This is a genomic window from Streptomyces sp. NBC_00490 (genome assembly GCF_036013645.1).
Classification (GTDB): Bacteria; Actinomycetota; Actinomycetes; order Streptomycetales; family Streptomycetaceae; genus Streptomyces; species Streptomyces canus_F.
Map to the genome: position 1 here is coordinate 4,493,078 of NZ_CP107869.1, position 228,639 is coordinate 4,721,716.

The following is a 228,639-nucleotide window of genomic DNA, read 5'->3' on the forward strand; positions in this document are numbered from 1 at the left end:
GATGCGCAGGAGTTCGGGGACGTCGACGTGCTTGGGGGTCAGGCCGCAGCGCAGGACGTTGTCGGAGTTGGCCATGATCTCGACGCCGAGGCCGCTGAGGTAGGCGTGCGGGATGCCGGCGCCGAGGAACAGGGCCTCGCCGGGCTGGAGCCGGACGTGGTTGAGGAGCATCGCGGCGATGACGCCCGGGTCGCCCGGGTAGTGGTGGGCGATGTCCGCGTACGGGGCGTACCCGCCGCCGAGGCGGGCGCAGGCCGCCGCGGACTCCGTCACCGTACGGGCCATCTCCTCGCGGTCCGCGCCGAGTACGGCCGTCAGGACCTCACGCAGCGCCGCTTCCTCGGGGTGGGCGTGCAGCAGGTCGACGTACGGCTTGAGGGAGTCCACGCCGAGGCCGGCGAGCAGGCCGGCGGCTTCGAGAGGGGCGCGGAAGCCGCACAGGCCGTCGAACTCGGTGAGCGCGCAGATGAGTTCGGGCTTGTGGTTGGCGTCCTTGTAGTTGCGGTGCCCGGCGTCCACGGGGATCCCGCGGCGCTCCTCGTCCTCGTAACCCTCCTTGGCCTGCGTCAGGTCGGGGTGCACCTGGAGGGAGAGCGGGGCCCCGGCAGCGAGGATCTTGAGGAGGAAGGGCAGGCGGGGGCCGAACTTGGTGACGGCGTCCGCGCCCAGCTCGCGCTCCGGGTCGGCCTCGATGACCTCGACCAGCGTGCCGCGTCCCGTGCGCGAGGGTGCGCCCGGGTGGGCGCCCATCCACATCTCCGCCTGCGGCTCACCGCTCGGGGCGACGCCGAGCAGTGCGGGGATGGCGGTGGTGGAACCCCAGGCGTAGGGGCGGATCGTGTTGTCGAGGCGGTCCATGGGGTTCTTTCTGTACGACGGTCAGAACGGCCTGGGCATGATCAGGTGCCGGAAGCGAGCGCCAGGTAAACCGCGGCGAAATCCGTGATGGCGATCAGTTCCGCGAGGGTCTCCAGTTCGCCGCCCTCCTCCGGTTCCAGCTCGCTGATGGGGGTGTCGTGGCTCAGGGCCAGCTCACGGGCGGCGGGGGCGGCGGAGAGACCGCCGAGGGGACGGTCGCGCAGCAGCACCGCGCGCGCGTGCATCACCGGTGCTTCTTCCACGCGGTCGCGGAAGAAGTCGTCCGGGTCGGCGCTGGCGGCGAGCGGTCCCGCCAGCAGGGCGTTGTGGGCGGCGAGCGCCTCGGGCAGTTCGGCGACGACGGCGGGGCGGCCGGCGAGTTCGGCGAGGGCGGCGGCGAACCGGCGGCCCGCCGGACCGGCCGAGACGCCCTCCGTCCAGATCACCGGGAGCGCGTCGGCGAGTTCGGTGGCCAGGGTCTTGGCGGGATTGCTGTACGTCGCGATGGCCGGGCCGCAGCGTTCGGCGATGTGGTCCAGGCGGTCGGCGACCTTCTCCAGGACGTCCGGCGGGGCGGTGACCAGACCGGTGCGGTCGAGGATCGCGAGCAGCGGGGTGAGCAGGGCCCACAGGATGCCGGGGGCGGACGCGGCGAGGGCTTCGCCCTCCTCGTAGGGGGCCGTCGCCAGGGGTACGAAGAGGCCGTGGGCGCCTTGTACGGCCTCGGTGAGCGGGGTGTTCGCGGGGGCCACGGCGACGACCGTGCAGCCACGGCGGTAGGCCTGGTCGGCGAGGAGGGACAGGCCCGGTTCGGTGCCGTCGGAGGTGGCGATCAGGAGCACGTCGACCGAGCCCGTCCAGCCCGGGAGTTCCCAGCGCAGGGCGCCGGCCGCGGGGGCCACGCCGGTGGGGGCCAGGCGGATGACGGGGCTGCCGGCGCCGGCGAGGGTGCCGAGGAGGTCGGCGACGCAGATGGCGGCGGCGCCGGGGCCCGCGATCAGGACCGCGCGGGGGCGGCCGTCGGGCTTCAGTTCGTTGACGCCGGCCTCGGCGGTGTGCCTCGCCGCGGTGCGGACTCGGGCGCCTGCTTCGGCGGCGCCGCGGAGCAGGCCTCGGCGGTCGGCCGCCGAGAGGGCCTCGGGGGTGTCGAGCAGCGATTCGTCGAGCATGGGCGGCAGCCTCCTGCGATCGCCGGGTTCGTCGGTCACTCGGGTCGCCGTTGCCGGCGCTCCCTGCGGCTGGTCGCCGGGGGACGCTTACGCGGGGCGGCGGGCCTCGTCGACGAGGAGGACGGGGATGCCGTCGCGGACGGGGTATGCCAGGCCGCAGTCCTGGCCGGTGCAGATCAGCTCGGTGTCCTGCTCCTCGAGGGGGGCGTGACAGGCCGGGCAGGCGAGGATCTCCAGGAGGCCGGCTTCGAGCGGCATGGGGTGTCCCTTCGGGGGCGGGCAGGTGCCTGTGCGGATGTGCCTGGTCAGGGTACCGCCGGAGGGGAGGTGGGTGTGGGGGTTGGGGACAGAGTGGGTGGATGGGGCCCGGCGGTGTTCGCACCCGCCGCCCCTACCCGTCCCATCCTCCGAGGGCTGCCGCCCCTTCGACCCCGCCCCCAGGGGGCTCTGCCCCCTGGACGCCATCGGCCCGAAGGACCTCGTCCGCGCGCGTGCCGTCACGCCCGGATGATCGCCAGTACCTCGTCCCGGATCTTCGCCATCGTCGTCGCCTCCCGTGCCTCCGCGTTGAGGCGCAGCAGGGGCTCGGTGTTGGACGGGCGGACGTTGAACCACCAGTCGGAGGCGCTGACCGTGAGGCCGTCGAGTTCGTCCAGGGTGATGTCTTCCCGGGGCTCGTACGCGGCGCGGATCGCCGCCAGGCGGCCGGTCTGGTCGGCGACGGTGGAGTTGATCTCGCCGGAGCCGGTGTAGCGGTCGTACTCGGCCACGAGGGCGGACAAGGGGCCCTCCTGGCCGCCGAGGGCGGCGAGGACGTGGAGGGCGGCGAGCATGCCGGTGTCGGCGTTCCAGAAGTCCTTGAAGTAGTAGTGGGCGGAGTGTTCGCCGCCGAAGATCGCGCCGGACTTCGCCATCTCGGCCTTGATGAAGGAGTGGCCCACGCGCGTGCGTACCGGCGTGCCGCCGTGCTCCTCGACGACCTCGGGCACCGACCAGGAGGTGATCAGGTTGTGGATGATCACGCCGCTGCCGCCGTTCCTGGCGAGCTCGCGCGCGGCGACCAGGGCGGTGATCGCGGACGGGGAGACCGGGTCGCCGTTCTCGTCGACGACGAAGCAGCGGTCGGCGTCGCCGTCGAAGGCGATGCCCAGGTCGGCGGACTCCTCGCGCACCCGCTTCTGCAGGTCCACGATGTTCGCCGGGTCGAGGGGGTTGGCCTCGTGGTTCGGGAAGGTGCCGTCCAGTTCGAAGTACATCGGGACGAGCGTCAGGGGCAGGCCCGCGAAGACCGTGGGGACCGTGTGGCCGCCCATGCCGTTGCCCGCGTCCACGACGACCTTCAGGGGGCGGATGGAGGTCAGGTCGACCAGGCCCCGCAGGTGGGCCGCGTAGTCCTCCAGCGTGTCGCGCCGGCTGATCGTGCCCTGCGTGGCCGTCGGGGCCGGGGCGCCCGAGTCGATCCAGCCCTCGGCCAGTGCGCGGATCTCGGCGAGCCCCGTGTCCTGGCCGACCGGGGCGGCGCCCGCGCGGCACATCTTGATGCCGTTGTACTGGGCCGGATTGTGCGAGGCCGTGAACATCGCGCCCGGCAGGTCCAGCGCGCCCGAGGCGTAGTACAGCTGGTCGGTGGAGCACAGGCCGATCTCGGTGACGTCGACCCCCTGCGCGGCCGCCCCGCGCGCGAAGGCACGCGACAGGCCGGGGGACGAGGGCCGCATGTCGTGCCCGACCACGATCGCGGTCGCCGCGGTCACCCGGACGAAGGCGACCCCGAAGAGCTCGGCCAGCGTCTCGTCCCACTGGTCGGGAACGACACCGCGCACGTCGTACGCCTTCACGAGCTGTGACAGATCAGCAGCCACGGCCTAACCCTTCTCAAAGTCGGTCGGTCGCCCCAAACTACCCGCCCCCACCGACGGCGGTGCCGCGCGTCCCCTGAGTGGAACCTGGACGTAACCTCAGGTCAGGGCAGCATCCACCCCAGAACCGGCGAGCTCTGCCCGACGACGATGAGGCACATCACCAGCAGCAGCCCCAGGCTCCAGGGCAGCACCTTGCGCAGCAGGTCCCCCTCGCGGCCGGCCAGACCGACGGCGGCGCAGGCGATGGTGAGGTTCTGCGGGGAGATCATCTTGCCGAGGACGCCGCCCGAGCTGTTCGCGGCGGCCAGGAGCTCCGGCGACAGCCCCGACTCGCGGGCCGCGGTGACCTGGAGCGCTCCGAACAGGGCGTTGGCCGAGGTGTCGGAGCCGGAGACGGCCACGCCGAACCAGCCCAGCACCGGGGAGAGGAAGGCGAGTCCGGCGCCGGCCGCCGCCACCAAGTGGCCGATGGTGGCCGCCTGTCCGGAGAGGTTCATGACGTACGCCAGCGCCAGCACCGAGGTGACGGTCAGGATCGCGAACCTCAACTCGTGGACGGTGGCGAGCCATTCCCTGACCGCCACGCGCGCGTGCACGCCGAGGACGACCGCCGTGCACAGTCCGGCGAGCAGCACGAGCGTGCCGCCGGTGGCCACGATCGGCCAGGTGAACACGTTGCCGCCGACCGGGTCGCCGTCGGGGCCCACGACGTTCAGGAAGGGCCAGTCGTAGGTCTGGGTCGCCTTCGCCAGCCAGTCCTTGACGGCGGGGATCTGGGCGAGGGAGAAGATCACGACGATCAGGGCGTACGGGGCGTAGGCGCGCACGACGTCACCGCGCGGGTCCGCCTCGTCGAGTTCCTCGCTGCGGGTGCCGGTCAGCACGGACGCGCGTACGGACTCGGTGGCGGGCACGCGGGCGCGGGGGACGGCGACGAGGGCGGCCGCGCCGAGCAAGGCGGCGCCGATGTCGGCGAGTTGGGCGGAGACGTAGTTGGAGGCGGCGAACTGGCCGACGGCGAAGGCGGTTCCGCAGGCCAGGGCGGGCACCCAGGTCTCCCTGAGACCGCGCCGCCCGTCGACGAGGTAGACCAGCACGAGCGGCACCACGAGAGCCAGCAGCGGGGTTTGCCGCCCGACCACGGACGCGACGGTGTCCAGGGGCAGTTCCGTCACCTGGGCGAGCGTCACGACCGGGGTGCCCATCGCGCCGAAGGCGACCGGCGCGGTGTTGGCGACCAGCGCGACGACCGCCGCGCGCACCGGGTCGAAGCCGAGCGCGACGAGCATGACCGAGCAGATCGCGACGGGCGCCCCGAAGCCGGCGAGGGCTTCCAGGAGGGCGCCGAAGCAGAAGGCGACGACGAGGGCCTGGATGCGCGGGTCGTCGGAGAGCCGCCCGAAGGAGCGGCGCAGGATGTCGAAGTGCCGGGTGCGGACCGTCATCCGGTACACCCACAGGGCGTTGACGACGATCCACAGGATGGGGAAGAGGCCGAAGACGGCTCCCTGGGCGCCGCTGGAGAGGGTCTGGCCCAGGGGCATGCCGTACGCGAGCCAGGCGACCAGAACGGCCGTCAGAAGGCCGATGAGGCCCGCGAGGTGGGCTTTGAGGCGGACGCCGCCGAGCAGGACGAGGACGATCACCAGCGGCAGGGTGGCGACGAGGGCGGACAGGCCCAGTGAGTCGGCGACGGGTTCCAGTTCCTGGACGTACACGGGCGCCTCCCCGATTCCGATTCCGTCATGCGGAAAGCGATTTCTCGTTTCGGCTTCCGGAATGGTCGTGTCCGCGCCAAGCGGTCGTCAATGGGTGTGCGTCACTGAGCGGAATATGCACCGAACGCACACAGGAACGGGGGCAGTCGGGCGAGCCCGGGAGAACCGGCTCAGTTGTCGGGCGAGCGCAGCACCCGCAGATGGCCGCGGCGAGCGACCTCCATCGGGTCCGCCGCGCGTCGTCCGCCGGCCTGTGCGGCGCGCTCCTGCGGACGGGCCGCCTCGCGGACCGCGTTGGCAAGCGCTTCCAGGTCGTCACCGCTGGGACGGGCGGGGGTCGAACTGTCGAGGAGCCGGACGACCTCCCAGCCACGGGGGGCGGTGAGGCGCTCGGAGTGCTCGGCGCACAGGTCGTAACAGTGGGGTTCCGCGTAGGTGGCGAGCGGGCCGAGGACCGCGGTCGAGTCGGCGTAGACGTACGTCAGCGTCGCGACGGCGGGGCGGCCGCAAGCGGTGCGCGAACAGCGACGTACAGGGCTCACGATGTTGGACGGTACCGCACTCCTGAGCGGGCCGCGACGACTCTCCACCAGGTCACTCCACCGTGTCGTGGTGTGAAACGCCCCACACGCCCCTCCGGTCACACCTCACTGACCTGCGTAGACATCGCTTTCCAAGATCTCGGACGCTCTGCGGTCCGATCACCAGCCGGTACAAACACGGTCAATTGCCTTGAGATCACCGGTCTCGGAGAGATACGGAATCGAGCCCAACCTTGGCCGGAATGGTCATCCCGCGACATGCCGTATGTGGCGGCCGAACACCGTCGGCGCACCGCGTGGGCCCCGGCGCCCGGCCCCGCCGGGGACTACGCTTCACCAGTGATGGACAACCCCGTACCGCCCCGTGCCGCCGCCCCCGGGCCCCGCCGACGTGACCGCCACGGCAGGGGCATGCGCGGCCCGATCGCCCCGCCCCAGGTACCGCTCGCGGCAAGCCGTGCCGACGCGTTCGCGGACCTGGTGCAGGACTCCGTGGAGCGCCTGGAACGCCGGTGGCCGCAGCTCGCCGACATCGACTTCCTCGTGCTGGAAGTACCCCGGCTGGAGGGCGAGACCTGGAACGACGAGGCGGTCCCCCTCGGCGGCACGATTCCCGCGCGCGAGGGACGCCCCGGACGCGTGGTGGTGTACCGGCGCCCCGTGGAGATCCGCACCAAGGGCCGCGACGAACGCGCGGCCCTGGTGCACGAGATCGTCGTCGAACAGGTCGCCGAACTGCTGGGGCTCACACCCGAGACCGTCGACCCGCGCTACGGCGAGGACTGACCGGCCCTACCTCTGCAGCACCGACACGTCCTGATCGGCCTGCGGCACCTGGACCATGCCCCGGTCGTCCGGCAGCGTCTGCACCGTGAACCCCGGGACACCGTCCTGCGTGTCCGTCAGGGTCCGGGCCGCGTAGACCGGGCCGCCCGACACCGGCTCGACGGTCAGCGCGTACGTGCCCTTCAGACCGCTCGGGACCGGCAGTTCGATGTCCTGCGTGGTGCCGCCCTTGATCGTGTACGTCTTCGAGGCCGCCTTGCCACCGCCGCTGCCCGCCGACGCGGTCACCTGGACCTGCGCGCCGCGGCCGGGGGCCACGAGGGACAGCGTGGTGCCCTTGGCACTGTTGTCGACGACCGTCGCGCGCGTGCCCACCGCGCGCGTGGCCGGAATGAAAGCGGTCTCCTTCTGGTCACCCTTGCCACGGGTGACCCGGACCGCCGCGACGACCGGCACGGACTCGTCGGTCGGCGTCAGCACCAGCGAACCGGCCTCCCCGCGCATGACGTCGCCCAGGTCGACCGCGGTCGTCATGCCCGCCTTGACGTGCAGCGTCTCGTTCCCGGCGGGCGTGATCAGCCCGGACGGCGAGGCGAGCTGCACCTTCAGGTCGGCGTCGGCGTCACCCGGCGTGAAGGCGACCAGGCGTACGTCGGTGGCGTCCTTGGGGATGCCCGGCAGCACGAGACTGGCCGCCGGGTCCGTGGACGCCGCCAGCCAGTCGCCGCCGATCTTGTCGTCGAGGGCCTGCACCGCGGCCCCGACCCGGCCGCTGCGGACGTTGACGTGCACGGTCAGGTTGGTCTGCTTGTCGCTGACGAGCGTGGACAGCAGGATCGGCTCGCTGGAGTGCGGCGGGACGGTGATGTCCTCGCCGGCCGGGGCCTCCAGCGCACCGTCCTTGCCGTACAGCTCGACGTCGACGACGGCCGCCGAGTCGTCGGGGTTGGTCAGGTGGACGTAGTCGGTGCGGTCCGCGTCGGTGCTGGCACCGGGGAACCAGAACTCCGTGTCGGCCGCGGTGCAGTTGACGCCCTGCAGGCCGCGTCCGGTGCCGGCGGCGACCTCGGTGGTCTCCTGCACGGTCCAACCGGGCGCGAACTGGCCCTCGGCGGTCCCGATGAGCGCCGGGGAGTCACCGCCCGAGGTGTCACCCGTGACCGGGGTGCCGGGCTCCTTCGGGGTGAGGACCGGCTTGTCGGCCTTCTTCTTGCCGGACTTCTTCCCGTCCTGCGACTCCTGCGCGGCGGAGACGAGTCCGGCCTCGCCGTCGCTGCCCGCGCCCTCGGTGACGGGCGTGAAGGACGTGTACGACGTCTCGGCGAGGTCGGAGATGCTCGGGCTCGGGCACAGCAGGCTCGTGCGCTCCACGGGCAGCTCGGTGGCGGTCGTGGCGGTGTCCGTGCCGGACGCGTCGGGCGTGGTGAGCGTGGCGAACCCGGTGACGGCGGCGAGGGCGGTCACACAGGCGAACAGGGACACGGTGGTGCGGTTCACTGCTGGCTCCCGTCGGGGTGCTCGCCGCCGTGCTGCTGCGGCTGCGCCGGGTCGTACGTCGCGTCGTAACCCTGGTCGTACGGCTGCCCGTACTGGTCGTACGACGGCTGCTGCGCCTGTCCGCCGTAGGCGTACGGGTCGTACTGGCCGCCCTGGTAGGGGTCCGCGTAGTTCTGCTGGTCGTAGCCGCCCGCCGGGTACTGCTGGGCGGCCTGGTACTGGTCACCGCCGTAGGTGTTGTACTCGGCGCCCTGGTAACCCGCCTGGTCCATCCCGTAGGTCTGCTGCTGCGGAACCGGCACCGGGGTCTCCTCCGAAGGAGGAGAGACGGGCTCGTCGCCCTGGGCGGAGTCCTCGGCCTCGGCCTGGGCGCGCAGACGGCGGGCGCGGCGGCCCTCGCCCTCCACCGCCTGGGCGGGGATCGCGCGCTCCTCCTCGGGGAGGTCGTCGTCGATGTCGCGGCGCCGGCCCGGCAGGGCGAGCACCACGAGGACGACCGCGAGGGAACCCTGCACCCACAGCCAGGCGGTGTGGGTGATCGGGTCGTCGTAGACGACGTCCAGCCTGCCGCCGGAAGCCGGGAGTTCGAAGCCCTGGGCCCAGCCGTCGACCGTCTTGGCGGTCAGCGGCCTGCCGTCCAGGGTGGCCGTCCAGCCCTCGGCGGCGGTGTCGGCGAGGCGCAGGGTGCGGCCGTCGTCGCCCGCCGGGATCGTGGTGTGGATCTCGACGGGTCCCGCGGCGACGAGCGTCGGGGCGCCGGAGCCGCTGACGATGGTGGCGCGGGCGACGTCCTGGTCGACGCGCCACAGCGCGCTGCGGTGCTGCTGGCTGAGCCGGGTCAGGCCCGGGGTGGCGTCCAGAACGCGGGTGACCTCGCGCGGGGCGCCCTTGTGGACCAGGACATAGCGCACCGCGAACTTGCCGAGCTGGTCGGACTGGTCGGCGCCGGAACCGGCGACGAGGTTGGCGACGACCTTGTCGAGGCGGCTGTTCTCGCCGTCGGCGGCGGTGAGCTCGGCGTCGCCGAGGCGGGCGCCGGAACCGCGGACCAGCATGTAGCCGACGTGGGCGGTGGAGTCGCTGTCCAGGACGAGGGTGCGGGCCCGGTCGCGGTTGTTGCTGTCCTCGGCGACGAACGCGGGCACCTGCACCGGGTCGCGTCGCTCGACGGGGCCGTCGGCGCCGCCGAGCATCCAGCCGGCGGCGACGAGCAGCGGGCCCGCGGCGGCGGCGAAGGCGATCAGCGCGGCGACCGGCTGGCGCCAGCCGAAGCTCTGCTCGGCGACACGCGCGCGTGCGCCGTCGGCACCGAGCACGGCGGCCGCCAGCAGGGCGAGGCCGTAGACGAGGGTGGCCGGGCCGGCCCAGGCCGAGCCGTTGGACAGGACCGCGAAGACGAGGCCCGCCAGGGCGACCGTCCAGGCCGTCCAGATGCCGAACTGACGCTCCGAGCGCAGCAGGGCGGCCAGCGCGGCCAGCACGACGCCGATGAGCATCAGCCCGCTGACCGTGCCGGGGCCGCCGGGGCTGGCGCCGAGCAGGTCGAGGGCGGAGGCGGCCGAGGTGCCGTACGCGAGGCCCGCCTCGTCGAAGAACCCGAACGGGAGCAGCGTGAGCGACCAGGGCGCGAGGATCAGCAGGGGCGTGCCGAACTGGGCCAGGAAGCGCAGGCCGTAGGCGGTGATGTCGGCGCGGCGCACGGCCAGGACGCCGAGGCCGAGCAGCAGCGCGAGGGGCCAGATGATCGGCGTGAACGCGGTGGTGACCGTCAGCAGCAGGGCGTACGCCCAGGTGGCGCGCCAACTGCCGCGCGCGTCCGAGGTGTTCGCGAGGCCGGATGCGGCGATGCCCGCGCGGGCGATGAGCGGCAGCAGGATCGCGAGGACGGCGGTGCCGAGGCGGCCGCCGGCGAGGGCGCCGGTGGCGGCGGGCAGGAAGGCGTAGACGACGGCCGCCCACGCGCGCAGGAGCCGCGACTCGACGAGCGGGCGGGAGGCGAAGTAGGCGGTGACGCCGGCCAGTGGCACCGAGCAGACGAGCAGGACCGTGATGGCGAGGCCCGTCGACCCGAACAGCAGGGAGGAGAGCATCGCGACGAACGCCAGGTACGGCGGCGCGGACGTGGTTCCTCCGGCTCCGACCGCGTGCCAGGAGTCGAGGTAGCGCGACCACAGCTCGCCGGAGTCCGCCGGGGCGGGCAGCAGGGCGCCGCCCGTGAGCGCGCCGGCGCCGAGGAGTGCACGGCAGGCGGCCAGCGAGACGAGCAGCAGCACCAGGAAGAGCACCGGTCCCGGCTTGCGGGCGATGCGCTTGACGCGGGCGAACTGCTCGATCTCCAGGAAGTCGGCGTCGTCGCCGCCGGGTCCGGACTCGACCGCGCCGCCGTGTCGTCCCGCGCCCGAGGTGGCTTCGGGGTCGGAGCTGCCGAACAGGTCACCGGCGACCTGTTCGACGGTGGCCCGCACGGTCGCGCCGGGGGGCGGGAACAGCGGCCGCATCTCACCCTTGTCGACCACCGGGGTGCCGCGCCTGCGGCGGCCGGCGACGATCCGCTCGGGCCGCAGCAGTGTGCCGAGCAGGCCGCGGATCTCGTCGAGGGCCTGTCCGGGGACCTTGCCGACGAGGTTGGCGACCGTCCGCAGCACCGTGCCGACGACGAGTCGCAGCAGGACCCAGGGCAGCACGGCCGTACGGCTGTTGACGAGCAGGGTGTAGGCGGCGCCCGCCTTGTCGACCTTGTGCGGGGAGGCCGCGGTGCGGCCCACGCAGTCGACGGCGCGGCGCTCGCGGGAGGCCGCCTCCGCGTGGCGTACGACCGCCTCGGGGGCGACGAGGACACGGTGGCCGGCGGCCGTGGCACGCCAGCACAGGTCGACGTCGTCGCGCATCAGGGGCAGGCGTCGGTCGAAGCCGCCGAGCTGGTCGAAGACGTCGCGGCGCACGAGCATGCCGGCGGTGGAGACGGCCAGCACGGGCCGGACGTGGTCGTGCTGGCCCTGGTCCTGTTCGCGGCGGTCCAGGCCGGTCCAGCGGCGCCCGGAGTGGGCGATGGTGACGCCGACCTCGAGCAGCTGCCGCTTGTCGTACCAGCCGCGGAGCTTGGGGCCCACGACGGCGACGTCGTCCCGGCCGAGCTCCAGCTCGTTCTCCACGACCCTCAGCAGCTGGGCCAGGGCGTCGGGTTCGGGGGCGCAGTCGTCGTGCAGCAGCCACAGCCACTGCACCGGCTCTCCGTGCGGGAGCTCGGGCAGGTCGTAGGCGTCGTCGCGCCACGAGCGCGTGACGGGGTCCCAGCCGCTGGGCCGCTTCAGGTACGGCAGCTCCTCGGGGGTGAGGAGGGGCGCGCTGCGGTTGGCCTCCTCGACGGCCTGGCCGAAGCCGGTGCGGCGGGCCAGGTGCAGCACGTGGTCCGGTCCGAGGGCCTCGGTGACCAGCTGCGCGGACTCGTCCGCGCTGCCGGTGTCGGCGGCCATGGCGAACTGGACGGGGCGCTCCTGGCCGAGCAGCCCGGCGAGCGCGTCGGGCAGCCAGCGGGCGCCGTCGTGGGAGACGAGGACCGCGGTCACCACATGACGCGGAAACTCGGGAGTGGCAGCGTCGTGAGCTGCCGTGTGGCTGTGCACGGACATCGAGGTACGGGCCCCGGTTCGGTGGACTGCGGTGGACGCCTGTGCCCCCAGGGGACAGCGGGGCGTCTCGGACGAGCGCCCACACTATCGGCTGGGCATGGGGACGGCCCGCCGCCTGTGGACAACCCACCTGCGACGGGCCGTAAGTCCCGTATGTGCGTGCCGTGTGGCACCGACCGGTCAGACGGCCGCCTTCTTCAGGCGGCGGCGCTCCCGCTCGGACAGGCCGCCCCAGATGCCGAACCGCTCGTCGTTCGCGAGGGCGTACTCGAGGCACTCGGAGCGGACTTCACAGGACAGGCAGACCTTCTTGGCCTCGCGGGTGGAGCCACCCTTCTCGGGGAAGAAGGACTCGGGGTCGGTCTGGGCGCACAGCGCGCGCTCCTGCCAGCCGAGTTCCTCGTCCGCGTCGTCGACCAGCAGTTGCTGCACCAGCTCGGTCATGTGCGCCCCTCGTCTGTCTTTCGCGTCCCCGTGATCTAGCCGTTACCGATGTCGGCTGAACGACACGAGTGAAATTACAAGTGTGCTGCTCCGGGCGAGTCAAGCCGAGATCTGCTATTGGGCCCCTTATTCACTCTGCGGAACCAAGGCCTAGCAGAAAGTGTTCAAATCGCCATAAACCTTGACAAGCAGATAGGGCCCGGGGGAACTTCCGACCCGCGCAGGACCTGTACGGAGAAGGACGCCCAGAACTTCGATCCCGTTCCGCGCGCCCGGTTGTGCGCCATGTGTCCCGGTAGACCTCTGAACAAACCTTTCACCTCACAGATGGACCGGATGAGGTGAAACATGTCCCACATGTCGGTGTCGAGTTGACAGTGCCGGGTGTGAGCCGCTGTCCTTGTGGGCATGCTCGCGAACTCGGCACTCACCACGACCCGCACCGCCGGGTCCCACGGTGCTGCCCGCGCGCGCTGTAGCTGTTGCTGTCCCAGCTGTTGAGCGACACCCGCTCCGGCTGAAGCCGAGTCGCCCTGCGACTCGGCTCTTCTGTTCCCCTCTGACCTTCTTTCACTGAGGAACCAGCGCATCCCATGAACAGCGACAACGACCTCCAGATCGCCGGCGACATCCTCGAGGTACCGCACCTGCTCCAGGCCCCGCGCGAGCACCCGGCCACCGTCGCCGAGTTCGTCGGCCTGGCCCGCTCCATCGCCGCCGACCGCTCCCAGTGGGAGCACCTGGTGCAATACGACGCCACGTCGCGCTGGTACCACCGGCTGCGCACCGGGCCGGGGTACGAGGTGTGGCTGCTTTCCTGGGTGCCCGGTCAGGGCAGCGGTCTGCACGACCACGGCCGGTCCTCCGGGGTGCTGACCGTCCTGGACGGCGAACTGACCGAGCGGACGGAGCGCGGCACGCGCGCGCTGGGGACGGGCTCGCAGCGGGTGTTCGCGCCGGGTTATGTGCACGAGGTCGTCAACGACGCCCTGGAGCCGGCGGTCACCCTGCACGTCTACTACCCGGGCCTGACGGAGATGCCGATGTACACCGCGTGCACCGCGGCCCCCGCGACGTACGACGAGGTGGACGTCGTCACCGCCTGACGCGTTGTCGTACCGGCCTGCAAGACTTGCCCCCATGCGCATTGTGGTTCTGGCAGGCGGCATCGGTGGTGCCCGGTTCCTGCGCGGTCTGAAGCAGGCCGCGCCGGACGCGGACATCACGGTCATCGGCAACACCGGGGACGACATCCACCTCTTCGGGCTGAAGGTCTGCCCGGACCTCGACACGGTGATGTACACGCTCGGCGGCGGCATCAACGAGGAGCAGGGCTGGGGCCGGGCCGACGAGACCTTCCATCTCAAGGAGGAGCTCGCGGCGTACGGCGTGGGGCCGGAGTGGTTCGGACTGGGCGACCGGGACTTCGCCACGCACATCGTGCGGACGCAGATGATCGGCGCCGGGTTTCCGCTCAGCGCGGTCACCGAGGCGCTCTGCGACCGCTGGCAGCCGGGCGTGCGGCTGATCCCGATGTCCGACGACCGGGTGGAGACGCACGTGGCCGTCGAGGTGGACGGCGAGCGCAAGGCGATCCACTTCCAGGAGTACTGGGTGCGGCTGCGGGCCTCGGTCCCGGCGGAGGCGATCGTGCCGGTGGGCGCGGAGCAGGCCAAGCCCGCGCCGGGCGTCCTGGAGTCCATCGCCGAGGCGGACGTCATCCTCTTCCCGCCGTCCAACCCCGTCGTCTCGGTCGGCACGATCCTCGCGGTGCCCGGCATCCGCGAGGCGATCGCCGAGGCCGGGGTGCCGGTGGTCGGTCTCTCCCCCATCGTCGGGGACGCGCCCGTGCGCGGGATGGCCGACAAGGTGCTCGCCGCGGTGGGCGTGGAGTCGACGGCCGCGGCGGTGGCCGAGCACTACGGCTCGGGGCTGCTGGACGGCTGGCTCGTCGACACCGTGGACGCGGGCTCGGTGGACCGGATCGAGACGGCGGGCATCCGCTGCCGGGCCGTACCGCTGATGATGACGGACCTCGACGCGACCGCCGAGATGGCCCGCGAGGCACTCGCGCTGGCAGAGGAAGTACGCGCGTCATGACCACGGACGGTTTCCGCGCCTGGGCCGTGCCCGGCCTTCCCGAGATAGCGCCCGGCGACGACCTCGCCAAGCTCATCGCCGCCGCCGAGCCCGGGCTCGCCGACGGTGACGTCCTCCTCGTCACCTCCAAGATCGTCTCCAAGGCGGAGGGCCGGGTCGTCGAGGCGGCCGACCGGGAGGCGGCGATCGACGCCGAGACGGTCCGCGTGGTGGCCAGACGCGGCGCCCTGAGGATCGTCGAGAACCGGCAGGGCCTGATCATGGCGGCGGCCGGGGTCGACGCCTCCAACACCCCCGCCGGCACGGTCCTCCTGCTGCCCGAGGACCCGGACGCTTCCGCCCGCGCGATCCGCGAAGGACTGCGCGACCTGCTCGGCGTCGACGTCGGGGTCCTCGTCACCGACACCTTCGGGCGGCCGTGGCGCGCCGGGCTCACGGATGTGGCGATCGGCGCGGCGGGTGTGCGGGTGCTCGACGACCTGCGGGGCGGCACGGACGCGCACGGCAATCCGCTCAGCGCGACCGTCGTCGCCACGGCCGACGAACTCGCCGCCGCCGGCGACCTGGTGAAGGGCAAGGCCGCCGGGCTGCCCGTCGCGGTCGTGCGGGGGCTCGCGCATGTGGTGGCCGAGGAGCACGGGGAGGGGGCGGGTGCCATGGTGCGCGACGCGCGCGACGACATGTTCCGGCTGGGCACCTCCGAGGCGATCCGGCAGGCGGTGACCCAGCGCCGTACGGTGCGGGCCTTCACCGACGAGCCGGTCGACCCCGGCGCGGTGCGCCGCGCGGTCGCCGCGGCCGTGACGGCTCCGGCGCCGCACCACACGACGCCGTGGCGTTTCGTGCTGCTGGAGTCCGCGGAGTCACGGACCCGGCTGCTGGACGCGATGCGGGACGCCTGGATCGGTGACCTGCGGCGGGACGGCAAGAGCGAGGAGTCGATCGCCAAGCGGGTGAAGCGCGGGGATGTGCTGCGCAACGCGCCGTACCTGGTGGTGCCGTGTCTCGTGATGGACGGCTCGCACGACTACGGCGATCCGCGGCGGGACGGCGCCGAGCGGGAGATGTTCGTCGTCGCGACCGGGGCCGGGGTGCAGAACTTCCTCGTCGCACTGGCCGGCGAGCGGCTGGGGTCGGCGTGGGTGTCCTCGACGATGTTCTGCCGGGACGTGGTGCGCGAGGTGCTCGGGCTGCCCGGCGACTGGGATCCGATGGGGGCGGTCGCGGTCGGGCATCCGGCGCGGGAGCCGGGGCCGCGTCCGGACCGGGACGCGGGGATGTTCATCGAGGTGCGGTGAGGGCGGCACCGTACCTCTAGGCTCGAGGGGACCCTCGTAGGACTCTCGCGGGCCCTCTCCCTCTCTCCCGGGACTTCATTCGTGGCTGGACGGTTCACTCCGCGGCCCACGCGTACGACCGTGCGCGGCGGGCATGTCGCCGTGCCCGGGGGCGTGCCGCGGCAGGTGGCGGCGCCGGGGCGGGTGCGGACGTGGGTGCCCGAGGGGCCGCTGGATCTGGGGCTTGTGCTCGGGCCGTTGCGGCGGGGGCCCGCCGATCCGACGTTCCGGGCGCTGCCGGACGGGTCGGTGTGGCGGGCCAGTCTCACGCCTGCCGGGCCGGGGACGCTGCGGGTCACCGCGGCCGGTGGCCAGGTGCGCGGGGAGGCGTGGGGGCCGGGCGCGGAGTGGCTGCTCGACGGGTTGCCGTCGTTGCTCGGGGCGGCCGACGACCCGTCCGCGTTCGCGCCCCGGCACCGGTTGCTGGCCTCGGCGCAGCATCGGCGGCCGGGGCTGCGGCTGACGCGGACGGGGCTGGTGCTGGAGTCGCTGATCCCGTCGATCCTCGAGCAGAAGGTGACGACCGACGAGGCGTACCGGGCGTGGCGGTCGCTGGTCCGCAAGTACGGCGAGCCGGCGCCGGGGCCCGCGGCCGGTGGACGGCTGTTCGTGATGCCCGCTCCCCGGACGTGGGCGTTGATCCCGTCCTGGGAGTGGCATCGGGCCGGGGTCGACAACAAGCGGGCGTCGACGATTCTGCGGGCGGTCCGGGTCGCCGCCCGGCTGGAGCAGGCGATGGCGATGGAGCCGGCCGAGGCGCAGGCCAGGCTGGAGGTCGTGCCGGGAATCGGGCCGTGGACATCCGCGGAGGTCGTGCAGCGCAGCCATGGGGCGGCGGACGCGGTGACCGTGGGGGATCTGCATCTGCCGGGGATCGTCGGGTGGGCGCTGGCCGGGGACCGGGACGCGGACGACTCCATGATGCTGTCGCTGCTGGAACCGTATGCCGGGCAGCGGCATCGGGCGGCGCGGTTGATCCTGTTGAGCGGGCGGACGCCGGCGCGGCGGGCTCCGCGGATGCCGCGGGGGGACATCGGGCGACTGTGACCGGGGGCGGCCGGCCCCGGGCGTTTTTCGCCCCCGCCGCCCCTACCCGTCCCATCCTCCAGGGGCGCCGCCCCTTCGACCCCGATCCCTGGGGGCTCGGCCCCCAGACCCCCGACGGCCCCGAAAGGGCCTCGTCCGCAAACTCCCCCAGAGGGGGCACCCCCGGGACGGGCTGTCCTCTACTGGTCCGAGGAGAAGCGCACCGCGCCTGCCGGGATGCGTGCGTCGCACCACACCCGGGCGCCCTCGCGCAGTTCGTTGTCGGCGCCGATCACCGCGCCGTCGCCGATGACCGTGCCGGTGAGGACCGAGCGCTCGCCCACGCGGGCCCGGGTCCCGATCAGGGAGTCGGTGATGACGGCGCCGGGTTCGATGACCGCGCCGGGGAGGATCGTGCTGCCGAAGACGCGGGCGCCCTCGGCCACGAAGGCGCCCTCGCCGACCACGGTGCCGCCCGTCAGTTTGGCGTCGGCGGCCACCCGTGCCGTGGGCAGGACGAGACGGTCGCCGCAGCGGCCGGGGACCGCCGGGGAGGGGGCGCGGCCGAGGACGAGGTCCGCCGAGCCTCGTACGAAGGCGGCGGGGGTGCCGAGGTCCAGCCAGTACGTCGAGTCGACCATGCCCTGGAGGTGGGCTCCGGCCGCGAGGAGGCCGGGGAACGTCTCGCGTTCCACCGAGACCGGGCGGCCTGCCGGGATCGTGTCGATCAGGGAGCGGCGGAAGACGTAGGCGCCCGCGTTGATCTGGTCGGTGACGATCTCCTCGGGGGTCTGCGGCTTCTCCAGGAAGGCCAGTACCCGGCCCGACGGGTCGGTGGGGACCAGGCCGTACGCCCGGGGGTCCGTCACCTTCGTCAGATGGAGGGAGACGTCCGCGTTCGTCGACTCGTGGGTGGCGACCAGCGCCCTGATGTCCAGGCCCGTCAGGATGTCGCCGTTGAAGATCAGGACCGGGTCGTCCGGTGCGGAGTGCAGCCGGGACGCCACGTTGCGGATCGCGCCGCCCGTGCCCAGCGGCTCGTCCTCCGTCACGTACTCGATGTGGAGGCCGAGTGCCGAGCCGTCGCCGAAGTACGGCTCGAAGACCTCCGCCAGATAGGACGTGGCGAGGACGATGTGGTCCACGCCCGCCGCTCTGGCTCTCGCCAGCTGGTGTGTGAGGAAGGGGACCCCGGCCGCGCGCACCATGGGCTTCGGCGTGTGCACGGTGAGCGGGCGCAGCCTCGTGCCCTTGCCGCCGACCAGGAGGATCGCTTCTGTCACCTGTAGTCTCCGCTTCCTGCCGGTGACCGGCCGAACTGTCTTTCGACCGGTCAGTGTATGCAGACCGTTGTGCGGCGCTTTCGGCGGCAGCGCGGTACTCCGCCCCAGGCCCCCGACGGCGGTGGAGATGGCTGAACGCGGTCCCCCGGTTCCCCTAACGCCCCTGGTAGTCGGCCGCGCTCGAACGGGCCGAGCCGAGCTTGCGGTAGAGCTCCTTGCCGGGGCAGGCGGTGGAGAAGCCGTCCCGGTGACCGGAGATCACGTTCAGGCGTACCTTCTTGCCTTTTCGGTAGAGATTGCCACCACCGGACTTCAGGTATGTCTTGCCGCTCGGATTGGCGCCGTAGAGACCGAGCTTCCACGCCGTCAGCCGGGCGATCCCCCGCACGGCGGCGGCTTTGGGACGGGAGGAGCCGAAGCTGCCGAGAACGGCGATCCCCATGCTGTTGGTGTTGAAACCGAGCGTGTGGGCGCCCAGGACCGGCTTCGCCACGCCGCCGGCACGACCCTCGTAGATCTTTCCGCACTTGTCGACGAGGAAGTTGTAGCCGATGTCACGCCATCCCATGCTCTGGACGTGGTAGCGGTAGATACCGCGAATGACGGAGGGCGCCTGCGAACACTTGTAGGTGTTGCCGGTGGCGGTGTGGTGGACGAAGGCCGCCTTGACCTTCTTCGTGTAGACGAAGGTCTTCTCGCGCAGGCCCTCGTTCGCGCCCCAGCCGCGCCGGGTGACGATACGCGGGCGCGGGCCGATGTACGGCTTGACCCGCTGCTGCTCCGTCAGTTCGCCGGCCCGCAGGGTGAGCAGTTCCCGTTCGGTCCGCGCACGGTCGAGGGCGGGGATCTCCAGGGCGCCGAGGGGGGCGAGGTCGGCGTTGGCGGCTGAGGCGGTGACGGGCCCGGTGCCGAGCGAGCCGGCGCGCGCTCCGCTCACCGGCGGGCCCTCGGGAGCCGAGGCCTCCCCGGGGTCCACGAGTTCCAGACGCAGACCCGGCGGCAGGACGCCCGGCGAGGCGGCACGCTCGTCGCCGCCCGCACGCACGCGTACCTCGACGCCGTCCGAGTCCCCCACCCACAGCGGTGCCGTCCCCCCGCGCACCCGGCCCGAGGTGCGCTCGGCCGTGCCGGGGTCGGCGCCGTCGTCGGCGTAGTGCGTCTCCACGTCCTGCCAGTCGGACCAGGTGCCGGACGTGACGGCACGCGTGCGTACCTGGACGCTGCCGTCCAGGGCGGTGTCCGGGTCGTCCCAGACGACGCCGACCATCGAGAAGCGGCGCACATCGCGGGCCGGCAGGCCCTGTTCGGCGGCGGGGCCGAGGGCTCGGTCGCGGCCCAGGGGGGCGAGGGGCAGGGACTGGGTGCTGCCGGGGACGAACACTTCCGCGTTCGGCGCCGGGCGCGCGACGGTCGCGGCGGCGGGTGGGCCCGGCGGAAGAGCCAGAGCGGCCGCGCAGGTGACACCGATCGAGGAAGCAAGGAATCCACGCATGCCAACGATCGTGGACACAGCCTGACATTTCCGCCATTCAGGAATTGACGGACCGTCGGGTCCCGTTCCCCCGAACCGGCGACCCCGCCCCTCGTTGCGCGGCGTCGCCCCCGCGTACGCTTGCGCGGGTGACCACCACCGACCGCACCCCTGCCGACCTGCTGCGTTCCGCGCTCGCCGCGGACGCCGGACGCCCCCTGGTGACCTTCTACGACGACGCCACCGGCGAGCGCGTCGAACTGTCCGTGGCCACCTTCGCCAATTGGGTGGCCAAGACCGCCAATCTGCTCCAGGGCGAGCTGTCCGCTGAACCCGGCGACCGGGTCGCGCTGCTGCTGCCCGCGCACTGGCAGACGGCGGTGTGGCTGCTGGCCTGCTCGTCGGTGGGCGTGGTCGCGGACGTGGGCGGCGACCCCAAGGCCGCCGACATCGTGGTGAGCGGCCCGGACACGCTGGACGCCGCCCGGGCCTGCTCCGGCTCGCGCATCGCGCTCGCGCTGCGCCCGCTGGGCGGCCGGTTCCCCCAGACGCCGGACGGCTTCGCCGACTACGCCGTCGAGGTGCCGGGACAGGGCGACCGCTTCGCGCCGTTCACGCCGGTCGACCCCGAGGAGCCGGCGCTCGTCGTGGCCGGACGGGAGTTCAGCGGCGCCGAGGTCGTCGAGCGGGCGGCCGCGGAAGCCCCCGGCCTGGGGCTGACGGGACCGAGGGCGCGGCTGCTCTCGGGGAGGCCGTACGACACCTGGGAGGGGCTCAGCGCCGGGCTCTACTCCCCGCTGGCCACCGGCGGGTCGGTGGTGCTGTGCCGGCATCTGGAGCGGCTGGGTGAGGAGTCGCTGGCCCAGCGGATCGAGAGCGAGCGGGTGACGGCGACCGCGCGCTGAGCGGGGCGGTCGTTCGTCCGCGGGCCCATCGTGGCCGGTCGCGCAGGTGTCCGCGCCGCCCGCTCGAAAGTGCCCGCACTCCCCCGTCCGGCCCACCACCGTCCGCCCCAGCCCTCCCATCCACGCCATGGTCGTAGGAGCAGCCGCAGTCGACGCTCGTACGCCATGAGGGGTGGATCCGGACGTGACCGACACCGCTGGTACGCCCTCGGCAGGCTCCCTCGGTCCGGGAGCGGGGGCGTCCGCGACCGGGAACGGGTTGATACGACGGCGTCGGCGGCGGTGGCTGCGGTACGGGGCGGTCGCGGTGGCCGTCACGGTGGTGGCCGGTGTGGGGGCCGGGTGGGCGGTGTACGCGAAGCTGGACGGCAACATCACGCCGGACAACGCGGCGGCCGCCGAGCTCGCCCGGTACGAGAAGGAGCGGCCCACCGCGCTCGTCAAGGACGCGCTGAACATCCTGCTGATCGGGTCGGACTCACGGTCCGGGGACGGGAACGCGCGGTACGGGCGGGACTCGGGGACCGAGCGGTCGGACACCACCATCCTGCTGCACCTCGCCGCCGGGCGGCGCAGCGCCACCGGGGTCTCGCTCCCCCGCGATCTGATGGTGGACGTGCCCGCCTGCCGGCAGCGGGACGGCAGCCGCTCCGAGCCGACGTTCGCGATGTTCAACTCCGCCTTCCAGAAGGGCGGTTCGGCCTGCACCATCCGAACCGTCGAGAACCTCACGGGAGTTCGCATCGACCATCACGTGGTCGTCGACTTCCACGGCTTCAAGGACATGGTCGACGCGATCGACGGCGTACGGATCTGTCTGGACGAGCCCATCCACGACAAGGCCGCCAAGCTGAACCTGCCGGCGGGCAGGGTGACACTCAGCGGCGAGCAGGCCCTCGGGTACGTGCGGGCCCGAAAGTCGCTCGGCGACGGCAGCGACACCGACCGGATGGACCGCCAGCAGCGCTTCCTCGCGGCGCTCGTCAACAAGGTGCAGAGCAATGACGTCCTGCTGAACCCGGTGAAGCTCTATCCCTTGCTGGACGCGGCGACCTCGTCGCTCACCACCGACCCGGATCTGGCCCACTTGCACGGTTTGTACGACCTCGTCCGCGGGATGCGCGACATCCCCACCGCACGTGTGCAATTTCTGACCGTCCCCAGGGAGTCGTACGCCCACGACGCCAATCGCGACCAACTCGTACAGGCCGACGCCGAGAAGCTGTTCGAACGGCTCCGCAAGGATCAGCCGGTGGCGGTCGCCGAGGAAGTTCCACAGGATTCCGCGACAAAAAGCCCCAATTCGAGCGACGGTTCGCAAGAAGAAGCGGATTCCCATGAGGAGTCGTACGCCAACGACTACTCCGAGTACGGAGCCCGCTACGACGGCAAATCCGGCACGAAGCGGCCCGATGAGCCCGTCGCGGCCGTTTCGCCCGCGCCGACGTTCCGCGGAAACACCGCCGCCGAGGACACCTGCAAGTAAAGCGATTGCCAAGGCGACGTACAGGTGTTCAAGGAAATGGGGCGGATTGACCAGTTGTAGGGACGTGGAATTTGTCACCGTCGTCGCTTGACGATGAACTGGCCGGATAGTGTGAGCGATCCTGCGCATCCGGCCATCAGGACTTCCTGGGGTCGGGCACAGGGTGACCGAGACCCGAGCGCCTTTGAGGGGGAAGGCGCCGCGTGGCCCCGACGGAGGATTCAGACAACCGTGGACGCGCAAGGCCGTGGGCGGGCGGACGACATCGACCCCGCAGACCAGTGGGTGCTCAATCCGACCACTGGCGAATACGAACTGCGACTGACTCCTTCCGCACCGCAATCACCGGTGCCAGGACCTCGTAGATCCGCTCCCCGCTCCGGCGGCGGAGGAGGCTCCGCGGGCGGAGCGACGCGCAGCAGGTCGGCGGCCCCGGGCCGTACGGCACCCGCCGAGGCGCCCGGCCGTGACGTGCCGCCGCCCCGCAGACGCCGTGGCGCGCCCGAGGAACCGCTGCCGGGCCGGCGCAACCGGCGGCCGGTCAAGAAGAAGTCGAAGGCCAAGAAGGCCGTCGTGTGGACCGGCGGCGTCATGGCGTTCGTCCTGATCGGCACGGCCGGTGCGGCCTATCTGTACCTCAAGCACCTCGAGGGCAACGTCACCACCGAGGACGTCGGCAACGTGGCGGATGACGGCTTCAGCAAGGACGAGGCCTTCAACATCCTGATCATCGGCACCGACAGGCGGACCGGCGCGGGCAACGAGGGCTACGGCGACAAGGGGAGCGTCGGGCACGCCGACACCAACATCCTGCTGCACGTCTCCAAGGACCGTACGAACGCGACCGCGATGAGCATCCCGCGGGACCTGATCGTCGACGTGCCCGACTGTGACGGCAAGGACGGCGCGGTCATCCCGGGCACCCAGGACAAGCGCTTCAACACCAGCCTCGGCCAGGACGGCCGCAACCCCGGCTGCACCATGAAGACGGTCGAGGAGCTCACCGGCATCGACGTGAACCACTTCGCGATGGCCGACTTCAACGCGGTGAAGACGCTGACGAGCGCGGTGGGCGGGGTGGAGGTCTGTCTCGCCAAGGACGTCAACGACCCCGACTCGCATCTGAACCTGTCGGCCGGCAAGCACACCATCGAGGGCGAGCAAGCACTCGCCTTCGTCCGCACCCGGCACAGCTTCGGCAACCAGGGCGACCTGGACCGCATCAAGGTCCAGCAGCAGTTCATGAGTTCGCTGATGCGCAAGATGACCTCGGGCGACACCCTCACCAGCCCCACGAAGCTGATAAAGCTGGCCAACGCCGCCACCAAGGCGCTCACCGTCGACAAGGGCATCGGCAAGGCCAGCACGCTCAAGGACGTGGCGCTGGAGCTGAAGAAGGTGCCGATGAAGAACATCACCTTCACCACGGTCCCGGTCAAGGACAACCCGGCCGAGGTGGTCAAGGCGACCGTCGTGCCCCTTGAGCCGAACGCCTCGCAGGTCTTCAACATGATCAAGAGTGACACCTCCTTCACCGCGGTCAAGGCCAAGGAGAAAAAGGAGAAGGCCGCCGTCGCCGCCCGGCTGAAGGGCACCAAGTCGGACGCCTCCGAGGTGCGGGTGCGGATCCTCAACGGCGGGGCTCCGGGCGGCAGCGCCCAGGAGGAGCTCACCTACCTCCAGACCGAGGCGGGTGTGTCCAAGTCGGAGAACGCGGGCAACGCGGAGAAGGCGCTGAAGAAGACGACCCTCGAGTACGCCCCGGACCAGGCGGACCAGGCCCGCAGGCTGGCCGCGATCATGGGGCTCTCCGGATCGGCGATGAAGCCGGGCGAGAGCGTCACCAACTCCCAGGGCCTGCCGACCATGACGCTGACGCTGGGCGAGGACTTCAAGGGGGCCGGGGTGAAGTTGAACTCCTCCTCGGCGGCGGTTCCGAACGTGGACAAGACCACGGCCAACGAGGTCAAGTGCGCGAGTTGACCATGTGAAGCGTGTGACCTGACAGGCCTGTCGTACGTCTAACAGGGCGTGACGGCAGGCCTGTTCAGTGCTGTCAGGGTGGGGAGGGGACGGGGAGATGACCCAGAACAGTGTGCAGGGGGAAAGGACGCGAGAGGGCGTCCCGCAGGCTCGGGAGGGGGCCGCGGAGGGGAACGGGAGCGGAAGCAGGCACGGCAGACGCCGGGCACGGCCGCGCCGTAAACACCGCGTGCTGAGATGGTCCGCGACGACGCTGTCGGTGCTGATACTCGGCACGGCCGGCGCCGGATACCTGTACTACCAGCACCTCAACGGCAACCTCGGCACGGGTGAGCGCAGCAGCGGCGACTCCAAGGCGAAGAAGAGCGCGCCGAACGCGGCCGGGCAGACCCCGCTGAACATCCTGCTGATCGGCTCCGACAGCCGTGCCTCCGCCGAGAACGTGAAGCTCGGCGGCAGCAAGGACAGCCGCGGCAACCCGCCGCTGGGGGATGTGCAGATGCTCATCCACCTGGCCGCGGACCGGAAAAGCGCCGCCGTGGTGACCGTCCCGCGCGACACCCGGGTGCCCATCCCCGAGTGCACCGACCCGGAGACGGACGAGGTCTACCCGGCGACGACCAGAGAGATCATCAACACCACGCTGGGCCGCGGCGGGGCCGGCTGCACGCTGGCGACCTGGCAGAACCTCACCGGGGTCTACATCGACCACTGGATGACGATCGACTTCGCCGGCGTGGTGCGCATGGCGGACGCCGTCGGCGGCGTCGAGGTCTGTGTGAACCAGAACGTCCACGACCGCCCGCTGCCCGGTGTGCCCGGCGGCTCCGGCCTCAAGATGAAGGCCGGCCGCAAGGAGGTCAAGGGCGAGGAGGCACTCCAGTGGCTGCGCACCCGGCACGCGTGGGGCAGTGACCCGCTGCGGGCGAAGGCCCAGCACATGTACATGAACTCGATGATCCGCACGCTGAAGAAGCAGAACGTCTTCACCGACGGCGGGCGCCTGATGGACCTGGCCGAGGCGGCCACGAAGTCGCTGGACGTCTCCGAGGAGATCGGCAGCGTGAAGAAGCTGTACGACCTCAGCAAGCAGCTCAAGTCGGTGCCGGCGGACCGGATCACCATGACGACGATGCCGAACATCGAGGATCCGCAGGACAGGAACCACCTGGTCCCGTTGGAGGCCGACGCCGAGAAGCTGTGGCAGATGCTCCGCGACGACGTGCCCTTCGACGACAACGGGACGGACTCGGGGAAGAAGAAGCCCAAGGAGAAGGTCTCCGACGATCCGGCGGCGGCGGACGGCGAGATCGGCGTCCTGGTGCAGAACGCCACGCGGTCCTCCTCGCTCGGTCCGGTCGACGGACGGGCGCGGACCGTCAGCGGGCTGCTGACGGAGAAGGGCTTCGCCCGCGCGTCGGCGGACACCACGTCGGGGCTCGCCGAGGAGCGGACCGTGGTGCGCTTCCCGAGCGCGGATCTGGAGGGCGATGCCCAGCGGATCGCCAAGTCGCTCGGGATTCCGCTGAGTTCGGTGAAGAAGTCGACGGACGTCTCCGGGGTCACCCTGATCGTGGGCGCCGACTGGCGCGAGGGCACCACGTATCCGAAGAAGTCCGACCCGAGGGCCGGGGACCTGCCGTCGACCTCCGACGAGCTCAACGGGGCGGACAGCAGCAAGTGCATGGACGTGTACAAGCCGTACCGCTGGTAGCGGCCGGCGTCCTGAAACTGTTCGGCCGAGCCGGCTTCCCGGACCCCACAGCAAACTCCTAACTGGCTGCAGAATGATGAAGCGTGGTCAGGTTCCGGGGCTTGAACAGCGCTTCGACAGCGTATTCGACAACGGTTCTCGCGTACGCTTCCGACGAGGCGGACCAGGCACACAGCCGACCGCCGGGCTGGGGAGGCTCGGCAGTCCGTCAGGCGCAGGGTGGGGAGGGCAGGGAGTTGGCGCAAAGTGTGCGCGGCGAGGTTCCCGCGGTGGAGGACACGATGTCCCTCACGCCGCAGGATCCCGGGCCGCCGGCCGGACACGGCGAGAGACGGCGCGGGAAAGACGGCCGACGACGGGCGCGCCGCGCCCTGCGCTGGTCCGCGCTCGTGCTGTCGGTGGTGATACTCGGCACCGCGGGCGCCGGGTATCTGTACTACCGGCACCTCAACGGCAACATCAAGAAGGACGACCTGAACCTCGGCAACGAGAAGGACAGGGCGGCCAAGACGGAGGCGAACGCCGCCGGGCAGACCCCTCTGAACATCCTGCTGATCGGCTCCGACGCGCGGAACAGCAAGGAGAACCAGAAGCTCGGCGGTGCCAAGGACACGTACAACACCGCGCCGCGCGCGGACGTCCAGATGCTGTTGCACGTCTCGGCGGACCGCTCCAACATGTCGGTGGTCAGCATGCCGCGCGACACCCTGGTCGACATACCCGAGTGCACGGACCCCGACACCGAGAAGACCTACTCGGCGCTCACCTCGGCGATGACGAACGACTCCCTCGGCCGCGGCGGCCCCGGCTGCACGGTGGCGACCTGGGAGAAGCTCACCGACATCCACATCGACCACTTCATCATGGTCGACTTCGCGGGCGTGGTGTCGATGGCGGACGCCATCGGCGGCGTACCGGTCTGCGTGGACGCCAACATCCACTCGCACACCTCCTCGGGCAAGGGCTCGGGCCTGAAGCTGGAGGAGGGCACCACGTACATCAAGGGCGAGCAGGCCCTCCAGTGGCTGCGCACGCGGTACGGCTTCGAGGACAACACCGACATCGCGCGGGCCAAGGCCCAGCACCAGTACATGAACTCGATGGTCCGCGAGCTGCGCGAGAACGCGACACTGAGCAGCCCGAACAAGCTGCGCAAGCTCGCCGAGACGGCCACCGAGGCGTTGACGGTGGACGACGGACTGGGCAGCGTGACGAAGCTGTACGACCTGAGCAACGAGCTGCGGAAGGTCCCCAGCAAGCGCATCACCATGACGACGATGCCGTGGCAGTACGCCTCGGACGGCAACCGGGTGGTGCCCAAGCCGGAGGAAGCGGAGAAGGTGTTCCGGCTGGTCCGTGAGGACATCGCGCTCGACGGCAAGGACAAGAAGAAGGCAGCGGACGAGACCTCCGACGACCCGGCCGCCGCGGACGACAAGATCGCCGTCCAGGTGCAGAACGGCACCCGCACCAGCACGCAGTCGGCGGTCACGGGGCGGGCAGGCGATGTGACCGAACTCCTCGTCGGCAAGGGGTTCACCGCGGCCAGGTCGGACTCCTCGGCGGCGCCCAGCCAGGCCAAGACGGTCGTCCGCTACCCGAGCGCCGACCTGGAGGGCGATGCCCAGCGGATCGCCAAGTCCCTGGGGATTCCGATGAGTTCGGTGAAGAAGTCGACGGACGTCTCCGGGGTCACCCTGGTCGTCGGCGCGGACTGGCGCTCGGGTACGGCCTACAAGGCCCCGGCGGAGGACGACGCGCTGCCCGAGTCGGAGGACACCTTCAACGGCGCGGACACCAAGGCCTGCATGCACGTCAATCCCGACTTCACCTGGTAGCCGAAGCTCCACCCAACTCGCCCACGGCGAAGGCCCCTTCCCCCGCGGAAGGGGCCTTCGCCGTTCATGAAATGATCATGTCGGTTCTGCAGTGACACCTGACAGGAGCTCAACCATGCTCACTCTCAAGCGAATCGGCTCCGCGGTGGCCGTCCTCGGCCTCACGGCGGCCGGCACGATCGCCGCCACCGGAAGCGCCTCGGCGGCCTCGTACGCCGGTACCTGCGGGTCCGGCTACAGCGTGATCGACACCATGGACGTCGGCGACGGAACCGCCTACCTCACCTACAGCGGCGCCACCGGCAAGAACTGTGTCGTCACCGTCAGCGACACCCAGGGGACGCCCATGGTCCTGGGCGCCAACCTGCGGCTGCACCGCACCGACGCCGTGTGGAAGTCCAGCGAGGAGGACTCCGGCACCTTCAAGTACTACGCGGGCCCGCTGTACCTCTCCGCCGCGGACAAGTGCATCGACTGGGGCGGCCGCGCGGCCTCCAACTACACACGCATCGACTACGGCGTCCACTGCGGCTGAGCCGCGGACCACGAAGGCCCCCTCCCGGCGCGGGAGGGGGCCTTCGACGCGTTCAAGGCCGTCCTAGGCCTCCGTCAGCACCGCCGGCCGCCGCGAGGCGATGACCTTCTTCGCCAGTGACTTCGGGCTGGTCAGGAAGCCGAAGCCCCAGCACATGTGCATGGTGGCGAGCGCGACGGGGATCTGCAGCCGCGCCTTCAACGGCAGGCCCTTGCCGGCGGGCAGCGACCCGAGGGCGATCGCCGCGAGATAGCCGCCGGGGACCACGAAGCCGAGCGGGGTCAGGGCCGCGCCCACCACGATCCCCGCCGCGATCGCGCACACCGCGGTCGGCGGGGCGAGGTAGCGCAGGTTGATGGAACCGGAGTGGTAGCGGGCGACGACGTGCCGCCAGCGGCCGTAGTCCTTGTACTGCTTGGCGAGCGCCTTCACCGAGGGCCTCGGGCGGTACGACACCCTGAGCTCCGGCGAGAACCAGATCAGCCCGCCCGCCTCCCTGATCCGGAAGTTCAGCTCCCAGTCCTGGGCGCGGATGAACTCCTCGTTGTAGCCGCCCTGTTGCTCCAGCGCCGCGCGCCGGAACACCCCGAGATAGACGGTCTCCGCCGGTCCGGCCTCGCCGCCCGTGTGGAACGCGGCGTTGCCGACCCCGATCTTCGAGGTCATCGCGGCGGCGACCGCGTGCTCCCAGTCGTTCTCGCCCTCGGCGTGCATGATGCCGCCGACGTTGTGCGCGCCGGTCTCCTCCAGGAGCCGTACGGCGGTCGCGATGTAGTTCGGGGAGAGCATGCCGTGGCCGTCGACGCGGACCACGATCGGATGGCGGGAGGCCTTGATCGCGGCGTTGAGGGCGGCGGGCGTGCGGCCGGTCGGGTTCGGGACCGTGTGCACACGCTTGCTGTCGGACGCAGTCTCGCGTACGAGCTCGGCGGCGATCTCGTCCGTACGGTCCTTGGACGGACCGAGGGCGATCACGACCTCCAGCTCGCCGGCGTACTCCTGCGCGAGGATCGCTTGGACGGCTCCGCGCAGATGCCGCTCCTCGTTGAGGACGGGCATGATCACAGACACGGCGGGGAGCTGCACGTCGGGCTTGGCGTTCATAGGGGGCTCACGTTACCGCGAACGGGGGACACCGATGCGCCCCGCCCAGGTGGTTCCGGCGGCCGCAGATCGTATGGGCCTACGGTGCTGATGATCCCACGTACGGCCCTCGCGGAGGTGTCCCCCATGCCCACGCCGCCCCGCCGCTCCCCCGCGCACCGGCCCCGACCACGGCCGCCCGTACGACGGCGCAAACCCCGTTGGGCCGCCCGGGTGGTCACGACGCTCTCCGTGGTGATCCTCGCCTCGGCCGGGATCGGACACGCGGTCCTGTCCAGCCTGGACGCGGACATCGCGCGCGTGGACCCCTTCAAGGACATGAAGAACCGGCCCAGAGCCGGCCACGGCATGAACGTGCTGCTGGTCGGCACCGACGGCCGGGACAAGATCACCGAGGCCGAGCGGCAGAAGTACCGGCTCGGCGGCGCCCCCTGCCACTGCACCGACACGGTCATGATCGTGCACATCTCGGAGGACCGGGAGCGCGCGAGCGTGGTGAGCCTGCCGCGCGACTCGTACGCCATGACACCGGCGCACACCGACCAGACCACCGGAAAACCGCACCACGGCCACCCCGTCAAGCTCAACGCGGCATACGCGGAGGGCGGTCCGAACCTCACCGTCCGCACGGTCGAGAACATGACCCACGTGAAGATCGACCACTACCTCGAGGTCGACTTCACCAGCTTCATGAAGACGGTCGACGTGCTCGGCGGCGTGGAGATCTGCACCGCCGACCCGCTGAAGGACGCGTACACCGGACTCGACCTCCCCGCCGGAACCCACACGCTCATGGGCGGCGAGGCCCTCCAGTACGTCCGCTCCCGGCACATCGACGGCGCCGCCGACCTCGGCCGGATGAAGCGCCAGCAGCGGTTCATGGCCGCGCTGATCGACCGGGCCACCTCCTCCGGGATCCTGCTGAACCCAATGAAGTTCCGGGACATCACCCGGGCCGTGCTCGGCTCGGTACGCGCCGACAAGGGCTTCGGCACGGACGAACTGCTGGACCTCGGGCGGGCGATGCGCAACTTCTCCCCCTCCTCCTCGGAGTTCACCACGGTCCCGATCGGGCAGATGGGATACGCCGTGAAGGGCGTCGGTTCCACCCTGAAGTGGGACCCGAAGAAGTCCGGCCGCCTCTTCCAGGCCCTGCGCGACGACAGGCCGCTGGCCGCGCACAAGCCCAGGAGCAAGGCCGTCCGCGTGGGGGTGGCCCCGCAGCAGATCCGCGTCCAGGTCGAGAACGGCACCGCCACCGCCGGTCTCGGCAAGCGCGTCGACTCCCAGCTCGCCGCGACCGGCTTCCGCACCACCCGCCAGCCGGTGACCTCCGCGAACCGCACCGTCAAGCGCACGGTCGTCGCCTACGACCCCCGCTGGGACCGCTCCGCGAAGTCCCTCGCGGCGGCCCTGCCGGGCAGCGAACTGCGGGCGGTGACGGGACAGGGACCGGTGCTGAAGGTGATCGCCGGGGCGGACTTCGAGAAGGTGCGCAAGGTGCGGGCCGAGGATCCGTATCAGGGGGAGTTCGGGGTGGTGACGGGGGACGAGGTGGGGTGCCTGTAGGGCACCCCGTCATCCCGATGGCCCTTCCCGGGGAAATGGATTATTGCCGTCCGCCCGATGGCGCCCGGCGCCGTCCGGGCGTAGGACGGAAGGGCGACGGAGCCCGGCCCGGGCCCCCGCACCCCCCAGGAGGAGCCATGACCCAGCCCGGAATGACCGCGATGAGCAAGGAGATGCAGGACTGCGTCGAGGCGTGCATGTCCTGCCACAGCATGTGCGAGGAGACCATGAGCTCCTGCATGCAGATGGGCGGCCAGGCCCAGATGCAGGTCATGCGCGCGCTCATGGACTGCGCCGAGACGACCCGGATGTGCGCGGACATGATGATGCGCCGCTCGCCGATGTCGGCCGAGATGTGCGCGATGTGCGCCAAGGCCTGTGAGATGTGCGCCGAGGCGTGTATGAGCATGCCGGACGACGAACAGATGATGCGCTGTGCCGAGGCGTGTCGGCGCTGCGCGGAGATGTGCCGGACGATGGCGGGCGCCACGATGTGAGGCGGGCCTGAGGCCGTTCCAGGGGCACCCCGCGGGGTGCCCCTGATCCTGTGTGCGGCAGGCTGCTTCCCATGACCGCCCTGCCGGTGTTCCGCTACCACCCCGACCCGCTCGCCACCGGCTCGGTGGTCCCGTCCCAGGCGCGGTGCGACTGCTGCGGGCAGCGCCGCGGGTTCGTGTACGACGGTCCGGTGTACGCCGTCGTCGATCCCGGGGCCCTGTGCCCGTGGTGCCTCGCGGACGGCAGCGCCAGTGAGCGGTACGAGGCGCAGTTCACGGAGACCGAGGGGCGGGTGCCGATGGAGGTGCGGCTCGAGGTCGACCGGCGCACCCCCGGCTTCCGCGGCTGGCAGCAGGAGCGGTGGCTGACCCACTGCGGGGACGCGGCGGCGTTCCTGGGACGGGCGGGGGCCGCGGACGTACGGCGTCACCCGGACGCCCTGGCCGGCCTTGTGGCGGAGTTCGGCGAGGAGCTCTGCGCCGCCCTGGAGGCCGACGGGCAGCCCACGGCGTACCTCTTCGCCTGCCTCCACTGCGACCGGCACCTCGCCTACGCGGACTTCACGTGAGCGGCGTCGCCGCGGCGGCTCAGTTGCCCGAGACCGTGACCGTCTCGTCGTTCTTCAGCTGCTCCACGAGGGTCTTCACCTTCGCCTTGTCCCAGACGAGGTTGCCGTTGACGGAACCGGAGATCGGCATGTTCATGGACTTGCCGTCGCCGCTGTTGACGCTCTTCATGGCCCAGAACATCTCGCCCAGGTCGAACAGGCCCATGTCCTTGTCGACGATGAGCGAGTCGAGGCCGGCGCCCATGGTCGGGTAGAGCTTGAAGGGGTTCAGGAGCGTGCCCGGGGTGGCGACCTGGTTGGCGAGGGCGGCGAGGAACTTCTGCTGGTTCTTCGTCCGGTCCAGGTCGGAGGCCCTGAGGGCGTACCGGGTGCGGACGAAGGCCAGGGCCTCCTCGCCGTTCAGGGTCTGCTTGCCCGCCTCGAAGTCGGCGCCGGACTTGGTGTCCTTCATGCCGCCCTTCGGGATGGTGATCTCGACGCCGCCCACCGCGTCCACGATGTTGGCGAAGCCCGCGAAGCCGATCTCGACGTAGTGGTCGATGCGCAGCCCGGTGTTGAACTCGACCGTGCGGACCAGCAGCTCGGGCCCGTCCTCGGCGTACGCCGCGTTGAGCTTGGTGTGCCGGCCCGTGCCCTTGTACGTCTTGCCGGACTCGGAGCCGACGAACGACGGGATCTCCACGTCCGAGTCACGCGGCAGGGAGATCAGCGTGTCGCCGTTGCTGCCGGTGTGCAGGATCATCATCGAGTCCGTGCGCTTGCCCTCGGCGGACCCGGTGTGCAGCTTCTTCTTCTCCTCGGCGGACATGCCGGCACGGCTGTCGGAACCGACGATCAGGTAGTTCGTGCCCTCGCCCGCGTCCGGCCGGTCGATGACCTTGGAGAGGTCGACCTCGCGGTTGAGCTTGGAGTCGGCCCAGAAGTAGGTGCCGATCGTCGTCACGACCAGGACGGTCACCACGGTGATCGCCGTCCACTTGATACGGCGGCGCCAGTTCGGCGCAGGACGCGGCTCGCGCGTACCGCCGCCGGGGCCGCCCGGTCCGCCGCCGCCGTAGACCTGGCCGGTGTTGTAGCCGCTGTCGTAGCCGTCCACGGCGGTGTCATCGGCGTACGACGGCTGCTGCGGGACCCCGCCGCCGTAGGGCGGCGCGGACTGGCCGGGGCCGCCCCCGTACCCACCCGAGGCGGGCCGGCGGACCTGCCGCATGGCGCGCGCGCCTTCGGGCTGTGCGCTCGCGCTGCCGCGTCCGTACCGGTTGCCGCGGTTCTCGTCGGACCATGCCTCGGGCCAATCGTTCATGGGGCCAAGTGTGCAGGGAACGACTGTGTCCTTTACAAGGGTCGTAGGAAAATCAGGGCACTGCTGTTGCGAACCCAACACAAAGTCCGCGATGGAGGCCTCGGCATAAGGTGGAGGCCATGACAGACCAGGCCCCCTCAGCGGAGTCCGATATTCCGGGCAAGCCCACCTCCGCGTCCCGCACCACGCTCAGCCACATCATGACCCACAACGACACCAACCTTCTGGGGACGGTGCACGGTGGCGTGATCATGAAGCTGGTCGACGACGCGGCGGGAGCGGTGGCCGGACGGCACTCCGGCGGGCCCGCCGTCACCGCCTCCATGGACGAGATGGTCTTCCTGGAGCCGGTCCGCGTCGGTGACCTCGTCCATGTGAAGGCCCAGGTCAACTGGACCGGCCGGACCTCGATGGAGGTCGGGGTGCGGGTCCTGGCCGAGCGGTGGAACGAGTCCGACCCGGCCACCCAGGTCGGCTCCGCCTACCTCGTCTTCGCCGCGGTCGACGCCGACGGCAAGCCCCGCATGGTGCCGCCCGTCCTCCCGGAGACCGAGCGCGACAAGCGCCGCTACCAGGAGGCCCAGATCCGCCGCACCCACCGACTGGCCCGACGCCGCGCGATCATGGAGCTACGGGAGAAGCGGGCGGCGGAGGGGATCGAGGACTGAGCTCCGCCTTCCGTGGAAACAGCGAGGGGCGCCCGGATGCCGGGCGCCCCTCGCTGTTTCTCCATCCTTACGGCAGGTTGCGGGCCATGACGATGCGCTGGACCTGGTTCGTGCCCTCGTAGATCTGTGTGATTTTGGCGTCGCGCATCATGCGCTCCACCGGGTAGTCGCGGGTGTAGCCGTACCCGCCCAGCAGCTGCACCGCGTCCGTGGTGACCTCCATCGCCACGTCCGAGGCGAAGCACTTGGCCGCCGCGCCCTGGAAGGTGAGGTCGGAGTCGCCGCGCTCGGAGGCGGCCGCGGCCTGGTACGTCAGGGCGCGGGCGGCGGCGATCTTCATGGCCATGTCGGCGAGCATGAACTGGATGCCCTGGAACTCGGCGATGGCCTTGCCGAACTGCTTGCGCTCCTGGACATAGCCCTTGGCGTAGTCGAGGGCGCCCTGGGCGACACCGAGGGCCTGCGCCGCGATCGTGATGCGGGTGTGGTCCAGGGTCTTCATCGCCGTGGCGAAGCCGGTGCCCTCCTCGCCGATCATGCGGTCGGCGGGGATGCGGACGTTGTCGAGGTAGACCTCGCGGGTCGGGGAGCCCTTGATGCCGAGCTTCTTCTCGGGGGCGCCGAAGGAGACGCCCTCGTCGGACTTCTCGACGACGAAGGCGGAGATGCCCTTCGAGCGCTTCGTCGGGTCCGTCACGGCCATCACCGTGTAGTACTCGGACTCGCCCGCGTTGGTGATCCAGCGCTTCACGCCGTTGAGAATCCAGTGGTCGCCGTCGCGGACCGCCTTGGTCTTCATGCCGGCCGCGTCGGAGCCCGCGTCGGGCTCGGAGAGCGCGTACGAGAACATGCCGTCGCCCTTGGCGAGCGGGCCCAGGTACTTCTTCTTCAGCTCCTCGGAGCCGGAGAGGATGACGGGCAGGGAGCCCAGCTTGTTGACCGCCGGGATCAGGGAGGAGGAGACGCAGACGCGCGCGACCTCCTCGATCACGATCACCGTGGCCAGCGCGTCGGCGCCCGCGCCGCCGTACTCCTCGGGCACGTGTACCGCGTGCAGGTCGCTGGCGACCAGAGCGTCGAGGGCCTCCCGCGGGAAGCGGGCCTCCTCGTCCACCACGGCGGCGTACGGCGCGATCTTCGCCTCGGCCAGCGAGCGGATGGCGTCGCGGAGCATGTCGTGCTCCTCGGACGGGCGGTACAGGTCGAAGTCAGCCGATCCGGCCAAGGTGTCTCACGCTCCAAATGCGCTGCGGTGCCGACGCTAATTACCGTTAAGTAACTCAAATTTTAGGGGTCCGCTCACGGGAGTGATACGTGAGCTTGGCGACAGAGGGAGAGCTGCCCGCCGAAGGGCCCCGTCACGCCCCTACTAGGATCGGGCAGCGCACCGAACGACGTCCCTCCTCTGGAGCACCCATGAGCCTCAAGATCACCGTGATCGGCACCGGCTATCTCGGCGCCACCCACGCCGCGGCCATGGCCGAGCTCGGCTTCGAGGTGCTGGGGCTCGATGTCGTACCCGAGAAGATCGCCATGCTCCAGCGCGGCGAGGTCCCCATGTACGAGCCCGGCCTGGAGGACCTGCTGCGCAAGCACGTCGCCGGGATCGAGGGTTCCACCGGGCGGCTCCGCTTCACCATGGACTTCGCCGAGGTCGGTGCGTTCGGTGACGTCCACTTCGTCTGCGTGAACACTCCGCAGCGGCACGGCGAGTACGCCTGTGACATGTCCTACGTCGACTCCGCGATCGCCTCTCTCGCGCCTCACCTGGCCGGTCCGGCCCTCGTCGTCGGCAAGTCCACCGTTCCGGTCGGCTCCGCGGACCGGCTCGCCACCTACCTCGCCGAGCACGCGCCCGCCGGTGCGGACGCCGAGCTGGCCTGGAACCCGGAGTTCCTGCGCGAGGGCTTCGCCGTCGGCGACACCCTGCACCCCGACCGGATCGTGGTCGGGGTGCGCAGCGAGCGGGCCGAGAAGCTGCTGCGCGAGGTGTACGCGACGCCGGTCGGCGAGGGGACGCCGTTCGTCGTCACCGACTTCCCGACCGCGGAGCTGGTGAAGACCTCGGCGAACTCCTTCCTCGCCACGAAGATCTCCTTCATCAACGCGATGGCGGAGGTGTGCGAGGCCGCGGGCGGCGATGTCGTCAAGCTGGCCGAGGCCATCGGGTACGACGACCGGATCGGCAGGAAGTTCCTGCGGGCCGGTATCGGCTTCGGCGGCGGCTGTCTGCCCAAGGACATCCGGGCCTTCCTGGCGCGCGCCGGTGAGCTCGGCGCGGACCAGGCGCTGTCGTTCCTGCGCGAGATCGACTCGATCAACATGCGCCAGCGCGGGCAGATGGTGGAGCTGGCGCGGGAGGCGCTCGGGGGCGGGTCGTTCCTCGGCAAGCGGGTCGCGGTGCTCGGCGCCAGCTTCAAGCCCGACTCGGACGACGTCCGGGACTCGCCGGCGCTGAACGTCGCCGGGCAGATCCATCTCCAGGGCGGCCAGGTGACGGTGTACGACCCGAAGGGCATGGGGAACGCCCGTCAGGTCTTCCCGACGCTCGGATACGCCGACTCCGCCGTCGAGGCCGTCCGGGGCGCCGATGTCGTGCTGCATCTGACGGAGTGGCGGGAGTTCCGGGAGCTGGACCCGGCGGCGCTGGGCGAGGTCGCCGCGACGCGGCTCATTCTGGACGGGCGGAACGCGCTCGACCCGGAGGTGTGGCGCAAGGCCGGATGGTCGTTCCGGGCCATGGGCCGGCCGACGGCCTGATTCTGCGCGGCGGCGGAATTCGGAATGACGCAATAACGCGGCAAAGAAATACTCGGCGAGCGGGTCTCCGTACATAAAAGCGGTGGCCCGCTTCGTCTTGCCTGGACCTGCCAGAGCGCTTCAGGACTGGGCAGCAGGACCTTCGCGCGTCCGCATATGCCAGACTCCCCGAAATCAACAAACGGGGTTCGATTTCATTCGAGCAGTGTGGCGGAAATACCGATTCGCCTCCCCGAACTCTTCACTTTCACAATGCGCGGAATAAAGGCGGTCTAGCCCGTTCTCACAACGGGGTCCCCCCTCGAAGAGAGCCAGGCAACAACCGGTTAACGGGCGCGTAGCCAAGCGGAATCCGCCCTCCACTCCACTGGTGCGCATTCGCAGCACTCTCCGTTCGGGTTGACCGGACCATGACAGGAGTGACCCATGCCCTTGTTCCGCAGGGCGCAGTTTCCGGGCGACCACCGTGACGAGCTGGTCGCGGGCGCGCTCGTCGGCGCGGTGGTGATCGTGCTCGGCTACGCGTCCGGCATCGGCGCCCCCACCGCCTCCGGTGCCGGTGAGGCCGCCGCGCCCCCGACCTCGCCGCCCGCCGCCACGGCACCGCAGAGCCCGGCCGTGCCCTCGTCGCAGGACCCGGGCGGACAGGTCCCCGCCGGCACCGGGGAGTTTCCCGGGTACGGCACCATCGGCGGCATCGGTGGCACCGGCGCCGCCCACACCGGGCACGGCACCGGGAGCGGAGGCGGGGGCCACACCGGCCACGGCGACTCCCCCGGCACCTCCCCCGGCGCCCCGGACACCCCCACGCCCACCCCCTCGCCGTCCGACCCGACGACGGAGCCGCCCTCCGGCACCTGCGCGGACGGCGAGGTACGACTGGTCCAGCCGCTGCTCACCGGCCTGACCGGCACCCTGACGGGGCTGCTCGCCGCCCCCACCCCCACAGCGACCCCGTCCCCGTCGGCGGAGCCCTCCCCCTGTGTCGGCCTCGCCCCCGTGTCCGTCCCCGGCCTCCTCGGCGTCAGCGCGTCCCCGCTGCCGGAGGCCACGCCATGACCGTCCGCCGCGCCGCCGTGCTGCTGCTCCTCCTGCTCGCCCCCGTCCTGCTCGCCACCCCCGCCGCCGCCCACACCGAGCTGGTCCGCTCCGCGCCCGCGGACGGCGCCGAGCTCAAGCGCGCCCCCGAGCGGCTCACCCTCGTCTTCGACGAGCCGGTCGCCCTGGACGACGTACGCGTCGTGACGATGGACGGCAACCGGCTCCCGGTGTCCCGTCTCGGCAAGGACAGCGTGCGCGTCGCCCTCCCCCGCTCCGGCGACGGCGGGACCGCCGTCACCTGGTCGGTCATCGACGAGGAGGACGGGCACGCCTCCTCCGGCCGGATCGCCTTCGGGGTCGCGGTACCGGCCGCCCAGGACCGCGGCGACGAGGCCGCTCCCGCTCTCTCCCCCTCGGTGCGCAAGGGCCTCGTCGCCGCCCGCTGGACCGGCTATCTCTCGCTGGCCCTGTTCGTCGGCGGGCTCGCCTTCGTCGCGCTGCTGTGGCCGCGCGGTGCGGGTGTGCCGCGGGCGCGGATACTGCTCGCGCTGGCGTGGACGGGCGGGGTGCTCTCGACGGTGGCGAGCATCGGACTGGAGGGCGCCTACATCTCCTTCGGCGGTCTGCGGGACGCGCTGCGGCCCTCCTCGTACGCCGACGTCCTGACCACCGGGCCGGGCATCGCGCTCGCCGCGCGCGGGCTGCTGTGGGTGCTGGCGGCGGTGGTGCTGGGCGCGCTGCTCCAGGGCGGGGCGCGGACCTCCCGCTCGCCGGGGTGGCGGGTGGGCGCGCTCGCGGTGTCGGTCGGCCTGCTGCGGGCGACCGGGATGAGCGGGCACAACTCCGAGGGCGGCGAGCCGACCTGGGGTGCCCTCGCCGATCTGCTCCATCTGCTCGGTGCCGCCCTGTGGATCGGCGGGCTCGTCATGCTCACGGTGGCGGTGCTGCCGCGCCGGCGGGCGGGCGAGCTGGCGGAGGTGGTGCCCGGGTACTCCCGGCTGGCGGCCGTCGCCGTCACCGCGATCGTCGGCGCCGGGATGGTGCTCGCGTGGCAGGTCGTGGGGTCGTACGACTCTCTGCTGCACACCTCGTACGGGCATCTGCTGCTGGTCAAGGCGGCCGTCCTCGCGGCCGTGCTGCTGATCGCGCAGAGCAGCCGCCGGTGGGTGCGCACCCGCCTCGATCTCGCCGTGCTGCTGCGCGGCGACGCCGCCACCGTGCGGCCCTTCGGTTACTCGGTCGCGGCCGAGACGGGGCTGGTCCTCGTCGTGCTCGCCGTGACGAGTCTGCTGGTCACGGCCAATCCCGGCCGTTGACTCCTCACACACAACTCCCCACAAGCAAAAGGAGTTCGGAGTGACACGCACCAATGACACCGGCGAACGGCGGCGCCGTCCGCCCGCCGGAAACCGGGCCCTGCTCGTCGCGGGGCTCGGGGCGGCGCTGGCCGCCGTGCTCAGTCTGGGGCTGCTCCAGGCAGCCGCGGGCAGCGGCACGACGGCCGCCTCGGACACCGCTGCGGGCGTGGCTCAGGCGCCCGCAGCCGCCGCCGAGGCCCAGCAGGCCGCGGCCGCCGCGCCGGACCGCCAGGTCGACATCATGAACAACAAGTTCGGCGACGGGAAGCAGCTCGTCGTCGAGGTCGGCCAGACGGTCCGGTGGACGAACCACGACAGCGTTCCGCACACGGTCACCACGACCAAGGGCCCGAAGAAGTTCGACTCGGGCACGCTGGAGCGGGGCGACTCGTGGTCGTACACGTTCACCGCGGCGGGGACGTACGAGTACTACTGCGCCGTGCACCCGGACATGGTGGCGTCGGTGAAGGTCGTCGAGCCGTCCGACGGCGGCGGAACGACGCCCACGCCGACCGCGGCACCCACCGCCACGCCCACGGCCGCTCCTACGGCCACGCCCACCGGGACGCCCACCACGGCGCCGACCACCGCTCCGACCGCCACGCCGACCGGCGGTTCCGGTGACGGCGGCGACGAGCAGTGCGCGAGCGTCCAGGACGTCCTGCTCCCGATCCTGCAGCACCTCAACGCGGCCCACCTGGAGCGTTCTCCGGGTCAGCAGGTGCAGGACGCGCTCGCGCTCGACTCCTACATCAAGACGCACACGGTGTGGATCGAGAGCATCCTGACGCCACTCACCTCGGGCGGCGGGGCGGTCGCCGACGACACGCTCAGCGTGCTGCTCGACCACATCAACAAGGCACACCTGGAGGAGTCGCTCGGGCAGCAGGTCACCGATCTGCTGAACCTCGACAGCTACGTGAAGATGCACACGGTCTGGGCCGAGCACCTGCTCGCACCCACCGAGAGCTACGTCACCGGCAGCTGCTGACCTTCCCGGGGACGAACGCCGGTCCGGCCGAGGCTCAGTCGGCCGGACCGGCGCCGCGCCCCATTCTCCACGCCCCCGCCTCCCCACGGGAACCGCTTTCAAGGAGCCCCCGGATGAGAACCGTCACGCTGCCCACCGAGCAGCGGCACCTCCCCCGGCCCGGGCGGTACGCCGTCGCGCCCGGCCGCTCGCTCGTCGAACTCGCCGCCCGGTACGGCCCGTTGCCCACCTTCCGCCGCCGTCTCACCCTCGCCGGCGCCTCGCTGACCGTGCCGGACGACGACCCGGACGCCCGGCCCTCCTTGCGCTTCGAGCTGCTCGACCCGCCCGCCGTCCTCACCGGCACGCACATCGCGCCCCTCGACGGCGGCCGGCACCTCCAGGTCACCGGCGACCTCGAACTGCGCGGTGTCGCCTTCCCGGTGCTGCTGCGGCTGCGGGTCGTCGAGCGCACCGACGACCTGCTCCTCGTCGTCGGCACGGTCCTGATGCCGTACCGGCTGCTGCGCCGGGCCACCGGGTTCCGGCTGCCGTGGCGCCGGCCGGCCACGCGGCTGCGGCTGCTGGTCGCGGCGGAGTTCACGTGCGCCGCGGAGCCCGCGTGAGGGCGGCCCGGCGGGCGGCGCTCGGCGCCGTACTCGCCCTCCTCGCCCTGCTGCTCCTGCCACCAGGGCAGGCCTCGGCGGCCTCGTACCGGGTGGCGATGCAGGGGTACGCCTTCGCGCCCGCCTCCCTCACCGTGCCTGTCGGGTCCACCGTGACCTGGACCAACGGGGACACGGCACCGCACGACGTGAAGACGACGTCCGGTCCGGTCGCGATCCACTCCCCGATGCTGAACAAGGGGCAGAGCTGGACCTACACGTTCACCGCGGCCGGTTCGTACGGCTACTACTGCACCGTGCATCCGGACATGACGGCGCGGATCACGGTGGTGGCGGCACCGAAGCCCACCCCGAAGCCGACGCCCACCCCCACCCACCAGCACGGGACCGGCAGCTCGCACGAGGCCATGCCGATGCCGACCCGGACGGCCCCGACCACCCACCGGGCCGCCGGCACGTCCCCGAAGCCCTCCGCACCGCCCTCGCCGTCACCGTCGCCGAGCACCTCGCCCCCCGTCGCGGCGGCGGCCCCGCCGACCGAACCCGTGGCCGCGGCCCGGCCCCTGCAACCCCTGCTGCTCCTGACCGGACTCATCGCCGGGGTGGCCGTCCTCTGTCTGCTCCTGGTCGGCTCCCGGGCGGCCGCGTCCCGCGCCGAGGACTGAGCGTGCGGCGCTACCTCGCCCGGTAGCGCCGCATCTTCGCGCGTGCCCCGCACACCTGCATCGAGCACCAGCGGCCCCGGCCCGCGGGACTGCGGTCGTAGTAGGCCCAGTGGCAGTCGGCCGCCTCGCAGGCCTTCAGCCGCAGCCAGGTCCCCGCGACCAGGGCCTCGGCGACGGCCGCCGCGACCCGGGAGAGCAGTGGCGCCCCGTCGGCGGGCGCGAGCGCGGCCGAGCCGTCACCCGCGTCGATTGTCACGACCAGCGGCGCCGCCGCCAGCAGCGCGCCGAGCGGGGTCACCGCGCGGTGCGGCGGGTGGCCGGCGTGCGCGAGCAGGGCCGCGCGCAGTGCTTCGCGCAGCTCACGGGCGCCCGCGGCCTCTTCCTCCGTGAGTCCGAAGCGCGTCCGGCCGTCCGCCGTGTCGAGCGCGTCGGCGCCCGACTCGAGGTTGAGGGTGTTGACCAGGGACTCCACCAGACCCAGGTCCCCCGGCGCCGCCGATCGTTCACTCATGCTTGCGACGTTACCGCCTATGCGGCAGCATGCAGTAACGGTTACCGGTTACCCGGCTATAGAGGTAACCCCGCTCCGAGGAGGAAGACATGGCTCTCGCCACACTGGGCGTCGTCGTCCTGGACTGCCCGGACCCCCGTGCGCTGGCCGGTTTCTACGCCGAGGTGGTGGGCGGCACCGTCGAGGGCGACGGCGACTGGGTGGACCTGAAGGTGCCCGGCGGACCGTCGCTGGCCTTCCAGGCCGCCTCCGGATTCGTACCGCCCGAGTGGCCCCGCGCGGACCACAACTCGCAGCAGTTCCACCTGGACCTGACCGTCGACGACATGGACGCGGCTGAGAAGGAAGTGCTGGCCCTCGGCGCCCGGCCGCTGGACACCGCCGACCGCTCACGCGCCTGGCGTGTGTACGCGGACCCGGCGGGGCACCCTTTCTGTCTGTGCGCCAGCTGAGACCTGGAGGGTCCACCGTGACTGTGGCTCGTTTCCGTTCCGTAGTGATCGACTGTCCCGACCCGCTCGCGCTCGCCCAGTTCTACGCGGCGATCGTGGGCGGAACCCCCAGCATGGAGGAGGCCGACTGGGTCGTCCTGGAGACCCCCGGCGCGCCACGGCTCGCCTTCCAACAGGCGCCCGGGTTCACGCCCCCGGAGTGGCCGCGGGCGGACCACAACTCGCAGCAGTTCCACATCGACCTCGACGCCGGGTCGACGTGGGAGGAGATCGACGCGGCGGAACGGGAGGTCCTGGCCCTGGGCGCGCGTCCGCTGCACGCGCAGGACAAGGACGACTTCCGGGTGTACGCCGATCCGGCGGGGCATCCCTTCTGCCTCTGCCGGATCGAGCACACGTGACCGGTGGGCCGCCGCGGTCCACGAGGACGCCGGATCGTCCCGCTCGACCGGTACGCCGCTAGCCGTCCAGGTCGGAGATCTTCGCCGTCGACGCCTCGCGGCGCTCCTGGGCCGCGCGGGCCGCGAAGTCGGCGCCGCGCAGCACACGCTGGACGTTGCCCCAGGCCAGCAGGGCGATGTCGGCCTCGCACCAGTCACGCCGCAGGAGTTCGGCGATCAGGTGCGGGTAGCAGGAGGCGTCGGTGAGGTCCTGCGGATGGGCGGTGCCGGCGTCGTAGGTGCCGGACAGGCCCACGCACTCGGCGCCCGCGAGGGAGCGGACGTGGTCGAGGTGGTCGGCGACGTCCCGCACGGACGGGCCGGTCTGCTCGGCGGTGAGCGGCACCATGCACAGCCCCTTGGCGGCGCCCAGCTCGGTGAGCAGGTCGTCGGGGAGGTTCGCCGGATGGGGGCGCAGGGCGCGGGCGGCGGAGCGGGTGCACACGACCGGCGCCTTGGACACGGCGAGAGCGCGGCGGGTCGTGTCGGCGGAGGCGCCCGAGAGATCGGCGAGGACACCGAGCCGGTTCATCTCGCGCAGCACCTCCTCGCCGAACCGGGTCAGACCAGCCTCGCTCGCCCAGCTCACGCCGGACAGGGTGAGCACCCGCAGGCCGAGGGCGTGCAGCGAGCGCAGGATGCCGAGCGAGTCGCCGAGCGCGGCGGCACCGGCGGGCCCGAGCAGCACGGCGACCCGGCCGCAGTGCCGTACGTCGGCGGTCTCCCCGGCGGTACGGGCGAGCCGCAGCCCCTCCGGGTGGGCCCCTACGACGGTCTTCACCAGGTCCAGCTGCTCCAGCGTCGCGCCGACGGCCCGGTCGCCGCCGATGCTCTCGGGCAGGTGCAGCGACCAGAACAGCGCGCCGACATGCCCTTCCCGCAGCCGCGGCACATCGGTGTCGACGGAACTCTCTCCGAGCTCCAGGTCGAACCACGGCAGATGCCGCAGCGCCCACGGCAGCCCGCTGTACCCGTCGGCGACGGGATGCGCGGCGAGGATGGCGTGCGCCCGCTCCAGGGGCTCGGTGTCCGGATCGGAGACCGGCGTGTAGGGCTCCGACTCGACGAACGGGTCGGGCAGGTCGTCGAGCCCGGCGACCTCGCTGGTGGTGTGCAGTTCGTCCTGGAGGTCTGCCATGGCGGGCTCCGTACGTCGTGATGGGCGGCATCAGCAGTACGGTCACCGTCGCACGGGGGGCGGAGGGCTTCCTGGTGGGCGGGGCGTTCGGGGGTACTCCGGTTCAGCGACCCTGTGCCGCGTCGATCACCTCGTCCAGGGTGTCCCGGGAGCGGACCAGGTCGGCGATCATCCGGTCGATGCGGTCGCGCTCCGCCGTGAGGTCGGCGACGAGCCGCGGGGTGGCGACGGCGGAGGGTCCGCCGTCGGTGTCCCGCATACAGGGCAGCAACTGGGCGATCCGGCTGCTGTGCAGTCCGGCCGCGAACAGCTCCTGGATCCGCACCACCCGGTCGACGGCCGCCTCCGGGTAGTCACGGTGCCCGCCGGGGGTCCGGTCGGCGCGCAGCAGCCCCTGGGCTTCGTAGTACCGCAGGGACCGCTCGCTGACATTGGTCCGCCGGGCCAGTTCACCGATCCGCATGCGCACCCACCCCCGGGCTTGAATCTGACATCAGTGTCAACTTCTACCGTACGGTCATGACGCAGACAACGGACTTCCTCGCACCGGCCCGCCTCGGCTCCCTGGCCCTCCCCAACCGTCTGGTGATGGCCCCGATGACCCGCAACAGGGCCGAGGACGACGGCACACCCTCCCCCCTCATGGTCACCTACTACGCCCAGCGCGCCTCCGCCGGCCTGATCATCGCCGAGGCCGCGACACCGAACGCGGTCGGACAGACGTACCCGAACATCACGGCGATCCACACCCCGCGGCACGTGACGGGGTGGCGGCAGGTCACGGACGCCGTACGCGAGGCGGGCGGCCAGATGTTCCTCCAGCTCCAGCACGGCGGCCGGGTGGGCCACCCGGCCACCAGCGGGCACACCCCGGTCGCGCCCTCTCCCGTCCCGCTCCCGGAGACGATCTTCACGCCCGAGGGCCGTCAACAGGCCGTGACACCGCGGGAGATGACCACCGACGACGTCCGCTCCACCGCCGCCGACTTCGCCACGGCCGCGCGCAACGCGATCGAGGCCGGATTCGAGGGCGTCGAGGTGCACTCCGCCAACGGCCATCTCCTGCACCAGTTCCTGTCCGCCAACACCAACCGGCGCACGGACGCCTACGGCACCGACCGGACCCGCTTCACCGCGGAGGTCGTCGAAGCCGTCGCCGCCGCGATCGGCCCCGAGCGGGTGGGCGTACGCATCTCCCCCGGAGTCACCGTGAACGGCATCGACGAGGGCGACCCGGAGGAGATCTATCCGCCGCTCGTCGAGAAACTCGGCGCTCTCGGACTCGCCTATCTGCACGTCGTGTACGCCGACCCGGACTCCGACCTGTTCCGGCGGATCCGCGCGCAGTGGCCGGGCACCCTGATCGCGAACCCGGTACTGAAGGACTTCTCCGCCGGCGAAGTACGTCACGGCGCCGAGCGCGCCCTCGCCGCCGGAGCCGACCTCGTCGCCCTCGGGCGTCCGTTCCTCGCCAACCCCGACCTGGTGGCGCGGCTGCGAACGGGCGCGCCGCTCAACCCCGTTCGGGACCGCTACCTGATGTACGTGGGCGGGGCGGCCGGTTACACCGACTACCCCGCCCTCGACGAACTCCCCGAAGAGCCCGCTCAGCTGTCCAGCGACTCGATCGTCGCGTTCGACGGCGAGCGCGTCGCCTGAAGGTCCCGGGCCACGTCCTCGGCGGCCCCGAGCACCCGGACCGCGTTCTGCCAGGTGAGCTTGGCCAGGTCGGACCTGGACCAGCCGCGGTCCAGGAGCTCCGCGATCAGGTTCGGGTAGCCGGAGACGTCGTCCAGGCCGTCGGGGGTGAAGGCCGTGCCGTCGTAGTCGCCGCCGATGCCGAGATGGTCGATGCCCGCCACCTCACGCATGTGGTCGAGGTGGTCGGCGACCGTGGAGACCGTGGCGATGGGGCGCGGGCGCTGCTCCTCGAAGGCGCGGTGGACCTTCATCGCGTCCGGAGTCGTCGCCAGATGGTGGAAGCCGTGGGCGCGCATGTTCTCGTCGGCCGCGGCCGTCCAGTCCACCGCGGCCTGGAGCACGAACTTCGGCACGAACGTCACCATCGCCATGCCGCCGTTGGCGGGGAGGCGCTCCAGGACGTCGTCCGGGATGTTGCGCGGGTGGTCGCACACCGCCCGCGACGACGAGTGGGAGAAGATCACCGGCGCGAGTGTGGAGTCCAGCGCGTCCCTCATCGTCGTGGCCGCCACATGCGACAGATCGACGAGCATGCCCTCGCGGTTCATCTCCCGCACCACCGCACGGCCGAAGGCCGACAGCCCACCGACGCGCGGCACGTCGGTCGCCGAGTCCGCCCAGTCGTTGTTGTCGTTGTGGGTGAGGGTCATGTAGCGGACGCCGAGGGCGTACAACGCGCGTAGCGTGGCAAGAGAGTTGGCGATGGAGTGGCCGCCCTCGGCCCCCATCAGCGACGCGATACGGCCCTCCGCCCGCGCCGCCTCCATGTCCGCCGCGCTCAGCGCGGCCCGCAGATCGGCCGGGTGCCGGTCGATCAACTGCCGTACGCAGTCGATCTGTTCCAGCGTCGCCGGCACCGCGTCGGGCAGGTCCGAGCGGACGTACACCGACCAGTACTGCGCGCCCACGCCACCGGCCCGCAGCCGGGCGAGGTCGGTGTGCAGATGGGCGCTCTGGTCGGTGGCGATGTCCCGGGCGTCGAGGTCGTAGCGGACCTGTTCGCGCAGCGCCCAGGGCAGGTCGTTGTGGCCGTCGACGACGGGGAACTCCCGCAGCAGTGCCCGGGCGGTCTCCACGGAGCTCACAGCCGTCACTTCCCGAAACCGAAGCCGTTGCCCGGCCCCTCGACCTTGGCGCGCAGCCGCTTGCCCTTCTCGGCGGCCTGCTCGCCCAGCTCCTGCTGGAACTCCTTCATCCGGCCGAGGAGCTCCGGGTCGTGGGCGGCGAGGATCCGGGCCGCCAGCAGGCCCGCGTTGCGGGCGCCGGCCACGGAGACCGTCGCGACGGGCACACCGGCCGGCATCTGCACGATCGACAGCAGCGAGTCCATGCCGTCCAGGTACTTCAGCGGGACCGGCACGCCGATGACCGGCAGCGGGGTGACGGAGGCGAGCATCCCCGGCAGATGGGCCGCGCCACCGGCGCCCGCGATGATCACCTTGATGCCCCGACCGGCCGCCTCCTCGCCGTACGCGATCATCTCGCGCGGCATGCGGTGGGCGGAGACGACGTCGACCTCGTACTCGATCTCGAACTCGTCGAGCGCCTGGGCGGCGGCCTCCATGACGGGCCAGTCGGAGTCCGACCCCATGACGATGCCTACAACGGGGCTCATTCGGTGATCGTGCCTCTCAGATAGCCGGCTGCGTGACGGGCGCGCTCCAGCACGTCGTCGAGGTCGTCGCCGTAGGTGTTGACGTGGCCGACCTTGCGGCCGGGCTTCACGTCCTTGCCGTACATGTGGATCTTCAGCTGCGGGTCGCGGGCCATGCAGTGCAGGTACGCGGAGTACATGTCCGGGTAGTCGCCGCCGAGGACGTTCGCCATGACCGTCCACTTCGCGCGGGGGCGCGGGTCGCCGAGGGGCAGGTCGAGGACGGCCCGGACGTGGTTGGCGAACTGGGAGGTGATCGCGCCGTCCTGGGTCCAGTGGCCGGAGTTGTGCGGGCGCATCGCGAGCTCGTTGACCAGGATGCGGCCGTCGCGGGTCTGGAACAGCTCGACGGCGAGGTGGCCGACGACGTCCAGTTCCTTGGCGATGCTCAGCGCCATCTCCTCGGCCTTGAGCGCGAGGGCCGGGTCCAGGTCGGGCGCCGGGGCGATCACTGTGTCGCACACGCCGTTGACCTGCTGGGATTCCACCACCGGGTAGGCGACGGCCTGGCCGTGCGGCGACCGTACGACGTTGGCGGCGAGCTCACGGGCGAAGTCGACCTTCTCCTCCGCGAGGACCGGGACACCGGCCCGGAAGGGGTCGGCGGCCTCCTCGACGCTGTCGACGACCCACACACCCTTGCCGTCGTAGCCGCCGCGGACGGTCTTGAGGACGACCGGGAAGCCGTCCCCCTCCGCCGCGAAGGCGGCCACGTCCGCCGGGTCGCTCACGATCCGGTGCCGTGGGCACGGCACCCCGATCGCGTCGAGCCGCGCTCGCATGACGCCCTTGTCCTGGGCGTGCACGAGCGCGTCGGGCCCGGGGCGCACGGGGATGCCGTCCGCCTCCAGCGCCCGGAGGTGCTCGGTGGGTACGTGTTCGTGATCGAAGGTGATCACATCGCAGCCCCTCGCGAAGTCACGCAGCGTGTCGAGGTCGCGATAGTCGCCGATGACGACATCGCCTACGACCTGCGCCGCGGAATCCTGAGGGGTGTCACTGAGGAGCTTGAACCTGATGCCGAGCGGGATGCCTGCCTCGTGTGTCATACGAGCGAGCTGGCCTCCGCCGACCATGCCGACTACCGGGAACGTCACCCTCCTAGGGTATCGGCCATGTCGGGGCGGCCGGATTCCGTCCCTTGCACACGCCATTTCCGCCGATCTGGCCCGAAACACGCACCCGTCTTCACGTCCTGTTCCCAATCTGTGAGCTCGTCCACAAGCGTTTGCACAGGGGGGTGGTTAGCATGGCTTGGTTGACGAAACCGGACGGACGGGGGCAGGCACGACCATGGGACGTGGTTCCTCGGCGCTTCATGCGGCGCCTCCGAGCGCGGTACGACAACGCGTCGACCGGCTCGTGCGCGAGGCCGCCAAGTTCGGCGCCGTGGGCGGAGCGGGTCTGCTCGTCAACCTTCTCGTCTTCAACCTGGTGCGGCACACGACCGACCTGCCGGTGGTGCGCGCCAGTGTGGTCGCCACGGTCGTCGCGATCATCTCGAACTACATCGGCTTCCGGTATTTCACCTACCGGGAGCGCGACAAGAGCGGCCGCACCAAGGAGCTGACCCTCTTCCTGCTGTTCAGCGCGGTCGGCCTGGTGATCGAGAACGGCGTGCTCTACGCGGCGACGTACGGGTTCGGCTGGGACAGCCCGCTGCAGAGCAACATCTTCAAGTTCGTCGGCATCGGCATCGCCACCCTGTTCCGCTTCTGGTCCTACCGGTCGTGGGTGTTCAAGACCCTGCCGGGACCCGAGGTGGTCGCCAGCGCGGAATCGTTCCTGGCCGAGGCGGAGGACGTGCAGACCCGGCGGCCGAAGCAGCGGAGCGGGCAGCGGGTCGGCTGAGCCGCCCGGTCACCGTACGGTCGGTTCCGCCTCCGGTACCGGCTTCTGCACCGGCGTACGCGACAGGAACAGCCCGAACACCGCCGGCTGCGCCTGGAGCATCTCCAGACGCCCTCCGTCGGCCTCCGCGAGGTCCCGGGCGACAGCAAGGCCGATACCCGTCGAGTTCCGCCCGCTGATCGCCCGCTCGAAGATCCGCGCGCCCAGGTCCGCGGGCACCCCGGGCCCCTCGTCCGTGACCTCGATGACCGCCTGGTTGCCGGTCACCCGGGTACGCAGCGCCACCGTGCCGCCACCGTGCATGAGCGAGTTCTCGATCAGTGCCGCCAGCACCTGCGCCACCGCGCCCGGTGTCCCGACCGCGCGCAGATGCCGCTTGCCGGAGCTCACGATGGCGCGGCCCACGCTGCGGTAGGCGGGGCGCCACTCGGCGAGCTGCTGCTGGATGACCTCGTCGAGCTCGAAGGAGACGGCGGAGCCGGTACGGGGGTCGCGGGAGTTGGTGAGCAGCCGCTCCACCACGTCCGTCAGGCGTTCCACCTGCGTGAGCGCGATGGTGGCCTCTTCCTTCACCGTGTCCAGGTCCTCGGTGAGGGTGATCTCCTCCAGCCGCATGGACAGGGCGGTCAGCGGCGTGCGCAGCTGGTGGGAGGCATCCGCCGCCAGCCGCCGCTCGGCGGTGAGCATGCGGGCGATGCGCTCGGCGGAGGAGTCAAGGACGTCGGCGACCCGGTCGAGCTCGTGGACGCCGTAGCGCTTGTGCCGGGGGCGCGGGTCGCCGGAACCGAGCCGTTCCGCGGTCTCGGCGAGGTCGGTCAGCGGCGACGCCAGCTTGTTGGCCTGCCGTACGGCGAGCAGCACGGCCGCGATCACCGCGAGCAGCGCCACCGCCCCGATGATCAGCAGGGTCCGGCCCACCTCCCGGGTCACCGAAGAGCGCGGCTCCTGGACAGTGACCGTCTCGCCCTCCTCGCCCGTCTCCGTGGCGCTGATGACGTCCCCGGTCGCCTTGGTGCCGACCTCGATGACGGGCTCTCCCGGGATCCGGATCACGGCGTACCGGTCCCCGGCGACCTGCTCCTTCAGCACCCCCGCGTCGACGGTCTGCTCCCCGAGCAGCCGGCTGTCCACGATGCTGGCCAGCCGCACGGCCTCGGAGTCGACCCGCTCCTGGGCACTGTTGCTGATGGTCCGCGTCTCGACGATGACGAGACTCACACCGAAGACGGCGATGACGACCAGCACCACAGCAAGGGTGGACTGAATAAGACGGCGACGCACGGGGCCCTCCGGACGGTGACTTTATGAGAGGGGCAAGCGCAACCGACCCAAGGGGCGCGGGGAACTGCGCGACCAGCCCCCACTCACCCGCAGAGGCCGACGCACCTCAGCTCTTCTCGAACCGGAAGCCCACTCCACGCACGGTGGCGATGTAACGGGGGTTGGCCGCATCGTCGCCCAACTTCTTCCGCAGCCACGAGATGTGCATGTCGAGCGTCTTGGTCGACGACCACCACGTCGTGTCCCACACCTCGCGCATCAGCTGGTCCCGGGTCACCACGCGCCCCGCGTCCCGCACCAGGACCCGCAGCAGGTCGAACTCCTTGGCCGTGAGCTGAAGCTCCTCCTCGCCCATCCAGGCACGATGGGACTCCACGTCGATCCGCACCCCGTGCGTCGCCGGCGGCTGCGCCGGCTCCGCCGCACCGCGCCGGAGCAGGGCCCGGACCCGGGCGAGCAGTTCGGCGAGCCGGAACGGCTTGGTGACGTAGTCGTCGGCGCCGGCGTCGAGGCCCACCACGGTGTCCACCTCGTCCGCACGCGCGGTCAGGATGAGGATGGGCACGGTGAGGCCTTCGGCACGCAGTCGGCGTGCCACCTCGAGGCCGTCCATGCCGGGGAGTCCGAGGTCCAGCACGACCAGATCGATGCCGCCCTGGATGCCGGCGTCGAGTGCGGTGGGGCCGTCCTCGCGCACCTCGACCTCGTACCCCTCCCGTCGCAGTGCGCGGGCCAGCGGCTCCGAGATGGACGCATCGTCCTCGGCGAGCAGTACACGGGTCATGAGCTGATGGTAGACCGCCCTTGACAGAAGCTGGGGTGTGATCGCAAGCCCGTGATTCTTACCATGGGGCGTTCTGGTGCGAACCTCTGTCTTGGCGGTGAGAACCCGGTAAGAGCCTTGGAAAAGGTGTGTACGGTTCCCTGATACCTGTGATCCATCTCTCAAGTCCTTTCATTTCCGGCACTGTCCTGCCGTATGGTGAAAGACGCCTTTTGCAGCACGGGGACCTTTGGCAGAGCAGTTCGGCTGAAGGTCTTTTCTGTGTGCGGGCCGGCCACCGTCGGCCTGGAAACACGTTGCGCGTCCCCACCAGCAAGGAACGACCATGGCGTCCAGCCTGACGAAGGACTCGGCCCGACCGGGCACCCCCGGCACCGAGCAGACCTTCTTCGGCCACCCCCGCGGACTGGCCACTCTCTTCATGACCGAGATGTGGGAGCGTTTCTCCTACTACGGCATGAGGGCTCTCCTCCCGCTGTACCTCGTCGCCCCGGGCGGCCTCCACCTCAGCGCCGCGACAGCGACCGCGATCTACTCCGTGTACGTGTCGCTGGTGTACCTGCTCGCGCTGCCCGGCGGCTGGTTCGGCGACCGCGTCTGGGGTCCCCGCAAGACCGTCGCCGTCGCCGGTGGCGTCATCATGCTCGGCCACCTCACCCTGGCGCTGCCGAACTCCGGCACCTTCTACGCCGGTCTCGGCCTCGTGGCGATCGGCTCCGGTCTGCTGAAGGCCAACATCTCGACGATGGTCGGCCACCTCTACGACGGTCCGGACGACCCGCGTCGCGACGGTGGCTTCACCGTCTTCTACATGGGCATCAACCTCGGCGCGTTCGCCGCGCCGCTGGTCATCGGCACCATCGGCGAGAACGTCAACTGGCACCTGGGCTTCGCTCTCGCCGCGCTCGGCATGGCGCTGGGCCTCGGCCAGTTCCTGATCGGCTCCCGCCACCTCGCGGACCGCTCCAGCGTCGTCCCGACGCCGCTGTCCGCCGAGGAGAAGGCCTCCACGCTGCGCAAGGCCGCGATCTGGGCTTCCGTCGCCGTGGTCTTCTACGCGATCGTCGGCTTCTCCGGCCACTACACGCTGAACTGGATCCTGGTCCCGCTGACCCTGCTCGGCCTGATCATCCCGGTGATGGTGCTGGCCCGCATCAAGCGCGACAAGGACCTGGACCGCACCGAGCAGCGCTCGATGTCCGCGTACATCTGGTTCTTCGTCGCCGCGGCCGTGTTCTGGATGATCTACGACCAGGGCGGCTCGACCCTGTCGATCTTCGCCGACTCCTCCGCCGACAACACCATCTTCGGCTGGGAGTTCCCGGTCTCCTGGTACCAGTCGGTCAACCCGGTCCTGATCATGGCGCTGGCCCCGGTCTTCGCCTGGTTCTGGCTCGCGCTGAACCGGCGCGGCAAGGAGCCGAGCACGATCGTGAAGTTCGCCTCGGGCCTGGTCCTGGTCGGTGCGTCCTTCTTCCTGTTCCTCGCCCCGCTGTCGATCGCCGAGGGCGGTCACAAGGCGGCCGCGGCGTGGCTGGTGGCGATCTACTTCGTCCAGACGGTGGGCGAGCTGCTCCTGTCGCCGGTCGGCCTGTCGGTGACGACGAAGATGGCCCCGGCCAAGTACGCCTCCCAGATGATGGGCGTCTGGTTCCTGGCCGTCACCGCCGGTGACGCCACGACCGGTCTGCTCTCCATCGCCGGCGTCGACCTCAACAAGACGGGCATCGTCGCCCTGGAGGCCACGCTCGCCGTGGTCGCCGGTGTCGCGGTCTGGATGTACCGCAACCGCGTCAAGGAGCTCATGGGCTCCGTGCACTGACGTTTCTTCGAACGAAGGGCCGCCTCACCACCCGGTGCGGTGGCCCTTCGCGGTTTTCCGGCCGCGCTCGAGGACCGCACCACACCATCGGGAGCATGCGTCGTACGTTCCTGTCCCTGGCCGCGGCCCTCGGCTTCCTCATGTCGTCGTCCGGCACGGCCGTCGAGGCGGCCCCGGAGACGGTCCCGTACGGCGGCCACGAACGGCAGACCATCACGGTCTACGGCGACCGGGGCGCCCCGCCGCTGGTGATCCTGCACGGCGGGTACTGGGCCGAGGACGCCGACTGGAGCCGCACGGCACGGTGGCTGGCGGCCCGGGGCTTCCGCGTCTACGAGACCGACTACCGCCTGAACACCGACGCCCGCTGGCCCGCGCAACGCGAGGACGTCAGGGCGGCGCTGCGCTGGATCGCCGCCGACTCCCCCGGCCGGCCCCTGCTGCTCGGCTCCTCCGCGGGCGGCCAGCTCGCCCTGGACGCGGCGACGTACGGCGCGGGCGGATCGCTGGTCCGGGGCGTGGTGGCCCTCTCCCCGGTCGCCTCCCCCTACCGCGCCTGGGTGGACGGCGGCCGCCCCGGAGCCACGGCCCAGCAGCGCCGCCTACGCCAGGAGGCGCGGCGCCTGGTCGGCTGCGACCCCGACCGCACGGGCCCCCGCTGCTGGTCCCGCTGGACCGACCTCGCGGCCCGCACCCACGCCTCCGGCCCGAACGACGCCCCGATGCTGCTCATCCACTCGAAGCGGGACTTCGTACCACCGGCCCACTCGACGGAACTGGCAGCGGCGGAACGCGGGTTGGGCCACCAGGACATCACCGTACGCACCCTGGAGGGCGCCTCCCACGGAGGCGCCCTCATGAGGCAGACGGAGAAGCTGGTCCTACGTTGGCTGTCGAGGCATGCGTAAGCACCAGCCCACCCAGGGGCGCGGGGAACTGCGCGACCCGCCCCCACCGGCCCGCAGCCCTGTCACCGCAGACGCCGCCGCCCCGGAAGGATGGTGAACACACCCGCACCCAGCAAAACGGCCGTACCGGCCACCAGCCCCAGGGCCTTCAAGGCGTCGTGGTCCTCAGAGCCCGTCGCGGCGAGCCCACCCGAGGTCGACGAACCGCCCCCCGTCGACGACGATCCACCGGACGCCCCGCCCTCCTGCTCGGCCGTGTCCAGAGTCAGCGACACGGACGTCTTGTCCGGCGTGCACGTCGTCGTCGTACCGAGCGCCTTGATCGTCAGCACCCCCGGCGACAGCGTCGACTCACCCGTTGCCCCCGGCTTGTAGGTACCGGTCATGTCCGGGATCTCGATCGGGTCGCCCGACTTGATCTCCTCGGCGTTGACCGGCCCCTCCACCGCCACGGACCCCTTGTCGGCGCCGCCCAGGACGACGTTCATGAACGGCTGGAGCTTGCCCGCGGGAATGGGCGCCGGACTGTTCATCGGCGACCTCTTGAACTGGACGGTGATGTCGAAGTCCCCGCCGTTCTTCTTGGCGTTGATCTGGATCGTGGAGGTCGCCTTCTGGGTCCCGATGGGCGACTCGCAGGTGTAGGGGATGTCGACGACCTCGCCGGTGAAGTCGGTCTGCCCGCCGCCGGTCTCGGAGGGACTGGCGGAAGGGCTCTCCGTGGCGGTCTGCGTCGGCGTCGGGGACGTGCTCTCGCTCTCGGTCGGACTCGGGGTGGGAGTCGGTGACGAACTCCCGTCGCCCTCCTCGACCTTGATGGTCGCCGCCGACGGCACGGTCTGCGTCGGCGTGCAGTTCGTGTCCGTGCTGAAGGCGGTGATCTTGTACGCGTCCGGCGTCAGCGTGACCTCGCCGGCCGTCGTCAGCTTCAGCTTGCCCTTCATGTCGGAGAGGACCATGGCGCCGCCCTTGGGGATCGCCGGGTTCTCCTGCGGGCCCTCCATCGGGACGTCGGCGCTCTGGGCGCCGGCCGCCTTCAGGGTGCCGGACGGCTTGACGGAGTTCGCCGGCAGGTCGATGAGGTCGGGGTTCTTGGAGGCTGCCTGGACGAACTTCCACACCACCTCGACCTCGTCGCCGACCTTGGCGGTGGCCGGCGCGGTGATCTCGACCTTGGTGGTGCCGTCGACCGGGTCGAGCCCGGAGGCCGCGGGCGGTACGCACTTGGTGGCGAACGACACCTCGGCGGCCTGCGCGGGCCCCGCGGCCACACCGATCAGCGCGCCCGCACAGCCGAGCGCGAGCGCGACTCTCGCGCCCGGCAGGACTCTCCTTCGCTGTCTCACGTGGATCCCTTTCTGGTGGGGGTCGTGGAGTTGTCGTCGTGCGGTGCGGAGAGCCGGCCGGCGGCGCCCGGATCGGAGTCCGGGGTGAACCACGGCAGGGTCGAAGGGGGCGGCGGCTCCCGGTCCGGGGTGTGCAACCCCGGCAGCCGCAGGGTGAGTTCGGGCAGTCGTAGCCGGACCGGGGTCCGGGCGCGGCCGGACCGGTGCGGCCGCGCCCGGTCGATCACGGCCATCCCGACACGGAACAGCGCGGCGGGCACGACCAGACAGACCAGGATCCAGAACACGGTCACGCCCCAGGGCCGGCCCACGCCCCAGGGCTGTTCGGCGAGGACCTTGCCGCCGTACTTGAGGGACACGGTGTAGTCGCCGTGCGCGCCGCCGGTGAGCTCGACGGGCAGTTCGATGCGCGCCTTCTTTCCTGGCTCGATCGTGCCGCGCCACTGCTGTTCCTCCCACTGCGGCGCGAACACGCCGTGGGAGGTGCCGACCTGGAAGAGGGGGTTCTTGATCTCCGAGGTGCCGACGTTGCCGACGGTGAAGACGAGGGTGCGCACGGGCGGTGCCCCGAACCAGGTCAGCAGTCCGCCGGAGCCGTCGAGCCGGGTGTCGGTGAGCACCGAGAGCCGCCCGCCGGAGGCCTCAGCGGGCAACGGCTCCACCGCGTGTCCGGCGACCTGGAAGATGGCGTCGGCCTCGGCCTTCGCCCCGGTCACCGTCGCCACGTGCACCACACAGGGGCAGGGCACGGGCGGCTCGGCGACGGGCAGCTTCTTGCTGAAACGGCCGTCGGCATCGGTGGTGACGGCCCGACCGTCGGCGTTGGCGCAGGAGTTGGTCCCGCCTGGCACACCCCGTGACGGCACGGCCTGACCGCAGACCAGGATCATCAGCAGCGCCTTCGAACGCCAGCCGCTGCCGGTGACGGTGATCGAACCACCGGTTCCCGCCTGGGACTTGGAGAGCTTCACGGTGGGCCGCTCGGCGGCCTGGACGGGCAACGACACGACCGACACCAGCGCCAGGAGCGCCGCCAGCACCAGGATCCGCACCTTCACGACACCGCTCCCGTCAACTCGACCTCGGCACAAGAGGGTTCAGGCACGTCGCCCTTACGGCGCCTTCGACGTCGTACGACGAACAGCGCACCCCCGGCGGCCACCGCCCCGGCGATCCCCGCCCCCCACCGCCCGCTCCCCGTCGACACACGCGCCGTGTCCCGCACCCCGCCCGCCGCCGTCACCGTCAGCCGCACGTCGACGGAGTCCAGCGCGGGCGCACTCCACGGCTCGCTGAGCCTGAGCCGCCGCCCCGGCGCCAGCTCGGCCGACAGGGTGCGCGGGGCCCGGTCGAGGACCCGGCCGAAGATTCCGTCCGCGCGGACCGCGAGCGTGGGCACGAGGGGCGTCGTCCCTCGGTTGACCAGCTCGTACGTGATCCGGTCCCCGTGCACGGCAAGGTGCTCGACGGTCAGCGCGGACACGGTGGGCACGGCGGCCCGGAGGTGAACGGCCACCCGCCGGGTACGTCCGTCGGAGTCCCGGGCCACGATCTCGGCGCCGCCGTCCTCGTCCGGAACGGTCACGGTGAAGGGCACCTCGGTACGCGTCCCCGGAGCCAGTCGGAGCCGGGAGTCGGCGAAGACGACCCGGGCACCGACGCCCGACAGCGAGACGTCAACACCCCGCTCCCCCCGATTGACCAACGCCACCGTGTCCTCCAGCACCACCCCGGGCGCCCCCTCGGCATAGAACGCCGGCCGCCCCCCACCCGAGGGCGCGACAGACCACCCGTCGGCGGCAACCGCACCCGGAACGGCGAAGAGCAGAGCGAGCAGGACCAGCCCCAACACCCGAAGGGCGAACGACATCGGCGGCTCCGTAAGTTGTGCGGTGCGGTACCGCGCCCTTAAGGGGCGCGGGGAACTGCGCGACAAGCCACGACGGCGCCGCAGCCGCAAACGGCCCTATCGCGGCAACCCCGAAGGCGCATCTCATCCCGCAGAACGCCGACGCCTCCGCGTAACCCACAACGACCCCGCCGCCCCCGCGAGCAACACCGTGCCACCGAGCGTCCCGAGCGCGATCGCCGAATCCTCAGGCCCGGTCTGCGGAAGCGAGTCACCGGAACCGGATTCGGATCCGCTCTGTGTATCGCCGCCGCCCCCACCACCCGCGGCACTCACATCGAGGCTCAGCGACGGCCCAGGACTGTTCGTCGGCGTACACGTCGTCGTCGTACCGAGCGCGATGATCGTCAGCACACCGGCCGTGAAGGTGACCTTGCCGGACTCCTTCGGCGTGTACGTCCCGCTCAAGTCATTGATCTTGATGGGGGTGTTGGCGGGCACCACCGCCTGGTTGGCCGGGCCGGTCACCTTCAGGGTGCCCTTCTCCGCACCGCCCAGCTGGATGACCGCGCTCGGCTTCATCGACCCCTTGCCCAGGTCGACCGGGCTGGACGAGACGCCCTTCTGCCAGGACATGGTGATCTTGTAGCCGCTGCCGCTCTTGACGCCCTTGATGTCGATGGGCGAGACGGCGCTCTTGTCGCCGATCGGCGTCTTGCACTGGTACTTGACGTCGACGACCTCGGCCCGGGCGGCGGGGGCGGCCATCAGCACCACCGAGCCGGCCAGGGCCGCGGTGGACGCGAGCGCGGCGGTTCGTTTCCGGTACGACACGGTTCCGCTCCCTTACTCGTTTCCCTGACTGGTTCCTGCCTTGCGCGAGTACCTGACGGCACATCAGATGGGCCGTCAAGGTACGCCCGGGCTCGCGAGGAGGGAAGACAAGGTGCGCGCCGGAGTTGTGACGATCCGGCGCGCACGGGAGGAGGTTCGGGTGGAGAGCTAACCCCGGGTAACCCGAGGACGGAGGAGTTCGGGGGCTCCCCAGCGTCTCAGCACCGGCGGCACCTCGACCGTTCCGTCGGCCCGCTGGTGCTGTTCCAGGATGGCGGGCAGCAGCCGGCTGGTGGCCAAGCCCGAGGCGTTGAGGGTGTGGACGTAGGCCGACTTGCCGCCGTTCGCCGGCCGGTAGCGGATGCCGCCGCGCCGGGCCTGGTACTCACGGGCGTTCGACACCGAGCTGACCTCGGCGTACGCGTCGAGGCTGGGCAGCCAGACCTCGACGTCGTAGGTCTTGGCCTGGGCGGGGCTGGTGTCCTCGGCGGCGAGCTGGGTGACCCGGTGGTGCAGTCCGAGCCCGGCGACCAACTCCTCGGCGCGGGCGAGGAGTTCCCGCTGGGCGGCTTCCGAGTCCTCGGGGCGGGCGAACTGGAACAGCTCGACCTTGTTGAACTGGTGGCCGCGCAGGGTGCCCCGGTCGGCGGTGCGGTGGCTGCCGCTCTCCTTGCGGTAACAGGGCGTGTAGGCCACGTACTTGAGCGGGAGCTCGGCCTCGTCGAGGGTCTCGCCGCGGTGCAGGTTCACCAGGGCGGTCTCGGCGGTGGGCAGGAGGAAGTGGTCGTCGTCCGTGCGGAAGACCTCGTCGGCGAACTTCGGGAACTGTCCCGCCGTATAGCCGGCTTCGTAGCTGAGCAGGTGCGGCGGCAGCACGAACTCGTAGCCCGCGCGGCGGTGGGCGTCGAGGAAGTGGTTGAGCAGCGCCCACTCCAGGGCGGCGCCCTCGCCCCGGTAGACCCAGTAGCCGCTGCCGGCGAGCCGGGTGCCGCGCTTGTGGTCGACGAGGCCGAGTTCCTCGGTGAGCCGGACGTGGTCCCTGGCGTCGAAGTCGAACCGGGGCGGGGTTCCGGTGACCCGTACGACCTGGTTGTTCTCCTTGCCGCCCGCGACGACGTCGTCGTCCGGGAGGTTGGGCAGGGCGTCCAGGAACGTCCGGTGGTCCCGCGCCAGCCGGGCGAGTTCCGTCTCGGCCGCGGCCAGCCGGTCGGTCAGCTCCTTGGCGTCGGCCTGGAGTTCGTCGGCGGCTTCGTCCGCCCGGCGTCGTACGGCGATGTCGGCCGAGATCCGCCGCCGCTCCCCGCGCAGCCGCTCCACGGCGGTGCGGGCCTCGCGGAACGCGGCGTCCAGGGCGAGGAAGGCGGGGATGTCGGCGTCCACGGCGCGCTTGCGCAGGGCGTCCTGGACTCGGTCGGGGTGCTGTCGGATGAGGGTGACGTCGAGCATGGTGCCCGCTCCGTCCGGTGCTGCCGGAACGGCAGGCGCCGCCCCGGGGTGGGCCCCTCGGGGCGTGGGCGAGAGGGTGCTCGCGGTGCCACCACGCCTTCACCGTCGTGGAGCCGTGTCGCTGCGGCCGGTACGACGGTCTCGTTCGGGCCCGATGACGGGGGCCGGCCGGCGGGGCATTTCCTCCCCGCACTCGGGAGTGGATTCGCACCGGGACCGCGAGGCCGCCTTCACAGCTGTCGGCGGCTCTCTCTGCTCGCGTGGCCCGGGGCTACTTGTCTCCGTCAGCGCGTTGCGGTCGAGGGTAGGGGGGCCGTGCCCGGCCCGCCAACCGGATTACGCCGGTGCGCCCAGCTCCGCCCAGACCTTCTTGCCCGCCAGTCCGGGGCTGCGGACCACGCCCCAGTCCAGGCAGAGGCGCTGCACGATGAACATGCCGTGGCCGCCGGGGCGGCCCGCGCGGTGCGGGGTGCGGGGGGCCGGCTGGCCGTTGCCCTTGTCGGAGACCTCGACGCGGATCACCTTGTTGTCGAGCGCGATCCACAGCTCGTCGGGGCCCTCGGCATGCAGACAGGCGTTGGTGACCAGCTCGGACACGACGAGCAGGACGTCCTCGGCGGCGGCCCGCTGGTCGGCGCCGGTGGCGGGCAGCCAGCCCCACGCGTACAACGCCTGACGGGCGAAGTCGCGGGCCAGGGGGACGACGCCGCTCGCGCCGTCGAAGCTCAGTCTGCGGACCTGCCGGCCCGCCGACGACTCGGGCGGCACGGCCGCACCCCCTTCGGACATCCCGGAAGCGCCGTCGGCCTCCGGGCCGCGGTCGCCCGGCGAGAAAGGCCGGGTGCTGCTCATCAGCGCTTCACCTCACCGATTCACCAGTTCACAATTCAATAGTCAGAGTTCAGTACGTAGATCGACGATGGATCCGTCGCCGCGCCTGATGTCTTTTTCAGGATGTCTCCTGCCCGACCGAACCGGCGGAACACCCCCCTGTTTCGGCCCGCGCCTTTCCTCGCGAGGCGGACGCGCGTGGAACGCACCGGGCGCACAGGGACGCCCGGGGCACCACGAGGCCCGACGGACCGGCTCAGCCGGTCTCGTCGGCCAGGGCCGCTTCGAGCGTGTCATGGACGGTGAACACCGCATCGGCGCCGGTGATCTCGAAGACGCGTGCCACCACGGGCAGCATCCCGGCGAGATGGACTCCGCCACCGGCGGCCTCGGCCTTCAGTCGTGCGCCGAGAAGTACGTTGAGCCCGGTGGAGTCACAGAACTCCAGACGCGAGCAGTCCACCACCAGCCGATGGAAGCCGTCGTCGAGGCAGGCCTCGAGTGGCTCACGCAACAGATCGGCGGTGTGGTGATCCAACTCACCCGCCGGGGTCACAACGGCGCTGGCGCCTTGTTTCCGCACCTCGACCAGAAGCCGGCCAGACTGTGCGCTGCCGACCGTCCCGCGGTCCATGCCGTCTCTCTCTCCCGACGTCGTGGCTGCTCCTGACGCCCACGAACACTACGCCTTCCCTTCACGCCCCGACACCCGAACATCTGCACACAAACGGACATATCTGAACAGAATGCACTTGCGATGATGTCGGGAAAGCAGGTAGGGCTAGTAAGGACACGTACTCGACACGGCCGGCTTTGGAGGCGCCGCACACCGCAGTGCACGCAAATGGCTTCGGCAGCCCTATGCCGAGAACGATGGAGGACATCATGTCACCCCGGCTCGACGCCTCGCATACCCCTACGGCGACGTCGACATCCCCCCCGGAACATCTGAATCCCATCGAGCTGGACGACCCACTTGCCGGGCTTCCGGAGATCCCCCCGTTCGACGAGGTGGGGCCGGTGGACGCACGGGCCCTTTCCAAGACCCTCTTCGCACGGCTGGAGTCGCTGGAGGAGGGCACGCACGAATACTCGTACGTCCGCAACACGCTCGTCGAGCTCAACCTCGCTCTGGTCAAGTTCGCCGCCTCTCGCTTCCGCTCCCGCAGCGAACCGATGGAGGACATCATCCAGGTCGGCACGATCGGTCTGATCAAGGCGATCGACCGCTTCGAGCTCTCCCGGGGTGTGGAGTTCCCCACCTTCGCGATGCCAACCATCGTCGGTGAGATCAAGCGCTTCTTCCGCGACACGTCCTGGTCGGTGCGCGTGCCCCGCCGGCTCCAGGAGCTCCGGCTCGACCTCGCCAAGGCGGGCGACGAACTGGCCCAGCGGCTGGACCGCGCCCCGACGGTGGGTGAACTGGCCGAGCGCCTCGGCCTGACCAAGGACGAGGTCGTCGAGGGCATGGCCGCGTCCAACGCGTACACGGCCTCTTCCCTGGACGCCCAGCCGGAGGAGGACGACGCCGAGGGCGCCCTGGCCGACCGGATCGGCTACGAGGACCACGGCATCGAGGGCATCGAGTACGTCGAGTCCCTGAAGCCCCTGATCGCCGAACTCCCGCCCCGGGACCGGAAGATCCTCTCCCTGCGGTTCGTGGCGGGCCTGACCCAGTCCGAGATCGGCGACGAGCTCGGGATCTCCCAGATGCACGTGTCCCGACTGCTGTCACGGACGCTGGTGCGGCTGCGGAAGGGCCTGACGGTCGAGGAGTGACACCGCCCGGTGCGAGCGCGGGGCATGACGGTGGTGAGTGCGGGGCGTGCGGGCGGATCTGACGTTTTCGGTCAGATCTCGCGCACGCCCCGTCGCCATACCCCGGCGACCAGCGGCACCCCCGGCCGGTAGGCCAGGTGGACGTGGCTCGGGGCGTCGAGGAGGGTGAGGTCGGCTCGGGCGCCCGGGGAGAGGCGGCCGATGTCGTCGCGGCGCAGGGCCGCCGCGCCGCCCGCCGTGGCCGACCAGATCGCCTCGTCGGGGGTCATGCCCATGTCCCGTACCGCGAGGGCGATGCAGAACGGCACGGACGACGTGAAGGACGAGCCCGGGTTGCAGTCCGTGGAGAGGGCGACCGTGACACCCGCGTCCACCAGGCGGCGGGCGTCCGGCCACTGCGCGCGCGTGGAGAACTCGGCGCCGGGCAGGAGCGTGGCGACGGTGCCGCTGTTCGCCAGTGCCTCCACGTCGGCGTCCGTGAGGTGGGTGCAGTGGTCCGCGCTGGCGGCGTCGAGTTCGACGGCCAGCTGGACGCCCGGGCCGTAGGAGAGCTGGTTGGCGTGGATGCGCGGGTGCAGCCCCTTCGCCTTGCCGGCCGTGAGGATCGCGCGGGCCTGGTCGCCGTCGAAGGCGCCCTTCTCGCAGAAGACGTCGATCCAACGGGCGTACGGGGCGCAGGCGTCGAGCATCTCGCCGGTGACGAGGTCCACATAGGCGGCCGGGTCCTCGGCGAGGTCGGGCGGGACGATGTGCGCGCCCAGGTAGGTGACCTCCTCGGTGTGCGCGGCGGCGATGCGCAGGGCACGGGCCTCGTCCTCGACGGTCAGGCCGTAGCCGGACTTCGTCTCGAAGGTCGTGGTGCCCTGGCGGAGGGCCTCGGCGAGGTAGCGCGTGAGGTTGGCCTCCAGTTCGGCGTCGCTCGCCGCCCGGGTCGCCGCGACCGTCGTGCGGATGCCGCCCGCGCTGTACGCCCGCCCCGACATCCGGGCGTTGAACTCCTGCGTGCGGTCGCCCGCGAAGACGAGGTGGGAGTGGGAGTCCACGAAACCGGGGACGACGGCCCGGCCGGCCGCGTCGACCCGGTTGTCAGTGGCGGGTGCTTTGCTTTGATCACCGGTCCACACGACGCGGTCGCCCTCGATGACGACGGCCGCGTCCTGGATCAGTCCGAGGGGGGATCCGTCACCGAGGGAGGGGTCGTTGGTGACCAGGGCGGCGATGTTGGTGATGAGCGTGCTGGCGGTGCTCGCGGAGTGGGCGGGGCTGACGGTCGTCGCGTTGCTCATGGCGTCCTTGGTGGCCTGGTCGGCGGTGGGGGCGGGTTCGGGGACGGGGGCGGGCCGCGCGGGCGTGCGGCCCGGAGTCATCCGCGCAGGGCTTCGACCGCGTCCGCGAGGGCTTTCGGTACATCCGGTACGAGGCAGTGGGCCCCGTCCCGTACGACATGGCGACCGCCCACGACCGTGTGCGACACGTCTGCTGCCGACGCGGCGAATACGGCCGTCTCGGCCCCGAGCCGCGCAAGCGGCCCTGCCGTCCTGACCGAGTCGAGGGCGATGGTCGTGAAGTCGGCGAGCGCGCCGGCCTCCAGGGTGCCCGCCTCGTCCCAGCCGAGGGCCGCGTGACCGTCGGCGGAGGCGGCCCGTAGCAGCGCGGCGGCGGTCCAGTGGCCCCGGGTGCGGGTGCGCAGGCGCTCGTTGAGCTCCATCGCCCGTGCCTCTTCGAGCAGGTCGATGACGGCGTGGCTGTCGGAGCCGAGGGAGAGCGGGGAGCCCGCCCTCTGCAGGGCGACCGCGGGTCCGATGCCGTCCGCGAGGTCGCGTTCCGTCGTGGGGCACATACAGGTGCCGGTGCCGGAGTCGCCGATGAGGGCGATGTCCTCGTCGGTGAGGTGGGTGTTGTGGACGCCGGTGGTGCGCCGGCCGAGGACGCCGTGCTCGGCGAGCAGCTGGGTGGGGGTGCAGCCGTGGGCGGCCCGGCAGGCGTCGTTCTCGGCGGTCTGCTCGGACAGATGGACATGGAGCGGGGCCCGCCGCTCCTCGGCCCACCGGGCCACGGTCGCCAACTGGGCGGCGGGCACGGCCCGTACGGAGTGGACGGCCGCCCCGATCCGCGCGTGATCCCGATCCTTGAGAACGGAACAGCGTTCGGCCCAGGCGTCCGCGCTGCCGTCGGAGAAGCGCAGCTGGTGGGAGTTGGGCGGCTGTCCGCTGTGCTTGTTCAGGATGCCGGAGGAGAGGTAGGCGGTGTCGAGGAGGGTGATGCGGATACCGGCGTCGGCGGCGGCCGCGATGAGGGCCTCGCCCATGGCGTTGGGGTCGGCGTAGGGGGTGCCGCCGGGGGCGTGGTGGACGTAGTGGAACTCGCCGACCGCGGTGATGCCGGCCAGGGCCATCTCGGCGTAGGCGGCCCGGGCGAGGGCGTGGTAGTTCTCCGGGGTCAGTCGGTCGGCCGTGGCGTACATGACCTCGCGCCAGGTCCAGAAGGTGCCGGAGCCGACCTGGACGGTGGAGCGCAGGGCGCGGTGGAAGGCGTGCGAGTGGGTGTTGGCGAGGCCGGGCAGCGTGAGGCCGCGCAGGATCTCGGCGCCGGGGGGCGGGGTGGGTGTGTCGGTGCGGACGGTGGCGATGCGCCCGTCCTCGGTCGCCACGGCCACGCCCGGCTCGACGTGGGTGTCGAGCCAGGCGTGTTCGAGCCAGTAGGTCTTCCGGGTCACCTGCAGGCCAGCCCTTCCAGTACGTCGGCGAGTGCGAGTACCCCGGCCACGCAGTCGTCCTCGGCCGCGAACTCGGCCGGGGAGTGCGAGACGCCCGTGGGGTTGCGTACGAACAGCATGGCGGTCGGGATGTGCCCGGAGAGGATCCCGGCGTCGTGTCCGGCACCGGTTCCCAGGACGGGGACCTTGAGGTCGGTGCCACCGCCCGTGCCGAGGATGCGGGCGAGTTCGTCGCGCAGGGCGTGGTCGAACTCGACGACGGGGGTGAAGGACTCGCGGACCACGTCGAGGTCGATGCCGTGGGCCGCCGCGTACTCGCGGGCGGCCTTCTCGACCCCGCCGACGACGGCGTCCAGGCTCTCCTGGTCGGCGGCGCGCGAGTCGAGCCAGCCGCGGACGAGGGAGGGGATGGCGTTGACGCCGTTCGGCTCGACGGAGATCTTGCCGAAGGTGGCGACGGCACCGGCGAGTTCGGCCTCGCGGCGGGCGGCGAGGACGGTCTCGGCGTACGACAGCATCGGGTCGCGCCGGTCGACGAGCCGGGTGGTGCCGGCGTGGTTGGCCTCGCCCCGGAAGTCGAACCGCCACCGCCCGTGCGGCCAGATGGCGCTGGCGAGCCCGACCCGGTCGCCGGACAGGTCCAGCGCCCGGCCCTGTTCGACATGCAGCTCGACGAAGGCGCCGATGCGGGAGAGCCGCTCCGGGTCCGCGCCGAGGGCGTCGGGGTCGTACCCGGCGGCCTCCATGGCCCTGGGGAGCGTGACCCCGTCCCCGTCGGTGAGCCGGTGCGCCTGCTCCACGGTGAGCTGCCCCGAGGTGAGCCGCGACCCGACACAGGCCAGCCCGAACCGGGCGCCCTCCTCGTCGCCGAAGTTGACGAGGGCGAGGGGCCTGGTGAACGTCGCCCCGCGGGCCCGGAGTTCATCGAGCGCGGCGAAGGAGGACACGACGCCGAGGGGCCCGTCGAAGGCACCGCCGTCCGGCACGGAGTCCAGATGCGACCCGGTGACGACGGCGTCCCCGGCGGAGGGGTCCCCGAGCCAGGCCCACTGGTTGCCGTTGCGGTCCAGCTCGTAGGTCAGCCCGCGGGCCTCGGCCTGCTCCTTGAACCAGGCCCGGCACTCGCCGTCGGCGCCGGTCCAGGCGTAGCGGCGGTAGCCGTGGGATTCGGGGTGCCGGCCGATGGGCGCGAGCTCGCGCCACATCTCCTGGAAGGAGGGCCGGCTGTGGCCGGCCGGCGCTCCAGGCTGTGGGCAGGCGTTCCGCGGGGCGATGGGGGTCCCCCCGCTCGAACGGAGTTGAGAGTGGGGGAGGGTGGGCACAACCGGACCCGCACCCGGCGACGAGGCCTCGGCCCCCACCGGATCGTTGCCGCCCCGCTCGTCTCCCGGAAGGGTCACGCGTCGTCACCCTCGCGCATGGGCACCCGCACGCCCCGCTCGTCGGCGACCGACGCCGCGATGTCGTATCCCGCGTCCACGTGCCGGATGACGCCCATGCCGGGGTCGTTCGTCAGTACCCGCCGGAGCTTCTCGCCGGCGAGCTTCGTGCCGTCGGCCACGGACACCTGGCCCGCGTGGATCGACCGGCCCATGCCCACGCCGCCACCGTGGTGGATGGACACCCATGACGCCCCGGACGCCACGTTCACCATGGCGTTCAGCAGCGGCCAGTCGGCGATCGCGTCGGAGCCGTCGAGCATGGCCTCGGTCTCGCGGTAGGGGGAGGCGACGGAACCCGAGTCGAGGTGGTCGCGGCCGATCGCCAGCGGGGCCGCCAGCTCGCCCGAGGCCACCATGTCGTTGAAGCGTTCGCCGGCCTTGTCGCGTTCGCCGTAGCCGAGCCAGCAGATACGGGCGGGCAGGCCCTGGAAGTGGACCCGCTCCCCCGCCATCTTGATCCAGCGGTGCAGGGACTCGTTCTCGGGGAACAGCTCCAGGATCGCCTTGTCGGTCTTCGCGATGTCGGACGCCTCGCCGGACAGGGCCGCCCAGCGGAAGGGGCCCTTGCCCTCGCTGAACAGCGGCCGGATGTAGGCGGGGACGAAACCGGGGAAGGCGAACGCCCGCTCGTACCCGGCGAGCTGGGCCTCGCCGCGGATCGAGTTGCCGTAGTCGAAGACCTCGGCGCCGGCGTCCATGAAGCCGACCATGGCCTCGACGTGCCGGGCCATCGACTCCCGGGCGCGCTGGGTGAACCCGGCGGGGTCCTTCGCCGCGGCGTCCGCCATGTCCTCGAAGGCGAGGCCGGTCGGCAGATACGCCAGCGGGTCGTGGGCGGAGGTCTGGTCGGTGACGATGTCGATGGGGGCGCCCATGGCGAGCAGCTGCGGTACCAGGTCCGCCGCGTTGCCGAGGACGCCGATGGACAGCGGCTTGCGCTGGTCACGGGCTTCGACCGCCAGCTGGAGCGCGTGCTCGAGGCTGTCGGCCCGCACGTCCAGGTACCGGTGTTCGATCCGGCGCTCGATCGCCCGCGGGTCGCAGTCGATGCAGATCGCGACGCCGTCGTTCATGGTGACGGCGAGCGGCTGGGCGCCGCCCATGCCGCCGAGGCCGGCGGTGAGGGTGATCGTCCCGGCGAGGGTGCCGTCGAACTTCTTCGCGGCGACGGCGGAGAAGGTCTCGTAGGTGCCCTGGAGGATGCCCTGGGTGCCGATGTAGATCCAGGAGCCGGCGGTCATCTGGCCGTACATGGTCAGGCCGAGGGCCTCCAGGCGGCGGAACTCCTCCCAGTTCGCCCAGTCGCCGACGAGGTTGGAGTTGGCGATCAGTACGCGCGGCGCCCACTCGTGGGTCTGCATGACGCCGACGGGCCGGCCGGACTGGACCAGCATCGTCTCGTCCTGCTTGAGGGTGCGCAGGGTGCGGACCATCGCGTCGTAGGAGCGCCAGTCACGGGCCGCCTTGCCGGTGCCGCCGTAGACGACGAGCTTGTCGGGGTGCTCGGCGACCTCGGGGTCGAGGTTGTTCTGCAGCATCCGCAGGGCGGCTTCCTGCTGCCATCCCAGGGCGCTCAGTTCCGTACCGCGTGACGCTCGGACGGGGCGGGGTCCTGACATGGTCTGCCTCCTAGCGGACTGTTGCTGCTGTTATTCACATCCTGACTTTCTGAATAGACCTAGTCAATAGCACGGTCCTTCGGCACGGGGTCGAAACCGGTGTTTGGCTGGATGCATGGGCACGGACATCGACCTGACGGGGGACGGCGTGGACAACGGCGACGGGGAGCACCTGGCACGCGCGGTGCGGCGGGACCAGGCGGTGCGGGCCGCCGTGGAGCAGGGGCTGCTGGGGCCGGGCCACCCCATCGTGGGCCTTCTGGACGTGACCGGCATCCGGGAGTCGGCGGCCGAGCTGCGGGCGGCGTTCGACGCGGTCACCGCGCCCGGCACCCCGGTGCTGCACGCCTTCGCGGTGAAGGCGACCCCGCTGGTGCCGGTGCTGCGGCTGCTGCGGGAGGCGGGGATCGGCGCGGAGGTGGCCAGTCCGGGCGAGCTGGCGCTGGCGCGGGCGGCGGGGGTGCGTCCGGAGACGACCGTTCTGGACTCGCCCGCGAAGACGCCGGCCGAGCTGCGGGAGGCGCTGGCGCTGGGGATCGCCGTCAACGCCGACAATCCGCAGGAGCTGGACCGTATCGACGCGCTCATGCGGTCCGCCACGAGCCGTTCCCCTCTCGGGATCCGGGTCAACCCGCAGGTCGGCGGGGGTTCGATCGGGGCGACGTCCACGGCCACGGCGACCTCGAAGTTCGGGGTGGCGCTCCGGGACGAGGGCGCCCGGGAGTGGATCGTGCGCGCCTACGCCGACCGCCCCTGGCTCACCCGGCTGCACGCGCACACCGGCTCCCAGGGCATCCCGCTCTCACTGATGGCGCGGGGGGCCGCGGAGACGTACACGCTCGCCGAGGAGATCAACCGGAGCATCGGGCGGCGGCAGATCGACACGGTCGACATCGGTGGCGGGTTGCCGGTGAACTTCGCCTCGGACGCGACGGCGCCGACGTACGCGCAGTACGCGCGGCTGCTGAGCGAGACGGTGCCGGGGCTGTTCGACGGGCGGTACGGGCTGGTCACCGAGTTCGGGCGGTCGCTGCTGGCCAAGCACGGGACGGTCGTGGCGCGGGTCGAGTACGCCAAGAGCGCGGGCGGACGGGCGGTCGCGGTGACGCACGCGGGGGTGCAGGTGGCGACGCGGACGGTGTACGTGCCGGGGTCGTGGCCGCTCAGGATCGCGGCGTACGACGCGAAGGGGCGGCCCAAGGAGGGGCCCGAGGTGGTGCAGGACGTCGCCGGACCGGCCTGCTTCGCCGGGGATCTGCTCGCCGAGGGGCGGCCCCTGCCGCTGCTGGAGCAGGGGGACTACGCGGCGGCACTGGACACGGGGGCGTACTACTTCGCGCACCACTACGCGTACAACTCCCTGGCCCGGCCGGGGATTTACGGCTTCGCCCCGAGTGACGGCCGTGGTGCCGGCGACGGCGGCGGGGTCGCTTTCGCGACCGTCCGTACGCCGCAGACCCTCGACGAGATCGTGGCCGAATCCGGAGGGGCGCACGCGGCCGGGCTCACCACCCTCTGAGCAACCGCGCGCCGTTGACGCACGCCGGTGGACATGTGGGTCAACTGTTCCGAAAACGAGCTCAGTCGACCCACCTTAGTCATCTGGCGCATGTTCCACTGGAAAATGCCAGAATCCTCACCCCCCGCGCACACCCTGCGTAGTTTCGGCGTCACTCAGCCGAACCCCATGCGGGAGGGGAACCGCGGTGCCCGGAATCGACGAGTGTCTGCTGGAAGCCATGCAACTACCCGGTGCCCGGGGCGTCGCGCTGGTCGACTGGACGAGCGGGCTGGCTCTGGGCACCGCCGGGGAGTCACCGGGCGGCGACCACGAGGCGGCCGCCGCGGAGGTGGCCGAGCTGGCCCGACTGGCCGCCGAACACCGGGCGTTCGCCCCGGACGACGACGTCACCGACCCACCGGTCGAGGACGTGATCATCAGCAACCGGGACAGCTACCACGTCCTGTGCTTCGTCCGGACGTCCTTCGACAGCAGCGTCTTCCTGCATCTGTGGCTGGCCCGCGTGGAGGGCAACCTCGCGCTGGCCCGGATCCGCCTCGGTGAGATGACCGGACGGCTGGTGCTCGGATGACGGCGGTCAGGACCCCACCGCCGCCCAGGCTGCCGGTGCGGGACAAGGCGGAGGCCCGCGACCGGGCCTGGGGCGGCGTCTCGCCGATGCTGACCCGGCTCGCCGCCGAGCGGGCCACCGGCGTCCTCGTCCGCGAGCGCGGCACCCTGCATCTGGCCGAGGGCCGGGTGGTGCACGCCGAGAGCCCGTCGGCGCCGGGCCTCGACGTGCTCCTCACGGCCCACGGCACGCTGGACGCCGACACCTGGAGCAAGGCGGTCGCCGAGGCCGACGGCGCTCCGGGCGCCGGCCTCCTGCTGGCCGGACGCGGCCTGCTCACCCGGGGCGCGCTGGAGCTGTGCCACCTGGAGGCGCTGTACGACGCCGCCTACTTCGCACTGGCGCCCAGCAGCAGCCCGGGCCGCTTCCGGTTCACGGGCGTCGGCCGCCTCGGTGCCGTGCGCCCGGTCACCGTGGCCGCCCTGGAGCACGAGACGCTGCGCCGCCGCGACCTGCTGCACCGCATCTGGCCCGACCCCACCACCGACGAGGCACCCCTGCTGCCCTCCGACGCCCTGGCCGCCCCCGGCCTCACGGCCCGCCAGCGTGCGGTGCTGCACCTGGTCGACGGTGTCCGCGGGGCCTCGGACATCGCCCACCGGCTGGGCCGCCCGGCGTTCCACACCCTGGTGGACGTACGGCGGCTGGCGGCGGCCGGAGTCGTCACCCGCGACCTGGCGGCCGCCCCCCGCAGACCCGGCCCCACGAGCCGCGGCACGCCGATACCCCTGGCCACCCGCGGCCCCCTGCCCCCCTCCGACGCGGCCATGCCCGAGGTCACCGATCCCGACATCACGTTGCTGAAGAGGCTCAGAGATGCGCTGGAGTCCCTTTGAGCGGCAGCGGGCACGCGCCGAGAGGAGAGACCTGATGGCGGCCGAACCCGAGATCCTGGACGAGCTGCGCCGGTTGAGAAGCCGGGTGCCGCACCTCACCGGCGCCCTGGCGGCGAGCGTGGACGGACTCGTCATCGCCCAGGACACACCCGGTGTCGAGCCCGAGGGCATGGCCGCGCTGACCGCCGCCGCGCTCGGTGTCTCCCTCCGGCTGGCCGACGCCACCGGGCAGGGCGACTTCCGCGAACTGCTGGTGCGCGGGGCCTACGGCTACGTGTCGACCTACGCGGCGGGCCGCACGGCCGTCCTGACCCTGCTCGCCCAGGACAGCGTCAGCATCGGGCGGCTGCATCTGGAGGGCCGGCGCGCCAGTGCCCGCATCGGGGAGCTCGTCGACTCCCGGGCCCCCGTCGAGACACCCGCGAAACCGGCCCGGGCGCCCGCCCGGACCGGCACTCCACGAACGAGAACGGCGCGCACGCCACGTACCACCAACGCGCGCACATCCACCGAAAGTTGAACCCGACCAGAGGGGCACACCCACCATGGCCAACACCGAAACCTGTCTGAAGGAAGCTCTCGCCTCCATCGAGGGCGCGACCGGAGTCGCCCTCGTCGACTACACCAGCGGTATGGCGCTCGGCACGATGGGCGGCAGCAAGAGCTTCGACCTGAACGTCGCGGCCGCCGGTAACACCGACGTGGTGCGCGCCAAGATGCGCACCATGGAGCACCTGGGGCTCAAGGCGCAGATCGAGGACATCCTGATCACCCTCTCCGACCAGTACCACCTGCTCCGTCTGATCAGCGGCCGCGGCGGCAACGGACTGTTCATCTACCTGGTCCTCGACGCCAAGCGCGCCAACCTGGCGATGGCCCGCCATCAGCTGCGGAAGATCGAGGAGGACCTGGAGGTCTGACGCTCAGACCAGTGCCGCGGCGCGGCGGCGCGCCCCGCCCGGGGCCGCGTCGCCCGCCGCGATGCCGGTGCCGCGGTACGCCTTGACCGCCTTGCCGGCCGGGCGTCCGCCGCGTGCGTCGAGCCAGTCGACCCGCACCCACAGCAGGGCCTCCTCGGCCCGCTCGCGCCGCCCGAGCCACGCGGCCTTCAGCCACAGTCCCACGCCGGTCCCGGCGAGCAGCATGCCGCCCGCCGCGGGCACGGCGAAGGAGCTGCCCAGCGCGGCCGCGAAGGCGAGCAGCAGCCACCAGCGGTGGCCGCGGCGCCAGTTCCGTACGGTCACCGCGCGGTCCTGGAGCACATCGTGCTTGCCGGCGCGGGCGGCACCGCGGGTCAGACCCGTGTAGCGCTTGCGACGCCGGTACGCCACGAGGGCCGCCGCGACGATGAACAGCGCCGCCCCGGCCAGGACGCCGATCCGGCGCCCGGTCAGCCCCGGCACCAGGACGCCCACACCGGCCGCGAACACCCCGGCCCACCACAGCGGTGCCGCCCCCGCGCGCACCACCACGGCCACCCGGGCCAGACCTTGAGCTCTGCGATCTCCGCGTGCCACGTTCCGCCTCCTCGTCGCTCGGGCACAGTCCTTGGCGGCGCAGAATAGTAAGCGAACGTGAGACGCGCCTTAAAGAGGCGTCACTCCACGAAAAGTCCCCGCGCCGCCGCGCGCGCGTCGAACTCCTCGAGCCGCGCCTGGGCATCCGGCAGGTCGTCGCACATCGCCTCGAGGAGCACCCGCCCGAGCAGCATCGGCGCGCACGCGGTGTCGAAGGCGAGCCCCGTGCCCACGGCGGCCGGCAGCAGCAGGTCGGACACCTTGGCGACCGGCGCGAACGCGGAGTCGGCGACGGTGACGACGCTCAGCCCGGCCTCCTTCGCGTACCCGAGGGTGTCCACGACCTCCCGTGGATGCCGGGGCAGCGCGAAGCACAGCAGCGTCGAGGCGCCCGCGCGGACGGCGGCGTCGATCCGGTCGTGGATCATCGTGCCGCCCTCGTGGAGCAGCCGTACGTCCGGATGGACCTTGGCGGCGAAGTACGCGAAGCCGTACGCCTGGGAGGCGGCCGCCCGCAGGCCCAGCACCGGCAGCGGACGCGAGGCGGCGAGGAGCCGTCCGGCCTTCTGCACGGGCCGCGGGTCGGCGAGCAGCTCCGACAGGTGCCGGAGGTTCTCGATCTCGGCCTCGACGGCCTGCTGGTATTCGTTGTACGACGCCGAGGCCGCGCTCTGTTCGGCGGGCGCGACGTCGCGCAGGTGCTTGCGCAGGGCCGGGTAGCCGTCGAAGCCGAGGGCGACCGCGAAGCGGGTGACGGACGGCTGGCTGACCCCGGCGAGCTCGGCCAGCTCGACGCTGGACAGGAACGGCACGTCGGCGGCGCGCCGCACCATGCTGTGCGCGATGCGCCGCTGGGTCGGTGTGAGCCGGTGCCCCTCGAAGAGCGCCTGGAGCCGTGCGGCCGGGCTGTCGCCCACGGCCGTGACCTTCTCGCCGGCGCGCTCGGCACCCGGCTCGCCACTGTGCTCGCCGCCCCGCTCGCCCCGCTCCGCGGCCTTCTCCGCGCTCATGACTCGCTCCCCCTCCAGATGTCCGTGAACCGGTCGAGCAGTGCGGTCGCCGCCGTCACGTCGTCGGTGAGCGGCCGGTCGGCCTGGTCCTCGTCGAGCACCGACATGGCGAGCTCCAGCGCGCGGCCCACCGGGAGGTCCAGGTCGGGGCCGAGGTCGCGCTGGCGCAGCGCCCTTACGGCGGCGACGAGTTCGCAGCCCACCACCAGACGGTACGCACCGCACGCCCGCAGTGTCTGACGTGCGGCGAGCGAGGCGAAGCTGGCCTGTTCCTCGACGCCCCGGGAGAGTACAGCGTGGCCGAGCGAGGCGGGTGCCGAGAAGGCCCGCAGCTCGCCGAGGGCGGCGCCGGCGGCGTACTCCAGGATCATCACGCCGGAGGAGGCGGGTTCGTGGTCGGCGAGGAAGGGGCGCAGGCGGGTGTAGGCGGGTTCGTTGAGGGTGGACAGCCGTGACGTCGACAGCCGCGCGACCTGGGTCAGCGCCAGCCTGAAGTGGTCCAGGGCGAGGGCGAGTTGCGCCTGGTAGAAGCCGCCGTGGTGGTAGGCGGCCATGTCCTCGGGGGTGATCAGCGGGTTCTCCGCGGCCGCGTTGATCTCGATCGCGACGACCTCCTCCAGGGCGTCGGCCGCGTCATGGGCGGGACCGTGGATCTGGGGCAGACACCGGAAGCCGTACGGGTCCTGGATCCGCCCGAGCGGCGGGGTGGGCCGCTCGTCGGCGCCGATCAGCTCCCGCATCCGCCGGGCGACCTCGGAGGACCCCCGGTGCGGCCGGGCGGCGTGCACGGGCGCCGCGTACGCCTCATGCGACCCGTCCACGGCGAGCAGCGACAGCGCCCCGACGACCTGCGTGGCCTCCAGCAGCCCCCGCAGCTCATGCAGGGCGAGGGCGGCCTGCCCGAGCGTGAGGGCATTGCTGCTGATGAAGGCAAGGGCGTCATTGTTGTCCAGAAGCTGCGCCTCAGGCGCACCGACCAAGCCCCGGAACCCACCGGAACCACCCACACCGATCCCACCGGAACTGCCGCGCAGTCCCGAGCCACCGCGCGAGCCCGAGCCACCGGAAGCATCCACGCTGGTCCCACCGCGAACACCGCCGCCGATCCCGCCGTAGGGTCCGCCCAGCCCCGAGCCACCGGAGCCACCGCGCGAGCCCGAGCCACCAGAGACGCCCACATCCCGCTCACCAAGAGCGCCCGCACCCCGCCCGACTGAACCCTCCACGCCTGCCCGGCCGGAAGTGTCGGCGCCGAGCCCTCCGGAAGTCCCGGTCAGGCCCACCCCACCGGAGGCGTCCACGCCCGCCCCGCCGGAGGTTCGGCCCGCACCGAGCCAGCCAGAGTTGCCGGAAAGCCCCCCGCCCGTTCCCGTCGCGCCCCGCCACGGGTGCTCCCCCGCCAGCGCCAGCCCCACCTGGGCCAGTGCGGCGATGTCTCCGGTGCCCACCGAGCCGAACTCGTTGACGACCGGATACGCACCGCTCTCCAGCGCCTCGCACAGCGCGGTGACCACGGTCGGCCGGAGCCCCGCGCCGCCCGCGAGGAGCTGGTTCGCGCGGACGGCGAGCATCGCGCGGACCTGCCTCGCCGGGAGCTCCTCCCCGATCGCCCCGGCGTGGCTGCGCAACAGCCGCAGCCCGTGCTCCGCGGCCGCCTCGGTGGGCACGGACTCGTTCCGGTTGGCGCCGACGCCGGTGGAGCGGCCGTAGACGCGTCCGGTCGCGGCGATCTGCCGGGCGGCGTCCCAGGACTCGGTCACCCGCTTCATCGCATCGGTCCCGGGCACCGGCCGCGCGGCCCCGTCGGCGAGCCGCACGACGTCCGCGACGCCGAGTCCGATCCCGTCGAGGACGACCAGACCGGTGTGCACAGAACCTGGTGCGTCCACGATATGAGACGACATCGAGCCCAAACTCCCCTCAATCAGGACACACGATCTTGCCTGCCGGTCATCCGTTACGTCGGATTTACATCAACCCGTTGACAAGTTATTCAGCTACAGAGAACTCTGCATGACGTTATACAGCCGGGCAAGGGACATCTCATGATCCAGTTCGACGCGGTCCACAAGCGCTTCCCCAACGGCACGACAGCAGTCCACGACCTGACCCTCGACATGCCGGAAGGCGGCGTGACAGTCCTCGTCGGATCCTCCGGTTGCGGCAAGACGACCACCCTCAGAATGATCAACCGGATGGTCGAGCCGACCTCCGGCACCATCAAGGTCGGCGGCAAGGACATCACCCGCCAGGACGCGGCCGAACTGCGCCGCTCCATCGGTTACGTCATCCAGCAGGCCGGCCTCTTCCCGCACCGCACGGTGCTCGACAACATCGCCACCGTGCCGCTCCTCCTCGGCCACGGCCGCCGGAAGGCCCGGGCCCGCGCCGCCGAGCTCCTGGAGACCGTGGGCCTCGCACCGGACGCCGGCCGCCGCTACCCGCACCAGCTCTCCGGCGGCCAGCAGCAACGCGTCGGCGTCGCCCGCGCCCTCGCCGCCGACCCGCCGGTCCTGCTCATGGACGAGCCGTTCGGCGCGGTCGACCCCGTCGTGCGCACCCAGCTCCAAGACGAACTTCTGCGGCTCCAGAAGGAGTTGGGCAAGACCATCGTCTTCGTCACCCACGACATCGACGAAGCGGTCCGGCTCGGCGACCGCATCGCCGTCTTCCGCACCGGCGGCCACCTCGTCCAGTGCGCCACCCCCGCCGAACTCCTCGCCCGCCCCGCCGACGACTTCGTGGCCGACTTCCTCGGCGCCGAGCGCGGCCTGAAGCTGCTCTCGCTGAAGACCCTGGCGAACGTCCCGCAGGGCCCCGCGCCCGAGGGCGGCACGTGGTCCCTCGTCCTCGACGCGGCGGACAAGCCCCTGCGCTGGGCCTCGAAGGACACCGAGATCCCCGTACGACCGCTGACCGACAACGATTCCCTGCTGTCGGCCCTCAACGAGTCCATCGCCTCCCCCACCGGCCTGATAGTCCGCGTCGACGCGGACGGCGTCCTCACCGGCGTCTCCTCCCGCGACGACATCCACGCGCACGCGGGCCAGGCGCACAGCGAGGCCCGGGTGGTGACCGCATGACCATCGACTGGTCATGGATCGGCGACCACACCGACGACCTCACCACCCTCACGGTCTCCCATCTGCAGGCAGCCCTCGGCGCCGTCTTCCTCGGCCTCCTGATCTCGCTCCCGCTCGCGGTGATCGCCCATCGGATCCGCCCCCTGCGCGGCTTCCTGCTCGGCGTCTCCAACGTCCTGTTCACGATCCCGTCGATCGCGATCTTCGTGCTGCTGCTGCCGGTCAGCGGCCTCACCCGCACCACGACCGTGATCGGTCTGACCGTCTACACGCTGGTCGTCCTGCTCCGGAACACCGTCGAGGGACTCGACTCGGTCCCCGTGAAGACCAAGGAGGCGGCGAAGGCGATGGGCACCCGCCCGCTGCGCACCCTCCTCACCGTCGAGTTCCCGCTCGCGCTCCCCGTGATCATGGCGGGCGTCCGCATCGCGACGGTCATGTCGATCTCCCTCGTCTCCGTCGCGACCTACATCGGCGACGGCGGACTCGGCCAGCTTTTCACCGACGGCTTCCAGCGCAACTTCCCGACGCCGGTGATCGTGGGAGTGGTCCTCACGATCCTCCTCGCGGTGGTCGCGGACGCCCTGCTGGTCGCCCTCCAGTACGTCCTCACCCCGTGGAAGAGGCGGCGAGCCTGATGTACGAACTCTTCAAGAACCTCGGCACCTGGCTGACCAGCGGCGCGAGCTGGTCCGGTGCGGACGGCATCGCCCACCGCCTCGCCGAGCACCTCCAGTACTCGCTCCTCGCGACCCTCATCGCGGCCGCGATCGGCCTTCCCCTCGGCCTGCTGATCGGCCACACCGGCAAGGGCGCCTTCATCGCGATCAACCTCGCCTCCTTCGGCCGCGCCCTGCCGACCGTGGGCCTGGTCGTGCTGGTCTTCCTGGCCGGCGGACTGTCCATGCTGCCGGTGTACGTCGCCCTGGTCGCCCTCGCCGTCCCGGCGATCGTCACCAACACCTACGCCGGGATGACCGCGGTCGACCCGGACGTCCGCGACGCCGCCCGCGGCCAGGGCATGCGCGGCCACCAGGTCCTGTTCCAGGTCGAACTGCCGCTCGCGCTCCCCCTGGTCATGACGGGCCTGCGCCTGGCACTGATCCAGGTCGTCGCCACGGCGACCATCGCCGCGTACGTCTCCTTCGGCGGCCTCGGCCGCTACGTCTTCGACGGCCTGGCCCAGCGCGACCTCGTCCAGGTGCTCGGCGGCGCGGTGCTGGTCACCGCCATCGCCGTCGTCCTGGACCTGGCCCTCTCCGGCCTCCAGCGCTTCCTCTTCCGCCACCGCACTGCCTAGGGACCCCTCGATGAACCGACGCACTCTCCTCGGCGGCCTCCTCGCAGCGGCCTCCGTCCCCGCCCTGACCTCCTGCGCGGGCGGCATCACCTCCCTCGACGGCGCAGGCTCCGGCACCGGTGGCGGCGGCTCCAGCAAGGACGGAGTCACCATCGGCACCGCCAACTTCACCGAGAACCAGGTACTGGGCTACCTCTACGCGGCCGTCCTGGAAGCGGCCGGCGTGAAGGTGAAGGTCCGCCCCAACCTCGGCACCCGCGAGATCCTCATCCCCGCCCTCAGAGGCGGCGACATCGACCTGCTGCCCGAGTACCAGGGCGCCCTCCTGCACTACCTCGCCCCCAAGGCGACGGCCACCGAGGAGGGCGCGATGCAGAACGCCCTCGCGGTCGCGCTCCCCGCCGGGCTCCAGGTGCTGCCGTACGGCATGGCCGAGGACTCCGACGCCTTCGTCGTCACCCGGGAGACGGCACGCAAATACGGCCTGACCTCCCTCGCCGACCTGCGCAAGCAGAACGGCAAGCTCGTCATCGGCGCGGCACCGGAGGTGAAGAAGCGCCAGGTGGGCGTCATAGGACTGAAGGACGTGTACGGCGTCGAGTTCAAGGAGTTCAAGTCGCTGGACTCCTCAGGACCGCTGGTCAAGGGCGCCCTGAAGAAGGGCGACGTGGACGTGGCGAACCTCTTCACCACGGACACCGACATCCAGGCCAACGACTGGGTGGTCCTCACCGACCCCGAGAACCTCGTCCCCGGTCAGCACGTCGTCCCCCTCATCGCCGACCGCAAGGCCGACTCCACGGTCCGCAAGGCCCTCGCCCGCCTCGGCAACGTCCTCACCACGGCCCAGCTCACCGAACTCAACCGCCAGGTCGACAAGGACAAGAAGGACCCGGAGGACGTGGCGAACACCTACGCCGCCCAGCACGGGCTGAGCCGACCGAGGGGCTGAACCCGACCATCAACACGGGGGATATCCCCAGTGCGGCGGGCGTCGGCGCTGCCTAACTTGGATTCCATGAGCGGAATGGACGCGCGGGACGCCGACCTGAAGAAGGAACTCGACGCCACCCTGCAGGCCCGCAGGGAACTGGGCGAGGAGTACGAGTCCGCGCTGGTCGACTCCTTCCTCGAGAAGGTCGACCAGCGCATCGACGGCGCGGTGGAGCGCCGGGTGCGCCGGCAGATGGCCGAGCAGCAGATGGTGGTGGCCCGGGGCTCCCGGTCGCCGAAGCCCACGGACTCCTGGGGGGAGCGCTTCGGCTTCGGCATCGTCTCCATGGTCCTGGCGATCCCGCTGTCCGCGATCGGCGGCGGCATCGCCCACCTCCCGGGCCTGCTGGTCGCCTGGGCCGGCATCGTGGGCGTCAACGCCTTCCAGGCGGTCCGCACGAACCCGGAGCTGTTCCGGGGCCGCCGTCACCACAAGGACGACGACGCCTGGAAGGACTGACCGGACGGGTCACGCCTGCCGGGTCGGCAGCACCATGATCTGCCGCAGGTTGACGTGCCGGGGACGGCTGGCGACGTACGCGACGACGTCGGCGACCTCCTCGGCCGACAGCGTGCCCACCGCGTCGATCATCCCGCCGATCTGCTCCCGCAGCCCGTCGCTGTCGATGTGCGAGGCCAGCTCGGTCTGCGTCAGCCCCGGCTCGACATTGGTGACCCGCACGTCGCGCGGCCCGAACTCACCCCGCAGCGACTGCGAGAGATAGGTCAGCGCGGCCTTGGTGGCCCCGTACACCGCGTAGTTGGGGAACGTGATGTGCGCGCCGATGGACGAGATGTTCACGAGGTCCGCGGTGCGCCCCTCGGCGGCGGTGCCCACCAGATCCGCGGTGAAGGCCCGGATCATCCGCAGCACCCCGGTGACATTGGTGTCGATCATCCGCTGCCACTCGTCGACGCGCCCGTCGTCGACCGGGTTCGGCAGCATCACGCCCGCCGAGTTCACCACCAGGTCGACAGCCCCGTAGGCGGCATGGATCCGCTCGACGGCCGCGTCCACCGAACCGTCGTCGGTCACATCCGCGACCACGGCGAGCGCCTGCCCGCCATCGGCCCGGATCTTCTCGACGACGGCGTCCAGCCGCTCCTGACGCCGCGCCAGCAGCGCGACCTTCGCACCCTGCGCGGCCAGCAGTACGGCGATGGCCTCACCGATCCCGCTCGCGGCCCCGGTGACGACGGCGGTACGGCCGGACAGATTCTCGTACGACATTGCGGTGCTCCTCAGTGACCGGAAGTCCGCCGGGCACCCCCGGCGACGACCACCACCCTGCGCCGCCCGGTCCGCCGTACCCAGGGATGAGCTTTTCCTGGGTCTGCCAGTACCAGGTTCCAGGCCCGCCGCTCCCCTACGATCGAACTCATGGACGGGGACCTCGGAGACTTTCTGCGCACACGCCGTGCTCGTATCCAGCCGGAGGAAGTGGGGCTGCCCTCGCACGGGCGGCGCCGCGTACCCGGTCTGCGCCGCGAGGAGGTGGCGCAGCTGGCGGGCGTGAGCGTCGACTACTACATCCGTCTGGAACAGGGCAGGGGCCCGAGCGTCTCCGATGCCGTCCTGGACGCCGTCGCGCGCGTACTGCGCCTCGACGAGACGGAACACGCCTATCTGCACGCGGTGGCCCGCCCCCGTAAACAGGGCGCACGCCCGGCCGCGCCCCGGGTCCGCGCGGGCATCCAGCTGCTGCTCGACAGCATGGACCGCACCCCGGCCTTCGTCCTGGACCGCCGTATGACCGTCCTGGCCTGGAACGCCCTGGCCGACGCCGTCTTCGGCTACAGCGCCACGACGGCCGAGGCCCGCAGCATCCCCCGCCAGGTCTTCCTCGACCCCGCGGCCCATGACTTCTACCCGGAGTGGCAGGCCGTGGCCGCCCAGTCCGTGGCCCATCTGCGGGTCCAGGCCGGCCACCACCACAACGACCGGCAGCTGACCGCACTCGTCGGCGAACTCTCCCTCAAGAGCGAGGACTTCCGCCGCCTGTGGGCCGACCACCAGGTCAGGGAGTGCGCCTACGGCGTGAAGCGCGTCCAGCACCCGGTCGCGGGCCGGCTGGTCTTCCCCTACGAGACGCTGACGCTCCCGGGAGAAGGCGACCTGGCCCTGCTGGTCTACACCCCGGAGCCGGGTTCGGAGACGGCGGAGAGGCTGGCGCTGCTGGGGAGTTGGGCTTCCGCCGAGGTGCGTTGAAGGGTCCCGGAAAAAGCTTTCGCGGGGACCGCCGCACCCCCGTTGCCGGGGGGCGGGACGACGGCGGTCCCCGCGAGGGACGCTGACCGGGTCAGGGCCGGGCCTCGCGTCCAAGGCGTCTGTGGAGGTCCGGGAGCCGCTCCGGAGGTCCTGTGACGCCGTTTGGGTGCCGGCCGGGGCGGGGAGCCGCTCCCGCCCTGCCGACATCCACTAATGTGCCCGACCCGTGTTAAGCGTGTGCTGCGCGGACGTGACGCGCTCGTACCACTTCCGCGAAGTCCACCAATTCAGTAGGCAAACGGAAGTCCGCCCGCCGCACCACCGGTTCACCGGACGTTCACCGTCACTTCCCGCCCTTGGCGAGGAAGGCCAGCAGATCCTGCCGGCTGACCACACCGGTCGGCTTGCCCTCGACGAGGACGATCGCCGCGTCCGCGGTGCCGAGCACCGTCATCAGGTCGCCGACGGGCTCGCCGGAGCCGACCTGCGGCAGCGGCGCCGACATGTGCTTCTCCAGCGGGTCCTCCAGCGAGGCCCGCTGGGCGAACAGCGCGTTGAGCAACTCCCGCTCCACGACCGACCCGACGACCTCCGCCGCCATGACGTCCGGGTGACCGGCGCCCGGCTTCACGATCGGCATCTGCGAGACGCCGTACTCGCGCAGCACGTCGATGGCCTCGCCGACGGTCTCGTCCGGGTGCATGTGGACGAGGGACGGGATGGCGCCGTGCACCTTGTCGTTGAGGACGTCGGCGACGCGGGCACTGGGGCCCTCGTCCTCGAGGAAGCCGTAGTCGGCCATCCACTCGTCGTTGAAGATCTTCGACAGGTACCCGCGACCGCTGTCGGGCAGCAGCACGACGACCACGTCGTCGGGGCCGAGCCGCTCGGCCACCCGCAGCGCCGCCACGACGGCCATGCCGCAGGAGCCGCCGACCAGGAGGCCCTCCTCCTTGGCCAGGCGGCGGGTCATCTGGAAGGAGTCCTTGTCGGACACGGCGACGATCTCGTCGGCGACGGTCCGGTCGTACGCGGTCGGCCAGAAGTCCTCACCGACGCCCTCGACGAGATACGGCCGCCCGGAGCCGCCGGAGTACACGGACCCCTCGGGGTCGGCGCCGACGACCTTCACCTTGCCGTCGCTGGCGTCCTTCAGGTAGCGGCCGGTGCCGGAGATGGTGCCGCCCGTCCCCACACCCGTGACGAAGTGGGTGATCTTCCCCTCCGTCTGCTCCCACAGCTCGGGGCCGGTGGAGTGGTAGTGGGACAGCGGGTTGTTGGGGTTGGAGTACTGGTCGGGCTTCCACGCTCCCGGCGTCTCACGGACGAGCCGGTCGGAGACGTTGTAGTACGAGTCCGGGTGCTCGGGGTCGACCGCGGTGGGGCAGACGACGACCTCGGCCCCGTAGGCCCGCAGCACGTTGATCTTGTCGGTGCTCACCTTGTCGGGGCACACGAAGATGCACTTGTACCCCTTCTGCTGGGCCACGATGGCAAGGCCCACGCCGGTGTTGCCGCTGGTCGGCTCGACGATCGTCCCGCCGGGCTTGAGTGCGCCGCTCTCCTCCGCCGCCTCGATCATGCGCAGGGCGATGCGGTCCTTCACGGACCCGCCCGGGTTGAAGTACTCCACCTTGGCCAGGACGGTCGCCTGGATGCCCTTGGTGACGTTGTTGAGCCTCACCAGCGGGGTGTTGCCGACGAGGCTGATCATCGAGTCGTGGAATTGCACCGTTGTCTCCGGATGCTGCAAAAGATGGGGTCTAAGTGTTCCGCCAGCCTAAAGCCCGGAGCGGTCGTTCACTCGCCGTTGAGATTGGACGACGGCCTGTACGGGGCAAGGAGTGGGTGTACGGCTAGCACGGAGGTGGCGGCGACGTATGACGAGCATGTCGAGGGCCAGGGTGGCCCGGCGGATCGCGGCCGGCGCGGCGTACGGCGGCGGCGGGATCGGTCTGGTGGGCGCGGCGGCCGTGGGGCTGCTGCTGGCGGAGGTGCGGCTGGCCAAGCGGCAGGTCGGTAACGGCAACGGTCCGTCGCCGCATGTGCCGAACGCGCAGGGCCTGTACGGCATCGCCTACGCCACACCGGGTGTACCCGCGTTGCGGCTGACGATGCTGGGCGACTCCACGGCCGCGGGCCAGGGCGTGCACCGCTCGGGCCAGACTCCGGGGGCGCTGCTGGCGTCGGGGCTGGCGGCGGTGGCGGAGCGCCCGGTGGAGCTGCGCAACGTGGCGAACCCCGGGGCCCGCTCCGACGACCTGGACCGCCAGGTGGCGCTGATCCTCGCGGACCCCGGGCGGCTGCCGGACGTCTGCGTGATCATGATCGGCGCGAATGACGTGACGCACCGCATGGCGCCGACGCAGTCGGTCCGCCATCTGGCGGCGGCGGTGCGCCGGCTGCGTACGGCGGGTGCGGAGGTGGTGGTCGGCACCTGCCCCGATCTCGGTTCGATCGAGCCGGTGCAGCAGCCGCTGCGCTGGCTGGCCCGGCGGGCCTCGCGGCAGCTGGCGGCCGCCCAGACGATCGGCACGGTCGAGCAGGGTGGCCGCACGGTGTCCCTGGGCGACCTGCTCGGCCCGGAGTTCGCGGCGAACCCCCGCGAGCTCTTCGGTCCGGACAACTACCACCCCTCGGCGGAGGGGTACGCGACGGCGGCCATGGCGGTCCTGCCCACGGTCTGCGCGACCCTGGGTCTGTGGCCGGCGGAGGAGGAGCGCCCGGACGTCTCCCGCCGCGAGGGCTTCCTGCCGGTGGCCCGGGCGGCCGCGGAGGCGGTCGCGGAGCCCGGCACCGAGGTGACGGCCGCGATGCCGACGGGTCCGAAGGGACCCTGGGCCCTGCTGAAGCGCCGGAAGCGCCGCCGGGTAGCGGTGACGGAACCGGAGCGGACCCCGGCACAGCCCTGACTCCGGCTCGGCGGCTCGGCGGAGACAAGGAAAGCAAGCGCTTAGTAAACTGCGGTCAGGGTCACACCTCCATACCCGTGACCTAGTCCATACGTACGGGTAACTTCCCAACCAGCCCGTGCCCCGAAGAACCTCGTACGCCAATGGAGTCGTCATGCCCGAAGCAGTGATCGTCTCGACCGCCCGCTCGCCCATCGGCCGCGCTTTCAAGGGCTCGCTGAAGGACCTCCGCCCGGACGACCTCACCGCCACGATCATCCAGGCGGCCCTGGCCAAGGTCCCCGAGCTGGACCCGCGGGACATCGACGACCTGCACCTCGGCTGCGGTCTGCCCGGCGGCGAGCAGGGCAACAACCTCGGCCGTATCGTCGCCGTGCAGATGGGGATGGACCACCTCCCCGGTTGTACGGTCACCCGCTACTGCTCCTCCTCGCTGCAGACGAGCCGTATGGCCCTGCACGCCATCAAGGCCGGCGAGGGCGACGTCTTCATCTCGGCCGGTGTCGAGATGGTCTCCCGCTTCACCAAGGGCAACTCCGACAGCCTCCCGGACACGCACAACCCGTTCTTCGCCGAGGCCGAGGCCCGCACCGTCGAGGTCGCCCAGCAGGAGGGCACGACCTGGCACGACCCGCGCGAGGACGGCCTCGTGCCGGACGCCTACATCGGCATGGGCCAGACCGCCGAGAACCTCGCGCGCCTCAAGGGCATCACCCGCCAGGACATGGACGAGTTCGGCGTACGGTCGCAGAACCTCGCCGAAGAGGCCATCAAGAACGGCTTCTGGGAGCGCGAGATCACCCCGGTGACGCTTCCCGACGGCACGGTGGTCAGCAAGGACGACGGTCCGCGCGCCGGCGTCACCCTGGAGGCCGTCGGCGGCCTCAAGCCCGTCTTCCGCCCCGACGGACTCGTCACCGCCGGCAACTGCTGCCCGCTCAACGACGGCGCCGCCGCGGTCGTCATCATGTCCGACACCAAGGCCCGCGAGCTCGGCCTCACCCCGCTCGCCCGCATCGTGTCGACCGGCGTCTCGGGTCTGTCCCCCGAGATCATGGGCCTCGGCCCGGTCGAGGCGAGCACCCAGGCCCTGCGCCGCGCCGGACTGACCATCGACGACATCGACCTGGTCGAGATCAACGAGGCGTTCGCCGCCCAGGTGATCCCCTCCTACCGCGACCTCGGCATCGACCTGGACAAGCTGAACGTCAACGGCGGCGCCATCGCCGTCGGCCACCCCTTCGGCATGACCGGCGCCCGTATCACCGGCACGCTCATCAACTCCCTCCAGTTCCACGACAAGCAGTTCGGTCTGGAGACGATGTGCGTCGGCGGCGGCCAGGGCATGGCGATGGTCATCGAGCGCCTCAGCTGATCAACTGCCTGTGATCCGACGGGTACTCCGCGTGAGGCCCGGGCCCAGAACCCTTGAACCACCAGGGTTCTGGGCCGTTTTGTGATCCAATCTCCCCCAGGATGTGACCTATCTCCCTCCGGGAAGGGATTTACGCAGGTCAGAGCCGTTCTCGCACTAAACTCCGGGCCCAAAGTCCTGCCCGTTTCGTGACGTTACGCACTGACAGCGGGATAGTCCGCCCTTCAAGCTGATGTAGGAAGTCGGGGGTCGACTTTGAACCGGGAGTACGTCAGTGAGCGCCATGCCGATCGCCTTGCTGGTCACCACGGCCGCCACGGGCGCCGTGGCCGTCGCCGTCCTGCGCACCCTCATGCAGCTGCGCCGCCAGGTCGCGGCCCTGCACACCGAGCTTGCCAGGACGAACACGGCCGCCGCGCACGGTCTCGTGCCCGCCGCCCGCCACTCCGCCGACGCCGCTGAGATACGGGCCGCCGTGGCCGAGGCCCTCGCCGAGGAGCGGGAGCGGGAGCTCGCCGAGGCGCGGGCCTTCTGGGCCGCGCAGGAGGCCCGTGACGCCTCCGACGCGCCCACCCTGCTCGGCCTGCCCGACAGTGAGCTGTTCCTGCCCCGCCAGGCCGATTTCGTGGGCCTGGAGCCGCTGGAGCCGGTCTCCGAGCCGTCGGCCGACATCGACGAGTTCGCCGGGGACTCCCCGGAGCTGGCCGCGGCCCGCCGCCGCCACCCCTCCCACCCGGACTTCGTCCCGGTGCAGTCGCCGGTGGTGAACGACCATGAGCGCACCGTGGCCACCCTCGAGGAACTGGCCGCCGGTCGCGTGGAACTGGCCGACGTCCGCCCGGGCCCGCTGGGCACCCTCGACGTCTATGTCTTCACCGACGGCACCACGCTCTGCATGACCCCGGGTCACCGGGAGACCGCGGAGCGCCTCTCGGCGGCCCTGACGGCCGGCGAGACCCCGATACTGCTGGGCGGTTCGGGAGTGTCGGGCGCGTACACCCTGACCTTCGCGTGCGGCGAGGAGAACGTCTACATCCTGGCCGACAGGGTCATAGCGAGCCTCTAGCTCAGACCCCGGCGCGCTTCTGCGCCTCCTCCACCAGTTGCACGGCTTCATCGACTTGGCCCTCGTCCCTCAGGACGAGGGCCAAGTCGTGCACGGCCACGGTGATTTGGTCCGCGGCCGCGAACATCCCGGCGTCCGGCATCTCCCGGGGTTCCTTCGAGGGATCTTCGAGAAGCTGCGCCCGGCGGACCAACTCCCTGGCCAGCCCCAGTGCCTCGGTGGCGGCCCCCCGCTGCAACCGGCTCTGGGGGGCTGCCCGCAACCGGTCGGCGAAGTGATCCACGGCTTGCGTCAAACGCGCTGTATCGGCCACGGCGACACCGTACGCGCCGCACCGGGACTGTTGCCAACGGGCGAACGCTCAGGCACGGTGACCTGAAGGACCGGCTTACATCCCCTTTGCGTCCGGAGGCGCCGATGTCCCACGTCCTCTCCGAGGAGACCCACCGCAATCTGCTCGCCCGCATCCCCCATTGCACCGGTCGTGAAGTATCCGACTGGCTCCGCACCGTCGAAGACGGCCCGGCCCTCTTCCGCTTCGAGGAAAAGGTCAGCTGGCTCCGCCACGAACACAACCTCGCCTACGGCCACGCGAAAGCGCTCATCCACGAGTACGACCTGAGGAGGGCCGCGCGCAACCTCCTCTAAGCGCGCGCACGCACACACCCAGACGACGAAGGGGCCCCGGGAGAACCCGGGGCCCCTTCACGCACGCGGGGTGCGTCAGTCGCTGCTGTTGAGGATCGCGATGAGCCTCAGGAACTCGAGGTAGATCCAGACCAGCGTCATCGTCAGACCGAACGCCGCCAGCCAGGCCTCCTCGCGCGGGGCACCGTAGGCGATGCCGTCCTCGACCTGCTTGAAGTCGAGGGCGAGGAAGCACGCACCGAGCAGGACGCCGATGATGCCGAAGACGATGCCGAGGCCGCCGCTGCGGAAGCCGAGGCCGTCACCGCCGCCGAAGGCGGCAAACAGCAGGTTCACCATCATCAGCAGGACGAAGCCGAGCGCGGCCGCCATCACGAAGCCGTAGAACCGGCGGTTGACGCGGATCCAGCCCGCCTTGTACGCCACCAGGACCGCGGCGAAGACCGCGAGCGTGCCGATCACCGCCTGCATGGCCGCGCCGCTGGCGATGCGGTTGTCCACGACGCTGGAGACGACACCGAGGAAGACACCCTCGAACGCCGCGTACGAGACGATCAGCGCGGGCGAGGCCTTGCGCTTGAAGGACTGGACGAGTGCCAGGACCATGCCGATCAGGGCGGCGCCGATGGCGATGCCGTACGACCGGCCGATGTTGGCGTCGTCGACCGGCAGGGCCGCCCAGGCGACCGCGGCCGTGACGACCAGGATGCCGAGGGTGGTGCCGGTGCGCAGGACGACGTCGTCCATGGTCATCCGGCCGGTGGTGGCCGGGGCCTGCGGCGGCGCGCCGTTCTGCAGGTCCTGCTGGGCGTAGGGATTCTGCGCGTACGGGTTCTGCGCGTAGGGGTCCGCCTGCGGCTGGGCATACGGGTTGCCCTGCGCGTAGGGGTTGGCCTGCGTGCCTACAGCGGCGCCCCCGGCCTGCGGCTGGGCATTGAAGCCCGCGTAGCCGTTGTCGCGGCTGAACCCCCGTCGCGAGAAGACCGGGTTGCTGCTCCTCATTTCACTCCTCCATGGCCACTGTGGGTGGGCCTTGGCCTAAGAGTAATAGGTAGGCAAAGGATTGACCCTAATGCTTGGGGAGGATCTTTCCCTTGCTGTGCTCGCCAACACGCTACGCGGCCCGCTGATTCCCAGCCACGGAGGGGCAGGTTCATGACCAAGCCGGTACATCGCCGCGACCGTGCGGAGATCACTTACCCGAACGGGAACCCTGTATACCCCTCGGCCAGATCGGTCTCGGCGGCCTCGGACGAGGCGATCCGCTCCAGCCGCGCCACCTGGAGCCGGTCCTCGAAGGGGGTGGCGTCGGGGGCCCGGTGCAGCAGTGTCGTCATGTCGTACGAGAACCGCTCGGCCTGCCAGACGCGGGCCAGACAGGTCTCGGAGTAGGCGTCGAGGAGCTCGGTGGACCCCGTCTCCTTCTCGTGCGTCAGCGCCCGCGCGAAGGTGACGACGTCCCCCACGGCGAGATTCAGCCCCTTCGCCCCGGTCGGCGGCACGATGTGGGCGGCGTCCCCGGCGAGGAAGAGCCGGCCGTGCCGCATGGGCTCATGGACGTACGACCGCATGGGCGTGACGGACTTCTGGGTGATGGGGCCCCGTTGGAGCCGCCAGTCGTCGGTCTCGAAGCGCCGCTCCAGCTCGTCCCAGATCTCCTCGTCGCCCCAGCTCTGCGCGTCCGTTCCCTCGGGCACCTGGAGGTAGAGCCGCGAGACGGACGGCGACCGCATGGACAGCAGGGCGAAGCCGCGGTCGTGGCGGGCGTAGACCAGCTCGTCGTGGGAGGGCGGGACGTCGGCGAGGATGCCGAGCCAGCCGAAGGGGTACGTCCGCTCGAAGACCCGGGTCAGCTCCTCGGGGATCGCCTTGCGCGCCACACCCCAGAACCCGTCGCACCCGACGACGTACGCGCACTCGAGCACGTCCTCGCGCCCTTCGTGCCGGAACCGGATGCTCGGGCTGTCCCCGTCCGCCCCCTCCACGGCCAGCGCCTCCGCCTCGAAGAGCAGCGGCCCGCCCTCCTTGAGCTGGAGGGCGATGAGGTCCTTGCACACCTCGGTCTGCGCGTAGACCATCACGGACCGCCCGCCGGTGAGGGCCGGGAAGTCGACCCGGTGCCGTTTCCGGTCGTACCGCAGCTCGATCCCGTCGTGCCGCAGCCCCTCCCGCTCCATCCGCTCCCCGGCCCCGGCGGCCCGCAGCACGTCGACGGTCCCCTGCTCCAGGATCCCGGCCCGCTGACGCTGCTCGACGTAGGAGCGGTCGCGGCTTTCGAGGACGACCGAGTCGATGCCGGCGCGGTGGAGCAGCCGGGCGAGGAGGAGGCCGGCGGGGCCGGCTCCGATGATGCCGACGGTGGTGCGCATCGGTCGTTCCCTTCGGTGGGCGTCATTGCCGCTGTTCGCGTGAGCCGTGACTCGCGATGGATGACTGTGGTTCGTATTGCGGTTCGCGTAGTGAAATTTCCTTCACTTACTTGCTCTCGCGAGTCTGCGACGGGTGGCGTCGTGTGTCAACGGTCGGTGCGGGGCAGAAGGCCCGAGGGGGTCGCGAGGGAGCAGGCCGCGTCGTCGCACTGTCGCGATGTGCTGAAGGAAGGACCCCACGGGAAGCGGTGTCTGCCTACGGTTCCTGAAAAGGTCGGAGGTGCCCGGAACCGGACTTGAACCGGTACGCCCGCGAGGGGCAGCGAGGTTTAAGCTCGCCGTGTCTGCATTCCACCATCCGGGCAGGCCATGGGCTCCGCGTCGAGGTTCGAGCCTATCGGGATACATCCCCCGAACAGCGGACGGGCGGACCGATGTTGTCTTATTTTATTGACGTCTGAGGGTGCATCAGCCCGTGGAACGGGCCATCCGCACTTGCCAATAGCCTTACGCGTGACGGTCGGCCGCGCATGCGGAATGACGGAATTTCACCGCCCGAACGAGGGGGCTCCACCTGTTCTCGACCTGGCCCGCCCTCAGGGGCTCCCGTCATCCCCAGGTATGACACGTCCGGGCGCGGTCAGCCGCAAGTCGCCCCCCGGAACCGGAACAGCGGCTGACTACACGGCGCCGGGGTACCGAGACGATGGATCACGTCCCCCGAACATGTCGTCGTCCCGTCAGGAGCGCCCACCCGTGACCACCACTCCCATCGCCGGCCGAGCCACCACCGTGGCCGCTCGCGCCACGGATCTGTCGAAGATCTACGGACAGGGCGAGACCCAGGTGGTCGCCCTCGACCGGGTCACCGTCGAGTTCCGGCAGGCCGAGTTCACCGCGATCATGGGCCCGTCGGGGTCCGGCAAGTCCACGCTGATGCACTGCGTGGCCGGACTGGACACGTTCTCCTCCGGGTCCGTGCGCATCGGCGACACCGAGCTCGGCTCCCTCAAGGACAAACAGCTCACCAGGCTCCGCCGGGACAAGATCGGCTTCATCTTCCAGGCGTTCAACCTGCTGCCGACGCTGACCGCGCTGGAGAACATCACGCTCCCCATGGACATCGCGGGCCGTAAGCCCGACAAGGAGTGGCTGGACTCGGTGATCCGGATGGTGGGGCTGAAGGACCGGCTCTCCCACCGGCCCTCCCAGCTCTCCGGCGGCCAGCAGCAGCGCGTCGCCGTCGCCCGCGCGCTCGCCTCCCGGCCCGACATCATCTTCGGCGACGAGCCCACCGGAAACCTCGACTCGCGCTCCGGCGCCGAGGTGCTGGGCTTTCTCCGCAACTCCGTAAGGGAGTTGGGGCAGACCGTGGTGATGGTGACCCATGACCCGGTGGCCGCCGCGTACGCGGACCGGGTCGTCTTCCTCGCCGACGGGCGGATCGTGGACGAGATGTACCGGCCCACCGCCGAGTCGGTCCTGGACTTCATGAAGCAGTTCGACGCGAAGGGCCGTACCTCCTGATGTTCCGCACCGCCCTGCGCAACGTCCTCGCGCACAAGGCCCGGCTGCTCATGACGGTGCTCGCCGTGATGCTCGGCGTGGCCTTCGTGTCCGGGACGCTGGTCTTCACCAGCACCATCTCGAACGCCTACCAGAACAGCTCGGCCAAGGGCTTCGACCAGGTCGACGTGGCCGTGCAGCCCAACTACCAGGAGAGCAAGGGCGACAGGGTCGGCAAGACCCCCGAACTCACCCAGGCGCTGCTCGACGAGACCGCGAAGGTCGACGGGGCCGCCTCGGCCATCGGTGTCGTCAACGGCTTCACCGCCATCGCCGACAAGGACGGCAAGCTCATCGGCGGCGGCTTCCAGTCGCAGGGCGGGAACTACTGGGGGGACAAGGACCCGCGGTACCCGCTGAAGGAAGGTGCGGCACCGCACGGCGGGAACCAGGTCGCCATCGACTCCGAGACCGCCGAGCGCGCCGGGTACAAGGTCGGCGACACCGTGCGGATCTCCGTCGACGGGCCGGTCCTCGCCCCGAGGATCACCGGGATCTTCACCACCGACGACGGCAATGTCGCCGCCGGCGGCAGCCTCGCCCTGTTCGACACGGCGACCGCGCAGACGCTGTTCGGCAAGACCGGCACGTACGACCAGATCGATGTGAAGGCAGCCTCCGGCACCTCCCAGACCGCGCTGAAGGCCGCCCTCGACAAGGCGCTGCCGATGAACCTCGTGGAGACCACCACGGGACGGCAACTCGCCGACGACCAGGCCGAGATGATCTCCGCGTCGATGGCCGGGCTGAAGCAGGGTCTGCTGGTCTTCGCGGGCATCGCGCTCTTCGTGGGCACGTTCATCATCGCCAACACCTTCACCATGCTGGTCGCCCAGCGCACCAAGGAACTCGCGCTGCTGCGGGCCGTCGGCGCCTCGCGTCGGCAGGTCACGCGGTCGGTGCTGATCGAGGCGTTCGTGGTCGGCACGGTCGCCGGGGTGACCGGTCTGGTCGCGGGCATCGGCATCGGCGCCGGGCTCCGCTCGCTGATGGGCACCCTGGGCGCCACCGTCCCCGACGGCCCGCTGATCATCTCCGGCGGCACGGTCGCCACCGCCCTCGCGGTCGGTGTCCTCATCACCATGGTGGCGGCGTGGCTGCCGGGCCGCCGGGCGGCGAAGATCCCGCCGGTCGCCGCGATGAGCAGCGTGCACGCGCAGGCCACCACCAAGTCGCTGGTGCTGCGCAACACCCTGGGCGCCCTCTTCAGCGGTGCCGGTGTCGCGGTCGTCCTGGCGGCCACCACGATGGAGGGCTCGGACGGTCAGGCCCCGATGGGACTGGGCGCGGTCCTGCTGATCATCGGTGTGTTCATCCTGACCCCGCTGCTGTCCCGCCCGCTGATCGCCGCCGCCGCGCCCGTCCTGCGGATCTTCGGCACGGCGGGCAAGCTGGCCCGTCAGAACTCGGTCCGCAACCCCCGTCGTACCGCTGCCACCGCCTCCGCGCTGATGATCGGACTGACCCTCATCACCGGTATGACGGTGATGGCGGGCAGCCTCCAGAAGTCGATCGACAAGATGGCGTCGTCGGCGATCCGCGCGGACTACGTCGTGTCGATGGCCAACGGCAACGAGCTCTCGCCGGACGTGGCGAAGGAGCTGGCCCGGGTCGACGACGTCACCGAGATCAGCCCGATGCGCAACTCCCCCTCCCGCATCGGCGGCGAGACGGAGTACCTGACCGGCGTCAACGGAGCCTCGTTCGGCAAGCTCACCGACCTCAAGGTCGACGACGGCGCGTTCGAGGTGGGCGGCACGCGGATCGTCGTGGACGCCGACCGTGCCGAGCAGCGTGGCTGGAAGGCCGGTTCGAGCTTCACCGTCGCCTACGAGGACGGCAGGAAGCAGAAGCTGACGGTCGCCGGGGTCTACGAGGGCAACGAGTTCTTCAGCGGTGTCCTCGTCGACAACGCCACGCTCACCCCGCATCTGCCGGACACCGCCGACATGATGGTCATGGTGAAGACGTCCGACGGCGCGACGAGCGCGACGAAGGACAAGCTGGAGAAGGCCCTCGGCACCAACCCGGCCATCAAGGTCCAGAGCAAGCAGGACCTGTCCGACGACATCGCGCAGATGTTCACGCTGATGCTGAACATGCTCTACGGCCTGCTCGCCATGGCGGTGATCGTCGCCGTCCTCGGAGTCATCAACACCCTGGCCATGTCGGTCTTCGAGCGTTCCCAGGAGATCGGCATGCTCCGCGCGATCGGCCTGGACCGCAAGGGCATCAAGCGGATGGTCCGCCTGGAGTCCCTGGTGATCTCCCTGTTCGGCGGGGTGCTCGGTATCGGCCTGGGCGTCTTCTTCGGCTGGGCGGCCGGCGAGCTGCTGGGCACCAGGATGGCGACGTACGAGCTGGTCCTGCCGTGGACCAGGATGGGCCTCTTCCTGCTGCTGGCGGCGGCGGTCGGTGTCCTGGCGGCCCTGTGGCCGGCGCGGCGCGCGTCCCGGCTGAACATGCTGACGGCCATCAAGTCGGAATAGGCGTACGGCGTACGGGGCCCGTCGCGAGCGAGCGGCGGGCCCCTTTCGTCCGTTCAGTTCCAGGTGCGCGTCCGCAGCGGCAGCCCGGACGCGCCGGACGCCGGTGGCCGGACGGCCAGGATCTGGTTGACGCCGATGCGGTTGCGTTCGAAGGCCAGGGCGCAGGCCGCCATGTAGAGGAGCCAGACCCGGGCCCGGCCGGGGCCCGCGATCCGCTGGGCGAGGGACCAGTCGGCCTCCAGGTTCGCGACCCAGCGGCGCAGGGTGAGGCCGTAGTGCTCGCGGATCGACTCGACGTCGCGCACCTCGAGGCGGGCGCGCTCCAGTTGGGTGACGGTGGTGCCGAGGGGGGCGAGTTCGCCGTCGGGGAAGACGTAGGCGTCGATGAACTCGTCGACGTGGTAGGTGGTTTCCTCGCGTTCGGGGCGGCGGGCGATCTGGTGGTTGAGGAGCCGTCCGCCGGACTTCAGGAGGGCGTACAGGTCGCGGGCGTACTCCAGGTAGCGGTCGGCGCCGACGTGTTCGGCCATGCCGATGGAGGCGATCGCGTCGTAGGGCCCGTCGGTGACGTCCCGGTAGTCCTGGACGCGGATCTCGACCCGGTCGGTGAGGCCCTCGTCGGCGACGCGCTTACGGGCGTAGGCGGCCTGTTCCTGGGAGAGGGTGACGCCGACGACGCTCACGCCGTGCTCGCGGGCGGCGTGGACGGCCATCGACCCCCAGCCGCAGCCGACGTCGAGAAGTCGCTGACCGGGGGTCAGGCCGAGTTTGCGGCAGACGAGTTCGAGCTTGTCGCGCTGGGCGGCCTCGAGTGTGCCGTGGGGGGACTCCCAGTAGGCGCACGAGTAGACCATCGACGGGCCGAGGACGATCTCGTAGAAGTCGTTGCCGACGTCGTAGTGGTGGCTGACGGCCCGTCTGTCGGTGCCTCTGGTGTGGAGGTGACCGCGGCGGCGGACCTCCTCGCGGGGCGGGGCGGGCGGCAGCGGAACCCCGCCGAGCTGCACGAGGCCGCGTACGGCGGACCGTACGCGGGGGTCGCGCAGCGCCTCGGAGAGGCTCCTGGGGGCCTCGTCGCGTTCCCAGACGAGGCCCGAGATGAGGCCGAGGGCGGTGTAGAGATCGCCGTCGATGTCGAGGTCGCCGGCGACCCAGGCGCGCGCGAGGCCGAGCTCGCCGGGCTTGAACAGCAGCCGCCGGACGGCTCGGCGGTTGCGCACGACCAGCACGGGGGCGCCCGGCGGGCCTGCCTGGGATCCGTCCCACGCGCGGATGCGCACCGGGAGGGGGTTTCCCAGTAGTCGTTCCAAGTGGTTCTTCAGCCGCAGGGCGGCATCGGACATGGCGCACACCTCCGTGACGAGGATCCCGGTTTTGTCCACCTGCTTAAACAACGACAGGCCGGGGCGCAATCCCAAGAACGCCGAAGGACCTCCCGCACCACGGATGGCGGGAGGTCCTTCGGGTGGTTCGGTGACCGGAGCGGGTCAGGAGGCCTTGGCCTCGGTCTTCTGCTCCGGCTTCGCGGCCGCCGGCACGGGCTTCGCGGCCTCGTAGAACTCCTCGCGCGGGTGCTCCATCGCGCCGAGGGAGACGACCTCGCGCTTGAGGAACATGCCGAGGGTCCAGTCGGCGAAGACGCGGACCTTGCGGTTCCAGGTCGGCATCGCCAGACCGTGGTAGCCACGGTGCATGTACCAGGCGAGACGGCCCTTGACCTTGATCTTCATCTTGCCCATGACGATCATCGCGACGCCCTTGTGGAGGCCGAGACCGGCCACCGCACCCTTGTTGGAGTGCGCGTACTCCTTCTGCGGGAAGCCCCGCATGCCGGAGACCACGTTGTCGCCGAGGACCTTGGCCTGACGCAGCGCGTGCTGGGCGTTCGGCGGGCACCAGGCGTTCTCGACGCCGGCCTTGCGGGCGGCGACGTCCGGGACCTGGGCGTTGTCGCCGGCGGCCCAGATGTAGTCGGTGCCCTGGACCTGGAGGGTCGGGGCGGTGTCCACGTGGCCGCGGGGGCCGAGCGGGAGGCCGTAGCGCGACAGGACCGGGTTGGGCTTGACGCCGGCGGTCCACACGATGGTGTTGGAGTCGACCTCCAGCCCGTTCTTCAGCACGACGTGGCCGTCGACGCAGGAGTCCATCGAGGTGGAGAGGTAGATCTCCACACCGCGGCTCTCCAGGTGCTCCTTGCCGTACTGGCCGAGCTTGGGGCCGACCTCGGGAAGGATCTTGTCCGCGGCGTCGACCAGGATGAAGCGCATGTCCTCGCGGGACACGGTCTTGTAGTACTTGGCCGCGTCGCGGGCCAGGTCCTCGACCTCACCGATGGTCTCCGCACCGGCGAAACCGCCGCCGATGAAGACGAAGGTGAGCGCCTTGCGGCGGATCTCCTCGTCGGTGGTGGAGTCAGCCTTGTCGAGCTGCTCGAGGACGTGGTTGCGCAGGCCGATGGCCTCCTCGACGCCCTTCATACCGATGCCCTGCTCGGCGAGGCCGGGGATCGGGAAGGTGCGGGAGACCGCGCCGAGCGCGATGACCAGGTAGTCGAAGGGCAGCTCGTACGCCTCGCCGACCAGCGGGGCGATCGTGGCGACCTTGCGGTCCTGATCGATGGTGGTGACCCGGCCGGTGAGCACCTCCGCCTTGGGCAGCACGCGTCGCAGCGGGACGACGACATGGCGAGGGGAGATGTTGCCGGCGGCGGTTTCGGGGAGGAAGGGCTGGTAGGTCATGTACGACCGGGGGTCGACGACCGTGACGGTCGCCTCGCCGTAGCGCATCTTCTTGAGAATGCGCCGAGCTGCGTACAGGCCTACGTACCCACCGCCTACTACGAGGATCCTGGGACGCTCCGTGGTGCTCATGCCATCGAGTATCCACCCGCCCCAGGGGGGTCGCTCGTGCGCCCCTTCACAAGCTCCGACGGGGTGTGTGTTATCCTCCGCGACTCGCGTGATCCAGGTCATGGCGCGGACCGGGAACCGGCGTGTACGGCGGGCCGTTGTCAATGCCGCGTGAGCTGCCTCTCCGGGCTTTCGGAGGCTCCGTGAGACCTTCGAAACGATCTCGCGCGACCCCCTCGCGGAGGGTCCGCATCTCGCCGTTTTGAACGTGTTCACAGGGGTGTTGGGACCCCGGAAGGGCCAACCGGGCCACATTCTTCGCCCCACCGGACCGAATTCCTTGTGAAGAACTTCACGAACTTTTCCGACGGCACGCGACAGAGGGGCCCCGAAGGGCCCCTCAGACGTGCTCATACGTTGTTCTGCCTGCTCAGCAGAGGGCTACGTGATCGACCACGCGATGCCGTCGAGGATGTCGTGCTCGCTCACGACGACCTCCTCGGCCCCCGTCCGCTCCATGATCGAGAGCAGTACGAGAGCCCCCGCGGCGATGACGTCCACGCGCCCGGGGTGCATGGAGGGCACGGCCGCGCGCTCGGCGTGCGTCGAGCGCAGCAGCCACTCGGTGATCTCCCGGACCCGCTCGCGGGAGACCCGGGAGTGATGGATGCGGACCGAGTCGTACGCGGGCAGTTCCTGCGCGATCGCCGACACAGTGGTCACGGACCCGGCGAGCCCCACCAGCGTGCGCGCCTCACGCAGCGGCACGGACTCCTCGGCGAGGTCGAGGGCGGCCTCGATGTCGGCCCGCATGGCGGCGATCTGCGCCTCCGAGGGCGGGTCGGTCACGGCCCCGTCCTGGACGAGATGCCGTTCGGTCATCCGCACACAGCCGATGTCGACGGAACGGGCGGCGCGCACCCGGTCGTCCCCGACCACGAACTCCGTCGAGCCGCCGCCGATGTCCACGACGAGATACGGCTCGGCGAACCCGTCGTGGCCGGTCAGCTCCTTGGTGGCGCCCGTGAAGGAGAACTCCGCCTCCCGCTCGCCGGAGATGACCTCGGGCTCGACACCGAGGATGCCGACGACACCCTGGACGAACTCCTCCCGGTTCGAGGCGTCCCGCGAGGCCGAGGTGGCGACGAACCGCACCTTGACGGCTCCCAGTCCACGGATCACGTCCGCGTACTCCCGGCAGGCCGCGAACGTCCGCTCCAGCGCCTCCGGGGCCAGTCTGCCGGTCCGGTCCACGTCCTGGCCGAGCCGCACGATCGTCATCCGCCGGTCCAGCTCCAGCAGCTCACCCGTGGCGGGGTTGACGTCCGCCACGAGGAGGCGGATGGAGTTCGTACCGCAGTCCACCGCGGCGACCCGGCTGAACCCCTCGGGGGCCGGCGGGACGTCGGCGAAGGAGGCGCCGCGGGCCTCGGCGGGATCGGAGACCACGCCCTGCGCGCCCGGCAGCTCGTCCGCCGGGTCGGGAGCCACGAGCGGCTGCACACACGGACCCTTGCGCCACCACTCCGGCAGCATCCCGATCGCCTCGTCGCCCAGCGGGTTCACACCGGGCCCCGCGGCCAGGGAGTGCCCCACCAGAACGTGCAGGCACTTCACCCGGTCCGGCATGCCGCCCGCGCTCGGGAAGCCCTCCAGGACCTCGATGGCGTCACGGCGCGCGATGTAGTCCTCGTGCGCGGCACGGTAGGCGGCGGCGAGCTCCGGGTCGCTCTGGAGCCGCTCCGTCATCTCCTTCATGACGCCGTTCGCCTCCAGCGTGCCGATCGCCGAGGCGGCGCGTGGGCACGTCAGGTAGTACGTCGTCGGGAAGGGCGTGCCGTCGGGGAGCCGGGGGGCCGTCTCCACCACGTCCGGCTGGCCGCACGGACAGCGGTGCGCGATCGCGCGCAGACCGCGCGGCGGACGCCCGAGCTGCTGCTTGAAGGCCTCGACGTCGGCGTCGGTGGGCTCGGTGCGCTCGGTGGTCGGCGGGGGCGTTTCCATGCCGTACGAAAGTCTCTCTGCTGTCTTGCTGCGGAAAAGGTCGGTTCACTGGTCGGAGGCGTCGGACTTGTCGACCCCGTCCCAGACGTTGGAGTACCAGGGGCGGTCGGCCGCACCCAGGTCGGCCCGCGACTGCCGCGCCGAGCCCGGGTCGACGACGATGAACCCCGTCTCCCCCGGCATCACGTAGTGGAGCCGCTCGCGGATCCGCTGCTCGGCGTACGCGTCGTCCTGCCAGCGTGCCTTCTGGTCGCGCAGCTGCTCGACCCGCTGCCGGGCCTGTTCCTGCTGCCGCTGGAGGTCCGCGATCTCGGCGCGCTGGGAGACGTACTGCCTTATCGGATAGGCGAGCGCGACGATCAGCGAGCACAGGACCAGCGCGAGCAGTGCCGCCCGGCCGGTCAGCCGGGAGCGGCGGGCCTGCCGCTTGGTCTGGGAACGGTAGACCCGGGCCGCGGTCTGCTCGCCGAGCAGCCGGATCCTGGTCGCGGTGGAGAACCGGTCCCGGTCCTTGACGGCCATGTCCCCGCCCCTCCTTCACACACGCGCGTACGTCCCCGCACACGGTACGGGACCGGTGCGGGGACGTACGTACGACTGGCTAAGGCTTAGCCCTGCCGAGATCAGCCCTTGAAGCGGGGGAACGCGGAGCGGCCGGCGTACACCGCGGCGTCGTCGAGGATCTCCTCGATGCGCAGCAGCTGGTTGTACTTGGCGACGCGGTCCGAGCGGGCCGGGGCGCCGGTCTTGATCTGACCGCAGTTCACCGCGACGGCGAGGTCGGCGATGGTGACGTCCTCGGTCTCGCCGGAGCGGTGGGACATCATGCACTTGAAGCCGTTGCGCTGGGCCATCTCGACGGCGTCCAGGGTCTCGGTCAGCGAGCCGATCTGGTTCACCTTGACGAGCAGGGCGTTGGCCGAGCCCTCCTCGATGCCGCGGGCCAGGCGCTCGGGGTTGGTGACGAACAGGTCGTCGCCGACGATCTGGACCTTGTCACCGATCTTCGCGGTGATGGTGTTCCAGCCGGCCCAGTCGTCCTCGTACAGCGGGTCCTCGATGGAGACGAGCGGGTACGCGGAGACGAGCTCCTCGTAGTACTCGGTCATCTCGGCGGCCGAGCGGGACTTGCCCTCGAACTCGTACTTGCCGTCCTTGTAGAACTCGGACGCGGCGACGTCGAGCGCGAGCGCGATCTGCTCGCCGGGGACGTAGCCGGCCTGCTTGATGGCCTCGATGATGAGGTCGAGGGCGGCGCGGTTGGACTCCAGGTTCGGGGCGAAGCCGCCCTCGTCGCCGAGGCCGGTGGACAGGCCCTTGGTCTTCAGCACCTTCTTGAGGGTGTGGTAGACCTCGGCGCCCCAGCGCAGCGCCTCGGAGAAGGACTCCGCGCCGATCGGGGCGATCATGAACTCCTGGATGTCCACGTTGGAGTCGGCGTGCGAGCCGCCGTTCAGGATGTTCATCATCGGAACGGGCAGCAGGTGCGCGTTCGGGCCGCCCAGGTAGCGGAAGAGCGGGAGGTCGCTGGCCTCGGAGGCGGCGTGGGCGACGGCGAGGGAGACGCCGAGGATGGCGTTGGCGCCGAGCGAGCCCTTGTTGTCCGTGGCGTCCAGGTCGAACATCGCCTGGTCGATCAGGCGCTGCTCGGTGGCGTCGTAGCCGACGAGCTCCGGGCCGATCTGCTCGATGACGGCGAGGACGGCCTTCTCGACACCCTTGCCGCCGTAGCGGTTGGGGTCACCGTCACGCAGCTCGATGGCCTCGAAGGCGCCGGTGGAAGCGCCGGAGGGAACGGCGGCACGACCCGTGCTGCCGTCGTCGAGGCCGACCTCGACCTCGACCGTGGGGTTGCCTCGGGAGTCCAGGATTTCCCGGGCTACGACGACGTCGATGGACGGCACGAGCATCTCCTTCTTGGGGTGTGACACGGTCCGCCGGGACCGCGGTGGGTTCTGCGAGACGAGCCTAACCGGCTCAGGGCGATCGGCCACCGTGCGGACCGCCCCGTGGACAGAACCGAGAGTAAATTGTTTCCGAACGGAACAAAGACGGTTTCGGAAACCTGGCAGAACCGGCGCGGAAACCGGCGCGGAAACCGGCGCAGAAAAAACCCCGCTCCGGTGCGTACGGGGGAACACGCACCGGAGCGGGGAGCCCGTGGGGACGGGGGGGGACCCTCACGAGGCCTTCAGTATGAGGACCACGGATGTGAGGGCACTGTGGTTCAGCTGAGTCCTGCCCGAATGGCGCGGACCCTTACTCGTGGGGCAGCTGCTACTTGAGGTGCAGCTGCTGACCCGGGTAGATGAAGTCGGCGTCGCTGACGATGTCCTTGTTCAGCTTGAACACCTTCTGCCAGCCGCCCTTGACGTCGTGCTCCGCGGCGATGGAGCTGAGGGTGTCGCCCTTGACGACCTTGTACTCGCCGTCACCCTTCTTGACCTTCTTGCCGGTCGGGGTGGTGACGGTCTTCTTGGCGGCCGGGCGCTCGGAGGAGCGGGAGGCCTGCTGCTCGGAGGAGCGGGTGCTGGAGCCGCTGTCGCTGGAGGAGCTGCCGGAGGAGCTCGACGAGCCGCCGCCGTTGTAGCTCGCGCTCGACAGGCCGACGCCGCAGGACGGCCAGGCACCCTTGCCCTGGCTCGCGAGGACCTTCTCGGCTATCTCGATCTGCTGACCCTTGGTGGCCTGGTTGGCCTGCGCGGCGTACGCCGTGCCGCCGTACGCGGCCCAGGTGGAGGCGGAGAACTGCAGACCGCCGTAGTAGCCGTTGCCGGTGTTGATGGACCAGTCGCCGCCCGACTCGCACTGGGCGACGGCGTCCCACTCGGAGGCGGTGGCGGCGGAGGCGTTGCCGGCCGCCATCAGCGGGGCGGCGATGGCGACACCGGTGACACCGGCGAGCGCGGCGGCGCGGGTGGCCTTGGACGGACGACGGTGCTTGCCCTGACCGGAAAACAGCATGGTGGATCCCCTCACCGACGCCTGCGAGGTGAGCTGTCGGGTTCGGGCCGGTTGAGTTGCCCGGCCGCGCATCTCGCGATGCGCGGCTTCACCCCAAGCCGGTCCAGCGTGAACTGCTGGGCCCGGCACTTACCTTGGGTCCCCCGCTCCTGCCTACGGCGCTTGACGCGACGACTGTTCCCGTACGGCCGCTGGCAGGATTCGGCGTTGCGGCAGCCGGGGCTCGTGGTGACGAGCGGTGTCGACCGTAGACAGGGAATCCGCCGAATTTCAAAGACGATCAGGGCTTCTGAGACTCATCCCACACTTTCATCAAACCGGACATTTGATGCGAAGTGTGGAGTGAACTCCCGGCATTTCCCAGGGGTTTTCGCCCTATTCGCTACCGAGTACGAGGGTCTGACCGGGCTCGATGCTGCTCGGGTCGGCGCCGATGACCTGCTTGTTCTCGGTGTAGAGCCGGCGCCATCCGCCGTCGACGTCAAGGGAGTCGGCGATGGAGGCGAGAGTGTCGCCGTCGCGGACGACATAGGACCCCTCTTCGGCGCTCGCGCCACGGTGCCGGCCGGTGCTCTCCTGGGTGGCGGAGAGGGCGCCGGTGTCGACGAGAGCCGAAGAGCCGCCTTCTTGCCATGAGTTGTCCGATTCGACACCCTTTGCCGGTGCTGTGGACGGACTGTCGGACGGCTGTGAGTCTTCGGCGCCAGGGTCGGAGGTGTCCGAGTTGGAGGACTTGTCCGCTTCGGTGGACGCCGAGGGCGAAGGGCTCCGGTCGGCGGAGGACCCGGTCGACGCGTCGGACGATCCGGAGGAGTTGGACAGCCCGGACGAGGCGGAGGAATCAGACGATTCAGATGAACCCGACTCTTCGGACGCCGACGGGGTGCCGCTCGCGACGCCGGTGTCGACGTCGTCCGAGGCCGAGTCCTTGCTCAGCCCGTTCAGCAGACCGCAGGTGCCCCAGACGCCGACACCCTGGTCCGCGAGGACCTTCTCGGCGACGGCTATCTGCTGGTTGCGGCTGGCGAGGTCGGGACTCGTGGCGTAGTCGAGGCCGCCGTACTTCTCCCAGTTCTCCTGGGACAGCTTGAGCCCGCCGTAATAGCCGTCACCCTCGTTCGCACTCCAGGAACCGTCGGTCTCGCACTTGGCGACCTGGTCCCAGGTGCTCCCCTCCGCCGCGCTCGCGCCGCTGGCGCCCAGAAGCGGGATCGCGATGGCGGAGCCGGTCACTCCGGCCGCGACGAGCAGTGCCGGAGCCTGGCGGGGGCGACGGTGACGACCGTTCCCGGTGAGCATGCGGAGGCCTTTCGCGAGACAACAATGACCCGCGCGGCGGGTGGAGACAGTCGCCGCGCTGATGCGTGAACGTATCGGCAGTCGATCACTTGTCACAAGTTAATGCCGCGCAGATCACGTGAAGATCACAGAGTTGAGCGCGGGTCATGTTTGGCCGGTTCCAGTACAACTCCCGCTGTGACATGCAGCGATGGGACGAGGGACTCACGCCGAACCGGTGAACTCTGCCCCCGGCAGTTCAAGTGGCTCATGAGGACGGGCCAGAAGCCCTTCTTGAACCAGGTGTTCTGTCGGTCCTTGGCAAGCGCCCACGGGCCGAAGCGCGCGGGAAGCTCGTCCCAGAGGCAGCCCGTACGGAGTCGGTGCAGAATCCCGTTCACCTGGGTTCGGACATCCACCGCGCCGCGCGCGAACTGGCGACGCCGGAAGTAGTCCGTCATCAGTTCCTCGACGGCGGGCCAGGCGTGCTCCGGCACTTCGGCAGGGACGGGCGTCCCGGTCCTCTCATGCCACTCCGTCACCTTGCACTTGACTCCGGATCGCTTCCGCACCTCTCCGAGCGGCTTCACCGTGATGTCCAGAAGGGCGATCACTCCCCCCACTTCGGACAGGGTCAGGTCCCGCAGCTCCTTGCCCGCACTCAGGCTGAGATCCGGCTCTGCTTCTTCCTGTTCCGCAAGAACCTCTCTCGCCTGGGCCAGCAGATGCCTTGCGCTCCGCACGTCCTCTGCGAGTTGGCGCACCGCCGCGTCCTTCACCGACTGGTCGAGGCCGGGAACAGCGGCCAGTTCGGTCATCGCGCGAGTCGCGGTCCCCTCCCTCTCCTGGAGCGACTTCTCGAGCCGGGCTACGCGCTCTCGCTGTTTGCGGGTGTCTCCGGGGCGAGCCGCCCGGCTCGGCGCCATCAGCCAGGGGAGCCTCTTCGGTTCGGCCAGGAACGTCACGACCTCGGCCCATACGGCCGCTTCGACATCGTCAGCGGTCAGATAGGGGTCCGCGCAGTTCGTCGTCCTTCTCCTGCCGTTATTGCCACCGGCGCATCGGTAGTACCGGGTGCCGTTCGACTTGCGGTAGGCACCGACGTAGCGGTGTCCGCACTCACCGAGGATCCGACCACTCAACGGATAGTCCCCGGCCCTCGCATGGGGCGCATGCCCTGTCTCCCGCATGGCCGCCGCAAGGGCTCGGGCCCTTTCCTCGGAGATGATGCGGGGGACCGAAATGGCCACGCTGTCCCCGTGCAGAGGCGCCCCGTCTCTATCCAGTTTCGTGCCGTTCTTCCCGCTGTCGGCCGGGTCACGGAAGAGGACCTCGCCCTTGAGAAGAGCAGGGCTTCTGAGGCGTCGATGAAGATTGGAGGCGGTCCAGGGCCTGCCGCTGCGAGTAGGTTTCCCAAGGGCGTTCAGCTCCTGGGCCGCCTGGGAGATGGTCTGCTGCTCATCCACGATCAGGGTCACTGCGGTGCGGACGACATCCGCCTCGTTCTCGTTGACGATCAGCGCGCAACCACGCTTGCCGGTCTGCTCAATGGCGTATCCCCACGGTGGCGGACCGCCCACCCAGCCACCTTCGAGCGCCTTGAACTGACGACCGTCCTGAGTCCGCTCACGGATGAGATTCCGCTCGGCCTCGGCCATCAGCGCGTGGAACTGCAGCTGATGTCGACCGAGTTCCGTGGTCGTGTCGATGTCCTGAACAACCGATGCGAAGCTGACGCCGAGGTCTTCCATGGCCCAGACCCAGGTCCAGAAGGCCTTGCCGGTACGGCCGATGCGGTCGAATCTGTGGACCACGATCACGTCGATCAGACCTTGCCGAGCGACCTTCTCGAGCCGCAACATGCCAGGGCGGTCAACTGCCGCCCCCGACACTCCTTCGTCCCTGAAGATCAGCTCGGGGGCAAGGCTCCATCCAGGCTTGCTGGCGACATACGCGCGGCACGCACTCTCCTGGACTTCCAGTCCGTACCCCCGCGTCTGCTCATGGGTGGAAACCCGCAGCATCAGAGCCGCTCGAACCGCACGCACCGACTCCGGCCCGCGGTTGACCCCGGGCGTGGGCACAGCCGTAGCGTTGAACACGTCAGCCCCCTCACGGCCAGCAAGACCTTGGCGCTCTGACCAGCTCAAGGACCTTGCGCTTGCCGGAAAAGTAGTGCTTGCCACGACGTAATATCCGCGAACCCTTAAATCCAGCTAGTCGCTTATCTAGCGAAACATACGGATGTTCGACCCATGCGTGCCTGCGGACGCGCAAGCGCCTTGCGGCTGCGGATACGGTCATCACGTGAACGTCTCGAACACCGGCCCCGAACTCTTCACCTGGGAGTTCGCCTCCGACCCGTACCCGGCCTACGCCTGGCTGCGCGAGCACTCGCCCGTCCACTGGACGAAACTCCCCAGCGGTGTCGAGGCGTGGTTGGTGACCCGCTATGCCGATGCGCGTCAAGCGCTCGCGGACCAGCGCCTGTCGAAGAACCCCGACCACCACGCAGGGGACGCTCAGGGCAAGAGCCGGACCGGTATTCCCGGCGAACGCAGCGCCAATCTCATGACGCATCTGCTCAACATCGACCCTCCGGACCACACCCGGCTGCGCCGCCTCGTCTCCAAGGCGTTCACTCCGCGTCGTGTGGCGGAATTCGAGCCCCGGGTACAGGAGTTGACGGACGGTCTGATCGACCGGTTCGCCTCCCAGGGGCAGGCCGACCTCATCCACGACTTCGCCTTTCCTCTCCCCATCTACGCGATCTGCGATCTGCTCGGCGTTCCACGCGAGGACCAGGACGACTTCCGCGACTGGGCGGGCATGATGATCCGGCACGGAGGGGGCCCACGCGGGGGTGTCGCCCGTTCCGTCAAGAAGATCCGTGGCTATCTCGCCGAACTCATCCACCGCAAGCGCGGCGACCTCGGCGACGACCTGATCTCGGACCTCATCCGTGCCTCCGACCATGGCGAGCACCTCACCGAGAACGAAGCTGCCGCGATGTGCTTCGTGCTTTTGTTCGCAGGATTTGAGACCACTATCAACTTGCTCGGCAACGGCACGTACGCGCTCCTGCGCAACCCCGACCAGCGCGCACGGCTCCAGGATTCGATCGAACGCGGTGAGACCGAGCTCCTCGACACCGGCATCGAGGAACTGCTCCGCTACGACGGCCCCGTGGAACTGGCCACCTGGCGCTACGCCACCGAACCCCTCGTCATCGGCGGGCAGCCCATCGCCGTCGGCGACCCGGTGCTGGTCGTGCTTGCCGCCGCGGACCGCGACCCGGCTCGGTTCGCCGCCCCGGACTCGCTCGACCTGTCCCGGGGTGACAACCAGCACCTCGGGTACGGCCACGGCATCCACTACTGCCTCGGCGCTCCCCTGGCCCGCCTTGAGGGCCGTACCGCCCTGGGGACCCTGCTGCGCCGCCTGCCGGATCTCGAGCTCGCCGCCGACCCCGCCGACCTGCGCTGGCGAGGCGGACTCATCATGCGTGGACTTCGTGACCTCCCCGTACGGTTCACCCCCGTCCGAGCCGGTCATCCGCCCGTCTGATCGCGGCGCGGCGACCTAGCCGCCGTTTCCCTCCGCCTCCAGCACCGCGTCCCGGTAAGCCCGAGCCGCACCCCTCAGTGCCGCCTCCGGGTCGACGCCCTCGGCCTCCGCGTGGGCCGCCAGCGCGAGGAGTTCGTACCCGATGCCCTCGCCCGTGGGCAGCGGAACGTCCAGACCCGCCGTGCGGACGCGGGACGCGAGTTTCGCCGCCAGGGCGAGGCCCGGCTGGCCGAGGGGGATGCCGTCTGTGACCGACTCCCGCTGTTTCTCTATGGCCTTCGTGCGCAGCCAGTGTTCCTTCACCTCCTCGGGGGTCGTCGCGGTCTCGTCGCCGAAGACGTGCGGGTGGCGGTGGATGAGCTTGGTGACGATGCCGCCCGCCACGTCGTCGACGGAGAAGGGGGCGTCCGGGTCCTCCTCGGCGATGCGGGCGTGGAAGACGACCTGGAGGAGGACGTCGCCGAGTTCTTCGCGGAGTTCGTCGCGGTCGCCCTCCTCGATGGCCTCGACAAGTTCGTAGGCCTCCTCGATGCCGTACTTGGCGAGGCCCTTGTGGGTCTGCTGGGAGGACCAGGGGCACTCGGCGCGGATGCGGTCCATGACCTGGACCAGGTCGAGGAGGCGGGCGCCCGGGAGGTCGTAGGAGGCGGGGAGGAGTTCCAGGTCGGGCATGGACACGCGGCCCGAACCGGCGAGGCGGGCGAGGCCGTCGGTGAGGCGGGGCTCGCCCTCGCCCGTCGCGACCACGACCACGGTGTGGCCGCCCGCGCACACCTCGACCAGTTCCTCCGCGGTCGGGGAGGCCTCGTCGACCTGTATCCCGGCCTCCCGCAGATACGGCAGCTGCGGGTGCGCACCGTCCGCGCACAGCACCCGGTCGGCAGCGTGCAGCGCCTGCCAGGCGGGCCAGGACAGCAGGCCGGGCGCGACACGGTGGCTGGTGGTCAGCAGGACGATGCGGCCGGGGGCGGCGGCCGGGGCGGATTCGGGGTTGGTGGTGTTCACAGCTCGAAGCTAACCCACACCGCCGACAGAGCCGATCAGTTGTCCACAGGCCCGGGGGTGGGGGTGGGGATGAGGGTGGAGTGGGACCGTATGGCCGGCCGTGGCGTTACGCCGTCTCCGGTGTCCCCGTCGACGTGACCTCGCGGACCCAGGGCGTCTTCGCGTCGACGCGGCTGCTCTTCGCGTCGTCCCAGGTGCCGTAGCGGGGGTTGAGGTCGATGTCGAGTTTCTTGGACGCCTTGGCCAGGGCCTGCCAGAAGTCGGCCTTGCCGGTGTCGGTGCCGAGGACGGCGGCGAGTTTCTGGGCCTCGAGCTGGAGGCGGAGGTTCTCGTCGAGGCGCTCGGGGGCGATGCCGTAGCGCTGGAGCCAGGCCGTTTCCAGGGCCTTGGCGCCGCCGGCCTGCTGTTCCAGGCCGGTGCGCATGTCCTGGATCTCCTTGCGGGTGACCGTCACCCCGGCGTCCTGGGCCGCGCGGTGCAGCACCTGGTCGAGGACCATGCTGTGCAGGGTGTCCCGGCTGAGGGTGCCGGTCTTGGCGATGGCCTGCGTGTACTGCGCCTCGTCCGGCACCGCGGCGCGCTGTGCCTCGCGCACCTCGTTCACCCTGGTCTCCAGCTGGGCGACGGTGATCCGCTGGCCGCCGACGACGGCTGCCGCACCCGGATGCGCGTCGTTGCCGCAGGCGGTGAGGAAGGGCGCCGCGACGATCGCGGCGGAGAGGAGGAGCGCGGTGCGACGGCGGCGGTGCAAGGAAGCCTCCCGAGGAGATTGTGCGGCGGTGCACAAAGTCTTGCGGTGATCGATGGTAGGCAGTGGACAAGCTCTGGCCAACCCATTCGACCAACGATTCACCAGGACATCGGGCACCGACGCACTCCGCCGAGGAACGCGGAGCGGTATCCGTGTGCGGCCACCGCCGCGTTCAGCCGCGCACCTGGCCCAGCCACTCCAGCGTGCGCCGGACCTCCACCGCGAGCGGATGGCCGGGGCCGTGCAGGCGTTCCACGTCGTGCACGAGGCGGGCCAGGGTGTCGTGGGCGGCGGCACGGTCGCCGAGGGCGAGCAGCAGGTGGCCGATGCGGCGGCGGACGTCGTGGGCGAGCTCGGGGTCGCCGGCCACGTACTGGTTCTCGTAGTACGGCAGCAGCGCGCGGTACTCGGCGAGGGCCGCCGCCGGTTCGCCGAGCTGCTCCAGGCACTGGGCGGCCTCGTAGCGGAAGCGCAGCGACTGGGGGTCGGCCTGGCCGGCCTCGGCGGCGCGTTCGTCGGCGAGGCGGCGCAGTTCGGGCAGCGCGCGCCGGTACTGGCCGTCGTCCATGAGCGTGGCGGCGTACTGCTTGCGCAGGGTGCGTACGACCGGGGAGTGCTCGCCGTGCTGTTCGGCGGCGGCGGGCAGGATCGCGCCGAGGATGTCGACGGCCTGGGTGATGCGGCCTTCGCCGAGGAGGCGCTTGACCTCGTCGACGGCGCGTGCGACGTCGGGTTTCTCGGCGGGGGGCGCGTGCGGCGCGGCGGGCGCCGGCTGGGGCGCGGGGGTGCGGGCGCGGTCCGGCCAGGGCGCGTGCGGGCGAAGGAAGGGGCGCGTGGGGTCCAGGGGCGCCCCTGTGGGGGTCCCGCGCGCGGGCAGGAGCAGCGACAGGTGCTCGTACACCTCCTGCGCGCTGGCGGGCCGGTGCTGTGGGTCCTTGGCGAGCAGGCGCAGGACGAGCGCCTCGAGCGCCTCGGGGACCTCGGGGCGCAGACGGCGGACGGGGAGCGGGGGCTCGTAGAGATGGCGGTGCAGCACACCGAGCGCCGTGGAGCCGGAGAACGGGACGTCGCCGCTGAGGAGCTCGTGCAGCAGTACGCCGAGTGCGTACAGGTCGGTGTAGGGGCCGACGGCGCCGCCCATGGCCTGCTCGGGTGCCATGTAGGCGGGCGAGCCGATGGGGGTGCCGGTGTGGGTGAGGCGGGTGGTGTCGGCGTCCATGACGGAGGCGACGCCGAGGTCGAGGACGGTGACGGTGCCGTCCTGCTTCACCATCACGTTGCGGGGCTTGAGGTCGCGGTGGACGATCGGCACGGCGTGCACGGCGCTCAGCACGGCGCAGAGCTGCGCGGCGACCGCGACGGCCCACTGCCAGGGGTAGGGGTCGTGCTCGGCGAGGTGGTCGGAGAGGTCCGCGCCGTCGATGTACTGCATGACGAGGAACAGCTCCTCGCCCTCGCTGCCCGCGTCGTGCACGGTGACGAGTCCGGGGTGGTCGACCTGTGCGGTCACCCGGCATTCGCGGACGAAGCGGCGGCGCAGCTCGTCGGCCTCCTGCCCGGCCACCTTGTCGGGGCGCAGCAGCTTCACCGCCACGCGCCGGTCGAGCCGTTGGTCGTAGGCCGTCCAGACCTGTCCCATGCCGCCCTGTCCGATGAGCGTGGACAGTTCATAGCGGCCTGCGACGACACGTCCTGTCGTCACGGTCACCTTCCGCCCTCATAGCCGCCGTTGGGATTGCCGTCCTGGCGGCGCAGGTAGTCGCTCAGTTCGTCGAGCTCGGCGCGTACCTGGTCGATGCGGGCGGGCGCGGGGCGCTGGGGCGGCTGTACCGGGGGCACGGGCGCGTGGGGCGCCGCGTCGCGGGGTGCGGGCGGGGGCGGCAGGGGGTTGCGCGGGATCGGCGCGGGCGTCTGCGGCAGGGTCGCGGCGGTGTACGGCGACTGGGGCTGCGGATAGCCGTACGCCGGGGCGGGCTGCGGGCCGTAGGCGCCGTAGCGGAGCTGGTGGAAGTGGCGGATGTCCGCGGAGAGGTAGTACGCGATCGTGGCGATGAGGGTGCCCAGGAGCAGGACCAGGCCGGTCCAGCCGCCCACGGTGTGGATGTCTTCGCCGGACTCCGTGCCGAGCAGCACCAGTCCGAGGACGACGCCGACGAACGAGGCCACGAACAGGACCCAGTCGAGCCCCCTGCGCGTCACGATCGCCAGACGCAGCAGCATCGTCCAGGCCAGCAGGCCGATGGAGAAGATCGAGATCACCACGAACAGCACGCGCAGGAAGACCAGCAACGCCGGATGGGGCGGCTGCTTCACCGGCTGCGTGTAGCCGTGGCCATGCATGACAGCTCCTGGTGCCTGAGGTGGGCGTACGTGGGCGGCCGACGCCCGGCAACCCCGTTCCTGCGATTGTCGCTTCGAGCGTATAGGCCGACAACGACATGCGGTCCAGGGTTGTACCGAACCGTTGTCGTGCTGATCACGTCGTACGGCGGCGCAGGTCACGGCGGGGCGGTCGGAGGGCCGAATTCCGCAACCGCCGGGCGCCACCCGGGCATCAGTCGGGCGTCAGTCGGGTGCGACCGTGCCGTCGGTGAGGCCGTCGTACATCCCGCGCACGAGCTGGTTCCCGAGCCGGCCCGCGTGCCGCAGCGCCCGCTCGAACTCGTCGAGCGCGCGGAAGCGCGCGCCGTAGCGCCGTTGTTCGTCGAGCGGGAGCCGGGGCAGTTGCAGACGGCGCACGTCCAGGCGGGTCGCGGTGGAGGCGTAGCTGCTGGCCTGACGGTTGTTGGCGGTGCCGCGCAGGAAGCCGGCGAGGAACCAGGGGTCGAGCGCCGCGGGATCGGGGCGCAGGAGCACGAGACTGCGCCCGAGGGCGGCGCCTGCGCTCGCGTCGTCGATCACGCGTGCCATCGAGCCGCCGCCGAGCACCGGCACGACGACGTCGCCCGGCTCGACGAGCACGGCCTCCTCGTCGCTCTCGGGGAGCGTGCCGGAAGGGGCGGTGCCGGCGATGACGTCGTGGTCGGTGAGGACGGGCACGCGCGCGTGGCCGCCGTTTCCGCCGGTGCGCATCACCAGGGCGCCTCCGCGCGCGAGTTCGCCGACGGTGGTGAGCGGCCAGCGTGCGGGCTGTGCGGTGTCGGCGGGCGGCGGGGTGAGGTCGGTGGTCAGGCGCAGGGTCTCCCCGAGGCGCTCGCGCACGGCCGTGAGCGCCTCCGCGCCGTCGGCCGCCGTGGCGGGCGGGAGGTGGCGGGCCGGGGCGAGGTCCACGTCGTCGTCGAGGAGGTCGATGACGGGCAGGGCGCGCGCGAGGCCGGGCCGCTCCTGGAGCGTGCCCGCGCGGTCGAAGGCGCGCCAGGCGTCGAGCACTGCTTCCCGCACCTCCCGCCAGTCGGGGCCGCCGCGTCCTTCGGTGGCGAACTGGCCGGTGTCGGCGAGCAGCACCTCGGGCTGGGCCGGCGCCTTCTCAGGGCGGCGCAGCACCCACAGATGCAGCGGGATGTTGTACGGGGGTGCCGCGCCGACCGGCAGGGCGACGACCGCGCGCAGCGCGCCCCGGCGCAGCAGGTCGGCGCGGATACGGCGGCCCGAGCGGCGGGAGGCGGCGGCGGGCGGCATGAGGAGTACGGCGGTGCCGCCGTCCTTGAGGCGGGCGAGCGCGTGCTGCACCCAGGCCAGCTCGGACTCGGTGCGGGCCGGGAAGCCGTACTCCCAGCGGGCGTCGTAGGCGAGTTCGTCGTGCCCCCAGTTGCGCTCGTTGAACGGCGGGTGGCACAGGACGGCGTCGGCGCGCAGCTCGGGGTGGGCGTCGGCGCGCAGGGTGTCGCCGGTGGCGCCGTACACGTGGGCGCGGGTGTGCAGGGCGAGCCGGAGTGCGGTGAGGGCGGCGAGTTCGGGGGCGCTGTCCTGGGCGTACAGCTCCTGGTCGGCGCGGGCGGTGACGGCGCGCAGCAGGGCGCCGGTGCCGCAGGCCGGGTCGAGGACGGTGCGGGCGGGGCCCGCGAGGTCGGCCATGAGGCCGGCGAGGTCGGCGGGGGTGAGCGTGTACTGGCGCGGGTTGGCGTCGAGGTGGCGGCCGAGCAGGAACTCGAAGGTCTGCCGGGCGCCCAGCTCCGCGGCGAGCTCGGCGGCCCCGCGCAGGAGGGGGACGGAGGGGAGGAGCTCGGGGGCGAGGGGGGTGTGAAGGGCAGTGCGGGGGCTCGCCGGGGGTGAGGTGTTCACAGCGCCGGTGCTGTTCACGGCGTCCGAGGTGTTCACAGCCGTCGCGGCACCGAATCGTGGTGCCAGGACCTCCTCCAGCGCTCCCGGCAGCATCGCCGCCAGCCGCGCGTCGGAGCCGGCGCTCGCGTCCAGCCAGACGGTGGGGCGGTCGTGGATGAGGAGCAGGACGCAGCCGGCGTGGGTGAGGGCGGTGACCGGGCCTTCGGGGTGGCCGGAGAGCTGCTGCCAGACACGTTCACGCAGCGGGACCTCGGCGAGTTTCCCCTGGTCACGCAGCCAGGCCTCGACTTCGGCGAGGGCGAAGGAGGGGCTGGTCTCGGTGCCGCCGACCGGCTTGGGGAAGTCGGCGTGGCGGCGGCGCCAGTTGCTGACGGCGGCGCGGCCGACGCCGGCGAGCCGGGCGATCCCGGCGGCGGTCACCTCTGTGGCGTTGTCCTGCACCGGCCCGGCTCCCCTCGTCGTCCTGCGTGGCCCCGCGCGTCCCGCAGCTGGCCTGCGCTCCGCGTGTGACGCCGAGCATAGCGGCGTGCGCAAGATCTACCCCTTCACGGCCGTGTACTCACACCATTGCGTGAACCGTGTTGACTCGGTTCACACGCTCTGGTCTTATTGACCCAGCGAACGAAGGGCAGCCGAAAAGCGGCTGTCACCGTGTGGGAGGGGACACAGTCATGGGCATGAAGGGCAAGGTCGCGCTGGGGGCCGTCGTGGGGATCGTCGTCATCGGTGCCGTCTCGGCGAACTCCGGCGACGACAGCGACTCCACGAGCGGCGACAAGGGCTCTTCGGCGTCCGCCCAGGCGAAGCCCGGCGGCAAGAAGGAGACGGCGCGGGCGGCCGAGGAGAAGAAGATCGCCTTCGAGGGGGACGGCGACTTCCAGGTCGGCCCGGACATCAAGCCCGGCACCTACCGCACCAGCGGCAACGACGACGGCATGTGCTACTGGGAGCGCGCCAAGGACTCCTCCGGCGAGATGGACTCCCTGCTCGCCAACGACAATGTCACCGGCACCAGTTACGTCACCGTCAAGGCCTCCGACAAGCTCTTCAAGTCGAGCGACTGCAACGACTGGGAGGCCGTCGACACCAAGGCGAAGGGCTCCCCCGCGGCCACGATGGCCGGCGACGGCGGCATGTTCAGAGTCGGCGCCGACATCGCCCCCGGCACCTACAAGTCCACCGGCAACAAGGACGACATGTGCTACTGGGAGCGCACCAAGGACGCCGAGCACGGGCTCGACTCGATCATCGCGAACGACAACGTGACCGGCTCGGCCGTCGTCACCATCAGCGCCTCGGACACCTACTTCAAGACGTCCGGCTGCACGGACTGGAAGAAGACCGGCTGACGCCGGCCACCTACGGCGCGGTCCGGCGGGGCCGACCCACGGCAGTACCCGCCGGACCGCGCTCCCTTTCCGCGCTCCCTTTCCGCGCCCCCTTCCGCACGCCGCGCGTCCCGCCGCGCCCGCTCACCACACCACGACACCACCGAGGAGTTCCCATGCGTCGTACCGCACTTGCCGCCCTCTGCCTCACCGCCGCGACCACCCTCGCGCTCACCGGCTGCCAGTCGGACCAGTCCGGCCGGTCCGGGAAGGACACGGCGGACGGCAAAGCCCGCAGTTCCAGCCCGTCGAGCAGCCCGAGCAAGGCGAAGGAGCCGTTCGCCGGACTGACCGGCGGCGAGATCGCCGACCGGGCCGTCGAGGCCACGACCGGCGCCTCCTCGCTGCGGATGAAGGGGAACATCTCCGACGACGAGTCCGGGGGCACCATCGAGATCGACATGGCCCTGAACAAGCAGGGCGAATGCGCCGGCACGATGAGCATGGGCGGCCAGGGCAAGGCCGATCTGATCAAGGTCGGCGACACCGTCTACATGAAGTACGACGAGGCCTTCCTGCGCGCCCAGAGCAAGGGCGAGAAGAAGTCGGACGTGGACGCGGCCGTGGCGCTGCTGGCCGGGAAGTGGACCAAGATGTCCGCGAAGGGCGAGGACGCCAAGGAGATCACGGGCTTCTGCGACCTGGACACGGTGCTCGGCGACGCCGACGACGTGGACTCGGACGCCTCGCGCTCCAAGACGACCACCGTGCAGGGCACGCCCGCGATCGTGCTGCACGAGCGGGAGGGCAAGGAGCGCTACACGCTCTACGTCGCCACCGAGGGCAAGCCGTATCTGCTGCGGGTGGACAGCGCCTCCGCGAGGGAACCGGGCACCCTGACCTTCAGCGAGTACGACAAGCCCGTCCCCGCGCAGAAGCCCGGCGGCGAGATCCTCGACCTCGACGCCCTGGGCGCCTGAACCGCCCTGCGGCTACAGCGGATGCCGCATCCACACATTGGGCTCGACATACACCGCGTACCCCCGCTCCGGCTCGCACCGCACCGGCACCAGCGCTCCGGGCACCTCGATGTCGCCCCGGGTGTCGAAGGGCAGCCCCGTCCAGCGCCGCCACTGCTCCAGCGAACCGGCCACCGTCATGGAGGCCGACGACACGGAGTGGATGGTGGCGCCCGCCCGGGCGTGGACACGCAGCCAGGGGTCGTGCGGAAGTCCGTCGGGGCGTACGCGGTGGGCGTACTCCTCGATGGGGGTGTGCGGTTCGAGGTGCTTGGCGCTGGGACGGACGGGGGCGACGACCTCGCTGAAGCCGTGCGCCCGGGCGTTGTCGCGCATCGCCGACAGCATGCGGCCGGACAGGCCCTGGCCCTGGGCGTCGGGCCGGACGTTGATGGCGATCGCGCTGACGGTGTCGGGCCGGACCCCTCGGCGCAGGTCGGCGAAGGCCCACAGGAGCACTTCGTCCCAGCCCCGGGCGGGCAGTTCGCCCCGGTCCTCGGCACCGAGGGCGAAGGGCACGCTGAACCCGGTGGCGACGACCTCGCCCCGCTCGTCCTCGGCGAACAGCACATACGCCGGGAACTCCCTGGCGATCCGGCCGTAGTGGTGGTCGCCCACCAGATCCCTGGTGACGAACTCCGGCCAGCTGTCGGCCATCGCGACCACGCGCCCGTGGTCGTCGGGGCGTTCGGCGAGACTCGACACCTTCCGTTGCATGCGGTCACCGTAGGCGTCCGGCACCACGGCCGGGAACCGCTTTTCCGGTCCTGCGGGCCGGGTCAGCCCCCGCACTGCCGCAGCATCATCTCCTTGTCGGCCTTCGTGACAGGGAGCTCGTACTTCAGCGAGACCTGTGCGAAGCGCACCACGTACGAGCAGCGGATCCGCTTGTTCGGGGGCAGCCAGGACGCGGGTCCCGAGTCGCTCTTGGAGCCGTTGGTCGGGCCGTCCACCGGTATGAGGTTGAGCGGGTCGTTGGCGATGTCCTGGCGCTTGCCCTTGTCCCAGCGCGAGGCGCCCATCTGCCAGTCGTACGACAGCGGCATCACATGGTCGATCTGCACCGCCGTGGCACGGGACTTGACCCAGTCGATCTCCCTGCCGGTGTAGGGGTCGGCCAGGGTCATGGAGACGACGACGCAGTTCGAACCGGAGCGGAAGCGGACGTCCTCGCCGTCCCTCTGGAGGAGGTCGTTGCGGGTGTCGCAGCCGTTGCGGGAGAAGGGGATGCCGCCGGGCGCGGAGTCCATCCAGGCGTAGCCGAACTCGTCCCGGTCGTAGCCCGTCTTGGGGCCGCGGCCCTTGGTGTCCACCTTCTCGATCAGGGCGCGCGCCTTGGCTCTGTCGGCGTCCGTGGTGATGGCCGCGAGGCCGGCCTTGGTGCCGTCCGGGTTGTCCAGCGGGCTCACCGCGCGGCCGGAGCTCACCACCGGGCCGGAGCCGGAGGGCTCACTGTCCGCGGGCAGTTCCACGCCCTCACAACCGGCGAGCAGTACGACTATGCCGAGCATCGCCGCGGCGCCCGCAGCCCCGCCCCTCAGACGCGTCACGGTGCGTCCCTCCCCTTGTTCTCCTGGTCCACCCCGCACGAGCCGGTCGTGCCCGCTCTCACCGTACTGGCCAAGAGGTCCAGACCATATAGGGCTTCAAGGGGCATACCTCTCAGGTCGGGCGTATCGTCATTGCTGAGTCACCTCCGGAAGGAGCTCTGGATGGGCATCCTCGACAGGTTCAAGAGCAACCGCACGGCGCAGGACAAGGCCAAGAACATGTCCGACGCGGCGGAACGCAAGGTCAACGACAAGACGGGCAACAAGTACGAGAGCCAGGTCGACGACGGGCAGCAGCGGATCGAAGGCGCGATGGGCATGGATCGCGACAGGCCCGAGCAGCCGTAGGACCGGCAGACCCCACGGAGGAGCACGAGACCCCTGCCGGGCGCACAGCCCGGGCGACCGGGGTCCCCTGACCCACCTTGCAACCGAGGCCGTCCCCGGAGCCCCAACTCCCGCGGACGGCCTCGCGTTTGCGGTTCACGCCCCTCGCCGCTCCCCCAAGAACACGACACGGTCCGCTTCCGCGTCGAACGCCAGGAACGGATGACCGCAGGCGCCCTCGGGGTCCATGAACACCGGCTTGCCGAGCCGCCGGCCCACCGTCCGCAGGAAGTCGCAGAACAGGTCCAGCCGCTCCTGCCCCTGCAACTCCCGCAGGTCCATGTCGAAGTCGATCTCCTCGTCCGCGAGGAAGCGGAAGATCGCGAGCATGCCCTCCGCCGGCCGGACCCGGAGCTGGGGGCACTCCGCGTCCGACGGCCGGGCGAGCACGTCCGCGGCTCGCGGCAGCGGCAGCTCGGTGGCGCCTTCCCTGTACTCGTGGCTCCAGCCGCGTTCCACGACGAGGTCGAGGAGCGTCTGCCAGTCGGCGGCCGAGGTGCCCGGGACGCGGAGGTCCGGCAGTGACCCCGTCACGTCCGGGTCGAAGTACTCCTTGACGTCGCACCACAGCAGGTCGGACATGCCGCCATGCTGCCGCGAGAGCACTGCGGGCGCAGTCGGTTTTCCGACGGCCGCGTCCCCGGACTCCCTTCAGACCTTGCCTTCCCCATCAGACCTTGCCTATCCCCAGCGTCGTCTCCGAAGGGAGCAGGCCCGAGGACAGCACCGCCACCCAGAAGTCGCCGAGCAGTTCGACGAGGCGGTCGGTGTCGGACTGGCCGAGGGACCGCCAGGGGGCGGCGGCGAGTTGGTCGGTGTGCTGCTCGACCTGGTGGCGCAGGGCGCGGCCGGCTTCCGTTGCCGTGCCGTCCTCGTCGACCAGACCTCGGGCGGTCAGGCGTTCGCGGGCGGCCGACCATTCCGCCTCGCTCCAGCCGCGGCTCCCGAAGCGCTCGACGGACGCGGCGCCTATCCCCGCGAAGGAGACGAGCGACTCGGCCGGGTCGAGGCCGGCGATGAGCAGGGCGGCGAGATGGCCGTCGCCGCGATGCTCGCGCAGGATCGTCGCCGCGTGCCACAGCTGGAGGTGCGGGATCGTGGGCCACTCCAGCTCGGCGTTGGCCGCGGCGAGGGGGCGGCCCGCGCTGTTCACCGCTTCGGCGGCCCGGCGCGCGAGGGCGGCGGCCTCCGCCAGTTCGGGACTGTCGACGCGCTCGCCGAATATCTCCTGGTACGCCCTGTCGACGCCTCGCAGCCGCGCCGCCAGCACCGCCTCGGGGCTCGCGACGCTCCACGCGGAGCCGATGTGCTCGGCGACCATGCGGGGGCTGAAGCTGTAGAACGCGGAGGTCACCCGCTCGACGCCCACCGCGCCCAACGGGGCCGCGCGGAGCGGGAAGTAACTCGGCCAGCGCTCCTTGGTGTCGTAGCCGAGCGCCGCCGCCTCCTCGAAGACCTCCGGCGCGTAGTACACCACCGCGTGCAGGGGTTCCAGCAGGTGCCAGAGCTGGCGTACGCGGGCCGGGGCGACGCCGGCGGTGACCGTACCCGTACCCGAACCCGTACCGGTGCCGGTCTCGCTCTCGTGCTGCGACATGACATGACTCCTCGTCGTATCCACGTACTTCGGACCAGCTCCACAACTTGACACTGACAAGATTGCCCGAGCCGCACCAACTTGTCAATGACTAGATTGGGCGTACGCTGCTGTCCATGGCATCCGCGGACACCACGAAACCGGCCTCGCGCCGCCCCTATCACCACGGCGATCTGCGCCGCGCCATCCTCACCGCCGCGCTGGACGTCATCGCCGCCGACGGCCCGTCCGCGCTGAGCCTGCGCGACCTCGCCCGCCGGGCCGGGGTGTCGCACGCGGCCCCCGCCCATCACTTCGGGGACCGCACCGGCCTGCTCACGGCGATCGCGGCGGAGGGGTTCGGACTGCTGGCGAGCGCGCTGCGGGAGGCGCCCGACCTCAAGGAGGCGGGCGTGCGCTATGTGCGCTTCGCGCGCGAGCACCCGGCGCACTTCCAGGTGATGTTCTCGCCGGAACTGCTGCGCTCGGACGACCTCGAACTGACCACCGCCCGCGCCCTCACCGGCGACGCCCTGCGCGAGGCCGTGTCCGGAGTGGACCCCGAGGGCATCGAGCCACGCCTCGCGGGTGTCGCGGCCTGGTCCCTCGCGCACGGCTTCGCCACGCTGCTGCTCGGACACAACCTGGACGGGCCGGTGGACGGCAGGGATCCGGAGGAGGTCTTCCGGACGCTGGCGGGGATGCTGTTCCGGGCCACGTGAGCGAGTGCTGCTCCGGGGCGCGTGAGTGGGTGCTGCCCCGGGCCACGTGAGGGGGTTCGTCAGGAAGGTGGCAGTGGTCCCGGCTGATGCGACAGCCGCGACCACTCCCGCCCCCGGGCTACGACCCCAGGATCGACGCCAGGAACTCCCCGACCCAGCCCAGCAGTTCCCGCCCGACGAGCGGCTTGCCGCCCACCTTCGCCGTCTTCGGCCGCGGCACCAGCACCTGATGCGCCGCCGGCTTGATGACGGTCCCGGGATACAGCCGCTTGACCCGCAGCTCCTGCGACTCGCGCAACTCCACAGGCGCGAAGCGGATGTTGGTGCCCTGGAGGACGATCTCGCCGACGCCGCACGCGCGTGCCAGCATGCGCAGGCCCGCCACCAGCAGCAGGTTCTCCACCGGCTCCGGCAACTTGCCGTAGCGGTCGACGAGTTCTTCCCGTACGGCCTTGACGTCGTCCTCGGTGTTGGCCGAGGCAATCGAGCGGTAGGCCTGGAGGCGGAGCCGCTCGCCCGGCGCGTAGTCGTGGGGGACGTGGGCGTCGACCGGGAGCTCGATCTTGACCTCGAGCGGCGGCTCCTCCTCGACACCGCCCTCCAGGGAGGCCCGGTAGTCGGCCACCGCCTCACCGACCATGCGGACGTACAGGTCGAAGCCGACGCCCGCGATATGGCCGGACTGCTCGCCGCCGAGCAGGTTTCCGGCGCCTCGGATCTCCAGGTCCTTCATCGCCACGTACATGCCCGCGCCCATCTCCGTGTGCTGGGCGATGGTCGCCAGACGCTCGTGGGCCGTCTCGGTGAGGGGCTTCTCCGGGGGGTAGAGGAAGTAGGCGTAACCGCGCTCTCTGCCGCGGCCCACCCGGCCGCGCAGCTGGTGCAGCTGCGACAGACCGAAGTTGTCTCCCCGCTCCACGATCAGCGTGTTCGCGTTCGAGATGTCGATGCCCGACTCCACGATCGTCGTCGACACGAGCACGTCGAACTTCTTCTCCCAGAAGTCGACCACCACCTGCTCCAGCGCCGTCTCCGACATCTGGCCGTGCGCCGTCGCGATCCGGGCCTCCGGCACGATCTCGCGCAGACGGGCGGCCGCGCGGTCGATGGACTCGACCCTGTTGTGGATGTAGAAGACCTGGCCCTCGCGCAGCAGTTCACGGCGGATCGCCGCGCCGATCTGCCGCTCCTCGTACGGGCCGACGAAGGTCAGCACCGGGTGGCGCTCCTCCGGCGGGGTCGTGATCGTCGACATCTCGCGGATGCCCGTGACCGCCATCTCCAGGGTCCTGGGGATCGGGGTCGCGGACATCGTCAGTACGTCGACGTTGGCGCGCAGTTTCTTCAGCTGCTCCTTGTGCTCGACGCCGAAGCGCTGCTCCTCGTCGACGATGACCAGGCCCAGGTCCTTGAACTTGGTCTCCGACGAGAACAGCCGGTGGGTGCCGATGACGACGTCCACCGAGCCCTCACGCAGGCCCTCCAGGACCGCCTTCGCCTCGGTGTCCGTCTGGAAGCGGCTGAGCGCCCGCACGTTCACCGGGAACTGCGAGTAGCGCTCGGAGAAGGTGCCGAAGTGCTGCTGCACCAGCAGGGTCGTCGGTACGAGGACCGCGACCTGCTTGCCGTCCTGCACCGCCTTGAACGCGGCCCGGACCGCGATCTCCGTCTTGCCGTAGCCGACGTCGCCGCAGATCAGACGGTCCATCGGGACCGACTTCTCCATGTCCTCCTTGACCTCGGCGATGGTCGTCAGCTGGTCCGGGGTCTCGACGTACGGGAACGCGTCCTCCAGCTCGCGCTGCCACGGGGTGTCCGGGCCGAAGGTGTGCCCGGGCGCCGCCATGCGCGCGCTGTAGAGCTTGATGAGGTCGGCCGCGATCTCCTTGACGGCCTTCTTCGCGCGGGCCTTCGTCTTCGTCCAGTCGGCGCCGCCCAGCCGGTGCAGGGTCGGGGACTCGCCGCCCACGTACTTGGTGATCTGTTCCAGCTGGTCCGTCGGGATGTAGAGACGGTCGCCGGGCTGGCCGCGCTTGGCGGGGGCGTACTCGACGACGAGGTACTCGCGCGTGGCGCTCTGCACGGTGCGCTGCACCATCTCGATGTAGCGGCCCACTCCGTGCTGCTCGTGGACGATGTAGTCGCCCGCCTCCAGGCTCAGCGGGTCGATCGTCTTGCGGCGCCGGGCGGGCATCCGGGCGCCGTCCTTGCCGGCCGCCTTCTGGCCGGTCAGGTCGGTCTCGGTGAGCACGGCGAGCTTCAACGACGGGTCGACGAAGCCGTAGTCGATCGAGCCGCACGCCACGTGCACGACGGACGGGGCGATCGTCCCGAGCTCCGACTCCAGGCGTGCCGCGATGCCCTCGCCGCCCAGCACCTCGACCGTGCGGGCCGCCGGGCCGTGCGCCTCGGTCACGAAGACCGTGCGCCAGCCGTCGGCGAGCCAGCCCTTGGTGTCGGCGAGGGCCTTCGCGGTGTCGCCGCGGTAGGTCTCGGGGGCGTGCATGCCGAGCTTGAGGGTGTCCGCCTCCAGCTCCAGATCCGCCGCGAACGGCGACACCGACCACCACATCATGTCCAGCTCGCGCGCCCGGTCCCGGACGTCCGCGATCGACCACAGGGAGGCCGCGCCGACGTCGATCGGCGCCTCGCCGCCGCCCGCCGTGGCCGCCCAGGAGGCGTGCAGGAACTCCTGCGACGTCGCCACGAGATCCGCGGCACGCGTGCGTACCCGCTCCGGATCGCATACGACGGCCATGGCTCCCTTCGGCAGTACGTCGACCAGGAGCTCCATCTCGTCGACGAGAACCGGCGCGAGGGACTCCATGCCCTCCACGGCGATCCCCTCGGCGATCTTGCCGAGCAGTTCGCCCAGCTCCGGGTGGAGCTCGGCGAGGGCGCGTGCCCGCGCGCGTACGTCGTCGGTGAGGAGCAGCTCGCGGCAGGGCGGGGCCCACAGACCGTGCTCGGCGACCTCCAGGGAGCGCTGGTCGGCGACCTTGAAGTAGCGGATCTCCTCGACGTCGTCGCCCCAGAACTCGATGCGGAGCGGGTGTTCCTCCGTGGGCGGGAAGACGTCCAGGATGCCGCCGCGTACGGCGAACTCGCCGCGCTTCTCCACGAGCTCCACGCGCGCGTAGGCGGCGGCGCCGAGGGCGTCGACGACGGCGTTCAGGTCGGCGGTCTGTCCCGTGCGCAGGGCGACCGGTTCGAGGTCGCCGAGGCCCTTGACCTGCGGCTGGAGCACGGAGCGCACCGGGGCCACGACCACCGACACCGGGCCCGTCTCGGGGTCGTCCGGGCGGGGGTGGGCCAGGCGGCGCAGGACGGCGAGGCGGCGGCCGACGGTGTCGCTGCGGGGGCTGAGGCGTTCGTGCGGGAGGGTTTCCCACGAGGGGTACTCGACGATGCCCTCCTGCGGGAGCAGGGAGCGCAGGGCCGCGGCCAGGTCCTCGGCCTCGCGGCCGGTCGCCGTCACGGCGAGTACGGGGCGGCCGGCTTCTCGGGCGAGTGCGGCGATCGCGAAGGGGCGGGCTGCCGGGGGGCCGACCAGGTCGACGTGCATGCGGTTGCCGTCTGCGGCCGCGGCGATGGCTTCCGTGAGGGCGGTGTCCTTGACGACGGCGTCGAGCAGACCGTGCAGGCTCATTCGGGGCGGCTTTCGTCCGAGGGTGGGCAACGCGAATCGCCCGACGCGGTGACCGGCCGGGGGGTATCCAGCGTACGTCGCCGCGGTCGCGGGTGCCGGGGCTGTGGATAACGCCGGTTCTCCTCACGCCCCGCGTCCGCGCCGACGCCCAGCGGTTTTCGCCCCCGCCGCCCCTACCCGTCCCATCCCCAGGGGCTGCCGCCCCTTCGACCCCGCCCCCAGGGGGCTCCGCCCCCTGGACCCCCATCGGCCCTGAAGAGGCCTCGTCCTCAAACGCCGGACCGGCTGAAGGACAGGGTGGGTGAGGGATCGAGACGGCCCGCCCTCGTCCCCAAACGCCGGACCGGCTGAAGGACGGGGTGGGTGGGGGATCGGGACGGCCGGCCCTCGTCCCCAAACGCCGGACCGGCTGAAGGACAGGGTGGGTGAGGGATCGAGACGGCCCGCCCTCGTCCCCAAACGCCGGACCGGCTGAAGGACAGGGTGGGTGGGGGATCGGGACGGCCGGCCCTGGGGCTCAAACGCCGGACGGGCTGAAGTACCTGGACCGGCATCGAAAGACCCGGCCACCTGGCACACCCCCCGCACAAAAACGCCCGGCGCCGAGAAGTCCCCCGTGACTTCTCGGCGCCGGGTCCTGCTCCCCCGTGCGATATGGCTATTCGGTCGCGATGGCGTTGAGGACGTTCATGCGGCCCGCGCGGAAGGCCGGGACGAGGGCGGCGAAGAGGCCCACGAAGGCCGAGCCGATGAAGACGCCGATGATGGTGGGCCAGGGGATGTCGAGGACGTTGAGGCCCTCCATGGCGAGGAGCTTCTGGGCGGTGGCGCCCCAGCCCATGCCCAGGCCCAGGCCCAGCAGGGCGCCGAAGAGGGCGATGACCACCGACTCCAGGCGGATCATGCGGCGCAGCTGGCGGCGGGAGAGGCCGATCGCGCGCATCAGACCGATCTCGCGGGTGCGTTCCACCACCGAGAGGGCCAGGGTGTTCACGACGCCGAGGATGGCGACGATGATCGCGAGTCCCAGCAGGCCGTAGACCATGTTGAGGAGCTGGCCGACCTGGTCCTTGAGCTCTTCCTTGTAGTCGGTCTGGTCGCGGACCTGGTACTGCGGGTAGTCGTGGAGCGCGTCCTTGAGGGCCGCGTAGGCCTGCTTCTCCTGGCCGTCCTTGGCCTTGGCGAACATGATCGAGTTCGGCGGGATCTGGTCGGCGGGGACGTACTGCTTCATCGTCGCCATGCTGAGGTAGCGCGACCCCTTGTCCAGCGCCCCGCTGTCGTCGGTGATGGCCGCGACCTTGAGCTTCGCCGTGTCGCCGCCCTTGAAGGCGACGGTGATGGTGTCGCCGACGCGGATGCCGTGGTCCTTGGCGTAGTCGGAGCCGACGGACATGGCGTTCTTGCCGTACGCGGCGGACAGGGTGCCGGCCGTCGTCGGGCGGCGCAGGTCCTGGGCGTACGTCGGGTCGGCCGCGGTGACGCCCTTGGTGTCCTTCTTGCCGTCGGGCGAGGTCAGGGTCGCCTCGAGTTCCTTGTACGAGGTGACGTGCGCGAGGTCCGGGCTCTGCTCCATCGCCTTCTGGGCCTGCGGGACGATCCGCTGGCCGCCCTGGACGATGAAGTCCGCGCCGACCGACTTGTCGAGCTCGCTGGTGGCCGAGGCGACCATCGAGGAGCCGACCACCGAGAGGCAGGCCACGAGGGCGAGGCCGATCATCAGGGCGGCGCCCGTGGCACCCGTACGACGGGGGTTGCGCAGCGCGTTGCGCTCGGCCATGCGGCCGACCGGGCCGAAGGCCCGCAGGATCACCGCGCTGATGACCCGTACGACCCCACCCGCCAGCAGCGGGCCGATGATGACGAAGCCGATCAGGGTCAGCACCACGCCGCCGGCGAGCAGCAGCGAGCCGTCCTTGGCCGTGTCGGCGGTGGCGGCCGTGTAGAGGGCGAGGCCGCCCGCGCCGGTCAGGACCAGCCCGATGATGCCCCGCACCAGGCCCGCCTTGCCGTCGGCCGGTGTACCGGCGTCGCGCAGTGCGGCCATCGGGGAGACCTTGCCGGCCCGGCGGGCGGGCAGGTAGGCGGCGAGGACGGTGACCACGACGCCGAGGATCATGCCGATGACCGGGGTGGTCGCCTTGACGGTGAGGTCGTCGGTGGAGAGGTTCATGCCGGCCATGCCCATGAGCTTCATCAGCCCGACGGCGATACCGACACCGGCGCCGACACCGAGGATCGAGCCCACGATGCCGAGGAGCAGCGACTCCACCAGCACCGAGCGGTTGACCTGCTTGCGGGAGGAGCCGATGGCCCGCATGAGGCCGATCTCGCGGGTCCGCTGGGCGACCAGCATGGAGAAGGTGTTGATGATCAGGAAGATGCCGACCAGGAACGCGATCCCGGCGAAGCCGAGCATGGCGTACTTGATGACGTTCATGAACTCGCCGACGCCCTCGCGGTTTTCGTCGGCGTTCTCCTTGGCCGTCTGGATCTTGTACGTGCCGTCCAGGGCCTGTGCGACGTTCTGCTTGAGCTGGGTGTCGCTGACGCCGGCCGCGGCGGTGGCGTAGACCTGGGTGAACCGGCCCTCGGCGCCCAGGAGTTCGCGCTGCGCGGTGGCGGTGTCGAAGTAGACGATCGCGGCACCGGGGTTGGTGATCTTGAAGGTGGCGATGCCGACGATCTTCGCCTTGAAGTCACCGATGACGGAGATGGTGCGCAGCTCGTCGCCGATCTTCAGGTCGTGCTTGTCGGCGGTGTCCGCGTCGACCATCGTCTCGGTGGGCCCGCGTGGCGCGTGTCCGGAGGTGATCTCCATCGAACGCAGGTCGCTCTTGGTCCAGTTGCCCGCGATGGTGGGCGCTCCGGTCGACGAGCCCATGTTCTTGTTGTCGCTGTTGACGACGGTCACGTTCATCGAACTGACCGCGCCCTCGGCCGACTTGACGCCGTCCGCCTTCGTCACCTGCTGGACCGTGGAGGCCGGCAGCGACTCGGGCCTGCCGTTCTGCGGGGTGTCGTCGCTCTTGGCCGCCTTCGGGGAGACCGTGACATCGGACGCGGTGGTCGAGAACAGCTTGTCGAACGTCGTGTTCATGGTGTCGGTGAAGACGAGCGTGCCGCACACGAACGCCACCGACAGCAGCACGGCCACGGCCGACAGGGCCATACGCCCCTTGTGCGCGAAGAAGTTGCGCATCGAGGTCTTCAGGACGGTCATGACGTCCGTCCCCGGGCGTCGAAGTCCTTCATGCGGTCCAGGACGGCTTCCGCGGTGGGCTTGTACATCTCGTCCACGATCCGGCCGTCGGCGAGGTACAGCACCCGGTCGGCGTACGAGGCCGCGACCGGGTCGTGCGTGACCATCACGATGGTCTGCCCGAGCTCGGACACGGACCTGCGCAGGAAGCCCAGCACCTCGGCGCCCGCTCGGGAGTCGAGGTTTCCGGTCGGCTCGTCACCGAAGATGATCTCGGGCCGCGCGGCCAGCGCCCGGGCCACCGCGACGCGCTGCTGCTGACCGCCGGAGAGCTGGGTGGGCCGGTGCTTGAGCCGGTCGCTCAGCCCGACGGTGTCGACGACCTGCGCCAGCCACGCCTTGTCCGGCTTGCGGCCGGCGATGTCCATGGGCAGCGTGATGTTCTCTATGGCGTTGAGCGTCGGGAGCAGGTTGAACGCCTGGAAGATGAACCCGATCCGGTCCCGGCGCAGCTGCGTGAGCTTCTTGTCCTTCAGCCCGGTGATCTCGGTGTCGTCCAGATAGATCTGCCCGGACGTGACGGTGTCGAGTCCGGCGAGGCAGTGCATGAGCGTGGACTTGCCGGAGCCCGAGGGCCCCATGATCGCGGTGAACTGTCCGCGTGCGATGTCCACGTCCACGTGGTCGAGGGCGACGACACGGGTCTCGCCGGCCCCGTACGCCTTGACGACCTGCCGCGCCCGCGCGGCAACGGCCGTAGTCCCTCCAGTGCCCCCGTGCCTGGTGATGGTCACAGCCGATGTCACGGTATATCTCCTATGTCGGTCAAGAATTGGCGCGCACTGATCTCTTTCGATCCGTGCCGGGTCGTACGTGCTGCTGTGGTGATGAGTCTGGCCGCGGCGGGTGGTCCGGCGCGCTGGTGCTGAGCGCCCTCTTCTGGTGGGGAAAACCCCACCCCCGCTGCTGCGGTGCACCGCCCCCCAGCGGCGTAAAGCCAGGTTAAGGACGGGCCGGGTGCCCTCACGTCCTCCGGCGGTACGAACCCTCCCCCAGCCGTAGTACGGAGGTACCCCTAGGGGCGATCCACCCGAGGGTGGAGGCGATCTAGGGGTTGGCTCCACCCTCCATCCCGCTCAGGCTGCACCCTGCCGCGACGTGAGGGTCAAGTGAGAGGGTGTGCGCGGCGGATAGATGCAGGGGGAAGGGATCTCATGGGCCAGGGGGACACGGAGATACAGCCCGCGGCGAGGGCCGGCGGCCCGAAGGACTCGCGCCGCCGCGGGGCCGTCGTCGCCGCGCTGATGCTCGCGATGGCCCTGGCCGCCCTCGACTCGACGATCGTCTCCACGGCCGTCCCCCAGATCGTCGGCGACCTCGGCGGCTTCTCCGTCTTCTCGTGGCTCTTCTCGGGCTATCTGCTGGCCGTGACGGTGTCCCTCCCGGTGTACGGCAAGCTCTCCGACACCTTCGGCCGCAAGCCGGTCCTGATCGCGGGCGCGGCGCTCTTCCTCCTGGGTTCCCTGCTCTGCGCGGTCGCCTGGAACATGGGCTCGCTGATCGCGTTCCGTATCGTCCAGGGCCTGGGCGGCGGCGCGCTGCAGGGCACGGTCCAGACCCTGGCCGCCGACCTCTACCCGCTGAAGGAACGCCCGAAGATCCAGTCCAAGCTGTCCACGGTGTGGGCGGTGTCGGCGGTGGCCGGCCCGGGGGTGGGCGGCCTGCTCGTGGCGTACGCGGACTGGCGCTGGATCTTCCTGGTCAACCTGCCGGTGGGAGCGCTCGCCCTCTGGCTGATCGTCCGTCACCTGCACGAACCGAAACGGGACTCCCCCGCCCGCCGCCCCCGTGTCGACTGGGCGGGCGCCCTGGCGGTGTTCGTCTGCGGAGGCGTCCTGCTGACGGCGCTGGTGCAGGGCGGGGTGGCCTGGCCGTGGTTGTCGGCCCCCTCACTGGCGTTGTTCGGCACGGGACTTGCCCTGGTCGCGGTGGTGGTCCTGGTCGAACGCCGGGCCGCCGAGCCGATCATCCCCGGCTGGGTGTGGCGCCGCCGCACCATCGCGGCGGTCAACCTGGCCCTGGGCGCGCTGGGCCTGCTGATGGTGGCACCGACGGTCTTCCTGCCGACGTACGCCCAGTCCGTCCTCGGTCTGGCGCCGGTGGCGGCCGGCTTCGTCCTGACGGTCTGGACCCTGAGCTGGCCGGTGTCGGCGGCCCTCAGCCAGCACGTGTACCGACGGATCGGCTTCCGCAACACGGCCCTGCTGGGCATGGGCGCGGCGGCGCTGATCCTCTTCGCCTTCCCCTTCCTGCCGTACCCCGGCCGGGCCTGGCAGCCGACTCTCCTGATGCTGCTCCTGGGCGCCGCGCTGGGTCTGTTCCAACTGCCGCTGATCATCGGCGTGCAGTCGACGGTGGTCTGGTCGGAGCGCGGCACGACCACGGCGTCGGTCCTCTTCTGCCGCCAGACCGGCCAGACGATCGGCGCGGCCCTCTTCGGCGCGGTGGCCAACGGGGTGCTGTCGGCGCGGCTGGGCGGCGCGAGCGACCTGGACTCGGTGACCCGGGCGCTGGATTCGGGCGCCGGTTCGGAGCCGCTGCGGCGGGCGATCGCGGACGCGGTGCACGCGGTGTACCTGGGGGCGGCGGGGGCGGCGGCGCTGGCGTTCGTGGTGCTGCTGGTGCTGGCGCCCCGGAAATTTCCGGTGATCACGGAGTGAGCTGCGTACGGTGGCGGACATGGCGGACCTGAGACTGGAACGGCTGCGGCCGGACCACGCGGCGGCCCTGCTGGCCTTCGAACGGGAGAACCGGGAGTACTTCGCGCGCTCGATCCCTGATCGTGGCGACGCCTATTTCACACCGGAGGGATTCGCCGCCCGCCACCGTGCCTTGCTGGACGAGCAGGACTCCGGCGACTGCCATTTCCATGTCCTGCTGGACGCGGAGGGTTCGCTGCTCGGCCGCTTCAACCTCATGGACGCGGCGGGCGGTTCGGCGGAGCTGGGGTACCGCGTCGGCGAACGGGCCGCGGGACGCGGGGTCGCGACGGCGGCGGTGGGCGAGGTGTGCCGGACGGCGGGAACGTCGTACGGCCTGAGCTCCCTGATGGCGAAGACGACCGAGGACAACGTCGCGTCCCGGACCGTCCTCGAACGCAACGGCTTCGTACTCACCGAGCGGATCACCCTGATGGAACGCCCGGGAGTGCGCTACGCGCGCGTGCTGCTCCCCGGGGACTGAGGGACCAGGACGCGACCGGCCCCGACCCTCACCGCTCCCGGTCGAACCAGGCCGTCGACTCCGGCAGGAACAGCAGCACGACGACAGGCACCCCGAGCAGGATCCGCAGCGCGGCGTCCAGGAACAGTCCCACCCCCACCGCCTCGCCCATCCTCGTGATGGTCGGCAGCACCATGAACACCATCAGCACGACGGTCGTCATCCGCACCCCGCCCCGAGCGGCCCCGTCGTAGGTGAGGGCGAGCAGCGCGCAGACCCACACCAGCGCCCAGGGCGCGAGCATCTCGCCCTGTCCATAAGCGGTGAGCCCGTCCGAGAGCGCGAGCATCGAGACGAGGCCGCCGAGGGCGAGCACGAACAGCAGAACCTGAGCGCCCCGCACCTGTCTCGGCATGACGGCTTCACGTACGTCGGACATCAACACTCCCCCGGTAGAGCCGGCATCGTATCCGTCCGTAGCGTCCGTTCACTTGCAGTAGCCGTTCACACCGCTCAAAAATCTGAGTTAATCCGGGTAACACCCGAGGTCAGCGAAGTAAGCGCGTACCGACCAATCAGTTTGGTGAACCATCTCCCGCATCCGACTACCAACGAGTAGCGTGCGTGGCTCCGCTCACCCCCACCCCCCAACTCCCTGCGGTCCGCACCGGGCCCCGAGCCACGCAAGGAGCCACCGGGATGTCTTACGACCCGGCCCCACCACCCAGCTACCCCTGGCAGCCGCCCTTCGCCCCCGACCACGCTCCCGGCCGAGCACCCGCACACCGTCCCCGCCACGAGGCGCTCGGGCACCACAGCGATCTGCGGATCCTGCGCAGCGCCTACCGCTGGCAACGCCGCGTCGCGACCCTCACCGCACTCGGCTACTTCACCCTCTTCCTCGTCCTGTCCGCGTTCGCCCCGTCCTTCATGACCGGCCGCATCGGCGACGCGCCCCCGACCGGCCTGCTGCTGGCCCTGTTCCAACTCCCGGTCACCTGGCTGGCGATCGTCCTGTACGAGCGCACGGCCCGGGTCCGCGTCGACCCGCTCGCCGACCGCATCCGCAGACAGTCCGAGCTGGACGTCAAGCGGGGAGCGACGCGATGACGGGACAGACGGGCTTCAGCGACTCGGCGCAGGCGATGTCCCTGGTGGCGTTCTCGGCCGTCGCCACGATCACGCTGCTGCTGTGCGTGATGACCGGGCCGGACCGGGACGACCTGGACGAGTTCTACACCGGCTACGGCTCCCTGGGTTCTCTGCGCAACGGCCTCGCCATCGCGGGGGATTACATCTCCGCCGCGACCGTGCTCGGCACGGGAGGGGTGATCGCGTTGTGCGGCTACGACGGAATCGTCCTCGCTCTGAGCACCGCGCTGTCGCTCATGCTGCTGATGTTCCTGCTGGCCGAACCCCTGCGCAACGCGGGCCGGTTCACGATGGGCGACGCGCTGGCGCGGCGCATGCCGGGGCGTTCCGTGCGGATCGCGGCCTGCGCGGTGACGCTCGCGGCGCTGCTGCCGCTGATGCTGGTCCAGCTCGCGGGGACGGGGCAGTTGCTGTCCTTCATCCTCGGCTTCTCCGGTGAGGGGCTGCAGACGGGCTGCATCATCGGGCTCGGCGTGCTGATGATCAGTTACGCGGCGATCGGCGGGATGAAGGGCACCGCTCTCATCCAGATCCTGAAGATCGTGATGCTGCTCGGTTCGGGCGCCGTGGTCGCCGTCCTGATGCTGCGGCGGTTCGACTGGAACCCCGGCACGCTGTTCGACGCCGCCGCCGCGCAGAGCGCGGTGGGACCGGCCTTCCTGGAGTCGGGGCTGCAGTTCGCGGGCGGGTCCAACCCCCGGCTGGACATGATCACTTCGCAGCTGACGGTGGTCGTCGGCGGCGCCTGCCTCCCGCACGTCACCATGCGGATGTACACGGCCTCCAGCGCCCGCCAGGTACGCCGCTCGATGTCCTGGGCGGTGTCGGCGGTGGTGCTGTTCGTGCTCGTCATCACGATCGTGGGGTTCGGGGCCACCGCCCTGATCGGGCGCGCGGCGATCGCGGAGGCGGACCCGCAGGGCAACACGGCGTATCTGCTGGGTTCCCGGGCGGTGTTCGGCGCGGACGTCTCGACGGCGGAGACCCTGCTGTTCACGACGGTCACCACGGCGCTCTTCCTCACCCTGCTCGCCTCCGTCGCCGGCATGATCCTCGCCTGCGCCAACTCCCTCGCCCACGACGTGTTCGCGGTCCGGGCGCGGGAACTGTCGACGCGCCGCGAGATGACCCTGGCCCGGGTTTCGGCGCTGGCCGTCGGCATCCCGGCGATCCTGCTGGCCACGCTGGTCCAGCACCGCAGCCTGCAGCCTCTGGTGACCCTGTCCTTCTGCCTGGGCGCCTCGGCGATAGCCCCCGCCCTGGTCTACGGCCTGTTCTGGCGCCGCTACACCCGAACGGGCCTGCTCTGCACCCTGATCGGCGGCTCCCTGACGGTGCTGCTGCTGATGCCGGGCACCAACCTCGTCTCCGGCTCCCCCGTCTCCGCCTTCCCCGACGCCGACTTCAACTGGTTCCCGTTCACCACCACCGGCCTCGTCTCCATCCCGGCCGGCTTCGCCTTCGGCTGGCTCGGGACGGTGGCGTCGGGGCGGCGCAAGGCGGAGGAGCAGCGACGGCAGTACGAAGCGGTGGAGGGGTGGATCCTGGCGGGGGCGGTACGACGGGAGGAGTGAGCACCGGGCCCGGCGCCCCAGGGGGCGTGCGCGCGTCCTACTCTGCCGCCGCGCGCCCCGTCAGTGTCGTCAGGCTGTTGCGTACGAGGTCGATGTGGGCGTGTACGTCGTCCCAGCGCTCGCCGTGCTCGCGCAGCACCCGCTCCGTCTCACGGGCGATCCGCTCCTCCCGTACGCGCGCCTCGGCGAGGATCTCGGCGGCACGTGCGTGTGCCTCCTCCTGGCGCTGCCGGGCGGAGGCCTCCGCGTCGGCGAACGCCTGCTTCGCCTCGGACAGCGCGGCCTCGGCGCGGGCCACCTGTTCGGCGTGCCGGGCGTCGAGCGCCGCCGCCCGCTCGGCCTCCTCGCGCTCCGCCTCGGCCCAGCGCTCGGCGTGCTCCTTGTCCTGTTCGGCGAGCATCCCGATGGTGCGCTGCCGTACCTCGCGCAACGCGGCGAGCGCCTCGGTGCGGCCCTCCTTCACTTCGCGCCGGGCGGCGATGCGGATCTCGTCGGCCTCGGCGCGCGCGACGAGCAGGCGCTGCCGGGCGCGCTCCTCCGCGTCGGCGCGTACGGCGTCGGCGTGCGCCTGCGCCGCGTCCCGCACACCGTCCGCACGTTCCCGCGCCGCTTCCGCGAGCCGCCGCGCCTCCTGCCGTGCGCCGTCACCCACGGCCGCGGCCTCCTCCAGCCCGAGCTCGAAGAGCCGGCGCGCACGCTCCCCGAGCGTCTCGTACGTCTGCGGAGCGAGCCGCGCGACCCTCTCGCGCAACGCGTCGAGCTCCGCCTCCATCTCCTTGGCGAGCACGGTGAGACGGGCGGCGCGCTCCCAGGAGACGTCACGGTCCTGGGAGAGCGCGGCGGCGTACGCGTCGACCTGTTCGGGGTGGTAGCCACGCCGTACGGCCATGAAGCCGTGGGACGGGACAGATGTGCCGCTCATCCTGGGACCCCTCTCCATCCAGATGTGGGTGAAATGATGATTTCGCGCACATCTTGATGTATCAGGCAGAAATGTGCATAACGCGACACTCCGCACAGAGGTCACGGCCGTCCCTCTGCAGTCGGGCGGCCGAGGCTCAGCCCCAGGTGGTGCCCGCGGGCTCCTTGATCGTCGTGTTGACGCGGTTGAACAGGTTCATGAGCGAGACGAAGAGGATCAGGCCGGACAGTGCCTTCTCGTCGAAGTGGTCGGCCACCTCGTCCCACAGCTCGTCCGGCACGGACTCGTGCGACCGGTCCGAGAGCCGCGTCATCGCCTCGCTCAGCCGCAGCGCCGCCCGCTCGGCGTCACTGAAGAACGGCGCCTCGAACCACGCCGCGACCGCCGCGATCCGCTCCTCGCCCGCCCCGGCCTTCCGCAGATTCAGCACATGCGCGTGCACACAGGCGCTGCACCCGTTGATCTGGCTGACCCGCAGTCCCACGAGCTCCGACAGCTCCTGGTCCAGGCCGCTCTCGCCGATCGACCGGAACAGCGTGCCGATGCCGTTCATCGCACCGGGGAGGACGTACGCCGGGTTCGTCATGCGTGCCTTCATGGTCTGCCTCCTGAAGCAAGTGGTGAGCTGCTGTCACTCCACTGACGGAGCGCGGAGGACGGATGTGACCGTGCGGCGGAAGAACTTCGGGGCCCTGCGGAGACAGCGGAAAGCCGGGCCCGGTCGCGATGACCGGGCCCGGCTTTCTGCAGACGGCGTCACCTCACAGCAGGCCGTCCCACATCTGCTCCAGCAGCACCGACCACCAGCTCTCCGGCGAACCGAGCGCCGCCGGGTCGAGCGAGGCCAGCTGGGCCTGGAAGTCGACGGTCCAACGGCCCGCCTGCTCCTGGTTCAGCCCGAACCTGAGCCGCCACATCCGCCCGAGCAGCGCCAGGCACCGCTGGAACTCGGGCAGCCCCGTGTTCACGAACTGCGGCGGCACCGGCGCACCGCCGGGCCCGGCCTCCACCGGCACGGCGACGATGTTCGCCGTCCCGTACTGCACACAGATCGCCTTGCCGAAGTCACTGCCCATGACGAGGTACGACCCCGCGTCCGCCGCCGGCTGCACCCCCCGCTCCTGCGCCAGTTCGGCGAGCGTGGGCACCGGCCGCCCCGGCTGGGCCTGCGCCCAGAAGAACGGGCCCATGTCCATCGGCAGCCCCGCGGCCACAAGCGAGTGCGCCACCACCGGCGGCACGCCCTGCCGGGAGACCGCGGCCTGCTCGAACCGGAACACCCCCGGCCCGAACGCCCCCGCCATCTCCTGCGCGATGCTCTCCGGCGGGATCGGCGGCGCCGGCTGCACCGGGGGAAGCGGGGCGCGGACGGGTGCCGGACGCGCCGGACCGTCCGCCACCTGGTGCAACTCACCCTGGTGCGCCAGCAGTTGCTGCATCCCCTGCTGCCGGCTCGCGTGATCGGTGCCGTACGGCGCGATGCTCGCGATCCTCGCCTGCGGCCACTGCTCCCGGATCATCCGCGCGCAGTAGGCGCCCGGCAGCGCGCACGACTCCAGCTCCGTGTGCAGCTCCAGCACCTGGTCCGGCGGGATGTTCATCCCCCGCAGCTCATGGAAGATCTGCCACTCCGGGTGCGGCGTACCCGGCGCCGAACGCCGGATCAGCTGCTGCTCCGACCCGTCCTGCGCGCGGTAGCGCAGCACGGCCTGATACCCGGGACCGACGGTCGGCTGCCCCTGCTGCGGGTAGCCGTACGCCGGCGGCTGACCGGGCCCGGGCTGTCCGGGCGGCGGCACGGCGCCGGGAGGCATCCCTCCGGGCGGCATCGGCTGGGGGGCGCCCGGAGCCATGCCCGGAACACCGGGTGCGCCGGGGGCGTGCGGCGGCAAAGGCGCGCCGGGGGCGCCCACGGGGGGCGCGGCCAGCATCGTCTCGGCGTGGTGGACAGCACCACGCGGGCCGCCTGAAGAGCCCTGCGCACCGGGCGCGCCGGGCATACCCGGGGCGCCGGGAGGCTGAGGTGCGCCGGGGGCGTGCAGTGCTCCAGGTACGCCAGGGGGGCCGGGCGGCATCGGCGCGCCGGGCGCACCCGGTACGCCAGGGGCGCCCGGAGGCTGCGGAGCGCCCGGGCCCATGCGTCCCGGGTCGGCAAGCATCGTGGCGGCATGGTGCACCGCGCCCGGAGGCGTACCGCCGGGCGGATTCGGCGCACCCGGCGGAACGGGCCCGCCCGGAACACCCGGTGCGCCCGGAGGCTGCGGTGCCCCCGGTCCGGCAGGCCCGCCCTCGGGCCCGTTGGGCCCCAGCGCGGAGACGAGCTGCGTCGGCACGTACCCGCCGGCCGGCGCACCCGGCGCGGGCGGCGGCGTGGCACCCGGTCGCGCGCCCGGCGCCCCGGGGCTGCCCGGCGGAGGCGGTGTGGTCGAGCCACCACCCCGGCGCGGCGGAGGCGACGCCTTGCTCGTGGCGGCATCCGCGATGTCCCCGGCGTTCGCCGCGAGCGACCGCTCCGGCGCACCCGGCCCCGCGGGAGGCTGCGGCGCACCCGGCGCACCCCCGGGCCCCTGCGGATACCCATAAGAAGGAGGCCCCGGCACAGGCGGCGGCGTACTGCCCTGCGGCACACCCGGCGGAGGCGTACCCGGAGCACCCGGAGCACCCGGAGCACCCGGATAGCCGTAAGCCGACCCACCGGGCCCAGGCGCAGGCGTACCCCCGCCGGCGCGCGGCGCATGCGGGTCGTCGAGCGCCGGTGCGAGCGCCGTCGACGGAAGCCCGCTGCCGCCCGACATGAGCGCCGTCTTGGCGTCCGGCGGCGTCGCGGGCGGCGGAGTGTCGTCGTCGGTACCGCTCAGCGGCGGCGCGAACACGGTCGCGGGCAGCGGCACGGAACGGTCGTCGCCCGCATCCGCGTTGGTGTCCGTACCGGCCCACGGCGTGGCCCCGGCAGGCACACCCGCCGCGGCAGCCGCCCCGGCCGGCACCCCGCCCTGCGTCTCGGGAAGGGGCCTGGCCCCGGCCGCAGACCCGGAGCCGGCACCGGACCCACTGCGCCGATCCGGGATCCCCAGCTGGTCCGCCGCCTCCTGCAACCACTCCGGCGGCGTCAACAAGAAGGACGTCTGATTCAGATCGACCCGGGCCGCGGGCGCCGGCGCGGCAGCGGCGTCGTCGTCGGCACGTCCGTACTCCTCCTCGTACCGGCGGATCACCTCACCCACCGGCAGCGAGGGCCACAGCGTGGCCTCACCGCTGTCCCGGGCGATCACCAGCCGCTGCGCACCACCGTCCGAGCGCGGCCCGTCCGCACGGTCCTCCGCCCACACGACGAAGCCGAGCTCGAACTCCCGCACCCGCACCTCGCGGTGCTGGTACGCGGGCACATCCCCGTTGATCCACTCTTCGGCGCGCTCCTGCGCCTGTGCGAAGGTCACCATCGGTCAGTTCACTCCCCAGCCCCGGAAACCGGCACGGACCGCGCGAACCCGCCGTCCACCATCAGGTTCGCCACCGTCTCCAACTCGGGCGGATTGCCCGCCAGTCGGGACAGGAAGGCGTCGAAGTCCTCGCCGCACGACAGCAGCAGCCGTTCCACGCGGTCGGCGGGCGGAACGGAGGGATCCACGTCCCGCGCGTCGTCGTAGGCGCAGAACCACACGGATCCGATCCGCTCGCCCTTGACCTTCACGGCCAGCAGTCCGCCCTGGACGAAGCCGACGCCGAGGTAGTCCTTGGTCAGATGGTCCCGGAGGCACTTGTTGACGTAGACGAGGTCGTTGACGGCGGCCTCGTCCCGCACCGTGAAGAACGGCTGGTCGACCAGGAGGCCCAGCTCCGGATCCAGGGCCGCGCCCACGGGGGCACAGCCGCCCGCCGCCTTCAGGAACGACCGGTACGCACCCGGCAGCCGGTACCCGAGCTCCTCCTCGACCCCCAGCACCTGCGACTCCGTCACCGCCGTACCCGACTTCGGCAGACCGAAGTGCGCGGGCCGTGTCTCCTGCAGCGGGCGCGTCCCCCGCTTGCCGTGGTCGACCTGCGCCGTCGCGATACCGCCGTGATGCCGCAGCAGCGCCTTCACCTCTACGGGCACCAGTTCGAGCCGCCGTGAACCCACCACGTGGTGCCACGTCCAGCCGTGCGGGGTCGCCACCGCGGGAATCGTGTCCCACAGCTCATGACCGGTCGCCGCGAGGGCCGCGTTCGCCGACACATAGTCCGTGAGCCGGAGCTCGTCGACGCCGAAACCCTCCGGCGGATCGGCGATCTCCGTGGCGGCACGCGCATACGCGGAGAAGTCGGGGTAGCCGTGCTCGTCCACCCGCACCCCTCTGGGGTGACGGGAGGCCCGGACCGGATCCGGGAAATGCACGACCTGCCCGGCGTAGGCCGCGTTCGGCGGCGCGGCTTGCTGCCCGAGCCGACCTGTCGTCATGGCGGTTGCCCCCTGCGGCACTCTGTACGGCCCGCGGCACGACCGGCTCCGGCCCGCCCCAGCCCGTATTCGACTTCTCCAACGCGTTGACCGCATCCCTGCGGGTGCCGACAGCCTATGCGGTACGACGACACCGGTCACCGGGCGCCGGTCAGCGGCCCTCCGGTTCCGTGACCAGCCGTCACCCCGTCGTGACAGCCCGCCCAAACCCGGGCGTGTCGCGCCGCCCCAGCTTCCGCACCAGCCACGGCATTTGGCACTCTGTGTCGTCCGGGGGGATGCTCGGGAGGGGATGACGATCATGAACACGACGCAGACGGGACCGCACACAGGGCCGCGACCAGCCACGTCCCACGACCCGCGGGACGGTAGGTCCGGCGATCCCCGGATCGGCTGGAGCAGCACCGACACACCCCAGGCGCCCACTCTCCGGCACCGCCGCGACGGCATACTCCCGACCGTCGCCGCCGCCCTGTCCGTGCGCGGCGCCACGCTCACCGGCACCGCCGCCCGCGGCGACCAGGGCCCGCCCCTGCACCCGCTCGTACAGGACTTCCTCGACACCCTCACCTCCGCCCAGCGCGACCGCTTCACCGGCCGCTGCGCCGAGACGATCCTCATCTCGCGCCATCTCGCCGCCGCCGACGAGGCCCGCAGCAGACGCGCCGCCCGCAGACCCATGACCAACGGCGAGGCCCGCAAGGCCCTCAAGCAGGCCAAACTCACCGCCCGCCGCATCCGCGAGGACGGCGACCCCCTCCACGGCAGCTTCGCCGCCCCCTGCCGCGCCTGCACGGCCCTCAGCGCCCACTTCGGCGTACGCGTCGTCGACCCGGCGGCAGCCGACGACTGATCCCCCACGCACGACAGGCAGGACGGCCGGCAAGCCGGGCACCACGTCAGCGAACTCGACGATCGAAGGGCAGATGCACCCCGACCGCACCTCCACCACCCGCTTCCCGGTCCCCGTCGACGCCGCCCTGCGCGCCGCCGGCTGGCAGCCCGGGCGCTGGGACATCAAGCAGGCCGAGATCTGGGCCGACGCCCTGCGCGAACACGTCTCCCCCGCCGGCCACCGCCACGCCGTCTTCCCCGCCGCCGTCGAGGCCTGGGCCGAATTCGGCGGCCTGCACATCGCACCCACCGGACCCGGCCGCCAGATCGCCCCGGTGAGCCTGCATCTCGACCCCCTGCACGGCCTCCACATGGCCCGCACCCTCGCCGACCTCGGCCGCGCCCTCGACACCGAGGTCTGTCCTCTCGGCGCCGAGACCGAGTCGGGCGCGCTCCTGGCCCTCGACACCGAGGGGCGCGCCTATGTCCTCGACCACACCGGCGACTGGTACCTCGGCCCCGACATCGACCAGGCCCTGGCCGTCCTCGTCGCGGGCATAGAACCCGTACGGCTCACGGCGGGCTGACGCGGGAAAGCGCCCGCAGCGGTACGAGGAAGGACCGCCGGGGTCACGCCGCCGGAATGACCGCCGACACCCGGAAGCCGCCCGCGTCCGTCGGCCCGGAGACGAACACCCCGCCCAGCGCGACGACCCGCTCCTTCATCCCGACCAGACCGTTCCCCCCGGACGGCAGTCGCGCCGACGCCGTCGACACCTCCGGCGGCGGCTCGTTCTCCACCTGCATCGCGATCTCGGACACCCGGTGCGCGAGCCGCACATGCGTCTTGGCACCCGCCGCGTGCTTGTGGACGTTGGTCAACGCCTCCTGCACGACGCGATAGGCGGTCTGCTCGATGTCGGCGCCGTAGTCCCGGGCGTCACCGTCGATGGTCAGGTCCACGACCATCCCGGTGGCGGCCGACTGCCCGATCAGCTCCTCCAGTTCGGACAGACAGGGCCCGTCCGACTCGTCGACGGCCCGCGAGGCGGCAGCGGCGGCGGCGAACCCGACGGCGGCGAGCGGCACGGAGTCGGGCGAGCGGACGCTCCTGACGCCCTCCCCGCTGCGCAGCACCCCGAGCATCTCCCGCAGTTCGGTGAGCGCCTGGCGCCCCATGTCCCCCACGAGGGCGGCGTTCTTGACGGCCTTCTCGGGATCCTTCCGGGCGACGGCCTGCAAGGCGGCCGCGTGGACGACCATCAGGCTCACCCGGTGCGCGACGACGTCGTGCATCTCACGGGCGATCCGGGTCCGCTCCTCGCCGCGCGCCCACTCGGCCCGCTCCTCCGCCCGCTCGGCGAGCAGTTGCAGCTCCCGCTCCAGGCTGTCGGCCCGTTCCCGCAGGCTCTCCATCAGCCGGCGCCGGGCGCCGACGTACAGCCCGAGGAGCAGCGGAGGCGCGGTCAGTCCGACGGCGATGGTGATCGCGGCGAACGGCACGAACCAGTCCCCGAGCTCCCAGCCGCCGCGCGTGGTGCCCTGCCGTATCCGCACGAACATCACGATCAGCTGGCCGACCAGCGACATCCCCGCGAGGGAGCCGATGATCCGGCGGGGCAGTTCGGAGGCGGCGAGGGTGTAGAGGCCGACGATCGCCATGAGGTAGCCCATCTGGGCGGGCGTGATGGCGATGGAGACGAGCACGACGGCGATGGGCCACTTGCGCCGCACGAGCAGCGCGGACCCGGCGAGCACGCCGAACACGATCCCCGCGGCGCTGGGGATCCCCGCGTCCCCCGCGAACCGGTACCCCTCCGCCCCGCACTCGACGACGGACGCGAGAGCCAGGCTCGCGTCCAGTACGGCACTGCGCCACCGATCCCACCACCAGGGCCCTGGCCGGGCCGCGGCATGGTCTTCCCCCGTCGTGGTCATGGCTCCAGCCTACGGTCGGGCAGCACGCGTTTTCCGGTGAGTTTCCGGGATTGGCCTACACCACACTGCGTGACCGGCCGGATGCGAAACAACCCGATATCCCTCGAACTGCCGAATCGCTCACCGTTCCGTCCCGGAAGATCGAATTCCGCCCCGGCGACGACGACTTGTACCGTCGCACGAAAGGGGCCCGGTACGGCATAGTGTTGGGTGCCCGCTCGGCGACCTGACCAGGTGTCCGGTCCCGTCGAGTCCATCCCCCGTGGTGTAATTGGCAGCACCGTGGCTTTTGGTGCCATTTGTCCGGGTTCGAGTCCTGGCGGGGGAGCACCAGCACAGATCGGGCCCTGACCGGCGACAGCACAGTCAGGGCCCGCTCCCATGTCCCCCATGAAACGCCCCGGTATCCTGCGGATGTCACCCACCCCCTCCACAGCCGAAGGGCATCCCGTGAGCGCCATTCGCCCGGCAGCCGTCGTCGTTCTCGCAGCGGGTGAGGGCACCCGTATGAAGTCGGCCACACCCAAGGTCCTGCACGAGCTCTGCGGCCGCAGCCTCGTGGGCCATGTGCTCGCCGCAGCGCGGGAGTTGGACCCCGAGCATCTCGTCGTCGTCGTCGGCCACGCCCGCGAGAAGGTCACCGAGCACCTCGGCGTCATCGACCCCGGCGTACGCACCGCCGTCCAGGCGCAGCAGAACGGCACCGGGCACGCCGTGCGCATGGCGCTCGAAGAGCTGGGTGGTGTCGTCGACGGGACCGTCGTCGTCGTGTGCGGGGACACCCCCCTTCTCACCGGCGAGACCCTGCGCGCCCTCGCCGCCACCCACAGCGCCGACGGCAACGCCGTCACCGTGCTCACCGCCGAGGTCCCCGACGCCACCGGCTACGGCCGTATCGTCCGCGACGGTGTCTCCGGCGCCGTCACCGGGATCGTCGAGCACAAGGACGCCTCCGAGTCGCAGCGCGCCATCCGTGAGATCAACTCCGGGGTGTTCGCGTTCGACGGGCAGCTCCTCGCCGACGCTCTCGGCAAGGTCCGCACCGACAACTCGCAGGGCGAGGAGTACCTCACCGACGTCCTCGGGATCCTGCGCGAGGCCGGTCACCGCGTCGGCGCCTCCGTCGCCGGCGACCACCGCGAGATCGCCGGGATCAACAACCGGGTCCAGCTCAGCGAGGCCCGTCGCATCCTCAACGACCGCCTGCTGACCCGCGCCATGCTCGCCGGCGTCACCGTCATCGACCCGGCCACGACCTGGATCGACGTCACCGTCACCTTCGAGCAGGACGCCCTCGTCCACCCCGGCACCCAGCTGCACGGCACCACCCACATCGGCGAGGGCGCGGAGGTCGGCCCCAACAGCCGGCTCAGGGACACGGTGGTCGGAGCCGGCGCCCGCGTGGACAACACCGTCTCCGACGGCGCCCATGTCGGCCCGGACGCGACCGTGGGCCCGTACGCCTATCTGCGGCCCGGTACCCGTCTCGGCGCCAAGGGCAAGATCGGGACGTACGTCGAGACCAAGAACGCCTCGATCGGCGAGGGCACCAAGGTTCCGCACCTCTCCTATGTCGGTGACGCCACGATCGGCGAGTACACCAACATCGGTGCCGCGAGCGTCTTCGTGAACTACGACGGACAGGACAAGCACCACACCACCGTCGGCTCGCACTGCCGCACCGGTTCGGACAATATGTTTGTGGCTCCTGTCACGGTCGGGGACGGCGCGTACACCGCCGCCGGGTCCGTGATCACGAAGGACGTGCCGCCCGGTTCGCTCGCTGTGGCCCGTGGTCAGCAGCGGAATATCGAGGGTTGGGTGGCCCGCAAGCGTCCGGGAAGCGCGCCCGCGAAGGCGGCCGAGGCGGCGTCTCGGCAGGTCGAGAGCGAAGACTGACCGGAAACGCGTGCGTCCGGGACGGCGTACCGTGATAAATGCACACCCAGTTGAGACACCTCTGAGGAGACAGCTGTGACCGGGATCAAGACGACCGGCGAGAAGAAGATGATGTTCTTCTCCGGCCGCGCCCACCCCGAGCTTGCCAAGGAGGTTGCCGAGCAGCTGGGCGTCGGGGTTGTCCCGACCAAGGCCTTCGACTTCGCCAACGGCGAGATCTACGTCCGCTACGAGGAGTCGGCGCGCGGCGCGGACTGCTTCGTGATCCAGAGCCACACGGCTCCGATCAACCAGTGGATCATGGAGCAGCTGATCATGATCGACGCGCTGAAGCGCGCGTCGGCCCGCTCCATCACCGTCATCGTGCCGTTCTACGGTTACGCGCGGCAGGACAAGAAGCACCGTGGGCGTGAACCGATCTCGGCGCGTCTGATCGCGGACCTGATGAAGACGGCCGGTGCCGACCGCATCCTCACCGTCGATCTGCACACCGACCAGATCCAGGGCTTCTTCGACGGCCCGGTCGACCATCTCTTCGCCCTTCCGCTGCTCGCGGACTACGTGGGCAGGAAGGTCGACAGGTCCAAGCTGACGGTCGTCTCCCCGGACGCGGGCCGCGTGCGGGTCGCCGACCGCTGGTGCGACCGCCTCGGCGCGCCCCTGGCCATCGTGCACAAGCGGCGCGACAAGGACGTGGCGAACCAGGTGACCGTCCACGAGGTCGTGGGTGAGGTCAAGGGTCGTGTGTGCGTCCTCGTCGACGACATGATCGACACCGGTGGCACCATCTGCGCGGCCGCCGACGCCCTTTTCGCGCACGGTGCCGAGGACGTCATCGTCACCGCCACGCACGGTGTGCTCTCCGGTCCGGCGGCCGACCGGCTCAAGAACTCGCGTGTGAGCGAGTTCGTGTTCACGGACACGCTGCCGACGCCGGGCGAGCTGGGCGCGGACCTGGACAAGATCACGGTCCTGTCCATCGCGCCGACGATCGCGAGCGCGGTGCGTGAGGTGTTCGAGGACGGTTCGGTGACGAGCCTCTTCGACGAGCACTAGGTCTCGCACCTGCGGAAGAACGCTTCTGCATGATCGATTTTTCTACGGCCTCCCCTGCCGAGTAGACTGCGCGAGTTGCTCGGCGAGGGAGGCCGTACCTGTTCACACAGGTGTGGCGCTCCGTTATCGACGCGCTCTTCGTAGCAGGCCGATGGTTTGGCCGGGTGACCACCTTCCCCAACTGTTCTACGAGGAGCGACCATGGCTGACGTCAAGCTCACCGCCGAGACCCGTACCGAGTTCGGCAAGGGTGCGGCCCGCCGTATCCGCCGTGACAGCAAGGTTCCCGCCGTTGTCTACGGTCACGGTGCCGACCCGGTCCACATCACCCTGCCGGGCCACGAGCTGAACCTCGCCCTGCGTACCCCGAACGTCCTGCTCACCCTGGACATCGAGGGCAAGAGCCAGCTGGCGATCCCGAAGGCCGTCCAGCGCGACGCCATCAAGGGCTTCCTGGAGCACGTCGACCTGCTGCTCGTGAACCGCGGCGAGAAGGTCAACGTCGAGGTCTACGTGCACACCGAGGGCGAGCTGGCGCCGGGCGCCTTCCTGCTCGAGCACGTGCTGAGCACGCTGAACGTCGAGGCCGAGGCCACGCACATCCCGGAGTCGGTCACCGTCTCCATCGCGGGCCTGGCGGCCGGCGACTCCATCCTCGCCAAGGACATCCCGCTGCCCGAGGGCACCACGCTGGCGACCGACGAGGACGCGGTCGTTCTCCAGATCCTGGCCGCCCAGGCCGAGGAGGCCCCGGCGGACGCCGAGGCCGAGGCCACCGAGGCCTGATCCTCCCCGCAACAGCGACTGCCGGCCGCCGCTCCCCTCGGGGGCGGCGGTCGGCGCGTATCGAGGGACCGTGAAGGAGACATGGACGTGACGACCGATGCCAGCGGGCCCTGGCTGATCGTCGGCCTCGGCAACCCCGGGCCGGAGTACGCGGCCAACCGGCACAACGTCGGTTTCATGGTGGCCGATCTGCTGGCCGAGCGGATCGGGGGGAGGTTCAAGCGGGCCGGCAAGGCGCAGGCGCAGGTCGTGGAGGGGCGGATCGGGCCGCCCGGGCCGCTGAACCGCCGGGTGATCCTGGCCAAGCCGATGTCGTACATGAACCTGTCCGGCGGGCCGGTGAACGCGCTCAAGGACTTCTACAAGGTGCCCGTCGCCAACATCGTGGCGATCCATGACGAGCTGGACATCGACTACGGAACGCTGCGGATCAAGCTCGGCGGCGGCGACAACGGACACAACGGTCTGAAGTCGATGACGAAGGCGTTCACCGCGGAGTACCACCGGGTGCGGTTCGGGATCGGGCGGCCGCCGGGACGTATGCAGGTCGCCGACTTCGTACTGAAGGACTTCTCCTCGACCGAGCGCAAGGAGCTCGGCTACTTCGTGGACCGGGCCGCGGACGCCGTGGAGTGTCTGGTCATCGAGGGGCTGGAGCGGGCGCAAAGCACGTACAACTCCTGACTTGTCACCCGCCGAGTTGACGGGCTGATCAGGCATGGCCAATGATCCCCGCCATGCCTGCCACCGCCGCCAAGTCCCGTCAGGCCTCCCGCCCGGCCTCGGTCGCCGCCCTCCGTTTCGGACGGCTCGCGGCGATGGGCACGGTCGCGGCGCTGATCCTGATCGCGGGGGTGTGGGCGTCGTGGGGCACCGCGCAGCACGTGCTGCTGACCAAGGGCCGGGAGAGCGGCACGATCGAGGTGACGCGGTGCGAGGACGACATCTGCACCGGGCCGTACACGCCGATCTCGGAGGGGTCCACGCCGCGCGCGAAGGTCGTCATCGAGAAGACGGTCGCGGTGCGGAAGGGACAGACGTACACCGTCGTCGTGAAGCCCAGCAGTGACGACGTCGTCCGCTCCGGGCCGGCCGGGATCCTCTACGCCTGGGTTCCGCTGGGCGGCGCGCTGCTGCTGGCGTCGGTCGTCGTCGCGGGCGGACTGGGGCGCACGCGGGGCGCGTGGGTCATGGCGGGGGCGGGAATCGCACTTCTCACCGCCGCTTTCGTGACCATCTGACGGCTTTCGCGGTTCTCCACATCTGTGGAGGACCTGAGCGTTGCCTGTTCGTGATTGACCTTGGGTCAGGCGGGGTGGAAGCTGAGCCGCCCCCTCCACATCTTCCCTGTCACATCTCGAAGATGGACTGCCCATGCGTACCCTCCCCCGGGCCGGCGCCTTGTCCGCCGTCGCCGTGGCCGCCCTGCTCGCGGCCCCCTCCGCCCACGCCACCCCTCCCGGTGACAACGGCACAGTGAAAATCCACGACGCCTCCACCGGCGAAGAGCTGCGCCGCAACGAGCCGCACGTGTGCACCTTCTATCTGGACGCCTTCGGCTTCGACAGCGTCCAGGAGGTCGACTGGCACATCGAGGCCTGGGCCCCGACGGCCGGCGTCAAGGGCGAGACCGTGAAGTCCGGCGAGATCACCCTGGACGGCGAGGGTCACGGCCGTACGGAGGACCTGTCGCTGCCGGACGGCCACTACAAGCTGTTCTGGAACTTCGACGGCGAGAAGGGATCCGCCAAGCACAAGGTGTTCTGGACGGACTGCGAGGACTCCGACGACGGCAACCCGGGTGACGGTACGGCGACGCCGTCCGCCTCGGCCTCCGCCTCCGCTTCCGCCTCCCCGTCGGCCTCCGCCTCGCAGCCCGCCGGGGCCCCGGGAACCCCGTCCGCCTCCTCCTCCCCGTCCGCCCAGGGCACCGGCGGCGACCTCGCCGAGACCGGCAACGGCGCCCCCGTCGGCCTGCTGGGCGGTGTCGCGGCCGCACTGGTCGCCGCGGGCGGCTACCTGGTGTTCCGGCGCCGGAAGGCGTCGTAGGGCCGGAAGGCTCGCACATGGCGGTGCCCCCGAGCCGGTACGAGGCTCGGGGGCACCGCCATGTCCGCAGGAGACCGTCAGCCGGTGTTGCGCAGACCCGCCGCCACACCGTTGACCGTCAGCAGCAGGGCCCGGGCCAGCGTCGGGTCCGCCTCCTCACCCGCGGCGACCGCGTCGCGCTGCCGCTTGAGCAGGGCGACCTGGAGGTAGGAGATCGGGTCGAGGTAGGCGTCGCGGATGGCGAAGGTCTGCCTCAGAACGGGCTGGGCGTCCAGGAGTTCGGTCTCGCCGGTGATCCGCAGGACCTCGCGGACGGTCAGCGCGTGCTCGGCCTCGATGTCGGCGAAGACGTGCTGGAGCTCGGCCGGGACCAGGGTCTCGACGTAGTGCCGGGCGATGCGCAGGTCGGTCTTGGCCAGGGTCATCTCGACGTTGGAGATGAAGTTCTGGAAGAAGTGCCACTGCCCGTGCATCTCGTCGAGCACGGTGTCCAGCCCCGCCTCGCGCAGCGCCTTGAGACCGGAGCCGACACCGAACCAGCCGGGCACGATCTGACGGGACTGCGTCCAGCCGAACACCCACGGGATGGCGCGCAGTCCGTCCAGGGAGGTGTCGGAGCCGGGCCGGCGCGAGGGCCGCGAGCCCAGGTGCAGGTCGGCGAGCTGGTCCACCGGCGTCGACGCGAGGAAGTACGACGGCAGGTCCGGGTCCTCGACCAGACGGCGGTAGGCGGCGTGGGCCGCGTCGCTCACCACGTCCATCGCGGCGTCCCAGCGGGCCAGCGCCTCGTCGGACTGGCGCGGTGAGGTGTGCAGGGCGGAGGCCTGGAGGGTGGCCGCGACCGTGAGCTCCAGGTTCTCGCGGGCCAGCGAGGGGACCAGGTACTTGTCGGAGATGACCTCGCCCTGCTCGGTCACCTTGATCTCGCCCTCCAGGGTTCCCCAGGGCTGGGCGAGGATCGCGTCGTGCGAGGGGCCGCCACCGCGGCCGACGGTGCCGCCACGGCCGTGGAACAGACGCAGGCGCACGCCGTAGCGGTGCGCCACGTCACGCAGGCGGCGCTGGGCGCGGTGGATCTCCCACTGGGAGGTGGTGATGCCACCGAACTTCGAGGAGTCCGAGTAGCCGAGCATGACCTCCTGCACGTCCCCGTTCAGCGCGACCAGGCGCCGGTAGGACGGGTCGGAGAGCATGTCCTCCAGGATCGTGTCGGCGGCCTTGAGCTCGTCCGTGGTCTCCAGGAGCGGCACGATGCCGATCTTGGCCCAGCCGGCGTGCAGATCGATCAGGCCCGCCTCGCGCGCCAGGACGGCGGCCGCGAAGACGTCGTCGGCGCCCTGGCACATCGAGATGATGTACGACTCGATGACCTCGGGTCCGAAGACGTCCAGGGCGCGCTTGACGGTGTGGAAGACGCCCAGGGTCTTCTCGCCGGCCGCGTCCAGCGGGGCCGGGGTGGGCGCCAGCGGCCTGCGCGACCTGAGCTCCTTGGCGAGCAGCTTGCCGCGGTAGTCGCGCGGCATGTCCGCGTAGCGCCAGGACTCCTCGCCGAGCCGGTCGAAGAGCTGGCCGAGGGCGTGGTGGTGGGCGTCGGCGTGCTCGCGGACGTCCATGGTGGCGAGCTGGAGGCCGAAGGCGGCGAGCGTTCGGATCGTCCGGTTCATCCGGCCCTCGGCGATCAGGCCGCCGCGGTGTTCGCGCAGGGAGGTCTGGACCAGCTTCAGGTCCTGGAGCAGCTCGGCGGTGCCGAGGTAGTCGCGGCCGTCCTCGTGCGGGGTGTTCTTGGCGAGCCGCAGCTTGGTGTTCTCCAGCTTCTGGCGGATCGCGGTGGCCTTGAGCCGGTAGGGCTCCTCGGCGTTGAGGCGCTTGTAGCGGGGGCTGATCTCCGGGAGGCGCTCCAGGTCGGTCCGGAGCGAGGCGAGCAGCTCCTCGGTGGCGCCGGTGTAGCGGATGGAGTTGGAGAGGAAGCCGCGCAGCTCGTCGATCAGGTCGAGCGCGTCGTTGATGCCGTGCTCGTGCTGGAGGATCAGGACGTCCCAGGTCACCTGGGGGGTGACGTTGGGGTTGCCGTCGCGGTCGCCGCCGATCCAGGTGCCGAAGGTGAGGGGGCGGGTGTCCTCGGGGAGGGTGACGCCGACGCGGTCCAGCTCGGCGGTCAGGTCCTCCAGGACGTCGCCGACGGCGTTCGCGTGCAGCTCGTCGAGGTAGTAGATGGCGTTGCGGGACTCGTCGGTCACCTCGGGGCGTACGACGCGCAGCTCGTCGGTCTGCCACACCAGGTCGATGTTCTCGGCCAGGCGGGTGTCGTAGCGGCGGCGGTCGGTCTCCAGGACCGGGGTCTCCAGCAGCGCGGCGATACGGCGGAGCTTGTTGAGGACCGAGCGGCGGGCGGCCTCGGTGGGGTGCGCCGTGAACACCGGACGCACGTTGAGGTTCTGCACCGTCTGGCGCAGGTGCTCGGGGTCGGCGTCCTTGAGGCGGTCGGCGGTGCGGGCGAGCAGGCTGCCCTCGGCGGCCCGCCTGGCTCTGAGCTCGCGGCCGCGGTGCACCTGCTCGGTGACGTTGGCCAGGTGGAAGTAGGTCGAGAAGGCGCGCACCAGCTTGGCGGCGGTCTCCAGCTCGGTGCCCCGCAGCAGTTCGGCGGCGGCGTCACCGTCCTCACGGGTGAGGCTGCGGACCTTCTCCACGAGTTCCAGCAGCTCCGGGCCTTCCTGCCGGACGAGGGTCTCGCCGAGGAGGTCGCCGAGTCGCCTGATGTCGGCGCGCAGCTCGGTGGAGGTGGTCTCCTGAGAAACGGTCTTGTCGTCGGCACTGCTCACAGGTGCGGCTCCTTGCAGTGTTGAAGCTCGTCCGGGAGGGAACCCGGGACCGGTCGAGCGGCTGCTGCCGCATACGGACCGGACATCCGGGAAGAATCGAGAGCGGACCGCGCTGTCCGAACGACTCCAGGATAGGTGTCCGTGCAGACGCGCAGACTCTCGGGCTCTTGCCGTCGGACGACGCGCTGCCATACTTACGACGCCGTAGGTTACGGAACCGTAGGGAAGTCCCGCTCTCCTTCCAGAGGCTCCGCTGACCAGGCCCTTGTCACAAAACCCTCGAACCCCACAGGGGACGCCCCATGACCACAAGCTCCGATGTGATCGAAGACGCCCCGGCGCCCGACGATCCCTCGATGCCGTCCGCCACCCTGGGCGGCGAGCAGAAGCGTTCGCTCGAGCAGATCACCCTGCTGCTCTTCATCATCGTTCCGTTCCTCGCCGTGCTCACGGCGGTACCGCTGGCGTGGGGCTGGGGGGTGAGCTGGCTGGACCTCGGCCTGCTCGTCTTCATGTACTTCCTCGGCTGCCACGGCATCACGATCGGCTTCCACCGCTACTTCACCCACGGCTCCTTCAAGGCCAAGCGCCCGCTGCGGATCGCGCTGGCGATCGCGGGGTCGATGGCGGTCGAGGGGCCCCTGGTCCGGTGGGTCGCCGACCATCGCAAGCACCACAAGTTCTCGGACGCGGACGGCGACCCGCACTCCCCGTGGCGGTTCGGCGAAACGATTCCGGCGCTGATGAAGGGCCTGTGGTGGGCGCACATCGGCTGGATGTTCGACGAGGAGCAGACCCCGCAGGAGAAGTACGCGCCGGATCTGATCAAGGACACGGCGATCCGTCGGATCTCCCGGGGCTTCATCTTCTGGGCGATGCTCTCCCTGGCCATCCCTCCGCTGGTCGGCGGTCTGGTGACGATGTCGTGGTGGGGCGCGTTCACGGCGTTCCTGTGGGGCTCGCTGGTCCGGGTCTGTCTGCTGCACCACGTGACGTGGTCGATCAACTCGATCTGCCACGCGGTGGGCAAGCGGCCGTTCAAGTCGCGGGACCGCTCGGGCAACGTGTGGTGGCTGGCGGTGCTGTCGTGCGGTGAGTCGTGGCACAACCTGCACCACGCCGACCCGACCTCCGCGCGGCACGGGGTGGAGCGCGGTCAGATCGACTCCTCGGCGCGGCTGATCCGCTGGTTCGAGATGTTCGGCTGGGCGTACGACGTCCGCTGGCCGTCACGCTCGCGTATCGATTCGCGCCGTAACACCGACGAAGGCGGCTCCCGACGCGGGAAGGAACCCGCGAAGGCGGCATGATTGACGCCGTGGCGACCGACTCAAGCAGCACCGAGAGCAATGAGAAGCCGAGGCGCACGCGCCGCACCCGGATGACGGGAGCCGAGCGTCGTCAGCAGCTGCTGGAGATCGGTCGCACCCTCTTCGCCGCCAAGGGGTTCGAGGGCACGTCGGTGGAGGAGATCGCGGCGAAGGCCGGGGTGTCCAAGCCGGTGGTGTACGAGCACTTCGGCGGCAAGGAAGGCCTGTACGCGGTGGTGGTGGACCGTGAGATGCGGCGCCTGCTCGACATGGTCACGAGTTCCCTGACCGCCGGCCATCCCCGCGAGCTCCTCGAACAGGCGGCCTTCGCGCTCCTGGACTACATCGAGGAGTACACGGACGGCTTCCGCATCCTGGTCCGTGACTCCCCCATCCCGCAGTCGACGGGGACCTTCGCCTCGCTGATCTCGGACATCGCCACCCAGGTGGAGGACATCCTGGGCCGCGAGTTCAAGAGCCGCGGCTTCGACCCGAAACTGGCCCCGCTGTACGCCCAGGCGCTGGTCGGCATGGTCGCGCTGACCGGCCAGTGGTGGCTGGACGTGCGCCGTCCGAAGAAGGCGGAGGTCGCCGCGCACCTGGTGAACCTGTCGTGGCACGGGCTGGACGGGCTGGAGCAGAAGCCGCACCTGATAGGGCGCCGCAAGAGCTGAGTCCTGCGGCGCCCTGTGGGGTCACTGTGGGGTCAGTGCTTGAAGGCGTCCTTGGTCTTCTCCTTGGCCTGGCGCATGTCGCCCTTGGCCTGTCCGGTGCGACCCTCGCCGGTCATCCGTTCGTTGCCGACCGCGCGACCCATGGCCTCCTTGGCCTTGCCCTTGGCCTGTTCCTTCTTCGCCCGGGCTTTCTGTTCCTTCGCCACGTCACTCACTCCCCGGCTCGATCGTTCCCCCGCTGTCACTCCGGCGAGTGGCCCGTGGCGGAGGGCTCAAACAACCGGCTCCAGAAACTCCAGCCGGTTGCCGACGGGGTCGTGGGAGTAGAAGCGCCGGTGTCCCGGCAGGTCCGCGTCCCAGGTCACCTCGGCGCCGCGGGCCCGGAGCCGGGCGGCGTAGGTCTCGATGTCCGTGACCCGCAGCCCGGGGTGGGCCTTTTCGGCGGGTCTGAAGTCGTCCTCGATCCCCAGATGCAGTTGCACGGTCCCCGCCCGGAACCAGCACCCGCCGCGCGCGGCGAGCACCGGCGGCTTGGGGATCTCCGCCATGCCGAGCACGCCCGCGTAGTACGCCCGCAGCCGGTCCTCGGAGCCCGGCGGCGCGGCGAGCTGGACGTGGTCGACCCCGGTGAGCATCACTGCCCCTTGCGGGCGACGGCGAAGATCCGGCGGAACGGGAAGGGAGTGCCGTGCGGTCCCGCCGGATAGGCCTTGCGCAGGGCGTCCCGGTAGCGGCTCACGAAGTCGTCGCGGGTCCGCGGATCGTCGGCGAGGGCGGTGAGGACGGGCCGCAGTCCCGTCCCCTTCACCCAGTCCAGGACGGGGTCCTCGCCGGTGAGGAGATGGATGTACGTCGTCTCCCACACGTCGGCCGTGCAGCCGAGGGCGGTCAGGTGCTCCAGATAGGTCTCGGGGGTGAGGACGGCGTCGTCGTGGCGCAGGAGGTCGCCGAGGCCGCTGGTGTGGGCGAGTTCGCGCATCAGCTGGTGGCTGGGGGCGCCGAAGTTCCCGGGCACCTGGAAGGCGAAGGTGCCGCCCGGCGCGAGCCCCGCGATCCAGTCGGCGAAGCGCTCCGCATGGCCGGGGACCCACTGCAGCGTGGCGTTGCTGACGATGAGGTCGTACGGCTGTGCGGGCGTCCAGGTGCGAACGTCGGCGTGGGCGAAGTCGAGGCGGCCGCCGCCCGGTGTGGGGCCCTCGTGCTCGGTGCGGGCCCGGTCGAGCATCTCGGGCGAGTTGTCGTAGCCGGTGACGCGGGCGGTGGGCCAGCGGTCGGCGAGGACGGCGGTGACGTTGCCGGGGCCGCAGCCGAGGTCGGCGATGCGGGGCGCCTCCTCGGTGGGCAGGCCGGGGACGCGCGCGAGGAGGTCCGCGAAGGGGCGGGCGCGGTGGTCGGCGTGGCGCAGGTACTGGGCGGGGTCCCAAGTCGTCATGGATCCACTGTGACCCTCGATTTATCTCGACGTCAAGAGACTTCACGTCAAGAGACTCCACATCGACACAACCACTAGACTGATCGCCATGGAGGACGAGGTCGATCGGCTGGTCGCAGCATGGCGCCGGGAGCGCCCTGACCTCGACGTGGAACCGCTCGAGGTGCTCAGCCGGGTGAGCAGACTGGCCCGGCACCTGGACCGGGCACGTCGACTGGCCTTCGCCGAGCACAGCCTGGAGCCCTGGGAGTTCGACGTCCTCACCGCGCTGCGGCGCGCGGGAACGCCGTATCAGCTCTCCCCGGGACAGCTCCTCACACAGACGCTGGTCACCTCGGGCACGATGACCAACCGCATCGACCGGCTCACCAAGAAGGGGCTGGTGGAGCGTCTGCCGGACCCCTCGGACCGGCGTGGTGTGCTGGTCCGGCTGACGGACGAGGGCCAGGACCGCGCGGATCAGGCCCTCGCCGGACTGCTCGACCAGGAACGCGCGATCCTCGCGGAACTCTCCCGGGCCCAGCGGGGCGAACTGGCCGGGTTGCTACGCCAGTTGACCGCCCCGTTCGACAACATCCCCGGCTAGGTCGGCGGGTCCGACCCCGGCACGGCGGGCGAGCGCGACGGCGGCCAGCGTGGAGTGCACGCCGAGCTTGCCGAGGACGTTCTGCATATGGGTGCGGACGGTGTGCGGCGAGAGGAACAGCCGCTCGGCGACGGCCTTTCTGCCCAGACCGGCGACCATGCACCGCAGCACCTCCCGCTCGCGCGGGGTCAGGGACTCGACGAGCCGCTCGCTCTCGGTGCGGTGCTTGCGAGCTGCGGTGAGCTCCCTGAGGACCCCCGTGAGCAGGGCGGGCGGCAGATGCGTCTCGTCCCGCAGCACCCCTCGTATGACGGTCAGCAGTCTGGACAGCGAGCAGTCCTTGGCCACCCACCCCGACGCCCCGGCCTGCAGGGCGAGCGCGGCACGCCGCTGGTCGTCCTTCTCGGCGAGGACGACGATGCGTACGCCGGGCTGCGCGGAACGCACCCCGACCACCAGCGAGATGCCGTCGACGAGCCCGTCCTCATTGCCCTCCTGTACGGGCACGGCCGGCCGGATGCCCTGGACGTTGCCGCCCAGGTCGGCGTCGACGAGCAGCACGTCGTAGCGGCGCCCCTCGGCGGCCGCGCGCTCCAGACTGCGCAGCGCGGCGGGACCGCTGCCGGCGGCGGACACGTCGACATCGGGCTCGGCCGCCAGAGCTGCGGCGAGCGACTCGGCGAAAATGCGATGGTCGTCGACTACCAGGACTCGGATGCGAACCACGAAACCCCCTTCCCCAAGCTCTGTAAGAGCAGGGGATACCCCATCGTCGGGAGACGGAAAGACCGGCGCGGGTACGACGTCCGAAGCGCGATGGCCGCACGGCCGCCGCCGTGCACGAACTGTTACCCCCACTTCGGGCGTCGTACCCGACTGTCTCGCCCCCTGATCAGCACCGGCCCCCACCGGTGCTGTTCATCAGGGTACGGCCGGGGGCCGGGAGCGGAAGGTAATTTGCAGAACTGGCTGTCCAGCACGTTTATGGTGAGCCGCATGTTTCGCATTGAGACAGAAGTCGACAGAGGCCGACGTGATCTGCTCCACAGACGGCTCCGCGACGCGAACACGGCGGCCTCCCCGGTCCTGCGCGCCCTGCGCGGAACCCCAGGTGAACGGGAACTTCCGCTCCACGTCTGGGCATTGGACGGGACGGGCGAACTGACGGGCGGTCTGGTCGGCCACACCTGGACGACGTGGCTGCACGTGACGTACCTGTGGGTGGACGGCCGGTGGCGCGGGGCGGGCCTCGGTTCGCAATTGCTCGCGACCGCGGAGGCCCTCTCCCGCGACGAGCGCGGGTGTGTGAACTCCCGCCTGGAGACCTGGGACTTCCAGGCACCGGAGTTCTACAAGAAGCGGGGGTACGAGGTGGTGTGCGTGATCCCCGACTATCCGCCGGGGATCACCGAGTACACGCTGACGAAACGGATCGGCTAGATCTCGCGGCCGCAGACGGTGTCGTACGGCCGTCCCACCACGATGGTCAGCCGGATGGGGTCGGTGGTGCCGGAGGGGCAGTGGGCGGAACCGGCGTCGACGAGCCCGAGCACCTTGAGGTCGCCTGAATCCGCCTTGTCGCAGGCGATCTCCTCGACCTCCGCCGTGACACAGTCCCCCTTCACCAGCTGCCCGCCGCCCGCGCCCGCGTCGCCGGGGTGGTCGTCCGAGAGGTTGCGCCCGCAGACGGTGTCGGTGGGGATGCCGCCGCTCGGCTTCTCGTCGGACCCGAAGTTCATCGACACCTCGATGATCACGTCCGTCCCCGCCGGGCACTGGACCGCGGCGGGCAGGATGCTGCCGTCCATGATCTTCAGCGCCTTGAAGGTGGCGTCGGGGTCGCCGCAGTCGTACGTCTCGTACCCGTCGGGCGCCCGGTCCGGGTCGGGACCGCCGCAGTCCCCGGCATTCCACTCCCCCGAACCGCCGCCGTCCCCGGTGGCCGAGGCGGACACGGACGGCGTGGAGGAGGCCTCGTCGTCGCCGTCCTTGCCGCCCGTGAACCACCAGATCGCGTAGATGATCCCGACGAACACGACCAGAGCCACCAGGCCCCTGAGGCATCCCGGCCCCTTGCGCGGCGACGCCTGCTGAGGACCGTCCTGCACAGCCATGAATTCCCCCTCCGCTCACGGCGATATGCCCACCGTCACACAGAACGGGCGGTTCTGCGGGGGAGTCGCGGGCCGGTTACCGACCGGGTACGACCGGGACGATCCGGCGACAATTCCCACAACGTGTTCGCACAGGGGCGGCACATGCGTCGGCCCCGCGCTCGGCGAGGAGCACGGGGCCGACGGGAGCGGCGAACGTCAGGAGAGCCTGCGGGCCCCCGGCGAAGGCACCGCCTCGAAGACGCGGGGCGCGGTGAACCCGGCCGCGGCGAAGGCCTCCTCCACCGCCTTGGTGATGGTGTCCACGTCGGCGATGTCCGCCAGCACGATCGCCGAGCCTCCGAAGCCGCCACCGGTCATCCGGGCGCCCAGGGCCCCCGAGGCGAGGGCCGTGTCGACGACCAGGTCCAGCTCCAGGCAGGAGATACGGAAGTCGTCGCGCAGGGAGGCGTGGCCCTCGACCAGGACCGGGCCGATGGCGCGGACGTCGCCCGACTCCAGCAGCCCGACGACACGCTCGACGCGCTCGTCCTCCGTCACGACGTGCCGCACCAGCCGTACGACCTCTTCCTCGTCGCCCAACCGGGCCAGCGCCGCGTCCAGTTCGCCGTACGGCACGTCCCGCAGCGCGTCCACGCCCAGCAGTGCCGCACCCTTCTCGCAGCCCGCGCGGCGCTTGCCGTACTCGCCCTCGCTGTGGGAGTGCTTGACCTGGGTGTCGACGACCAGCAGACGCATGCCCTCGGCCGCCAGGTCGAGGGGGATCTGCTTCTGGGACAGGTCGCGGGTGTCGAGGAACAGCGCGTGGCCGTCCTCGCAGCAGGCCGAGGCCGTCTGGTCCATGATGCCGGTCGGGGCGCCGACGTAGACGTTCTCCCCGCGCTGGCACAGGCGGGCCAGCTGCCAGCGCTGCAGACCGAGTTCGAACAGGTCGTTGACGGCCAGGGCCACCACGACCTCCAGCGCCGCCGACGAGGACAGGCCCGCGCCCGAGGGGACCGTCGACGACAGATGGATGTCGGCGCCGGTCACCGGGTGGCCGACCTCGCGCAGGGCCCACAGGACACCCGCCGGGTACGCCGTCCAGTTCTTGTCGGACTCCGGGGTCAGGGCGTCGAGCGCCAGCTCCACGACCCCGCCCTCGACGTCCGCGGAGTGCAGCCGCAGGACGCCGTCCGTGCGCCGCGAGACCGCCGCCACGGCGGTGTGCGGCAGCGCGAAGGGCATCACGAAGCCGTCGTTGTAGTCGGTGTGCTCACCGATGAGGTTGACGCGGCCCGGCGCCGACCAGACACCTTCGGGTTCGGTTCCGTAGAGCTCGACGAATCCGTCCCGCACCTGCTGCCCCACTACTGCTCCCTTGCTGTGCCGATGTTCTGCGCGAACTCCCACGCGTCCGCGACGATCCCCGCGAGGTCCGCGCGGGACGGGTTCCAGCCCAGCTTCTCGCGCGCGGTCCGCGCCGACGCCACCAGGATCGCCGGGTCGCCGCCGCGGCGGGGGGCCACGACCTCGGGGATCGGGTGGCCGGTGACCTGGCGGACGGTCTCGATGACCTGGCGGACGGAGAAGCCCTCGCCGTTGCCGAGGTTGCAGATCAGGTGCTCGCCCGGCTGTGCGGCAGTCAGCGCCAGCAGGTGGGCCTCAGCCAGGTCGGCGACGTGGATGTAGTCGCGGACGCAGGTACCGTCCGGCGTCGGGTAGTCCTCGCCGAAGACGGAGATCGCCTCCCGCTTGCCCTGCGCGACCTGGAGGACCAGCGGGATGAGGTGCGACTCGGGGTCGTGGCGCTCGCCCTGCAGGCCGTACGCGCCCGCCACGTTGAAGTAGCGCAGCGACACCGCGCCCAGACCGTGGGCGGCCGCCTCACCGGAGATCATGTGGTCGACGGCGAGCTTCGAGGCGCCGTACGGGTTGGTCGGCGAGGTCGGCGCCGACTCGACGATCGGCACCTCCTTCGGCTCGCCGTAGGTGGCGGCCGTGGAGGAGAAGACCAGCTTGCGCACGCCCGCCTCGCGCATGGCGCCCAGCAGCGCCATGGTGCCGCCGACGTTGTTGTCCCAGTACTTCTCGGGCTTCACGACCGACTCGCCGACCTGCGAGAAGGCGGCGAAGTGCAGGACTCCGTCGTAGGAGCCGTCCAGCCACTTGCCGGCGTCGCGGATGTCGCCCTCGATGAAGGTCGCGCCCGCCGGGACGCCCTCGCGGAAGCCCGTCGTCAGGTTGTCGAGGACGACGACGTCGTGGCCCGCCTCCAGCAGATGCTGGGCGACCACGCTGCCGACATAGCCCGCGCCACCGGTGACCAGGTACCTACCGCTCATGAACTCGCTACCTCTCGCAGTCGCTCGGCCGCGGCCTCCGGCCGGATGTCGTTGATGAACACGTTCATGCCGGACTCGGAACCCGCGAGGAACTTCAGCTTGCCGGGCGTGCGGCGGATGGTGAAAAGCTCGAGGTGGAGCGCGAAGTCGTCACGGTTGACGCCCTCGAACTCCTCCAGCGCGCCGAACGGGGCCTGGTGCCAGGCCGCGATGTAGGGCGTGAGGGGCTCACCTTCGCCGAAGATCCGGTCGAAGCGCCTCAAGAGTTCCAGATAAACCTTGGGGAATTCTGAGCGCGCGTCCTCGTCGAGCCCCAGCAGGTCCGGCACCCGGCGCTTCGGGTACAGGTGGACCTCGTACGGCCAGTGCGCCGCGTACGGCACGAAGGCCACCCAGTGGTCACCCTCCAGGACGACCCGCTCGTCGGCGAGTTCGCGCTCCAGGACGGCGTCGAAGAGGTTCTCCCCGCCCGTCGCCTCCTTGTGGGCGGCGACCGACCGCAGCGTCAGTGCGGTGCGGGGCGTGGTGAAGGGGTACGCGTAGATCTGCCCGTGCGGGTGACCCAAGGTCACACCGATCTCGGCACCGCGGTTCTCGAAGCAGAAGACCTGTTCCACGGAGGGCAGATGAGACAACTCCGACGTCCGGTCCGTCCACGCGTCGAGGACGAGGCGCGCCTGCTCCTCGGTGAGGTCCGCGAAGGACGCGTTGTGGTCCGAGGTGAAGCAGACGACCTCGCAGCGACCGGAGTCACCGGCGAGGGAGGGGAAGCGGTTCTCGAAGACCACGGCGTCGTACGACGAGTCCGGGATCTCGCTGAGCCGCTCGCCCTGCGACGGGCACAGCGGGCACTCGTCGGCCGGCGGGTGGTAGGTGCGGCCCTGGCGGTGCGAGGCGATCGCGACCGAGTCGCCGAGCAGCACGTCACGGCGGACCTCGGACGTGGTGACCGTCCGGTCCAGCGGACGGCGGTCCACCGCGTCCCGCACGGTGTCGTCGCGCAGGTCGTAGTAGACGAGCTCGCGACCGTCGGCCAGTCGGGTCGAGGTCTTCTTCACCGCCGGACTCCTTCACTCAAACAGAACTAAACACAAGTAACCATAACTCGACAGCCGCGTCAACGTCGGAATCAAACAAAGCGCACCAGCGGAAGGGTTGAATGGCTGCCCATGCAAACCGTCACAAAAGACACATATCTAGCAGCCGAGCTGCGACTCCCCACTAACTGGCTCGACTACACGATCCTCGGCATCTACTTCGTGGTGGTCCTGGGCATCGGGTTCGCGGCCCGCCGCTCGGTGAAGACCAGCCTCGACTTCTTCCTCTCGGGCCGCTCCCTGCCCGCCTGGATCACCGGCCTGGCCTTCATCTCCGCCAACCTGGCCGCCACCGAGATCCTCGGCATGGCAGCCAACAGCGCGCAGTACGGCGTCTACACCGTGCACTGGTACTGGATCGGCGCCATCCCGGCCATGGTCTTCCTCGGCCTGGTGATGATGCCCTTCTACTACTCCTCGAAGGTCCGCTCGGTCCCCGAGATGCTGCTGCTGCGCTTCGACAAGTGGGCGCATCTGCTCAGTTCGGCGCTCTTCGCCTTCGCCGCGATCCTGATCTCCGGGGTCAACCTGTACGCCCTCGCGATCGTCGTCGAGGCGCTGCTGGGCTGGCCGCAGTGGGTGGCGATCGTGGTCGCGGGCGCGTTCGTGCTGGCGTACATCACCCTCGGCGGTCTGTCGTCGGCGATCTACAACGAGGTCCTGCAGTTCTTCGTGATCCTCGCGGCCCTCATCCCGATCGTGGTGCTGGGCCTGAAGAAGGTGGGCGGCTGGGGCGGCCTGACGGACAAGCTGACGGCCGAGCACGGCGCCGACTTCACGACGGCGTGGGGCGGTACGGGCATCGGCTCGGACAACCCGCTCGGCGCGAACTGGCTGACGATCGTGCTGGGCCTGGGCTTCGTGCTGTCCTTCGGCTACTGGACGACGAACTTCGCGGAGGTCCAGCGAGCGCTGTCGGCGAAGAACCTGAGCGCGGCCCAGCGGACCCCCCTGATCGCCGCCTACCCCAAGATCTTCATCGTCTTCCTGGTGATGATCCCGGGCCTGACGGCCGCGGCCCTGATCCCCGGCTTCGGCACCCCGGAGTCCGGCTACCAGTACAACGACGCGATCCCGTACCTGATGGAACAACTGCTGCCCAACGGGGTCCTGGGCATCGCGGTGACCGGTCTGCTGGCCGCCTTCATGGCGGGCATGGCGGCGAACGTGTCGTCCTTCAACACGGTGTTCACGAACGACATCTGGGCGCGGTACGTGGAAAAGGGCCGCGAGGACGCGTACTACGTGCGCTTCGGCCGCCTGATCACGGTGATCGGCGTGGTGGCGTCGGTGGGCACGGCGTTTTTGGCGTCGTCCTTCTCGAACATCATGAGCTACCTCCAGACCCTGTTCTCCTTCTTCAACGTGCCGATGTTCGTCGTCTTCATCGTCGGCATGTTCTGGAAGCGCGCGTCCGCGAAGTCGGGCTTCTGGGGCCTGCTGGCAGGCACGGTGGCGGCGATGGTGAACTACTTCTGGATCTACAAGCAGGGAATCATCGACATCCCGACCGACCAGGGCGCCAACTTCGTCTCGGCGATCGTGGGCTTCGTGGCGGGCGCGGTGGTCATGGTCGCGGTGTCGCTGTTCACCGCACCCAAGCCGGCGGCGGAACTCCAGGGCCTGGTCTACGGCACCCGCTCGCCGGGCATGTCCGAGGCGCCGGCCGAGGGCGACGACGCCTGGTACCGCAGGCCGGCCCTGCTGGGCTGGGGCGCGGTGATCCTGGCTGCCGCCTGCTACATCCCGTTCTCGTTCTGATCGCGCTCCGGAAGGGAGTCCGAGAGACCATGTCCGACCACTCCGGCAAGAACGTCCAGCGGGAAGTCGCCGAACTGCAGGCCGAGTCCGCCACCGCGGCCCGCATCTTCGACCTGCGCCGCATCATCGGCGGCCTGTTCGTCCTCTACGGCGTCATCGTCACGATCGCCGGCATCAACCCCTCCGACGCCACCCTCGACAAGGCCGAGGGTGTCAACATCAACCTCTGGACCGGCCTCGGGATGCTGTTCCTCGGCATCTTCTTCCTGGTCTGGCTGAAGCTGCGGCCCACACCGCCGCCGGTCGCGCCGGAACCGGCGGAGACCGAGAGCCCTACCGAGTAGGGGCGCCGTCGGGGCCGGAGCCCACGGGGGACTCCGGCCCCGTGCCCGTCATCCGTCGCCGCACCGCTCAGGCTTCCGGTCCTGCGCCCAGGTCCGGAACGGAGGAGTGCGGGATCGGGCCCGCCCGGTCCAGCAGGCCTGTGCGGGCCGCCAGGGCCGCTGCCTCCAGGCGGGATCCCACTCCCAGCTTCATCAGGACGCGTTGGACGTGGGTGCGGGCCGTGGAGGGGGCGATGCCCATGCCGGCCGCGATGAGCCTGGTGTCCTCGCCGTCGGCGACGCGTACCAGGACCTCCACCTCCCTCGGGGTGAGCATCTGGAGCAGCCGCTGGCCCTCGTCGTCGGGCTGGGCGGCCGGGTTGAGCAGTTCGCTGAAGGCGCCTTGCAGCAGCTGGGGCGCGACCGCCGCCTCCCCCGCCCTCGCCTTCATGATCGCCCGCTCGACACCTTCTATACGTTCGTCATGGCGTACATAGCCCGAGGCACCGGCGGCGAAGGCGGCCGCGATGCCGCGCGGACTCGGTACCGGGCCCAGCACCAGGACCGCCACCTGCGGACGGTCGCGCTTGATCTTCACCACCGGGTCGAAGATGCCCGGTTCGGCCGGTGTCGCCGTGCCCATCAGGCACACCTCGGGCGCCCGGGTGATCACCAGCTCCGCCGCCCCCGCGGCGGGTGCCGCCGCCGCGAGCACCCGGTGCCCGCGCAGCTTCAACGCCGAGGCCAGCGCCTCCGCGAGCAGTCGGTGGTCGTCGACCACCATGAGCCGAACTCCCATCGAGCAACCCCCCAGTCCCCCCAATGGATCCCCATGCGACGATCCCCATGCCCCGCTGTGGGAGCTCCACTATGGATGCCCACTGATCGCACGGACAGAAGCCCCCTCCCGGCTCCCCCGCCCTTCATGCCCCCGGAAGCTACACGCTTGTTCGACGTTGCGCTCCCCCTACTGGTGAGAAGTGCCCCGGATCGACGGAATTTCCGGCATTCGAGGTTGATGGGTGGTACGTGCACGGCCCCGTCCCTGAGCAGGGACGGGGCCGTCATCACGGGTGGTTCTGCGCCTACTTCGCGCCGAAAGCGATCGCGAGATACCTCTTCTCGGTCGAAGCGCTGCCGAAATCGCTCGCGTAGACCTTCGACATGAACAACTGGCCGTCGTGGTAGAGGATCTCGGAGGAGTCCGGGAGCATGCTGGTCTCCACGTCGCGCACCGTCTTCGTCGACGGCATCTCCAGGAGCTTCGTCTCCTTGAAAGAACCACCGTCGATGGTCACGATCTGACCGCCCTTGTCGTACGGCGGTTGCTTGTACGCCAGCAGGTTGCCGCCGTCCATGCGCAGCGGGGTGATCGTGTAGCTGTCGCCGGCGTCGGCGCGCTGGCCGGTCTGCTTGCCGGAGGCCAGGTCGAAGGCGACGATCTCGTTGGTCCGGTTGCTGTACTCGTCACCGGTGCCGTCGTGTTCCGCGGTCTGCACGTAGAGCCGGTCGTTGCCGACCACGACCTGGAAGCAGTATTCGACCTGGTAGATCCCGTCACAGCGGGCTTCGTACCGGTCCGCCGCCAGGGAGACATGGGAGCGCAGTTTGCCGGTCTTGTTGTCGATGGCGAAGACGTCCGAGATACCTCTGGCGCCCTCGACCTCGCCCACCTCGGCGGCCACGACCAGCGGCTCGGTGGAGATGATGCTCGCGTACTCGATGCCCTGCGCCAGCTTGTACTCGGAGATCACCTTCCCGGAGGCCGGGTCGATGGTCTGGATGTGCAGCTGGCGGGCGTCGTACGAGCCGCACTTGCGGACCGCGACCAGCTTCTCGCCGCCGCCGTAGCCCGCGTCGTAGCAGGTGTCGGTGGGCTTGGGGGTCCACAGGGACTTGCCGGTGGAGATGTCCCAGGCGGCGCCGCCGCTGGTGCTGCCCGAGGCGACCGTGTTCGCGCTGACGTTGACGTTGTCCCAGGTGATCAGCCGGTCACCGGTCTTGGCCGTCTTGGTCCACAGCTTCTTGCCCGCGTCCAGGTCGATCGCGGCGATCTGGCTGCAGCCCGCCGTACGGTCCTTCGTCGGCATCGCCGGCTCGAAGGCGATGGCCGTCAGGTTGTCCTCGGTCTGGTGCCGGCTGGCCCGGCACACCGGACCGGGCAACTTGATCGTCCACAGCTTCGTGCCCTTGGCGAGGTCGTAGCCGACGATCTCGGCGATGCCGCTCTTGGCGTAGACCTTGTCGGTCAGCCAGGAGCCGTCCACCGTGTACGTGGTGTCGACCTCGAGTTCGGGCTGCGGGACCTGGAAGAGGACGGACGCGGCGGTGCTGGAGGGGACCTTCTCGTCGCCCTTGCTGGAGGTGCCGCCGGTGCCGCCCTTCTCGTCGCCGCCACCGCCGGTGCCGCCGCTGGAGCTCGCGGTGTCCTTCTTGTCGTCGCCGGACGAGGAGGCGTACCAGACACCGCCGCCCACGATCAGCGCGATCGCCACCACCGCCGCGACGATGATCGCCAGCTGCGGACTGATCTTCCGTCCGCCACCGGCCGGCTGACCGGGCTGGGGGTGCATCGGCATGGTCGGCTGCGGGTAGCCGTAACCGGGCTGCTGGCCATAGGGGTTGGGCTGGCCGTAACCGCCGGGCTGCTGCTGCCCGTACGGGTTCGGCTGCTGGCCGTACGGCGGCTGCTGCTGGCCGGGGTAGCCGTAGCCCTGGTCCGCGGGCGGTGTCTGCGGGGGCGGGGGCGTCTGCGGGGCGCCCTGCGGCGGCGGGGGCGTCTGGGGGTAGCCGTAACCGGGCTGCTGGGCCGGCGGCTGCGGGGCGCCGAATCCGGGCTGCTGCGGCGGCTGGTCCTGCGGCGGGCCGAAACCTCCCCCGGGCGGGGGCTGGTTGGGCGGCGGGGGCGGCGGCTGGGTCATGACGCGGGTACCTCGGGAAGTGTGGACGACGGCGGGAACGTGACGGTGCGAGGGGCTACTTGCCGTAGGCGAGCATCAGCTTCTCCTGCGTGTCGTCGTTGCCGCTCAGCCGTGTGGTCGAGAGGTAGAAGCGTCCGTCGACCCAGTCGACGGCCTTGGAGTAGAAGCCGTCCTCGATGTCGGCGATGCCCGCCGGGTTCTGGAGCAGCTTGGCCGGCTTGTGGTCCGAGCCGGTGGTGGCGAGGGAGACGACCTGGCCGCCCGCGTCGTACGACGGCTGGACGTAGGCGATGAGCTTGCCGTTCTCGATCTTCAGCGGCAGCATCGACTCGTCCGCCGGGGACTTGACGCGCCACTTCTCCTTGCCGGTGGAGAGGTTGATCGCCACGATCTCGTTGGCGCCGGAGGTGGCCTCGGTGGGCAGGTAGAGCGTGTCCGCGTCGGCGACCGCGCCCGTGCAGCCCGTCAGGTCACGCGCGAAGATCGCCCAGTCGCAGGCGGGGGCGAAGTCCTCGTCGAAGGCGACCTGGGAGCGGAACTTGCCGCCGTCGGTGAACGTGGAGATGTTCCAGCTGTTCTTGTCCTTGTTGGTGCTGTAGATGACCAGCGGGTCGAGGGAGTAGGCGCGCGCGACCCGCCAGCCCTTGTCGAACTTCTGGGTCCACTTGGCCTTGCCGGTCGTCGGGTCCAGCTCCTGCACCTCGTCGTGCTCGTTGTCACCGGAGGCGTCGCAGGAGGAGACGGCGATCAGCTTGGCGCCGCCCGCGAAGGCGCTGGGGAAGCAGGCGCTGCCGTACTTCGCCTTGTCGAAGAGCTTCTTGCCGGTCTCGACGTCGTAGCCGGTGCCCGACATCGAGCGGCCCACCATCAGCGTCTTGCCGGTGATGGACAGTTCGATCTGGAGAGTGCTGTCGAACAGCTCGCCGTCGGCGACCTCGCCGCTCCAGCCCTTCTCGCCGGTGTTGAGGTCGATCTCCTGGAGCTTGTTGCACTCCGCGCGGTCGCTGCTGCCGCTCATGTAGGCCACGACGATCTTGCCGGAGGCCGTCTGCTGCGGGGTGGTCGCGCAGATCTTCTGGTCGAAGGTGATCGGGTCCCAGGTGGGCTTGCCGTCGCCGACGTTGTAGGCGAAGAGCTGCTTGTAGGCCGCCTTCACCGCGGTCTTGTCGGTGATCCACATGCCGGGGGCGTCGGCGCCGTTGCCGGGGGCGTCGGGCGCGTCCTTGTACCAGAGCACCTTCGACTCGCCGGACTGGCGGCCCTCGTTGAGGTCCGTCTGCTCCTCGCCGCCGCCACCGTCGCCGTACCCGGGGTTGACCGGGTCGTCGGAGGCGGACGGCTTGGGGCTGCCGCTCTCCTTGGCGACCGGCTTCTTCGGGTCGTCGTCACCACCGCTCGCGACCGCCCACACGGTGCCGCCGACGACCAGCAGCCCGGCCACGGCCGCGGCGATGACGAGGCCCGGCTTGCCCTTGAAGGGGTTGCGCGAGCCGGACGGCGGGGTGCCGGGGCCGCCGGGGTACTGCGGCTGGGGCGGGTAGCCGTAGCCGGGCTGGCCGTAGGGGCCGGGCGGCTGGGGCTGACCGTAGGGACCGGGCTGACCGTAGGGGCCCGGCTGCTGGGGCGGGGCGTACGGCCCCGGCTGCTGCGGCTGGCCGTACGGACCGGCGGGCTGCTTCTGGGGGTAGCCGTAACCGGGCTGGGGCGCACCCGCCGGTGGGCCCTGCGGAGGCGGCGGCGTCTGCGGCGGGCCCGCAGGGGGCGGCGGCGCGCCGAAGCCACCCTGCGGCGGCGGGTCCTGCGGTGCTCCGAAGCCGGGCGGCTGGTTGGGCGGCTGGGACATCAGCGCGTTCCCCCTCGTTCACTGATTTTTAGCCACGCCCTGAGGTACGTAACGGACTCAGAGTCGTACTCAGAAAGATCTCAGACGGCTCTTTCTATCACCCGGGACCGACAGGAACCCGGGCCGATCATCCCCTGTGCCCAAGGGAGGACCGGCCCGTGATGCCTCCGTTATGCGCCTTCACGCACCCTTCACGCGTCCTCGGCGAGTTCCAGCCAGCGCATCTCCAGCTCCTCGCGCTCCGCGGCCAAGTCCCGAAGCGTGCCGTCGAGTTCGGCCACCTTCGCGAAGTCCGTGGCGTTGTCGGCGATTTGGGCGTGCAGCTTGGTCTCCTTCTCGGAGATCTTGTCGAGCTGCCGCTCGATCTTCTGGAGCTCCTTCTTGGCCACGCGCTGATCGGCGGCGCTCTTCTCCGGGACGGCCTTCTGGACGACCGGGGCCGCGGCGGCGGCCGCCTCCTCCATCTTGTGGCGGCGCTCGATGTACTCGTCGATACCGCGCGGCAGCATCCGCAGGGTGGCGTCGCCGAGGAGGGCGAAGACCCGGTCGGTGGTCCGCTCGACGAAGAAGCGGTCGTGGGAGATCACGATCATCGAGCCGGGCCAGCCGTCGAGCAGGTCCTCCAGCTGGGTCAGCGTCTCGATGTCGAGGTCGTTGGTGGGCTCGTCGAGGAAGAGGACGTTGGGCTCGTCCATGAGGAGACGCAGAAGCTGGAGCCTGCGCCGCTCACCACCCGACAGGTCGCCGACCGGCGTCCACTGCTTCTCCTTGTTGAAGCCGAACGTCTCGCACAGCTGCCCGGCGGTCATCTCGCGCCCCTTGCCGAGGTCGACGCGCTCACGCACCCGCTGCACCGCCTCGAGCACCCGCAGGGCCGGGTCGAGCTCGGCGACCTCCTGGGAGAGATAGGCGAGCTTGACCGTCCTGCCGACGGAGACCCGCCCGCCGACGGGCTGGGTCTCGCCCCCGGTCCGCCAGGCCTCGCGCATGGCGCGCAGCAGGGAGGTCTTGCCGGCGCCGTTGACCCCGACCAGGCCGATGCGGTCGCCGGGGCCGAGCTGCCAGGTGATGTGCTTGAGCAGCACCTTGGGGCCGGCCTGGACGGTCACGTCCTCCAGGTCGAAGACCGTCTTGCCGAGCCGCGTGGACGCGAACTTCATCAGCTCGCTGCTGTCGCGCGGCGGCGGCACGTCCTTGATGAGCTCGTTGGCGGCCTCGACGCGAAAGCGCGGCTTGGACGTACGGGCCGGGGCGCCGCGGCGCAGCCAGGCGAGCTCCTTGCGGACCAGGTTCTGGCGCTTGGTCTCCTCGGTGGCGGCGATGCGCTCGCGCTCGGCGCGGGCGAAGACGTAGTCGGAGTAGCCGCCCTCGTACTCGTAGACATCGCCCTTCTGCACGTCCCACATGCGCGTGCAGACCTGGTCGAGGAACCAGCGGTCGTGGGTGACGCAGACGAGTGCGGACCGGCGCTCGCGCAGATGGCGGGCGAGCCAGGAGATGCCCTCGACGTCGAGGTGGTTGGTGGGCTCGTCGAGCACGAGCAGGTCCTGCTCGTCGATGAGGAGCTTGGCGAGCGCGATCCGGCGGCGCTCACCGCCGGAGAGCGGGCCGATGACGGTGTCCAGGCCCTGCGGGAAGCCAGGCATGTCGAGGCCGCCGAAGAGACCGGTCAGGACGTCGCGGATCTTGGCGTTGCCGGCCCACTCGTGGTCGGCCATGTCCCGGATGACCTCGTGGCGGACGGTCGCGGCCGAGTCCAGGGAGTCGTGCTGGGTGAGGACGCCGATCCGGATCCCGCCGGAGTGCGTGACCCGGCCGGTGTCGGCGTCCTCCAGCTTGGCGAGCATCCGGATCAGGGTGGTCTTGCCGTCGCCGTTGCGGCCGACGACACCGATGCGATCACCCTCGGAGACGCCGAGCGAGACGCCGTCGAGCAGGGCACGGGTGCCGTACACCTTGCTGACGTTCTCGACATTGACCAGATTGACGGCCATTTCTCTCCTGACAAGGGGGACGCTCGACCCTCCAGGGTAGTCCGGCCGCCGCTCACCCCTCGCCCCGCACCCGCTGCGCCGCCCCTGCCTCGGCCGTCAGGTCGTACAGCGTCTGCCCGGGGCAGCCCGTCGGGGTCGGGGCGGCCCTGCGGCCACGGCTCCGGCGGCCCCGATCACGCCACCACGGTCGCACCCGCCGCGGGCCCCGACGCGGTCCGCACGGTCCGGCAGGTGCCGGACGCCGTCAGCGCCGCGGCCACCTTCGCCGCGGCCTGCGGATCGCGCGTCAGGAACGCCGTCGTCGGACCCGATCCCGACACCAGCGCGGCGAGCGCACCCGCGGTCCGGCCGGCCGCGAGGGTGTCGGCGAGCTCCGGGAAGAGCGAAAGGGCGGCGGGCTGAAGGTCGTTGGAGACGGCCGCGGCGAGCGCGTCGGGGTCGCCCTTCGCGAGCGCGTCGATCAGCTCCTGCGAGGCGACGGGCTCGGGGACGTCGAGCCCCTCGGTCAGCCGGTCGAACTCCCGGAAGACGGCCGGGGTGGACAGCCCGCGCCCCGCCATCGCGAAGACCCAGTGGAAGGTCCCGCCGACGTCGAGGACGCGCAGCTTCTCCCCGCGCCCGGTCCCGAGCGCGGCCCCGCCCACCAGGCTGAACGGCACGTCGCTGCCCAACTCGGCGCAGATCTCGAGCAGTTCCTCACGGGAGGCGTTCGTGCCCCACAGGGTGTCGCAGGCCAGCAGCGCCCCGGCACCGTCCGCGCTGCCGCCGGCCATGCCGCCGGCGACGGGGATGTCCTTGGCGATGTGGAGGTGCACGGCGGGTTCGATGCCGCGTCGCGCGGCGAGGGCCAGTGCCGCGCGCGCCGCCAGGTTCGTCCGGTCGAGCGGCACCTGCCCCGCGTCCGGCCCCGCGCAGGTGACGCGCAGTTCGTCGGCCGGGGTGACCGTCACCTCGTCGTGGAGGCCGACCGCGAGGAAGACGTTGGCCAGGTCGTGGAAGCCGTCGGGGCGGGCTGCGCCGACCGCGAGCTGGACGTTGACCTTGGCGGGGACGCGGACGGTGACGCTCACGGGCGGTTCGGCTCCTCGTTGTCGTGCTCGACGCGGTTCTCGGCGATGCGGGCGAACTCCTCGACGGTGAGGGCCTCCCCGCGCGCCTGCGGCGAGACCCCGGCGGCGACGAGCGCGGCCTCGGCGGCGGCCGCGGAGCCGGCCCATCCGGCGAGGGCGGCCCGCAGCGTCTTGCGCCGCTGTGCGAAGGCCGCGTCGACGACGGCGAAGACCTCGCGCCTGGAGGCGGTGGTCGGGACCGGTTCGGCGCGCTTGACGAGCGACACGAGCCCGCTGTCGACGTTGGGCGCGGGCCAGAAGACCTTGCGGCCGATGGACCCGGCCCGCTTGACGTCGGCGTACCAGTTGGCCTTCACCGACGGCACGCCGTACACCCGGGAGCCGGGCCCCGCGGCGAGCCGGTCCGCGACCTCGGCCTGGACCATGACGAGGGTCCGCTCGATGGTCGGGAAGGTCTCCAGCATGTGCAGCAGGACGGGTACGGCGACGTTGTAGGGCAGGTTCGCCACGAGCGCTGTGGGCGCCGGGCCCGGCAACTCGCCGACCTGCATCGCGTCGGAGTTGACCAGCGCGAACCGGTCGGCCCGGCCGGGCATGCGGGCCGCGATGGTGGCGGGCAGCGCGGCGGCGAGCACGTCGTCGATCTCGACCGCGGTGACCCGGTCCGCGACTTCGAGCAGCGCGAGGGTGAGGGATCCGAGCCCCGGACCGACCTCGACGACGACGTCGTCCGGGCGGACGTCTGCGGTGCGGACGATACGGCGCACCGTATTCGCGTCGATCACGAAGTTCTGCCCGCGCTGCTTGGTCGGTCGCACACCGAGGACTTCCGCGAGCTCACGGACGTCGGCGGGGCCGAGAAGGGCATCGGGGGCGGGGCTGCTGCTCACGGCCACAAGGGTACGGGGCGGCGGGGGCACCCCTCACCCGTGCAGCCGCCTCCCGCAGTGCGGCCACGGGCTGGCGCCCCGCTGCACGTACAGCTTCTTCGCCCGGAAGGTCTGTTCCGCCGCCGGTGCGTCCTGCGGCCGTCCGCTCCCGCCCAGCCCCTGCCAGGTCCGGGTGTCGAACTGGTACAGCCCGCCGTACGTCCCCGAAGGGTCCACCGCGTCGGGGCGGCCCCCCGACTCGCAGGTGGCCAGTTGCTGCCAGTCCAGTCCGTCCGCGCCCTGCACGGACATCGGCATCGGCCTGGTCCCCACCTTCACCACCTGCGTCCGCGGCTCCCGGACCACCTCGGTCCTGATCCGCCGGGGCTTCTGCTTGACGCCGTTGACGGTCCGCAGGGAGTACGTGATCCGCCGCAGCCCCGCCTGCCCCGCCTGCTCGACGACCTCCGTGCCCTTGAACAGCGAGGGGTCCTCGGTCCGCTCCACCCGGAACGGGATCGCCTCCTCGCGGACCTCCTTGGACCCGGTGATCCGCAGCACGGTGACGGTCTGCCCGTCCCGCGGGAAACTCCCCGGCGCGACCGACGTCGTGTCCTGCCCGCGCAGCGTGATGCCGGCCTCCTCGACGACCTCCCCCACCGTTGCCGCGTTCGTGCGCACGGTGCGCGACCGGCCGTCCGCCATGACCGTGACCGCGCGCTCGGTGCGCACGTCCAGCGTGAGCCCCTCGCGTCCGATCGGCCGGGAGCGCGAGGTCGACAGATACGCGCCCTCCGCGCGCACCCCCAGCTGCTTGAGCGCCCCGTCCACCGTGCGCGCCGTCGTCCACACCTCGCGCCGCTCCCCGTCGAGCGTGAGCCGCACGGGGCGCCCGTAGTGCACGGCGATCTCGTCGCCGCTGGAGAGCTCCGTCCCGGGAGCTGGCGCGACCACGTCGTGCGCTCCCACGTCGACGCCCTCGTCGGCGAGGAGTTCGCTCACGTCGTCGGCGAAGGTGTGCAGGGTGCGCGGCTTGCCGTCGACGGTCAGCTCGATCGCCTTGTCCTTGGCGACGAACGCGGTGGTGCCGCCGGCGAGGAACGCCACGACCAGCGCCTGGGGCAGCAGCCGGCGCATCGCGCTGTCCGGGCGCTCGGCGCCCCGCCCCTTCCGCCGGCGCGCGGCCCGCCGGCCCGCTCCGCCGTGCGGCGCGGGCGCCTCGGGCAGCTCGTAGGCGGGCCGGTAGGTGTCCTCGTACGACACGGGCATCGGCGGGGTCGGCAGCGTCGGCGCGACCTGGACGCCGTACGCCACTGTCTCCGCGTTGTGCGGGTCGTACACCGCGGCGTACGGATCGTTCGGGCCGTACGTCTCGTACGTCTGGTACTGGGAGTTGCTCACGCCGACACGCTCCAGGGTCCAGAGAGACCCAGAACCTAGCGGAGTGTCCGTCACTCTCCAAAGCGACGTGGCTACGGGTGGTGACGACCGATCGGGTCAGTAACCGAACGCCCGAGCGGTGTTCGCGGCGAGTGCCGTGGCCAACGTGTCCTCGTCGACGCCTCGCACCGCGGCCATCGCGCGCACCGTGACCGGGATGAGATACGGCGCGTTGGGCCGTCCGCGGTACGGGACCGGCGTCAGGAAGGGCGCGTCGGTCTCCACGAGGAGCAGCTCCGGCGGGGCCACCGCGACCGCGTCCCGCAGGTTCTGGGCGTTCTTGAAGGTGACGTTGCCGGCGAAGGACATGAAGTACCCGGCGCGGGCGCAGAGCTCGGCCATCTCGGCGTCGCCGGAGTAGCAGTGGAAGACGGTGCGCTCGGGAGCGCCCTCCTCCTTGAGCACTCGCAGGACGTCGGCGTGGGCGTCGCGGTCGTGGATGACGAGGGCCTTGCCGTGCCGCTTGGCGATCTCGATGTGGGCACGGAAGGAGCGCTCCTGCGCCTCCTTGCCCTCGGGGCCGGTGCGGAAGTGGTCGAGGCCGGTCTCGCCGACACCCTTGACCTGCGGAAGCGCGGCCAGGCGCTCGATCTCCGCGAGCGCCTCGTCGAGCGCCTGCGCGCCCCCCGGCTGCCGCGCGCCCTGCCGGGACCAGCCGTCGGGATCGCCGTGGACGATGCGCGGCGCCTCGTTGGGGTGCAGGGCGACGGTCGCGTGGACGGCGTCGTACCGCGCCGCTGTGTCCGCGGCCCACTGCGAGCCCCGGACGTCACAGCCGACCTGCACGACCGTCGTCACGCCCACCGACGCGGCCTTCGCGAGGGCCTCCTCGACCGTCCCTGACTGCATGTCGAGGTGGGTGTGGGAGTCGGCGACGGGCACCTGGAGGGGTGCGGGGAGCGGCGGCGCCGCGTGCTTGTCGCGAGCGGTGGAGCTGGAGGAGGGCATGCCCCGATCCTACGAAAGGGGCATGCCCTCTCCCCGGGGGGAGGCGGGGCTTCAGCTCGCCTTGCGGTGGTGGAACGGGTGGAGGAGATCGGACAGCTGCCAGTGGTGGCGCTCCTTGGCCTGCGCGGGCACCTCGGGCGCCTCCACCGGCCCGGCCTGCGGGGCACGGCGCTGCCCGCGGCGCACGGCGTCGAGCACCGAGGACACCTGCCCCGCCCGCATGATGCGGACGACGTGCCCGTCGCAGTTCTGGCACGTGGGCCTGCTCAGCGGCGACGGCACGACCTGGTCGTTCGCGACGTAGATGACGAACTCGTGGCCGTCGGCACCGGTGTGGTGCTCGATCTCGTACGACTGCTCCCAGCCGTGCCCGCACCGCATGCAGGCGAAGGAATACGACTCGTGGACGACGGCGGTGGCGCCGCTGCGCAGTGCGGCGGTCTGCCCTGCGATCTCGCTCATGCCAGCTCCTCTGGTCCGCTGGACCCAGGGACGGGTGCGTCCCTTCGTCCAGTGGACGCCTGCGCCGGAGCGAATGCATCAGCCCTGTCGAGTGTTGGAACCGTCTTGGACTTTCCTTGCCGAAACGGCCCTTACGGCGGGGGCTGCGCTTTGCCTTCGGCCCTCCCCCTTTGCCTGCCCGTGGGGCGCACGCTCAAAAGACATGCGCCCTGCTCAGAGGGCCTGTGCGCGGGGTCACGCGCCCTTTCTAGGAGGCCGCGTTCTTGGCCGCCACGACCGCGTCGAAGACCTCCCGTTTCGGCAGTCCCACCTCCGCCGCCACCGCCGCGATCGCCTCCTTGCGCCGCTCGCCCGCCTCCTCACGCACCCGCACCCGGCGCACCAGCTCCGGGCCGTCGAGCTCCTCGGGCCCCTTCTCCGGCGCCCCCTCGACGACGACGGTGATCTCCCCGCGCACCCCCTCCGCGGCCCACGCGGCCAGCTCCCCCAGCGGGCCCCGCTTGACCTCCTCGTACGTCTTGGTCAGCTCCCGGCAGACGGCGGCCCGCCGCTCCGCGCCGAACACCTCGGCCATCGCGGCGAGGGTGTCGTCGAGCCGGTGCGGGGCCTCGAAGTACACGAGGGTGCGCCGCTCCTGGGCGACCTCCCGCAGCCGGGTCAGCCGTTCGCCCGCCTTGCGCGGCAGGAACCCCTCGAAGCAGAACCGGTCGACGGGCAGCCCGGACAGCGCGAGCGCGGTGAGGACGGCGGAGGGGCCGGGCACGGCGGTGACCCGGATGTCCTTCTCCACGGCGGCCGCCACCAGCCGGTAGCCGGGGTCCGAGACCGACGGCATCCCGGCGTCGGTCACGAGCAGCACGCGCGCGCCGCCGACGAGCTCCTCGACCAGCTCCGGCGTACGGGCGGCCTCGTTGCCCTCGAAGTACGACACGACGCGGCCCTTGGGCGTCACCCCGAGCGCCTGGGTGAGGCGCCGCAGCCGCCGGGTGTCCTCGGCGGCGACCACGTCCGCGCCGGCCAGTTCCGCGGCGAGCCGGGGCGGGGCGTCCGCGATGTCGCCGATGGGGGTGCCTGCCAAAACAAGGGTTCCTGTCACGTTTCCATCCTCGCAGCACCCATCCACGGGACTCCCACAGCCGTGTTCCCTACGATGGCGCGGTGACCAGTACAGCGTCGTCCATGGACTCCACGGACACCCGACAGGCCCAGGCACCGCAAGACCAGCGGCCGTCGTGGCAGCAGCGGCTGCGCCGTTTCGGCTACACGGCCGGGCCCAGAAGCGACGTGCGGGACCGGCTCGTGCCGCCGTACACGCAGCCCAACCCCCGGATGTGGGCGGCGCTCGGGCTGCCGAAGGCGCTGGTGGACCGGATCGTGCGCTGGTCCGGCTGGGGCGGTCCGCTGCTCGTCACCCTGTTCGCGGGCGTCATCCGGTTCTGGAACCTGGGCGGCCCCAAGGCGGTGATATTCGATGAGACGTACTACGCCAAGGACGCCTGGGCGCTCGTCCACCGCGGCTTCGAGGTCAACTGGGACAAGAACGCCAACGACCTGATCCTGGACGTCGGCAGCAAGGTGCCGGTCCCGACGGACCCGTCGTACGTCGTGCATCCGCCGGTCGGCAAGTACGTCATCGGACTCGGCGAGCTGATGTTCGGGTTCGACCCGTTCGGCTGGCGGTTCATGACGGCCCTCCTCGGCACCCTCTCGGTGCTGATGCTGTGCCGTATCGGCCGCCGCATCTTCCGCTCGACGTTCCTGGGCTGTCTGGCCGGCGCGCTGATGGCGGTGGACGGGCTGGCCTTCGTGATGGCCCGCACCTCGCTGCTCGACGGCGTGCTGATGTTCTTCGTGCTGGCCGCGTTCGGCTGTCTGGTCGTCGACCGCGACCGGACCCGGGAGAAACTCGCGGCCGCGCTCCCGCTCGACGCGGACGGCCGGGCCCGTCCCGACGCGCACACCGCCGAGACGACCCGCTTCGGATGGCGCCCCTGGCGCTGGCTGGCCGGTCTGACGCTGGGCCTGGCCATCGGCACCAAGTGGAACGGCCTGTACATCCTGGCCGCGTTCTGCGTCATGGCGGTCCTGTGGGACGTCGGCTCCCGCAGGGTCGCGGGCGCCCGTCACCCGTACGGGGCGGTCCTCAGGCGCGACCTGAGCCTGACCTTCCTGGCGACGGTGCCGGTGGCGATCGCCACGTACCTGCTGTCCTGGCTCGGCTGGATCCTCTCCCCCACGGACGGCACCGGCGGCTACTACCGCAACTGGGCCGCGACGGACGGCAAAAACAGCGACTGGTCCTGGCTGTTCCCGGACTGGTGGCGCAGCCTGTGGCACTACGAGCACCAGGTCTACGACTTCCACGTCGGCCTGCACTCCCCGCACACGTACCAGTCCAACCCGTGGAGCTGGATCGTCGACGGCCGCCCGGTCTCGTTCTTCTACGAGTCCCCCCTGCCCGGCAACGACGGCTGCCCCGCCGACGCCGGCGAGAAGTGCGCCCGCGAGGTCCTCGCCATCGGCACCCCGCTGCTGTGGTGGGTGGCCGCCTTCGCGATCGCCTACGTCCTGTGGCGCTGGCTCTTGCGCCGCGACTGGCGCGCGGGCGCGATCGCCTGCGGCATCGCCGCCGGCTACCTCCCCTGGTTCATGTACCAGGAACGCACGATCTTCTTCTTCTACGCCGTCGTCTTCCTGCCCTTCCTGTGCCTGGCCGTCGCGATGATGCTCGGCGCGATCATCGGCCGGCCCGGCTCCAGCGACACCCGGCGCGTGGCGGGGGCCACGGGGGCGGGTGTGCTGGTGCTGCTGATCGCCTGGAACTTCATCTACTTCTGGCCCCTGTACACCGGGACCGCCATCCCGATCGACGACTGGCGTTCACGGATGTGGCTGGACACCTGGGTCTAGCGGTCCGGCACCGGTCTCTCTTCGGCCAACAAAAGGAAACACCTCTCACAGTTGTCACTCACGCCACTTACAGTGCGAGGACTGATAACGGGGAGGGGTTCAGTTCCATGGGCAAGGGGGTCAAGGCCGCCGTCATCGGCAGCGTGTTCGCCGTGATGGTGGGTGGGGCCGGGTACGGCGCGTTCAACATCGTGTCCGCGCTGAACGACGACGGGGGCTCCGGCGGGTCCGAGGTGAAGTCGGGGCCGCCCAGCGGGGACGAGGTCGAGGAGACGTCGGGGAAGTTCTTCGCGGCCTGGGAGAAGGGCTCCGCGGCGTCGGCGTCGCAGTACACGAACAACAACGCGGCCGCCCGGGCACTGCTGACGGAGTACCGCGAGAACGCGCACATCACCGGCGTGAGGATCACGCCCGGTACGGCTCAGGGGGCCACCGTCCCCTTCACCGTGAAGGCGAAGGTGACCTACCGGGGGACGTCCGAGCCCCTGTCGTACAAGAGCAGTCTGAGCGTCGTCCGTGGTCGCACCACCGGCAAGGCGCTCGTGGACTGGAAGCCGTCCGTGATCCACCCGGAGCTGCGGACGGCCCAGGACGCGCTCGTCACCGGCCCGTCCGCGACCCCGCCCATCGAGGCGGTGGACCGGGGCGGCAAGGTGCTGACGAAGGACAAGTACCCCTCGCTGGGCCCGATCCTGGACGCGCTGCGCGCCAAGTACGGCGCGAAGGCGGGCGGCACCCCGGGCGTCGAGCTGTTCGTCCGGCACGACGGAGACGGCTCCCCCGACACCCCGCTGCTGACCCTCTCCAAGGGCAAGGCGGGCAAGCTTCAGACGACGATCAGCGCGAGCGCGCAGGCGGCGGCCGAGACCGCGGTGACGCAGTACGCCAACTCCTCGGTGGTGGCCGTCAAGCCGACCACGGGTGAGGTGCTGGCGGTCGCCAACCACCGCAAGGACGGCTTCAACGCGGCCTTCGAGGGCGCGCAGCCCCCCGGCTCCACGATGAAGATCCTCACCTCGGCGATGCTCATCGACAACGGCGTGACCTCGATGAACGGCCCGGCGCCCTGCCCGGACGACGCGATGTGGCAGGGACAGACCTTCAAGAACCTGAAGAACATGAAGCCGGACCTGAACGCCACGCTCGCCAACAGTTTCATGCGGTCCTGCAACACGGCCTTCATCAAGCTGATCGACGAGGACCCGCTCACCGACGAGTCGCTGACCGCGGAGGCGCAGACCAAGTTCGGGCTCGGCCGGGACGACTGGAAGACCGGCATCACCTCGGTCGACGGCAGCGTCCCCGCCGAGAGCGGCCCGGACCGGGCCGCCAACGCGATCGGCCAGGGCAAGGTCACCATGAACCCGCTGAACATGGCGTCCGTGACGGCCACCGCGATCACCGGCACCTTCCGCCAGCCCTACCTGGTCTCGCCGGAGCTGGACGACCGCAAACTGGCCACCGCCGAGGGACTGCGGGCGGGCACGGCCGACCAGCTGAAGCAGATGATGCGGCTGACGGCCACCCAGGGCACCGCGGCACCGGTCATGCGAGGGCTCGGCGGGGACATCGGGGCGAAGACCGGCTCGGCCGAGGTGGACAATGTGGCCACCTCCAACAGCTGGTTCACCGGGTTCCGCAATGATGTCGCCGCGGCGGCCATGACCGAACAGGGCGGCCACGGCGTCGACGCGGCCGGCCCGATCGTGAAGGCCGTACTGGCGGCGGGTGGCTGAACTCACCCGCACAGGACGGGACTCTAGGCTGGTCGCCGTCGTTGAGTGAGGGACGAGGGCGACGGGGACCCTGGGGAAACGCGGAGGACAGAGAGCTGTGGGCAAGAGAAGGCGCGTCGCCGAGCGACGGAAGACGCATCGCCCCGCCGTGATCGGCGGGATGATCGCCGTGGTCGTCGGTGGCGCCGGCTTCGCCGTGTACGCGCTGTACGGCGGCGGGGCGGCGGCCGAGGACCGGACCTCCGCCGTCGCCGACCAGAAGCCGAAGGTCAAGACCGGCCCGCTGTCCGCGACAGAGGTCGACACCGCGGCGCGGACCTTCCTCACGTCCTGGCAGTCGGGCCAGGTCGCCCGGGCCGCGGCCGTCACGGACGACACCGCGGCGGCCACGAAGCTGCTCACCGCCTACCCCAAGGACGCCCACCTCAAGAACGTCACTCTCACCCCGGGCGCCCGCACCGGCGACAAGGTCCCCTTCTCCGTCAAGGCGACGGTGTCGTACAAGGACACCAGCAAGCCGCTGGCGTACGACAGTTCGCTGACCGTGGTGCGCGACACCGCCACTGGCAAGCCGCAGGTCGACTGGCACTCCTCGGTCGTCCACCCCGACCTGAAGGACGGCGACACCCTGGTCACCGGCGAGTCCGGGACCCCGCCGATCAAGGCGCTCGACCGGGACGGCGGGGAGATCACCGAGAAGAAGTACCCGTCGCTGGGCTCGGTCCTGGACGGGCTGCGGGAGAAGTACGGCAAGAAGGCCGGCGGCAGGGCGGGCATCGAGCTCCAGGTGGTGCGCGGCAAGGAGTCCAAGGCCGACGAACTGTCCGACAAGACGCTGCTGACGCTGAGCAAGGGCACGCCCGGCACGGTGAAGACCACGCTCAGCCCGGGCATGCAGGCGGCCGCCGAGGCGCAGGTCGCGAAGAAGGCGAAGTCGTCCGTGGTGGTGCTGCGTCCGTCGACCGGGGAGATCCTGGCCGCCGCGAACGCCTCCCACGGCTTCAACGTCGCGTTCCAGGGCTCGCTCGCCCCGGGTTCGACGATGAAGGTCGTCACCTCGTCGCTGCTGATCGAGAAGGACCTCGCGTCGGCGGACAAGAAGCACCCGTGCCCGAAGTACTTCACGTACGGCGGCTGGAAGTTCCAGAACGACGACAAGTTCCAGATCAAGGGCGGCACCTTCAAGGCGAGCTTCGCCCGCTCCTGCAACACCGCCTTCATCAGCCAGGCGCCCGAGCTGGACAACGACTCGCTGACCGAGCAGGCCCAGCAGGTCTTCGGTCTGTCCATGAACAACTGGGCGGTCGGCGTGCCCACCTTCGACGGCTCGGTGCCGGTGCAGTCGCAGGCGCAGATGGCGGCCTCGCTGATCGGCCAGGGCGGGGTGCGGATGAACCCGCTGAACATGGCGTCGGTGTCGGCGACCGTCGAGTCGGGCGTCTTCAGGCAGCCCTACCTGGTCTCACCGGACGTGGACGGGCGGACGCTGGCGAAGGCCTCGCGCACGATGTCGTCGGGCACGCTCTCGCAGCTGCGTGAGCTGATGTCCTACACGGCGGCCTACGGCACGGCGGCCGAGGCGATGCAGGGTGTCTACGGCACCGTGGGCGCGAAGACCGGCTCGGCGGAGGTCGACGGCCAGAAGAAGCCCAACGGCTGGTTCACGGCCTACCGCGGCGACCTGGCGGCGGCCGGCGTGGTCCAGTCGGGCGGGCACGGCGGTGACACGGCGGGCCCGATCGTGGCGGCGCTGCTGAAGCTGGGCTAACTCCGTACGGGAGTGGCCGTGTAGGTCCGGCGCAGGAACCTGAGCAGGGCCTTCGACTCGAACTGCACCACAGAGACGCCCTGGGCGGAGTGGAACTCCACCACGGCCTGCACCCGGCCGCACGGCCACACCCGGACGTCCCCGGCCTCGACCGGCGCCCGCAGGCCCCGTTCCAGCAGTTCGCGCTGGAAGGTCCACTCGTGCGGGCCGGGAAGGCCGACCCGTACCGCGCGCGGATCGGTGTCGGGGTCGTAACGCAGCACGACCGGGACGGCCTCGGGTTCCGCGATCGCGAGGTCGGCGTCCGTGACGATGTGGGCTCGCGCGTACTGCTCGACTACGGACATCGGATCGGCCCCTTACGCTGCGTGACCTGTGCGGAAGCTGTGCACCCGCTTCCTCTCCAATGTCGCATATTTTTCGGATCTCGCCCCCTGCGTAGGACATCTCACATGCACCATGCACGAGGGGGTCGCTCTTGCAAAACGTTCGCATTAAGCCACATCATCGATGCGTGCATGTGCCTGACGGATTTATCGACGCCCCCACGTCCGCCGCCGCCGGAGCGGTCGCCGCCGCGGCTGTCGCGGTGTCACTGCGCGGTGCCCGCCGCGAACTCGACGAGCGCACCGCGCCGCTGGCCGGCCTGGTGGCGGCGTTCATCTTCGCCGTACAGATGCTGAACTTCCCCGTCGCCGCGGGGACCAGCGGCCACCTCCTGGGAGGCGCGCTGGCGGCGATTCTCGTCGGCCCCTACACCGGGGTCCTCTGTGTCTCCGTCGTCCTGCTCATGCAGGGCATCCTCTTCGCGGACGGCGGTCTGACCGCGCTCGGCGTGAACATCACCGTCATGGGCTGTGTGACGACGGTCGTGGCGTACGCCGTCTTCCGCGGCCTGGTGAAGGTGCTGCCGCGCACCCGCCGGTCCGTCACCGCCGCCTCCTTCGTGGCCGCCGTGCTGTCCGTGCCGGCCGCGGCCCTCGCCTTCACCCTCATCTACGCGATCGGCGGCACCACCGACGTCGCCATCGGCAAGGTCGCCACCGCCATGGTCGGCGTGCATGTGCTGATCGGCATCGGCGAGGCCGTGATCACCGCGCTGACCGTCGGCGCCGTGATCGCCGTACGCCCGGACCTCGTGTACGGGGCGCGCGGGCTCCAGCAGAAGCTCAAGCTGCGGGTCAACGGCGAACTCGTCGATGTACCAGCCGTTCCGGCCGCCTCCGCCCCGGCCGCCGCCCGCTCCTCGCACCGCGGGGTGTGGCTCGCGGGCCTCGCCACCTCCCTCGTCCTCGCCGGTGTCGTCAGCTTCTACGCCTCCGCCGACCCCGACGGCCTGGAGAAGGTCGCCGCCGACAAGGGCATCGACGCGAAGGCGAAGGAGCACGCCGCCGCCGACTCACCGCTCGCCGACTACGGCGTCAAGGACGTCGACGACGCCCGGCTCTCCGGCGGTCTCGCGGGCGTGATCGGCGTGGGTGTCACGGTCGTCGCGGGCAGCGGGATCTTCTGGGCGGTGCGCAGGCGCCGTACGCAGGACGTCTCCCCGGTGAGCACGACGGTCGCCTGACATGGGGGCCGGACACGCGCACAAGCTCTACCGGCACGGGCACTCGCCCGTGCACGGTCTGCCGCCGCACACCAAGCTCGCCGCGGTGTTCGCCTTCGTGGTGGTCGTCGTCTCGACACCGCGGGAGGCGATGTGGGCCTTCGGCCTGTACGCCGTGCTGCTGGGCGTCGTCGCGTACGTCGCGCGCGTGCCGGCCGGGTTCGTCCTCAAACGGCTGCTGATCGAGGTGCCGTTCGTCGCGTTCGCGGTGCTGCTGCCGTTCGTGGCGGAGGGCGAGCGGGTCGAGGTGCTGGGGATGTCCCTCAGCGTCAGCGGGCTGTGGGGCGCCTGGAACGTGCTCGCCAAGGGCACCCTGGGCGTCGCCGCCTCCGTGCTGCTCGCCTCCACCACCGAGCTGCGTGAACTCCTGCTGGGATTGCAGCGGTTGAAGCTGCCGCCGCTGCTCGTGCAGATCGCGTCCTTCATGATCCGCTACGGCGATGTCATCACGGACGAGATGCGGCGAATGCGGATCGCCCGGGAGTCACGGGGGTTCGAGGCGTCCGGCGTGCGCCACTGGGGCGTCCTCGCGAAGTCGGCCGGCGCCCTCTTCATCCGCTCCTACGAACGCGGCGAGCGCGTCCACCTCGCCATGGTCAGCCGTGGGTACGCCGGTTCCATGCCGGTCATCGACGAGGTGACCGCCTCCCGGGCGCAGTGGACGTACGCGTTCGCGCTCCCCTCCGCCGCCCTTGTCGTATGTCTGCTGGGATGGACGCTGTGACCGCTTCCCTCGAGGTCTCCGGCCTCGCCTACGCCTACCCCGACGGCCACCAGGCCCTGTTCGGCGTGGACCTCTGCGTCGCGCGCGGCGAACGCGTCGCGCTGCTCGGCCCGAACGGCGCCGGCAAGACGACCCTCGTGCTGCACCTCAACGGCATCCTGTCCGGCGGCACGGGCACGGTGAAGGTCGCCGGGCTGCCCGTCGGCAAGGAGCACATGGCGGAGATCCGGCGCAAGGTCGGCATCGTCTTCCAGGACCCGGACGACCAGTTGTTCATGCCGTCGGTCCGGGAGGACGTGGCGTTCGGTCCGGCCGCGGCGGGTGTGAAGGGCGCGGAACTCCAGGCGCGGGTCGACCGTGCGCTCGCGCAGGTCGGCATGGCCGAGTTCAAGGACCGGCCGCCGCACCACCTCTCCTTCGGGCAGCGGCGCCGGGTGGCGGTCGCGACCGTGCTCGCCATGGAGCCGGAGATCCTCGTCCTCGACGAGCCGTCCTCCAACCTCGACCCCGCCTCCCGCCGCGAACTCGCCGACATCCTGCGCTCCCTGGACGTCACGGTCCTCATGGTCACGCACGACCTGCCGTACGCCCTGGAGCTCTGCCCACGCTCCCTCGTCCTCAGCGAGGGCGTCATCGCCGCCGACGGCAAAACCGCCGAGCTGCTGTGCGACGACGACCTGATGCACGCCCACCGTCTGGAGCTGCCCTACGGCTTCGATCCGCGTTCGGTGTCCGGTGCGGCCGGGCGTCCGTGACAATGGGCGCGTGACGAACGAGGACCACGCCGGTGAGGGCTCGCTGCTCCTGGACGAGCAGCTGTGCTTCGCGCTGTACGCCGCCCAGCGCGCGGTGACGGCCGCGTACCGGCCGCTGCTGGAGGAGCTCGGTCTCACCTATCCGCAGTACCTCGTCCTGCTGGTGCTCTGGGAGCGCGGCGAGACGACGGTGAAGGATCTCGCGGAGGCGCTGCGGCTCGACTACGGCACGGTGTCGCCGCTGCTCAAGCGGCTGGAGAGCGCGGGGGTGGTGCGCCGGGAGCGAGCGGCCCACGACGAGCGCTCGGTGCTGGTCGCGTGCACGGGGCGCGGGGAGGAACTGCGCGAGCGCGCGGCCCGTGTGCCGGGCGCGCTGCAATCGGCGACCGGGCTGGGCGGCGCGGAGGTCGTGCGGTTGCGCGAGGAGTTGTGGGAGCTCACCCGCCGGGCGCGGGCCGCGGCTGAGCGCCCCCTCTGAACTCCTGTTACCCACGGTTGCCACCCCCTGGTTCTCCGACCCCTGCCTACTGGTCGGTACCTTGTGCACGATGTATTTGTGCGCACCTGTTCTGGGGGGAGCCAGTCATGAGTGAGGACACCGCCGTCGACACCCGTCCGACGAAGATCATGTACGTCGCCGAGGCCACCGCGCACGGCGGCCGGGACGGCTATGTCACCAGCCAGGACGGCCAGATCGAGCTGAAGGTCGCGATGCCGCCGCAGATGGGCGGCGACGGCAACGGCACGAACCCGGAGCAGTTGTTCGCGGCGGGTTACAGCTCCTGCTTCCACAACGCGCTGGTGCTGGTGGGCCGCCGCTTCGGCTTCGACCTGACCGGCTCCACGGTCGCCGCGAAGGTCGGCATCGGCCCCAACGCACAGCGCGGCTACGGCCTGGCGGTCGCCCTCAGCGTCTCGCTCCCCGTCCTCGACCAGGACGTCGCCACCAAGCTGGTGGACGCCGCCCACGAGGTCTGCCCGTACTCCAACGCGACCCGCGGGAACATCGACGTGACCGTCCTGCTTGGGTAGAGGGGAAGCACGGAGCAGCGGGAACAGCGAGAGCGGGGCGCACGGACGTGGATGTGAACGGCACGGTCGCCGAGGGGTTCGAGCCGGTCAGGGACGCGTTCGTCAGGAACTTCGAGACGCTCGGCGACCGGGGCGCGGCCATCGCCGTGTACCGGGACGGGCGCAAGGTCGTCGACCTGTGGGCCGGCACCAAGAACCTCGACGACGCCGCCGACGGCGAGCCCTGGCAGCGCGGCACCGCGCAGATCGTGCGCTCGGCGACCAAGGGCGTCGCCGCCGCCGTACCCCTGCTCCTCGCCCAGCGCGGACAGCTGGACCTGGACGCCCCGGTGGCCGCGTACTGGCCGGAGTTCAAGGCGTACGGCAAGGAGCGGCTGCTGGTCCGGCATGTGCTGAACCATCGGGCCGGACTGCCGGTGCTGGACCGTCCGCTCACCCCCGAGGAGGCCCTGGACCCGCGCAGGGGGCCGGAGGCGGTCGCGGCCCAGGCGCCCGCCTGGGAGCCCGGCACGGACCACGGGTATCACGCGCTGACGTACGGCTGGCTGCTGGACGAGCTCGTGCGGCGCGTGACGGGACGCGGCACCGGGGAGTGGATCGCGACAGAGATCGCCGGGCCGCTGGGGGCGGAGCTGTGGCTGGGGCTGCCCGAGGCGGAGGCGTACCGGACGGGGCGGGTCGGCCGCGTCGAGACGCCCGAGCCCGCGAACGCCCTGCGCGCCCGCCCCAAGCGTTCGGTCACCGAGGCCTACGCCGACCCGGACTCCCTCACCAACCGCGCGTTCGGCGCGATCACCCCCTTCCCGGACCAGAACGACCCGGCGTACCGCGCGAGCGCGCTGCCCGCGACGAACGGCATCGCGACGGCGGACGGGCTGGCCCGCTTCTACGCCGCGCTGATCGGCGAGGTCGACGGCGTACGGCTGTTCACGCCGGAGACCGTCGCACTGGCCCGCGCGGAGGAGTCCGCCGGACCGGACCGGGTGCTGGTGATCAGCACCCGTTTCGGTCTCGGCTACATGCTGCACGGCAGCGCCTCGCCGTTCCTCGGCCCCGGCTCCTTCGGGCACCCGGGCCGCGGCGGCGCCCTCGGCTTCGCCGATCCGGAGACGGGCATCGCGTTCGGCTATGTGACCAACGGCCTGCGCAAGACGGTGACGGCGGACCCGCGGGCGCAGGCGCTGGTGCGGGCGGTGCGTGCCGCTCTGTAGGCGCGGCTAGACGTGGATCGGGTGCGACGTCCGTCCGGACGCCGCGTCGATCTCCCCGTGCGCCTTGGCCAGCATCTGCATCGCGAGGTCGTTGAGCGCGCGGGCGCCCGCGATCTCCTCCCCCACCCTCGGCTGGTTGGAGTCGGTGCGGTGGCGGCTGGCCTGTCCGTGGGCCCGTACCTCGGAGCCGTCGGGCAGGCGCACCATCGCGACCGCCCTCGTGCGGTCGTCGTCCTCCTGGAACTCCATCTCGACGTGCCATCCCACAGTGGTGTGCATCATGACGATCACCTCCGGAAGAACTCCTTCCAGAGTGCTCCTCGCGGGGTGCCCGCGCCTAGTTCCCGTCGGGTTCGGCGTACTCCTCGGGCCGGCGGGCGGGGGCGGTCGGCTTGGTGTGCGGGGGCAGGCTCAGCTCGGCGACCCGTCGCAGCAGGCCCTCCCGGAAGCCGGTGACCTGTCGGGCCAGTTCACGGCGTCGGCGCCGCTGGTGGCGGTGGGCGGTCTCCAGCGTGCCCAGCGCCAGCGCGGCGCCGGTCAGGACGGCGACCCCCATCACCACGTACCGGCGGACCGTCCCCTCGCCCGCGGCGGTGTAGGCGAGCCCCGACGCCACGAACAGCGCGGCCGTGAGCGCCAGCCAGAGGACGTAGCCGGCGAACAGCCAGGGATGGTCCTGGCTCAGCCACGCGCGACGCGTCCGCCCCGCCTCGCGCTCCGTGCGCCGCACCGCGCCGGCGATGTCGTCGAGCTCCCAGGCCGCCTTCTCCCGCTGTTCGCGCGAGAGCGGGGCCGTCATCCCGTCCAGGCGGACATGGAGCCGGGCCACCGCCCGGCGCAGTGCGGCCCGGTGCACCCGGTCGGGCAGCCGGTGGGGCCAGCGCGCCCACAGGTCGTCGTCCCGCTTCCTGAGGCGCAGGTGGGTGACGGCCGCGCGGGCGACGGCGACCCCGAGGACCAGCAGCAGCGGAAGGGCCACCGCCATGCCCTGGTCGCCGCGCACCGCCCCGTACCCGCCGAGCAGGACGATCCCCAGGCCGATGGGCCAGGTGTGCCGGATGTACGTCCGGTGCCGGACCGCGTGCAGCTCGCGCTCCAGGTCGTCGACGGACCGCCGGACCAGCCGGGCGGCGGCGACCGCGACGAACGGCGCGCACAGCAGGACCGTGGACATCAGGGCGGCGCTCAGGGTGTACGGCAGGACGTCGGTGCCGGCCCAGCTGTCGTCCTGCGGCAGGGCGGGCACCCCGGCCAGCACCGCGCAGGCGAGCAGCGCGGTCAGAACGCCGAGCCACCGTCCGGGGCGCCTCCCGCGCTCCTCGGGCGCCGGGACGGGCCGCCAGTCCGGGCGCACCAGCCCTTCCAGCACGGCGATCAGTTCCGCGAGGTCCGAGGCCCGATGTGTGCGGCGCAGCGGCTGGCCGTTGCGGCCGACGAGTTCACGGATCGAGGGCGGCAGCTCCGCGGGCCGCGGCGCGGTGACCCCGTCCAGGAACACCGGGATCAGCACCTTGCCGCTCGCCAGGGCCTGCTCGATCTCCCGGCGGACCCAGTCCTCCGCGTCGTCCAGCCGCCGCGCCCCGGACACGTCCCGGACGTCCGCCCACCCCGGGTGGATCACGGCGAGCAGCACCTCGCAGTCGTCGACGCGCGCCCGCAGCGTGTCCGAGAAGCGCTGCCCCGGCACGATGGACGGCCGGTCCAGGAAGACCTGGCCCCTGCCGAAGTGCCGGTCGAGTTCCGCGTAGAGGTGTTCCACCGTCTCCGAGTGGTCGCCTCTGCGGTAGTTGATGAATACGCCGCCCATGGGGCCGTTGCTACCAGAGAAACCGCCGCGTCCGTGCCCGGTTCACCCGTACGGGCCCCAGGCCCTGTCGGCCTAGCCGGAGTGCAGCATCAGCCCGATCCCCACCACCAGCAGCCCCGCCGCGGCGATCCGCGGCATCCCGAACCGCTCCTTGAAGAACACCGCCCCGATCGCCGCGCCCACGATGATGGACGACTCGCGCAGGGCCGCGATGGGGGCCAGTTCCGCCTTGGTCTGGGCCCACAGGACCAGCCCGTACGCGGCGACCGAGAGGGCGGCGCCCACGAGCCCCAGGACCGCGAACGGCCGGAGCGTGGGCACCAGTTGACCGCGCCAGCGGTGGGCCGCGTACGCCGGGAGCACCAGGCCCTGCACCGCCATCAGCCAGGCGATGTACCCGAGCGAGGACCCGGAGGCGCGCACGCCGAGTCCGTCGACGACGGTGTACGCCGCGATGGCCAGCCCGGTCGCCAGCGCCGCCCCGATCGCGGCCCAGTTCGGCCGGTTCCCGCGAAGCCCCCACAGGGCCACGCCGGTCAGCCCGGCACAGGACACCGCGATACCGGCCGCCGCCCAGCCGTCCGGCACCTCGTGCGCGAACACCGCGGCGAGCACGGTGACCACGAGCGGCGCGGTGCCGCGCGCGATCGGGTACGCCTGGCCGAAGTCGCCCAGCCGGAAGGACTTCATCAGCAGCGCGTAGTACGCGATGTGGATGCACGCCGAGGAGAGCAGATACGGCCACGCCCCGGCCGCCGGGAACGCCGCGAACGGCACCATCGCCAGCCCGATCAGCATCCCGCCGCCCGCGATGAGCGTGAACCCGACCAGCTTGTCGGTGATCTTGTGCGCGATGGCGTTCCAGCTGGCGTGGGTGACCGCGGCGAGCAGGACGGCCGTGGTGACCAGTGGGGTCACGGGGTCTGCTCGCGGACGTCCACCAGTGTGGCGCCCGCGTGGGCGATCAGTGTCTTGGGTTCCATGGGGAAGACGGTGTACGGGGTGCCGGCCGCCGCCCACACGACGGCGTGGTCGAGCAGCGAACGGTCCGCGAGGACCCGGGTCCTGGTCCGGTGCCCGAAGGGCGGCACCCCGCCGATGGCGTACCCGGTCGTCTCCCGTACGACGTCCGCCTTGGCCCGCGTCACCTTTGCGGCGCCGATCTCCTGCCGCACCCGCTCCACGTCCACCCGGGACGCGCCGTCCATGAGCACCAGGACCGGCACTCCGTCCGCCGCGAAGATCAGCGACTTGCAGATCTGGCTCAGCTCGCAGCCGATCGCCGCGGCCGCCTCGGCGGCGGTACGGGTGGCGTCCGGGAAGCGGCGGATCTCGGCATGCAGCTCACCGAGGCCGAGGGTGTCGAGGGCCGCGGCGAACAGGGGGTGGGCTCCGGAGTCCGGGGCGTCGGTGGTCGTCATGCACGGCACGCTAGCGGCCGGTGCGGAGGGCAGGCGACCCAGTTCCCGGCCCGGGTGCGGCTCAGGCCCTGTCCGCCGGTACGGGCCCCTCGAACGTCACCGCCTTCGTCTCCGCCACCCCGGCCGTGCGCCCCGGGGCCGCCTGCCAGCGCCAGTACAGGTTCGTGTGGGCGATGACCTGCTCCGGCGGCGGGGCGCCCCACGCGCTCTTGTCGCCGGCGGTGTGGGCGTCGCCGACCAGCGTCACGTCGTAACCGCGGGTGAACGCCCCGTGGATCGTGGAGCGGATGCAGGCGTCGCTCTCCGCGCCGCTGACGACGAGGCGTCCGACGCCGGCGCCGGCGAGGACCTCCTCCAGGTCGGTGCCCTCGAAGGAGTCGCCGTAGTTCTTGTGGACGAGCGGCTCGGAGTCGCGGCGGGACAGCTCCGCGACGTACTTCCAGTCCTCGCTGCCCCGGGGCAGGTCCTCGTCGGAGTGCTGGACCCAGACGACCGGTATCGCCTCGGCGCGGGCCCGGTCCACGAGGGCGGCGATGTTGGCGACGACCTCGTCTCGCCGGTGGGCCCCGGCGACGACGCCGTTCTGGACGTCGATGACGAGCAGTGCCGTACGGGAGCGATCAGGCAGTGTGGTCATGCTCGTCAGGCTAGCCCCGGGCACTGACAACGCCGAAGCCGTGGTGCGGGGAGCGCACCACGGCTTCGGATCAGGGGTCGGGTCAGACCTGTACGAGCTCCCGGTCCTCGTCCTTCTTGTCGCCCTTGCCGTCGTCCAGGGCGCGCAGCCCCTCGCCCTCGACGTCCACGTTGGGCAGGGCGCGGTCCAGCCACTTCGGCAGCCACCAGGCCTTCTTGCCGAGCAGCGCGAGCACCGCCGGGACGATCGCCATGCGGACCACGAACGCGTCGAAGAAGACGGCGATCGCGAGGCCGAACCCGATCATCTTGATCATCGACTCGCTGGAGCTGATGAAGCCGCCGAAGACGGCCATCATGATGATCGCTGCGGCGACCACGACCCGGGAGCTGTGCCGGAAGCCGGTCACGATGGCCTGGCTCGGGCTCTCGCCGTGGACGTAGGCCTCCCGCATCCGGGTCACGAGGAACACCTCGTAGTCCATCGCGAGACCGAAGACCACGCCGACCATGAAGATCGGCATCATCGACATGATCGGCCCGGTCTCCTCGACACCGATCAGGCCGCTCAGCCAGCCCCACTGGAAGACCGCGACGACGGCGCCGAGCGCGGCGAGCACGCTGAGCAGGAAGCCGAGGGCCGCCTTCAGCGGGACCAGGATCGAGCGGAAGACCACGATCAGGAGGAGGAACGCCAAGCCGACCACCAGGGCCAGGTAGGGGACCAGGGCGTCGGTGAGCTTCTGCGAGAAGTCGATGTTCATCGCGGTCGTGCCGGTGACCAGGACGTTCGCGCCCGTGTCGGCCTTGACATCGGCGCCCTCGGCACGGATGGCGTGCACCAGGTCCTCGGTCTGGACCGAGGACGGCTTGGAGTCCGGGATGACGGTGATCGTCGCGGTGTCGCCGGCCTTGTTGAACTGCGCCGGGGTCACCGTCACGACGTCGTCGAGGCCCTTGATCCTGTCGGTCAGCGCGGCGGCGTCGTCCTTGGGGTCGGCGCTGCCCGCGGCGTCGTACACGACCATCAGCGGGCCGTTGAAGCCGGGGCCGAAGCCCTCCGACAGCAGGTCGTAGGCGCGGCGCTGGGTCGTGGAGGTCGGCTGGGAGCCGTCGTCGGGCAGGCCCAGTTCCAGCTGGGTGGCCGGGACGGCGATCGCGCCGAGGCCGAGCACACCGAGCAGCAGCACGGCGGCCGGGCGGCGGATGACGAAGCTCGCCCAGCGGACGCCGAGCGCGGGCTTGGTCTGCCCCTCAGGAGCCGTCTTTGCCTTGTCGGCCTTGCGCTTCTCGCCCGCCGGACGGACCTTGCGGCCCGCGTATCCGAGCAGCGCCGGGACCATGGTGAGCGCGATGAGGACGGCGACCACGACCGTGCCGGCGGCCGCGAGGCCCATCTTGGTGAGCATCGGGACCCCCACGACCGAGAGGCCCGCCAGGGCGATCACGACGGTGAGTCCCGCGAAGACCACGGCCGAGCCGGCGGTGCCGGTGGCCCGTCCGGCGGCTTCCTCGCGGTCGCGGCCCTCGGCCAGTTCGCCGCGGTAGCGGGAGACGATGAACAGCGCGTAGTCGATGCCGACGGCGAGGCCGATCATCAGCGCGAGCGTGGAGGTGGTGTCGCCGAGGTCGAGCGCGTTGGCGAGGGCGGTGATGGTGGAGACACCGATGCCGACCCCGATGATCGCCGTCAACAGCGGCAGTCCGGCCGCCACCAGCGAGCCCAGCGTGATGACGAGGACGACCGCGGCGAGGGCGATGCCGACGATCTCACCGGCCGCTCCCGGCTCGGCCGCGGCCTGCAGCGCGTCGCCGCCGATGTCGACGGTCAGTCCGGCGGCGCGGGCCTCGTCCCCGGCCTTCTCCAGGGCCTCCCTGGTCGAGTCCGCCAGCTCCATGCCGGGGGCCTCGTACTTGACCGACGTGTAGGCGACCGTGCCGTCCTTGCTCACGGCGTTGGTCGTGTACGGGTCGGTGACGGAGACGACCTCGGAGCCGTCGCGCAGTTCCTCGACGGTCTTGGCGACGGTCGCCTTGTTGGCGGCGTCCGTCATCTTCTCGCCCTCGGGCGCCTTGAAGACGATGCGTCCGGTGCCGCCGTCGGCGCTGGCGCCGGGGAAGCGCTGTTCCAGCAGGTCGAAGGCCTTCTGGGCCTCGGTCCCCGGTATGGAGAAGGAGGTGGACCCGGCACTGGGGGCGCTGGCCGCGCCGACGCCCGCGAGCGTCAGCAGGGCGACCCATATCAGGGCGACGAAATGCCGTCGCCGGAAGGCGAGCCGGCCGAGTTTGTAGAGGAACGTGGCCACGTGGGCGTACTCCCGGTCAGGTCGTTGGGGCGGTGCAGGGAAGGGGTGATCGACCCGGTGGGGACATGGGTGATCGTCCCGACGACTTGAGCGGTGACGTCAGGTGCTGGCTACGGGGAGGGACTCAGGGGGTGGGTACGCCGAGGGCAGGGAGGACCACGGCGTCGATGTACGAGGTGAGGAAGGCCTGGGTGGGCGGCAGCTGGTCGATCATCGTGCGGGTCGCGAACGCTCCGACCAGCATGTGGACGATGTAGTCCAGCGCCGGGCAGTCGGCGCGGACCTCGCCGCGGTCGACCGAGCGCTGCATGACCTTCTTGAACTCGCCCATCTCGGGTTCGACGAGCAGTTCCCTGAAGGCCTGCATCAGATCCGGATTTCCGTGCACGGCCATGGCCAGGGCCCGCATCAGGTCGGAGTTCCGCTCCATCGTGCAGTCGTCCTCGCGGGAGACGAGGGTGATGAGGTCACCCCGCAGGCTCCCGGTGTCGACGTCGGCGGTGCCGCCCGGCTTCTGGCTGCGCATGGCCTTCACCACCAGCTCGGGCTTGCCGCCCCACTGCCGGTAGAGCGTCGCCTTGCTGGACTTGGTGCGGGCCGCCACGGCGTCCATGGTGAGGGCGTCGTAGCCGACTTCGCGGAGCAGTTCGAGCACGGCCGTGTACAGCTCGGCCTCACGCTCCGGGGTGATCCGACTGCGACGCGCCGTCGCGATCTCAGTCATGATTCCCGCCTTCCACTCCGAACGACACGGTTTCGTACATGCCGAATGTAGCGCATCCTCGTTCGAAACGAAACCGTTTCGTACGTGTCATGGCTCACGGCGGATCGGGTCTCGACCATTTTTCATAAGTTGCTCCGGTCCATCCCCCGGAAAAGCATGGGGAGGTGAGCTATCTGCGCCTGCCGCATCTGAGCGGCGACCTCCTGTGTTTCGTGGCCGAGGACGACCTGTGGCTGGCCCCTCTCGACGGGAAGGGACGCGCCTGGCGTCTCACCGCCGACCGCACCAAGGTGGGCCACCCCCGTTTCTCACCCGACGGCCGCCACCTCGCCTACACGAGCTGGCGGAGCCTGGTCCCGGAGATCCATCTGGTGGACGTGGAGGGCGGCCCGGGCAGACAGCTGACGTACTGGGGCTCGGCGGACACCCAGGTCTGCGGCTGGACACCGCCCGAAAGCAACGGAGGCGCCCAGATCCTGGCCGTCGCCTCCCACGGCGAGCCCTTCTCCTACTTCACCTGGGCCTACAAGGTCCCCACCGACGGCGACCCCGGCCGCAAGCTGCCCTGGGGCCCGGTCTCCGACCTCCAGGTCGCCGACCTCGAGGGGGAGCGCAGAACCCTCCTGCTCACCGGCACCCCGCCGCACGAGCCGGCCGCCTGGAAGCGCTACCGGGGCGGGGCCACCGGACGGCTCTGGCTGCACGGCCACCGCCTCCTCGAAGGCCTGGAGGGCCACCTCCACTCCCCCATGTTCGTCGGCGGCCGCATCGCCTTCCTCTCCGACCACGAGGGCGTCGGCAACCTCTACTCCTGCGCCCACGACGGCTCCGACCTGCGCCGCCACACCGACCACGACGCCTTCTACGCCCGGCACGCGGCGAGCGACGGCACCCGGGTGGTGTACCAGTGCGCGGGCGACCTGTGGATCGTCGACGACCTCGCCGGCGAGCCGCGGAGACTCGACGTACGACTGAGCGGGCCCCGCACCGGACGGCGTCCGTACCAGGTGCCGGCCGCCCAGCACGTGGACGGCGTCTCGATCGACGAGACCGGCCGCGCGAGTGCCGTCGTCGTCCGCGGCAGCCTGTACTGGCTGACCCACCGCGACGGTCCCGCCCGCACCATCACCGACACTCCGGGCGTACGGGTCCGGCTCCCGGAGATGCTCGGCTCGGGCGGCCAGGTCGCCTATGTGACGGACGCCGAGGGCGAGGACGCGGTCGAGATCGCCTACCTCCCCCGGGCGACGGGCGACCGCGCCCCCCGGCGGCTGGCCTCGGGCGCGCTCGGCCGGGTCCTGGAGCTGGTCGCCGACCCCCAGGGCGAGCGCCTGGCCATCGCCTCCCACGACGGCCGCCTCCTCCTCATCACCGTCTCCGACGACGCGGAGGAGTCGGGCACCGAGGACTCGGGCGGCGAGGTCACCGAACTGATCCACTCGCTCAACGGCCCGGTCCGCGACCTCGCCTTCTCCCCGGACGGGGCATGGCTGACGTGGTCCCACCCGGGCATCGGCAGATCGCTGCGCCAGATCAAGATGGCCCGCATCGCCCCGAAGGCGGGGGCGGCCCCCCTGATCGTCGACGTCACCAACGGCCGCTTCGAGGACGAGAACCCGGTGTTCACGAGGGACGGCCGCTATCTGGCCTTCCTCTCCTGGCGAGGCTTCGACCCGGTCTACGACGTCCACACCGGGGACCTGTCCTTCCCGCTCGGCTGCCGCCCGTACCTGGTCCCCCTGTCCTCGGCGACCCCCTCCCCGTTCGCCCTGACCCCCGAGGGCCGCCCGGCTGCGGGCGGCCTGGACCCTGCGGAGGACGAACCGGACGACGGCAGCACGGTCACGGTCGAGGTGGAGGGCCTGGAGAGCCGCGTGACCCCCTTCCCGGTCACCGCCTCCAAGTACTCGGCGCTGTACCCGGTGGCGGGCGGCGGACTGGTCTGGCTGCGCTGGCCGATCTCGGGGGCGCTCGGCGAGACGTTCGCGAACCCCGACGACACGACCGGCCGCCCCACCCTCGAGTACTTCAACATCACCAAGGCGAAGAAGTCCGAACTGATCGAGCACCTCGACTGGTTCGCGGTGAGCGGCGACGGCTCCCGGCTGGTCGTCGTCGACGAGGGCGAGCTGCGCGCGGTGCCCGCCACCGAGTCCGGCGACAGCGACTCCACCGTCTGGATCGACGCCCGCCGCATCCTGCACGAGGTCGACCCGGGGGCGGAGTGGCGCCAGTCGTACGAGGAGGCCGGCCGGCTGATCCGCGCGTACTTCTGGGAGCCGGAGATGTGCGGGATCGACTGGGACGAGGTGCTGGCGCAGTACCGTCCCCTGGTCGAACGGGTCGCGACCCCGGACGAGTTCGCGGATCTGCTCCGCGAGGTCCTCGGCGAGCTGGGCACCTCCCACGCCTATGTGACGGCGGCCCGCCGCAACGAGGGCCCGCCCCACTACCAGCGCCGCCAAGGCCTCCTGGGCGCCAACTTCGTACGCCGGGAAGCCGGCTGGACGGTGAAGCGCATCCTCCCCGGCGACTCCTCCGACTCCAAGGCCCGCTCCCCGCTGGCCGGCACCGGCATCCGCGAGGGCGCGGTCCTGACCCACGTGGACGGCCGCCCGGTGGACGAGGTGACCGGCCCCTATCCGCTGCTGGCGGGCGCGGGCGGTACGACGGTGGAGCTGACGTTCGCCCGACCCGTCGCCCACCACCACCCTTCCAAGGAAGGCCCTTCGGGCCCCTCTGTCTCCGCGGAGGGCGAGGGCCGGGCGAGGCGGGTGGCGGTGGTCCCCCTCACCGACGAGAGGCCGCTGCGCTACCAGGACTGGGTGGCCAAACGCCGTGAAGTGGTCCGGGACTTGAGCGGCGGCCGCTGCGGCTACCTCCACATCCCCGACATGGGCGGCTCGGGCTGGGCCCAGTTCAACCGCGACCTGCGCCTGGAGGTCTCCCGCCCCGCCCTCATCGTCGACGTACGCGGCAACGCGGGCGGCCACATCAGCGAACTGGTCGTGGAGAAACTCAGCCGCACGATCCTCGGCTGGGACCTGACGAGAAACGCCCAGCCGGTGTCGTACGCCTCGAACGCCCCCAGAGGCCCGGTGGTCGCCCTCGCCGACGAGGCGACCTCCTCCGACGGCGACATGATCACGGCGGCCTTCAAACTGCTGAAGCTCGGCCCCGTGGTGGGCCAGCGCACCTGGGGCGGCGTCGTCGGCATGACCGGCCGCCACAGCCTCGGCGACGGCACGGTGATCACAGTGCCGATGAACGCGGCCTGGTTCGACGCGTACGGCTGGACGATCGAAAACCGGGGCGTCACACCGGACTTGGAGGTCCTACGAACCCCGTTGGACTGGGCGGAGGGCAGACACGCACAGCTCGACGACGCGGTGAAGCTGGCGGTAGACCTACTGACGACAACACCCCCGGCAACCCCCCCGGACTACACGAACGTACCGAACCGATCAAGGCCGAAACTCCCGCCAAGGTCTTGAGAAGCGCTGGGTGAACCCACCTAGGGGCGCGGGGCTGTATCAATTTGCGGCTCCGCCACGTGGGCGCGACCAACCCCCACCGGCCCGCACCCGACAACGCACCTCAAAAACCGGCAACGCGAACGTGGGGCACCCCAACACACAGGGCACCCCACGTTCAACGGCTCAAGCCAAGCGCAGCGTTACGCGTCGTAGTCGAGGTCGAGACGGTCCTGCTCCTCGCGCTGGATGCGCTCCGCCTCCTCCTCCCGCGGCTTACCGCGCTCGCCGCGCTCCTGGCCACGCTGCGGGCCCTGCTCCTTGGCCTGCTGGGCCTTCTGCTTGGCCTGCTCCTGCCACTGCTCCGACTTGTCCTGGAACTGGTCCTTCATACCCATGTGGGTTCACTCCCGAAGTGGGTGAGGGGATGAGCCCCGTACCGGGGCCTCGACCAGATTCACACGACAGGACACAGTGCGCATTTCGATCAGTTACGGCGCGTAGCGCGCGCCTCCTCATCAGCCGCCCCACCTGCACCGACGAGCCCCGAACGGACCCCCGCCAACCGGTCCCCGAACCGCCGCATCTCCCGCTGCCCGACCGTCCCGATGAGCCCCGGCAGATACCCGCGCACCCCCTGCATCCCGCGCAGCCACCCCTGCCCGTACACATGGCTGGACCGCCGCTCGATGCCGGCCACGATCCGGTCGACCGCCGGGCCCAGCGGATACGTCTTGTTGGCCGGCCACGGCAGCCGCTGCCGCAACTCCCGCATGACGTCGTCCTGATCGGCCCCGCGCACCATGTCGGTGTCGGTCCACGACAGATACCCGACGCCCACCCGCACGCCCTTGTACGCGACCTCGGCCCGCAGACTGTGCGCGAACGCCTCCACGCCGGACTTGGACGCGCAGTAGGCGGTCATCATCGGCGCCGGAGTGATGGCGGCCAGCGAGGCGATCTGGAGCAGATACCCCCGGCTCTCCATCAGCACCGGCAGGAAGGCACGGGCGGTCACCGCGGACCCGATCAGGTTCACCTCGATCACCCGCCGCCAGGCCTCCGGATCGGAGTCGACGAAGGGGCCGCCGCTGGCCACACCGGCGTTGGCCACCACGATGTCGACCTTCCCGAACCGCTCCTTCACCTCCCGCGCGACCTGCGCCATCGCCTCGTGGTCGGTGACATCGGCGTACCAGTGACCGCTGTCGGTGTGCAGCCGCTCGCAGACCTGCTTGAGGGCGTCCGGCTCCAGGCCGACCAGCGCCACCTTCGCCCCGCGCGCGGACAGCTTGCGGGCGAGCAGCTCGCCGACACCGCGTGCCGCTCCGGTGACGACGGCGACCTGTCCTTCGAGGCTGACCCTGCTCATGCACCCTCCTTGATCGTTGCGTACGTCGTCACAAGGTCCCTGATCTTCCCGGTGACCAGCTCGGGCGCCTCCACGGGCGTCATGTGCCCGACGCCGGGCAGCTCGGTGACCCCGACACAGCGGGGCAGCGCCGCCACCAGCGAACGGGCGTGCACGGGCGGCGTCAACCGGTCGGCCGTACCGACGACGACGGCCGTGGGCACCTCCAGGGACCGCACCCCGTGGTCGAGGTCGAGCAGATCGAGGACGTGCGACCAGGAGTACCGCACCGTGCGCGGGCACGCGTGCACGATCCGCGCGCACGCCTCGACCATGTGCGGGGCCGAACCGGGGCCCATCGTGCCGTACTTGAGGATCCGCCGCGCAAGCGGAGTGACCGGTCCGAGCGGCGCCCGCGAGCCGAGGATGTGCTTGGTCAGCCAGGTCCGCAGCCGTCCGGGCCGCATCGGTACGACGGTCGACTCGGCGACCAGCCGCGAGGAACCGGTGCTGCACAGCAGGACGGCGGCGGCGTGCTCCCGGAAGGCCGCCCTGTCGGCCGCCGCCATCACCGTCATCCCGCCCATGGAGTGACCGGCGATCACGGCCTTCTCGCCGGGTGCGAGAGTCGCCTTCAGTACGGCTTCGAAGTCGTCGGCGAGGGCCTCGGTGCTGCATGCCGGGCTCGCCGGGCTGCGTCCGTGGCCGCGCTGGTCGTAGGCGATGACCCGGTGGTCGACGGCGAGGTCGCGTATCTGCGCCGCCCAGAAGGCGGTCGAGCAGGTCCAGCCGTGCGCGAGGACGACGGGGGGCGCGTTCTCGGCCCCGTGCACCTCGACGTGCAGAGGGGCGCCGTCGGCGGAGACGGCGGTCAGCTCACGGGCGGGGACGGGTGGGGCGTAGGGCCCGGAGGAGACGTGCAGGAGCCGGCTCACGCGTTCACCTCTTCCTTGTCGCCCTTGCCCTGCTCGCCTTGCGTGCCTTGCTTGCCCTGCTGGTCTTCCTTGATCGCCTTGGCGTCCCTGCCGCGGAGCACCTCGTACTCGGCGAGGTCCACGCGCCGCGTCGCGCGCCGGAACTCGGTCGTGGTCCCCGGCCAGATGGTGGTGTTGCGGCCGCCCGCGTCGAGGTACCAGCTGGTGCAGCCGCCGGTGTTCCACACCGTGCGCTTCATGCGCTCCTGCACCCGCCGGTTCCAGGCGTGCACGGCGCTCGGCCGGGCGTCGAGGGCGGCGCGGCCGCCGAGGACGTCGAGCTGTCGGACGAAGTCGGCCAGGTAGTTCAGCTGGGACTCGATCATCAGGATCATCGAGGAGTTCCCGAGGCCGGTGTTGGGCCCGATGATCGTCATCCAGTTGGGGAAGCCGGCGGCGGAGGCGCCGCGCAGAGCCTCCATCCCGCCCTTCCAGGCCTCGGCGAGGGTGCGTCCGTCCGCCCCCACCACCCGGTCGGCGATCGGCATGTCGGTGACATGGAAGCCGGTCCCGAAGATGATCGCGTCGACCTCGGCCTCGCTGCCGTCGGCGGCGACGACGGTGGAGCCGCGGACCTCGCTCAGCCCGCTGGCGACCACGTCCACGTTGGGCTGGGCGAGCGCCGGATAGTACGTACTGCTCAGCAGGATCCGCTTGCAGCCGATGCGGTAGTCGGGGGTCAGCTTGGCCCGCAGTGCCGGGTCCTTGATGGCGCGGGCCATGTTGCTCTTGGCCAGCTTCTCGACCAGCCCGAGCTCGTTGGGCCGCTTGGTGAAGGCCTGGACCTGCAACTCCCGGATGCCCCACAGGAGTCCGCGGCGGGCGTGGGTGGTGAAGGGCAGCTGCTGGTGCAGCCGGCGCTCGAAGCCGGTGATGGACCGGTCGACGCGCGGCATGACCCAGGGCGGGGTGCGCTGGAAGAGGGTCAGCTGGGCGACCTCGGGCTGGACGGCGGGCACGATCTGGATCGCGGAGGCCCCCGTCCCGACCATCGCGACCCGCTTGCCGCGCAGGTCGTAGTCGTGGTCCCAGCGGGCGGAGTGGAAGACCTTGCCGGGGAAGGAGTCCAGGCCCGGGATGTCGGGGGTCTTCGGGTCGGACAGCGGCCCGGTGGCGGAGACGACGAGGTCGGCGGAGAGCCGTCCGCTGCTGGTCTCGATGTCCCAGCACAGCCGGTCCGCGTCCCAGGTCATCATCTTGACCTCGGAGTCGAAGCGGAGGTGGGGGCGGAGCCGGAAGACGTCGGCGACGTGCTCCAGATAGGCCCGGATGTGCTCCTGCCCGGAGAAGGTGCGCGGCCAGTCGGGATTGGGCGCGAAGGAGAAGGAGTAGAGATGGGACGGTACGTCACAGGCGCACCCCGGGTAACTGTTGTCCCGCCAGGTGCCCCCGACGCTGCCGGCCCGTTCCAGGACGACGAAGTCGGTCACACCTTCGCGCCGCAGCCGCACGGCGGCCCCGAGCCCCCCGAACCCGGACCCGATCACCGCCACCCGCACATGCTCGTGCTCGGTCATCCCGAAGCCTCCACGCATCGCTCTTTCGGACTCTGCCAGTAAACACTGGCGCAATGGGAGCGTAGGACAGCTCCTTACCGATGGGTAGGGGGCGGGGCCAGGAAAGTTACCGGAGGTACAACATAGGCTGCGGGCGTGACCGAGAAGCGCGAGTACCGCATGGAGGAGTTGGCCCGCCTGGCCGGCATCACACCGCGCACCCTGCGCTTCTACCGCGAACGCAAACTGATCCCGCCGCCCCGCCGCGAGGGCCGTATCGCCTGGTACGACGACCACCACCTGGCCCGGCTGCGCACCATCGCCGCGCTCCTGGAACGCGGCCACACCCTCACCGGCATCGCGGAACTGGCGGAGGCCCTCGACCACGGCCGCGACGTCGCCGACCTCCTGGGCGTGGCCACCCCCACGGAGGAGGAACCGGTCCGCCTCACCCCCGAGGAACTCGCCGCCCGCTTCGAGGGCCAGGTCACCACGGACAACCTCGCCGCCGCCCTGGAGCTGGGCTACCTCGGCACCGACGGCGACGAGATCGTCCACATCAGCCGCCGCCTCCTCGACGTCTCCTCCGCCCTGGTCGCCGAGGGCATCCCCCTCGCCGAGGTCCTGGCAGCGGGCAGACGCGTCCGCGAGCACGTCGACGACCTGGCCGAGATGTTCGCCGAACTGGTCCTCCGCCACGCCACCGAGAACGACATGCAACGCCTGCGCCCCCTCGCGAGAAGCGTGGTGGAGGCGGAACTGTCACTGGCGCTGGACCGGCGGTTGCGCAAGCGGGACTAGAGCCTCGGAGCACTTTTTCCCAAGTGCCCGGTTTTTCACGAGCATTCACTCCATCGAGGCACTTTTTAGGCAGTGCCAGACGAAGTCACGTTCGTAGCCCGAGAGTGAGATCGAAAAGGCCCCGGCGACTGTGCGACCAGTCCCGGGGTGTGGCCGACACTTTCGAGGAGCGTCGACGTGCCCAAGCGTAGTCCTCAACCCCCCAGAGCCATTGCTGCTTTGCGCCTCAGCTGCGTGACCAGCGCGACCACTTCGCCAGAGCGACAGCGGTCCACCATTCGGCTGTCCACCGAGAGGCTCGGCTTCACCCTGATTGCCGAGGCATCGGACTTGGGCGTCTCGGCCCGCGCGACATCGCCATTCGAGAGGCCTTCGTTGTCGTCCTGGCTCCGCCGGCCTCAGGAATACGAAGCCGTCGTGTGGTCACACGTGGACCGAGCCGTGCGCTCCGTGGCGCACATGGCCGAGTTGGTCGCCTGGGGTCGGCAGCACGCCAGAACACTCGTCTTCGGAATGCCGGAAACCAATCACCCGATCGTGGTGACTCCCCAGGCCGACGGTTCCACGATTCGCCGGTGCATGGAGCTGGCCCACGACGCAGAGCAAGAAGCTCGCACCATCTCGAACCGTCTGACGAGCAGCCACGAAGCACTGCGCGCAGCAGGTCGCTACGGCGGCGGGCTGGTCCCGTTCGGCTATCGGAAGGCACCCCACCCCTCGGGTGGCGGATGGTGTCTTGCTCCCGACCCGGAATCCGCCGCGCTCGTCCGCGCGATCATCGAGGACGTGCACGCGGGACGGTCACTGGTGGCCATCGCGCGTCGGCTGAACGAATCCGGCGAACCCGTGCCACGTGACCGCCATGCCCAGCTCCAAGGACGCCCGATGGGCGGTCGCCGCCATGGGAAGGACTTCGAGCGGTTCCGCTGGACCTCGGGCACATTGTCGAAGGTGCTGCGCAGCCCGTCGCTGATCGGTCACCGAACACATGGCGGACAGACAGTCCGCCACGCATCCGGGACTCCGGTCCTCATCGGCGAGCCACTACTGACAGACGACGAGTTCGAGGCGCTGCAGGACGCCCTTCTGGCACGCTCCAATGGAACCCGCAGTCCCAGGCGAAGTACGACCGCGCTACTGACCGGCGTCGCATACTGCTCAGGCTGTGACGGCCGCATGTACTTCACTGTGCGGAAGGGCTACCCGTACGGCGACTACGTGTGCCGCGCAACAGCACGCGGCGAGGTCTGCCCTGCTCCCGCGACGATGCGCTCCGACTGGCTCGAGGACTATGTGCTGGCCTGCTACCGCCTCGCGTCAGCGACAGACAGCGACGTTTCCCGCGAACGCCTCCTCGGCGACGGCGTCCGCGTCACCGTCGGAAAGGGACACTCCGGCGGTGGCCCCTCCCGGCTCTCCGGACCGGACACCTCCCGCTTGATCTTCACACTCGGCGCGCGCCCCTGAGTTACCCCACCCCGTGGGAGTGCGCACAGTGGCGCACTCCCACGACCGGTCACATGTCGAAGACGACCGTCACAGGAGCATGGTCCGACCACCGTTCAGCATGAGTGGCGGCCCTCTCGACGTATGCCTTCACAGCCCGGCCCGCAAGCCCGGGCGTCGCCACGGCAAGATCAATTCTCCAACCTGAATCGTTGTCAAAGGCCCGCCCCCGATACGACCACCACGAGTACGGCCCCTCGACATCGGGATGCAATGCCCGCACGACATCGACGTATCCCCCGTCGGCCGCGTCGAAGACCCGTGTCAGCCACTCCCGCTCCTCCGGCAGGAACCCGGAGTTCTTCTGGTTGGCGCGCCAGTTCTTGAGGTCGGCGGGCTGGTGGGCGATGTTCCAGTCGCCGCAGACGACGACCTCGCGGCCGTCGGCGGCGGCGCGCTCGCGCAGGTCCTTGAGATACGCCAGGAACTCGTCCATGAAGCGGATCTTCTCGTCCTGGCGCTCGGTGCCGACCTCGCCGGAGGGGAGGTAGAGGGAGGCGACGGTGACGCCGGGGAGGTCGGCCTCGACGTAGCGGCCGCTGGTGTCGAACTCCGACGAGCCGAAGCCGATCCGGACGCGGTCCGGCTCGCGGCGGGTGTAGAGGGAGACGCCGGCGCGGCCCTTGGCGGCGGCGGGCGCGTGCACCACATGCCAGCCGTCGGGCGTGCGGACCTCCTCGGGCAGCTGCTGCGGCTCGGCACGCACCTCCTGGAGGCAGAGCACATCGGCGGAGGTGTCCGCGAGCCACTCCACGAAGCCCTTCTTCGCGGCGGCGCGCAGTCCGTTCACATTCACAGAGGTCACAGTGAGCACCCCGGCACGATACCGGCAGACTGGACGGGATCCTGTTCTGGAATGCATTGACATACGGTAGGCAGCATGAATATCCGTCGCGTCTCCTTCGACCACCCCGACGCCGTGAAGCTCAACGACCAGGTCCAGGCCGAGTACGCCGCCCGCTACGGCGACGACGGCGACGCCACGCACATGGACCCGGTCCACTTCGAGCCACCGAACGGCGCGTACCTCATCGCCTACGACGAGAGCGACGCCCCCGTCGCCACGGGCGGCTGGCGTGTCCAGGACGCCAACGAGGAGGGCAACCGCGACGGCGACGCCGAGGTCAAGCGGATGTACGTCATAGAGCAGGCGCGGGGCAGAGGGCTCGCCCGGCGCATATTGGCGGCGCTGGAGGAGGACGCCCGGGCGGCGGGCCGGATCCGCATGGTCCTGGAGACCGGCGACAAGCAGCCGGAGGCCATCGCGCTGTACACCTCCAGCGGCTACGAGCCGTGCGAGAAGTTCGGCTACTACCGGCACCACGAGGCGAGCCGCTGCTTCGCGAAGACCCTCTGAGAAGTCCCGCGGGGATCAGCTTCTGAGGTACGCGAGCACCGCCAGCACCCGCCGGTGGGTGTCGTCCGCCGGCGGCAGGTCCAGCTTCGTGAGGATCGAGCCGATGTGCTTGCCCACGGCCGCGTCCGACACCACCAGCGCCTTGGCGATCGCGCCGTTCGACTTCCCCTCGGCTATCAGCCCCAGCACCTCCCGCTCGCGCGGGCTGAGCCGGGCGAGCGGATCCCGGCGGCGGCGCAGCAGCTGTCGTACGACCTCGGGGTCCACGACCGTGCCACCGGCCGCGACCTCCCGCAGGGCGTCCACGAACTCCTCGACCTGGCCCACCCGGTCCTTGAGCAGATAGCCGACGCCGGTCCCGTCGCCGGAGTCGAGGAGCTCGGCGGCGTACGCCCGCTGCACGTACTGGCTGAGCACCAGGACCGGCAGTCCGGGCCGCTCCTCGCGCAGTTTCACGGCCGCGTGCAGTCCCTCGTCCTGGAAGCCGGGCGGCATCCGGACGTCCGTCACGACCACGTCGGGTGTGTGCTCGGCGGCTGCCGCGAGGAGCGCGTCCGCGTCGCCGACGGCCGCGACGACCTCGTACCCGAACCGTGTGAGCAGCCCGACGAGTCCGTCGCGCAGCAGCACGCTGTCCTCGGCGAGGACTATGCGCAGGGCTCGGTCGGCCGGCAAGGGATCTCCACTCGCAGCAGGGTCGGTCCACCCGGCGGGCTGGACAGGGAAAGTCTGCCATCGAGCACTGACACCCGGTCGGCGAGACCGGTGAGCCCGGTGCCGTTCGCGCTGGAGGCGCCGCCGCGTCCGTCGTCGCGGATGTCCAGCGTGAGCCGTCCGTCCGCATGTCCGCCGCTGACGGCAGCCCGACTCGCCCCGCTGTGCTTGGCCACGTTCGCGAGGGCCTCGCAGACGACGAAGTACGCGGCGCTCTCGACGGGTTGGGGCAGGCGTCCGGTGATGTCCAACTCCACGTCCACCGGGACCGGGCTGCGGTCCGCCGCGTCCGCGACGGCGGCTTCCAGTCCGTAGTCGGCGAGGACCTTGGGGTGGATGCCGTGGATGAGTTCGCGCAGTTCCGCGAGCACCTTCTCGGCCTCCCCGTGCGCTGCGGCGAGCTGGTCGGCGAGGGGGCCGGGCGGGGCGTCCAGGCGGGCGAGGCCGAGCGTCATGGTGAGGGCGACGAGGCGCTGCTGGGCGCCGTCGTGCAGGTCGCGTTCGATACGGCGGCGTTCCGCCTCGAAGGCGTCCACCAACCGGACGCGGGAGCGGACGAGTTCGGTGACCCGGTCGCTGTCCCCGGAGGCGCCGAGCAGGGCCTTCGCGACCTCGCCGCGCGCCCCGGCGGCCAGTCCGAGGGCGTACGCCCCCACGATCAGCAGCGGCACTCCGGCCGCCGCAGCCCCGAATGCGGCCGGCCAGGTGTCGACCGTCCACAGCTTGACGACCTTCGCCTCGCCGTCGACGGCGACCAGCAGCGGCGTGGCCAGCAGGAACAGCGGCACCCCGGCGGCGAAGGCCACCACGAGCGCGTCCAGCGGCCACAGCACCAGGCCGAGCAGCACGGCGTACGCCAACTCCCGCCAGGTGGCGGCCTCTTTGAGGCGCACGGTGAGCCACCTGGTGAGCCCGGGCGCGTCGGGCACCCGGTGCCCCGCGAGCGGTACCGGCCCCACTCCCGCCAGCCGCAGCCGCCACCGCTCGGCGGCGGCCACGGGGATCCCGCACAGCGCGGTGAGCACGAGCAGCGGCAGTCCGACGAGCACGACGGCCGTGGCGCCGCCCACGACGGCCCCCGCGACGATCACCACCAGCACGACCGCCCCGAACACCGCGCCGCTCGCCAGGAACGCGACCGACCGCCACGGCCACGCCGACCCCAGATATCCGCGCCTGCTCAGCGCCTGCCACACCGTCATGGCGATCACGGTAGAAGGCGGGTGGGGGCGGACGTAATCCGGCGGGACAGACATCCGGGGGTATGCCTGGCCCTACCCCAAGTCTCGGTCCTGCCGCAGTGATCCGCGGGGTGGCGGCGCGGTTTCGTAGGGCTCTCTTCGACTTGATGAGGGCCGTCGGCCTTCCGCGGACTTAATGAGGGCAGATGACAGACCACGCGATCCGACTGACCTCCGTCATCAGACGGTACGGCGAGGGCGACGGCGGGGTGACCGCGCTCGACGGCGTCTCGCTCGGCTTCGGACCGGGCACGTTCACCGCCGTCATGGGGCCGTCCGGCTCCGGCAAGTCGACGCTGCTGCAGTGCGCGGCCGGGCTGGACCGGCCCACATCGGGCTCGGTGCGGGTCGGCGGCACGGAACTGACGGGGCTGAGCGAACGACGGCTGACCCTGCTGCGCCGCGAACGCATCGGCTTCGTCTTCCAGTCGTACAACCTCCTGCCCTCCCTGACCGCCGAACAGAACGTCCTCCTGCCGCTGCGGCTGGCGGGCCGGCGGGTGTCGAAGGCACGCGCGCGTGAGGCGTTGCGGCGGGTGGGGCTCGGTGAACGGGCCCGGCACCGGCCCGCCCAGCTGTCCGGCGGCCAGCAGCAGCGCGTCGCCCTGGCCCGCGCGCTGATCACCCGCCCCGACGTGCTGTTCGCGGACGAGCCGACGGGCGCGCTGGACTCCGCCACCGGGCGGGAGGTGCTGGCCCTGCTGCGCTCCCTGGTCGACAGCGAGGACCGCACGATCGTGATGGTCACGCATGATCCGGTGGCCGCGTCGTACGCCGACCGCGTGGTCTTCCTGGTCGACGGGCATGTGCACGGCGAGGTAACGGGGGCGTCGGCGGGGGAGATCGCGGCGCGTATGACGTCGCTGGAGACGGCGGCGCCGGCGGACGGCTCGCAGGCCGGTGCCTCGGAGGTCGTCCCGTGCTGATGCTCGCCCTGTGTACCCTGCGCTCCCGCTGGACCGCCTTCATCGGCAGCTTCGTCGCGCTGTCCCTCGGGATCGGCGTGATCGCCGTGATGGGCCTGGCCCTCGCCTCCTCCCTGGACGCCCCCGAGCGCGCGCCGGAACGCTTCGCCGCGGCCCCGGTCGTGGTGAGGGGCCAGGACACGCTGCACGTACCGACCCCCATCGGCGACCGCACCCAGAGGCTGGCCCGGCCGCGTCCCGTGCCGGCGGACACGGTGGCGGCGCTGCGGAGGCTGGGCAGGGTCACGGAGGACCGCACGTTCGTCGTCCACGGCGACCTGGTGGGACATCCCTGGTCGACCGCGGCCTTCGCGCCGTACGAACTGACGGCGGGCCGCGCGCCCCGCGCCGCGGACGAGGTCGTGGCCACGGACGGCCGGACGACGGTGGGACAGCGCCTGCGCACGGCGCGCGGGATGGTGCGCGTGGTCGGCACGGTGGGCACGCTCGGCTTCGAGAACGCGCTGTTCTACACGGACGCGCGGGCGGCCGCGTTGTCTCCGGTGAGCACACAGCTCGTGGTGGAGGCGGACGCGGCGGCGGTACGGCGCGCGGTGGACGGCCGCGCGCGGGTGCTGACCGGTGACGAGCGCCGGCTCGCGGACGCCGGTCCCGAGCGGGACGCCGAGGCGCTGACGACGCTGAACGCCCTGTTCGGCACGGCGGGCGGGGTGACCGGGTTCGTGTCGGTGTTCGTCGTCGCGTCGACCTTCGCCTTCGCGGTGGCCCAGCGCCGCCGGGAGTTCGGCCTGCTGCGCACGGCCGGCGCGACACCGGGCCAGATCCGGCGCGCGGTGCTGACGGAGGCGCTGCTCGTGGGCGGACCGGCGTCAGCGGCGGGCTGCGTGCTGGGGGCGTACGCCGCCCCGTGGCTGGCGGAGCGCGTGGTGGACGGCGGTGTCGCACCGGCCTGGTTCGCGATCGGCGACCACGTGTGGCCGTACCATCTCGCCTTCTGGACCGGTCTGTCGGTGGCGCTGTGCGGGGCGGTGGCCGCGTCCTGGCGGGCGGGCCGGACCGCGCCGACGCAGGCGCTGCGTGAGGCGGCGGTGGACGAACGCGCCCTGACGCTCGGCCGCCTGCTGTGCGGTGCGGCCCTGCTGATCACCGCCGCGGTCACCCTCGCACTCTCGCTGGTGACCGACCCGGGCGAGCTGCTGCACCGCAAGACCTACGTCAGCCGCCCGATGCTCCTGATCACGGCGACGGCCCTGCTGGCCCCGGCCCTGGTCCGGCCCCTGACCAGGGTCCTCGCCCCGTGCGGCATGCTGGTCCGCTCGAACGCGGGCGCCGCCGTCCGCCGTACGGCCGCCGTCGCCGCCCCCGTCCTGATCACGGTGGCCCTCACCGGCTCGCTGCTCGGCGCCACGGCGACCCTGAACGAGGCGAGGGCGACGGAGGCGCGCGAGCGGACCGTCTGCGACTTCGTGCTGACGTCGCCGAACGGCTTCGCCCCGGACACGCTCCGCCGTCTGCGCGCGATCCCGGGCACCGAGGTCTCGGCGACCGCGTCGAGCGCCGTGTACGTCCTCGAGGAGGGGGTCGCCCTCATCAAGTCCGAGGCGCGCGCGGCCGACCCGAGGGCGCTCGCGGCGACCGTGCGCCTCCCTCTGACGGCGGGCCGCGTCACCGACCTCGACGACGACTCGATCATCGTCAACGAGGAGTGGGCGCGGCACGAGGTCGGCCGCCGGGTCACCGTCTGGCTCGGCGACGGCACCCGCAGGTCGCTCCGCATCGCCGCGGTGATGCCGGTCGGCACGGGCGACAACGGGGCGTACATCACTGCGGCCAACGCGCGCGGGGCCGCTGTCGACCGGGTCGAGGTGACGGGAGGAACGGCGGCAGGACTACGGACAGCCCTGGGAGCCACGGACGTCTCCGTCCAGACCCGCGAGGAGTGGCTGCGGACCGCCTACCCCACGGCCACCTTCACGGACGCCGACGAGAAGACCCGCCTCGGTTTCCTCCTCGTCCTGGGCATCGCGCTGCTGTACACGGGCATCTCCCTCGCCAACACCCTGCTCATGGCGACGTCCGACCGGAAGCGCGAGTTCGCGTCCCTGCGGCTGGCGGGCGCCACGACCGGTCAGGTGCTGCGTCTCGTCGCCGCGGAGGCTCTGTTGGTGGTGGCCGTGGGCGCACTCCTCGGCCTGCTGGTGACGGCTCTCAACCTCGGCGGCATGTGGGGCGCCCTGGACCTGCAGTCGGCACGCTCCCCGCTCTGCCTCCCCTGGCCCGAACTCGGCGCGGCCACGGGCGCGTGCGCGCTCCTCGCCGTCGTGTCGGCGGTGCTTCCGGCGGCCCATGCCCTGCGCCGGAGAACCTCTCCCTAACCGGGACGATTCTTCTGACGCGGGATCAGTCGGCGCGGTCGCTGTACGTCACTGCGGTACGCATGGCAAGGGGCCCGTTCCTGATATCAGGAACGGGCCCCTATGCTGCGTGGACCTGTGGGGATTTGAACCCCAGACCCCCTCGATGCGAACGAGGTGCGCTACCAGACTGCGCCACAGGCCCTTGCAACGAGTGAAACCTTAGCACCCCGATCGGGGTGCTTGGAAATCCGTTCCCTGCCCCGCCCCCGCGCAACAGCCACAGGTGGGACGGGTGGCCGCGGCGGCGGGCCGCGGCGCCTACTCGTTGGCCGCGCGCGGCCGGTCCCCGTCCTCGTACTGATCGAACAGGGGCGTACGTCCCCGCTCGCGCGCCCGGCGCGCGGACGCGGCCCGGCGGGCGTCGCAGCGTTCGTCCTCGTCCGCCCTGTCCTCGCCGTGGGACGACTCCCCCGCCTCGGCGTCCTGCGCCGCGCCGTCCTGCCCGGCACCGGACTCGGCACCGGCGCCGTGCCCCTCCCGCTCCCCGGCGACCGAGCTGGACCGCGCCGAGCTCCACGCGTCCGGCGCGCCCAGGTCCACGTCCGAGGTGGCCCGCGGAGCGACCGGCGCCGTCACGTACGTCGGCAACGGCACCGGCACCGGCTCCCAGCTGTCCCCGTGCCCCGGCCTGCGCTGCCGCTCGCGCTGCTGGTCGACCCACTCCGCGTGGTCGGTCTGCTCGACGAGGGCGCGCCGGTCGGCGGCGAGCGCCGACAGCCCGGGGTCCTGCCCCGGCTCTGGTCCCTCGTCCGGTTCGTCCGCGTCGATCGCCTCGGCCGTCGGGCGCCGGCGCGGCTGGCGCGCACGCTCCTTCAGCCGCTGCGCCGCAGCCTCGGCCCGCTGCCGGTCCATCTGGTAGGCGAAGCGACGGTGCTCCTGGGAGCGCAGGTAGGCGATGTACCCGCTGAGCAGCACGGCGGGCACGCCGGGCGCCCACAGGAACGCGAGCCCCCCGACGGCGGCGACGACCGCGCCGAGCGTGAAAGCGATGAAGAGCACCACGGTGGTACGTCTACGGCGCGCGAGTGCCTTCGTACGCCGGGCGCGCGCCGCGGCGGCTTCCGCTGCGGGCGAGCGCCGGGCCGCAGGCACCTGCTTGCGCGCCGGAGCGGATCCGGATGCGGACGCCGGGGCGTGCGCGGCCGGGTCTGCCGCTCTCTCGCGCGCCGGTTCACGCGCCGCTTCCCTGCGCGCCGGCGCCTCCGCGCGCACGTCCGCGCGCACTTGCGGGCGCGTCGGAGGCATGGCAAAGGCCCGGACGTCCACCGAGTCGGTGACGGCATCCGGATCGACGGCGCTGGGCTCCTCCTCCTCGGTGGAGCGCGCCCGCAGGTCCTTGGCGTACCGGCGCTCCATCCCCGCCCGTCCGGACAGCAGCCGGATGGCGGTGCTGAAGCGTTCCGTCGGACGGGCCTCGTTCAGCTCGTCCTGCCTACGGAGCCACATCGGCACCAAGTAGGCGGCCCAGGCCCCGACAATGACTGCGTAGATGAGGCCGCTGCTGCTCACGCCTCACACGGTAGAGGGATTCGCGTGAGGCCATCCGCCAATTGGGCCGGTGTGTCGCACGATCTGGCTGATATTTCGAGCTTTTTTTGTGACCGATGCGATCAGCAGGTCGCCGGAGCCGCGAATTTAATGCCCTGAGACGATCGTCGCCCGATCATTCTCGAACATTTATTCAATTACCCGCGTCGCTTCCCGGCCGCTTCCCCTGCCGTTTCCTGGCTAGGTGGGATTCCCCGGCGTGTTCTGTGGGTTCCGCGGCGTGCTGTGCGGGGCCTTCTGTGAGCGTGCCCGCCGCCACCTCCCGAGCAACCCTTCCGGCACCTCTTCCGCGGTGAGCGCGAAGACGAGATGGTCGCGCCAGGCCCCGTCGATGTGGAGATAACGGGGCCGCAGCCCCTCCTCACGGAATCCGAGTTTCTCCACGACCCGGCGGCTGGGCCCGTTCTCCGGGCGAATGCAGACCTCGATGCGGTGCAGTCCGACGGTCCGGAAACAGTGGTCCACGACGAGTGCCACGGCCGTCGGCATCACCCCGCGGCCGGCCACCGACTCGTCCACCCAGTAGCCGACATGCCCCGAACACATCGAGCCCCAGGTGATCCCGGCGACGGTCAACTGTCCGACGAGCCGCCCCTGGTACTCGATGACGAAGGGCAGCATGCGGCCCGCGTTCGCCTCGGCCCGCAGATGGCGCACCATCTGCCGGTAGGTCGGCCGGTGCGCGATCGCCCCGCTGGGCGTGGGCGGCGGGATGGTCGCCTCCCAGGGGCGCAGCCAGTCACGGTTGCGCCGGTTGACCTCGCGCCAGGCCCGCTGGTCGCGCACCTTTATGGGCCGGAGGACGACATCGCCGTCCGTCAGCACGACGGGCCAGGATGGGCTGTTCAGCTCGCACCCCCAGGGCCGGCCCCGGGTCTGGGGTGGTCGCCACCGCGGATCTGGTCGACGGCGTGGACCAACAGGGGCTCCAGGACGGCGAGTCCGTCCTTCACTCCGCCGGTGGAGCCCGGCAGGTTGACGATCAGGGTCCGTCCCGCCACTCCGGCCAGGCCCCGCGAGAGCGCGGCGGTCGGCACCTTGGCCCGTCCGAACGCCCTGATGGCCTCGGCGATGCCCGGGACCTCGTGGTCGATCACCTCGCGGGTCGCCTCGGGGGTGCGGTCGGTGGGCGAGATGCCGGTGCCGCCGGTGGTGACGACGACGTCGTACCCGGCGTCGACGGCGGCGCGCAGGGCCGCCCGGACAGGGTCTCCGTCGGGCACGACCTGCGGTCCCTCGACGTCGAAGCCGAAGCCCTTCAGGCCGACGGCGATCAACGGGCCGCCCTTGTCCTCGTAGACGCCGGCGGCGGCCCGGTTGGAGGCGGTGACCACAAGAGCGCGGTACGTCATGCCCGGCTCCAGTCGCCCGACTTGCCGCCTGTCTTCTCCTCCACCCGCACGTCCGTGATGACCGCTCCCTTGTCGACCGCCTTGACCATGTCGATCACGGTGAGCGCGGCGACGGAGACCGCGGTGAGGGCTTCCATCTCGACGCCCGTGCGGTCCGTCGTCCTGACCGTGGCGAGGATCTCCACGGCGTCGTCCACGACCGACAGATCCAGTTTCACACCCGACACCGACAACGGGTGGCACAGCGGGATCAGATCCGGGGTGCGCTTGGCGCCCATGATGCCCGCGATCCGCGCGGTGGCGAGGGCGTCGCCCTTGGGGACGCCCTCGCCGCGCAGCAGCTCGATCACCCGGGGCGAGACGAGGACCCGACCGCTGGCGCGGGCGGTGCGCGCGGTCACGTCCTTGTCGGATACGTCGACCATTCGGGCGGCGCCCGCCTCGTCGATGTGCGTCAGTCGGTCCTGCGTACTCATGCTGTGCGGCGCTCCCGGTCCCGGCCCCTCGCGGTACGGCGCGCGAGCCTGTTGTGCGCGACACGGTACCGCCAACCAGGAGCACTCAGCCGAGCAGGACCACCTCGACCTCGGTGCCGGGCTCGACGGACTCCACGTCCTCCGGGACGACGATCAGCGCGTCCGCGTGCGCGAGGGCCGCCACCAGGTGCGACCCGGCTCCGCCGACCGGGGTGACCGTGCCGTCGGAGTAGGTCCCGCGCAGGAACTGCCTGCGTCCCTTCGGCGAGGTCAGCGCCTTGCCGGCGGTCAGCTTCGCGGTCACGCGCGGCCGGTGCACGTCCTCCAGGCCCATGAGGGCGCGGATCGCGGGACGGACGAACAGTTCGAAGGAGACGTACGACGAGACGGGGTTGCCCGGCAGCGCGAGGAGCGGGGTGTGGTCGGGGCCGATGGAGCCGAAGCCCTGCGGCTTGCCGGGCTGCATGGCGAGCTTGCGGAAGTCGATGCCGCTGCCGGCCTCGTCCTCGTCACCGACGGACGACAGCGCCTCCTTGACGACGTCGTACGCCCCCACGCTCACGCCGCCCGTGGTGACCATGAGGTCGGCGCGGACGAGCTGGTCCTCGATGGTGTCGCGGAGGGTCTCGGCGTCGTCGGCCACGGCGCCGACGCGGTAGGCAATGGCGCCGGCGTCGCGGGCGGCGGCGGTGAGGGCGAAGCTGTTGGAGTCGTAGATCTGGCCGTTGCCCAGCTGCTCGTCGGGCTGGACGAGTTCGCTGCCGGTCGACATGACGACCACGCGCGGGCGCGGGCGCACGCGTACGGTGCCGCGGCCGATCGCGGCGAGCAGGGCGATCTGCGGCGGGCCGAGGACGGTGCCGGCCTCGAGGGCGCGGTCGCCGGCCTTCACGTCGCTGCCCTTCGCGCGTACGTGCGCGCGTGCCTCGGCGGACCGATGCACGTGCACGTGCCCCTCGGCGCCCTCGGGGGCCAGGGCGCGGGCGCGCATCCCGGTCGCGGGTCCCTCGCCCAGGCCTCCGTCGGTCCACTCGACGGGGACGACGGTCTCGGCGCCGGGCGGCAGCGGGGCGCCGGTCATGATGCGGGCGGCCTGGCCGGGGCCCACGTGGAGCAGCTCGGCCTGGCCCGCCGCGACGTCCCCGACGACGTCCAGGACGGCGGGGAACTCCTCGCTCGCGCCCGCGACATCCGCGACCCGCACCGCGTACCCGTCCATGGAGCTGTTGTCGAACGGCGGCAGGGAGACCGGCACCGTGACGTCCTCGACCAGGACGCAGCCCTGGGCGTCGAGAAGTTGCAGCTCGATGGGTTCCAGGGGGCGGACGGTCGCGAGGATGTCCTCCAGGTGTTCGTCCACCGACCAGAGGTGGTCCTGGCCGGTGGTGTGGGGCGCGGTGCTGCTCAACGTTGCTACATCTCCTCGGCTACGTAACTGCGAAGCCAGGTCCGGAAGTCCGGGCCCAGGTCTTCACGTTCGCACGCGAGTCTGACAATGGCACGCAGATAGTCACCACGGTCGCCGGTGTCATAGCGGCGGCCCTTGAAGACGACGCCGTGCACCGGGCCGCCGACCTTCTCGTCCGCCGCGAGCTGCTGGAGGGCGTCGGTGAGCTGGATCTCGCCGCCGCGGCCGGGCTCGGTCTTGCGGAGTATGTCGAAGATGTGCGGGTCGAGGACGTAGCGGCCGATGATCGCGTAGTTGGAGGGGGCGTCGGCCGCGGCCGGCTTCTCGACGAGGTCGTGCACCTTGACCACGTCGCCGTCCTCGGTGGCGTCGACAGCCGCGCAACCGTAGAGGTGGATCTGCTCGGGCTCGACCTCCATGAGCGCGATGACGCTGCCGCCGTGCCGCTCCTGAACCTCGACCATCCGCTTGAGCAGCGGGTCGCGCGGGTCGATCAGGTCGTCGCCGAGGAGGACTGCGAAGGGCTCGTGGCCCACGTGCGGCGCCGCGCACAGGACGGCGTGGCCGAGGCCCTTGGGGTCGCCCTGGCGGACGTAGTGCATGGTGGCGAGGTCGCTGGACTCCTGCACCTTCGCGAGCCGGCCGGCGTCGCCCTTCTTCTGAAGCGCCGATTCCAGCTCGTAGTTGCGGTCGAAGTGGTCCTCAAGCGGCCGCTTGTTGCGGCCCGTGATCATGAGGACGTCGTCGAGACCCGCGGAGGCGGCCTCCTCGACCACGTACTGGATCGCCGGCTTGTCGACGACCGGCAGCATCTCCTTGGGAGTGGCCTTGGTGGCCGGCAGGAACCGGGTGCCGAGGCCTGCTGCGGGGATGACAGCCTTGCTGATCCGAGGGTGAGACTGAGTCATGCGCGCAACCTTATCCGGTGCCTTTGCAGTGAATCTGAGGCTCCGGTTAATTAGCTCTGATATGAGCGTATTGGAAGGGTACGGGAGCGACCTTTGAGTCACATCGGACGTCCTGGAGAGCCTGACAAGCGAATGTTGCGGCGAGAGTTCCTCGCGGTGAGGAACAGGTTGACGGCCGATGACGTGCGGGAATCCGCGACCGCGCTGGCCGGACGGGCGCTCGGGCTGCCCGAACTGGCGCGGGCGCGCACGGTGGCGGCGTACGTCTCGGTGGGGAGTGAACCCGGCACGCTCGCGCTCCTGGACGCGCTGCGCGCGCGGGGCGTGCGCGTCCTGCTTCCGGCGCTCCTGCCCGACAACGATCTGGACTGGGGCGCGTACACCGGGGCGGACTCCCTCGCCCGCGTCCGGCACGGCGGAAAGATGGCCCTCTTCGAGCCCTCCGGGGAGCGTCTGGGCCCGGACGCCGTGACCGGGGCCGACGTCGTGCTGCTGCCCGGCCTGGCGGTCGACGCGCGCGGCATGCGGCTGGGGCGCGGCGGCGGATCGTACGACCGGGTGCTGGCGCGCCTGGAGCGCGCGGGCGCCCACCCCGCCCTGGTGGTGCTGCTCTACGACTCCGAGATCGTCGAGCGCGTTCCCGAGGAGGTGCACGACCAGGCGGTGCACGCGGTGGTGACGCCGTCGGGTGTTCGCCGCTTCCGGGACGACGCGTGAGCCACGTCAGGTGAGCACATGCGAACGGGCCCTCCACGCACGCGTGGAGGGCCCGTTCGGCGATGCGCCGTCAGTGGCTCACGGCTTCAGTACCAGTGTGTCGCTCGTGTTCTTGTCGACAGCGTCCTTCGAGAAGGACCAGTCCAGCAGCTCGCCCTTGGCCCACTTGCCCGTCTGGTCGGTGTAGTGGGCGCTGTAGGCGTGTCCGGAGGCTCCGGTGAGGTTGATCCACCTGGACTTGTCGAGGTCGCCGAGGTTGACCACCATCCGCATCGACGGCACCCAGATGACGCCGTAGCCGCCGGCGGCGTTCCACCCGGTCGCGTTGACGGTGGCCTCGCCGCCGCTGAGCTTCCAGGGACCCCGGTTGAGGGCGTACCGCACGATGCCGGGGCCTTCGATGCCGAGCGTCTTGTTCTTCAGGAACAGGCGGTGCAGCCGGCCCCAGCTCCAGGTGTCGATGTCCTTGCCGAGCTTGGCGGTGAGCTCCCAGCGGGCGTCGATCATGGCGCGCTTGAACAGCTGGTCGCGGTTCTCCGCCTCGGGGCGGTCGCCCACCCCGGCGGGCGTCTTCCACCAGTCGCTCTTCTCGTCCTCCATGAGGTTGCGCACGACCTCGAACCAGCGGTCGCCACCGTCCGGCTGCGCCTGGTCGGCGTCGCGCTGACCGCACTCGCGGACGTTCTCCGTCTCGTCGGCGGGGCCGGTGGTGTTCACGGGTTCGACCCACAGGCACTGGCCCTTGACCCGCAGCTCCTTGGGCAGCTTGTTGCCGAAGGCGAGCTTGAGGATGTTGCGCCAGACCGAGTTGAAGTAGGCGGCGGCCGCCGAGTCGGCGTCCTGGGTGTAGTCCCAGCCCTCCAGCAGCTTCTGCGCCTCGCGGACGTCCTTGTCCTCGATGTCGATCTTCAGCAGCTTGGGCACGAGCAGCTTGGCGATCTCGCTGCTGTTGTCCAGCTGCATCTGGCGCATGTCGTCGGTGGAGATCTTGCCGCCGCCGTCGATCTTCGACTTGATCAGGTCGGTGATGCGCTGGCTGCGGGCGCCGTAGCCCCAGTCGGTGGTGAGCGTGTAGGGGTACTTGTCCTTGTCGATCACGGCCTGGTTGGCGGTGACGATGTACCCGCGCGCGGGGTCGTACTCGTAGGGGAGCCGGTCCTGCGGGATGTAGCCGGTCCAGCGGTACTTGGAGTCCCAGCCCGGCTGCGGGATCGAGCCGTCCACGCCCTGTGCGCGCGTGGGGATCTTTCCGGGGAGCGTGTAGCCGATGTGGTCCTTGGTGTCGGCGTAGACCAGGTTCTGCGACGGCACGTCGAACAGGGCCGCGGCCGCGCGGAAGTCGTTCCAGTTCGTCGCCTTGTCCATCGCGAACACGGCGTCCATGGAGGTGCCCGGGTCCAGCGCGGTCCAGCGCAGGGAGATGCCGTAGCCGTCGCCGCGGTCGGGTGCGGCGGTGTCGACGGTGGCCTTCTTGCCGACCTTGACCAGTTCGTCGTCGCGGTCGGACAGCAGGGGCCCGTTGTTGGTCTCCCGGACGACGATCGTCTTGGGCTCGCCGCCGGCGACCTTGATGGTCTCCTCGCGCGTGGTGAAGGGCTTCACCTTGTCGTCGTACAGGTAGCCGTTGCTGCTGAGCTTCTCCAGGTAGAGGTCGGTGACGTCGACGCCGGAGTTGGTCATGCCCCAGGAGATGTCCTGGTTGTGGCCGATGACGACGCCGGGCATGCCCGCGAAGGTGTAGCCGGAGACGTCGTACTGGCACTTGCTGGAGACGGTGCGGCAGTGCAGGCCCATCTGGTACCAGACGGAGGGCAGCGAGGCCGACAGGTGCGGATCGTTGGCCAGCAGCGGCTTGCCGGTGATGGTGTGCGAGCCCCCGACGACCCAGGAGTTCGAGCCGATGCCGTTGCCGTTCACGCCGACGGCCGCGGGAAGGTCCTCCAGGACGCCGTAGAGCCCCGAGAGCTGGCTCTGGAGGGCCGTGGTGCCCGAGGTGGAGGCGGTGCCCGCGGTGCCGCTCGTGGACGCTCCGGTGCCAGTGCCGGTGCCGGTACCGGTACCGGTACCGGTCCCTGTTCCCGTGCCTGTCCCCGTGCCCGAGGTGCCGCTGCCCTGCTCGAACGTCTTGGTCAGCTCGTCGTACTGGCCTTCCTGGACGATCGCCTTGTTGCGGCCGTAGGGGTAGCCCGGGTACAGGTCCTCGATCTGCTTGGGGCCGAGGCGGCTGGTGAGCAGGGCGCGGTCGATCTCGTCGTCCATGTTGCCGCGCAGGTCCCAGGCCATCGCCTTCAGCCAGGCGACCGAGTCGACGGGGGTCCACTGCTCGGGCTTGTAGTCGTTGACGAAGCCCAGCGCCGCGTACTCGAGGGAGATCTCCTCGCCGTCCTTGCCCTGCAGGTAGGCGTTGACTCCCTTGGCGTAGGCCTGGAGGTACTTCTTGGTGGAGGCCGACAGCTTGGTGTCGTACTCCTTCTTCGCGACCCGGTCCCAGCCGAGCGTGCGCAGGAACTCGTCCGTGTCGACCTGGCTCTTGCCGAACATCTCCGACAGGCGCCCGGAGGTCATGTGGCGGCGCACGTCCATCTCGTAGAACCGGTCCTGCGCCTGGACGTAGCCCTGCGCCATGAACAGGTCCTCGTCGGAGGCGGCGTAGATCTGCGGGATGCCGTAGCCGTCGCGCTTCACGTCGACCGGTCCGGACAGGCCCTCGAGCGTGATCGAACCCTTGGTCTGCGGGAAGGAGGCACGGACGGTGCTGATGGACCAGTACGCCCCGTAGGCGACGCCGCCGATGATGGCCAGTACCAGGACGAGGACGATCAGACGGGCTTTGCGCCCCTTTTTCCTGCCGGACTTGCCGGGCTTCTGACCCGATGAGGCGGTGGTGTTGGGGGGCATCGCTGTCCTTGCTGTCCTAACGCGAGCGGCAGGCGGGGCTGTGACTTTGAATGAGCGCTGGAGCAACCATAGGCGCAGGGCCCGACGCCACTTGACGCGGAGTCGGGTACCGGCACGGACGGACGTTCGATCTTGCCTGCCGGAGTGTCAAGAAATCGTCAAGAGTTAGGTAAGGTAACGAAGTACTTGGATGCGGAGACCCACCCCTTCGTGTCCTATGTACGTGAGCCCACGCGCGTGTGATGCCCGTGAGCCAGGGAAGGGAACAGCCACTGACCGTCCACGACCTCAACCAGCTCCTGCTCGTCTGCTCGCTCGTCCTGCTCGTCGCCGTCGCAGCGGTCCGGATCTCCTCGCGCAGCGGGCTCCCCAGCCTGCTCGTATATCTGGGCATCGGCGTCGCGATGGGCCAGGACGGCATCGGCGACATCCACTTCGACAACGCCGAGCTGACCCAGGTCATCGGATACGCGGCCCTGGTCGTGATCCTGGCCGAGGGCGGACTGGGCACGAAGTGGAAGGAGATCAAGCCCGCGCTGCCGTCCGCCACCGCGCTGGCGCTGGTCGGGGTCGCGGTGAGCGTCGGGGTCACGGCGACGGCCGCGCACTATCTCATCGGGCTGGAGTGGCGCCAGGCGCTCATCATCGGGGCGGTCGTGTCCTCGACGGACGCGGCGGCGGTCTTCTCCGTGCTGCGCAGAATCCCCCTCCCCGCGCGCGTGACGGGCACGCTGGAGGCCGAGTCCGGCTTCAACGACGCCCCCGTGGTCATCCTGGTCGTCTCCTTCTCCACCGCGGGCCCGGTCGAGCACTGGTACGCGCTCCTCGGCGAGATAACCCTGGAACTGGCCATCGGCGCCGCCATCGGCATCGCGGTCGGCCTGCTGGGCTCCTGGGGACTCAGGCACGTCGCGCTGCCCGCCTCCGGCCTCTACCCGATCGCCGTCATGGCGATCGCCGTGACGGCGTACGCGGCCGGTGCGCTGGCGCACGGCAGCGGCTTCCTCGCCGTCTATCTCGCCTCCATGGTGCTGGGCAACGCCAAGCTGCCGCACTGGCCCGCCACCCGCGGTTTCGCCGAAGGGCTCGGCTGGATCGCCCAGATCGGCATGTTCGTCCTGCTCGGTCTGCTGGTCACCCCGCACGAGCTGGGCGACGACGTGTGGCCCGCACTCGTCATCGGCCTGGTGCTGACCATGGTCGCGCGCCCGCTGAGCGTCGTGCTCTGCCTGACGCCGTTCCGGGTGCCGTGGCAGGAGCAGACCCTCATGTCCTGGGCCGGACTGCGCGGCGCCGTGCCCATCATCCTGGCGACGATCCCCATGGTGAACGGTGTCGACGGCAGCCGCCGTATCTTCAACATCGTCTTCGTCCTGGTCGTCGTCTACACCCTGCTCCAAGGGCCGACGCTGCCCTGGCTCGCCCGCCAGCTGCGGCTGGGCGGGGACGCGGAGGCTGCCGACCTCGGCATCGAGTCGGCGCCTCTGGAGCGGCTGCGCGGACACCTGCTGTCCGTCCTGATCCCCGACGGATCGAAGATGCACGGCGTCGAGGTCAACGAGCTGCGGCTGCCGGCCGGGGCCGCCGTCACCCTCGTAGTCCGCGAGGGAAAATCGTTTGTTCCGCTGCCCACCACGGTGCTGCGGCGCGGGGACGAGCTGCTGGTGGTCGCCACGGATCCCGTGCGGGACGCGGCGGAGCGACGGCTGCGCGCGGTGGGACACGGCGGAAAGCTGGCCGGGTGGCTGGGCACGAACGGGGAGACACCGCGGCGCTGACCGGGCGCCGACCGGGGCGGCGCGGCCCATGTCGTCAAAGGGTCCCGTCGAGAGATGTCGTTAAGGGGACGTTTCGTACGGTTCACACCACCGGTAATCGCAGGTGAACAAGGCCCATGGTGCTCGTTTTCACAGGCGCACCAGGCGTTGATCCCTGTACGATGAAGGCGCATTCTGATCGAACCAACTCTGCCTGACGCAGTGCTGGCGCGACCGTATGGCGGCCGAGACGCCCCTTCGCAGTGGGCCCGGTATCTACCGCAGTGCGCGCAAGAGGACAGCTCTCGGCGCCCCCGCACAGGCGCGCTACCAGGCGGCAGAAAGGCACGGGCCGTGGCATCCACGGTCACCGCACGCCCGGGATACGGGCAGCTGCTGCGCACGCGCGGCGCCTGGACGTTCCTGCTCCCCGGCTTCGCGGCACGTCAGCCGTTCGCGATGCTGACGATCTCCATCGTGCTGCTCGTGCAGCACACCACCGGCTCGTACGGCGCTGCAGGCGCCGCCGCGGCCGTCACCGGCGTCTCCATGGCACTGTTCGCGCCCTACAGCGGGCGCCTCGCCGACCGCCACGGGCAGCGCGCCGTACTGATCCCCGGCGTGCTCGTGCACACGGCGTCAGGTCTGACGCTGACGGCGCTCGCCCTCTCGCACGCGCCTCTGTGGGCACTGTTCGTCGCGGCCGTCCCCACCGGCGCCTCGGTGCCCCAGGTCGGTCCGATGGTGCGCGCCCGCTGGGGCGTGAAGCTCCAGGGCTCGCCCCTGATGACCACCGCAGCGGCGTTCGAGTCCGTCACGGACGAGCTGACCTTCGTCTTCGGCCCACTGCTGGCCACCGCGCTGTGCACCGCCGTCGACCCGGCCGCGGGCCTGCTCACGGAGTCGGCACTGACCCTGCTCGGCGGTCTGCTGTTCGCCGCGCAGAAGAGCACGCAGCCGCTGGTCACCCTCGACAGGCACGCACGCGTGGAGCACGGTTCCGCGCTGCGCGTGCCCGGCGTGCGCGTGCTGATCGTGACGTTCCTGGGCATCGGCTCCGTCTTCGGCGGCATGCAGGTCTCGCTGGCCGCGTTCACCGAGTCGATCGGCGAGCCCGGCCTGAACGGTGTCCTGTACGGCGTCTTCGCCGCGGGCAACATGCTCTCCGGGATCGTCTGCGGCGCCATCGCCTGGAAGGTGGCTCCGCAGCGGCGCCTCGTGGTCGGGTACGGCGCGCTCGCGCTGGTGGCCTCCGGACTGTGGGCCGCGCACTCGGTGCTCGCGCTCGCGGGGCTCGGCCTTCTGGTCGGCATGTGCATCGCGCCCGCGCTGATCACCGGCTACACCCTGGTCGAGAGCCTGGTGCCGGCCGGTGCCCGTACCGAGGCCTTCACCTGGCTGACCGGTGCGGTGGCGCTCGGCCAGGCGGCCGCCGTCACGGCTGCCGGACAGCTGGAGGACCGCTTCTGGACCGGTGCAGGATTCCTCGTCCCGATGGTCGGCACCTCGCTCGCCCTGGCGACCCTGTTGGCCCTCCGGTCACGCCTGACGACGCGCCCCCGGACCCGGACCGTCGCACGTGGCGTCGGTCACCGCGTGCCGGTGGCGGTGGACTGATCCTCGGGAATACGTCACTATGGACCATCGTTAGCACTCATTGAGTGAGAGTGCCAGGAGGAAGACAGTGCCGACCTACCAGTACCAGTGCACCGAGTGCGGCGAGGGCCTCGAGGCGGTGCAGAAGTTCACCGACGACGCTCTGACCGAGTGCCCGAACTGCCAGGGGCGCCTCAAGAAGGTGTTCTCCGCAGTCGGCATCGTCTTCAAGGGCTCCGGCTTCTACCGCAACGACAGCCGCGGCTCCTCGTCGAGCACCTCGCCGGCGTCGAAGCCGTCGACGTCCTCTCCGTCCACCTCGACATCGACGTCCTCGGACTCGAAGCCGTCGAGCACCGGCACCTCCTCCAGCAGCAGCACCTCCGCCGCTTAAAGACGCGCCCGCGGGACCCTGTCGTCGTACGACGACAGGGTCCTCGGTGTTTTCCGGAGCCCTTCTCTGCCCGCTGCCGGGGCCAGCTAGTGTGCGGGTCATGGCGAACGCAGAGATCGGCGTAATCGGCGGCTCGGGCTTCTACTCGTTCCTCGACGACGTGACCGAGATCCAGGTGGACACCCCGTACGGACCGCCCAGTGACTCCCTGTTCCTCGGTGAGATAGCGGGCCGTCGGGTCGCCTTCCTGCCCCGGCACGGACGCGGCCACCATCTGCCGCCGCACCGGATCAACTACCGCGCCAACCTGTGGGCGCTGCGGTCGGTCGGGGCACGCCAGGTACTCGGTCCGTGTGCGGTGGGCGGTCTGCGCCCCGAGTACGGGCCGGGCACGCTGCTCGTGCCGGACCAGCTGGTCGACCGTACGAAGTCCCGCGCGGGGACGTACTTCGACGGGCTGGCGCTGCCGGACGGCGGTGTGCCCAACGTGGTGCACGTGTCGCTGGCCGACCCCTACTGCCCCGTCGGGCGGGCGGCGGCGCTGAAGGCCGCGCACGGCCGGGACTGGGAGGCGGTCGACGGCGGGACCCTGGTCGTGATCGAGGGACCGCGCTTCTCGACGCGTGCCGAATCACTGTGGCACCGGGCGCAGGGCTGGTCGGTGGTGGGCATGACCGGCCACCCCGAGGCGTCGCTCGCCCGTGAACTCGAGCTCTGCTACACGTCGTTGACCCTGGTCACGGACCTCGACGCGGGCGCCGAGACCGGTGAGGGCGTCTCGCACGACGAGGTGCTGCGGGTGTTCGCGGCGAACGTGGACCGGCTGCGGGGAGTGCTGTTCGACGCGGTGGCCGCGCTGCCGGCGAACGAGGAGCGGGACTGCCTGTGCAGCACGGCGCTGGGCGGCATGGACCCCGGGTTCGAACTGCCGTGACGCTGTGGAGAACGGCACCCCGGCACGGGCGGAACTGCTCCTTCGGGTGAGGGAGTTGTCCACAACCGAGCGGTGATCCACCTGTCCCGGCGGGCGGTAGCGCGAGGCCCCATCGTGGTCCTGCAAGCCGATCCCTCCTGACAGGTGGTGGTTCCCCGTGTCCTTCGCTCCGTCTCCCCCGCCCTTCTCCCCCCTTGCTCCGCACCCGCCCGGCACCGACGCTCCCGCGACATGCGAGGTGCCGCACTTCGCTCCCGTGCGGGTGCGCGGCGGGCGGCATCAACTGGCCCGGCTCGTCAGGCATCGCCGACGGGCCGTGGCGGCGGGCCTGGCGGTCACCGCGGCCGCGCTGGTGGCCGTCGGTCCGGGCGACTCCGACGGGGCGCGCGGGCATCCCGTGGCCGCGCCGGTGCGGGAGCGTCGCGCCGTGGAGATGGTGACGGCACCGGTGCGGATCGCCGACGGAGCCACGGTGCTGCTGTTGCGGCCCGGTGACCGGGTCGACGTGATCGCCGCCGGGACGACGGCGACGGGAGGCGACGCCCGGGTGCTCGCGCGCGGGGTGCGGGTGAAGAAGGTGCCGGAGCCTGTGGAGGGTGCCGCGGAGAGCGGGGCGCTGGTCGTGCTCTCGGTGCCGCGTCCGGCCGCGGTGCGTCTCGCGGGCGCGAGCGCCACGGCACGACTGGCGGTGACACTGTGTTGAGCCGTGCGATCCGCCTGTTGCGCGGATTCCTGTCAAGTCCCTCGTTCGAGCTGCCCAATTGGACAGGGGCGCCTCGCGTTGACGTAGGTTGCGGAGCTGTTTGTTCCACAACCTGTGCGTGCGAGGAGAGTCCCCTAGGTGAGCGAGAAGAAGCCGAGCATCCTGGAGGGCTTCAAGGCCTTCCTGATGCGCGGGAACGTCATCGATCTGGCAGTCGCGGTGGTCATCGGCGCCGCCTTCACCAACGTCGTCAACTCGGTGGTGAAGGGCGTGATCAACCCGCTGGTCGGGGCGGTCGGCACCAAGAACCTCGACAGCTACAGCTCGTGTCTGAAGGACCCGTGCGAGGTGACGGCGGACGGCACCGTGGTGAGCGGCATCCCGATCAGATGGGGCACCGTGCTCGGCGCGACGCTCAGCTTCGTGATCACCGCGGCGGTCGTCTACTTCCTGATGGTCCTGCCGATGGCGAAGTACCTGGCCCGGCAGGAGGCCCGCAGGAAGGCAAAGGAGAACACGCAGGAGGTCATGGAGGTGACCGAGCTGGAGGTCCTCAAGGAGATCCGCGACGCGCTGGTCGCCCAGCGGGGGTCCGGTCACGACGGGCGGTGACGGACACGGTCCGCCTCCTTGGCCGGGCTGCCGTGCGGCTCGGTCAGAGGTGGTGGGGCGGCTTCTCGTCGAGGAAGCGCTTCAGGTCGGCCGCGCTGTCGGCGCCGGGCCGCTCGCCCCAGCCGTGGTCCGTGTCGTCCGAGGACTGCTGGTCCAGCGGGTCGTCGAAGACCAGCGACGGCTTCGGAGCGCGCGGCTCGGGGGCGGGGTCGGAAGCGGTGCTCATGTGTCCAGGGTACGACCCCGGGAGGCGACGGCCGTCCTGGTCGTTCCCGACGGCGGTCATGGTCCGCGCCGTCCGCATCTGCTGTGCTTGGACCCATGACGTCGTCCAGCTCCACTCCCTCCCCGGCGCCCCTGGGCAGGCTCACCGCCCGCGGCCGCGACGAGGCCCACCGGGTCGCCTCGCCCCTGGAACTCTTCTTCGACCTGTGTTTCGTCGTGGCCATCGCCCAGGCGGGCGTGCAACTCGTGCACGCCGTGGCCGAGTCGCACGCGGGCGAAGGGATCCTCAACTACGCGATGGTCTTCTTCGCCATCTGGTGGGCCTGGATGAACTTCTCCTGGTTCGCCTCGGCGTACGACAACGACGACGTCCTCTACCGGGTCGTCACCCTGGTCCAGATCGCCGGTGTGCTGGTGCTCGCGGCCGGGGTCTCCAAGGCGTTCGCGGACCATGACTTCCTCGTCGTCTGGCTGGGCTACGTGATCATGCGGCTCGCCATGTCGGCGCAGTGGCTGCGCGTGGCCGGATCGAGCGAGGGCCCGGAGAGGACGACGGCCCTGCGCTATGCCGGCGGCGTGCTGCTCTGCCTCGTCGGCTGGCTGGGGCTGCTGGTCCTGCCCGAGGGCGGGCGGCCCTGGGTGTTCCTGGTGATGGCGATCATCGAGATGTGCGTGCCGCGGTACGCGGAGAAGGACTTCGCCACCTCCTGGCACCCGCACCACATCTCCGAGCGCTACGGCCTGTTCACGATCATCGTGCTCGGCGAGACGATCGCCGCGGCCACCATCGCCGTGAAGTCGGGCGTGGAGGAGAACGACGCGCTCGGTGAACTGCTGCCGATCGCCATGGGTGGCCTGCTGATCGTCTTCTCCGCGTGGTGGATCTACTTCGCCGTGCCGATCCACGGCCATCTCCGCTCCAACAAGCAGGCCTTCCTGTGGGGCTACGGCCACTACCTGATCTTCGCCTCGGCGGCCGCGATCGGCGCCGGCCTGGAGGTCGCCGTCGAGCAGGCGGTGGGCAAGGCGCACATCTCCACGCTGGCCGCGTCGGCCGCAGTGACCCTGCCGACCGCGCTCTACCTGCTCACCGTGTGGGCCCTGCACTCGCGCCACTTCAAGGTCGGCATCGCCCAGCAACTGGTACTGCCGACCACGGCACTCCTGGTGATCCTCTGCACGTTCCTGGGCGACGGGGCCGTGCTCGCGGCGGGCATCGTCTCGGCGCTCGCGGTCGCGACCGGCGTGACGCTGACGGCGCGCACTTCGACCGGGGAGAGCAAGGAGACAGGTCCGGTCGTGTGACCTCCTGGGACGGCGCCGGTGACTGGACGAGACTGGTCCCATGACAGTTGACGCTCTGACCGACGTCACCGGCGTGCGCGTGGGACACGCGACGCGCGTCGGCGACGGCTGGCTCACCGGTACCACCGTCGTGCTCGCCCCCGAGGGCGGTGCCGTCGCCGCCGTGGATGTCCGCGGCGGCGGCCCCGGCACCAAGGAGACCGACGCCCTCGACCCGCGCAACGTCGTGCAGAAGGTCGACGCGATCGTGCTGACCGGCGGCAGCGCGTACGGGCTCGACGCCGCGTCCGGCGTGATGGCGTGGCTGGAGGAGCGGGGGCGCGGAGTGCCTGTCGGGGTGGATCCGGCGCACGTCGTTCCCGTCGTACCCGCCGCCTGCGTCTTCGACCTGGCGCGGGGCGGCGACTTCCGGGCCCGGCCCGATGCGGCCATGGGCCGGGCCGCGGTCGAGGCGGCCGCGGCGAGCGCGGTCGGCGCGGTGGTGCGGGAAGGGGGCGTGGGCGCGGGTACGGGGGCCGTGGTCGGGGCGATGAAGGGCGGAGTCGGTACCGCGAGCACCGTGCTCGACTCGGGGATCACGGTCGCCGCGCTGGTGGTGGCCAACGCCGCGGGCTCCGTGGTGGAGCCCGGAACGGGCATCCTGTACGGGGAGTTGCTCCAGGGACGCGTCGAGTCTCCGGACGCGCGCGTCCACGAGGCCGCGCGCCGGCGCCTCGCCGAGACCGCGGCGAAGAACGCGCCGCCTCCGCTGAACACCACGCTCGCCGTCGTCGCCACCGACGCGGCACTGTCGAAGGCGCAGGCGCAGAAACTCGCCGGAACGGCACACGACGGCATCGCGCGCGCCGTGCGGCCCGTGCACCTCCTCCACGACGGCGACACGGTGTTCACCCTGGCGACGGGGCAGCGCGCACTCGACTCCGAGCACCCGCTCGCCCTCAACCCTCTGCTGGAGGCGGGCGCCGACGTGGTGACGCGTGCGATCGTGCGGGCCGTGCGCGCGGCCCGGTCGGTGGACGGACCGGGCGGGACATGGCCGTCGTACGGGGAGTTGTACGGAGGACGGTGAAGGGGCAGTTGCACGGGGGCGGGTGACGGGGCTCGGGCGACCGTGTCGGGTGCCGGAGCCGGTGGTGGGTCGGCTCCGGCACCCGCCGGCCCGCGGGTGGCGCATTTCGTACGCACGATTGTCCCGGTTGTGTCACGTGATGACGTTCACGGCTGTCGGAGGGAACCCGACCGGTCATGGATTCGCTCTTTCTCCACGCATGGGAGCGGATCACGCACATCACACGAACCTGGAGTAGATCGTGACAACGCCGGACATATCAGCGCGGCGCACACTCGGGGCCTGTGCCGTCCTGGCGGTCGGCGCCCTCACCCTCACCGCCTGCGGGGGCGGCGCCGATGCCGGGAAGGACGACGGCAAGCCGGGCGGGGATTCCGCCAAGACGTCCGAGGCGAAGATCGCCATATCGGCCAAGGACGGTTCGACGGGTGCGTCGATCAACACGACGGGAGTGAAGGTCAGCGACGGCAAGCTGACCGACGTGAAGATGACCGTGGCGGGGACGGGGCAGTCGGTGCCGGGGTTCATCTCGGCGAACGGCGGCAGTTGGACGCCGAAGGAGCAGTTGGAACGCGAGACGAAGTACGAGATATCGGCCAAGGCGAAGGACCCCGACGGGCGGACCACCGCGGCCGACTCGACCTTCACGACGGTCAGCAAGGCCAACAGCTTCATCGGGACGTACACGCCGGACAACGGGACGACGGTGGGCGTCGGGATGCCGGTGTCGTTCACCTTCGACAAGGCCATCAGCGACAAGAAGGCCGTGCAGTCGCACATCACGGTCTCGTCCAGCAGCGGGCAGAAGGTCGTCGGGCACTGGTTCGGCTCGCAGCGCGTCGACTTCCGGCCCGAGGAGTACTGGAAGGCCGGCTCCAAGGTCACGATGAAGATCGACCTGGACGGCGTCGAGGGCGCGAACGACGTCGTCGGGGTGCAGAAGAAGACCGTCACCTTCACGATCGGGCGGTCGCAGGTCTCCACGGTCGACGCCGACACCCAGACCATGACGGTCGTGCGCGACGGGACGACCCTCAAGAAGGTCCCGATCTCGACGGGTGACGCCCAGAACACCACGTACAACGGCCAGATGGTGATCTCCGAGAAGTCCGCGAAGCTGCGCATGGACAGCCGGACGGTCGGCCTCGACAACGCCTACGACATCCCGGACGTGCCGCACGCGATGCGGCTCACGCAGTCGGGGACGTTCCTGCACGGCAACTACTGGTACAACAAGGCCAATCCGCCCTTCGGCCGGCAGGGCACCAGCCACGGCTGCGTCGGACTGCAGGACGTCCAGGGCGGGCAGGGCGACACGAACGCCAAGTGGTTCTACGACGAGTCCATCCTCGGGGACGTCGTGATCGTCAAGAACTCCCCCGACAAGACGGTGTCGCCGGACAACGGGCTCAACGGCTGGAACATGTCGTGGACCGAGTGGACCGCGGGAAGCGCCGCATAGGCGCCCGCTGAGCGCCGGGGCGCACGCGGGCGGCGGTGCGCCGCCCGGGGCGCCTTGACGCGGCAAGTACCTTCTGACCGGCGGTTTTTGACGGGGCTTCGGGTCGCGTGGGAACTTCTCACGCGGCCTGAGCGTTTTCTGTGCGCACGTTTTCTCGGTTCCCGGACATGATGTCCGACCGAGGGGCTACGGTATGCACCCACAAGGTGACATGCAGCAACGCCGGGAGAAACCTTGAGCGTTCCGTACGAGACAGCAGCGTACGAGCCACGCGAGTCGCCCGAGTCTCCGGAGGAGCACCTCGCGCGACTTCTCGGCCGTGCGCTGAACTCCTTCGAGCTGCCCGACGAGACGATACGGCGGCTCGACTGCGCGCTCGCGCACGACAGCTCGCTGCACTCCGCGCACCACAGCGCGGGGCTGCACCGCGAGACGTACCGCCACACCTGGCTGCTCGCCGACGGCTCGGCACTCACCCTCTGGGAGCTGGTTCACAACACCGCGCCGGGCAGCGTCCCGCAGCACGAGGTGTACGTCGACGAGGAGGAGCTGCGCGCGGCCACGGCGCGGCTGCCGCTGCCGCCGGACGCACCGGACTTCGAGCTGCCGGTGACGGTGCAGCTGTCGCCGGTCCCCGCGCCCCGGCACGCGTACGTGCCCGACGACTCGGCGGATCACGCGCGCCGGCTCCTGCGCCGCGCGGAGAACCCGGACCGGCCGGACGCGGCGACGGCGACGCTGCTGACGTCGGCGTTCGCGCACCAGATCACGCAGGCTTTCGGCAAGCCGTGCCGTGCGGGGCGGATCGGGCTGTGCTTCTCGCTCTACGAGCACGCGTTCCTGCTGCGCGACGGCAAGGAGATCTCCCTGTGGGAGGTCGAGCACACGGCCACGCCCGACGGGCGGCACATGTGCGAGGTGTACGTCTCCGAGGACGCGGCGCGCGAGGCGATGGAACGGCGCGCGGCCCGGGTCTCGTAACCCACCCCACGCATCCGAGGCTCCTGCCCCGCCTCAGCCGCTCGGTCAGCGGCCGTCGCTCAGCTGTCGTACCAGTCCCGCGAACGCGTCGTGCTCCGCCGGAGTCAGCTGTACGGACTCCAGTGCGGGGCCGGTCTGCCGCTGGTACGGGAGGGCCGGGAGGGAGGCGGAGGTCCGCCACAGGGCGGCCTCGCGGCCGCGGCGCAGGACGCGGGTCAGGCCGATCGCCCAGACGACGGTCGCCAGGGCGAGGACGGCCATGCCCGTCAGCTGGTAGATCGAGACGTGCTCAGGCATGCGCCCCAGTAGACACCACGGTCCGGGACTTTGACCCCGGACCGTGACGTATCTCGCAGGTGCCGTGAACAACTCACAGCCGCCCAAAGGGACACAGGGCCGATAAACGCTGCGGCCGGTGAAACGGCTGCGGCCGGTCGCAGCCCCGTCCCGCCAGGGTTGCGACCGGCCGGCCTTGCCTGGGCGGGCCAGGTGCGCCCGCCCACGCCTCCCGCCGCTTACGCCGCCACGGGCTGCTTCGCCTCCGCCGCCGGAACCGCCGCGGACTCGTCGGAGCCGGTGGCCACGCCGTCCGGGGCCGTCTTGCGCAGGCCCTTGAGGACGATGACCAGGCCTGCCGTGATCGCCGTACCGATGGCGATGGCCAGCAGGTAGAGAAGCGGGCTGCCGATCAGCGGGACCACGAAGATGCCGCCGTGCGGGGCGCGCAGCGTGGCGCCGAAGGCCATCGACAGGGCGCCGGTGACAGCGCCGCCCGCCATCGAGGCCGGGATGACACGCAGCGGGTCCGCCGCGGCGAACGGGATCGCGCCTTCGGAGATGAAGGAGGCACCGAGGACCCAGGCGGCCTTGCCGTTCTCGCGTTCGGTCTGGGTGAAGAGCTTCTTACGGACGGTGGTCGCCAGCGCCATGCCCAGCGGCGGGACCATGCCCGCGGCCATCACGGCGGCCATGATCTGCATCGCGGAGTCGCTGGGGTCCTGGACGGCGATGCCGGCGGTGGCGAAGGCGTACGCGACCTTGTTGACCGGGCCGCCGAGGTCGAAGCACATCATCAGGCCGAGCAGGACGCCGAGCAGGACGGCGTTGGTACCGGAGAGGCCGGAGAGCCAGTCCGTCATGCCCTTCTGGGCCTCCGCGATGGGCTTGCCGATCACGACGAACATCAGGAAGCCGACGACGATCGAGGAGATCAGAGGGATCACCACGACCGGCATGATGCCGCGCATCACCGGCGGGATCTTGATCCGCTGGATCGCGAGGACCACGCCACCCGCCAGCAGGCCGGCGGCCAGACCGCCGAGGAAGCCCGCGGCGATGTTGGAAGCGATCATTCCGCCGACGAAGCCGGGGACGAGACCCGGGCGGTCCGCCATGCCGTAAGCGATGTATCCGGCGAGGACGGGGATGAGGAAGCCGAAGGCGACCTGACCGATCTGGAGCAGCAGGGCGCCCCAGCTGTCGACCTGGGTCCAGGAGAAGTGCTCCATGACCGAGGGCGCCTTGGTGATCTCCCAGCCGCCGATGGCGAAGCCGAGAGCGATCAGCAGACCGCCCGCCGCGACGAACGGGACCATGTAGCTCACGCCGGTCATCAGCCACTTGCGCAGCTTGGTGCCGTAGCCGTCGCCGGACTCACCGGCCCGCTCGACCGGCGTACCCGCGGCGCCCCCCGTCACCTCACCGCGCGCCGCCTTGCCGCGCACGTCGCCGATCAGTTCCGCGGGACGGTTGATGCCCGCCTTCACGCCGACGTCGACGGTCGGCTTGCCGGCGAAACGGTCCTTGTCGCGTACGGGTACGTCATGGGCGAAGATCACGCCGTCCGCCGCAGCGATGACGGCCGGGTCGAGCCGGGTGAAGCCGGCCGAGCCCTGCGTCTCGACGACGAGTTCGACGCCCGCCTCGCGGCCCGCCTTCTCCAGCGACTCGGCCGCCATGTACGTGTGGGCGATACCGGTCGGACAGGAGGTGACGGCGACGATCCGGAAGGGGTGCTCGCCCTCGCCGGGAGTGTTGCCCGTGGCGGCGTCGGAGGAGGCCGCCCCCGACGCCGCCACGGAGTCTGCGGAGGTGTCCACGGAGGCACCCACGGCGCTCTTCGCGCCCTCGGAAGCACCGCCCGAGCCCTCGGAGGCGTCCGCGCCCCCGGCGTCCGGCGCGTCCCCGCGGATCAGCGCCGCCGCGCCCGCCGCGTCCCCCGCCGAGCGCAGCGCGTCGGTGAACTCGG

The 228,639-nt window shown here is 71.0% G+C and carries 205 protein-coding genes, 3 tRNA genes, 1 pseudogene and 1 riboswitch (2 of these 210 only partly in view); of the genes and pseudogenes, 95 read left to right on the forward strand and 114 right to left on the reverse strand.

The window, feature by feature from the left end:
• The 6 genes from manA to OG381_RS20205 form a co-directional block, all read right to left on the reverse strand.
• Positions 1-858: the 5' portion of a mannose-6-phosphate isomerase, class I gene (gene manA, locus OG381_RS20180; RefSeq protein ID WP_327717461.1), read on the reverse strand. The gene continues 294 nt to the left of window position 1, outside the view; 858 of the gene's 1,152 nt are visible here — the first part of the coding sequence; it begins with the start codon at positions 856-858; the stop codon falls past the left edge of the window.
• Positions 859-899: 41 nt separating this feature from the next.
• A complete protein-coding gene (locus OG381_RS20185; RefSeq protein WP_327717462.1) occupies positions 900-2,027 on the reverse strand; it encodes an SIS domain-containing protein in 1,128 nt (375 codons plus the stop codon).
• Positions 2,028-2,114: 87 nt separating this feature from the next.
• On the reverse strand, positions 2,115-2,285 hold the full coding sequence (locus tag OG381_RS20190; protein WP_078936097.1) for a Trm112 family protein: 171 nt from the start codon (positions 2,283-2,285) through the stop codon (positions 2,115-2,117).
• Positions 2,286-2,524: 239 nt separating this feature from the next.
• On the reverse strand, positions 2,525-3,889 hold the full coding sequence (locus OG381_RS20195; RefSeq protein ID WP_327717463.1) for a phosphomannomutase/phosphoglucomutase: 1,365 nt from the start codon (positions 3,887-3,889) through the stop codon (positions 2,525-2,527).
• A gap of 101 nt (positions 3,890-3,990) precedes the next feature.
• Entirely contained in the window at positions 3,991-5,607 is a 1,617-nt protein-coding gene (locus OG381_RS20200; RefSeq protein ID WP_327717464.1) for an L-lactate permease, read from the reverse strand.
• Between the two features lie 170 nt (positions 5,608-5,777).
• Positions 5,778-6,197 (reverse strand): DUF3499 domain-containing protein, encoded by a 420-nt coding sequence (locus OG381_RS20205; protein WP_327717465.1) that lies wholly within the window; start codon positions 6,195-6,197, stop codon positions 5,778-5,780.
• Between the two features lie 294 nt (positions 6,198-6,491).
• Here OG381_RS20205 and OG381_RS20210 point away from each other — a divergent pair, with 294 nt between their 5' ends.
• Positions 6,492-6,935: a metallopeptidase family protein gene (locus tag OG381_RS20210; RefSeq protein WP_307037397.1), complete on the forward strand. Its 444-nt coding sequence runs from the start codon at positions 6,492-6,494 to the stop codon at positions 6,933-6,935.
• A 6-nt stretch (positions 6,936-6,941) separates the two neighbouring features.
• On the opposite strand, the gene OG381_RS20215 is transcribed toward OG381_RS20210, so the two are convergent.
• The 3 genes from OG381_RS20215 to OG381_RS20225 all read right to left on the reverse strand — a co-directional run bounded on the left by OG381_RS20215 (position 6,942) and on the right by OG381_RS20225 (position 12,505).
• Positions 6,942-8,432, reverse strand: coding sequence for a DUF5719 family protein (locus OG381_RS20215; RefSeq protein WP_327717466.1), 1,491 nt, complete (start codon positions 8,430-8,432; stop codon positions 6,942-6,944).
• Positions 8,429-12,061, reverse strand: a complete 3,633-nt coding sequence (locus tag OG381_RS20220; protein WP_327717467.1) for a glycosyltransferase — start codon at positions 12,059-12,061, stop codon at positions 8,429-8,431. Before OG381_RS20220 ends, OG381_RS20215 begins: the two co-directional genes overlap by 4 nt.
• Before the next feature lie 180 nt (positions 12,062-12,241).
• The gene (locus tag OG381_RS20225; RefSeq protein ID WP_003990679.1) at positions 12,242-12,505 is read right to left on the reverse strand and encodes a WhiB family transcriptional regulator; all 264 of its coding nucleotides are present in this window, start codon (positions 12,503-12,505) and stop codon (positions 12,242-12,244) included.
• 593 nt (positions 12,506-13,098) lie between these two features.
• Here OG381_RS20225 and OG381_RS20230 point away from each other — a divergent pair.
• From OG381_RS20230 to OG381_RS20245, 4 genes are all read left to right on the forward strand, one after another.
• Positions 13,099-13,611 (forward strand): cysteine dioxygenase, encoded by a 513-nt coding sequence (locus tag OG381_RS20230; protein ID WP_327717468.1) that lies wholly within the window; start codon positions 13,099-13,101, stop codon positions 13,609-13,611.
• Between the two features lie 34 nt (positions 13,612-13,645).
• Entirely contained in the window at positions 13,646-14,605 is a 960-nt protein-coding gene (cofD, locus tag OG381_RS20235) for a 2-phospho-L-lactate transferase (protein WP_327717469.1), read from the forward strand.
• The gene (locus OG381_RS20240) at positions 14,602-15,903 is read left to right on the forward strand and encodes a coenzyme F420-0:L-glutamate ligase (RefSeq protein WP_327717470.1); all 1,302 of its coding nucleotides are present in this window, start codon (positions 14,602-14,604) and stop codon (positions 15,901-15,903) included. Before cofD ends, OG381_RS20240 begins: the two co-directional genes overlap by 4 nt.
• Before the next feature lie 81 nt (positions 15,904-15,984).
• A complete protein-coding gene (locus tag OG381_RS20245; protein ID WP_327717471.1) occupies positions 15,985-16,989 on the forward strand; it encodes a DNA-3-methyladenine glycosylase family protein in 1,005 nt (334 codons plus the stop codon).
• Positions 16,990-17,168: 179 nt separating this feature from the next.
• Here OG381_RS20245 and OG381_RS20250 read toward each other — a convergent pair whose 3' ends face one another.
• Complete coding sequence (locus OG381_RS20250) at positions 17,169-18,251, reverse strand: NDP-sugar synthase (RefSeq protein WP_327717472.1); 1,083 nt, start codon at positions 18,249-18,251, stop codon at positions 17,169-17,171.
• A gap of 154 nt (positions 18,252-18,405) precedes the next feature.
• Positions 18,406-19,743 (reverse strand): peptidoglycan recognition protein family protein, encoded by a 1,338-nt coding sequence (locus OG381_RS20255; protein WP_327717473.1) that lies wholly within the window; start codon positions 19,741-19,743, stop codon positions 18,406-18,408.
• 128 nt (positions 19,744-19,871) lie between these two features.
• Here OG381_RS20255 and OG381_RS20260 point away from each other — a divergent pair, with 128 nt between their 5' ends.
• From OG381_RS20260 to OG381_RS20285, 6 genes are all read left to right on the forward strand, one after another.
• Positions 19,872-20,627: a TIGR03089 family protein gene (locus tag OG381_RS20260; protein ID WP_327717474.1), complete on the forward strand. Its 756-nt coding sequence runs from the start codon at positions 19,872-19,874 to the stop codon at positions 20,625-20,627.
• 184 nt (positions 20,628-20,811) lie between these two features.
• Positions 20,812-22,113 carry an LCP family protein gene (locus tag OG381_RS20265; RefSeq protein ID WP_327717475.1) on the forward strand — a complete coding sequence of 434 codons (1,302 nt, stop codon included), beginning with the start codon at positions 20,812-20,814 and terminating at the stop codon, positions 22,111-22,113.
• Positions 22,114-22,344: 231 nt separating this feature from the next.
• Entirely contained in the window at positions 22,345-24,096 is a 1,752-nt protein-coding gene (locus tag OG381_RS20270) for an LCP family protein (RefSeq protein WP_327717476.1), read from the forward strand.
• A gap of 97 nt (positions 24,097-24,193) precedes the next feature.
• Positions 24,194-25,810, forward strand: coding sequence for an LCP family protein (locus OG381_RS20275; protein WP_327717477.1), 1,617 nt, complete (start codon positions 24,194-24,196; stop codon positions 25,808-25,810).
• 281 nt (positions 25,811-26,091) lie between these two features.
• Positions 26,092-27,648, forward strand: a complete 1,557-nt coding sequence (locus tag OG381_RS20280; RefSeq protein ID WP_327717478.1) for an LCP family protein — start codon at positions 26,092-26,094, stop codon at positions 27,646-27,648.
• Between the two features lie 115 nt (positions 27,649-27,763).
• Complete coding sequence (locus tag OG381_RS20285) at positions 27,764-28,183, forward strand: spore-associated protein A (protein ID WP_327717479.1); 420 nt, start codon at positions 27,764-27,766, stop codon at positions 28,181-28,183.
• 63 nt (positions 28,184-28,246) lie between these two features.
• Here the strand turns inward: OG381_RS20285 and OG381_RS20290 are convergent, their stop codons facing one another.
• Positions 28,247-29,287: a glycosyltransferase family 2 protein gene (locus OG381_RS20290; RefSeq protein ID WP_327717480.1), complete on the reverse strand. Its 1,041-nt coding sequence runs from the start codon at positions 29,285-29,287 to the stop codon at positions 28,247-28,249.
• A 126-nt stretch (positions 29,288-29,413) separates the two neighbouring features.
• Between OG381_RS20290 and OG381_RS20295 the strand changes: the two genes are divergently transcribed.
• From OG381_RS20295 to OG381_RS20305, 3 genes are all read left to right on the forward strand, one after another.
• Positions 29,414-30,856, forward strand: a complete 1,443-nt coding sequence (locus OG381_RS20295; protein ID WP_327717481.1) for an LCP family protein — start codon at positions 29,414-29,416, stop codon at positions 30,854-30,856.
• Positions 30,857-30,993: 137 nt separating this feature from the next.
• A complete protein-coding gene (locus OG381_RS20300) occupies positions 30,994-31,353 on the forward strand; it encodes a four-helix bundle copper-binding protein (protein WP_327717482.1) in 360 nt (119 codons plus the stop codon).
• 71 nt (positions 31,354-31,424) lie between these two features.
• Positions 31,425-31,922 carry a CbrC family protein gene (locus OG381_RS20305; RefSeq protein ID WP_327717483.1) on the forward strand — a complete coding sequence of 166 codons (498 nt, stop codon included), beginning with the start codon at positions 31,425-31,427 and terminating at the stop codon, positions 31,920-31,922.
• Positions 31,923-31,941: 19 nt separating this feature from the next.
• On the opposite strand, the gene OG381_RS20310 is transcribed toward OG381_RS20305, so the two are convergent.
• The gene (locus OG381_RS20310; protein WP_327717484.1) at positions 31,942-33,225 is read right to left on the reverse strand and encodes an LCP family protein; all 1,284 of its coding nucleotides are present in this window, start codon (positions 33,223-33,225) and stop codon (positions 31,942-31,944) included.
• Positions 33,226-33,344: 119 nt separating this feature from the next.
• Here OG381_RS20310 and OG381_RS20315 point away from each other — a divergent pair, with 119 nt between their 5' ends.
• Complete coding sequence (locus OG381_RS20315; RefSeq protein WP_327717485.1) at positions 33,345-33,893, forward strand: acyl-CoA thioesterase; 549 nt, start codon at positions 33,345-33,347, stop codon at positions 33,891-33,893.
• 67 nt (positions 33,894-33,960) lie between these two features.
• Here the strand turns inward: OG381_RS20315 and OG381_RS20320 are convergent, their stop codons facing one another.
• Complete coding sequence (locus OG381_RS20320; protein ID WP_327717486.1) at positions 33,961-35,118, reverse strand: acyl-CoA dehydrogenase family protein; 1,158 nt, start codon at positions 35,116-35,118, stop codon at positions 33,961-33,963.
• 191 nt (positions 35,119-35,309) lie between these two features.
• Between OG381_RS20320 and OG381_RS20325 the strand changes: the two genes are divergently transcribed.
• The 6 genes from OG381_RS20325 to OG381_RS20350 all read left to right on the forward strand — a co-directional run bounded on the left by OG381_RS20325 (position 35,310) and on the right by OG381_RS20350 (position 41,313).
• Complete coding sequence (locus OG381_RS20325; protein ID WP_327717487.1) at positions 35,310-36,653, forward strand: UDP-glucose dehydrogenase family protein; 1,344 nt, start codon at positions 35,310-35,312, stop codon at positions 36,651-36,653.
• 426 nt (positions 36,654-37,079) lie between these two features.
• On the forward strand, positions 37,080-37,712 hold the full coding sequence (locus tag OG381_RS20330) for a hypothetical protein (protein WP_327717488.1): 633 nt from the start codon (positions 37,080-37,082) through the stop codon (positions 37,710-37,712).
• Positions 37,709-39,010 carry a copper resistance CopC/CopD family protein gene (locus OG381_RS20335; RefSeq protein WP_327717489.1) on the forward strand — a complete coding sequence of 434 codons (1,302 nt, stop codon included), beginning with the start codon at positions 37,709-37,711 and terminating at the stop codon, positions 39,008-39,010. The genes OG381_RS20330 and OG381_RS20335 overlap by 4 nt, the downstream gene beginning before the upstream one ends.
• A 40-nt stretch (positions 39,011-39,050) precedes the next feature.
• Complete coding sequence (locus tag OG381_RS20340) at positions 39,051-40,043, forward strand: cupredoxin domain-containing protein (protein WP_327717490.1); 993 nt, start codon at positions 39,051-39,053, stop codon at positions 40,041-40,043.
• Positions 40,044-40,156: 113 nt separating this feature from the next.
• On the forward strand, positions 40,157-40,648 hold the full coding sequence (locus OG381_RS20345; RefSeq protein ID WP_327717491.1) for a hypothetical protein: 492 nt from the start codon (positions 40,157-40,159) through the stop codon (positions 40,646-40,648).
• Complete coding sequence (locus OG381_RS20350; protein ID WP_327717492.1) at positions 40,627-41,313, forward strand: cupredoxin domain-containing protein; 687 nt, start codon at positions 40,627-40,629, stop codon at positions 41,311-41,313. The genes OG381_RS20345 and OG381_RS20350 overlap by 22 nt, the downstream gene beginning before the upstream one ends.
• 10 nt (positions 41,314-41,323) lie before the next feature.
• Here OG381_RS20350 and OG381_RS20355 read toward each other — a convergent pair whose 3' ends face one another.
• Entirely contained in the window at positions 41,324-41,824 is a 501-nt protein-coding gene (locus OG381_RS20355; RefSeq protein WP_327717493.1) for a CGNR zinc finger domain-containing protein, read from the reverse strand.
• An 89-nt stretch (positions 41,825-41,913) separates the two neighbouring features.
• Between OG381_RS20355 and OG381_RS20360 the strand changes: the two genes are divergently transcribed.
• Positions 41,914-42,276, forward strand: coding sequence for a VOC family protein (locus OG381_RS20360; RefSeq protein ID WP_327717494.1), 363 nt, complete (start codon positions 41,914-41,916; stop codon positions 42,274-42,276).
• A gap of 17 nt (positions 42,277-42,293) precedes the next feature.
• A complete protein-coding gene (locus tag OG381_RS20365) occupies positions 42,294-42,677 on the forward strand; it encodes a VOC family protein (RefSeq protein ID WP_327717495.1) in 384 nt (127 codons plus the stop codon).
• Positions 42,678-42,735: 58 nt separating this feature from the next.
• On the opposite strand, the gene OG381_RS20370 is transcribed toward OG381_RS20365, so the two are convergent.
• Together OG381_RS20370 and OG381_RS20375 are read right to left on the reverse strand one after the other, a co-directional pair.
• Positions 42,736-43,854 carry a dipeptidase gene (locus tag OG381_RS20370; protein WP_327717496.1) on the reverse strand — a complete coding sequence of 373 codons (1,119 nt, stop codon included), beginning with the start codon at positions 43,852-43,854 and terminating at the stop codon, positions 42,736-42,738.
• A 103-nt stretch (positions 43,855-43,957) separates the two neighbouring features.
• On the reverse strand, positions 43,958-44,317 hold the full coding sequence (locus OG381_RS20375) for a MerR family transcriptional regulator (protein ID WP_327717497.1): 360 nt from the start codon (positions 44,315-44,317) through the stop codon (positions 43,958-43,960).
• Positions 44,318-44,373: 56 nt separating this feature from the next.
• On the opposite strand from OG381_RS20375, the gene OG381_RS20380 reads away from it, so the two are divergent.
• Positions 44,374-45,513, forward strand: coding sequence for an alkene reductase (locus OG381_RS20380; protein ID WP_327717498.1), 1,140 nt, complete (start codon positions 44,374-44,376; stop codon positions 45,511-45,513).
• Here OG381_RS20380 and OG381_RS20385 read toward each other — a convergent pair.
• From OG381_RS20385 to OG381_RS20395, 3 genes are read right to left on the reverse strand one after another with little or no spacing between them, the layout of a single operon-like run.
• Positions 45,462-46,640: a dipeptidase gene (locus tag OG381_RS20385; protein ID WP_327717499.1), complete on the reverse strand. Its 1,179-nt coding sequence runs from the start codon at positions 46,638-46,640 to the stop codon at positions 45,462-45,464. The two genes, OG381_RS20380 and OG381_RS20385, sit on opposite strands and share 52 nt — an antisense overlap.
• Positions 46,641-46,645: 5 nt before the next feature.
• Entirely contained in the window at positions 46,646-47,170 is a 525-nt protein-coding gene (purE, locus tag OG381_RS20390) for a 5-(carboxyamino)imidazole ribonucleotide mutase (protein WP_327717500.1), read from the reverse strand.
• Complete coding sequence (locus OG381_RS20395) at positions 47,167-48,306, reverse strand: 5-(carboxyamino)imidazole ribonucleotide synthase (RefSeq protein ID WP_307029788.1); 1,140 nt, start codon at positions 48,304-48,306, stop codon at positions 47,167-47,169. Before OG381_RS20395 ends, purE begins: the two co-directional genes overlap by 4 nt.
• A 196-nt stretch (positions 48,307-48,502) precedes the next feature.
• On the opposite strand from OG381_RS20395, the gene OG381_RS20400 reads away from it, so the two are divergent.
• Complete coding sequence (locus OG381_RS20400; protein ID WP_327717501.1) at positions 48,503-49,060, forward strand: GtrA family protein; 558 nt, start codon at positions 48,503-48,505, stop codon at positions 49,058-49,060.
• A gap of 9 nt (positions 49,061-49,069) precedes the next feature.
• Here OG381_RS20400 and OG381_RS20405 read toward each other — a convergent pair whose 3' ends face one another.
• Both OG381_RS20405 and OG381_RS20410 read right to left on the reverse strand, forming a co-directional pair.
• A complete protein-coding gene (locus OG381_RS20405) occupies positions 49,070-50,341 on the reverse strand; it encodes an ATP-binding protein (RefSeq protein WP_327717502.1) in 1,272 nt (423 codons plus the stop codon).
• A gap of 106 nt (positions 50,342-50,447) precedes the next feature.
• On the reverse strand, positions 50,448-51,125 hold the full coding sequence (locus OG381_RS20410; protein ID WP_266826134.1) for a response regulator transcription factor: 678 nt from the start codon (positions 51,123-51,125) through the stop codon (positions 50,448-50,450).
• A 325-nt stretch (positions 51,126-51,450) separates the two neighbouring features.
• On the opposite strand from OG381_RS20410, the gene OG381_RS20415 reads away from it, so the two are divergent.
• On the forward strand, positions 51,451-52,947 hold the full coding sequence (locus OG381_RS20415) for an oligopeptide:H+ symporter (RefSeq protein WP_327717503.1): 1,497 nt from the start codon (positions 51,451-51,453) through the stop codon (positions 52,945-52,947).
• A gap of 95 nt (positions 52,948-53,042) precedes the next feature.
• Positions 53,043-53,855 carry an alpha/beta hydrolase gene (locus tag OG381_RS20420; RefSeq protein WP_327717504.1) on the forward strand — a complete coding sequence of 271 codons (813 nt, stop codon included), beginning with the start codon at positions 53,043-53,045 and terminating at the stop codon, positions 53,853-53,855.
• Positions 53,856-53,917: 62 nt separating this feature from the next.
• On the opposite strand, the gene OG381_RS20425 is transcribed toward OG381_RS20420, so the two are convergent.
• The 7 genes from OG381_RS20425 to OG381_RS20455 form a co-directional block, all read right to left on the reverse strand.
• Complete coding sequence (locus tag OG381_RS20425) at positions 53,918-55,201, reverse strand: hypothetical protein (protein ID WP_443061916.1); 1,284 nt, start codon at positions 55,199-55,201, stop codon at positions 53,918-53,920.
• Positions 55,198-56,259 carry a hypothetical protein gene (locus tag OG381_RS20430; RefSeq protein ID WP_443061917.1) on the reverse strand — a complete coding sequence of 354 codons (1,062 nt, stop codon included), beginning with the start codon at positions 56,257-56,259 and terminating at the stop codon, positions 55,198-55,200. Before OG381_RS20430 ends, OG381_RS20425 begins: the two co-directional genes overlap by 4 nt.
• Positions 56,256-57,071, reverse strand: coding sequence for a hypothetical protein (locus tag OG381_RS20435; protein WP_327717505.1), 816 nt, complete (start codon positions 57,069-57,071; stop codon positions 56,256-56,258). The genes OG381_RS20430 and OG381_RS20435 overlap by 4 nt, the downstream gene beginning before the upstream one ends.
• Positions 57,072-57,194: 123 nt before the next feature.
• On the reverse strand, positions 57,195-57,884 hold the full coding sequence (locus OG381_RS20440; protein ID WP_327717506.1) for an LPXTG cell wall anchor domain-containing protein: 690 nt from the start codon (positions 57,882-57,884) through the stop codon (positions 57,195-57,197).
• Positions 57,885-58,052: 168 nt separating this feature from the next.
• Positions 58,053-59,330 (reverse strand): serine--tRNA ligase, encoded by a 1,278-nt coding sequence (gene serS, locus OG381_RS20445; protein WP_327717507.1) that lies wholly within the window; start codon positions 59,328-59,330, stop codon positions 58,053-58,055.
• A 336-nt stretch (positions 59,331-59,666) separates the two neighbouring features.
• Positions 59,667-60,182 carry an ATP-binding protein gene (locus OG381_RS20450; RefSeq protein WP_327717508.1) on the reverse strand — a complete coding sequence of 172 codons (516 nt, stop codon included), beginning with the start codon at positions 60,180-60,182 and terminating at the stop codon, positions 59,667-59,669.
• Positions 60,183-60,417: 235 nt separating this feature from the next.
• Positions 60,418-60,795, reverse strand: coding sequence for an STAS domain-containing protein (locus tag OG381_RS20455; RefSeq protein ID WP_307029767.1), 378 nt, complete (start codon positions 60,793-60,795; stop codon positions 60,418-60,420).
• Positions 60,796-61,034: 239 nt separating this feature from the next.
• On the opposite strand from OG381_RS20455, the gene OG381_RS20460 reads away from it, so the two are divergent.
• Positions 61,035-61,940, forward strand: a complete 906-nt coding sequence (locus tag OG381_RS20460; protein WP_327717509.1) for an RNA polymerase sigma factor SigF — start codon at positions 61,035-61,037, stop codon at positions 61,938-61,940.
• Between the two features lie 71 nt (positions 61,941-62,011).
• Here OG381_RS20460 and hutI read toward each other — a convergent pair whose 3' ends face one another.
• The 4 genes from hutI to hutU all read right to left on the reverse strand — a co-directional run bounded on the left by hutI (position 62,012) and on the right by hutU (position 67,717).
• Positions 62,012-63,307 carry an imidazolonepropionase gene (hutI, locus tag OG381_RS20465; RefSeq protein WP_327717510.1) on the reverse strand — a complete coding sequence of 432 codons (1,296 nt, stop codon included), beginning with the start codon at positions 63,305-63,307 and terminating at the stop codon, positions 62,012-62,014.
• Positions 63,304-64,656, reverse strand: a complete 1,353-nt coding sequence (locus tag OG381_RS20470; RefSeq protein ID WP_327717511.1) for a formimidoylglutamate deiminase — start codon at positions 64,654-64,656, stop codon at positions 63,304-63,306. Before OG381_RS20470 ends, hutI begins: the two co-directional genes overlap by 4 nt.
• Positions 64,653-65,861: an allantoate amidohydrolase gene (locus OG381_RS20475; protein WP_327722517.1), complete on the reverse strand. Its 1,209-nt coding sequence runs from the start codon at positions 65,859-65,861 to the stop codon at positions 64,653-64,655. Before OG381_RS20475 ends, OG381_RS20470 begins: the two co-directional genes overlap by 4 nt.
• A 191-nt stretch (positions 65,862-66,052) precedes the next feature.
• Positions 66,053-67,717 carry a urocanate hydratase gene (gene hutU, locus OG381_RS20480; protein ID WP_327717512.1) on the reverse strand — a complete coding sequence of 555 codons (1,665 nt, stop codon included), beginning with the start codon at positions 67,715-67,717 and terminating at the stop codon, positions 66,053-66,055.
• A 115-nt stretch (positions 67,718-67,832) separates the two neighbouring features.
• Between hutU and OG381_RS20485 the strand changes: the two genes are divergently transcribed.
• From OG381_RS20485 to OG381_RS20505, 5 genes are all read left to right on the forward strand, one after another.
• Positions 67,833-69,236 (forward strand): diaminopimelate decarboxylase, encoded by a 1,404-nt coding sequence (locus tag OG381_RS20485; protein WP_327717513.1) that lies wholly within the window; start codon positions 67,833-67,835, stop codon positions 69,234-69,236.
• Positions 69,237-69,423: 187 nt separating this feature from the next.
• Positions 69,424-69,810 carry a hypothetical protein gene (locus tag OG381_RS20490; protein WP_307029758.1) on the forward strand — a complete coding sequence of 129 codons (387 nt, stop codon included), beginning with the start codon at positions 69,424-69,426 and terminating at the stop codon, positions 69,808-69,810.
• Entirely contained in the window at positions 69,807-70,685 is an 879-nt protein-coding gene (locus OG381_RS20495; RefSeq protein ID WP_327717514.1) for a transcriptional regulator, read from the forward strand. The genes OG381_RS20490 and OG381_RS20495 overlap by 4 nt, the downstream gene beginning before the upstream one ends.
• Positions 70,686-70,719: 34 nt before the next feature.
• The gene (locus OG381_RS20500; RefSeq protein ID WP_307029755.1) at positions 70,720-71,205 is read left to right on the forward strand and encodes a roadblock/LC7 domain-containing protein; all 486 of its coding nucleotides are present in this window, start codon (positions 70,720-70,722) and stop codon (positions 71,203-71,205) included.
• Between the two features lie 25 nt (positions 71,206-71,230).
• Positions 71,231-71,605, forward strand: a complete 375-nt coding sequence (locus OG381_RS20505; protein ID WP_327717515.1) for a hypothetical protein — start codon at positions 71,231-71,233, stop codon at positions 71,603-71,605.
• A gap of 3 nt (positions 71,606-71,608) precedes the next feature.
• On the opposite strand, the gene OG381_RS20510 is transcribed toward OG381_RS20505, so the two are convergent.
• From OG381_RS20510 to OG381_RS20520, 3 genes are all read right to left on the reverse strand, one after another.
• On the reverse strand, positions 71,609-72,202 hold the full coding sequence (locus tag OG381_RS20510) for a hypothetical protein (protein WP_327717516.1): 594 nt from the start codon (positions 72,200-72,202) through the stop codon (positions 71,609-71,611).
• Between the two features lie 80 nt (positions 72,203-72,282).
• Positions 72,283-73,212 carry a MurR/RpiR family transcriptional regulator gene (locus tag OG381_RS20515; RefSeq protein WP_327717517.1) on the reverse strand — a complete coding sequence of 310 codons (930 nt, stop codon included), beginning with the start codon at positions 73,210-73,212 and terminating at the stop codon, positions 72,283-72,285.
• On the reverse strand, positions 73,209-75,101 hold the full coding sequence (locus OG381_RS20520; protein ID WP_443061918.1) for an aromatic amino acid ammonia-lyase: 1,893 nt from the start codon (positions 75,099-75,101) through the stop codon (positions 73,209-73,211). The genes OG381_RS20515 and OG381_RS20520 overlap by 4 nt, the downstream gene beginning before the upstream one ends.
• A 156-nt stretch (positions 75,102-75,257) precedes the next feature.
• Here OG381_RS20520 and OG381_RS20525 point away from each other — a divergent pair, with 156 nt between their 5' ends.
• The 5 genes from OG381_RS20525 (at position 75,258) to OG381_RS20545 (ending at position 79,048) form a co-directional block, all read left to right on the forward strand.
• Positions 75,258-76,295 carry an ABC transporter ATP-binding protein gene (locus OG381_RS20525; protein WP_327717519.1) on the forward strand — a complete coding sequence of 346 codons (1,038 nt, stop codon included), beginning with the start codon at positions 75,258-75,260 and terminating at the stop codon, positions 76,293-76,295.
• A complete protein-coding gene (locus OG381_RS20530; RefSeq protein ID WP_327717520.1) occupies positions 76,292-76,933 on the forward strand; it encodes an ABC transporter permease in 642 nt (213 codons plus the stop codon). The genes OG381_RS20525 and OG381_RS20530 overlap by 4 nt, the downstream gene beginning before the upstream one ends.
• Positions 76,933-77,595 (forward strand): ABC transporter permease, encoded by a 663-nt coding sequence (locus tag OG381_RS20535; RefSeq protein ID WP_327722518.1) that lies wholly within the window; start codon positions 76,933-76,935, stop codon positions 77,593-77,595. Before OG381_RS20530 ends, OG381_RS20535 begins: the two co-directional genes overlap by 1 nt.
• A gap of 10 nt (positions 77,596-77,605) precedes the next feature.
• Positions 77,606-78,547: an ABC transporter substrate-binding protein gene (locus tag OG381_RS20540; RefSeq protein ID WP_327717521.1), complete on the forward strand. Its 942-nt coding sequence runs from the start codon at positions 77,606-77,608 to the stop codon at positions 78,545-78,547.
• Between the two features lie 75 nt (positions 78,548-78,622).
• Complete coding sequence (locus OG381_RS20545) at positions 78,623-79,048, forward strand: hypothetical protein (RefSeq protein WP_327722519.1); 426 nt, start codon at positions 78,623-78,625, stop codon at positions 79,046-79,048.
• Positions 79,049-79,057: 9 nt separating this feature from the next.
• Here the strand turns inward: OG381_RS20545 and OG381_RS20550 are convergent, their stop codons facing one another.
• Positions 79,058-79,819: an SDR family oxidoreductase gene (locus OG381_RS20550; protein ID WP_327717522.1), complete on the reverse strand. Its 762-nt coding sequence runs from the start codon at positions 79,817-79,819 to the stop codon at positions 79,058-79,060.
• A gap of 150 nt (positions 79,820-79,969) precedes the next feature.
• On the opposite strand from OG381_RS20550, the gene OG381_RS20555 reads away from it, so the two are divergent.
• Positions 79,970-80,797, forward strand: coding sequence for a helix-turn-helix transcriptional regulator (locus OG381_RS20555; protein ID WP_327717523.1), 828 nt, complete (start codon positions 79,970-79,972; stop codon positions 80,795-80,797).
• Positions 80,798-81,140: 343 nt separating this feature from the next.
• Here OG381_RS20555 and OG381_RS20560 read toward each other — a convergent pair whose 3' ends face one another.
• Positions 81,141-82,529, reverse strand: a complete 1,389-nt coding sequence (locus tag OG381_RS20560; RefSeq protein WP_327717524.1) for a cystathionine beta-synthase — start codon at positions 82,527-82,529, stop codon at positions 81,141-81,143.
• Positions 82,530-82,677: 148 nt separating this feature from the next.
• On the opposite strand from OG381_RS20560, the gene OG381_RS20565 reads away from it, so the two are divergent.
• The 3 genes from OG381_RS20565 (at position 82,678) to OG381_RS20575 (ending at position 86,150) form a co-directional block, all read left to right on the forward strand.
• A complete protein-coding gene (locus OG381_RS20565) occupies positions 82,678-83,709 on the forward strand; it encodes an SGNH/GDSL hydrolase family protein (RefSeq protein ID WP_327717525.1) in 1,032 nt (343 codons plus the stop codon).
• Between the two features lie 154 nt (positions 83,710-83,863).
• A complete protein-coding gene (locus OG381_RS20570; RefSeq protein ID WP_327717526.1) occupies positions 83,864-85,084 on the forward strand; it encodes an acetyl-CoA C-acetyltransferase in 1,221 nt (406 codons plus the stop codon).
• 283 nt (positions 85,085-85,367) lie between these two features.
• Entirely contained in the window at positions 85,368-86,150 is a 783-nt protein-coding gene (locus OG381_RS20575; protein ID WP_327722520.1) for a hypothetical protein, read from the forward strand.
• A gap of 1 nt (position 86,151) precedes the next feature.
• Here the strand turns inward: OG381_RS20575 and OG381_RS20580 are convergent, their stop codons facing one another.
• Positions 86,152-86,445, reverse strand: coding sequence for a hypothetical protein (locus OG381_RS20580; RefSeq protein ID WP_327717527.1), 294 nt, complete (start codon positions 86,443-86,445; stop codon positions 86,152-86,154).
• 122 nt (positions 86,446-86,567) lie between these two features.
• Between OG381_RS20580 and OG381_RS20585 the strand changes: the two genes are divergently transcribed.
• Positions 86,568-86,798 (forward strand): DUF4287 domain-containing protein, encoded by a 231-nt coding sequence (locus OG381_RS20585; RefSeq protein WP_307029722.1) that lies wholly within the window; start codon positions 86,568-86,570, stop codon positions 86,796-86,798.
• 75 nt (positions 86,799-86,873) lie between these two features.
• Here the strand turns inward: OG381_RS20585 and OG381_RS20590 are convergent, their stop codons facing one another.
• The 3 genes from OG381_RS20590 to OG381_RS20600 all read right to left on the reverse strand — a co-directional run bounded on the left by OG381_RS20590 (position 86,874) and on the right by OG381_RS20600 (position 89,531).
• Complete coding sequence (locus OG381_RS20590; protein ID WP_327717528.1) at positions 86,874-87,800, reverse strand: Bax inhibitor-1/YccA family protein; 927 nt, start codon at positions 87,798-87,800, stop codon at positions 86,874-86,876.
• A 194-nt stretch (positions 87,801-87,994) separates the two neighbouring features.
• Positions 87,995-89,167 (reverse strand): 4-hydroxybenzoate 3-monooxygenase, encoded by a 1,173-nt coding sequence (locus tag OG381_RS20595; RefSeq protein WP_327717529.1) that lies wholly within the window; start codon positions 89,165-89,167, stop codon positions 87,995-87,997.
• 281 nt (positions 89,168-89,448) lie between these two features.
• Positions 89,449-89,531, reverse strand: a tRNA-Leu gene (locus OG381_RS20600).
• A 392-nt stretch (positions 89,532-89,923) separates the two neighbouring features.
• Here OG381_RS20600 and OG381_RS20605 point away from each other — a divergent pair.
• Both OG381_RS20605 and OG381_RS20610 read left to right on the forward strand, forming a co-directional pair.
• Positions 89,924-90,694, forward strand: a complete 771-nt coding sequence (locus tag OG381_RS20605; RefSeq protein ID WP_327717530.1) for an ABC transporter ATP-binding protein — start codon at positions 89,924-89,926, stop codon at positions 90,692-90,694.
• Positions 90,694-93,222 (forward strand): ABC transporter permease, encoded by a 2,529-nt coding sequence (locus tag OG381_RS20610; RefSeq protein WP_327717531.1) that lies wholly within the window; start codon positions 90,694-90,696, stop codon positions 93,220-93,222. The genes OG381_RS20605 and OG381_RS20610 overlap by 1 nt, the downstream gene beginning before the upstream one ends.
• A 53-nt stretch (positions 93,223-93,275) precedes the next feature.
• Here the strand turns inward: OG381_RS20610 and OG381_RS20615 are convergent, their stop codons facing one another.
• The 9 genes and pseudogenes from OG381_RS20615 to OG381_RS20655 form a co-directional block, all read right to left on the reverse strand.
• Positions 93,276-94,565 (reverse strand): cyclopropane-fatty-acyl-phospholipid synthase family protein, encoded by a 1,290-nt coding sequence (locus OG381_RS20615; protein WP_327717532.1) that lies wholly within the window; start codon positions 94,563-94,565, stop codon positions 93,276-93,278.
• 144 nt (positions 94,566-94,709) lie between these two features.
• Positions 94,710-96,092, reverse strand: a complete 1,383-nt coding sequence (locus OG381_RS20620) for an NAD(P)/FAD-dependent oxidoreductase (protein ID WP_327717533.1) — start codon at positions 96,090-96,092, stop codon at positions 94,710-94,712.
• A 420-nt stretch (positions 96,093-96,512) separates the two neighbouring features.
• Positions 96,513-97,436, reverse strand: coding sequence for a Ppx/GppA phosphatase family protein (locus OG381_RS20625; protein ID WP_327722521.1), 924 nt, complete (start codon positions 97,434-97,436; stop codon positions 96,513-96,515).
• A gap of 189 nt (positions 97,437-97,625) precedes the next feature.
• Positions 97,626-98,075 (reverse strand): annotated as a pseudogene (locus OG381_RS20630) (DUF501 domain-containing protein); the annotation flags it as partial.
• A gap of 45 nt (positions 98,076-98,120) precedes the next feature.
• A complete protein-coding gene (locus OG381_RS20635; protein WP_307029707.1) occupies positions 98,121-98,597 on the reverse strand; it encodes an FtsB family cell division protein in 477 nt (158 codons plus the stop codon).
• Between the two features lie 101 nt (positions 98,598-98,698).
• Positions 98,699-99,979 carry a phosphopyruvate hydratase gene (eno, locus tag OG381_RS20640; RefSeq protein ID WP_327717534.1) on the reverse strand — a complete coding sequence of 427 codons (1,281 nt, stop codon included), beginning with the start codon at positions 99,977-99,979 and terminating at the stop codon, positions 98,699-98,701.
• Between the two features lie 373 nt (positions 99,980-100,352).
• Positions 100,353-101,039: a transglycosylase family protein gene (locus tag OG381_RS20645; protein ID WP_327717535.1), complete on the reverse strand. Its 687-nt coding sequence runs from the start codon at positions 101,037-101,039 to the stop codon at positions 100,353-100,355.
• 3 nt (positions 101,040-101,042) lie between these two features.
• A riboswitch (cyclic di-AMP (ydaO/yuaA leader) is annotated at positions 101,043-101,210 on the reverse strand.
• A gap of 204 nt (positions 101,211-101,414) precedes the next feature.
• Positions 101,415-102,338, reverse strand: a complete 924-nt coding sequence (locus OG381_RS20650; RefSeq protein WP_327717536.1) for a transglycosylase family protein — start codon at positions 102,336-102,338, stop codon at positions 101,415-101,417.
• Positions 102,339-102,463: 125 nt separating this feature from the next.
• The gene (locus OG381_RS20655; RefSeq protein WP_327717537.1) at positions 102,464-104,419 is read right to left on the reverse strand and encodes a recombinase family protein; all 1,956 of its coding nucleotides are present in this window, start codon (positions 104,417-104,419) and stop codon (positions 102,464-102,466) included.
• 205 nt (positions 104,420-104,624) lie between these two features.
• Here OG381_RS20655 and OG381_RS20660 point away from each other — a divergent pair, with 205 nt between their 5' ends.
• On the forward strand, positions 104,625-105,884 hold the full coding sequence (locus tag OG381_RS20660) for a cytochrome P450 family protein (RefSeq protein ID WP_327717538.1): 1,260 nt from the start codon (positions 104,625-104,627) through the stop codon (positions 105,882-105,884).
• A 15-nt stretch (positions 105,885-105,899) separates the two neighbouring features.
• On the opposite strand, the gene OG381_RS20665 is transcribed toward OG381_RS20660, so the two are convergent.
• From OG381_RS20665 to OG381_RS20685, 5 genes are all read right to left on the reverse strand, one after another.
• Entirely contained in the window at positions 105,900-106,889 is a 990-nt protein-coding gene (locus tag OG381_RS20665; protein ID WP_327717539.1) for a nucleoside triphosphate pyrophosphohydrolase, read from the reverse strand.
• A 106-nt stretch (positions 106,890-106,995) separates the two neighbouring features.
• The gene (locus OG381_RS20670; protein WP_327717540.1) at positions 106,996-107,640 is read right to left on the reverse strand and encodes a SurA N-terminal domain-containing protein; all 645 of its coding nucleotides are present in this window, start codon (positions 107,638-107,640) and stop codon (positions 106,996-106,998) included.
• Between the two features lie 172 nt (positions 107,641-107,812).
• Entirely contained in the window at positions 107,813-109,306 is a 1,494-nt protein-coding gene (locus tag OG381_RS20675) for a protein kinase domain-containing protein (RefSeq protein WP_327722522.1), read from the reverse strand.
• Positions 109,307-109,344: 38 nt separating this feature from the next.
• A complete protein-coding gene (locus OG381_RS20680; RefSeq protein ID WP_327717541.1) occupies positions 109,345-109,980 on the reverse strand; it encodes a hypothetical protein in 636 nt (211 codons plus the stop codon).
• A 225-nt stretch (positions 109,981-110,205) separates the two neighbouring features.
• Positions 110,206-112,302 carry an N-6 DNA methylase gene (locus OG381_RS20685; protein WP_327717542.1) on the reverse strand — a complete coding sequence of 699 codons (2,097 nt, stop codon included), beginning with the start codon at positions 112,300-112,302 and terminating at the stop codon, positions 110,206-110,208.
• A gap of 230 nt (positions 112,303-112,532) precedes the next feature.
• Between OG381_RS20685 and OG381_RS20690 the strand changes: the two genes are divergently transcribed.
• Complete coding sequence (locus tag OG381_RS20690) at positions 112,533-113,210, forward strand: hypothetical protein (protein ID WP_327717543.1); 678 nt, start codon at positions 112,533-112,535, stop codon at positions 113,208-113,210.
• A gap of 155 nt (positions 113,211-113,365) precedes the next feature.
• Positions 113,366-114,169: a hypothetical protein gene (locus OG381_RS20695; RefSeq protein WP_327717544.1), complete on the forward strand. Its 804-nt coding sequence runs from the start codon at positions 113,366-113,368 to the stop codon at positions 114,167-114,169.
• 12 nt (positions 114,170-114,181) lie between these two features.
• Here OG381_RS20695 and OG381_RS20700 read toward each other — a convergent pair whose 3' ends face one another.
• Both OG381_RS20700 and OG381_RS20705 read right to left on the reverse strand, forming a co-directional pair.
• Entirely contained in the window at positions 114,182-114,925 is a 744-nt protein-coding gene (locus tag OG381_RS20700; protein WP_327717545.1) for an N-acetyltransferase, read from the reverse strand.
• Between the two features lie 62 nt (positions 114,926-114,987).
• Positions 114,988-115,758, reverse strand: coding sequence for an HNH endonuclease family protein (locus tag OG381_RS20705; protein ID WP_327717546.1), 771 nt, complete (start codon positions 115,756-115,758; stop codon positions 114,988-114,990).
• 162 nt (positions 115,759-115,920) lie between these two features.
• Here OG381_RS20705 and OG381_RS20710 point away from each other — a divergent pair, with 162 nt between their 5' ends.
• Positions 115,921-116,106, forward strand: a complete 186-nt coding sequence (locus tag OG381_RS20710; RefSeq protein ID WP_327717547.1) for an antitoxin — start codon at positions 115,921-115,923, stop codon at positions 116,104-116,106.
• A 135-nt stretch (positions 116,107-116,241) separates the two neighbouring features.
• On the opposite strand, the gene OG381_RS20715 is transcribed toward OG381_RS20710, so the two are convergent.
• Together OG381_RS20715 and OG381_RS20720 are read right to left on the reverse strand one after the other, a co-directional pair.
• Complete coding sequence (locus OG381_RS20715; RefSeq protein ID WP_327717548.1) at positions 116,242-116,727, reverse strand: hypothetical protein; 486 nt, start codon at positions 116,725-116,727, stop codon at positions 116,242-116,244.
• Between the two features lie 88 nt (positions 116,728-116,815).
• Positions 116,816-117,742 carry an SCO6745 family protein gene (locus OG381_RS20720; RefSeq protein WP_327717549.1) on the reverse strand — a complete coding sequence of 309 codons (927 nt, stop codon included), beginning with the start codon at positions 117,740-117,742 and terminating at the stop codon, positions 116,816-116,818.
• A gap of 116 nt (positions 117,743-117,858) precedes the next feature.
• On the opposite strand from OG381_RS20720, the gene OG381_RS20725 reads away from it, so the two are divergent.
• The gene (locus tag OG381_RS20725; RefSeq protein ID WP_327717550.1) at positions 117,859-118,443 is read left to right on the forward strand and encodes a TetR/AcrR family transcriptional regulator; all 585 of its coding nucleotides are present in this window, start codon (positions 117,859-117,861) and stop codon (positions 118,441-118,443) included.
• Positions 118,444-118,561: 118 nt separating this feature from the next.
• Here OG381_RS20725 and mfd read toward each other — a convergent pair whose 3' ends face one another.
• The 3 genes from mfd to OG381_RS20740 form a co-directional block, all read right to left on the reverse strand.
• The gene (mfd, locus tag OG381_RS20730; RefSeq protein ID WP_327717551.1) at positions 118,562-122,092 is read right to left on the reverse strand and encodes a transcription-repair coupling factor; all 3,531 of its coding nucleotides are present in this window, start codon (positions 122,090-122,092) and stop codon (positions 118,562-118,564) included.
• 658 nt (positions 122,093-122,750) lie between these two features.
• Positions 122,751-125,315, reverse strand: coding sequence for an ABC transporter permease (locus tag OG381_RS20735; protein WP_327717552.1), 2,565 nt, complete (start codon positions 125,313-125,315; stop codon positions 122,751-122,753).
• A complete protein-coding gene (locus OG381_RS20740) occupies positions 125,312-126,100 on the reverse strand; it encodes an ABC transporter ATP-binding protein (protein ID WP_327717553.1) in 789 nt (262 codons plus the stop codon). The genes OG381_RS20735 and OG381_RS20740 overlap by 4 nt, the downstream gene beginning before the upstream one ends.
• Before the next feature lie 408 nt (positions 126,101-126,508).
• Between OG381_RS20740 and OG381_RS20745 the strand changes: the two genes are divergently transcribed.
• A complete protein-coding gene (locus OG381_RS20745) occupies positions 126,509-128,014 on the forward strand; it encodes an MFS transporter (protein WP_327717554.1) in 1,506 nt (501 codons plus the stop codon).
• A gap of 19 nt (positions 128,015-128,033) precedes the next feature.
• Positions 128,034-128,537 carry a GNAT family N-acetyltransferase gene (locus tag OG381_RS20750; protein ID WP_327717555.1) on the forward strand — a complete coding sequence of 168 codons (504 nt, stop codon included), beginning with the start codon at positions 128,034-128,036 and terminating at the stop codon, positions 128,535-128,537.
• A gap of 28 nt (positions 128,538-128,565) precedes the next feature.
• Here the strand turns inward: OG381_RS20750 and OG381_RS20755 are convergent, their stop codons facing one another.
• A complete protein-coding gene (locus OG381_RS20755) occupies positions 128,566-128,955 on the reverse strand; it encodes a hypothetical protein (RefSeq protein ID WP_327717556.1) in 390 nt (129 codons plus the stop codon).
• 260 nt (positions 128,956-129,215) lie between these two features.
• On the opposite strand from OG381_RS20755, the gene OG381_RS20760 reads away from it, so the two are divergent.
• Together OG381_RS20760 and OG381_RS20765 are read left to right on the forward strand one after the other, a co-directional pair.
• The gene (locus OG381_RS20760) at positions 129,216-129,626 is read left to right on the forward strand and encodes a DUF485 domain-containing protein (protein ID WP_327717557.1); all 411 of its coding nucleotides are present in this window, start codon (positions 129,216-129,218) and stop codon (positions 129,624-129,626) included.
• Positions 129,623-131,242, forward strand: a complete 1,620-nt coding sequence (locus tag OG381_RS20765; RefSeq protein ID WP_327717558.1) for a sodium/solute symporter — start codon at positions 129,623-129,625, stop codon at positions 131,240-131,242. Before OG381_RS20760 ends, OG381_RS20765 begins: the two co-directional genes overlap by 4 nt.
• Before the next feature lie 37 nt (positions 131,243-131,279).
• Here OG381_RS20765 and OG381_RS20770 read toward each other — a convergent pair whose 3' ends face one another.
• The 4 genes from OG381_RS20770 to OG381_RS20785 form a co-directional block, all read right to left on the reverse strand.
• Positions 131,280-132,164 carry a cellulose-binding protein gene (locus OG381_RS20770; RefSeq protein ID WP_327717559.1) on the reverse strand — a complete coding sequence of 295 codons (885 nt, stop codon included), beginning with the start codon at positions 132,162-132,164 and terminating at the stop codon, positions 131,280-131,282.
• Positions 132,165-132,300: 136 nt separating this feature from the next.
• On the reverse strand, positions 132,301-132,762 hold the full coding sequence (locus OG381_RS20775) for a carboxymuconolactone decarboxylase family protein (protein WP_327717560.1): 462 nt from the start codon (positions 132,760-132,762) through the stop codon (positions 132,301-132,303).
• Between the two features lie 163 nt (positions 132,763-132,925).
• The gene (locus OG381_RS20780; protein WP_327717561.1) at positions 132,926-135,604 is read right to left on the reverse strand and encodes an SUKH-4 family immunity protein; all 2,679 of its coding nucleotides are present in this window, start codon (positions 135,602-135,604) and stop codon (positions 132,926-132,928) included.
• A gap of 8 nt (positions 135,605-135,612) precedes the next feature.
• On the reverse strand, positions 135,613-136,602 hold the full coding sequence (locus OG381_RS20785; protein WP_327717562.1) for an SMI1/KNR4 family protein: 990 nt from the start codon (positions 136,600-136,602) through the stop codon (positions 135,613-135,615).
• A gap of 292 nt (positions 136,603-136,894) precedes the next feature.
• Between OG381_RS20785 and OG381_RS20790 the strand changes: the two genes are divergently transcribed.
• Positions 136,895-137,455 (forward strand): YwqJ-related putative deaminase, encoded by a 561-nt coding sequence (locus tag OG381_RS20790; protein ID WP_327717563.1) that lies wholly within the window; start codon positions 136,895-136,897, stop codon positions 137,453-137,455.
• A 73-nt stretch (positions 137,456-137,528) separates the two neighbouring features.
• Entirely contained in the window at positions 137,529-138,023 is a 495-nt protein-coding gene (locus tag OG381_RS20795) for an SUKH-3 domain-containing protein (protein ID WP_327717564.1), read from the forward strand.
• 43 nt (positions 138,024-138,066) lie between these two features.
• Here the strand turns inward: OG381_RS20795 and OG381_RS20800 are convergent, their stop codons facing one another.
• Positions 138,067-139,374, reverse strand: a complete 1,308-nt coding sequence (locus OG381_RS20800) for a sensor histidine kinase (protein WP_327717565.1) — start codon at positions 139,372-139,374, stop codon at positions 138,067-138,069.
• Between the two features lie 256 nt (positions 139,375-139,630).
• On the opposite strand from OG381_RS20800, the gene OG381_RS20805 reads away from it, so the two are divergent.
• The 7 genes from OG381_RS20805 (at position 139,631) to OG381_RS20835 (ending at position 145,164) form a co-directional block, all read left to right on the forward strand.
• Positions 139,631-139,702, forward strand: a tRNA-Gln gene (locus OG381_RS20805).
• 122 nt (positions 139,703-139,824) lie between these two features.
• Complete coding sequence (glmU, locus tag OG381_RS20810) at positions 139,825-141,273, forward strand: bifunctional UDP-N-acetylglucosamine diphosphorylase/glucosamine-1-phosphate N-acetyltransferase GlmU (RefSeq protein ID WP_327717566.1); 1,449 nt, start codon at positions 139,825-139,827, stop codon at positions 141,271-141,273.
• A gap of 75 nt (positions 141,274-141,348) precedes the next feature.
• Positions 141,349-142,329 carry a ribose-phosphate diphosphokinase gene (locus OG381_RS20815; protein ID WP_327717567.1) on the forward strand — a complete coding sequence of 327 codons (981 nt, stop codon included), beginning with the start codon at positions 141,349-141,351 and terminating at the stop codon, positions 142,327-142,329.
• Positions 142,330-142,530: 201 nt separating this feature from the next.
• Positions 142,531-143,115, forward strand: a complete 585-nt coding sequence (locus tag OG381_RS20820) for a 50S ribosomal protein L25/general stress protein Ctc (protein ID WP_307029635.1) — start codon at positions 142,531-142,533, stop codon at positions 143,113-143,115.
• An 81-nt stretch (positions 143,116-143,196) separates the two neighbouring features.
• Complete coding sequence (gene pth, locus OG381_RS20825) at positions 143,197-143,799, forward strand: aminoacyl-tRNA hydrolase (protein ID WP_327717568.1); 603 nt, start codon at positions 143,197-143,199, stop codon at positions 143,797-143,799.
• Positions 143,800-143,840: 41 nt separating this feature from the next.
• Positions 143,841-144,356, forward strand: a complete 516-nt coding sequence (locus tag OG381_RS20830) for a hypothetical protein (protein WP_327717569.1) — start codon at positions 143,841-143,843, stop codon at positions 144,354-144,356.
• A 133-nt stretch (positions 144,357-144,489) separates the two neighbouring features.
• Positions 144,490-145,164, forward strand: a complete 675-nt coding sequence (locus OG381_RS20835) for an LPXTG cell wall anchor domain-containing protein (protein WP_327717570.1) — start codon at positions 144,490-144,492, stop codon at positions 145,162-145,164.
• A gap of 77 nt (positions 145,165-145,241) precedes the next feature.
• Here OG381_RS20835 and ppc read toward each other — a convergent pair whose 3' ends face one another.
• On the reverse strand, positions 145,242-147,983 hold the full coding sequence (gene ppc / locus OG381_RS20840) for a phosphoenolpyruvate carboxylase (RefSeq protein ID WP_327717571.1): 2,742 nt from the start codon (positions 147,981-147,983) through the stop codon (positions 145,242-145,244).
• A gap of 302 nt (positions 147,984-148,285) precedes the next feature.
• On the opposite strand from ppc, the gene OG381_RS20845 reads away from it, so the two are divergent.
• Together OG381_RS20845 and OG381_RS20850 are read left to right on the forward strand one after the other, a co-directional pair.
• Positions 148,286-149,293, forward strand: coding sequence for an acyl-CoA desaturase (locus tag OG381_RS20845; RefSeq protein WP_327717572.1), 1,008 nt, complete (start codon positions 148,286-148,288; stop codon positions 149,291-149,293).
• On the forward strand, positions 149,290-149,967 hold the full coding sequence (locus tag OG381_RS20850) for a TetR/AcrR family transcriptional regulator (protein ID WP_046257589.1): 678 nt from the start codon (positions 149,290-149,292) through the stop codon (positions 149,965-149,967). The genes OG381_RS20845 and OG381_RS20850 overlap by 4 nt, the downstream gene beginning before the upstream one ends.
• Before the next feature lie 32 nt (positions 149,968-149,999).
• On the opposite strand, the gene OG381_RS20855 is transcribed toward OG381_RS20850, so the two are convergent.
• The 3 genes from OG381_RS20855 to OG381_RS20865 all read right to left on the reverse strand — a co-directional run bounded on the left by OG381_RS20855 (position 150,000) and on the right by OG381_RS20865 (position 151,399).
• Positions 150,000-150,173 carry a CsbD family protein gene (locus OG381_RS20855; RefSeq protein ID WP_327717573.1) on the reverse strand — a complete coding sequence of 58 codons (174 nt, stop codon included), beginning with the start codon at positions 150,171-150,173 and terminating at the stop codon, positions 150,000-150,002.
• 66 nt (positions 150,174-150,239) lie between these two features.
• Positions 150,240-150,602 (reverse strand): VOC family protein, encoded by a 363-nt coding sequence (locus OG381_RS20860; RefSeq protein WP_327717574.1) that lies wholly within the window; start codon positions 150,600-150,602, stop codon positions 150,240-150,242.
• On the reverse strand, positions 150,602-151,399 hold the full coding sequence (locus tag OG381_RS20865) for a trans-aconitate 2-methyltransferase (RefSeq protein ID WP_327717575.1): 798 nt from the start codon (positions 151,397-151,399) through the stop codon (positions 150,602-150,604). The genes OG381_RS20860 and OG381_RS20865 overlap by 1 nt, the downstream gene beginning before the upstream one ends.
• An 88-nt stretch (positions 151,400-151,487) precedes the next feature.
• Between OG381_RS20865 and tamR the strand changes: the two genes are divergently transcribed.
• Complete coding sequence (gene tamR, locus OG381_RS20870; RefSeq protein ID WP_327717576.1) at positions 151,488-151,985, forward strand: MarR family transcriptional regulator TamR; 498 nt, start codon at positions 151,488-151,490, stop codon at positions 151,983-151,985.
• On the opposite strand, the gene OG381_RS20875 is transcribed toward tamR, so the two are convergent.
• A complete protein-coding gene (locus OG381_RS20875; protein ID WP_307029619.1) occupies positions 151,944-152,711 on the reverse strand; it encodes a LuxR C-terminal-related transcriptional regulator in 768 nt (255 codons plus the stop codon). The two genes, tamR and OG381_RS20875, sit on opposite strands and share 42 nt — an antisense overlap.
• A gap of 258 nt (positions 152,712-152,969) precedes the next feature.
• Between OG381_RS20875 and OG381_RS20880 the strand changes: the two genes are divergently transcribed.
• Complete coding sequence (locus tag OG381_RS20880) at positions 152,970-153,425, forward strand: GNAT family N-acetyltransferase (RefSeq protein ID WP_327717577.1); 456 nt, start codon at positions 152,970-152,972, stop codon at positions 153,423-153,425.
• On the opposite strand, the gene OG381_RS20885 is transcribed toward OG381_RS20880, so the two are convergent.
• From OG381_RS20885 to galT, 4 genes are all read right to left on the reverse strand, one after another.
• Positions 153,422-154,099: a hypothetical protein gene (locus OG381_RS20885; protein ID WP_327717578.1), complete on the reverse strand. Its 678-nt coding sequence runs from the start codon at positions 154,097-154,099 to the stop codon at positions 153,422-153,424. The genes OG381_RS20880 and OG381_RS20885 overlap by 4 nt on opposite strands.
• 198 nt (positions 154,100-154,297) lie before the next feature.
• Positions 154,298-155,449 (reverse strand): galactokinase, encoded by a 1,152-nt coding sequence (gene galK / locus OG381_RS20890; protein WP_327717579.1) that lies wholly within the window; start codon positions 155,447-155,449, stop codon positions 154,298-154,300.
• Positions 155,449-156,423 carry a UDP-glucose 4-epimerase GalE gene (galE, locus tag OG381_RS20895; RefSeq protein ID WP_327717580.1) on the reverse strand — a complete coding sequence of 325 codons (975 nt, stop codon included), beginning with the start codon at positions 156,421-156,423 and terminating at the stop codon, positions 155,449-155,451. The genes galK and galE overlap by 1 nt, the downstream gene beginning before the upstream one ends.
• The gene (galT, locus tag OG381_RS20900; protein WP_327717581.1) at positions 156,420-157,481 is read right to left on the reverse strand and encodes a galactose-1-phosphate uridylyltransferase; all 1,062 of its coding nucleotides are present in this window, start codon (positions 157,479-157,481) and stop codon (positions 156,420-156,422) included. Before galT ends, galE begins: the two co-directional genes overlap by 4 nt.
• Positions 157,482-157,592: 111 nt before the next feature.
• Here galT and OG381_RS20905 point away from each other — a divergent pair, with 111 nt between their 5' ends.
• Both OG381_RS20905 and OG381_RS20910 read left to right on the forward strand, forming a co-directional pair.
• Positions 157,593-159,281 carry a sodium:solute symporter family protein gene (locus OG381_RS20905; protein WP_327717582.1) on the forward strand — a complete coding sequence of 563 codons (1,689 nt, stop codon included), beginning with the start codon at positions 157,593-157,595 and terminating at the stop codon, positions 159,279-159,281.
• Positions 159,282-159,310: 29 nt separating this feature from the next.
• Positions 159,311-159,625: a hypothetical protein gene (locus tag OG381_RS20910; protein ID WP_327717583.1), complete on the forward strand. Its 315-nt coding sequence runs from the start codon at positions 159,311-159,313 to the stop codon at positions 159,623-159,625.
• Between the two features lie 67 nt (positions 159,626-159,692).
• Here the strand turns inward: OG381_RS20910 and OG381_RS20915 are convergent, their stop codons facing one another.
• The 10 genes from OG381_RS20915 to rsmI form a co-directional block, all read right to left on the reverse strand.
• A complete protein-coding gene (locus OG381_RS20915; RefSeq protein ID WP_327717584.1) occupies positions 159,693-160,388 on the reverse strand; it encodes a helix-turn-helix transcriptional regulator in 696 nt (231 codons plus the stop codon).
• Between the two features lie 301 nt (positions 160,389-160,689).
• On the reverse strand, positions 160,690-162,525 hold the full coding sequence (locus OG381_RS20920; RefSeq protein WP_327717585.1) for an outer membrane protein assembly factor BamB family protein: 1,836 nt from the start codon (positions 162,523-162,525) through the stop codon (positions 160,690-160,692).
• 55 nt (positions 162,526-162,580) lie between these two features.
• Positions 162,581-164,368, reverse strand: coding sequence for an outer membrane protein assembly factor BamB family protein (locus OG381_RS20925; RefSeq protein WP_327717586.1), 1,788 nt, complete (start codon positions 164,366-164,368; stop codon positions 162,581-162,583).
• A 191-nt stretch (positions 164,369-164,559) separates the two neighbouring features.
• Positions 164,560-166,362 (reverse strand): ABC-F family ATP-binding cassette domain-containing protein, encoded by a 1,803-nt coding sequence (locus tag OG381_RS20930; RefSeq protein WP_327717587.1) that lies wholly within the window; start codon positions 166,360-166,362, stop codon positions 164,560-164,562.
• A 173-nt stretch (positions 166,363-166,535) separates the two neighbouring features.
• Positions 166,536-167,432: a 4-(cytidine 5'-diphospho)-2-C-methyl-D-erythritol kinase gene (locus OG381_RS20935; protein ID WP_327717588.1), complete on the reverse strand. Its 897-nt coding sequence runs from the start codon at positions 167,430-167,432 to the stop codon at positions 166,536-166,538.
• On the reverse strand, positions 167,429-168,322 hold the full coding sequence (rsmA, locus tag OG381_RS20940; RefSeq protein ID WP_327717589.1) for a 16S rRNA (adenine(1518)-N(6)/adenine(1519)-N(6))-dimethyltransferase RsmA: 894 nt from the start codon (positions 168,320-168,322) through the stop codon (positions 167,429-167,431). The genes OG381_RS20935 and rsmA overlap by 4 nt, the downstream gene beginning before the upstream one ends.
• Before the next feature lie 33 nt (positions 168,323-168,355).
• Positions 168,356-169,702, reverse strand: coding sequence for a ubiquitin-like domain-containing protein (locus OG381_RS20945; protein ID WP_327717590.1), 1,347 nt, complete (start codon positions 169,700-169,702; stop codon positions 168,356-168,358).
• Positions 169,703-169,798: 96 nt separating this feature from the next.
• Positions 169,799-170,689 (reverse strand): TatD family hydrolase, encoded by an 891-nt coding sequence (locus OG381_RS20950; RefSeq protein ID WP_327717591.1) that lies wholly within the window; start codon positions 170,687-170,689, stop codon positions 169,799-169,801.
• A 51-nt stretch (positions 170,690-170,740) separates the two neighbouring features.
• Positions 170,741-171,151 carry a hypothetical protein gene (locus OG381_RS20955; RefSeq protein ID WP_327717592.1) on the reverse strand — a complete coding sequence of 137 codons (411 nt, stop codon included), beginning with the start codon at positions 171,149-171,151 and terminating at the stop codon, positions 170,741-170,743.
• A 247-nt stretch (positions 171,152-171,398) separates the two neighbouring features.
• Positions 171,399-172,247, reverse strand: a complete 849-nt coding sequence (rsmI, locus tag OG381_RS20960) for a 16S rRNA (cytidine(1402)-2'-O)-methyltransferase (RefSeq protein WP_327717593.1) — start codon at positions 172,245-172,247, stop codon at positions 171,399-171,401.
• Positions 172,248-172,309: 62 nt separating this feature from the next.
• Here rsmI and OG381_RS20965 point away from each other — a divergent pair, with 62 nt between their 5' ends.
• The 3 genes from OG381_RS20965 to OG381_RS20975 all read left to right on the forward strand — a co-directional run bounded on the left by OG381_RS20965 (position 172,310) and on the right by OG381_RS20975 (position 177,565).
• Complete coding sequence (locus tag OG381_RS20965; protein WP_327717594.1) at positions 172,310-174,061, forward strand: dolichyl-phosphate-mannose--protein mannosyltransferase; 1,752 nt, start codon at positions 172,310-172,312, stop codon at positions 174,059-174,061.
• Between the two features lie 107 nt (positions 174,062-174,168).
• Positions 174,169-175,797, forward strand: coding sequence for a penicillin-binding transpeptidase domain-containing protein (locus OG381_RS20970; RefSeq protein ID WP_327717595.1), 1,629 nt, complete (start codon positions 174,169-174,171; stop codon positions 175,795-175,797).
• Between the two features lie 97 nt (positions 175,798-175,894).
• Positions 175,895-177,565 carry a penicillin-binding transpeptidase domain-containing protein gene (locus OG381_RS20975; protein WP_327717596.1) on the forward strand — a complete coding sequence of 557 codons (1,671 nt, stop codon included), beginning with the start codon at positions 175,895-175,897 and terminating at the stop codon, positions 177,563-177,565.
• Here OG381_RS20975 and OG381_RS20980 read toward each other — a convergent pair.
• Positions 177,562-177,912: an SsgA family sporulation/cell division regulator gene (locus OG381_RS20980; protein ID WP_327717597.1), complete on the reverse strand. Its 351-nt coding sequence runs from the start codon at positions 177,910-177,912 to the stop codon at positions 177,562-177,564. The genes OG381_RS20975 and OG381_RS20980 overlap by 4 nt on opposite strands.
• A 167-nt stretch (positions 177,913-178,079) precedes the next feature.
• Between OG381_RS20980 and OG381_RS20985 the strand changes: the two genes are divergently transcribed.
• The 6 genes from OG381_RS20985 (at position 178,080) to OG381_RS21010 (ending at position 182,896) form a co-directional block, all read left to right on the forward strand.
• On the forward strand, positions 178,080-179,135 hold the full coding sequence (locus tag OG381_RS20985) for an energy-coupling factor ABC transporter permease (RefSeq protein ID WP_327717598.1): 1,056 nt from the start codon (positions 178,080-178,082) through the stop codon (positions 179,133-179,135).
• A 1-nt stretch (position 179,136) separates the two neighbouring features.
• Complete coding sequence (cbiQ, locus tag OG381_RS20990) at positions 179,137-179,898, forward strand: cobalt ECF transporter T component CbiQ (RefSeq protein WP_327717599.1); 762 nt, start codon at positions 179,137-179,139, stop codon at positions 179,896-179,898.
• Positions 179,886-180,653, forward strand: a complete 768-nt coding sequence (locus OG381_RS20995; RefSeq protein WP_327717600.1) for an energy-coupling factor ABC transporter ATP-binding protein — start codon at positions 179,886-179,888, stop codon at positions 180,651-180,653. The genes cbiQ and OG381_RS20995 overlap by 13 nt, the downstream gene beginning before the upstream one ends.
• A 10-nt stretch (positions 180,654-180,663) precedes the next feature.
• The gene (locus tag OG381_RS21000; protein ID WP_327717601.1) at positions 180,664-181,131 is read left to right on the forward strand and encodes a MarR family winged helix-turn-helix transcriptional regulator; all 468 of its coding nucleotides are present in this window, start codon (positions 180,664-180,666) and stop codon (positions 181,129-181,131) included.
• A 107-nt stretch (positions 181,132-181,238) separates the two neighbouring features.
• A complete protein-coding gene (locus OG381_RS21005) occupies positions 181,239-181,685 on the forward strand; it encodes an organic hydroperoxide resistance protein (protein ID WP_327717602.1) in 447 nt (148 codons plus the stop codon).
• A gap of 47 nt (positions 181,686-181,732) precedes the next feature.
• Complete coding sequence (locus OG381_RS21010) at positions 181,733-182,896, forward strand: serine hydrolase domain-containing protein (protein ID WP_327717603.1); 1,164 nt, start codon at positions 181,733-181,735, stop codon at positions 182,894-182,896.
• A 6-nt stretch (positions 182,897-182,902) separates the two neighbouring features.
• Here OG381_RS21010 and OG381_RS21015 read toward each other — a convergent pair whose 3' ends face one another.
• The 7 genes from OG381_RS21015 to OG381_RS21045 all read right to left on the reverse strand — a co-directional run bounded on the left by OG381_RS21015 (position 182,903) and on the right by OG381_RS21045 (position 189,790).
• Positions 182,903-183,178: a DUF1876 domain-containing protein gene (locus OG381_RS21015; RefSeq protein ID WP_327717604.1), complete on the reverse strand. Its 276-nt coding sequence runs from the start codon at positions 183,176-183,178 to the stop codon at positions 182,903-182,905.
• 55 nt (positions 183,179-183,233) lie between these two features.
• Complete coding sequence (locus tag OG381_RS21020) at positions 183,234-184,703, reverse strand: toll/interleukin-1 receptor domain-containing protein (protein ID WP_327717605.1); 1,470 nt, start codon at positions 184,701-184,703, stop codon at positions 183,234-183,236.
• Positions 184,704-184,775: 72 nt separating this feature from the next.
• Positions 184,776-185,621 (reverse strand): DMT family transporter, encoded by an 846-nt coding sequence (locus OG381_RS21025; protein ID WP_327717606.1) that lies wholly within the window; start codon positions 185,619-185,621, stop codon positions 184,776-184,778.
• Positions 185,618-186,124, reverse strand: coding sequence for a YbaK/EbsC family protein (locus tag OG381_RS21030; RefSeq protein WP_327717607.1), 507 nt, complete (start codon positions 186,122-186,124; stop codon positions 185,618-185,620). The genes OG381_RS21025 and OG381_RS21030 overlap by 4 nt, the downstream gene beginning before the upstream one ends.
• Positions 186,125-186,185: 61 nt before the next feature.
• A complete protein-coding gene (locus tag OG381_RS21035; protein WP_327717608.1) occupies positions 186,186-186,761 on the reverse strand; it encodes a cysteine hydrolase family protein in 576 nt (191 codons plus the stop codon).
• 82 nt (positions 186,762-186,843) lie between these two features.
• Positions 186,844-189,066, reverse strand: coding sequence for an MMPL family transporter (locus OG381_RS21040; RefSeq protein WP_327717609.1), 2,223 nt, complete (start codon positions 189,064-189,066; stop codon positions 186,844-186,846).
• A gap of 124 nt (positions 189,067-189,190) precedes the next feature.
• Positions 189,191-189,790 (reverse strand): TetR/AcrR family transcriptional regulator, encoded by a 600-nt coding sequence (locus OG381_RS21045; RefSeq protein WP_327717610.1) that lies wholly within the window; start codon positions 189,788-189,790, stop codon positions 189,191-189,193.
• Positions 189,791-189,954: 164 nt separating this feature from the next.
• Here OG381_RS21045 and OG381_RS21050 point away from each other — a divergent pair, with 164 nt between their 5' ends.
• The gene (locus OG381_RS21050; protein ID WP_327717611.1) at positions 189,955-193,284 is read left to right on the forward strand and encodes a S41 family peptidase; all 3,330 of its coding nucleotides are present in this window, start codon (positions 189,955-189,957) and stop codon (positions 193,282-193,284) included.
• Between the two features lie 182 nt (positions 193,285-193,466).
• Here OG381_RS21050 and OG381_RS21055 read toward each other — a convergent pair whose 3' ends face one another.
• From OG381_RS21055 to OG381_RS21070, 4 genes are all read right to left on the reverse strand, one after another.
• On the reverse strand, positions 193,467-193,661 hold the full coding sequence (locus OG381_RS21055; RefSeq protein ID WP_327717612.1) for a hypothetical protein: 195 nt from the start codon (positions 193,659-193,661) through the stop codon (positions 193,467-193,469).
• Positions 193,662-193,750: 89 nt separating this feature from the next.
• A complete protein-coding gene (locus OG381_RS21060; RefSeq protein ID WP_327717613.1) occupies positions 193,751-194,635 on the reverse strand; it encodes an SDR family oxidoreductase in 885 nt (294 codons plus the stop codon).
• On the reverse strand, positions 194,632-195,549 hold the full coding sequence (locus OG381_RS21065; protein ID WP_327717614.1) for an alpha/beta fold hydrolase: 918 nt from the start codon (positions 195,547-195,549) through the stop codon (positions 194,632-194,634). The genes OG381_RS21060 and OG381_RS21065 overlap by 4 nt, the downstream gene beginning before the upstream one ends.
• Positions 195,546-197,105 carry a flavin-containing monooxygenase gene (locus OG381_RS21070; protein WP_327717615.1) on the reverse strand — a complete coding sequence of 520 codons (1,560 nt, stop codon included), beginning with the start codon at positions 197,103-197,105 and terminating at the stop codon, positions 195,546-195,548. Before OG381_RS21070 ends, OG381_RS21065 begins: the two co-directional genes overlap by 4 nt.
• A 135-nt stretch (positions 197,106-197,240) precedes the next feature.
• On the opposite strand from OG381_RS21070, the gene OG381_RS21075 reads away from it, so the two are divergent.
• Together OG381_RS21075 and OG381_RS21080 are read left to right on the forward strand one after the other, a co-directional pair.
• Positions 197,241-197,885, forward strand: a complete 645-nt coding sequence (locus OG381_RS21075; protein ID WP_327717616.1) for a MerR family transcriptional regulator — start codon at positions 197,241-197,243, stop codon at positions 197,883-197,885.
• A gap of 234 nt (positions 197,886-198,119) precedes the next feature.
• The gene (locus OG381_RS21080; RefSeq protein ID WP_327717617.1) at positions 198,120-199,352 is read left to right on the forward strand and encodes a recombinase family protein; all 1,233 of its coding nucleotides are present in this window, start codon (positions 198,120-198,122) and stop codon (positions 199,350-199,352) included.
• Positions 199,353-199,401: 49 nt separating this feature from the next.
• On the opposite strand, the gene OG381_RS21085 is transcribed toward OG381_RS21080, so the two are convergent.
• Complete coding sequence (locus OG381_RS21085) at positions 199,402-200,205, reverse strand: exodeoxyribonuclease III (RefSeq protein ID WP_327717618.1); 804 nt, start codon at positions 200,203-200,205, stop codon at positions 199,402-199,404.
• 66 nt (positions 200,206-200,271) lie between these two features.
• Between OG381_RS21085 and OG381_RS21090 the strand changes: the two genes are divergently transcribed.
• Positions 200,272-200,748, forward strand: a complete 477-nt coding sequence (locus tag OG381_RS21090; protein WP_327717619.1) for a GNAT family N-acetyltransferase — start codon at positions 200,272-200,274, stop codon at positions 200,746-200,748.
• Positions 200,749-200,763: 15 nt separating this feature from the next.
• On the opposite strand, the gene OG381_RS21095 is transcribed toward OG381_RS21090, so the two are convergent.
• A complete protein-coding gene (locus OG381_RS21095; protein WP_327717620.1) occupies positions 200,764-201,423 on the reverse strand; it encodes a response regulator transcription factor in 660 nt (219 codons plus the stop codon).
• A complete protein-coding gene (locus tag OG381_RS21100) occupies positions 201,396-202,664 on the reverse strand; it encodes a sensor histidine kinase (RefSeq protein ID WP_327717621.1) in 1,269 nt (422 codons plus the stop codon). Before OG381_RS21100 ends, OG381_RS21095 begins: the two co-directional genes overlap by 28 nt.
• Positions 202,665-202,849: 185 nt before the next feature.
• Between OG381_RS21100 and OG381_RS21105 the strand changes: the two genes are divergently transcribed.
• Both OG381_RS21105 and OG381_RS21110 read left to right on the forward strand, forming a co-directional pair.
• A complete protein-coding gene (locus OG381_RS21105) occupies positions 202,850-203,629 on the forward strand; it encodes an ABC transporter ATP-binding protein (protein WP_327717622.1) in 780 nt (259 codons plus the stop codon).
• A complete protein-coding gene (locus OG381_RS21110; protein ID WP_327717623.1) occupies positions 203,623-206,004 on the forward strand; it encodes an ABC transporter permease in 2,382 nt (793 codons plus the stop codon). The genes OG381_RS21105 and OG381_RS21110 overlap by 7 nt, the downstream gene beginning before the upstream one ends.
• Before the next feature lie 110 nt (positions 206,005-206,114).
• Here OG381_RS21110 and OG381_RS21115 read toward each other — a convergent pair.
• From OG381_RS21115 to galU, 7 genes are all read right to left on the reverse strand, one after another.
• A tRNA-Ala gene (locus tag OG381_RS21115) sits at positions 206,115-206,188 on the reverse strand.
• A 116-nt stretch (positions 206,189-206,304) separates the two neighbouring features.
• Positions 206,305-207,555 (reverse strand): divisome protein SepX/GlpR, encoded by a 1,251-nt coding sequence (sepX, locus tag OG381_RS21120; protein ID WP_327717624.1) that lies wholly within the window; start codon positions 207,553-207,555, stop codon positions 206,305-206,307.
• A 219-nt stretch (positions 207,556-207,774) separates the two neighbouring features.
• On the reverse strand, positions 207,775-208,419 hold the full coding sequence (locus OG381_RS21125; RefSeq protein ID WP_327717625.1) for a GNAT family N-acetyltransferase: 645 nt from the start codon (positions 208,417-208,419) through the stop codon (positions 207,775-207,777).
• Between the two features lie 20 nt (positions 208,420-208,439).
• On the reverse strand, positions 208,440-208,946 hold the full coding sequence (locus OG381_RS21130; RefSeq protein WP_327717626.1) for a MogA/MoaB family molybdenum cofactor biosynthesis protein: 507 nt from the start codon (positions 208,944-208,946) through the stop codon (positions 208,440-208,442).
• A complete protein-coding gene (moaC, locus tag OG381_RS21135; RefSeq protein WP_046261452.1) occupies positions 208,943-209,422 on the reverse strand; it encodes a cyclic pyranopterin monophosphate synthase MoaC in 480 nt (159 codons plus the stop codon). The genes OG381_RS21130 and moaC overlap by 4 nt, the downstream gene beginning before the upstream one ends.
• Positions 209,423-209,507: 85 nt before the next feature.
• Positions 209,508-210,830, reverse strand: a complete 1,323-nt coding sequence (gene glp, locus OG381_RS21140; protein WP_327717627.1) for a molybdotransferase-like divisome protein Glp — start codon at positions 210,828-210,830, stop codon at positions 209,508-209,510.
• Between the two features lie 5 nt (positions 210,831-210,835).
• Entirely contained in the window at positions 210,836-211,738 is a 903-nt protein-coding gene (gene galU, locus OG381_RS21145) for a UTP--glucose-1-phosphate uridylyltransferase GalU (RefSeq protein WP_307029516.1), read from the reverse strand.
• A 132-nt stretch (positions 211,739-211,870) separates the two neighbouring features.
• Here galU and OG381_RS21150 point away from each other — a divergent pair, with 132 nt between their 5' ends.
• Positions 211,871-212,455: a 5-formyltetrahydrofolate cyclo-ligase gene (locus tag OG381_RS21150; RefSeq protein WP_327717628.1), complete on the forward strand. Its 585-nt coding sequence runs from the start codon at positions 211,871-211,873 to the stop codon at positions 212,453-212,455.
• 78 nt (positions 212,456-212,533) lie between these two features.
• Here OG381_RS21150 and OG381_RS21155 read toward each other — a convergent pair whose 3' ends face one another.
• Positions 212,534-215,353, reverse strand: a complete 2,820-nt coding sequence (locus tag OG381_RS21155; protein ID WP_327717629.1) for a penicillin acylase family protein — start codon at positions 215,351-215,353, stop codon at positions 212,534-212,536.
• A 242-nt stretch (positions 215,354-215,595) separates the two neighbouring features.
• Here OG381_RS21155 and OG381_RS21160 point away from each other — a divergent pair, with 242 nt between their 5' ends.
• The 6 genes from OG381_RS21160 (at position 215,596) to mscL (ending at position 221,349) form a co-directional block, all read left to right on the forward strand.
• A complete protein-coding gene (locus OG381_RS21160) occupies positions 215,596-217,131 on the forward strand; it encodes a potassium/proton antiporter (RefSeq protein ID WP_327717630.1) in 1,536 nt (511 codons plus the stop codon).
• A 333-nt stretch (positions 217,132-217,464) separates the two neighbouring features.
• Positions 217,465-218,727: an MFS transporter gene (locus OG381_RS21165; RefSeq protein WP_327717631.1), complete on the forward strand. Its 1,263-nt coding sequence runs from the start codon at positions 217,465-217,467 to the stop codon at positions 218,725-218,727.
• Between the two features lie 67 nt (positions 218,728-218,794).
• Positions 218,795-219,100, forward strand: a complete 306-nt coding sequence (locus OG381_RS21170; protein WP_327717632.1) for an FmdB family zinc ribbon protein — start codon at positions 218,795-218,797, stop codon at positions 219,098-219,100.
• Positions 219,101-219,200: 100 nt separating this feature from the next.
• Positions 219,201-220,034: an S-methyl-5'-thioadenosine phosphorylase gene (locus OG381_RS21175; protein ID WP_327717633.1), complete on the forward strand. Its 834-nt coding sequence runs from the start codon at positions 219,201-219,203 to the stop codon at positions 220,032-220,034.
• 157 nt (positions 220,035-220,191) lie between these two features.
• Complete coding sequence (locus OG381_RS21180) at positions 220,192-220,737, forward strand: hypothetical protein (protein ID WP_327717634.1); 546 nt, start codon at positions 220,192-220,194, stop codon at positions 220,735-220,737.
• Between the two features lie 138 nt (positions 220,738-220,875).
• Entirely contained in the window at positions 220,876-221,349 is a 474-nt protein-coding gene (gene mscL / locus OG381_RS21185; RefSeq protein WP_327717635.1) for a large conductance mechanosensitive channel protein MscL, read from the forward strand.
• Between the two features lie 43 nt (positions 221,350-221,392).
• On the opposite strand, the gene OG381_RS21190 is transcribed toward mscL, so the two are convergent.
• The gene (locus OG381_RS21190; protein ID WP_327717637.1) at positions 221,393-221,575 is read right to left on the reverse strand and encodes a hypothetical protein; all 183 of its coding nucleotides are present in this window, start codon (positions 221,573-221,575) and stop codon (positions 221,393-221,395) included.
• A gap of 95 nt (positions 221,576-221,670) precedes the next feature.
• On the opposite strand from OG381_RS21190, the gene OG381_RS21195 reads away from it, so the two are divergent.
• The 4 genes from OG381_RS21195 to OG381_RS21210 all read left to right on the forward strand — a co-directional run bounded on the left by OG381_RS21195 (position 221,671) and on the right by OG381_RS21210 (position 226,391).
• The gene (locus OG381_RS21195) at positions 221,671-222,879 is read left to right on the forward strand and encodes a low temperature requirement protein A (RefSeq protein ID WP_327717638.1); all 1,209 of its coding nucleotides are present in this window, start codon (positions 221,671-221,673) and stop codon (positions 222,877-222,879) included.
• Positions 222,880-222,919: 40 nt separating this feature from the next.
• Positions 222,920-223,948: a P1 family peptidase gene (locus tag OG381_RS21200; protein ID WP_327717639.1), complete on the forward strand. Its 1,029-nt coding sequence runs from the start codon at positions 222,920-222,922 to the stop codon at positions 223,946-223,948.
• Positions 223,949-224,189: 241 nt separating this feature from the next.
• Positions 224,190-225,410, forward strand: a complete 1,221-nt coding sequence (locus OG381_RS21205; protein ID WP_327717640.1) for a L,D-transpeptidase — start codon at positions 224,190-224,192, stop codon at positions 225,408-225,410.
• Positions 225,411-225,644: 234 nt separating this feature from the next.
• A complete protein-coding gene (locus OG381_RS21210) occupies positions 225,645-226,391 on the forward strand; it encodes a DUF6227 family protein (RefSeq protein WP_327717641.1) in 747 nt (248 codons plus the stop codon).
• A 45-nt stretch (positions 226,392-226,436) separates the two neighbouring features.
• On the opposite strand, the gene OG381_RS21215 is transcribed toward OG381_RS21210, so the two are convergent.
• The gene (locus OG381_RS21215) at positions 226,437-226,688 is read right to left on the reverse strand and encodes a hypothetical protein (RefSeq protein WP_327717642.1); all 252 of its coding nucleotides are present in this window, start codon (positions 226,686-226,688) and stop codon (positions 226,437-226,439) included.
• 218 nt (positions 226,689-226,906) lie between these two features.
• Positions 226,907-228,639: the 3' portion of a PTS fructose transporter subunit IIABC gene (locus tag OG381_RS21220; protein WP_327717643.1), read on the reverse strand. It continues 370 nt past the right edge of the window; 1,733 of the gene's 2,103 nt are visible here — the last part of the coding sequence; the start codon falls outside the window, past its right edge — the gene reads right to left on this strand; the stop codon is at positions 226,907-226,909.

What these genes read in the sequence shown, in the direction of transcription:
- OG381_RS20185 (WP_327717462.1), bottom strand. Translation starts at nt 2,027, where the DNA reads ATGCTCGACGAATCGCTGCTCGACACCCCCGAGGCCCTCTCGGCGGCC.
- OG381_RS20190 (WP_078936097.1), bottom strand. Translation starts at nt 2,285, where the DNA reads ATGCCGCTCGAAGCCGGCCTCCTGGAGATCCTCGCCTGCCCGGCCTGT.
- OG381_RS20210 (WP_307037397.1), top strand. Translation starts at nt 6,492, where the DNA reads ATGGACAACCCCGTACCGCCCCGTGCCGCCGCCCCCGGGCCCCGCCGA.
- OG381_RS20220 (WP_327717467.1), bottom strand. Translation starts at nt 12,061, where the DNA reads ATGTCCGTGCACAGCCACACGGCAGCTCACGACGCTGCCACTCCCGAG.
- OG381_RS20225 (WP_003990679.1), bottom strand. Translation starts at nt 12,505, where the DNA reads ATGACCGAGCTGGTGCAGCAACTGCTGGTCGACGACGCGGACGAGGAA.
- OG381_RS20230 (WP_327717468.1), top strand. Translation starts at nt 13,099, where the DNA reads ATGAACAGCGACAACGACCTCCAGATCGCCGGCGACATCCTCGAGGTA.
- cofD (WP_327717469.1), top strand. Translation starts at nt 13,646, where the DNA reads ATGCGCATTGTGGTTCTGGCAGGCGGCATCGGTGGTGCCCGGTTCCTG.
- OG381_RS20240 (WP_327717470.1), top strand. Translation starts at nt 14,602, where the DNA reads ATGACCACGGACGGTTTCCGCGCCTGGGCCGTGCCCGGCCTTCCCGAG.
- OG381_RS20255 (WP_327717473.1), bottom strand. Translation starts at nt 19,743, where the DNA reads ATGCGTGGATTCCTTGCTTCCTCGATCGGTGTCACCTGCGCGGCCGCT.
- OG381_RS20275 (WP_327717477.1), top strand. Translation starts at nt 24,194, where the DNA reads ATGACCCAGAACAGTGTGCAGGGGGAAAGGACGCGAGAGGGCGTCCCG.
- OG381_RS20280 (WP_327717478.1), top strand. Translation starts at nt 26,092, where the DNA reads ATGTCCCTCACGCCGCAGGATCCCGGGCCGCCGGCCGGACACGGCGAG.
- OG381_RS20285 (WP_327717479.1), top strand. Translation starts at nt 27,764, where the DNA reads ATGCTCACTCTCAAGCGAATCGGCTCCGCGGTGGCCGTCCTCGGCCTC.
- OG381_RS20290 (WP_327717480.1), bottom strand. Translation starts at nt 29,287, where the DNA reads ATGAACGCCAAGCCCGACGTGCAGCTCCCCGCCGTGTCTGTGATCATG.
- OG381_RS20295 (WP_327717481.1), top strand. Translation starts at nt 29,414, where the DNA reads ATGCCCACGCCGCCCCGCCGCTCCCCCGCGCACCGGCCCCGACCACGG.
- OG381_RS20300 (WP_327717482.1), top strand. Translation starts at nt 30,994, where the DNA reads ATGACCCAGCCCGGAATGACCGCGATGAGCAAGGAGATGCAGGACTGC.
- OG381_RS20305 (WP_327717483.1), top strand. Translation starts at nt 31,425, where the DNA reads ATGACCGCCCTGCCGGTGTTCCGCTACCACCCCGACCCGCTCGCCACC.
- OG381_RS20310 (WP_327717484.1), bottom strand. Translation starts at nt 33,225, where the DNA reads ATGAACGATTGGCCCGAGGCATGGTCCGACGAGAACCGCGGCAACCGG.
- OG381_RS20315 (WP_327717485.1), top strand. Translation starts at nt 33,345, where the DNA reads ATGACAGACCAGGCCCCCTCAGCGGAGTCCGATATTCCGGGCAAGCCC.
- OG381_RS20325 (WP_327717487.1), top strand. Translation starts at nt 35,310, where the DNA reads ATGAGCCTCAAGATCACCGTGATCGGCACCGGCTATCTCGGCGCCACC.
- OG381_RS20330 (WP_327717488.1), top strand. Translation starts at nt 37,080, where the DNA reads ATGCCCTTGTTCCGCAGGGCGCAGTTTCCGGGCGACCACCGTGACGAG.
- OG381_RS20335 (WP_327717489.1), top strand. Translation starts at nt 37,709, where the DNA reads ATGACCGTCCGCCGCGCCGCCGTGCTGCTGCTCCTCCTGCTCGCCCCC.
- OG381_RS20345 (WP_327717491.1), top strand. Translation starts at nt 40,157, where the DNA reads ATGAGAACCGTCACGCTGCCCACCGAGCAGCGGCACCTCCCCCGGCCC.
- OG381_RS20355 (WP_327717493.1), bottom strand. Translation starts at nt 41,824, where the DNA reads ATGAGTGAACGATCGGCGGCGCCGGGGGACCTGGGTCTGGTGGAGTCC.
- OG381_RS20360 (WP_327717494.1), top strand. Translation starts at nt 41,914, where the DNA reads ATGGCTCTCGCCACACTGGGCGTCGTCGTCCTGGACTGCCCGGACCCC.
- OG381_RS20370 (WP_327717496.1), bottom strand. Translation starts at nt 43,854, where the DNA reads ATGGCAGACCTCCAGGACGAACTGCACACCACCAGCGAGGTCGCCGGG.
- OG381_RS20375 (WP_327717497.1), bottom strand. Translation starts at nt 44,317, where the DNA reads ATGCGGATCGGTGAACTGGCCCGGCGGACCAATGTCAGCGAGCGGTCC.
- OG381_RS20380 (WP_327717498.1), top strand. Translation starts at nt 44,374, where the DNA reads ATGACGCAGACAACGGACTTCCTCGCACCGGCCCGCCTCGGCTCCCTG.
- purE (WP_327717500.1), bottom strand. Translation starts at nt 47,170, where the DNA reads ATGAGCCCCGTTGTAGGCATCGTCATGGGGTCGGACTCCGACTGGCCC.
- OG381_RS20400 (WP_327717501.1), top strand. Translation starts at nt 48,503, where the DNA reads ATGGGACGTGGTTCCTCGGCGCTTCATGCGGCGCCTCCGAGCGCGGTA.
- OG381_RS20410 (WP_266826134.1), bottom strand. Translation starts at nt 51,125, where the DNA reads ATGACCCGTGTACTGCTCGCCGAGGACGATGCGTCCATCTCGGAGCCG.
- OG381_RS20415 (WP_327717503.1), top strand. Translation starts at nt 51,451, where the DNA reads ATGGCGTCCAGCCTGACGAAGGACTCGGCCCGACCGGGCACCCCCGGC.
- OG381_RS20420 (WP_327717504.1), top strand. Translation starts at nt 53,043, where the DNA reads ATGCGTCGTACGTTCCTGTCCCTGGCCGCGGCCCTCGGCTTCCTCATG.
- OG381_RS20435 (WP_327717505.1), bottom strand. Translation starts at nt 57,071, where the DNA reads ATGTCGTTCGCCCTTCGGGTGTTGGGGCTGGTCCTGCTCGCTCTGCTC.
- serS (WP_327717507.1), bottom strand. Translation starts at nt 59,330, where the DNA reads ATGCTCGACGTCACCCTCATCCGACAGCACCCCGACCGAGTCCAGGAC.
- OG381_RS20450 (WP_327717508.1), bottom strand. Translation starts at nt 60,182, where the DNA reads ATGAGCAGCACCCGGCCTTTCTCGCCGGGCGACCGCGGCCCGGAGGCC.
- OG381_RS20455 (WP_307029767.1), bottom strand. Translation starts at nt 60,795, where the DNA reads ATGGACCGCGGGACGGTCGGCAGCGCACAGTCTGGCCGGCTTCTGGTC.
- OG381_RS20460 (WP_327717509.1), top strand. Translation starts at nt 61,035, where the DNA reads ATGGAGGACATCATGTCACCCCGGCTCGACGCCTCGCATACCCCTACG.
- hutI (WP_327717510.1), bottom strand. Translation starts at nt 63,307, where the DNA reads ATGACTCCGGGCCGCACGCCCGCGCGGCCCGCCCCCGTCCCCGAACCC.
- OG381_RS20475 (WP_327722517.1), bottom strand. Translation starts at nt 65,861, where the DNA reads ATGTGGCGCGAGCTCGCGCCCATCGGCCGGCACCCCGAATCCCACGGC.
- hutU (WP_327717512.1), bottom strand. Translation starts at nt 67,717, where the DNA reads ATGTCAGGACCCCGCCCCGTCCGAGCGTCACGCGGTACGGAACTGAGC.
- OG381_RS20485 (WP_327717513.1), top strand. Translation starts at nt 67,833, where the DNA reads ATGGGCACGGACATCGACCTGACGGGGGACGGCGTGGACAACGGCGAC.
- OG381_RS20495 (WP_327717514.1), top strand. Translation starts at nt 69,807, where the DNA reads ATGACGGCGGTCAGGACCCCACCGCCGCCCAGGCTGCCGGTGCGGGAC.
- OG381_RS20500 (WP_307029755.1), top strand. Translation starts at nt 70,720, where the DNA reads ATGGCGGCCGAACCCGAGATCCTGGACGAGCTGCGCCGGTTGAGAAGC.
- OG381_RS20505 (WP_327717515.1), top strand. Translation starts at nt 71,231, where the DNA reads ATGGCCAACACCGAAACCTGTCTGAAGGAAGCTCTCGCCTCCATCGAG.
- OG381_RS20515 (WP_327717517.1), bottom strand. Translation starts at nt 73,212, where the DNA reads ATGAGCGCGGAGAAGGCCGCGGAGCGGGGCGAGCGGGGCGGCGAGCAC.
- OG381_RS20525 (WP_327717519.1), top strand. Translation starts at nt 75,258, where the DNA reads ATGATCCAGTTCGACGCGGTCCACAAGCGCTTCCCCAACGGCACGACA.
- OG381_RS20530 (WP_327717520.1), top strand. Translation starts at nt 76,292, where the DNA reads ATGACCATCGACTGGTCATGGATCGGCGACCACACCGACGACCTCACC.
- OG381_RS20535 (WP_327722518.1), top strand. Translation starts at nt 76,933, where the DNA reads ATGTACGAACTCTTCAAGAACCTCGGCACCTGGCTGACCAGCGGCGCG.
- OG381_RS20540 (WP_327717521.1), top strand. Translation starts at nt 77,606, where the DNA reads ATGAACCGACGCACTCTCCTCGGCGGCCTCCTCGCAGCGGCCTCCGTC.
- OG381_RS20545 (WP_327722519.1), top strand. Translation starts at nt 78,623, where the DNA reads ATGGACGCGCGGGACGCCGACCTGAAGAAGGAACTCGACGCCACCCTG.
- OG381_RS20550 (WP_327717522.1), bottom strand. Translation starts at nt 79,819, where the DNA reads ATGTCGTACGAGAATCTGTCCGGCCGTACCGCCGTCGTCACCGGGGCC.
- OG381_RS20555 (WP_327717523.1), top strand. Translation starts at nt 79,970, where the DNA reads ATGGACGGGGACCTCGGAGACTTTCTGCGCACACGCCGTGCTCGTATC.
- OG381_RS20565 (WP_327717525.1), top strand. Translation starts at nt 82,678, where the DNA reads ATGACGAGCATGTCGAGGGCCAGGGTGGCCCGGCGGATCGCGGCCGGC.
- OG381_RS20570 (WP_327717526.1), top strand. Translation starts at nt 83,864, where the DNA reads ATGCCCGAAGCAGTGATCGTCTCGACCGCCCGCTCGCCCATCGGCCGC.
- OG381_RS20575 (WP_327722520.1), top strand. Translation starts at nt 85,368, where the DNA reads ATGCCGATCGCCTTGCTGGTCACCACGGCCGCCACGGGCGCCGTGGCC.
- OG381_RS20585 (WP_307029722.1), top strand. Translation starts at nt 86,568, where the DNA reads ATGTCCCACGTCCTCTCCGAGGAGACCCACCGCAATCTGCTCGCCCGC.
- OG381_RS20590 (WP_327717528.1), bottom strand. Translation starts at nt 87,800, where the DNA reads ATGAGGAGCAGCAACCCGGTCTTCTCGCGACGGGGGTTCAGCCGCGAC.
- OG381_RS20595 (WP_327717529.1), bottom strand. Translation starts at nt 89,167, where the DNA reads ATGCGCACCACCGTCGGCATCATCGGAGCCGGCCCCGCCGGCCTCCTC.
- OG381_RS20610 (WP_327717531.1), top strand. Translation starts at nt 90,694, where the DNA reads ATGTTCCGCACCGCCCTGCGCAACGTCCTCGCGCACAAGGCCCGGCTG.
- OG381_RS20615 (WP_327717532.1), bottom strand. Translation starts at nt 94,565, where the DNA reads ATGTCCGATGCCGCCCTGCGGCTGAAGAACCACTTGGAACGACTACTG.
- OG381_RS20620 (WP_327717533.1), bottom strand. Translation starts at nt 96,092, where the DNA reads ATGAGCACCACGGAGCGTCCCAGGATCCTCGTAGTAGGCGGTGGGTAC.
- OG381_RS20635 (WP_307029707.1), bottom strand. Translation starts at nt 98,597, where the DNA reads ATGGCCGTCAAGGACCGGGACCGGTTCTCCACCGCGACCAGGATCCGG.
- OG381_RS20645 (WP_327717535.1), bottom strand. Translation starts at nt 101,039, where the DNA reads ATGCTGTTTTCCGGTCAGGGCAAGCACCGTCGTCCGTCCAAGGCCACC.
- OG381_RS20650 (WP_327717536.1), bottom strand. Translation starts at nt 102,338, where the DNA reads ATGCTCACCGGGAACGGTCGTCACCGTCGCCCCCGCCAGGCTCCGGCA.
- OG381_RS20680 (WP_327717541.1), bottom strand. Translation starts at nt 109,980, where the DNA reads ATGCATGGCCACGGCTACACGCAGCCGGTGAAGCAGCCGCCCCATCCG.
- OG381_RS20690 (WP_327717543.1), top strand. Translation starts at nt 112,533, where the DNA reads ATGGGCATGAAGGGCAAGGTCGCGCTGGGGGCCGTCGTGGGGATCGTC.
- OG381_RS20695 (WP_327717544.1), top strand. Translation starts at nt 113,366, where the DNA reads ATGCGTCGTACCGCACTTGCCGCCCTCTGCCTCACCGCCGCGACCACC.
- OG381_RS20700 (WP_327717545.1), bottom strand. Translation starts at nt 114,925, where the DNA reads ATGCAACGGAAGGTGTCGAGTCTCGCCGAACGCCCCGACGACCACGGG.
- OG381_RS20710 (WP_327717547.1), top strand. Translation starts at nt 115,921, where the DNA reads ATGGGCATCCTCGACAGGTTCAAGAGCAACCGCACGGCGCAGGACAAG.
- OG381_RS20715 (WP_327717548.1), bottom strand. Translation starts at nt 116,727, where the DNA reads ATGTCCGACCTGCTGTGGTGCGACGTCAAGGAGTACTTCGACCCGGAC.
- OG381_RS20720 (WP_327717549.1), bottom strand. Translation starts at nt 117,742, where the DNA reads ATGTCGCAGCACGAGAGCGAGACCGGCACCGGTACGGGTTCGGGTACG.
- OG381_RS20725 (WP_327717550.1), top strand. Translation starts at nt 117,859, where the DNA reads ATGGCATCCGCGGACACCACGAAACCGGCCTCGCGCCGCCCCTATCAC.
- mfd (WP_327717551.1), bottom strand. Translation starts at nt 122,092, where the DNA reads ATGAGCCTGCACGGTCTGCTCGACGCCGTCGTCAAGGACACCGCCCTC.
- OG381_RS20735 (WP_327717552.1), bottom strand. Translation starts at nt 125,315, where the DNA reads ATGACCGTCCTGAAGACCTCGATGCGCAACTTCTTCGCGCACAAGGGG.
- OG381_RS20745 (WP_327717554.1), top strand. Translation starts at nt 126,509, where the DNA reads ATGGGCCAGGGGGACACGGAGATACAGCCCGCGGCGAGGGCCGGCGGC.
- OG381_RS20750 (WP_327717555.1), top strand. Translation starts at nt 128,034, where the DNA reads ATGGCGGACCTGAGACTGGAACGGCTGCGGCCGGACCACGCGGCGGCC.
- OG381_RS20755 (WP_327717556.1), bottom strand. Translation starts at nt 128,955, where the DNA reads ATGTCCGACGTACGTGAAGCCGTCATGCCGAGACAGGTGCGGGGCGCT.
- OG381_RS20760 (WP_327717557.1), top strand. Translation starts at nt 129,216, where the DNA reads ATGTCTTACGACCCGGCCCCACCACCCAGCTACCCCTGGCAGCCGCCC.
- OG381_RS20765 (WP_327717558.1), top strand. Translation starts at nt 129,623, where the DNA reads ATGACGGGACAGACGGGCTTCAGCGACTCGGCGCAGGCGATGTCCCTG.
- OG381_RS20770 (WP_327717559.1), bottom strand. Translation starts at nt 132,164, where the DNA reads ATGAGCGGCACATCTGTCCCGTCCCACGGCTTCATGGCCGTACGGCGT.
- OG381_RS20775 (WP_327717560.1), bottom strand. Translation starts at nt 132,762, where the DNA reads ATGAAGGCACGCATGACGAACCCGGCGTACGTCCTCCCCGGTGCGATG.
- OG381_RS20780 (WP_327717561.1), bottom strand. Translation starts at nt 135,604, where the DNA reads ATGGTGACCTTCGCACAGGCGCAGGAGCGCGCCGAAGAGTGGATCAAC.
- OG381_RS20785 (WP_327717562.1), bottom strand. Translation starts at nt 136,602, where the DNA reads ATGACGACAGGTCGGCTCGGGCAGCAAGCCGCGCCGCCGAACGCGGCC.
- OG381_RS20790 (WP_327717563.1), top strand. Translation starts at nt 136,895, where the DNA reads ATGACGATCATGAACACGACGCAGACGGGACCGCACACAGGGCCGCGA.
- OG381_RS20795 (WP_327717564.1), top strand. Translation starts at nt 137,529, where the DNA reads ATGCACCCCGACCGCACCTCCACCACCCGCTTCCCGGTCCCCGTCGAC.
- OG381_RS20800 (WP_327717565.1), bottom strand. Translation starts at nt 139,374, where the DNA reads ATGACCACGACGGGGGAAGACCATGCCGCGGCCCGGCCAGGGCCCTGG.
- OG381_RS20820 (WP_307029635.1), top strand. Translation starts at nt 142,531, where the DNA reads ATGGCTGACGTCAAGCTCACCGCCGAGACCCGTACCGAGTTCGGCAAG.
- pth (WP_327717568.1), top strand. Translation starts at nt 143,197, where the DNA reads ATGGACGTGACGACCGATGCCAGCGGGCCCTGGCTGATCGTCGGCCTC.
- OG381_RS20830 (WP_327717569.1), top strand. Translation starts at nt 143,841, where the DNA reads ATGATCCCCGCCATGCCTGCCACCGCCGCCAAGTCCCGTCAGGCCTCC.
- OG381_RS20835 (WP_327717570.1), top strand. Translation starts at nt 144,490, where the DNA reads ATGCGTACCCTCCCCCGGGCCGGCGCCTTGTCCGCCGTCGCCGTGGCC.
- OG381_RS20845 (WP_327717572.1), top strand. Translation starts at nt 148,286, where the DNA reads ATGACCACAAGCTCCGATGTGATCGAAGACGCCCCGGCGCCCGACGAT.
- OG381_RS20850 (WP_046257589.1), top strand. Translation starts at nt 149,290, where the DNA reads ATGATTGACGCCGTGGCGACCGACTCAAGCAGCACCGAGAGCAATGAG.
- OG381_RS20860 (WP_327717574.1), bottom strand. Translation starts at nt 150,602, where the DNA reads ATGCTCACCGGGGTCGACCACGTCCAGCTCGCCGCGCCGCCGGGCTCC.
- OG381_RS20865 (WP_327717575.1), bottom strand. Translation starts at nt 151,399, where the DNA reads ATGACGACTTGGGACCCCGCCCAGTACCTGCGCCACGCCGACCACCGC.
- tamR (WP_327717576.1), top strand. Translation starts at nt 151,488, where the DNA reads ATGGAGGACGAGGTCGATCGGCTGGTCGCAGCATGGCGCCGGGAGCGC.
- OG381_RS20880 (WP_327717577.1), top strand. Translation starts at nt 152,970, where the DNA reads ATGGTGAGCCGCATGTTTCGCATTGAGACAGAAGTCGACAGAGGCCGA.
- OG381_RS20885 (WP_327717578.1), bottom strand. Translation starts at nt 154,099, where the DNA reads ATGGCTGTGCAGGACGGTCCTCAGCAGGCGTCGCCGCGCAAGGGGCCG.
- galE (WP_327717580.1), bottom strand. Translation starts at nt 156,423, where the DNA reads ATGAGCGGTAGGTACCTGGTCACCGGTGGCGCGGGCTATGTCGGCAGC.
- OG381_RS20905 (WP_327717582.1), top strand. Translation starts at nt 157,593, where the DNA reads ATGCAAACCGTCACAAAAGACACATATCTAGCAGCCGAGCTGCGACTC.
- OG381_RS20910 (WP_327717583.1), top strand. Translation starts at nt 159,311, where the DNA reads ATGTCCGACCACTCCGGCAAGAACGTCCAGCGGGAAGTCGCCGAACTG.
- OG381_RS20915 (WP_327717584.1), bottom strand. Translation starts at nt 160,388, where the DNA reads ATGGTGGTCGACGACCACCGACTGCTCGCGGAGGCGCTGGCCTCGGCG.
- OG381_RS20920 (WP_327717585.1), bottom strand. Translation starts at nt 162,525, where the DNA reads ATGACCCAGCCGCCGCCCCCGCCGCCCAACCAGCCCCCGCCCGGGGGA.
- OG381_RS20925 (WP_327717586.1), bottom strand. Translation starts at nt 164,368, where the DNA reads ATGTCCCAGCCGCCCAACCAGCCGCCCGGCTTCGGAGCACCGCAGGAC.
- OG381_RS20930 (WP_327717587.1), bottom strand. Translation starts at nt 166,362, where the DNA reads ATGGCCGTCAATCTGGTCAATGTCGAGAACGTCAGCAAGGTGTACGGC.
- OG381_RS20950 (WP_327717591.1), bottom strand. Translation starts at nt 170,689, where the DNA reads ATGCCCTCCTCCAGCTCCACCGCTCGCGACAAGCACGCGGCGCCGCCG.
- OG381_RS20955 (WP_327717592.1), bottom strand. Translation starts at nt 171,151, where the DNA reads ATGAGCGAGATCGCAGGGCAGACCGCCGCACTGCGCAGCGGCGCCACC.
- OG381_RS20970 (WP_327717595.1), top strand. Translation starts at nt 174,169, where the DNA reads ATGGGCAAGGGGGTCAAGGCCGCCGTCATCGGCAGCGTGTTCGCCGTG.
- OG381_RS20980 (WP_327717597.1), bottom strand. Translation starts at nt 177,912, where the DNA reads ATGTCCGTAGTCGAGCAGTACGCGCGAGCCCACATCGTCACGGACGCC.
- cbiQ (WP_327717599.1), top strand. Translation starts at nt 179,137, where the DNA reads ATGGGGGCCGGACACGCGCACAAGCTCTACCGGCACGGGCACTCGCCC.
- OG381_RS20995 (WP_327717600.1), top strand. Translation starts at nt 179,886, where the DNA reads ATGGACGCTGTGACCGCTTCCCTCGAGGTCTCCGGCCTCGCCTACGCC.
- OG381_RS21005 (WP_327717602.1), top strand. Translation starts at nt 181,239, where the DNA reads ATGAGTGAGGACACCGCCGTCGACACCCGTCCGACGAAGATCATGTAC.
- OG381_RS21015 (WP_327717604.1), bottom strand. Translation starts at nt 183,178, where the DNA reads ATGATGCACACCACTGTGGGATGGCACGTCGAGATGGAGTTCCAGGAG.
- OG381_RS21020 (WP_327717605.1), bottom strand. Translation starts at nt 184,703, where the DNA reads ATGGGCGGCGTATTCATCAACTACCGCAGAGGCGACCACTCGGAGACG.
- OG381_RS21030 (WP_327717607.1), bottom strand. Translation starts at nt 186,124, where the DNA reads ATGACGACCACCGACGCCCCGGACTCCGGAGCCCACCCCCTGTTCGCC.
- OG381_RS21035 (WP_327717608.1), bottom strand. Translation starts at nt 186,761, where the DNA reads ATGACCACACTGCCTGATCGCTCCCGTACGGCACTGCTCGTCATCGAC.
- OG381_RS21045 (WP_327717610.1), bottom strand. Translation starts at nt 189,790, where the DNA reads ATGACTGAGATCGCGACGGCGCGTCGCAGTCGGATCACCCCGGAGCGT.
- OG381_RS21055 (WP_327717612.1), bottom strand. Translation starts at nt 193,661, where the DNA reads ATGGGTATGAAGGACCAGTTCCAGGACAAGTCGGAGCAGTGGCAGGAG.
- OG381_RS21060 (WP_327717613.1), bottom strand. Translation starts at nt 194,635, where the DNA reads ATGAGCAGGGTCAGCCTCGAAGGACAGGTCGCCGTCGTCACCGGAGCG.
- OG381_RS21070 (WP_327717615.1), bottom strand. Translation starts at nt 197,105, where the DNA reads ATGACCGAGCACGAGCATGTGCGGGTGGCGGTGATCGGGTCCGGGTTC.
- OG381_RS21090 (WP_327717619.1), top strand. Translation starts at nt 200,272, where the DNA reads ATGAATATCCGTCGCGTCTCCTTCGACCACCCCGACGCCGTGAAGCTC.
- OG381_RS21100 (WP_327717621.1), bottom strand. Translation starts at nt 202,664, where the DNA reads ATGACGGTGTGGCAGGCGCTGAGCAGGCGCGGATATCTGGGGTCGGCG.
- OG381_RS21105 (WP_327717622.1), top strand. Translation starts at nt 202,850, where the DNA reads ATGACAGACCACGCGATCCGACTGACCTCCGTCATCAGACGGTACGGC.
- OG381_RS21130 (WP_327717626.1), bottom strand. Translation starts at nt 208,946, where the DNA reads ATGACGTACCGCGCTCTTGTGGTCACCGCCTCCAACCGGGCCGCCGCC.
- moaC (WP_046261452.1), bottom strand. Translation starts at nt 209,422, where the DNA reads ATGAGTACGCAGGACCGACTGACGCACATCGACGAGGCGGGCGCCGCC.
- galU (WP_307029516.1), bottom strand. Translation starts at nt 211,738, where the DNA reads ATGACTCAGTCTCACCCTCGGATCAGCAAGGCTGTCATCCCCGCAGCA.
- OG381_RS21150 (WP_327717628.1), top strand. Translation starts at nt 211,871, where the DNA reads ATGTTGCGGCGAGAGTTCCTCGCGGTGAGGAACAGGTTGACGGCCGAT.
- OG381_RS21155 (WP_327717629.1), bottom strand. Translation starts at nt 215,353, where the DNA reads ATGCCCCCCAACACCACCGCCTCATCGGGTCAGAAGCCCGGCAAGTCC.
- OG381_RS21160 (WP_327717630.1), top strand. Translation starts at nt 215,596, where the DNA reads ATGCCCGTGAGCCAGGGAAGGGAACAGCCACTGACCGTCCACGACCTC.
- OG381_RS21175 (WP_327717633.1), top strand. Translation starts at nt 219,201, where the DNA reads ATGGCGAACGCAGAGATCGGCGTAATCGGCGGCTCGGGCTTCTACTCG.
- OG381_RS21190 (WP_327717637.1), bottom strand. Translation starts at nt 221,575, where the DNA reads ATGAGCACCGCTTCCGACCCCGCCCCCGAGCCGCGCGCTCCGAAGCCG.
- OG381_RS21195 (WP_327717638.1), top strand. Translation starts at nt 221,671, where the DNA reads ATGACGTCGTCCAGCTCCACTCCCTCCCCGGCGCCCCTGGGCAGGCTC.
- OG381_RS21200 (WP_327717639.1), top strand. Translation starts at nt 222,920, where the DNA reads ATGACAGTTGACGCTCTGACCGACGTCACCGGCGTGCGCGTGGGACAC.
- OG381_RS21215 (WP_327717642.1), bottom strand. Translation starts at nt 226,688, where the DNA reads ATGCCTGAGCACGTCTCGATCTACCAGCTGACGGGCATGGCCGTCCTC.